Below are 230686 nucleotides of genomic sequence, written 5' to 3' on the forward strand. Positions count from 1 at the left end.
CGTCCAGGTCAAGACAAGCTGCCATTGATTGCCGAAAATGTAGCCGATCCCGATAAAGACGGTAACCCAGAGCGCGGAACCCGTGTAGGCGTACAAGGCAAAGGTACGGTAGGGTACGCGGATGATTCCGGTAAAATAACCGATAAACTGCCTGACGCCCGGAATGAAATAACTGAACAGCAGCAGCTTGTCGCCATATTTGTGATACACCCTGGCTGTCTTTTCCACATGCTCCGGTTTAAGAAAAAGCCATTTCCCGTAGCGCTCGATCAGCGGCTGACCCAGCTTGTACCCAAGCAGGTAAGTAACCGTCAGCCCGACAATGGAGCCGAGGTAGGCGGCACCTAAAGCCGGAAGCAGCTCCAGCACGCCTTTATAGGACAAATACCCGGTGTAGGTAAGCGTCGTATTGCCTGGCGGAATCGGCAAGGCGATGGCATCCAGCGGAAGCCCGAGAAGCAGGACCCAATATCCGTACTGTCCGAACAGCCGCTCGATATATCCCAGCACATCCATAAGAATCTCCTTTATCGTCATTGTACTTGTGCTTTCCATTTTACTTATTAAAGATAAAGAACTGATGAACAGGAAGCTTAAGAAAGTATTAAGCCGTCTGCCCGATTTCTTAACAGTCCGGAAGAACTTGTATTCCCATGATACGCAAATTTTTGCCGGAACAAAACCGTCTCCGGTTGGGGCGGAAACCCGTCTTAAGACCAGGTTTTTCTTGTGGCGCGAATTTATATAAAATTGTCGCAATATTATACTGTATTAACGGTTTTTCATGTGTTAGATTAAGGGCATGATGTCTTAATATTAAATACTGAGGAGCGCTGGATATGATCAGAATCGGTAAAATAAGCTATTGGCATGTGCATGCATGGGATTATACGAAACAGGCTGAGGCTCATCCGGGTGCGGAAATCGTGGCTGTGTGGGACGAAAATGCGGAGCGGGGGCAAGAAGCCGCCGATAAACAGGGCGTGACTTTTTACGCTTCATTGGATGAAATGCTCAGTCGTGACGATATCGACGGGGTCATCGTGGATGCGCCAACGAACATGCACCGCGAAGTCATGATCAAAGCCGCAGAAGCCGGCAAGCATATCTTTACGGAAAAGGTTATTGCCGCCACGCTGAGCGAGGTCAACGACATTATTGCGGCAGTGGAGAAAAATAACGTGAAGCTGACCGTATCCCTACCCAGACTGAACGACGGCTATACGCTGGCGATTCGGGAACTTCTGGACCAGGAGCTGCTGGGCAAAGTTACTTATGTGCGCGTCCGGCTGTCCCATAACGGTGCGACAGCGAATTGGCTGCCTGCTCATTTTTATAAGAAGGAAGAGACGCTCGGCGGGGCCCTGATCGATCTTGGCTGCCACCCGATGTACTTGACGCGACTCTTCTTGAGAGAAGAGCCTGTGGACGTGAGCGCGCAATTCGGATACATAACCGGAAAAGAAGTGGAAGACAATGCGGTTGCGACGTTGTCTACGAAATCGGGTGCGGTAGGCGTGGTAGAAGCCGGATTCGTGAACAACTTTTCGCCGTTTACCGTGGAGGTTCACGGCACCGAAGGAACCATTCTGTTCGGAACGCCGGACAGCAAGCTGCTTCTTCGTACGACCCGCAATGAGGAATACAAGGACGCCTGGGTCGAAATCCCGGTTCCGGCCAACCGCGAAAGCGCGTTTGAGCAGTGGATCAGCCACATCGAACAAGGCACAACGGCCGATGAAAACATCGCGATGGCGATCGAATTGACGAAGCTCATGGAAGCGGCCAGCCTGTCGAACGCGGAGCGCCGCGCCGTGAAACTGAACGAACTGCAAGGCTAACCATTACAGAACTTATCAGACATAAGGATGTTGCTGCAATGATGAATAATTTTCCATACGAAACTATGCAGGGACGCCAGGATGCTTTGGAGCGTCTGGATTTACGCATCTATTGGGGAAATTATGAAATTCGGGTTATACGTTTTCATTTGACTTCTTTTCCTCCGGGGAAAATCGTGTCCTTTCACAAGCATGCCGAGTTTGAATTTCACTTTATACCTCGCGGCAAGGGAACGGTGATCCTGGTGGATGAACCCTATGCTCTTCAGGAGGGCATGTTCTATCTGACGGGGCCGGAGGTGCTGCATTACCAGGAAGCGGATCCCGAGGAATCGATGGATGAGCTGTGCCTGCACGTGGATATCAGGGACCTGTCGCAGGTACCGGATGCCGGCCAGTCGCCGCGTCCAAATGCCGATCCATGGGAGGTTGCCGAGGCGCATGACTGCATCGAGAAGCTGCGGACGCTGCCGCTGAAGCCCGTGATGGATACGTACCGGGCGATGCCGTTTTTCCTGGAGGCCTTCAACGCCTCACAACAAAAATATTTAGGACTCTATACAACGATCAAAAACTGCATCATTCAAATTCTGCTCCGTGCCGTACGCGCTTACGAGCCGGAACCAAGGGAGGCGGAGCTTCCGTCCCGGGACATGAAGGCCTACCGGTACCAGCTGGCTCTGGAGTACATTCATGCCAACTCTTCCGGCGAAGTGGTGCTGGAGGATGTGGCCGACAAGCTGCATATCAGTTCAAGGCAGCTGCAGCGGATCATTAAGGATCAAGGGGGCGGGCGATCCTTTAGTGAAATTTTGGAGGATTTCCGCCTGCAGGAGGTGTGCCGCCAGCTGGTGGAGACGCGCTGGTCCATCGAGAAAATCGCCGTTCAGGGCGGATTTTCCAGCGGAAGCTATCTGCATACCGTTTTTCGGAAGAGATACGGCTACACGCCGTCGGAATACCGGAGAAAGAACGCGAAAGTATAGGAGGATTACGATCTCGTGGGAAAAACTATTCGGATTGGCATTATCGGGAGCGGAGGCATCGCCGGAGCGCATGCCCGGGCTTACAAAGGAATCGAGGATGTTCAGATCGTCGGGGTGGCGGATATTCTGCCAGACAAGGCGCAGCAATTCATTGAGCGTTGGGACCTGCCGGATGCGACCGGCTTTGACGACCACCGCAAGCTGCTCGAGCTGGATCTGGACGGCGTAAGCATCTGTACACCGAACGTGGCGCATCACCGCACAACGGTGGACGCGCTGACGGCCGGCAAAAACGTTATGCTGGAAAAGCCAATGTCGGTTACGCTGGACGAAGCGGTCGAAATGGTGCAGGTGTCCAAGAAAACCGGAAAAATGCTGAACGTCGGTTTCCAGCCGCGCTACGACCCGAACATGGCCATTATTAAAAATATGGTCCAGAACGGACAATTGGGTAAAGTGTATTACGTGGAAACCGGGGGCGGACGCCGCCGCGGCATGCCGGGAGGTACATTTATCCGTCAAGATATCGCCGGCGCAGGCGCAATGGCCGATATCGGCTGCTATTCACTAGATCTGGCGCTCAACACGCTTGGCTATCCGAAGCCGCTGACCGTATCCGCCTATACCTCGAACTATTTCGGCACCAATCCGAAATATCACGCGGAAGCCGGACAATTTGACGTTGAGGATTTCGGTGTGGCCATGGTCCGGTTCGAAGGAGACCTGGTCCTGAACTTCAAGACGTCCTGGGCGATGCATATGGATACGCTCGGTGCGACGATGTTCCTCGGCACGGATGCGGGCATGAAGGTGCTTCCGGCGGGCAGCGGACCTTGGAGCGGGGTATGGGATGGCCATGTTGGCTCCATCTCGCTGTTCCATGACATCCAGGGACATCATACCGAGAGCAATATTCCGCTTATCAAGCATGAAATCAACGTGTTTGAGGAGAAAATCAAGGATTTTGTCCGCGCGCTGCGCGAAGGGACGCCGGCTCCGATTCCGGGAGAGGAAATTTTGCGGAATCAGGCCATTATTGACGGCATTATCCGCTCTTCGCAGACGAAGAAGGAAGTCGAGATCCATATTCCTGATCTCGTGTAACCGCACGATACAAGCCATCGCTTGAACTTCACATCATTACGGCAGTCCGAATCTCCCCTTCAGGGATCTTTGGGCTGCTTTTTATTTTTTCGAATTTCGGTCCGGCGCAGGTGTTATCTTTTTCGGGAAATAGGCAAACCTGATTTTGGGGGACCTAAAACCAGAATACAGGAGGACGAATGCAAGTATGAAGAAAATGGTGATGTCCGTCTGCCTCAGTGCCGGATTCCTGCTCGGAGCCGCTGCAACACCGGCTGCTTATGCCAATTCGGAAGAGCCGCAGCTGAAAGTGAAAATCGTGGATTCCAAAGGCGGGGAAGTGGGGACGGCGCTTCTGACGCAAAAAGGAGCCGCAGTTCAGATCCATATCGAAGCCGCGAATCTGCCGCCTGGTGAGCACGGCATTCATTTCCACGAAAACGGCAAGTGTGATCCGCCAGACTTTAAAACGGCGGGAGCCCATTTCAACCCGACCGGAAAGCAGCACGGCTTCCATAATCCGAAGGGCTATCATGCCGGAGACCTGCTGAACATTCAGGTGAAGCAGGATGGAACGGTGACCGCCGATTTGGAAACCCAGTCTGTTACGCTTAACAAGGGAGCCGCCAATTCGCTCTTGAAGCCGGGCGGAACCGCGATCATCATCCACGAAAAAGCGGACGATTACGTGACCGACCCGTCGGGGAACTCCGGCAACCGGATCGCCTGTGCGCGGATTGAATAGCTGCGGCCTGCCGTCAGCTTTGCTGGCTGCCGATAGCGATCATATACACTCCTGAAGGAACATGCCTTCAGGAGTTTTTTTATGTTCAAGCCGTTTCACAGGTTCACTTCGTATCGCGATTGATATCGCTTGCAAAAAAATCGTTGCCCGGCCTCATACTCCTGTGATATATTAAAACTCCTTCCATTTTTTCCACGTGATGACCATTTCACCGCCAACGATTCTTCAGGAAGAGAAAGGACCCCAATATGAAACAGGAGGAACCTCTGTTGTGAACTGGCTTAAATGGGATTTGAACTTGCAAATCCGGCTGATCGGCGACACACTCTTCAATCTGCTGTTTTGGATGTACTTTCCTTACATCACCCTGTTTTTCAGCGACGCGTTCGGCAAGACCGCGGCCAGTATGCTGATGGCTGTTCCTCCCCTGGTCAGCCTGTTCGGGAGCTTGTTCGGCGGGTATCTGGCGGACCGCTTCGGCCGGAGACCCGCCATGCTGCTCGGAGCCTGCATGCAGTCCTGTATGTTTGCCGTCTTTGCGTTATCCCCATCCCATTGGCTCGATTATGCCGCATATATTGGACTGGGGCTGGGAGGGGCGATTTATTCGCCGGGAAGCTCGGCCATGGTGGCCGACGTGACTCCGGAAAAGGACCGGCGTATGGTATTCGCAACCTTCGTGACAGGCAGAAATATTGGGGCGGTTTTTGGCCCGGCGCTAGGTTCGGTATTCTTTTTCCAGTACCGGCACGAGCTGCTGTGGACCTGCACGTCGGTAACACTTCTGTACTTTTTGACCATATTATTTTTCAGCAGGGAGACGCTTCCTGCGACGGCAAGGATGAATCGCACCCGCAGCAAGCTGACCGCTATCTTGAAGGAGCAGGTGGTAAGTTACGGTGTGATATTTAAGGACAAGGTATTCGCGCTCTATATTGCCGCGGGGATCCTGGTGACGATTGCTTTTATGCAGCTGGATATGTATTTAGCGATGTATGTCAAAGAATACGTACCGGGACAGGCGCTGCTGTCCTTCAGCGGCTGGACGTTCAACCTGAGCAGCGCGCAGGTGTTCGGGCTGATGCTGGGGCTGAACGGGCTGTTGTTCGTGCTGTGCGTTCTCCCCGTCACCAAACTGTTCGAGGGCTGGTCCGAAAGGAACATCCTGATCATGTCGGCCTTGCTGTTTGGCGGGGGGATGTTCTTGATCGGTTTGACGACACATGTGTGGCTGCTGCTGGTGTTTACGTTTGTGTTTACGATCGGCGAGCTGTCGCGGAGTCCCGTCACCGACAGCTTCATCAGTAAATATGCGCCTGAACACGCCAGAGGGCAATACATGGGGGCGGCGAATCTGCAGTTCTCGGTCGGCCGTTTTATCGCTCCGGTCACGATTATGCTGTCTTCGTGGTTTCCGCCGGTTGTCGTGTTTGGCTTCATCTTCCTGGCAACGATCCTCAGCTCGCTTTTGTATGTTCAGGTTTTTAAAATCATTCCGGCAAGCTACTACGAGAAAAAGGCCGAGATATCGGGATGAAAATACGAATAAAGCCGTTCAAGACAGGATGCAATCCGCATCGCTTGAACGGCTTTTTCAGGCTGTTATTCGGCTGCTGCCGGTATTCCCGCCTGCAAGGGTCTGCCGGTCGGTACATGGACAGGCTGGTCGCGAATGACGGACCCATCCTCCAGATGCAGCCAGGTGTCAAAGCTTCGCTCCCCTTGCGTGAGCCGGATGACCCTGGCGCCGGGCATAAATGGCTGATCCAGATAAGCGTTGCGAGTGGTTCGGCCGTAACACAGGCGGATGCCGTGCAGCGTTCCCCAAAAATCGTTGCCGTGATCATGGCCGACAAAGGTGCCGAGAATATCACCCATTTCAACCATGCTCGCAAAAAAACCGGTGTTGATCCAGGGAGCGCAGCAGTGACGGTCAAGCTTGTTCCCATAACAGACCGAGAAATCCCAAATATCGTTATATTCGGGCAGCGGAATATGGAAGAAGGCAAGCGATGGCAGCGGGACTCCGCCGTTACCTGCGGTAAGACGGTAGGAATATTGCGTATACCATTCAATCTGGCTGCGGCGGATCCAGTCATAAAATCCGACGCGCAGATGCTCCAGCGGCGAGTAGCTGCCCGAATCCAAAAAGTAAAGGGCGGCTTCCACGTTGTCCCGGTGTGAATCCCGGATTTCCAGACAATAGTTGCCTGCGCCCTTGACCTGGGGCGGATCGGGGATCGCATAGCAGTACCGGTGTGACAGCTGCAGGGCATGAAGCTGTTCCCGCGTCATATCGGGGGCCTCGGAGTCGTGGTTTCCAAAGACGGCTGCCCAGGGGATGCCCATCTGCTCCGGAACCGACACCGCATCCCGGAACGCCGCAACCGGATTCGGGCTTTTATTGCTGGCGATCACATCGCCGGTATAGACGACCAGATCGGGCTGTTCCGCCTCGATTATCCTTCGCATCATATGCTTCATTTGAAGCTCTTCATCATCAGGCTCGCAAAACTCCGTATCCGTAAATTGGACGATGGTAAACGTGCCGTCCTCGCGAACTCGCAATGTTTTCCTCATCTGCTCCTCCTCCTGCTAGTCGTTTCCCGGCACGGTGCGGATCTGGAACAAACCGGCAGGGACAGCGGCATCCCAGGCTTCCGGAATGTCCAGGCCGAGGGCGGCGGCGGCGACAGCCGCGGTGTCCACGATCGAAATTCCCCCGATGGCTGTTCCCGGCGCAATTCCCGGTCCCACGCAGCCCCAGAACACATTTTTATCCATCGGATGATCGCTGCCGTGGCTGTATTTGTCGTCGCCTCCGCCGCCGTGGTCGGTCAGCAAAATCACCAGGCTGTCTTCAAGAAGGCCCAGCCGCTCAAGGGTGCCGAGCACCTTTCCGAACAGGCCGTCATTTAGTATAATCGCATTCAAATATTCGGGCGAATCTGGACCGTACCCGTATTTGTGTCCGGCCGCATCAGGCTCATCGATCTGCATGAATAGCAGTTTGACGTCCGGATTTTGTTCCAGATAGTCCTGAATGGCCTGAACCAAATCGGCGTCTGGCAGAGATTCCTTATGTATTCCGATGCCATCTTCCACAATCCCGTCATTGATCGGGCGCCAGCTGGTGAAGGAGGCGAGCTTGGCCTCAGGCCATGCCTTCCTGGCAAGCCGGAATACGGAAGGGTAAGGTGATTCGGCTGGATAAGGCTCACTCACAGCGACCTCGTTCGTCAATCCGTGCTTTTCCGGCACAACGCCGTGTAGTACGGAGCCCCAGCATTCCGCACTAATTGTCGGCGACTGGGCCTGGGCGGTATAGGTGAGGGCCCCTTTTGCCAGAAAAGCGTCGATGACCGGTGTAGCCGTGTGCTGAATAAAGTTGCCGGCGCCGTCCATTCCCAGAATGAACACGCGCGAAACGGCTTTTGTATTGCTCATGGGTCAACCTCCCCAAAGATGATTTCGCTTTCATAGGATCGATTACGCCCCTAGCATAAAGATTCCCGTACGGGGTGTCAACCATCGATTGGGAATTAGGCAAACAAGTCATCAGAGTGTTAGCAGGAAGTCATCATCGTGGTAGCCGGCCTTTGCATGCACAATATAGAATCGGAATTGTAAGGGGTTACAGGTCACGAAACGACAAAAAGGAGTGAGATCATGCAAGAGGCGGTGCAGAACGTGGTGCGGCCGGCAAAGGTCCGGCGGTTTTCCACGTTCCGGAGACAACTGAAGAAATACAAATGGCTGCTGCTGATGACACTGCCGGGAGCAGGGAAAGCTCGAGGACGTGGAGCGGGATTTGAAGACCTGCCTTGCCGCCCAGCGTGTTAACCCATCGTTGCCGGAGAAAGAAAGCCATCCTTCGGTCATTCAGCGTGTTCAAAGCTACATTGCCGGGCATCTCCATGAACCGATCACAAGGGAGCAGCTCGCCTGTTGTGTGCATTTGAATCCGGCATATCTGTCCCGTCTGTTCAAGCGGGAAACGGGAGAGTCCATTACGGATTACATCCTTCGTGAGCGGATGGAGGCCGCCAAAGAGATGATCCGGGCGTCGAGCCTTCCGATTTCTGATGTGGCTAAGTCTCTCGGATACTACAATTTTTCACATTTTTCCAAAATGTTCAGAAAGGTGCATCACGCTTCACCGCAGCAGTTCAGACGAAAGCCGGTATGACGGCGCGTATGCCGTGCGGTATTCTGTCGCCTAAGCTTGCTCGCCGGGATGGGCTGCTGCGGGCGGGAACAGCCGGAATGCCGTATCCACAAACAATTTGACGGCAATGGATGCCTGTTTGAAGGAGGGAACGGCAAGATGCAGCTTGCGGTACGCCCTAGGAGTCAACTCCCGGCTCATGACATGTTCAGGCACGCTCTGCAGGGACAGCTCCGACATGATGCAGATGCCCAGTCCTTCGTTGATCATGTTCAGGGCGGTCGGATAGTTGGTCGTAATATGCTTCACGTTCAGATTCGTTCCACCGGCGCGGAACAGTTCCATAACCGGCAGCTCATAGCCGCCCTTGCAGACCAGCATCGGCTCATCCGATAGATCCTGAATCCGGATCTCCTTGGAATGGCGGAAGGGGTGATCGTCACGGAAAACGACGTGAAGCGCTTCGTTCCGCAGCAGCTTTGTGTCCAGATCGTTCAGCGGCGGAATGAGGAAGCCGACATCCACGACCAGCTCATCGAGCCAATGCCGGACTTCTTCTACGGTGCCTTCATACATCTGGATGTTGATGTTCGGATACTTGTCGTTGATGGCGCGGACGATTTTCGGATAATAAAAGGAAGCGGCTGCCGGAAAGGCCCCGACGCGGATGCTGCCGGTCTCCAGCCCTTTCTCGGCGGCAACCTCCTGCGAAATTTTTTCGTACTGGAGTAAAATTTCCCTGCCGGTTACCACAATCCGTTTACCGATGTCGGTCAGGACGACACCGTTACGCGGATGACGGTTCAGGAGGGTAACCCCGAGCTCGGTCTCCAGGCTGGATATGGCGCGGCTGACCGCCGGCTGGGTCATATTCATCATCTGGCCCGCTTTGGTAAAGCTTCCCGTTTCCGCGACGGCCACAAATAGTCTGATCTGCGTCTCATTCATAACGGTTATGGTATACCTCCTATGAGGAATATGCATTTTATTTATAGTTCAACGTATTGTATCATGGGAATTGACCATGATTCAAGGAGTGACCTTCCGTGCGAATGCAGAAGAATACATTGTTTCTATTAATCTTTTTAATATTGGTATGGGGAATCAACTGGCCGTTATCCAAAATAGCACTGGACTATGCGCCTCCCATCTTGTTCGCCGGCCTGCGGGCACTGATCGGCGGTATACTGCTTGTGCTGGTAGCCTTGCCTAAAGCGAAGCAATTGCGGCTGCGCCAGACCTGGCCGATCTATTTGACCTCCGCGATGCTCAGTATCGTTATATACTATGGTGTACAAACTATCGGACTGCAATATACGCCGGCCGGATTGTTCTCGGCGATCGTGTTTCTTCAGCCCGTGCTGCTCGGGCTGTTTTCGTGGTTGTGGCTGGGAGAGGCCATGACGAAGCAGAAGATGCTTGGCTTGATCGTCGGCTTTGCCGGTGTCGCCACCATGAGCACGGGTGGGCTTACAGGGGACGTTTCCGCCATCGGTATTATTCTGGCGCTGTTCACTGCGCTCTCTTGGGCGCTCGGCACGGCCTATGTCAAGAAGATCGGACCCAAGGTCGACTCGACCTGGCTGACGGCGATGCAAATTACGATAGGCGGTGTCATTCTGCTGCTGGCCGGTTCGGGGATGGAGGATTGGTCGAAGATCCAGTGGAACGCGACGTTCATTTGGGATACGCTGTTTATCGCCGTTTTCGTCATCGCGGCAGGATGGTTCGTCTATTTTAAACTGATCGGCGAAGGGGAAGCGAGCAAAATCGGTTCGTTTACGTTTCTGATTCCGATCGTATCGATTTTTTCGAGCGTGCTTTTTCTGAACGAGCATGTAACGATGAAACTTGTAGGCGGCCTTATTCTGGTTCTTGCCAGCATCGTGCTCGTCAACGTCCGGTTTCAGCGGAGATGAGCTTCGGCGCTGCCTACGGTGCCTGAAGGGCCTGCAGAACCAGGAGCCCGTTGAACCGGGAGCTCAGCTAGAAATTAAAGCAAAAGTCCGCGTTTATCGCGGATTTTTTCATTTTTTGCTTGAGATCAGCGATGATAGCAATTGATAAGAAATCCTGGCGTCATATCCATGATAGAATGCAATTAAGTCAAACGGTATCACGATGTGATGGCAGACTAGACTCAGGAATCGCCGCTTGGCGGAGCAAATGTTGAGCCGAATCATGATCAGGTTACCGTGAATATTTCGATAAAAGGTGGTAATTTTAAATGGCGCTGCAATTGGACAAAATTTTCGTGAATCTCCCGGTTAAAAACTTGAAAAACTCGATTGAATTCTTCTCCAGCATCGGATTTGCATTTAATCCGCAATTTACGGATGACAATGCAACCTGCATGGTCATCAGTGATCATATTTATGTCATGCTCCTGGTTGAGCCGTATTATCAAACGTTCACCAATAAAGAAATCGCCGATGCCTCCAAGACGAACGAGGTCATCGTGTGCGTGTCCGCTGACAGCCGCGAGCAGGTGGACGAAATCGTGAACAAAGCGCTGGAGGCGGGCGGCAAGCCGTCCAATGACAAGCAGGATCACGGATTTATGTACGGCTGGAGCTTCCAGGACCTCGACAACCATTTGTGGGAAGTCATGTACATGGATCCAAGTGCTGTGCAGCAGTAAGCGATTCAACAGGTATCATTATAAAAGAAGGTGCAGGCTGCCGAGCCTGTACCTTTTTTAGAGTTCAGAAAGTATAATACTTCCAAGGCTAAGCATCTGATCTCGCCAAAAAGTTTCCGCTACATGCGGTTCGGCTTCATAGAATGTACGCCGATGACGTTTTTTTGTGAGGAAAACGGTATCATCGTTTGGTAAAATGATGTACAGGACAAGTCACTTATGAGAGGAGCAGTATAGTGAATCTTAATGGTAACGACCGCCGTTCAGGCAACCCGATTTTTCCCGGATGGTATGCCGATCCCGAACCCCGAATTTTTGAGGGGCGGTATTGGGTATATCCTACATATTCGGCAGCGTACGATGACCAGACGTTTTTTGATGCGTTCTATTCCGATGACTTGGTCCAATGGACCAAGGTTGAACGGATTCTGGAGATGAAGGACATTTCGTGGGCAAGGCGGGCGATGTGGGCCCCTTCGCCGATCGAGCGAAACGGACGCTATTATTATTATTTTGCGGCGAACGACATCCAGAGCAATGAGGAGCTGGGCGGCATCGGCGTTGCCGTGGCTGACCGTCCCGAAGGACCTTACCGGGACGCGCTGGGGAAGCCGCTGATCGACCAGTTTTACCATGGCGCCCAGCCGATCGACCCCCATGTTTTTATCGATGACGACGGTCAGGCTTATTTGTATTACGGCGGATGGAAGCACTGCAACGTCGTGAAGCTAAATGAGGACATGGTCAGCATCGTACCGTTTTCAGACGGGGAGGTATATAAAGAGATTACGCCAGATAACTTCGTGGAAGGTCCGTGCATGATCAAACGCGAAGGCAAGTATTATTTCATGTGGGCTGAAGGCGGCTGGGGAGGCCCGGATTATTCGGTGGGGTACGCCGTCTCCGATTCGCCGCTGGGGCCGTTTGTGCGGGAGGCCAAAATACTGCAGCAGGATCCCGAGGTTGCTACGGGAGCGGGACATCACGGCGTCATTCAAATTCCGGGGGAAGATGAGTGGTACATCGTTTACCACCGGCGTCCGCTGACGGAAACCGCGGCGAATCACCGCGAAGTCTGCATCGACCGGATGGAGTTTGATTCCGAAGGCCGGATTAGGCCGGTGAAGCTGACTTTTGAAGGGGTACAGCCAAGAACATTGCCGACAAGGGAGAAGAGCGATTCGTAGGGCGGAAGCTTGTTCAATCGACCGTTTTTGCGATATAATAGAACACGTCTTCTACGAGGAACGATAGAATCTGATATTACGGAAAGAGAGCGGATCGTATGGGTCGTAAGTGGAATAACATTAAAGAGAAGAAAGCATCGAAAGACGCAAATACTAGTCGTATATATGCCCGCTTTGGGCGTGAAATTTATGTCGTCGCCAAACAGGGTGAGCCGGATCCGGAATCGAACCGGGCGCTGAAGGTCGTTCTGGAACGCGCCAAGACGTACAATGTGCCGAAGGCCATCATTGACCGCGCGCTGGAGAAGGCGAGAGGCAACTCTGATGAGACCTATGACGAGTTGCGTTACGAAGGCTTCGGACCGAACGGATCCATGGTGATCGTGGATGCCCTGACGAATAACGTCAACCGTACCGCTTCGGAGGTTCGGGCTGCATTCAGCAAGAACGGAGGCAACCTTGGCGTCAGCGGATCGGTCGCCTATATGTTCGATTCCACCGCCGTCATCGGGGTCGAAGACAAGACGGAGGAAGAGGTCTTGGAGCTGCTGATGGAAGCGGACGTCGACGTTCGCGATATTATCCAGGAAGATGATTCTGTAATCGTATATTCGGATCCGGAGCAGTTCCATGCCGTGCAGGAAGCTTTCCAGAACGCCGGTGTAACCGAATTTTCGGTTGCCGAGGTTTCCATGATTGCGCAGAACTATGTGGAACTTCCAGCCGAGTCCCAGCCGGCATTCGAGAAAATGATCGACGCGCTCGAAAACCTGGAGGACGTCCAGAATGTTTACCACAACGTGGAGCTTGAAGATTAATCAGCGGGATGCGAATTGTGGGAAGAAGGCCATTGTCTGAGAAGACGATGGCCTTTTTGGGTATGAAAGGGGAAGACGGGATTGTATGAGTTAGCCAGAACATCGAACGGAAACCACGAAATCATCGTCTACGAAGCACATGAGCTGTTTGGTGAAACGGGCCGCTTCCGCGTACTGCAATTTGGAGACAACGCGGTTCAAGGTGCCATTGACCTCCGGCATCCGGACCGCATCGTGCTGGAGTATCCGCGCGAAATTGTCCGGCTGATCCGTAATCGGACGCCCGAAAAAGGCAGAATCTTTATGATCGGACACGGAATTGGAACGATTGCCGGCCGGTTCCGGGAAGATCAATGCCTTGTGGCCGAGGTCAACGCGGATATCGTGGAGCTGAGCAGAACGTATTTTCAATATGGCTGGAACAATGTCGTGATCGGAGACGGACGGGCCATATTGCAGCAGCAGGCCGAAGGCTCCTTTGATTATGTCATCTTAGACGCGTTTACACGCGAAGGGACGCCGCATCATTTGATGACCGAAGAATTTTTTGTGCTGGCCAGGCAAAGGCTGAAGGCAGGCGGGATTCTGATTATGAACGCCGCAGGGAAACTGCAGCGGGATGCCGTGCTAAGTGCCATTCATACCACGATGGAGCAGGTGTTTGCTTCAGTTCGAGCATTCGCCCTGACAGAAGGGGAACGGGACGCAGAACGGAACGTTTTGTTCCTGGGCTCGGATATGCCGGCCGCAGCGGATGTCAAAGATCCGGAAGGTTTTATACAGGTGCAGCTGGAGCGGGGATACATTCTTAGAGACCGCGTGTGATGCCATTGCCCGTGGTTAACTGTGCAAAAACAATGGAATTTAAAAAACGCCATCCTTCCGAATCCGGAGGGATGGCGTTTTCGTATTGCGGATGATGAAGCAGAATTAGAAATCGAAGTTGTCCGGGTCAGGACCTACACGGCGGTTTTCGTTCAGCCCGTCGATCCGGTCCATATCTTCCTGGGACAGTTCAAAATCAAACAGCGATGCATTTTCGACGATACGGTGTTCTTTCGTCGATTTGGGGATGGTCACAACGCCATGCTGCAGGTCCCAACGGAGGATCACCTGGGCAATGGACTTGCCGTATTTGTCCGCGATTTCTTTCAACAGCGGATGGTTCAGCAGCTCGCCCTGCATCAGCGGAGACCACGCCTCCAGCTGAATGTTGTGCTGCTTCGTGAAGCCGCGAAGCTCTTTCTGGGTCAGCATCGGATGGAATTCCACCTGGTTGACGACCGGTACGATTTCCGCATCCTTCATTAAATCTTCCAGGTGGTGTACTTGGAAGTTGCTGACGCCGATGGATTTGACGCGGCCGTCCTTATACAGCTGCTCCATCGCTCTCCACGCCTCTTTATATTTGCCGGCAACCGGCCAGTGGATCAAGTACAGATCCAGATAGTCGAGACCCAGCTTCTTCAGGCTTGTCTCGTAGGCGGCGATTGTCGATTCGTAACCGAGGTCTGCGTTCCACACTTTTGAAGTAACAAAAAGGTCTTCGCGCTTCAGGCCGTTATCGGCCAGCGCCTCGCGGATTCCCTGACCGACGCTCGTTTCGTTGGCATAAACCGCTGCGGTGTCGATGCTCCGGTAACCATGCTTCACAGCGGCTTTCACTGCTTCGACGAGCTCGCTGCCTTCCTCCACTTTGAAGACGCCCAGGCCCAGCCAAGGCATTTCGATGCCGTTATTCAATCGGGTTTTGCTTTGTACATGTTGCGTCATTATAAAATTGCCTCCTGGATGTTGTTTGTCATGGTATATAAATTCGTTGATGCCTCCGCCATCGAAACCCATTCGTTTATCATTACCGGAACTGTATAGGACTTATCCGTATTAGATACGATAGCTAAAAAAGGTTCAGGTTTACGCATGGATCATTTTGTCGTCAGAAACTGCGGACGCCGTGTCTTTGTGTTCCAGGGCCCGGCTCCACCAGGTGAGCAAAACGGCTGCCGCAACCATCAGCGAGCCGATCCACGCCGTATGAATCAGACCGAGATGATCGGTCACGATTCCGCCTAAATACGCGCCCAGCGCAATGCCGGCGTTAAATGCGGCAATGTTCACGGACGAAGCGACGTCGACAGCCTTCGGAGCAAACCGTTCCGCCAGCATCACGACGTACACCTGAAGTCCCGGCACATTCATGAAGGCCAGGAGCCCCATGCCGAAAATCGTTATCAGCCCGGCGACTTTGAACGGGGCCGTGAATGTGAGGAGAAGCAAAATGACCGCCTGGATCAGGAACATATACAATAAGGCGGATAAAGGCCTGCGGTTGGCCGCTTTGCCTCCGATCACATTACCAATGGCAATGGCGATCCCGTATAGCAGCAATATCAGGGCGACGGTTGATTCTTTAAAGCCGGTAATATCATGCAGCAGCGGCGACAGGTAGGTAAAAACAACAAAGGTTCCTCCATAGCCAAGTGCGGTGATCAGAAAAGCAAGCAGCAGGCGCCCGTTGGCCACGATTTTGACCTGATCGCGGACCGGCGTCCGGACGCCTTTGCGCAGGTTGCCCGGTACGAGGATCAGGTTCGCAATCAAAGCGATGATTCCGACGATCACGATCGCCACAAATGCGGACCTCCAGCCGAGCTGCTGCCCGATGAACGTCCCCAGCGGCACTCCGGTGACGGTGGCTACGGTGAGTCCCGAGAACATGATAGATATGGCGCTGGCTCTGCGGTTTTCCGCGACCAGATCGGCGGCAATCGTCGACCCGATCGACATAAATACGCCGTGGGACAAGGCCGAAATGATGCGGGCCGCCAGCAGCAGGCCGATCCCGGTGGACGCGGCTGCCAGGCTGTTGCCGGCAATGAATACCAGCATGATGCCGATTAGCAGAATTTTGCGGGGCACTCCCGACGTTAAAGAGGTTAGAATCGGTGCTCCAAAGGTGACGCCGAGCGCATATAACGTAACGGTTAACCCGGCGAGGGTTACCGAAATGTGCAGGTCATTGGCGATCAGGGGAAGCAGCCCCACACTGATAAATTCAGTGGTACCGATCGCGAACGCGCTGATGGCTAAAGCTAATAAGGCAAAGGTTGCGCGTTTTTTATCCAAAGACATGGTATCATCTCACTCCTATATGTTGTTCAATCTATTTGGTGCTGCGATCAAGCTAAAGGGTAGTCATTACCGGCCGGTGAATGTTATTATGTACCCATGAAGTAAATTTGAACAGTACGTACTTTTTAGTACGATAGGCACCAAAAAGTGCCCATAGATATTGAGGAGGGTCTTGGATGGAAAAAAAGAAATACAATATTTCGGTTGAAGCAACGCTGGAAGTGATCGGCGGCAAATGGAAGTGCGTGATCCTGTGCCACTTGACGCACGGAAAGAAACGGACAAGCGATCTGCGGCGGCTGATGCCGTCTATCACGCAAAAAATGCTGACCCAGCAGCTCCGTGAGCTGGAGGAGGATGGTATCGTAAACCGTATCATCTATCATCAGGTTCCGCCGAAGGTAGAGTACGAACTGAGCGAATACGGCTGGAGCCTGAAACCGATCCTGGACTCCCTTTGCTCTTGGGGGGAGAATCATATTATTAAAGAGTATGGTGACAAGTTTGCCGTATTGGAGGATAACATTCTGAACAATAAGGACATCGGCCTCGCTACCGAAATGAATCAACCTGCGTTAGAAGAGGAAACTTCGCTGTCCAAAAACTGAAATTTGTCTTTTATTTGAAGGGTAGAATATGGTAATATAAACGGGAACAGTTGTTCCTGGTTTGGCAGGGGTTGGCCCAGGCTCATCGCGCCTCATCCATCCGGGACTCAAGGGAGGTAAGGTATGACCAACAAGTTTCCTGAACTGGATGGAGTCATTACTTATATTCAGAACCGGCTGGATGAACCGCTGGAGCTGAACACGCTGGCGAAGTACGCAGGGTACAGCCCGTACCATTTTGCCCGGATATTCAAAGCGCGGGTGGGGCTTCCGCCGCTCTATTACGTTTCCTCGCTCCGGCTGCATCGGGCCAAAGAGCTGCTGCTGCACACGAATCTCAGCATTCGCGACATCAGCTTGGAAATCGGACAGCAGAGCCTGGGCACTTTTACTTCCAGGTTTACCGAGAAGGTAGGGGTTACGCCTTCCCTTTTCCGGAATTCCAGGGAGATCGCAGACAATCATTTGAGCTCGCTGAAAACGCTCGATGGCTGGGATGATCTGCCGGCACTGATGACGACAATGGGAACCGTGGAGGGGTCCATATCGTTCGAGGTTCCGTTCGAAGGGGTCATTCTTATCGGTTTGTTCTCAAAACCGATTCCGGAAGGGCTGCCTCCCTACGGTACATTGTTATCGTCAGCAAGCAGGCGCTTTCGTTTTACGGGGGTAAAGCCAGGAACCTATTATTTACTGGCGACTTCCGTTCCGTGGGGAATGAGGGCCGTCGATTTTCTGGTGCCGCAGACGACGCTTCGCGCCAAGCATAAGGTCCCGATCGTCGTCGGTCCGGATAAATCTGTTCCGTTTCAAAGGGTAAACATGCGGGTTCCTCATCTTGACGACCCACCCATCCTCATATCGCTGCCGCTTTTGATGAACAATTTTCTTCATATCAACAGTCAATCCAGCAATCGGTAAGAACTCCGGGCGCAATCATGGTGATATAGTAGAGACAGCAGGGCAGGATGGCATCCTTATACATAACGACTTTTAAAATGACGCATCTTCTCGGACGCCTATGCTAATTCGGCTGCGGCTGGTTCCTTGAGAAGAGACAAGCGTATAATATGAATCCGCCGCTTACCGCGTGTCTAAGGATACCTTCTCCTGCTTTAAATGAATCATTTATACAGGAAAGGGAGAATGACGATGGCCAAGCATATGACTTACATTTTTTCAGAGGATGCCAGAGCCCAGGCCGATTTTTACGTTCAGGCGCTCGGAGGAGAAATTGTATCGGTACAGACCCATGGTGAACTGCCTCACGCTACGGAAGAAAACAAGGACAAGGTGATGCACTTGAACCTGGTCGCCGCTGGTGTGAATATTCTGATGTCGGATGCGGTATTCGAATCGGTTCAACCAGGAACGGCGATCAACCTGGTACTGGAGTTTGAACAGGAGTCGGAAGCGTACGCCGCGTTTGAGAAACTGGCCGAAGGTGGAACGGTCCGCGACCCGATCAAACCGGCTTTCTGGGGATCGTTGTTCGGCCAACTGGAAGATAAGTTTGGCGTCCGCTGGATGATTACGACAGGATCTTAGCATAGTTGTCTGAATGCAGAACACTAACTTTTGCAGTTGTATATGTAAGCTGATAGGGACCTCCGGAATAAATCCGGTGGCCCTTTTTTGTGAGGGATTATAATTTGAGCTCAGAAGCCTAAATAACCCGGACCCGGGTAAAGAGGAAAAGGATAAGAATAACCTGAGAGAGGCAGAATGATTATCGAACATCATTTTTTGTATCAATCCATCATGAAAGCGTTGACATGCGGTTAGCCGCAGAGTTACAATAAACCTGCCTGAAAGACCAAACGTCTTTCATTCTGCAGAATAAGACAAGAGGTATACTTATGAAGGATCATAAAAGACTGACGTTAAAAGGAATCGCCCAGCAATTGGGCATCTCGGTTGCCACGCTGGACCGGGTCCTCAACAATCGCGGCAACGTGAAGCCGGAGACGTACCGCAAGGTTATGGAGAAGCTGGAGGAGCTGGAATATACGCCGAACAAATCGGCGAGATTCCTGTCACGGGGGACTGAAATTTCTTTTGCGATCGTGTTTCCCGAGCATCCGGATTATTTCTGGTCACAGATTGAGCGAGGCATTCGCCTTGCGTATGAGGAGCTGCGGGATTACGGCCTGCGGATTGAAATTTTCAAATCGGAGAGCTACGACACGGAGAAGCAGAGACAGATCGTACAGGAGATTGTGGACAGCGGCGCCTACGATGCGCTGGCCTTGTCTCCCAACGACTCCCAGCAGATGGAGGATCCCATAGACCAGGCGATCGATAAAGGAATGGCGGTGTGCACATTCAATAACGACGCGCCGCTCAGCAAGCGTCTGTTTTACGTGGGCTGCGACTATCGGATCGCCGGCAGACTCGCTGCCGACATGCTGTGCAAGCTGATCGGAAGCGGCGGACGGGCCGGACTGATCACATCGGATGCCAGCAGCCTGCCGTCAGCGACTACATTCCAGATGCAGCAGAAAATTACCGGCTTCCGCGAAGTCATTGCCGAGCAGGGGAACATCGACATGGCTCCGCCGCTGAAGCTGAAGCATGAGGAATACGATCATCCGGACCGCTTTGGCGAGTACTTCCGCCAGGTCGACGGCATTTATGTCACAAGCGCCAAGCTGCATGTCATTGCGCGCCATCTGGAAGAAGCGGGCCTTGGCGGCACCGTGGCTCTGATCGGCCATGATATGACGGAGGATATTTACAAGGATCTGGACCGCGGCACGGTTACAGCGACGATCTGCCAGGACCCGGTAAACCAAGGCTATTTGGCGGTCAAGACGCTGTTTAATCATACGGCCAGCGGCGAGAAGGTGAATTTACGGGAGAACATTTCCAAGCTGGAGCTGGTTACGAGGGAGAACGCACGGTACTATATTTAAAGATATAGGATACCGGGCTTCCCACAAGAAAAATGATGTACGTACATCATTTTGTGATATTTATAATCATCAAAGCCAAAATTCTAGATCATTTCGTAAGGAGGACACGCTATATGCGCGGCAAAATGAAAGCGCTCTTTCTCACTTTATCGCTGTTCGCCCTGGCGCTGACCGCCTGTTCAGCAGGATCCGGTACCGATTCGGGAAAAGTCACCCTGACCTGGTGGGATACGATGACGACGGACGGCAGCGTAACCGCGATTAACAACATCATCAGCGAATATGAAAAGGCCCATCCGAACGTGAAAATCAAACGCACTTACGTATCTTCTTCCGATATCAAAAACAAGCTATTGTTAGGCTCGATCGGTAACCAAGGGCCGGATATCGTATGGATTGACAGCGCCGATCATCAAACGTTCGCCGCTGCCGGCATTTTGGCCGACATCTCCTCCGAAGTCAAAGCGTGGGGACAAGGGGATCTATATTATGACGGACCATGGTCCTCCACGGTGTACGACGGCAAAAATTACGGCGTTCCGGTCGGAAGCAACAACCTGGCGCTGTTTTATAACAAAGATATGTTTGATCAAGCGGGGATCAAGCCCCCCGCCAACTGGAATGAGCTGAAGGAAGACGCCAAGCTGCTTACCCAGAAAAATGTATACGGTTTCGCAGTCAGTGCGGTGAAGACGGAAGAAGGGACGTTTCAGTTTTTGCCGTTCCTTCTGCAGGCCGGCTCGGACATTCCCGACTTTGATAGTCAGGGCACGCTCGATGCGGTAAACCTGTATGACTACATGGCCAAAAACAACTACATGTCCAGGGAAGTCATTACCCAGAAACAATCAGACACCGCGACGCAGTTTGCCGCAGGCAAAGTGGCGATGATGGTGAACGGAACGTGGCAGATCCCATTCCTGCAAAAGGAAGGCAAAGTCAATTGGGGCGTCGTACCGCTGCCGGAAGGTAAAACGGGCGCGACCGTTCTCGGAGGAGAAAACTGGGCGATCTCTGCAGCTTCCAAGCACAAAGAAGCCGCCTTTGACGTCATCCGATTCGCCAACGAGCCGGACCGGTTGAAGAAGCTTCTTCAGACGAACGGCCGTCTGCCGAGCCGCAAAGATTTGCTGCGGGACGCGTTCTGGCAGAAGGATCCGCAGATGAAGGTATTTGCGGATGCGATGGAGGTCGCCAAGGCACGTGCCTACGGCCCGGATTACGCGGGAATTTCCGAAGCGATCCAGACGATGCTTCAGCAGGTGCTGACCGGGCAGACTTCACCCGAGCAGGCTGTCCAAACGGCCGCCGACAAAATCAAGCCGCTTGCACCTAATAATTGAGAAGGAGGAGGAACCACATGTCTGATCAGTCCTATTCCGCGGCAGCGCCGAGAACGTCCAAGCGTTTAAGAAATACAGCATGGACCCGGTATCTGTTCGTTCTGCCGGTCATCCTGTTCCTGCTAGTGTTCATCATTTTCCCGATCGTCTATAACCTGATTCTCAGCTTTCAAAACGTGACGGTATACAACTTCAAGGGGCATCACGCTTTTGCGGGCCTGGCGAGTTATGTCAAGACATTCAAAGATCCGGTGTTTTACACCGCGCTCGGAAACTCGGTATTGTTTACCGTTCTCAGCCTTGTGTTTCAGTTTTCGATCGGCTTTGCGCTGGCCCTGTTCTTTAACCGCAGTTTTCCGGGCCGGGGCTTGATGCGCTCGCTCATGCTGCTCGCCTGGATGCTTCCTGTCGTCATCACCGCTTCGGTATTCCAATGGATGCTGAACGGCGACTACGGTGTCGTTAACTACATCCTGCAAAGCCTCGGGATCATTCACGAGCCGCACAGCTGGCTCAGCGAAAACGGCACGGCGCTGCTGTCCACGATCGTCGCCAACATCTGGGTCGGCATACCGTTTAACATGATTATCCTGCTGTCCGGACTTCAAGGGCTGCCGGAGCAGTTGTATGAGGCGGCCAAGCTGGACGGCGCGGGAAAAATGCTGCAGTTCCGCCACATCACGCTGCCGCTCATGCGACCGACCATTCTGATTCTGCTCATGCTGGGGATCATCAACACGTTCAAAGTGTTTGACATGATCTTCATCATGACAGCGGGCGGACCGGTAAACTCGTCGAACGTGCTGCCGATTTACGCCTACCAGCTGTCCTTCACCAAGTTCCAGTTCAGCCAGGGCGCATCGGTATCCATGATCATGTTCGCGATTCTTACCGTGCTGGCCGTGATCTATCTCCGGATGTCCAGTAAGGAGGAGGCTGCATGATGAACCGACGAGCTCAATGGAAGGGCGCCGGCATGACCGTGATCGGTGCCGTCATCACCCTGTTGTTTTTGTTTCCCGTTTATTGGATGGTCAAAACGTCGATAACTCCAATTACGGACCTGTTCTCGTCTCCGCCCCATTTTGGCGTGCTGAATGCGACCTTTACGGCTTACTATAACAACTTCATTCACAACACGGATATGCTCCGGTATATTGGCAACAGCTTTATTATCGCCATCGGGACGATGATCATGTCGCTGCTGTTCGCCACGCCCGCGGCGTATGCACTGGCAAGACTGGACCTGAAAGGCAAATCGCTGATCATGATTCTGCTGCTCGCGATCCAGATGCTGCCCGGTATTATGATGGCGATGCCGCTGTTCATCATGTTCTCGAAGGTTCACCTCGTGAACAGCTACTTCGGACTCATCCTGGCGGACATGATCCATGCCCTGCCGTTTGCGGTGCTTGTCCTTCGGCCGTCGTTCATGGCACTGCCCAAAGGGCTGGAGGAAGCGGCGAAGATCGACGGCTGCAACCAGTTGACGGCGTTCACGCGAATCATCCTTCCGCTCGCCGTGCCCGGCATGATGACGGTCGCAGTGTTCTGCTTCCTTTTCGGCTGGGGGGATTTCATCTTTGGCCTGACCTTGACGACCGAGGACAGCGTACGCCCGCTGACGCTTGGACTGTACCGCTTTATTGGGCAGTACGGCACGGAGTGGAACAATCTGATGGCGGTCGCCACGCTGGCTGCGCTTCCTATAATAATCATTTTCATCGGCCTGCAGCGCTACGTCGTAGGTGGTATTACCGCCGGTTCCATGAAAGACTGACAACTTTTACTAGAAGATATAGATAGGAGAGAGACCCAATATGAAATTTACAGACGGCTATTGGCATGTGCGGCAGGGGCTGCAGGTATTGTATCCGGTAGAGGTAAGGGACATCGAAACCCGGGAAGACGAAATGACGGTGTATGCATCCACCAAAAAAATCGTCCACAAAGGCGATACGCTGAATACGACGCTGCTCACGGTCCGTTACTCTTCCCCGATGGAGGACGTCATCTGCGTGGAATACATCCATCATGACGGCATGGACGACAAAGGCCCGGCCTTCCAGATCTACAAGCAGTCGGACCTAAAAGTCCAGGTCGAGAAACGCGACGGCTCCGTTACACTCACCAGCGGCAAGCTGACCGCCACCGTTCGTCCGGACGAGGGGTGGAACGTTGCATATGCTTATGACGGACACCGCCTCACCGGCACCGGCTACAAAGGCCCGGCTTACATTAAATCCTCCGAATCGGCGGATGTATATATGAGGGAACAGCTGGATCTGGGGGTCGGCGAATACGTGTACGGGCTTGGGGAACGGTTCACGCCTTTTGTGAAAAACGGTCAGGTCGTGGATCTATGGAATGAAGACGGGGGGACCAGCAGCGAGCAGGCCTACAAGAACATCCCGTTCTATGTGTCCAGCGAAGGATACGGCGTGTTTGTGGATCATCCGGAGCGTGTTTCTTATGAGGTCGCATCCGAGAACGTCTCGAAGGTGCAGTTCAGCGTTCCCGGTGAAAAGCTGAAGTATTACATCATCGGCGGAGCCAATTTGAAAGAGGTTCTGCAAAACTATACGACGCTGACCGGTAAGCCAGCATTGCCGCCTGCATGGTCTTTCGGCCTGTGGCTGACGACCTCGTTTACGACCAGCTATGACGAGGACACGGTGAACAGCTTTGTGGACGGCATGCTGGAGCGCGATATTCCGCTGCATGTGTTCCATTTTGACTGCTTCTGGATGAAGGAGTTCCAGTGGTGCGATTTCAAGTGGGATCCCGACGTGTTCCCGGACCCGCAGGGGATGCTGCGGCGGCTGAAAGACAAAGGGCTTCATATCTGCGTCTGGATCAACCCTTACATCGGGCAGAAGTCGTATCTGTTCAAGGAAGGCAAGGAGAACGGCTATCTGGTGAAAAATCCGGACGGCAGCGTCTGGCAGTGGGACCGGTGGCAGTCCGGCATGGGGCTCGTGGACTTTACCAATCCGGAGGCGGTCCGCTGGTACCAGGACAAGCTGAAGGAATTGCTCCACATGGGCGTCGACAGCTTCAAAACCGACTTCGGCGAGCGGATTCCGACGAATGTCGTTTACCATGACGGCTCCGATCCGGTCAAAATGCACAACTACTACACGTTCCTGTACAACCAAACGGTATTCGAAGTGCTGGAGGAGACGCTTGGTAAAAATGAAGCGGCGGTGTTCGCCCGTTCCGCCACGGCGGGCGGACAGCAGTTCCCGGTTCATTGGGGCGGCGACTGCTCCGCCTCATACGCATCGATGGCCGAATCGCTTCGCGGCGGCTTGTCCTTGTCGCTCAGCGGCTTCGGGTTCTGGAGCCACGATATCAGCGGCTTTGAAAATACGGCCACGCCGGACCTATATAAGCGCTGGACCGCTTTCGGGATGCTGTCCACGCACAGCCGGCTGCACGGCAACCAGTCGTACCGGGTGCCTTGGCTCTTCGACGAGGAAGCGGTGGACGTGCTGCGCTATTTTACCAAGCTGAAATGCACGCTGATGCCGTACCTGTTCCGTTCCGCCGTACAGACCGCGGCGACAGGAGTGCCCGTCATGCGGGCCATGGTGCTGGAATTCCCCGAAGATCCGAACTGCCATGTGCTGGACCGCCAGTATATGCTTGGGGATTCGCTTCTCGTCGCGCCGGTCATGAACGAGCATGGCCTGGCACGCTACTACGTACCGGAAGGACGCTGGACCGATTTCGTAACCGGCGAGAGGGTGCAGGGCGGCGGATGGATCAGCCGGCAGGTCGACTACTTTACGGTTCCACTGCTGGCGCGGGCCGGAAGCATCATTCCGGTTGGAAGCAATAACCAGCGTCCGGATTATGATTACGCGGACGGCGTAACCCTTCACGCCTTTGAACTTGCGGACGGGACGGAATCCGTATGTGTCGTAAACGGGACAAACGGCAAGGAGGAACTGAAGGTGACGGTAACCCGGAACGAGGGACGCATCGAAGTCCAAGCGGAAGGAACGAAGCCATGGAAGCTGCTTCTGCGCGGAGTCCGTCAAATCGCCCAGGCAGGCGGCGCCGAAGCCGCCGTTACCGAGCAGGGAGTACTTCTAACCCCACAAGCCGGCGCTACGCAGCTATCGCTTCAACTGTAAACGGGTTTGTCTTAAGCACACGGGATCAAGAACCCTACTGACGTCAAACTCCCGAAATACCGCCGTTGGCCGGGTTTTCGGGAGCTTTTACGTCTATTTTTTCATCTATATAGATTGAAATAAAGTTTTACATTGAACTTCCTTCTATAACGGCACAATGCGACACTTAAATGTTCAATTCTTTAGTTCATTCTATTTACCTTTAACGTTAACGGTTACGTCAACGATTACAACAACCTTTAGAAAAAGAGGGAATCAACAACCTCTGATATCCAAATTGCAACATATGAAAAATTCACAATAGAAAATACAAAAATCCGTCCCTATTTCCAGCCTGCAAGCCCATCAATTCCATACTCCAGTCAACACACACCGGTCACAAGGAAGTTCTGCCCGCTTCGCCGGATCACATCCAAGCGGCCATAGTTGCTTCTGACGAACTTTTCAGGATATAATCTGCTTGGAAAAAACGGATTTCGAAGGAGGACCCCTGGTGTTCAAGCAGTGCAAATATTCCATAAGTAAACGGTATAGGGTGGTACGCATTGAACACTAAGGCATAATCGGCTTTAGTGTTTTCTTTTTGGACTTCTGAATTCCGGTTTTGACGGAAAGATTGCGGATGCTTTGAAATCATTGCTGAGGAAGCAAATTTATCTTGGTGGGTATCACGTTAGTCACTTTTACGAACACGAAAGGAGTTGCATCGATCCATGGCAGCGTATCAAAGAGTGTTGATTAAGCTAAGCGGCGGAGCGGTGGCAGGAACGAGCCAGTTCGGCTTTGATCCTGGCCGGCTGGAGCATATTGCGGACGAAATTTTATCCGTCGTGAGCATGGGAGTGGAGGTTTCCCTGGTCATAGGCGGCGGCAATATATTTCGGGGAAACATGGCGGAAACCTGGGGCATCGAAAGGGCGGAAGCCGATAATATCGGCACGCTGGCCACCGTCGTCAACAGTTTGATGCTTCGCGGTGTTCTCAAAGCGAAGACGGACAAGGAGGTCCGGGTCATGACCTCGCTCCCCATCGCTTCGGTAGCCGAGCCGTACATTCGGTTGCGCGCCATACACCATCTGGAGAAAGGGTATATCGTCATTTTCGCCGGCGGGAACGGCCAGCCGTACGTCACGACGGACTACCCTTCGGTGCAGCGGGCGATCGAAGTGAACTGTGACGCGCTCCTCGTTGCCAAGCAGGGAGTGGACGGCGTGCTGAGCGCCGATCCGAAGACGGATCCGGCCGCAAGAAAATTCAAGTCGCTGCACTATGACGACGTCATCCGGCACGATCTGAAAATCATGGACCAATCGGCCTTTATTCTGGCCCGGGACTACCATCTGCCTATTCATGTATTCAACTTTGACAAGCCGGGTTCGATGAAAGAATTATGCGAAGGGAAACATCAGGGCACGATCATCAGCCGCGATTCTGTACTGGCTTATGAGTAACTTCTATACGCCGGAATACTTAAAAGATTAAAATAATAAATCATTTAAAAAAAGCAATTTATAAGAAACATTTTCAAGGAGTTATATGGTAAAATAGGCTCGCTGATGCCAAATATAGACATATTGCACAAAACAGGAGGGAGAATAAATGAATCCATTAGGTGTCGCAGCTGCATCTGTACCGGCTGATATCAGCCGTATCAAAAAGCTGCCTATATTAGTCTCATTAATTGTGGGGGCGTTCTTTTCCATCTTAAATGAGACGCTGCTCAATATTGCTTTTCCGGAATTGATGGTTGAGCTCAAAGTTTCGGCCTCTACGCTGCAATGGCTGGCTACAGGCTACATGCTGGTCGTCGGCGTTCTGGTCCCCGCATCGGCGCTGCTGGTCCAGTGGTTTACGACAAGACAAATGTTCCTGGGAGCGATGATCATTTTCACGGTGGGAACGTTTGTCTGTGCCTTCGCCCCGGGCTTTGAATTCCTTCTGATCGGCCGTTTGCTTCAGGCCGCAGGAAGCGGATTGATGCTTCCGGTCATGATGAATACGATCCTTGTGCTGTATCCGCCGGAAAAACGCGGAGCTGCCATGGGCAGCATCGGTCTGGTCATTATGTTCGCACCGGCCATCGGACCGACGTTGTCGGGATTGATTCTCGATTCGTTTGAATGGAGATGGCTGTTCTACTTGGTTCTGCCGTTTGCTATCATTTCGATCATCATCGCATTTGTGTATTTGAAAAACGTATCGCAGCCTACCAAACCCAAAGTGGACGTTCTGTCGATCATTCTGTCTACGATCGGATTCGGTGGAATCGTCTATGGCTTCAGCAGTCTGGGTGAAGGTGGAAATGGCTGGTCGCATCCCAAAGTGTACTGGACCATCATTGTTGGCGCGGTTGCCCTGCTGCTGTTCGTTATTCGTCAGCTCCGGCTGAAAGATCCTTTAATGGATATCCGGTCCTTTAGATTCCCGGCCTTTACCCTGACGGCGATCATGCTGATCATTATGATGATGACGCTGTTCTCCTCCATGTCGCTGCTGCCGTTCCTTTTTCAGGGCGCACTCGGCATGACGGTGTTTGCCTCCGGTCTGCTGATGCTTCCGGGAAGCTTGCTCAACGGCTTGATCTCGCCGATTACCGGTAAACTGTTCGATAAGTTCGGTCCACGGGCGCTGATCATTCCGGGAACGATTGCTCTGGTGATCATTATGTGGTTCTTTACGCAGGTATCGGTCGAAACGAGCAAAGTCACGCTGCTCATCCTGCATATCTGCATGATGGTTTCCATCTCCATGATCATGATGCCGGCGCAGACGAACGGCATGAATCAGCTTCCGGCCCGGTATTATCCGCACGGTACGGCGATCTTGAATACGCTCCAGCAGGTGGCGGGTGCGATTGGCGTGGCCTTCTTTATCAGCGTCATGTCCAACGGCCAAGCCGGTTTCCTGAAGGGTTCGTCGGATCCAACCGCGCCAGGGCAAATGGCTCAAGCCATGGTAGCCGGTGTGCATAATGCGTTTGTCATCGGGTTTGGCTTCTCCATCGTAGCGTTGATTCTGGCATTGTTATTCAAACGGACCAAAGGTCCTGCCGAATCATAGGCGGTTGGCGGCCTTGCCGGCCATTCATTCGGCCGGCTTCGATATACATAACCGTGACTGAAGGGACAGCGTTCCTTTTACATGGTGGAGTTTCTCGCTTCACAGAAAAGAATCCGCTCCCGAAGGGGAGCGGATTCTTTGTGTTTCAGCCTGTTGATTTCCTTGGTCAGCCGCTGTTTTTCATAGATATTAGCGGGTTTCTATAATACAATGGATAGAAAATAATAGATTTCAAGAAGGGAAGGAAGTACACAGAAGATGAACTCCAGCATTCCCCAAACGATGCAAGCCGCTGTGATGCACAGCCCGCGCCAAATCCGGATTGAAACGGTGCCGGTGCCGGATATCGCACCTGACGAAGTGTTGATCAAAGTGATGGCCGTCGGCATCTGCGGATCCGACCTCCATTATTATACGCATGGGCGAATCGGCAAGTACGTCGTGGAGAAGCCGATCATCCTTGGCCATGAATGCTCCGGCGATGTCGCCGCCGTAGGCGCAGATGTAACCGGATTCAAAATGGGAGACCGCGTAGCCGTGGAGCCCGGGGTGACTTGCGGCCGCTGTGATGCCTGCAAAGAGGGTCGGTATAATCTCTGTCCCGACGTGCAGTTTCTGGCGACACCACCGGTAGACGGTGCTTTTGTGCAGTACATCAAAATCCGGCAGGATTTCGTGTTCCGGATCCCGGATTCGCTGAGCTATGAGGAGGCGGCGCTGATCGAGCCGTTCTCCGTCGGCATTCATGCCGCGGCGAGAAGCAAGCTTACACCCGGATCGACCATCGCCATCATGGGGATGGGACCGGTGGGACTGATGGCCGTCGTCGCAGCCAAAGCCTATGGCGCAGCCGAAATCATCGTGACGGACTTGGAGCCGCTGCGTCTGGATGCCGCGAAGAAGCTCGGAGCGGATCACGTGATTAACGTCGCAGATCAGGACGCGCTGGAGGAAATTCAGCGGTTGACGGGCGGGAAGGGCGTCGATGTCGCTTGGGAAACCGCGGGCAATCCCAAAGCGCTGCAAACGGCGCTGGGCTCGCTGCGCCGGGGCGGTAAGCTGGCCGTCGTCGGACTGCCGGCGCAGGATGAAATCCCGCTGAATGTTCCTTTTATTGCGGATAACGAGGTCGATATTTACGGAATATTCCGGTATGCCAATACATATCCGAAGGGCATCCGCTTCCTCGAGTCGGGCATTGCCGATGTAATGACGCTGGTCACGGACCGTTATTCGCTCCAGGATACCCAGGAAGCAATGGAGCGGGCCTTAAATCACAAAAGCGAGTGCTTGAAAGTTGTCGTTTACCCAAATGGTGTGCCAGAGGCGGAGTGAGCTTTATGAAGGACAGGGAAGAAGCGCTGCTTGCCCTTCATCGGGTACCATAAAAGCCCAGTGAGATCAGGCAAACGTAAGAGACAGGGAGATGACGAATCCGATGATGATTGATCTGACCAGGTTGATCCATGATGGGCTGCCTGTTTTCCCGGGGGATGAGGAAACTGAACTTGTCCAGACGAGGCATTTGAAAAGCGATTCGTATACCAACCACCAATTGTCCAGCAATATGCACGCCGGCACGCATATCGACGGGCCGATGCATTTAACGGATTCCGACCGGTATCTTTACGAATTCCCATTAGATCGTTTTATTGGAACCGGCTGCATCCTGGATGTCCCGCAAGAACCGTCGGTTGAATATAAGCCCATGTACGAAGAAAAGATTGGCATGGGACAAATCGTAGTTCTGCATACTGGCCATAGCAAGCTGTGGGGACGGCCGGAATATTTTACGGACTATCCCGTCTTGACCCAAGCGTTTGCCGAGCTGCTGGTACGTAAGCAGGCGAAGATGGTCTGTCTGGATACGCCGTCGCCGGATAAGTACCCTTTTGATATTCATAAATATTTATTCGGACATGGGATATTCATTGCCGAAAATCTGACCGACACCGACCGGCTGTTATCTTTGACGGCCTTTGAAATAACGGCACTGCCTTTACGCATCCGGGCGGATTCGTCACCGGCCCGCATTATTGCCCGCAATATAGAGTAAGCGGTTTGTGTTGCATATAACACATTGTAAAATTGAAAAGGGGATGGTCCTGGATGAAGGATGTCGTTCTGAGTACGGACCGGTTGATCCTGAGGCAAATGGGACGAGATGATGCTCATCTGCTGCAGCAAATTTTTGCGGACCCCGTCGCCATGAAGTACTATCCCTCCACCAAAGACGACCAAGAAACGCTGGAATGGATTGAATGGACGCTGCGAAATTATGAGGAATGCGGTGTCGGCTTATGGATCGTGGAGAACCGAATCAACGGTGATTTTCTGGGACAGTGTGGCATCGTTCCACAGATTGTGGAAGGGATTCGCGAAATGGAGATCGGCTATCTGTTTGCAAGGCGCGTATGGGGGAACGGTTATGCGACTGAGGCAGCAAGGGCTTGCAAGCACTACGGATTTGAGCAAATGAAGCTTCGCAAAATCGTTTCGCTTCCCGATGCCAGCAATCAACCATCCGCTCGGGTAGCCGAACGGATCGGAATGACGCTGGAGAAACAAATCGTCAAATGGAATAAAGAGGTGCTTGTATATTCCGTTTACGACGATGACGGAGAGGTGGTCGAAAGATGAATCAACATGTGCCCATTATGGGGATTCCTTTCCCGAAACTGACGATGGAGCAGAGCGTGCAGCTTCTTCAAGACGTGGTGGAGCGAAAGGAGCAGCGGCTCTTTCACGTGGTTACCGGCAACCCGGAGATCGTCATGTCCTGCCAAAAGGACGCGCAGCTGCGCCAAATTGTCGATGAGGCAGGTTTGGTCACTGCTGACGGCATCGGGATCGTCATGGTCTCCCGTGTACGGGGCGGCAGCCTGCCGGAGCGGGTGACGGGCTGCGATCTGCTGTTAAAGCTGCTTGAGGAAGGCGACCGGAAAGGATGGTCGTTTTACTTTCTGGGTGCGGACGAGGAAACGAGCAGAGAGGCGGTCATCAACATCCAAAAACAGTATCCGGGCGTCGCCATACGCGGCAGACATCACGGTTTCTTTACGCCGGAAGATGAGCCGCGAATCGTGCAGGAGATTGCTGCTGCCGCGCCGGATTTTCTCATCGTGGCTTTGGGAGCACCCCGGGCAGAGAAGTGGATACATAGCCATAAGGACAAGCTGCAGGCCAAAATTGCTATCGGTGTCGGCGGCAGCCTGGATATCATCGGCGGTAAAGTGAAGCGGGCGCCCGCAGCCTGGCAGCGTCTCAATCTCGAATGGCTGTACCGGTTGATTTCCCAACCTTCGAGATGGCGCAGACAACTGATTTTACCCCGGTTTGCTGTGAAAGCGGTGTTTTTCAGAGAGAGATCCAGAGGCGTTTAGCCCAAGTGAACGGGTGGTTAAAAGATACCTGGATGAGGTGGAGCGAGATCCGCAGCTTAATTGGGATCTCCATGTAACGATAAGTATGATCGAAAAAGTAACGGAAGGGAGAGGAAGGCATGAGCCAGTCACAGCCACAGAAGCAAGGCCAGCTCCTGATTCAGGAAATCGAGGAGACCTTTGTGCCGTACGGCATGGTCGCGGTATGGCCTCTTGGACAAGCCAGCTTTATCATTAAGGGAGGGGAGACGGTCATTTACATCGATCCGTATGTCAGCCGTAATCCGGCTCGTACCTACCCGGCGCCGATCGGTCCGGAGCATATAACGAATGCCGATTACTGCCTGATTACCCACGAGCATTCGGACCATATGGACCTGGAGGCGATTGCGGCGATGTCCTGGGCCAACCCGCAGACCGTCTATATGGCTCCGGTATTCTGCCGGGAGGACATATTGAAGCAGGGCGTTGCCCCCGAGCGCTTTATGATTGCCGATACGGAGAAGGATATCGGCGAAGAAGTAATTATACGCCCCATCGCGGCTGCACATGAAGAGCTCGAAACCGATGAGCAGGGCTATCATCGTTACGTCGGGTATCTGATCAGACTAAACGGCGTTACAGTCTACCATTCCGGAGATACGGTCATTTACGAAGGGTTGACGGACCGGCTTCAGGGTGAGTCCATCGACCTCGGACTTCTCCCGATTAATGGCCGCGACGCATTCCGGAACAGCCGCGGTATTATCGGCAATATGGACTACCGGGAAGCGGCCGAGCTGGCGAAGACCGTCGGGATTGGGATGACGATCCCGATGCATTATGACATTTTTGCGGGAAATGCCGAGCATCCGGGATATTTCGTGGACTATGTCTATGACCATTTTCCCGAAATGCGCATTCACGTGATCGCCCGGGGCGAAAGGTTTATCCACGTGACGGATGCGGCCCTGAACGCTCTGAAGTCATAGTCTGACGGTTCTCGTTCGGCATCGGTCCGGAAGGCGGACAGGGTCGGATGTATGAATTATAGAAGCCACAAACCGCTTTCTCCGGAAGGCGGTTTGTTTTTTTATTTGACGGATTGTACGATGAAGCGCGACGGCTGGATTCTATACGAAGAGCTTTGTAATCTGGATTATAGAAGCGGAAATTATGGTGGTTTATGATGAATGTAACACTCCGCTATAGGTATTACACGAGGAACGATTATCGCGGAGAGTGGAGCGGTTGTCGTTCGCAACATGGAAGGAGGAGCATAATGTTAGATGATGAGGGGATGGATAACATAACAACATTTTTGCCGCAAATCAAGATTTGAATCGCTTCCGGCACAAATTATCCGTGAAATTGAACCATTAGTAACAAGTTCAAATACATATAAGCTTTCAAAAGGACGCGATTCAGCACTGAAGAAAATGGATACCGAAAAATCGATATTCCCCTTACTCATCAGGAATTGGCCAATATGAACGGCGTCGAATTGTTCGTAGATGGTGGTATGGCTCAAGTATGAACTTGAATCAGAAGGGATGAGTTGTCCTTTAAGCAATTCCTAATAAGCCCATAGTCCTTGTATCAATTCAGGCAGAAGAGTCTATATAAGCTCTCTGCCTGATTTTCATTCTGCGGCGGATTTGATTGCACTGCTTTGCCTAAAGTACGCAAACGGACGACTTTCGGTCACTGGGTACTGGATACCGTTGTACAATCTGTCATTTACCCGGCTGATTATTCCTCTATGCAGAAGCGGACTTCCTTCCCGGTCGGCTCGCCGCCGAAGGGAGATCCGATTTCCTCCCTGAACACGAATTCGAGACCGGAGAGCTTGTCCGGTAAAGCCGGCGATACCACATAGTTAAAAGTTGCATTTCCGGAGCCGCTTACGCCCCGGTCCATCCGGCAATCATAAGGCTCTCCCATATCTAACGCGAAGTTGGACATGTCGGTCATGCTTTCCGGTATAGCTGTATCCCAATCCACATACAGCGTCACGACGCTGGCATTGGCGTATTGCCGAACCGCAGTCAGTGTGAAAAAATAACCATCATGCTCCTGCGATACTACTACCGGAACATGCTTGATAAAACCGGCGGGCTCGACTATCGGTTTAAAATATTCGTCGGATCGGATGGCACCAAAGAAATATTTTAGAAAGTCCTCATAAAGCCCCGTTTCGGCCGACCATTGGTCAATGTACGCGAAAGGCGGGTATCCCGGATTTCCATCCGACATCTCTTTGCGCTGCTGCAGCAGCTGGCAGATTTGTCTGTCGAGAGGGCGCAGGCGTTCATCGGAATGCTCGGTGGGTCGTGTGAAAGGCATCCGTTTCATCATCATTCCTCCTCATATATTCCATTGTACCCTGAAGTACCAAATGTTGGAAACAATCCGCCATGTATCATTCATAAAATAGCAGCCGCTTCGAGTACGCGTTGCGGAATTCCGTCGGAGTCAACCCCACGATTTTTTTGAAGGATTTCATAAAGTGATGCGGGTCGCTGTAACCCAGTTGATTGGAAATCTCGCTTACATTCTGGTTCGTATCGGTCAGCAGGTACTTGGCCAGCTCCATTTTCTGCTGCAAAATATACTGTTTCAGCGAGATCCCCGAGACGGTTGTAAACAGGTGGGACAGGTACTTTTCATTGTAGCCGAAATGCGAGGCGATTTGGGAGACCTTGATGTTCTCGTGGCGGCTCCATTTGATGTAGTCCAGAATATCGTTGTACAGCTGGGTTTGCTTAAAAGATTTGCCGGGGTTGTTCTTCTCAAAGAACAGCTGGTTGTAGAGCTCACAGAGGATGACGGTAGACATGTAGTCATTTAAGGTCTGTTCGTTGTAGCCGCGCACCGAATCCTGCAGCTGCTTCATCATGACGACGATTTTTTCGGGATTGCGCAGGGTGCCGCATTGAGGAATGACGATCCGTCCGTTCTCGTGAACATGGGTATAGCGGGAGAGGTCCAGCTTGGGAAGGTTCTGCGAAGAGGAAAAGTGCAGCCAATAAAAGCTGCAATCCGACGGCTTGGCTCCTTTCTGGCGCGTGAACGGGGGAAGCAGCAGATACTCTCCCTGGGAGACCTCGTAGGTCTCGTCGTCTCCCGAAATGTACAACGTTCCATGCGTCATCACAATGAGCTCATAATCCATCAAGTAACGGCTTAAATGAATCCAATCCGCAGAGGGAGCAACGAACTTGCCGGTAAGCTCCATATGGACCGGATGCTCGACGCGGAGCTGATAGGCATCCATCTAAAGTTTCACCACCATTTCTAACCTTTTTCCACCCAATGAAGGGTCGCTAGAACCTTAAATTAACACATCGCATCAAACGGCACCATTAGCAAGTACAAACCTTTTGACACAAATTCGATCGTTGAACTATTTTGCCCCCTTAGGATTGAGTATAAGCTTGTGTAAACGGATTCATAAAACTCAAGGGGAGGATGAAGGATGAAAAAAATACTCGCATCCGTGCTTGCGCTTGCGCTCGGAACGTCATTGCTGGCGGGCTGCAGCAGCGGCGGCAATGAGCCGGAGGAACCGACCGCGCAAGGGGGCAAAGTAAAGCTGAAAGCGATTATGACAAAGCATCCGCTCACACAAAAGTTCGAAAACATGAAATGGCTTCAGGATGCGGAGGAGAAGGCAGGGGTAGATATTGAATGGCAGGAGGTGTCCGCCGACTGGGATCAGAAGAAGGGAGCCATGCTGGCCAGCGAGGATATCCCGGATTTGATCGTTGGCGTGAACTCCATTACCGATTCGGATTTCGCCCAGTTTCCGGGGTTGTTCCAAGACCTGTCCGGGATGATCGACCAATATGCCCCGAATGTTAAGGCAATGTTCGACGCCAAGCCCGAAACGAAGATTATTGCCACGCAGCAGGACGGTAAAATTTACGGTCTGCCGAAGTATCAGCGGTTCTGGCCCGATACGGCGACCCGGCAGTTTATCAACAAGGACTGGCTGGACCGGCTGGGGCTCCAGATGCCCATGACATGGGATGAGCTGTTCGACGTGCTGAAGGCGTTCAAAGACAAGGATGCCAACGGAAACGGAGATCCGAACGATGAGATCCCGATGGACTTCGCTCCGACGGGAACCGTCGCATTCGGCTACTTTATGCCGACCGTGCTGCTGGGCAGCGAAGGGATTACATTGTCCGACGGCAGCGGCAGCGGATATTTCGTGGAGGACGGCCAAGTCAAAAACTTCTTTATCGACGACCGTTACAAGGAGTTGGTCAAGTTTTTGAACAAATGCTTCAGCGCCGGGCTGATTAATCCTGAAGTATTCACCCAGGATTATACCAAGTACCAATCAGTGGCAAGGGGCAAAGGGAACACGGCTTCCGTCGGCTTTACATGGGGCTGGGAAGTCACCGACCGTTTCGGCAACGCGGTAAGTCCGCAGTATACGGCGATGGCGCCGCTGAAATTTACGGCGGATTCCACCGTTCAGCAGTCGTGGTCCTACGATTACAACACCCTGAATTACGGTGTAAACACCGTTCAAATGTCTGCCGCTTCCAAGCATAAGGAAGCCGCGATGAAGTTTATCAACGAACTGTACAACCCCGAGGTCAGCATGCAGGTGCTCTTCGGTTCGCTCGGCACGAACATCAAGGACAACGGGGACGGATCGTTTGCCGTACTGCCGCCGCAGGATCAGGCCATGGATCCGGGAACCTGGAAATGGACTTCCACCTGGGCCGATAACGGGCCGATGTATATTGCCGACTCGCTGAAGCTGACCCTGGGAACAGACATGCAGTCGGTCGGCAAGCAAACCGAGCCGATGCAGAAGGTGCTGAACTCGATCGATAAGGACAATGATGTTTTCCCGAACCTGTTTATTAAATACAGCGCGGCGGACAACAGTACGATGGCTCTCGCCAATACGGCGTTTGTGCCGATGGCCTTGGCCAAATGGTCGCAGTGGATCACCAAAGGCGGCGTGGATAAGGAGTGGGATGCCTACGTGGAAAATTGCAAAAAGACAGGTCTGTTGAAAAATATCGAAATTATGCAGAAATACTACGACGACTATAAAAGCAAGCTGTAATGCGATCCCCGGCCTGGTGCTGCCTTCCTGCATCCGGGCCGGATAACAAAAGCACGGCAGCACTGCTGTTACAAGGAGGTAATCTGGTATGATTTCGCGATCCGGCCCCAAATACAAGAAGGCCGCTGCTTTGCCGAAAGCACGCAAGCAGACCGTTCTGAATACGTTCAGGCGGGACCATCAGCTGTGGATCATGATTTTCCCCGCGATTGTCGTGATTTTTATATTCAACTACATCCCGATGTACGGCATTCAGCTGGCTTTCAGGGACTATAGCTTCACGAAGGGGCTGACCGGCGGAGAGTGGAGGGGGCTGTTCTACTTCCGGCAGTTCTTTGAAAATTACATGTTTGTTGATCTGATGAAAAATACGGTGGTCATCAGTGTCGCCACGATTGTGCTCAGCTTCCCCGCCCCGATCATTCTGGCCTTACTCATCAATCAGGTCAGGTTGAAGCGGGCCAAGAAGACGCTCCAAACGACCGTGTATTTGCCGCATTTTATCTCGACCGTCGTCATGGTCGGTCTGCTGAGCGTGCTGCTCTCGCCGAATTCGGGAATTATCGGGCACCTCCTGCAGTGGTTTGGCCTCGGGGATGTCAACCTGCTGGGGTCGACCAAGACGTTCGTGCCCGTATACGTCCTGTCGGAAATTTGGCAGCACGGCGGATGGAACAGCATTATCTATTTGGCCGCTTTGTCCACCGTGGATCCGCAGCTGTACGACTCCGCAAAGATGGACGGAGCAAGCCGCTGGCAGACGATCCGGTATGTCGATATCCCCGCCCTGGTGCCGACAATCATTATATTATTCGTACTCAGCATGGGCAGTGTCCTTGGAACGGGCTTCGAGAAAGTATTTCTGATGCAGAATCCGCTGAACCTGCCAGTTTCCGAAGTCATTGCCACCTATGTGTACAAAATCGGTATTATCAGCAGCCAGTTCAGCTATTCGGCCGCCATCGGCTTGTTTAATACCGTCATCAATTTTATCTTCCTATTCATCATGAACATGATCGCCAAGCGGTTCTCGGACATCAGTCTGTGGTAAAAGGCGGCGATTCCGAAAGGAGCATGAAGCATTGATACTTACACATCGTAAGCGCCGGAGTACGGGGGATGTTCTGTTTCAAGTGATGGTCGCCGCCCTGTGCGTGCTGATTTTTCTGATCGTAGCCTATCCGCTGTACTTCGTCGTCATTGCATCCGTCAGCGATCAATCGCTGGTGTCGACCGGCCAGGTGACGCTGTATCCCAAACATATCAGCTTTTTTGGCTATCAGGAAATTTTCAAGGATGCCCGCATTTGGACCGGATACAAAAACACGATCATTTACACGGTGCTGGGTACGGCGGTGAACCTGCTGTTTACGCTGCCGGCCGCCTATGTCTTGTCGCGGAAAGAGTTTCGCGCCCGCCGTTTTATCATGTTTGCCTTCGTGGTCACCTTGTTCTTTAACGGCGGCCTGATCCCAACCTATCTGCTGATGAAGCAGCTGCACCTGACCAATTCGATGTGGGTGTTTATCATCCCGTTTTCCGTCAATGTGTACAATTTAATTATCGCAAGGTCGTTTTTCGAGCATTCCATTCCGAAAGAGCTGCATGAAGCAGCTTCCATGGACGGCTGCAGCCACTTCACTTTTTTTGTGAAAATCGCGCTTCCGCTGTCCAAGGCGGTTGTGTCCGTCATCGCCCTGTATTATTTAGTGGCGCATTGGAACGATTTCTTTACCGGACTCATTTATATTCAGAGCAATTCGCTCCAGCCGCTGCAAATCGTGCTGCGAGACATCCTGCTATCCAACCAGGTGTTTTCATCCGGGGCGGGGTCCGGCGGAGCCGCCGGAGGGTATGCGCAGCAGTATGCGGATCAGGTCAAGTATGCCGTGATCATCGTATCCACGCTGCCAATTCTGATGGTGTATCCATTTATTCAAAAGTACTTTGAAAAAGGCGTCATGATCGGCTCGGTCAAGGGTTAGCGGAGCGGATTCACGCCACCACGAATGAACAAAGCCGCCAGGCAATAGTGCCTGGCGGCTTTCGTAGTTCGAATCATCATAATGATCGGACCTTTAGAATCGTTTCGATAGCACGGATCGACGATTAAGCTCCTTCGGTCAATACCGGCAACGTTATCGTGAAGACGGATCCTTCGGATTCCATGCTTTTGACGGTGAGCGTGCCGTTGTGGTCCTGAATGATCTTATGGCAGATGGATAGGCCGAGGCCGGTTCCTTCTTCCTTGGTCGTATAGAACGGATCGAAGATTTTCGGTAGCAGGTCTTCGGGGATACCTTTTCCCGTATCAGACACGTCAATAGTGACAGCCGAATCCGTTTGCTGCACCTGAATATGGATATGACCCGGCTGTTCCATCGCCTCAATGGCATTGCGCACCAGATTAATCAGCACTTGTACGATTTTATCCCGTTCCATTTCAACCATGACGGAATCGCCGACATTCTCCATGCTGATGCTGTGCCCTCTGGAAGTCACCTGCGACTCGGTTAAATTTCTTGCTCTTTCCACGCAATGCGAGATGGGCTCGGGGCGGATGTTGCCAAGATGCGGTTTGGAAAACTGCAGAAACTCCGCCGTCAGTTCGTTCATGCGGGTGATCTCGTTGGTGATGATGTCGACCCAAGGCCCGATATTGTACGACTGCGATTTGGACAGGTGGATGAAGCCTTTCAGCGTCGTGAGCGGATTCCGGATTTCATGGGCCATGCCCGCGGCAAGCTCGCCGACGATTTTCAGCTTTTCGCTTCGGAACATTTCTTCCTCCCGCTTCAGCCACAGCATCCTCTTTTTCTGAAACAGCCGGTCTTCAGCCAGCATGATAATATCATGCGAGGTTGTGCTTTCCCGGGGAAACCGCGCCGTGCTGTAGGTCACCTCATAGCCGAGCTTGCCTGATTCAAGAATATCCTGGGCTTGTCCAAGACTTCCATCGGTATCCGGGATGACCATCGCGAACCGGTCCCCGGCATAACGGGAGATCGCGAAGGCGCTCGAGAAATAAGTCCGGATGATGAGCGATATTCTCGTCAAAATTTCGTTGCCGCCGCGGATGCTTTCCTTATTAAGGCTTTTGAAGTCCTGAAAGTCCAGCAGGATCAGCACAAATGGCGACTTTTTTGCCTCAACCAGTTCGTTGACGGCACTGACATAACCATCGTAATTCAAAAAACCGGTCAGCGGGTCATGCGATGCAAGAAATTGGTTTCGCCTCAAAAGACGCTTTCTTTCGATTTCGGTCGTGACGAGATAACGCATTCCAAGGACGATTAATACCAGACTAACCAGATCGTAGACCGAAACCAAGAGGTTGTAGCGGTCCCAAGGAAGGTAGCTTAACCGGATGACGGTATACATCATGGAATAAGCAAAAGCCAGCGACAGCGTATACTTCAAGTTTCTCGTATTCCGGGTTTCCATAATAATCAATATAAAATAAATAATTTGCGTCCAATTGAGCTGGGAACTCCAATGGAAGAAGGCGAGGCTTACAGATTGGAGAAGCAAGGAACGGCTGCTGGACTCGGTGGAGAAAATCATAACCGCCGTCAGCATCGCTCCAGAGAGAAATAGCAGAAAGATGCTGTCGGCTTTGCCCAACAGAAGGGAAGATAACATGATAAATGTAGTTAAGGAAGGAATCAAGACGTGTCTTGTCTGTTTTACGATCATGTTTATGCTCCTAGGGAAAAAAGTAAAATTCAGCAAGCCCTTATCTACTGCCATTATATCGGATAGGCCCTGAAAACAATGTCGAATTTCCGTGTCGCCTTGGAAATGATCATGATTTTTTTTCTCCTATGGAGAAAACAGATTTTATGGTATAAATGACCTCATAGCCCGCCGGATGATTTCGGTGTGGAGGGATGCCGGAAAGATCCGGCACGAACGAAAACCAGGGGGAGTGTCATGCGGACGTATTTTGTCATCAGCCAGATCATCTATGTGTTATGTTTTGTTCCGTGGCTGTTGATTTGGGGAATTTCGTTTATGGGGTTTGACAACGGAATCAGCGGAGCGGCCATCGCCATGGTATCCGTGATCGGCGTTTACCCGCTCGTCACCATTGCCTGTGCCATTATGGCCTGGGTGTTCTACAAGAAAAGAAAGAGGGCGGCGGTTATCGTGAATTCCATTCCGCTCTTGTGGGTGCTTGGCATCGGCGTACCGGTGCTCGCAGTAAATCTTTTGTAAACGTTACAAAGAGCATGAACCGTGCAAAACCCGGCATATTCAGGATATGTCCTGATCTGCAGGGCTTTGTGACTTTTTACAGCATTAGCCATTGCTACGGGTCGTCTACCGGGAGAAGGACGCTCGAGCAGAGTTCGGACAAAGCCTCATAAAAATATCCCGCAGACTCCATTTAAAGCTATACTTTTCCGGGGATATCCACTATTGTTGACTGTGTATCCGTATGGATGACCAGTGCAATCGGGGAGTGTGAAACAGTGGAGTCTTATGATTGGGATGAGAAGATGGGGTATTTGCGCCGGAGAATGAATCTTTATTATAATGACGACTACATCGCGTTTTTGGTCAAATCGGTTTGGAAATGGGAAACTCCGGTTCGGATCGTCGATTTCGGCTGCGGATTCGGGCAGTTGGGCTTGACGATGCTTCCGCACTTGCCGGAAGGCTCAACCTATACGGGGATCGATCCGGGAGCAAGGCAAATTGACACAGCCAAGGAGCTGTTCGCACACCTGCCCTGGAAGGCCGAATTCATTCAGGCGGAGCTGGAGGAGGCTGAACTGGGCCGCGCCTTTGATGTCGCCGTATCGCACGCAGTGCTTATGCATAGATCCGATCCTCTGCAGCTGCTGGCTAAGATGGCCGAAAGTGTGAAGGACGGAGGAACGGTCATTTGTTACGAGCCTCACGGCTGTGCGTCCATGTCGAGCTATTATTTTGCGGATGTTTTATCTACGGAAGTCATGCCGCTTGGCCCCCTGCAGAAGCTGCATGAACAGGATGCTCTGCGGACCGGGAAGGACGCCAACATCGGCATGAAGCTGCCGGTTTACTTTTCGCAGTTGGGGCTGCGCCGGATCGAGAGCAGAATCAGCGACAGGGTGAACTATTACGACCCGGCTCAGGATTCCGAGGAGACGAGGGCTTTGTTCAGCAACCTGCAGTTTGAATGCCCGGGGCAGGAGGAAGACTTTATTCAGACGCTGAGTGAGAGGGGGCTAACGCCTGAGGAAGCAAAGCGGCTCTATATCGCCGAGGATCTGTTATCCCAGGTGTATACGCCGTCGATTGCGTTTGCCCATGCGCCGAGCATGAAAATTACATTCGGTACGGTGATCCGATAAACCCGTGCAACAAAAAAGGAGCTGTTCCCAGGGTTCATTAACCTTCCGGGACAGCTCTTTTTGCTTACGACCGTTTGTAACCAGACCTTATTCAACATCATAACAGAACCGAAAGAAACAGTCTATATTTTCGGCAGGGACTTGGGTATAGTTGGTGATGCCGGCAATCCAAATGATAGAAACGGGGAAAGCAGAAATGGAAATGGTATGTCATATTTCCGAGTCGGATTTAACGGATTATGCCAATCGGGTATTCGGATCGGGTTACGCCATCTCACGGATTACGCGGCTGAACGGAGGGGCCCAGAAGGTCGTCTATCAACTCGATTTTCTGAACGGTTTCTCCTGCATGCTGTACGTTTGGGACTTATCCATGAATTACTTTCGGGAAGAAATCGAAGATTCGGATCATGATATGCGGTCCTATGGAGCCGACTTGTTTGACGAGAACAACCGAATATTAACCCAGTTGGGCATTCCCACGCCTGAGTTGTATGACCTTAACCAGGAGCACCGGGAATATGCGTTTGATTATGCGCTTGTCGAACGTATTGATGGCAGCAAAGCAGAAGACTATTTTGCACAGCCGGATACAACGGATAAGCAGCGATTGTTTCGGCGAATCGGGGAGATGGCTGCCAGGATGCACGACTGCGTGAGAGATGTACACGGGCGGCCTGGTCAAAACAAGCCTCCCCGGAAGTCCTGCCAGCAGGAGCTGGGGGACAATGCCGTCAGACAGATCGCGTATGCCGCCTCTTATTTGCCTGAGATAGCGGCCGCTAAAGAAGGGCTTATGTCCGTTCTTCAGGAATTTTCATCGCGGATTCACCCAAGGACATCTTACGGCTTGATTCATGGCGAGCTTGGGCCGGACCACATTTTGGTGAATCCGAATCTGGAGCCGTATCTGATCGATATTGAAGGCGTAACCTATTTTGACATTGAGCATGAGCACAGCTTTCTGGAATTTCGGTTTGGGGAGTATTACCGGTATTTTCGTCAGGACCATCTTGATCCTGACCGGATGGCCTTCTATCGCCTGCACCACCATATATCCTTGATCGGAGGCGGTTTAAAACTGCTTCACCGCGGCTTTCCCGACCGGCCGTTTGCCCAGGGGATCGTGGATCACCATCTAAAGTGCGCTCTGCAATATGTTCATAATAAGTGAAATAGAATAAATTCCAGCCGATACATTCCATTAACTATAGAAGCCTCTCTCAGAGGCTTCTTTTTTGTGCGTAGCGCCGGCAGGCAAATTTTATGGTCCCGGGAGTGCCGCTGAGACTGAATCAAGCCATAAGCAGGGGGATAACCTATCTTTGCAGACATCGTTAAATAAAGGAGGTACAGGTCAGACGTGAAGGATTTTCCGCTCGCACCCCATGAATCGATCGATCTTCATGAAGTGCTGAATTTTAAAACGCTCTGCGTTGCCAAATCGAAGCTGATGCAGGGTGTGGTTTTCGACAAGGAACTGAAGGCACTTATGCAAAAAGACGTTGAACAATCCACGCAGGCTATCAACGAGCTGAAAGCGGTTTACGGAAGAGCTCCGTTTCAGGCTCCGGTTCCGGAAAGCAAGCCTGCCCCTATCCTAAATTGAAGGTGATACTCTGATGAACAACGATGATCTGGATCCGATCAATTCGCTCAACATGCCGGAGATGGCCGATATGACGTTTGCCGTGGACTTTTTGATAAGGGCGAAGGAGGGGGTCCGCAATACCGCGGTTGCCCTGACCGAAACCGTATCGGCAGAAGCGAGGGAACTGCTGAAAAAGCAGCTGAAGCAGGGGATTGCCCTCCATCAGGAAATCACCGAGTTGATGATCCGCAAGAAATGGTTTCACCCGTATGAGCTGCATGAGCAGTACCAGCTGGACCAGCTGTCCGCCAAAAACACGGCTATGATTGCCGGGATGAACCTGTTCCCCGCAGATACTTCGCGCAAAGGGATGTTCGACCGGACGCCCGATGAGCATATGGAGGAAAGCCGGGCATGATGAAGGCCGTGACGTATCAAGGTATCAAAAACGTCGTCGTCAAGGACGTGCCCGATCCGAAAATCCAAAAGCCGGACGACATGATCGTCAAGCTGACCAGCACCGCGATTTGCGGCTCTGACCTCCATCTGATCCACGGCATGATCCCCAATCTGCACGAGGATTACATCATCGGTCATGAACCGATGGGTATTGTGGAGGAAGTGGGGCCCGAAGTCACCAAGCTGAAGAAAGGCGACCGGGTCATTATCCCCTTTACGATTGCCTGTGGTGAATGCTTTTACTGCAAAAATCATCTGGAGAGCCAATGCGACAATTCGAACGATAATGGAGACATGGGCGCGTATTTCGGCTACTCCGGAAACACCGGCGGTTATCCGGGCGGGCAAGCCGAGTATTTGCGGGTTCCGTTCGCCAATTTTACGCACTTCAAAATTCCGGAAAACAGCGAGCGGCCGGATGAAAGCCTGGCATTAATCGCCGATGTGATGCCCACCGCCTATTGGAGCGTAGACAATGCCGGCGTCAAGCAGGGCGATACCGTCGTGGTACTCGGGTGCGGACCGGTTGGACTGCTGGCGCAAAAGTTCTGCTGGCTCAAAGGGGCGAAGCGGGTCATCGCCGTGGACTATGTGGATTATCGGCTGGAACATGCGAAGAGGAACAATAACGCAGAGACCGTCAATTTCGAGCAGCACGACAATGTTGGCGCATACCTGAAGGAAATCACCAAGGGCGGAGCCGACGTGGTGATTGACGCGGTGGGCATGGACGGCAAGATGAGCGACCTTGAGTTTCTGGCGAGTGGCTTGAAGCTGCAAGGCGGCACCATGAGCGCCCTGGTTATAGCTTCCCAGGCGGTTCGCAAGGGCGGGACCATTCAGATTACGGGCGTGTACGGCGGCCGCTACAACGGGTTCCCGCTCGGGGACATCATGCAGCGCAATGTGAACCTCCGCGCCGGACAAGCTCCGGTCATCCACTATATGCCTTATATGTATGAATTGGTGGCGACCGGCAAAGTTGACGTGGCCGACATCATTACGCATGTCATCCCGCTCAGCGAAGCGAAACGCGGCTACGAAATGTTCGATACGAAAACGGATCACTGCATCAAAGTCATTTTAAAGCCGTAGAACGCTTGACAACACAAGGGAGTGAAGTTCTTGATGAATCCAACGTATGCCATGCATGAATTGCTGGAGGTGCATGAGATTGCCGCCTTCAAGACGGTCTGCATGACGAAGTCCAAAACGATGCAGGCGCTGGTTACGGACCCCGAACTCAAGCTCATTCTCCAGCAGGATGCCGCGATGTCATCCGATCAGCTGGCCGAGCTTGCTGCAGTCCTGACCAAAGGAAAGGAGACGCTGCAATGAATCCCGTACTGGAATACATGACCGGCATGAACAAATTGACCGACGACGTGATCGCCATGGACTTTCTGGTTACCGCCAAGAGCGGCGTCCGGAATTTGGCGATGGCGGTTACGGAATGCGTCACCCCGGAAATCAAGGGCATCCTGGAGCAGCATTTGGAACAGGCGATCGATACGCATGAGAAGATCACCAAATACGCGATCGCCAAGGGGCTGTATCATCCTTTCAGTGTGCAGGAACAATTGCGCGTCGATTTGCAGCAGATTCGGACCGCGCAGAGCATTCCTTTTCCCTCGCCGTAACAGCTAGATTCGAAGCTTAACCGCATACGTAATAGACAGGCAGCCGGCTGTGTCATACAGCCGGCTTTGCTATTATGGTTTACCTCTATTGGATGGCTTACATCGACTCATGAATTATCCCTCTTCCGGGCATGTTAGCCATATCGACATTTGGCAGAAAGAGGGCAGGAAAACACCTATGGAATTGTTATTGTTGGTCATCGTTCTTCTTATTCTGATCGGCATATCGAACATTATCAATCACTTTATTCCGGCGGTCCCGGTTCCACTGATCCAGATTGCGCTGGGCGTCGCGGTCACGTTCATTCCCGGCATGCATCATGTGCCGCTGAATCCGGAATTGTTCCTGCTTCTCTTCATCGCACCGCTGCTCTTTAATGATGGAAAAATGACACCGCGCGACGAGCTGTGGCAGCTGCGGTCGTTCATCCTGCTGCTCGCCCTCGGCCTCGTATTTGCCACCGTGCTGATTGCAGGGCCGTTCATTCACTGGCTCATTCCGGCCATCCCGCTGTCTGCGGCTTTTGCGCTGGCAGCCATTCTGTCTCCGACCGATGCGGTGGCCGTCAGCTCGCTGTCCGGCCGGGTGAAGCTCCCGGGGCGCATCATGCGCCTGCTCGAAGGTGAGGCGCTGATGAACGATGCTTCGGGCCTGGTTGCTTTTAATTTTGCCATTGCCGCTACCGTCACCGGCCATTTTTCCCTGCCGCGGGCGATTGGAAGCTTTATCGTGATCGCGGTCGGTGGGATTGTGGTCGGAGCACTGCTCGGCTTCCTGGCCATTTGGCTCCGCATGCTGCTGCGCAGGCTAGGGATGGAGGACGTCACGTTACATATGCTGATTATTATTCTGACACCGTTCCTGATCTATTGGATTGCCGAGGAATTCCACCTTTCCGGTATTTTGGCCGTCGTTGCGGCCGGCGTAACCCATGCAATCGAACGTGACCGGATGAGGGCGGGTTCGGCGCGCCTGCGCATCGTTTCCGACAGCACGTGGTCGGTCATCCTGTTCTCCTTGAACGGTCTCGTGTTTTTGCTGCTTGGACTCGAAATTCCCGGCGTCATCCGGACCGTCTGGAAAGACGAGGCATACAACAACGGCCAGGTGATCACCTATATCCTGCTCATTACAGCGGTATTGATCGCCCTTCGTTTCTTATGGGTATGGGCAGCCAACCGCCAATTCCGGTCCGCCCTGCTGACAGCGCTGTCTGGGGTCCGGGGGGCCCTGACGCTGTCGGCGGCTTTCTCCATTCCATTGACACTGGCCGACAACAGTCCTTTTCCCGAGCGGGACTTGATTCTCTTTATCTGTTCAGGTGTCATTCTGCTGACCCTGATCACTGCCAGCGTTTTGCTGCCCATCCTGACCCGCAGTCCCCAGGTGGATCCCGCGCTTGCAGAGGATGCCGAGAGACAAGCGCGCATTCGTGTGATTGAGGCAGGTCTCCGAACGGTCAAAGAGGAGAAAAACGATGAAAACCGGCAGCAGGCTATCGAGCTGATCGCTGCGTATTCCCGCAGGCTGCAGATGTGCAGATTCCGGGATCGGGCGGAAATGAACCGATTATGGAGAGAGGCAGTTGAAATTCGGCTGGAGGCGCTTGAGGCGGAGAAGGATACCGCGGATCGATGGCTGGAAGAGGAGCGAATATCGCCAAAACTTGCGGATCGGTTCAAGGCCACGATATCGCGGGTCGAGCTGCTGCTGTCCACCCGGCTCAAGGTGAAGAAGCTGATGATCGTCGGATGGTCGGCCATTTCGCGGCTGTTTCAAGGCGGTAAACGCAAAAAAGCCCGCATGACGCCTGAACATCCGAAGTGGAATGCGTATAAGGCGCTGAAGCTGGAAGCGATCCGGGCTGCGATTGAGCGGGTAAAGGGGCTGGAGACAGCAGGCAACCGGGATACCATCGCCATGATTATTGCCGATTACCGGGGGATGGAGCTGCATCTGGCGCAGGATCCTGCACATGAGGAACGGGCGGAAGAGATGGAGGCCGTCCGCCGGGAGCTCGAACTCAAGGCCATTCAGTCGGAGCGTAACGAAATTCAAAGGCTGTTCGAGACGGGTGAAATCAGCCGGGCGCTGGCCAACAATTTAAGGCTGGATGTCAATTATCACGAGGCGCATCTGTTTGAATCGCAAACTGTCCATGAAGAGGAAGGGGAGCATGGTTAGAAAGCTGCTTTGCCTTCCCTGCTGAGAATGGTAAAATAAGCTCATTCCGGTTGGGGAGGGGAAAGGATGGAAGCTTGCGTTAACGGGATCAAGCTCCATTATGTCGATGAAGGAAGCGGCCTCCCGCTGATCGTATTGCATGGACTTGGTCTGGCCGTTCACTCAATGGAATCTGTCATTCACTAGTTTAGTACTGATTTTCGTGTAATCGCCATCAATGCCAGAGGGCACGGACTGTCGGATAAGCCGGCAGAATACAGTCTCTCGGATCATGTCAGGGACGTCATCGCAGTGATGGATCTCCTGAAACTGGACAAGGTATTCCTAGTGGGCGGATCGATGGGAAGCTATGTTGCGCAAGGAGTCGCCATTACCGCTCCGGAGCGGGTGGAGAAGCTGGTACTTGTCACTCCCAAGTCGAACGGCAGAACCTCGTCGATGGCCCGATTATTCAGCGAGCATGCCGAGGAACTCAAAGGCATGGACACCCAGGCAAAGGTGCAGCATGTAAGCCGGTTCATGTTTCACAATCTCTCTTTGGTCGAAAAGTGGATGCGGCATGTTCAATAGGGAGGAACGAGCTTGGCGGAGGAGGAGAACGCGGCCTCCAACCGGGCGCTCGAAGGGTTTGATTTCCGTCCCGATCATGACCGGATTACGGCGGAGACGCTGATCATCACGGGAGATATGACGGTCTGAATCCGCCGGAGTGCGTCAGGGAAATCGCGGATGCCTTCAAGGGAGCCCGATTCGTGGAGTTCCTCCATTCCGGGCATGCGCCTCACGTGGAGGAGCCGGTGCGGTTTGACGAAACAGTAAGAGGCTTCCTGCTTACGACTCCGGAACAAAGCTGAAGATTGCACCGACCAAGCAGCAAGGAGAGCGGGGGAGAAGAGTCATGTTACATAAATTCGGATTTTCACAATATGAGAGCAAGGTTTACGAGGCGTTGGCGTCGGCGGAGCAGCCGATGGACGCCACGATGATCGTGAAGCATTCCGGCGTGCCCAAGGCGAAGATATACGAAGTAATCTCCCGGATGGTGGAGAAGGGAATGGTGCTGGAATCCGTTTCGGAAAAAAAGAAGCTGTATACCGCATTGCCGCTTCCACTCGTGATCGAGAAATTAACGTCAGAGTTTCAGTCGGACATTCAGGAGCTGGAGCAGCATAAGGTCCAGAAGGCGGTCATCGACGACCAAGTCTGGAGCTTGAAGGCAGACTCCTCAATCGGCTCCCAGTTAAAGCAGATGATGGAGAATGCAGAACGCTCGATTCGGTTTTCGGCATGGGAGGACGATTTTCACAAGTATCTGCCTATTCTGCTGGAGAAGCAGCAAGATGGCGTCAAAGTGGAAGGCGTCGTAATTGGCGATACGCCTGATGGCCTGGCCCAGATCGTCCCGATGAAGCCAAGCGAGCAGCATGTCATGCTAGAGCGGTTCAGGCTGCTGATCGTAGACGACCGCGAGGTCGTATTCGCCGGCGTGGAGAATGATTCGTGGCAGGCGATCAAGACCCAGTCGCAGCCGTTTGTGCGCGTGTTTACGGACTATTTCCATCACGATTTGCTCCTGGCGAAAATAACGGGCAAATACAATGATATTTTGCTGAACGACGAGGAGATTATGACGGAATTGCTTCAGTTGAAATATTAAGTACGCTTGCGCCAAACGGGTGGACCCGGATCCACCCGTTTTTTTTTATGCAAAAAATAGGGGTTGATCCTCATATTGAATTAGGTTACCATTTCAGTAGTAACCCATAGGAAAAATGGACAGAGAGATTTTTACAGAGGGGAGTTACATGCTGCATGAATTTTAAAATTTATATTTTAGCGATCGCCTGCTTCGTGACCGGAATGGTGGAGCTGATCGTCGGAGGGATGCTGGATCTCGTATCATCGGATCTTCATATTTCGGTGAGCACGGCCGGTCAGCTGATCACTTTGTATTCTGTGATATTCGCCGTATCGGGTCCCGTACTGCTAGCGGCAGCTTCGAGGGTCGAACGTAAAATGCTGTACCAATGCGCCCTGCTGGTCTTCATCGCCGGCAATGTGCTTTCGGTCGTCAGCCCGAATTTTACGATGATGGTCATCGCGAGAATTTTGTCTGCGGCCAGCGCGGCGCTCATCACCGTGCTGTCGATTACGATGGCATCCCAGATGGCGGAACCGGCGTACAGGGCCCGGGCGATCGGCGTTATCTTTATGGGGGTCAGCGGTTCCCTCGTACTGGGCGTACCGGTTGGCATGATGCTGGGCAACGCTTTTGGGTGGCGCGCTCCGTTTGTCATGATCTCCATTCTGGCCGTTATTTCGTTCATTGCGGTGCAGATATTTATTACCAAGACGCCTCCCAGTGAGACCGTGCCGCTGCGCAGGCAGCTGGCTTCCTTGAAAAACGGCAAAATCATTTTTGGCCAGCTGATAACGATATGGATGCTGACCGGTCATCTGACTTTATATGCTTATCTGACGCCGTTTTTGCAGGAAACGCTGCACCTGAGTCCGTCCATGCTCAGCCTGTTTTATTTTATTTTTGGTATCGCGGCTGTTTTGGGCGGCGGGGCAGGGGGCTGGGTCACCGACCGGTTTGGACCTGAGAAAAGCATTCTGACCATTGTCAGCGTGTTTGCCGTGGCCATGCTTCTAATGCCGGTATCTACGGTTTCGGTGTATGTCTGCCTGATCGTGATGATCATTTGGAGCATGCTCAGCTGGTCGATCTCTCCTTCGATGCAGAGCTATCTGATCAAAGCGGCGCCGGAAACACCGGACATCCAGCAGAGTTTGAACAGCTCGGCATCCCATATCGGTATCGCGCTGGGCTCGGCGATTGGGGGCATGGTGATCGAAGGATCGTCGGTATATTACAATGCCTGGGTTGGCGTCATTTTCGTCCTGCTCGCATTGGGGTCCGCGGTGCTGTCGATTACATGGACAAAGCGCCGTTCTCAGTCCCCTTCGGCAGCGGGCGTTCAGGAAACATCATGATGGAGGTGAATTCCGCTGTGGCGGCACAGCGGAATGTCGATGGAACAACAGTGGAATATGGAGCCCGCCAAATGCATGGCGTTGACCGTTCAGTTGATGCAGGGCCGGAGGGGCCCTGAGACTCGCGGTAACGAAGAAGCAGACGGCTTTTACCAAGAGTTGGGGCGGTTTGCCCAAGACCCCGTCATTCACCAGCTGCTGGAGTGCGGAGAATTTGAATTGGTTGATGTGGGGGATTCCGGTATATTTGCTTTCAAACGAAGCATGGACCATCATCGGCTGCTGATCGTAGCGAATATGAACAAGGAGGAAGCGGTATTCCGGGTTGACGGGATAACAGGTGGACAGAAAGTAGTATCTGTCTATCCCGATACCGTTCCGTCCGAAGCGATGCGGCTGCGGCCATATGAGGCGTTTGCGGTATTGATCAACGATTGAAGAGGAGGGGAAATCCCTCCTTTTTTTTGTGCTCGGATAAAGTATTTTAGTATAAAGGGTGGTTATCTTAATGTTGCCTAGTTGGAGTTGGATTGTTCTAGGTGGCCGCCGCCCATCGCTTTTTTATAAAAGCTGCCCCATTCCGTGATCTGCATGATGACCGGTCTGATTCTCTGACCGAACTCGGTCAGCGAATACTCCACTCTTGGGGGTCAGCGTTTTTTCCGAAAAAAACGTATATTGGGGTGCGGTCCTGATCCTTGTCAGCGATCTTGCGCTGATCGGCTTGTTATATGAATCGGGAGAGCATTTAAGCAAAACGGTGCTGTATCTGCTTATGTTTCCTAGCAGGATCAGGCCAGGGAGTCATTGCTCCCCCGCTGCTGCAGACGATACTTTTTCGGATCCGTCAGCAAGATTCAGGAGCTGCCTCGGGAATCTTGACAACGATGACCCAAATTTCCCAAGCATTGGGGATAGCAGTGCTGGGCGGCGTGTTTTATACGCTGGCTGAACATAACGGGTACGTTACTGCTTTCAGAGACGTGCTGTGGGTCCTTCTTGCCTTAGGCATGGGGACGCTGCTTGGTTTGATGAATTTGATTCGCCTCTATAAATGAGACCTGCGCTGACTTGGAACTTCCAAAGGAGAGAGTGGTAGCTTTCCAAAGAAAAGACAGTGTGGCGTCTATGAGCAGAAGATCGAAAGGGTCGAAACGAATCAGTCGCCCAAATCCGAAAGTGAGGTTGGGGGTTGTCATGAGGACGCTAAACGCAGTCCAGCAGACCCGGGCAAAACCTAAAGATACGGCACCTCTTCTTCTCATATTTCTCGCTCCTGTGGGTTATTTAATACCAAGTATACCCAAAGACGGGTCACTGTCACGAAAAAAACACTTGATAATGAGATTCATTATCACTTATGATACCTAAAGAGATATCTTTCACGTAAAACCGGATGGATCATGGATGTACATATAGGTTTTCGTAAAAAAATAAGACTCTAGCCTAGATAGAATGAACTAAAGTTTTGCATTTCTTTAGTTCATTCTATATAGATGAACCAGTGGAGGGGACATACAATCATGAAATTCAAACTTAAAGGATCACTGTTGCTCGCGGTGCTGATGAGCTTTACCGTATTGGCCAGCGCCTGCGGCGATAAAGCCGGCAATTCTAATACAACGGATTCGGGGGCAGCGGCAGGAGGTAACAGCACCGCGGATACCAAGCAGGAACGCGTGCTGACGGACGCGCTTGGTCATGAAGTGAAAGTGCCTGCGAATCCGCAGCGGATCATCGCTTCCTATTTGGAGGACCACCTGCTGACACTTGGTGTCAAACCGGTGGCCCAGTGGTCGGTCGGCAAGGGATCCGTGCAGTATTATTTGCAGGACCAGCTGAACGGAATTCCTGAAATTTCTTACGACCTGCCTTATGAGGCGGTTTTGAGCTTTACGCCGGATCTGATCATTCTGAGCAGTGCGGACATGGCGACGGACGACAAGTACGAGCAGTACTCGAAGATCGCTCCGACCTACGTCGTAGGCAAAGAAAAGACTAACAACTGGCGCGAAGAATTGAAGGCGGTCGGCGAAGTGCTCGGTAAGAGCAAGGAAGCTGAGGAAGCCGTTCAAGCTTATGATATAAAAGCGGCGGACGCCAAGGAGCAGCTTCAGAAGTCCGTCGGAACGCATACGGCAGCGGCACTTTGGGTGACGGGTAAGGACATCTACGTGTCAAGCGACCATCTGTCCAGCGGTTCGGTGCTTTATGATGATCTGGGACTGGCGAAGCCTAAATTGGTAGAAGAGCTGTCCAAAACCGGCACGGCGAGCTGGAACCAGGTTTCGATGGAAAAATTCGCGCAAATGGACGCCGATTATCTGTTTATCGTGAACAGCCGCGGCGTATCGAAGGATGAGCTGCTGAAGGATCCGGTATGGGCCAGTATCCCAGCCGTCAAGGAAGGCCATGTGTTTGAATTCAACGATCATTCCAGCTGGCTGTACTCGGGTACGATCGCCAATACGCAAATCATCGATGACGTGTTGTCCAACGTTGCCAAATAAATGGGATGAAACTTGCAATGTTTTAATTAGAAACTAACGTTTTAGAAGCCTCGGTTCCGACACCTTCTGTCGGTTCCGGGGCTTTTTTTTCTGTCTTCATCACAGGAAGCCACCTGAAATTTAGAAACCTTAACTAAAATTTGAAGACTATTTTTCATAAGGACCGCCACCTATAATTAGTACCTGAAAGGGCTTACATAGGAGATTTCAGAAACGAGGTGCTTTCCAGAACATGAACGCAAGGGCCGGTATCGAAGCCGAGTGGGAACCTGCCGCCGAGAAGGCGAAAGAGAGGAAGCTCTGGCGGAAAATCGTGGGCCAGCGCTATCTGCAGATGATGGCTCTGCTAGGCGTCGCCTGGATGATTGTTTTCAACTATATCCCGATGTACGGGGTCATCATTGCTTTTAAAGAGTTCGACATTATTCACTCGATCTCTTCGGCTCCGTGGGTCGGATTGGATCATTTCAAGGAATTCCTGGAGGACGACAGTCTCGGATACGTGATCAAAAATACGCTAGGGATGAGCATCCTGAAGCTGGTGATCGGGTTTCCGCTGCCCATCCTGTTCGCACTCCTGCTGAATGAAATCCGTTCCATCGTGTTCAAAAAGTGGATTCAGACGATTTCCTACCTGCCTCACTTTTTGTCCTGGGTCATTCTGGGCGGCATCCTCGCCACCTGGCTGGCGGATGTGGGCATCGTCAACAAGGTGCTGATGGCGCTTCAATTGATCGATCAGCCTATTACATATCTGGCCGAGCCCAAATACTTCTGGTCCATCGTCGTCACTTCCGACATCTGGAAGGAAATCGGCTGGTCGGCGATCATTTACCTGGCGGCGATTTCGAGCGTGTCTCCGGAACTGTACGAAGCGGCTACGATCGACGGGGCGGGCCGGATGCAAAAAATGTGGAACATTACGCTTCCTTCGATCAAAGGCACGATTTCCATATTGTTCATTCTGGCTGTCAGCGGCATCCTGAACTCGAACTTCGACCAAATTCTCGTGCTGCGCAACTCGCTGAACGAAACGTCAAGCAACGTCATAGACGTCTACGTGTACAATGTCGGTCTGGCAGAGAGCCGTTACTCCTACGCGGCGGCGGTCGGACTGATCAAAAACGTGATCGCGCTCGCGCTGCTGCTTGGAGCCAACAGCATCACGAAACGGCTCAACAATACATCCTTATTCTGATGGGACGGCGGTGACTCTTCGTGTATTCATTCAAACGCCAAAGCGCTTCGAGCGCGATCTTTGAAATGTTCAACTCCCTGCTGATGCTGATCGTCTGCTTCGTCACGCTGTACCCGATCTGGTATGTCATCGTGAACGCATTTAATGACGGAGCGGATGCGATGCGGGGCGGCATTTACTGGTGGCCGCGGCAGTTCAGCCTGGACAGCTTCCAGGCCGTATTCCGCAGCGAGGGCATCATGACCGCCATGGGGGTCACGGTGGCCAAGACGCTGATCGGTACCCCGGTGCACGTATTTTTTACCGCGATGGTGGCGTATGCCTTTTCCAGAAAGGAGCTTGTCGGGCGCAAGCTGTACATGTTTATCGGCACGGTAACGATGTTCTTCGGCGGGGGCCTCATCCCGTACTACCTGCTGATTCGCGACCTGCATCTGCTGGACAATTTTCTGGTGTATATCCTACCTGCTGCGTTCAGCTTCTTCGACCTGATCATCTTCCTGTCGTTTTTTCGGGAGATTCCCCCGGGACTAGAAGAAGCGGCGAAGATCGACGGGGCGAACGATTTTAAAATTTTCTATAAAGTCATCATTCCGGTGTCCATGCCGGTGGTGGCGACGATTGCCCTTTTTCACGGGGTGTACCAATGGAACGATTACTTTACCGGGATGATCTTTATCAATGACACGAACCTGCAGCCGATCCAGACGTATTTGTACCGCGTCGTCGCGCAGTCGAGCTCCAACCAGATGCTGGCGTCCATGCCAAGCGGCATGGCGGTGACAGTGACAAGCCAATCGCTGAAGCTGGCTACCATGGTGGTTACCACCGCGCCGATCGTCTTCGTGTACCCGTTCCTGCAAAAGTACTTCGTGAAAGGCTTCATGATCGGATCGATCAAGGAGTAGCCGGGAAATCCGGGTGTATCCATGGTTATCAGTCCCGCCTGCGGGATTGCTAATAGATTAACGAAAGAAAAGGGGTTAGAATCCATGAGCAAAGCGCGCAGACTCATGACTTCCATGGTCGCTCTGACCGTCGTGTTCACGATGGCGCTGTCCCTTGCGGGATGCTCCGGCGGCAAGAGTGAGACCAACGGCGGCAGCACCGCCGCGACAAGCGGAAGCACAGATGCGAAGAACACGTCGTCTACGGGCGGCGGGGAAGCCAAACCGAATCCGGACGAGCCGGGCTGGAAGTCGGACAACGCACCGATCACGTTCGACTGGTACATGAACTTTTCCTGGTTCAATAAAAAATGGGGCGGCGACGCGACTGCCGAATACGTGACAAAGAAGACGGGCGTCAGCATCAACTTTATCGTTCCGGCGGGTAATGAGAACGAGAAGCTGAATACGATGATCGCCTCCGGCAAGCTGCCGGATTTCATCACGCTCGGCTGGAGCGAGGAAGCCGTCAAGAAGATGATCGAGGGCAAGCTCGTGCTTCCGCTGAACGAATTGGCTGACCAATACGATCCGTACTTCTTCAAAGTGGCCGACCCTGCTAAACTGGGTTGGTACACGCAGCCGGACGGCAACATTTACGGTTATCCGAACGCATCGTCCTCCCCGGAAGATTACAAGAAGTACGGCTCGAACTTCACGTCAAACCAAACGTTCGAGGTCCGCAAGGACATGTATGAAGCCATCGGCAGTCCGGATATGAGCACACCGGAAGGTTTTCTGAACGCGCTCAAGTTGGCGAAGGAGAAGTTCCCTGAAGTGAACGGCCAGCCGCTCATTCCGCTCGGGCTGCATGAATTCAGCGAGACCGGCAACTACTCGCTCGAAGGCTACCTCCAGAACTTCCTGGCGATCCCGCAGCAGAAGGACGGCAAGCTGTATGACCGCCGTCTGGATCCCGAATACATTACATGGCTGAAGACGTTCCGCAAAGCCAACGAAATGGGGCTGCTCTCGAAGGACATCTTCATCGACAAGCGTCCGCAAATGGAAGAAAAAATCGCACAGGGCCGCTACTTCGCAATGCTGTACCAGCGCTCCGACTTCGATGCGCAGAACATGTCGCTGTACCAGAAGGACCCGAACTCGGCGTATATGGCGATCAATGGTCCGGCGAACTCCAAGAAGGACGCGCCGACCCTCTCCGGCCCAGGCATCTCCGGTTGGACGCTGACCCTGATCTCCAAGGACGTAAAGGACAAAAAGCGGGCGATCGAGTTCCTGACCTACCTGATCAGCGAAGAAGGCAACAAGGATCTGTTCCTCGGCGAGAAGGGCGTCACCTACGACAACATCGACGGCAAAGACCAGTTCCTGCCGGATGTCGTGAAGCTGCTGAATACGGATCGTACCGCGTTTGACCAGAAATACGGCGCATCCTACACCTACTGGATGCTGATGGATACGAACATGAACCTGCAGTGGGCGCCGCCGGGCGTCGACCCGCAGAAACAGATGGCGGACTGGACGAAGGGCAAATCGATCAGCATGTCCGAATTCGACAATCTGGATCCGCCGAGCACGTCTGAAGAGGGCATCGCCGGCAGCAAAAACGCACGGAATTGGGGCAAGCTGCTGCCGAAACTGCTGCTGGCCAAATCGGATGCCGAATTCGACGAGATGTGGAACAACTACGTCGAAGACCGCAACAAGAATAAACAGGACAAAATTGATGCGTATCGTCAAAAGGCATACGAAGAAAACATAAAAAAACTGGAAGCGCTCAACAAATAAGCGCCTTCTGACACAGGCCTGGAATCCGCGATTTTTTGCTCGCGGATTTTCAGGCTTATTACCATAATGGGCTGGGTGGTGCTTGCGGTAATGATCAAACTTGCCCGGAATCGAATGGCCAAGCTGTCGACCGCCATCGGCCGGATGCCGATTCAATTAAAGCTGATCCTATCGTTTATCTGTATTATTTTGATTCCGATCACCCTGGTTTCCTGGTATTTATTCAACGGGGTATACTTGAATACGATCAAAGACTTGACCAAGAAAAACCAATATATTCTGGAGATCGAAAAGACGAATGTGGCCAACAACATGCAGGTGATGGAACGCACGGCCCAGCTGGCCATCTCCAACAGCGAGATCAATGAGTATCTGCAGAGCCGGGAGGAGCTGGACACCGCCGATTTGATCGATTTTAAGATGAAGACGTTCTCCAGCTTTCAATACTATCTGTTTAACAATCCGAACATTGCCAACATCCGGCTGTATTCGGAAAACCCGAACGTGAGGGAGTTTTGGCCGGTTATTTTCAAAGAATCCCGGATCAAAAACAAACCCTGGTACCAGACGGTCCTTCGGCGCAACGGACTGGTCTGGTGGGAGATCAGCGCGACCAATAAGGATGTGATCAAGAACAGCACGGTGGCCAGCGACCAGGTCGGTGATTTTGTCACGCTGCTGCGCGAGATCAAATATCCGAACGATAAGCATAATGGCATCCTGGAGGTGACGATGGAGCTGAACAACTTTTTCATGAAAACCTTCAGCAGCGTCCAGGATACGAGCTCGCAAATGATCGTGGTCAACCGGGAGGGCAAAGCGTTCACCAATCCGTCCCTGAGCCTGATGCAAACGCTCCCCGTCGGAACGATCATGGCGGAGTTCGCCAAGCATGGCAGGAGGACCGACCGCGAATTCACCTTTACCTATAACGGGACGCCGTATTTATGCATTCCGAGTGATCTGGAGCCGCTGAACAGCTATCTGTTCAACGTCGTTTCGCTAAAAAGCGCTTTGTCGGACGTGAGCAAACGGCGGAATACGATTATCATTGCGACGATTATTCTGATCGCCCTGCTGTCGGCCACGTCCTACATCCTGCATTCCTTGATTTTGAAAAAACTGAACATTTTGCGTGACTCCATGAAAAAAGTACGTAAAGGCGACTTTAATTTCGAAATTGACATTACAAGCATGGATGAGATCGGGGAATTGGCGCATCATTTCCGCCAGATGCTCAAACGGATGAACGAGCTGATCGTCGAGGCCGTAAACCGTCAGGCGGCGACCAAGGAAGCGGAGCTGAAGTCGCTGAAAAACCAGATCGACTCCCATTTTTTGTACAACACCCTCGAAAACTTAAAGATGCTTGCCGAAATTGAGGGCCAATACACGATATCCGATTCGCTCACCTCACTCGGCCGCATGATGCGCTATAACCTGCAGTGGACCAGCAACCATGTGCGCCTGAGGGATGAACTGGAGCATATCCAAAACTACATCGCCATCATGAACATACGCTATGACAACAATCTGGTGCTCAACATCAATGTCCCCCCGGTCCATATGGAACAGGAAGTACTGAAGATGTCGCTCCAGCCTATCGTTGAGAACGCCGTTAAGCATGGGATGGGTTCCCGCGCTGAGGACGGCGAAAAGCTGGAAATCGCTATTCATGCTTATGTATCGGGGGACAGCATCATTATCGAGGTCTGCGACAATGGCGACGGGATTCCCGAGTCTAAGCTGAAGAAGGTCAACCTGATGATCCGCCTGGAAGACGCGGAATATCAGCAGATGCGGAAGGAGCTGAACGACGGGGAAAGCAGCGGTATCGGACTGCGGAACGTCGATCAGCGTATCGTCATGTTTTACGGGAAGTCGCACGGGATCCGGGTGGAAAGCGCCGAAGGAAGTTTCACGCGGGTCACGATGACTCTGCCATATCTAATTCTAGCGGGAGGTGTGCCTGCCCATGTGCAATCTGCTAATCGTTGATGATGAGAAAAATATACGGGATGGCCTGAAAGCGATGATTCGCCGCGAGTTCGGCGATGCCTACGCACTGCACTTTGCCGCGAACGGGCAGCAGGCGCTTCAAGTCATGGACGGCACGGAAATGGACTTGGTCATTACCGACATCCGCATGCCGGTGATGGACGGAATCGAGCTCATTAACCGCTTACAGGACCAGGAGCCGGGGCCGGATCTGGTCATTCTAAGCGGTCATGACGACTTCCAGTATGCCAAAGCGGCGATCCGCTGCAATGTGAAGGAATACTTACTGAAGCCAATCGTACGTGATGAGCTGTTCCGGACACTGCGGCGCCTTGACGCAGAGCGCATACGCAAGGGCGAAATCGCCGATCAGCTGCGCGGAACGAAGGCTCTGAAGGAAAATTATGCGGTGAGCCGGCTGCAGTATCTGTTTTTGCAGGAAGGGATGGACGAACACGGTATTCGGGATGTAGTCCTTCAGGCGGGACTGGATTGGCTGGATGCGGGGGGATACGCCGCGCTAGTTCTCGTTCCGGAACGTTACCGGGATTCGGGCTGGGACGAATTTACGGCTTATGTTGACCTGATGATCGGCTGGCTGCCGGGCGAACGTTATATCCGTTTTTACGACAAAGATGGCAAGCTCGTTGTGTTTACCGACACCGCTGCTCCGTTCAACCGGCTGGGGGAGGCGATCATCCGCCAGTCGGCCAGCGCCATCCGGGCCGGCATCAGCGAACAGATGTCGGGAGCAGGGGAGGTGAAGAGAGCTTACCAGCAGGCAGGCCGGGCGCTGAAATACTTCTTGTTCCAAAACATGCCGGGACTTATTTGGAGCACGGAATTGTCCGGTAAACGGGCTGACTACCGCATCCCGCTGGAAGACATCCGGAAGACGGCCAACCTGCTCGGACTGGACCGGGATGCCGAACTGAGCCGGCTGCTGCAGCATATTTTCGATATCCGGACAATTCTTCAGTATGATATCGGGTATCTGGAAGGGATCGGCAGGGCATTTAACGAGCATGTATTTGACCAGGTGTTTCAGACCTATGGCGAGGAATCCGTGGACATTCTGAAGCTCCACAAGCAGGTGGGAAACCTATATAACTTCAATCATTTTCATGATTATTTCCACGGTTTGGAGAGCCTGATCTTCCTGCTGAGCGATTATGTGAAACGGATGCGGTCGATGCATTTCGACCAGAACGAGATTCAGCGGGCCATCGTTTATATCGAGGAGCATTATCATGAAAACGTGAACATGGCCGTCGTGTCCAACCATGTATCCTTGAATTATTCGTATTTTAGCCATGCTTTCAAGGAGTACACGGGGGAGACGTTCGTCAGCTATTTGCGCAAGCTGCGGATCCGTAAAGCCAAGGAGCTCCTCAATAGCACGGACCTGAAGGTATACGAAATCAGCGAGCAGGCCGGGTTCGAGAACGTGAAACATTTTACCCGGGTCTTCAAGGAAATGGAGGGCGTAGCCCCGCTCGAATACCGCTCGCAGCAGGAGGCGCTGAGGCGGAGATGATACAAAGATAGGCTGGCCAAGGTTTTGCGAAATAAAAAAGAAACCAGGCAGCAGGGAAAGCAGATGGTGTTGGCGAACGTATATTCCTATTGCGATTATCACTAGGAGGAGTGTATGTGAATCTGGATAGAATGCCTGACCAAGCAGCGTTTGAGCCATTGGATGAAGTGGTCCGCAAAGCGCGTACCGATTACGGTGCGTCAGCTTCATCCGTTCTGGTCATACATAACGACAGAATCGTCTATGAGCAGTATCGTGGATTTCATCACCATAAAGAAGGAGCGGTTCCCGTTACGGAATCCTCCTTGTTCAACATTTACTCCACCCGAAAGACGTATATATGCTGTGCAATGGCGATGACGGCTCTGGACAACGGAGTACCGATATCCACCCCGGTTGCAGAAGTGTTGGGCAATTACCCCGGTGAAGATTTGGGGCAGCTGACATTACGCGATTTGGTGACCGTGTCCGGCCCGAAATATTTTCATAATAAGCAATGGGAAAGGGAAGGGATTCAAGGGCAGGTGGTGAGAGCCTTGTCAGGGAAGTCTATTGGGGCTTTTCTGGAAGAGCGCATTTTAGAGCCGCTCACCTGCAAGGAAACCATATGGGCTACAGCGCCAACGGCCGGTCTTGTCTGCGATTATGCAACGAATCCAAGTTATGCTACGGTTCGTCTGGAATCTCATGAAGGGCATGAAAGAAATATGTATACCAGCACAAGGGATTTGGCCAAGTGGGGCTATTTGCATTTGAAACGTGGAAACGTAGGAGGTCATCAGCTGATCCCTGCGGCATTTTATCGGCTTAGCGACGAGTTGAAAACGAAGACTCCGGATCGTCGCATACTCGGTTGGTATCATCGGCCGGAATGGTTCTACGCTACCGGAGCGGCAGGATGCCATGTGGTCGTCTTCCCGGAGCATCAGGCCGTGGGTGTCAGAATGCTCAATAAGTACACGAGCCGTTATGAAGATGACCAGTATCTTTTTGATAACGCCCTCCTGAAGTGTCTGCAGCAAGCCGGGACGGCGGGCGTCCTGTAGCTGAAAGAATTGCCGGCGGAAGCAGGCTAACCTAATAAAACTAGTGTATTAAAGAAAGGGGCTGCCGCCAGGCAGCCTTTTACCGTTTGCTGGCAGCGCATTGAAGGGGCATTCGACCGCTACAAAGTTCTGCATGGCATGCATAAAGCTGGTTTATTTATATCCAACCTTTCTGTGGGTTGGTATAATATGGTGGAGAATAGCGTGTTAACGGAGGTGGTTGCATGAAAGAGAGGGTTCTCGAAGCTTACTCTAAGCTAGCCAAGGACTATGAATTTCATACCGATTCGGACAGCGGCGCCAACGCTTACTATGAGCGTCCGGCCATGCTTGAGCTGCTGCCGTCGGATTTGTCCGGACTTCATGTCCTAGATGCAGGTTGTGCTGCAGGATGGTATACCGAGCAGTTTATTACCCGGGGGGCCGTGGTATCGGCGATCGATCTCAGCCCTGATATGGTGCAGGCGGCCAAACGGAGAGTCGGCGATCAGGCGGACATTCGAGTTCACGATCTAAGCGAACCGCTTCCGTACGATGCGGACAAGTTCGACTTGATCCTCAGTTCGCTAACGCTGCATTACATCGAAGATTGGGATCCTTTGTTCCGTGAGTTTCAGCGGGTATTGAAACCCGGAGGAACCTTTTTGTTTTCAGTGCATCATCCGTTTATGGATTTTACTGTTTTTGAGAGACCGGATTATTTTGCGAGGGAGCTGCTTGTTGACCGATGGACGAAGAAAGAAGCAGGCAGCGTTGAAGTCACGTTCTTCCGGAGGCCCTTGCAGGAAATCGTCAACATGACGTCAAAATGGTTTGTGCTGGATCGGCTTATCGAACCAAGACCGGTTCCCGAGTTTATGGAGCGGCTGCCGGAGTCGGCGGATTTCTACCAGCGGATTCTGCATCGCCCGCATTTTTTAATTATGAAAGCCCACAAGCCGGAGTGAGGGGGAAGGGGCTTTACCGCGGTAGGCAAAACATGACTGGATGGTTTCCCGAGTATGGCTTCATTCCAAAGGCCCTAACCGGCCCAAAACGGAGGGTTTGGCAATGATTGTGATCGACCTTATCTTTTTTCTGATGGAGCTATGTGCACTTGCAGCCTTTTGCCTGTGGGGGTTTAAACTGGATGCCGCCTTGTGGATCCGTATTGTGGCTGGAATAGGTTCGCCGGTCGTGGTCGCAATTTTTTGGGGCATGTATGTCGCGCCGAAAGCCACCTTCCCGGTAACTCTCCCCGTGCGGGCTGTGCTGCAGCTGATCGTATTTGGTTTGGCTGCGGCTGCGCTGTATGGATCAGGTTATCGAACGGCCGCCGTCATTTATGCCGTTGTCGTCATCATCGAGATGATCCTTACTTACGCGTTGAAACGGTAAAAACATGCAGGCGAAGGGACATCCGCATAGACGATCGGCGAGTTATCACCGGTATCACGCTGGCATCTTTTTTGTTTGACAAGACCGACAAACGGAGCTACAGTTAATCATGAACTTATAAAAATCATACGAAAATCCACTAGGGGAGCTGCGGTAGGCAGCTGAGACAAGTGATCGCTTGGACCCTTTGAACCTGATCCGGTTAATACCGGCGGAGGGAAGTGGAGCGGGCCTTTACATACGCAACTTTCCGGATGAGATACATTCAGGATGACACTGCAAGCAGCGGCCGCTCCATTTCGGGGCGGCTTTTTTGTGTTGGCTTCCCCGCGCTCCGGCATGCGATTTTCGTCAAAATTAACGGAGGTGCATTATCATGGCCCGGTTTACTGAAGAATTGAGACACGCGGCAGATCCCATTTATCAAGCGATCTTCGAGCATCCGTTTGTACGGGGAATTGCGGAAGGTTCCTTATCCAAGGAGCAGCTGATTCACTATGTAAAGCAGGATTTTGAATACTTAAACGCCTACATCCGGATCTATGGCATTGCCATATCCCGATGCGATTGCCGGCAGACGACCGCGCTTTTCAACGAACAGATCTCGTTTATTTTGAATAGTGAAACGCATCCCCACCAAAACTTTTGCGATGTCGCCGGTGTTGCATATGAGGACCTGCAAGGGTATCCGCTGGCTCCATCGGCCAATCATTACATCCGGCATATGCTGAACGTCGCCCACGAGGGGGGACTTGAGGATATTGTAGCCGCGCTGTTACCTTGTCCATGGACCTATACGGAAATCGGCCAACGTCTGCTGGCGGAAGTCCAGCCGGAGGAATCCCATCCGTTTTATGAATGGATGCACTTTTACGGGGACCGGGAGAGCGGGGTGACGGTACAGCTGCGGCGGCTGCTCGACGAATGGGCGGAGAGCCTTCCTTCCTCGAGAAAAAGCCGGCTGATGGAGCATTTTCTGACCAGCTGTCAGCTGGAGTACATGTTCTGGGACATGGCGTTTACGCTTGAGGATTGGCCGGTTCCCCTGGCTGCAGCGGAAGGGGTGGGACGATGACCGCCGAAATGTTCCCGTCCGGATTCATCCAGCTTCCTTCACGGATAAAAGAGCAGCGCCCGCTCATTCACAACATGACAAATGTGGTCGTAACCAATTTTACGGCCAACGGCCTGCTTGCCCTTGGCGCCTCCCCAGTAATGGCCTATGCCAAAGAGGAGGTGGCCGAAATGGCTCGGGTCGCCCAAGCCGTTGTCCTGAATCTCGGAACGCTAAGCAGCGAATGGGTGGAAGCGGCGATCATCGCCGGCCGATCGGCGAATGATCACGGCGTTCCAGTATATCTGGACCCCGTCGGAGCGGGGGCGACTACGTTTCGGACGGAGGCAGCGCTGCGCATTTTGCGTGAGGTGCGCGTGTCACTGATCCGGGGAAATGCAGCGGAGGTTGCCCATCTCATTGGTGAATCCGGCGCAATTAAAGGCGTCGACGCAGGTGAGGCTGGAGAGTCCCCTCCCGCCGACTTGGCTGCACGGGCGGCAAACCGTCTGGGGACTCTCGTCGCAATAACCGGGCAAGAAGATGTGATCACCGACGGAACGAGAGGGTACCTGATCCGGGGCGGACATCCGATGCTGACCCAAGTCACCGGGACCGGATGCCTGCTGACATCGGTGATCGCGGCTTTCGGGGCGGTCGAATCCGATCTGTTGTCTGCGGGCGCGGCCGCCTTGGCGTACTATGGTGAAGCGGCCGTCCGGGCCTTTGAACGGGCAGGCATTGAGGGACCGGGAAGCTTCCAAATCGCATTCCTGGACGCGTTGTCCGTGATGGACCGGCATCCGCTGGAGGAACGAACGATTACCGCCCTTCTGGAGACGGCAGGAAGGGGATTTGTCCTATGATCATTCCAAAAGCATTGACGGTTGCCGGCTCTGACAGCGGCGGCGGGGCAGGCATTCAGGCGGATATCAAGACGTTCCAGGAGCTTGGCGTATTCGGCATGACGGCCATTACAGCCATTACGGTTCAAAACACACTCGGGGTACAAGGCGTATATCCGCTCCCCGCGGCTGCGGCAGCCGAACAAATGGAAGCTGTGGGCACCGACCTCGGTGTGGATGCGGTGAAAACCGGTATGCTGTTCAGCGGGGATATTATTGAAGCCGTTGCTGACCGCATTGAAGCATTTGGCTGGAAGAACGTGGTCGTCGACCCGGTTATGGTCGCCAAAGGCGGATCGCGGCTGCTGCAGCAGGACGCCGTGGACGCGCTGAAGAACAAGCTGCTGCCGCTGGCTGCTGTCGTCACACCCAACATTCCGGAGGCGGAAGTGCTCGCGGGGATGGCGATCCGGTCGATGGAGGAACGCTGCGAGGCGGCCTACCGCATCGCGGCTTACGGTCCGGCGATGGTTGTGATCAAGGGCGGACATGACGAATCGTCAGACAAAGCGGTTGATCTTACATTCGACGGAAAATCCTTCTTGACCCTGGAAGGAAGTCGGATTGACACGCTTCATACGCATGGAACGGGATGCACCTTCTCGGCCGCGATCGCCGCTGAGCTGGCTAAAGGGAACCCGGTCAACGAGGCCGTACGGACGGCCCGTGAATTCATCCAGGCGGCCATCGAGAACACGCTAGGTATTGGCGGCGGGAACGGTCCGACGAATCATTGGGCCTACCGCAGCCAAAAGGAAGGGGCGGCAAGATAAAGGCAGCCGATCCCGGTCTGCTCCACAAGCGGTTAGCACCTGTCTATGCAGACAGGTGTTTTTCTTGGCGCTGGCTTCCTTAGATGTTCGTCGATAGATGTTTTTTTGCACCAAGCTTCGGTTAGGCTTTGTCCAATTTTTAGTGTTACAATGGTAGAACGATTCCAATGCTAGAAAGGATGTTAACGAAATTGGACCAACTCCTCATCCGTACTTACAATGGCCTGATTGAAGGATATGTTCAGAACGGCGTCCGGACCTGGAAGGCGATTCCTTACGCCGAGCCCCCCGTCGGCGAGCGGCGTTTCCGGAAACCGCTTCCCGCTCGGCCATGGGCAGGCGTCAGATCCGGGGATATGATGGTTCCGCTTGCTCCGCAGCGCGTCAACCCCACAGGTGGCGCTTTTAGACTGAAACGGGATCAGATCCCGCAATCTGAAGACTGCCTGTTCGTCAATGTGTGGGCCCCCGACGAGCCGGCATCGCAGCCGCTTCCGGTGATGGTATGGATCCATGGCGGCGCCTTCGTGACGGGCGGCGGCGGCCTGCCCATATATGACGGCTCCGAGCTGGCGCGCCGTGGGGGCTTGATTGTAGTCAGCCTGAGCTACCGGCTGGGTCCTCTCGGTTTTGCACATTTGTCCCCATTTTCCCGGGAGACCGAGGACGGTTATGTAAGCAACGCCGGTCTGCTGGACCAAATCGAGGCGCTGCGCTGGGTGAAGCACAACATTGCCGCTTTCGGCGGTGATCCGCAGCAGGTGACTGTATTTGGGGAGTCGGCGGGAAGCATGAGCATCGCGGCGCTGCTCGCAATGCCTGCGGCACAGGGCTTGTTCGCCCGGGCGATTATGCAGAGCGGTGCTTCCCAGGCGATTTCGGACCGCCAGGGCAGGCTGCTGGCGAAGGGGCTGCTGGATCTCCTTGGTATTCCGGATGATCAGCTGGAGCGGCTGCAAGAAGTGCCCGCCGAGGATATCCTTCGAGCGGCAGATGAGTTGAAGCAGGCGGCCGGAGCGAGTGCCGTCATGCTGTTCCAGCCGGTCGTCGATGGGAAGTCGCTGCCCGTGTCGCCATTGGAAGCGGTGGCCGCCGGTTCCGCGGCCGGTATCGAGATCATCATCGGAACGAACCGGGATGAGGGGGCGCTCTTTATACCCGAAGGAATGCCGATGCTGACAAAGGAACAGAACGCCCGGGCATATACGGCCGTGACCGGGACGAAGGAGGCGGCCAACTGGATCGAATCGTATCCGTTGACCGTGGAGGGGCAGCGTCAGGCGATGACCGAGCTGTTCTTCTGGAGGTCGGCCCTTCAGTTCGCAGAAGCCCAGCTTCCGCATGCGGCGGTATGGATGTACCGTTATGATTATGCGATGGTGCCGGGCGATCCGCTGCTGGGAACGGCTTTTCATTCGGCCGAAATTCCGTTTGTGTTTGACAATCTCGACTTGCTTGCGGGCGCAGGTATGCCGGTTAACGAAGAGATGCGGACCGTGGCGAGACGAATGCAGGAGGCCTGGACGTCTTTTGCCAAACATGGACAGCCGTCAACGCCATCTTTGCCGTGGCCGGCTTACGATGCGGAAGAGCGTTCAACGATGGTGTTCGGGGCAGACAGCACGGTTACCCGTGATCCGGACGCGGACAAGCGGCGGATGCTGGCCGGCGGATCTAACGAATAACCACCCTAATCACCCTATGGAAAAAGGTCACACCTGAGAAACCAGGCGTGACCTTTTTCCATAGACTATGACTTTTTTATTCCCCTTCGTTACTAAACGGCTTCGTTACCTAACAGCTAGGTAAATTCCAATTCTCCGCTGGGATGGTATTACTCATCATCATCGATGTTAGCCCGCCGTAACACCCCGCATTCCGCATCAGATTTGGCTTTATTCAAGACGGTTATATTCTAATCATTTCTACTGATATAGAAAGTCTGTTCGCTCCCATTAAATTTGAACAATCCCAGATGATCAGAGTTATTTTGAAAAAGCTGGCTTGAATAAAAGGGTATCCCGGATGCCGAGACGAAGAATATGGGAGTGCCGCCCGGCAGGGCAGTGAAGAAAGGCTGCCGGATTTTGCTGCGGCACAAGTCAAGAAAACAGCTATTGGAGGGCGAATACGGCATGAATCCGCGTTTTGAAAGAACGGCAACATTAATGAACGACCGCTTTGGCTTGTTTATTCATTGGGGATTGTATGCGATTCCGGCCAGAGGCGAATGGGTACGGAGCCAGGAACGCATCACGAATGAACAGTACCAAGCCTATTTTGAGGAGTTTAATCCGACTCTCTATGATCCGCGAGCATGGGCCAAGGCGGCCAAAGCGGCCGGACAGCGCTACGCCGTGCTGACGACCAAGCATCACGACGGCTTCTGCTTGTTTGACAGCGAGCTGACGGATTACAAAGCAACGAATACGCCGGCTGGAAGGGACCTGATCCGCGAGTATGTTGATGCGTTTCGCGAAGAGGGGCTGCAGGTCGGTTTCTATTATTCCTTGATCGATTGGTATCATCCGGATTACCCTGCCTTCGGCGACAGGCAGCACCCGATGCGTGCGGAAGAATCGTATAAAGACCGGGAAGAACATTTCGACCGGTATTTGGAGTATATGCACGGGCAGGTCCGGGAACTGCTGACCAACTACGGAAAAATCGATATGATGTGGTTCGATTTCTCATATGATGAGATGACCGGCGAAAAGTGGCGCGCCACCGAGCTGATCCGGATGATTCGGTCCCTTCAGCCGGACATCGTCATCGACAACCGCCTGGGCGGCAATATTATGGCGGCGGAGCCGGAGGAATACGCGGGCGATTTCTTCTCGCCTGAACAGATTATTCCGCCGCGCGGCATCGTGAATGACCAGGGCGAGCCGGTTCCGTGGGAGGCATGCATCACCTTAAACGATCATTGGGGCTACCATGCGACGGACAAAAACTATAAGTCTCCGAAACAGATTATCCGTGCGCTGGTGGAATGTGTCAGCAAAAACGGCAATTTGCTCCTGAACGTCGGACCGGATGCCAAAGGGGAAATTCCGAAGGAGTCCCTGGCCATTTTGTCCGTTGTCGGTGAATGGCTGCGCCGGAACGGGGACAGCATTTACGGCTGCGGGATTGCGGCACTTCCCAAACCGGAGTGGGGGCGGTATACGCAAAAAGGCAATAAGCTGTACGCCCATATTTTTGACCGCGGCATTGGTCCGATCTACTTCCAGGGACTGAAGGGGAAGATCAAGAAAGCCCGTCTGCTGTCGGACGGCAGCGAGCTACATGTGGAAACGCCTTGGATGGCCGATCAATATTCGGATACGGACAGCGGCGCGTTTATTCACCTGGCCGGCGGTGATCTGCCGGATGAACTGGATACGGTCATCGAACTGGAACTGACGGAAGCATTCTAACAAAACGCAGGAGGGATCGCGCAGATGAAGCCCGGAGTAAGTACATACAGCCTTTTGCAAGCGATTAAGGCGGGAGAGATGACCGTATTGGACGTTATCGACTGGATTGCGGAGCAGGGCGGGGAACATATGGAGATCGTGCCTTACGGATTTACGCTGGAGGATCAGCCGGAGCTGGCCGATGCGGTTCGTGAGCGGGCGGCTGCCAAAGGGATCGAGCTGTCCAATTATTCGATGCCGGCCAACTTCGTGCAGGATACGCCGGAAGCTTTTGAAGCGGAAATCGAGCGCATCAAGCGGCATGTGGATACCGTTCACCGATTGGGCATGAAGCATATGCGTCATGACGTGACAGCATTTACGCTTCCGCCGGAGAAGCGGGGCATCGATTATCTGGAAGCCAACCTGGACCAGATCGTCGAGGGATGCCGGCGGATTGCCGATTATGCGGCGGGGTTCGGCATCACGACCACCGTCGAGAATCATGGCATGAGCGTACAGGCCAGCGACCGCGTTCAGCGCGTGCTGCAGGCTGTTGACCGTCCCAATTTCAAAACGACGCTCGATATCGGCAACTTCCTCTGCGTTGATGAGCAGCCGCTTGTCGGCGTCAAACGGAATCTCCCCTACGCATCGCTTGTGCATGTGAAGGATTTCTATATCCGTCCAGCGGACCAAAACCCGGGAGGCGGTGCCTGGTTCCTCACCTCGCACGGTAACTATTTGCGGGGAGCTATCTTCGGACAGGGCGATATTGACGTCCGCCGGGTGCTCCGCTTGATCAAGGAATCCGGCTACGATGGATACGTTACGCTGGAGTTCGAGGGCATGGAGGAGTGCCGTGAGGGCACGAAGCTCGGCCTTGAAAACTTGAAGCGGATCTGGGATGAAGTCTAAGTACCCGTAAGAAAAGTTTTGAAAGAAGGCTGCCGGGCAGGCCCGGCAGCCTTGCTTATTTGCCCAATTTCTTAAATTTTACTTCAGGAGGTTTATTGCATGATGATGCCTACGCATATCGGGGCCGTCGGAGGATTTGTCGAGAACGGCAGCGGAGACATTCTGCTGGTTAAGACGAGGCACGGCGGATGGGTGTTTCCCGGCGGCCAGGTGGAGAACGGTGAGAATCTGATCGACGCCCTGACCAGAGAAATCAAAGAAGAGAGCGGTATCGACACGGAAGTGTCGCATTTGATCGGAGTCTATTCCAATACGGGCAGTTACCTGTGGCATGACGGAGAAACCCCGGTTCCGACGAAGCTGATGTTGGACTTTGTCTGCGCACCGACAGGTGGGGAACTGTGCACATCCGAAGAGATTTCGGACAGCCGCTGGGTGCCGAGAGATCAGGTCCTTGACCTCGTAACCGCGCCGGCTATCCGGCTCCGATATCAGGCTTACCTGGACTTTACCGGCAAAATCCATTATATGGAGTACGTCACGAGACCGGCGTTTGAGGTCAAACTGAAGAGAACGCTTTAATCTGAATGCAGCGCCCCGGGCTCGGGGCGGACCCATTGTATCCATACCCTGTAGATGATTGCCTTATCGACGTATTGCTCGTCGGCAAACACCTCACGCTTACCGTAACCCGCGGTCTTCGCTTTCATCAGCTCCCATACCAATGCGGCGGCGATCTTCGGATCGGTCGTCCGGTACCCGTCGTATTCCCAGCCGAGTTTGTTATACGGTTCGTCCAAGGCCCATACTTGGGCTTCGTACATCGAATCGAAAATCAATCCTCGAAATACGGCGCAGGCACGCGCTCGTCATCTTTCATTGTAAGTCACCTCCGGTACAAAGGATTAAGCGGAATGGCGGCTTAACGTTCCGTAACTGCTTCTTAATTGTTCAGCGCAAATGCTTTGGAATCAAATGTCGTCGACAGCACGGTAATCGTCTGCGTGAAGCCATACTTGCTGCAGGCCATTCGAAAATCCTCCAGCGATTGCATTGAAGCCGCGACCACCTTCAGGATAAAGTTATATTGACCGCTGATTTGGTGCAGCTCAAGCACATCGGGAGACTGCGCACAGAATTCCGATAGCGCGTTGCATTGGTTCGCCTGCACGAGTATAAATGCGGTGATCGGTTTGCCAATTTTTTCTGGAGACAGAACCGCACGGTAGGACTCAATGACGCCTTTATCCTCCAGCTTGCGGATCCGCTCGGCGACGGCCGGACCGGACATATTGATCATGCGGCCCAGCTCGGAAATGGAAATCCGCGCATCCCTCTGCAGGATATCTAAAATTTGCAAGTCGATGTGGTCCATAAATGTACTCCTTTCCTTGTACGACACATTCAGGCGGATCAAGGTGCAGATCCGGTTGCCGGACAGGACTTTCAATTTTAAAATCCGCTGTGCCCTCAAACTTCAAATTCAAAGTATAAGGGTCGGAATAACTTGGTTTTGGTATGTAACGATACCTCTGAGACTCTTACAATGGAGTTAAGAAATCCAAACACAAGAGTCTTAGGAGGAGTTAACCATGAAAACGATCATATATAGCGAAAAAAATATCGGACGGCTGATGCTGAACAACAGATTGATCGTGTCCCCAATGCAGCAGAACCAGGGAACGCCCGAAGCGTACGCCACCGATTATCACGTGGACCATTACAGCCGGCTTGCCAGCGGAGCCGCGATGGTCATGTTGGAATCGACCGGAGTGTCGCCGAACGGCAGGCTGTTCAGCAACGATATCGGCATTTATACAGATGAGCATGTCGCCCCGTTGAAAAAAGTAGTCGAAGCTGTTCACGCGAAAAACACGCCGGTTTTTATTCAGCTTACGCACGGCGGCAGAAAATCGTGGACATACGGGGATTCGCGTCTGCTTGCACCCAGTCCGATTGCCTACGACGATGAATACGGGATTCCGGAAGAAATGAGCCTCTCGGATATCCGAAGCGAGATCGACAATTTCCGGCAGGCTGCCCGAAGAAGCCTGGAGGCCGGCTTTGACGGCATCGAAGTGCACGCGGCCCACGGCCACCTGGTGCATCAGTTCCTCTCCCCGCTGTCCAACCACCGGACCGATGAATATGGCGGCTCGCCGGAAAATCGAACCCGTTTTCTCCGTGACATTTTGGAGGCCGTTCGCTCGGAGGTGGGACGCGACTATCCGGTGCTGATCCGCGTATCCGCGTCCGATTATGTCGAAGGGGGGCTAACGCCTGTGGATGTGGCGCAAATTGCCGCCTCCCTGGAGCCGCTGCTGGATGCGGTGGATGTGTCTTCAGGCGGCCTGCTCCCGGTGAATCCCGCAGCGACGCCGGACGGTTATCAAGTGCCCTATGCCTCCATTATAAAGCAACACGTGAGCATTCCCATCATTGCCGTGGGTAAAATTTACACCAAAGAACTTGCCGAGTTTATCCTAACGGATCGGCTGGCAGACTTTATCGCCATCGGGCGGCCGCTGCTGGACAATCCGGAGTATATCCGCAGCACCTTTATTACTTCTGAGACGGAACCGGCTCGGGTCTAACTCAGGAAGGCCCCAGCCTGAAACGAGGTGGAGTTGACGGATCGGCCGGTTGAACAAATCGGGATGTAAGCAGCGAACGGTCGTCATTGGTTCTTCCAAAATCGCAGTTATTGGCTCTGATCATAAGCCGTTTTCCTTATTATAATGGAGCCGTACACAAGCGAAAAGGGAGGAAATATTAATGAACAGAACCTTGGGAACATCAGGTATACCCGTAAGTCCGCTGGGACTCGGCTGCTGGGCGATTGGCGGGAACTTTACGCTCGGCGGCCTGCCCGATGGATGGGGCGAGGTGGATGATGCGGAATCGGAGGCCGCCATCCATACGGCGCTGGACATGGGAGTGACCTTTTTTGATACGGCCGATGCTTATGGAACCGGACACAGTGAAGAAGTGCTGGGCCGCGCGGTCAGGGGGCGCCGTGATCAAGTGGTCATCGCCACCAAATTCGGATACTTGCAGGATACGGCGAAGAGAGAAGTGCACCTGAATTACGACGTCTCGCCCTCCTATGTCCGCTTTGCTTGCGAGCGTTCGCTCAGACGGCTGGGAACCGACTACATCGATTTGCTGCAGATTCATCCGGGGGCGCTGAGCCGGGAGGAGATTCTGTCCGTGATCGATTCGCTGGACTGGCTGCGTCGGGAAGGGCTTATCCGTGCATATGGGTGGAGCACTTGGGATGCCGGGGACGCCGAATTCTTCGCGAGCCGGTCGGATGCGTCCGCCATCCAGCATGAGCAGAATGTTTTCCATGACAACCAAGACGTAGTGGCTGTTTGTGAGCGTATGGGTCTTGCCAGCATTAACAACACGCCGCTGGCGATGGGACTTTTGAGCGGCAAATTCCGGCCGGAGACAAGCCTGCCGAATACCGACGTCAGAGGCAGCGGACACGAGTGGGTGAGGTACTTTAAAGACGGCAGCCCCCTTCCCGAGTTCATTGAGAAGCTTGATGCCATCAAGGAAATTTTGACGAGCGGCGAGCGGACGCTGGTACAGGGAGCCCTTGCCTGGTTATGGTCCAGAAGCGATGCCGCCATTCCGATTCCGGGCTTTAAAACGAGACGGCAGGTAGAGGAACTGGCAGGCGCTGTATCCCGCGGCCCATTGTCCGCTAAACAAATGCAAGAAATCGATGCGATGGTGAACAGCTTCTAGCTAAGTTCGTAAGTAAATATAGGTAGAATTGACCCTCATGGTAAGCTCGTGGGGGTTTGCCAATTCGCGGAATTGTAATGCCAGTATGAAGAGAATGTTAAATTTTCGTATGATTTTAATGTTTTTTTAAGATAATTGGCGTATACTGTTCGCTTGAGAACAGATGGGAGTGATACCGTGCGCCAATTATTTGTACCGTCCAGGCGGGTGGGGATAACCCTTTTCTCCTTGCTGCTCGGCGGATTTATTCTAAATTTTTTCATGCAGGCGGCTTCGCTCGGACTGAATATCGTTAGCGTGCTGAACTGGATTTCCCAATATTATTGGCTATATTTATCCGGCAGTCTGTTTTTCTTCTTCGTGCTGCTGGTCTGTGCCATGATCATTCCGAACGTTTATACGGGGGCGCTGATCGCGTTTCTCGTGTGCGTGGTCCTCGGGATCGCCAATTATGAGAAGCTGTCCACAACGGGCGAGCCTCTATTCCCTTGGGATTTGATGCAGATCAAGAACGCCCAGGAAATGACGAAAATTACGAAGGGCATGATTTCGCCGGCAGCCGTCATCGTAGCGGTGCTTCTCGTCGCGGTCTTGATCTACTTGATGCTGAAGCTGCCGAAAGTCAAAGTCCGTCTCCCGCTGCGGATCACGCTCGGCATTATCTCGTTGGTAGCGGTTGGCGGATTTATTCAAATGGTCGGAGGCCAGCACGCGCTGGCCACATCGCTGAAGTATCAGAACATTCCGTGGAACCAGAAGGTCAATTATGCCCAGAACGGGTTCGTATACGCCTTTGCGGGTAACTTGATGCAGAACCTGATCGAGAAGCCGGAGGGTTACAGCAAAGAAGCGATCGAAGCCATCGCGCAAAAATACGGAACATCTACCGATACGTCGCCAAGCAAAGCGGTAGAGCAGCCGAATATTATGTACATGATGGACGAGGCTTTTTTTGATCCGACCCGGATGCCGTCTTTTACGTTCAGCGAGGATCCGCTGAAGTTTATTCACCAGAACGCCCAATCGACGCCGGACGGATTTCTGCTGTCCCCCGAGTTTGGTGGTAACACGGCCAACGTGGAATTCGAGGCGCTGACCGGGTTGTCGATGTATTTTCTGAAAGACGGGTCGATCCCGTACCAGCAGCGGATCGTCAAAATGTCCTCACTGCCCTCGATCGTCAGCATTTTGAAGGAACGGGGATACGAGGCGCTTGCGCTGCATCCGTTCGACGATACATTCTACAACCGCAATCGGGTGTACCCGATCCTCGGCTTTGACCAATTCACGAGCGAAAAGGATCTGCCGAACGCCAAACGGTACACCCCAAACGGATACATTTCCGATATGGCTGCCGTGCAGGAAGCGGTCCGTGAGTTGAAATCGGCGAGCAAGCCGACGTTCCTGCACCTGGTGACGATGCAGAACCATTTTCCGTTTACCAAGGGGCTGAATGGTCCGAACACGATTACAGTTTCCGGCGTCAAACCGGAATACAAAGACGAGCTGGAAACGTACACGCATGACACCAAGCTGACGGACGAAGCGGTGGCTTACCTGAGCCAGCAGCTGAAGACGATTCAACGGCCGACGATCGTCGCGTTCTGGGGCGATCACCTGCCGGCCTTATCCTCCGGCGTGTATGCCCAGGCCGGATTTAACGACAACCCGCGCCTGAAGCATGAGACGAAGCTGATCTATTTGGCCAACTTTGATATCGGCAGCAAGTCTCCGGGCACGATGAGTCCCGCTTTTATCGGACCGACCGTGTTCGAACTGTCCGGCCAGAGCATGCCGGCATATTACAAGCTGCTGGAGAAGGTGAAGTCTGAAATTCCCGGCTTGAACAAAAGCGTGTTCATCGGCAAGGATAACGCCGTGATCTCCGCCTTGAGTCCGGAGCAGCAGTCGCTGCTGAACGATTACAAGCTTGTGGTTTACGATATGCTGGAGGGAGAGCAGTACGGCAAGGATGTGCTGTATTAGGGATTGCCTGCCTGCTGCCCTCACCGATTGAAGAAGGGGATGTCCCAGGGTTAAATACCACGGGCATCCCCTTGCTGTATTTATAGCTGTGCCGAGACGGTCCGATCATAGGTTTTGACCGTAAACGCATAATAGGCGAGATAGATCAGAAGATATGCACCGCCGGAGACTAGGATCGGAACGGCGAACAGGCCGCTGATCAGGTTAATGCCGGCAAGTGCCTTTAGCATCATGATGCTGTGGACCAGTCCGACGATCAGCGGGAGTCCAAACACGAACAGCACCTGCTTGGCGACCGACCGGCGGATATCTTTACGGCTTACACCGATTTTGCGCAAAATGCCATAGCTTCCTTTGCTGGCTTCCGCTTTGGTCAACTGATTAAAATAGATGATGCTCCCGGTGGCCGCCAGAAAGACCAGCCCGAGAAATCCGAGCGTAAAGACGTTGATGCCGGCGTTCTCTACGTTCTGACGGTACTGCTGATAGAATGTGGCCATTCCGGTTCCGTCTCCAGAAAGCTTGATGAGCGCCGTTGCGGTTTCTTTTGTCGTTTCCTGGCCCCTGACTTTAAAAGCTTTATAGGTGCTGGCTTTGAGGCTCTTGTTCAACTGACTGAACAGGCTGTCGCTGATAACGATGCACATATCCGGATAACCCCAAGGAAGGATGCGTTCTTCAGCAATCCCAGTTACCTCTAAGCTTTCCCGTTCATTCCCCGTGGTTACGGATATTCGATTTCCCTGTACTTCATCAGCCGAAAGGGTCGTGTACAATGGGCGAACGAGGACAACATCCCGACCTGCGGGCTGAAGGCGTTCTTTATAGCCCAGTGCCGAAGCGGCCCGATTATACGTTGATGCAGATATCAGCTTTACGGGAACCTTGTTTGGCTCGTAATTTCCGGGCTGATAGGCAAAACGGGTCAGATCGGCATCGGTCGCAATCGCAGGCAGGTCGATTTCAGCGATAACCGGATGCTTGGCGTCCGAGAGAATGAGCTGTCTGGCCTCGGCATCAAGCCCGTTTTCCGAAGCGGCATAGGTGTAGCTGAACGGCATCTCCTGTTCGGCGCTCTGCTTCTGGGTATAAAAAAAGCTGTAGCCGACGCTTACCGCGCACAAGGTCAAGGAACTGAGCAGGGCGATCGTGGTCAGCATGACCGTATTGCTGCGGATGCGGTAGAGCAGGTGGGAAGTGCCGATCATGTTGATGCCACGGTAATACCTTTTTTTATGATGGGACGACAGCTGTAATAGCGCAATGACAAGGGAGCGGAACAACAGATAAGTGCCTGCGCCTAGTCCTATAAAAATGATGGAGAAGTTGACAAGAATACCTTGGGTCGTACTTATAGGCTTAAAGGCAGTCCAGTAACCCAGGGCAATGAGGATGACGGACAGCCCTGCAGCGAGCAGAGAAATCCGGGGCGCATGCTCCCCTTTTCGCTCGGCTTGGAATAGCTCCACAAGCTTGAACTTATAGATCAGCCGGTAACCTTGCATGGAAGTGATCAGGATCAGGACCACAAATACGAATGTAACTTGACCAATGGCCCCGATGTGAATTTCAAAGCCGGCTTGCACCGGGTTATCCAGCAGCTTCAACAAAATCATGGTGAACAGCTTCGATAAAAGTGTGCCGAGAAAGATGCCTATGATCAAGGCAGCCAAGCTCATGATCAGGTTTTCATAGAACAGCATCCGGGCGATCGTTTGCCTTCGCATTCCGAGCAGGGCGTATAAGCCTACTTCCTTCATTCGTTTTCTGGTGAAGAAGGCATTGGAGCCCCAAACGAATACGGCCGTAAACAAAATCAGGATGACGGAAGCCTGGGACAGAACGGCCCGGAGGCTCTCGGATGACTGCAGTCCTTCAGTGATGGCCTTGCTGTACTGAAGCGATACGAAAATATAGTAAATCATAACGCTGAAAATCATAGAAAGCAGGTAGATTAAATAATTTTTGAAGTTCCCCTGAATATTTTTCTTCGCTACGTCAAACAGCGTCAATGGCTCCGCCTCCCAGTACGGCCAGAACGTCCAGCACTTTTTTGAACATGTCCCTCCGCGACTGGCTTCCCTTGACCAATTCGGTGAACAGGCTTCCGTCCTTGATGAAAATCACCCGCTTGCAGTAGCTGGCAGCATAGGCGTCATGGGTAACCATCAAAATCGTGGTTCCTTCCTGTTCGTTCAATTCCTTCAAGCTCTCCAGAAAGTCGGTTGCCGATTTGGAATCGAGCGCTCCCGTAGGCTCGTCGGCAAGCAGCAGCGCCGGTTTCGTCACGATCGCCCGGGAGGCGGCTGTCCGCTGCTTCTGACCGCCAGATATCTGATACGGATACTTGTCCAGAATCGACTGGATCCCGAACCGGACCGCAACCTCGCTTGCCCGCTGCTCCAGCTGCCCTATATTCATTTTAGCGATAGCCAGAGGAAGCACGATATTTTCCTTAACTGTCAGCGTGTCGAGCAGGTTGTAATCCTGAAATACGAAGCCCAGCCGGTCACGGCGAAACGATGAGAGCTGTTCTTCGTTCATGTTCAGGATGTTGTAACCGTCGATCACCACTTCGCCTGAGGTCGGGGAATCGATCGTGGCCAAAATGTTGAGCAGTGTGGTCTTTCCTGAGCCTGAAGGCCCCATAATAGCCACGCTTTCGCCTTCCATGACCGTCAGGTCGATTAGCTGCAGGGCGGATATGACGCTGTCTCCCGAGCCGTATACTTTGGAGATTTGTTTGCCTTCGATGACGACATTCATTGATTGTGTCTCCTCCTTAATAGGGGTCCGTAGTAGGCTTCATTAGCCCATGCGGCCGAACAAAGTGAACAGGACAATCCCGGCGCAGACGATCAACGTCCAAGTTCCTGTTTTCAACCACCCGGGAAAAGGGGGGCTGCGGATTACAGTCCATCCGAACGGAATAAAAGCGACGGCCAGCCCTCCTGCTGCCGCTATAGACCACGGTGTGGTTCCTTTCAACACGCCGAGCGGGAGTGCGGCGGCCAGTGCCAGTGCTGCGGATTGGACCGGGCCGAGCGTACCGGAACGGTAAGAACCGATGGCCAGAACGATCCATCCTAAGATGATAGGCAGATTAAAAGTGCTGTATATGTGGAAGGCACCGTACGCATCTGCGACCGTGTTCACCGCCTGACCTGCGCCGCCGGTTTTCACCAGCTGAAAAGCCAGATGGTCGACTCCGGCATGGAAGGTGCGGGCAAACAGGCCTGAAATGACGAATAATCCGCTCCAAAGCGCGAAGCGCGGTTTCGAAACGCCGATCGACTGGACCAGCAGCAGCACGGCCGGCCAGAGCATGACGATCCCGGCCCCGAACAGGCTGTATGAAGCCGTCATCTGCAGCGGATGCTCGTCATAAGCGGCTAACTGGTCGGGAAAGAAAAAATGATACGGTGAGCGGAGCAGGATGCCCGCCAGAAGCAGTATCGGCGAAACGATCAAGGCGATTCCCCCGGCCCACGGACCCGGAAACCTCTGCATCGCTGCTGCTGAGGTCAGCGCTATTTTACCATGTCCTTGCATAAAATCCTCCTTTTTCTTTGTGTTTACCAAGCCCGGTAGTGTTCATTATAGAAGAGTCAAAATGCATCAAAGCTTACGGTTTAAGAAGCAACCTAACGATTTTGTCACATTGGGCGGAAAAACTGGAGGCAGGGGAGGATGTCGTTTACAATAAGGATATCGATATTAGTGCGTGAGCAAAGGATGAACCGGATGAACATGAAAATTTTGGTCGTGGAGGATGAACCCGTCATCCGGGAGATGATCGGGGATTCGCTTGCGAAATGGGGATTCGAACCTATCCTGGTCAGCGATTTCGAGCAGGTGATGTCTTTGTTCAGCGAACAGGCGCCCGGACTGGTCATTCTGGATATTAACCTTCCAAGGTTCGACGGTTACTATTGGTGCAGCCGGATCAGGGAGGTGTCCAAAGTGCCGATCCTCTTTTTATCCTCGCGAACGACGCCGATGGACATGGTGATGGCGATGAATATGGGAGGGGACGATTTCATCCAGAAGCCCTTTCATATGGACGTGCTGATGGCCAAGATTAACGCCATGCTGCGAAGAGTGTACTCCTACCTTGATGTGCAGACCCATATCATCGAGCACCAAGGCGTACTGCTGAACCTGAACGATGGGGATGTGTCCGTCGGAGAGCAGCGTGCAGAGCTGACCAAAACCGAATTTATCATACTGAACATGCTGATGCGGCACGCAGGAACGATCGTCGGCCGAACGAAGATCATGCGGAGCTTATGGGCGGACGAAAGTTTTATTGACGACAATACGCTTACCGTGAATATCGTCAGAATCCGGAAGAAGCTGGCTGACCTCGGAAAGAAGGATTATATAGTGACCAAGAAGGGGCAAGGGTATCTGATACCATGAAATTTGTGGACTATGTGAAGGTCAAAAGCTGGTTTGTCGTGTTCTATATTCTGCTGATGACCGTTGTGACGCTGTTTATGGTTATGGATTCGGACGGCGCTTCCGGAACAGGAAACTTGGTGTACTTAAATATCATCTGTTTAGCCGGTGCCGTGCTGTACTTGGTGATCGGGTATTTTTACCGCAGGCCTTATTATCAAATGCTTCGGCAAATGAACATCAGCAAAGTGGAGGAAGTGACGGCGCTCCTTCCCGAACCGCAGCATCCGCAGCAAGCCATCGTGAATGAATGGGTCAGGCGGCTTCAACGGATTCACTCCGCCCAGCTTCAGCAGCAGCTTCGCGAGAAGAAGGATCACCAGGATTTTATCATGTCATGGATTCATGAAGTGAAGCTGCCGATTACCGCGTCCAGACTGCTGTTGGAGAACGGTATGACTCATCATGTAGAAGCCGTCATGGACAAGCTGGAAGACGAGATCGACCAAATCGACCATTATGTGGAGCAGGCGCTCTATTATTCACGGATTGACTCGTTCAATCGGGATTACTTGATTACCGAAACCGCGCTGGAGCCACTGATTAAAGCAAGCGTCAAGAAATACGCCAAGCTGTTTATCAACAAGAGAATCCAGTTTCAGATGGTAGGCAAGCCGTTATTCGTTCATACCGACGGCAAATGGCTGGGTTATATGATCGATCAGATCGTGTCCAACGCGCTCAAATATACCGGCGAGAACGGCCGCATCCTGTTCCGTTGTGAGGAGGATGCCGCCGAGAAGCGGCTGGTTATTGAAGACACGGGGATCGGTATCAAGGCGGAGGATCTGCCGCGTGTCTTTGACAGAGGCTTTACCGGCGGTACAGGCAGGACCGAAGCCAAATCCACCGGCATGGGGCTCTATTTGGCCCGTCAGATGGCCCTGAAGCTCAGCCACCGCCTGACGGTTGATTCCGCCGAAGGCGAGTCGACCGCGTTTACGATGCATTTTCATAAATTCAAGCAGGAATAGAGGACTTATACTACAGCTGGTTATTTCGATAGACTTGTCGTACAAACCTTTATATATTGGGGAAACAAGAAGGAAGGGATCATGATGAAAAAAAACGCAGCCACCATGTTCAGCAAAATCCGGAACGCCATTAACGCCATGATTGTATCCGAGCTGGAACAGCGCGGCATCGAGGGCATCGTCTCCTCGCACGGAGATATTTTGTGGGCGCTGTATATCCAGGACATGCAGCCCATAACTGCCCTGAGCGAAAAAATCGACCGGACGCAGCCGACGGTCACCGTGCTCGTGAACAAGCTGGACAAGCTGGGGTACGTCCGCAAAGTGAAGAGCAAGGAAGACAGCCGGATTACGCTGGTTTCGCTGACACCCAAAGGAAGAGAGTTGGAGCCCGTGTTCCGGGAAGTGTCCAACCGTCTCAACGAGACCTTATACGGCGGACTTTCCGAAGGGGAGCAGGTCCAGCTTGAATCCTTGTTGGAGCGAATATTGAAAAGGTTCTAACGCTTCGCCGGCAATTGTATAGACATCTATAAATTTCTTCGGTACACTGTAATATATAGATATCTATGTAATATGCGAGGAGGCATTCTTATGAAATGCGAGCTGAAACATACGACGATTCACTACGAGATTCACGGCACCGGCAAGCCGGTGTTGCTCCTGCATGGGTTTTCCTGTGACCATCACCTCATGACGGGATGTATGGAGCCGGTGTTCACGAATCAATCCGGTTGGAAGAGAATCTATCCGGATTTGCCGGGAATGGGGGACAGCACCGTTACGGACGGTATCCAGAGTACGGATGATATGCTGAAGGCGCTCGATGAATTTGTTGGAGAAATTTTGGGGGATGAGCCATTTCTTTTGGCTGGGGAGTCTTACGGGGGCTATTTGTCCAGAGGACTGCTCAAGAAGCGCCTGCATCAGATCGAGGGTCTGCTCCTGATCTGTCCGACGGCCGGACAGGCGAAGCACGATGCGCCGGCATTTCAGCTCATTGCCCGGGACGAAGGGTTTATGTCGCAGCTGAACCATCCGAACGCCGGTGAATTTAGCGGAATGCATACGGTACAGGACGAGTACAATTGGAGCCGGTATGAACGGGAAATCCTGACCGGACTTAGAAAAGCGGATCGGCCGTTTCTAGAGCGTCTCCGCAAGCACTATGATCTTTCGACCGAATTGGAGAAGCTGAACGCCCCTTATGAGAAGCCCGTACTTATTCTGGCCGGCAGGCAGGATCATATTGTCGGTTACCGGAATCAGTGGGAGTTTGCGAACGAGTATCCGCGCGCAAGCTTTGTCATGCTTGATCGGGCGGGCCATAATCTGCAGATCGAACAAAGCGGACTGTTCCGCGTTTTGGTGGAAGAATGGCTTGATCGGGTAACCGAAGAGCAGGGACGCAAAGCATAAAAGATCGTACCCAAGGTGCGCTGAGTCAATATTTTGATTACACATAGCAAGTTTTTCGAAATGACTAGACTCCATGTAAGGAGTCTTTTTTATTGGAAGGTGTCCTTTTCGGCCGCAGTCCGTTTTTGAAAATAATCGTCAAGGCCTCAGGGTCAGAGGAGCTTTTCAGGCTCTTTTCTTGACGGAAGCAAAAATATTGATTATCCTTATATTTAATAGACATTAAATTTAATATACATATAAAGGGTGGTTTTTCTGCAGCTCGATAAATTGGTCAATTATTATAAGGCGTTAGCCGACCGGAACCGGATCCGGATTCTGGTACTCTTGTCTCAAGAAGAAATCAACGGAATGACCCTCGCGGAGAAGCTGGGTGTCACCCCTGCGACGATCACGCATCATATCGCCAAATTAAAGGAAGTTGGGGTCGTTATGGAGCGCCGGGAGAAGAACGTGTCGTTCTACCGGATTTCGCAGGACATGATCGAGCGAACGGAAGGCCAGCTGCTGAAGCTGATCCGCAATTATGAGCCGCAGGAAGATCAGCCCGGATCGCAGTTGTCCGCCAAGAACGAGAAGCTTCGGGACACCGTGCTCAAAAGCTTCATCATGGATGACGGCCGGCTGAAGAACATCCCGGCACAGCTCAAGAAAAAGCTGATTGTTCTTGAGTTTATGGTGCGAAACCTGGATATGGGACGAAAATATACGGAGAAGGAAATCAACGAGTTCATTAAAACGTTTCATCCCGATTTCGCCACGATCCGCAGGGAGTTCATTATGCATCACTACCTGTATCGTGAAAAAGAAATTTATGAGTTAAATCCGGTGGAAATGTGGGAAAAATGGGAGTATCTCTAGGGAGGCGGTTACATGCTAGCAGCCCCATTGGAAGTTTTGGAGCGCTGCGATACCCCGCGCGGTGAAATTCAGCTCCAGCGGCGGGGCGGCGAATACGAGTTGATCAGCAACGGCACGTTTCTTATGGCCACCTATAACGGCGAGTCTGAAAAAAGGCTTGTCCGTTCCGTCATCGATGCCTGCGCCAAAGACGGCATGACCGTGCTGATCGGAGGCTTGGGCGTCGGCTATTCGTTGGGAGAGGCCGTGCATCATCCGCAAACCGGTCAAGTTACGGTCGTGGAAATCGAAGACCGGGTCATCGCCTGGAACCGGACCTATTTAGCGCCATTTTCCGGAAATGCGATGTCCCACCCAAAGACGAGGGTCATATGCGCCGACCTGCTGAAATGGATATCCGAGACCGGCGAGACGTTCGATGCGTTATGTTTCGACATTGATAACGGGCCGGATTGGACGGTGTTTCAAGACAACGAAAGCTTATATTCGCCGGTTGGATTGAAGGCGCTTACCAAGCTGCTGAATCCCGGAGGCGTCATGTCTTTCTGGAGTGCCTCCGCTTCTCCGGCATTTAAGGCTCTTCTCGGGTCCCGATTTGCCGATGTGGAAGAAATCCGCATTGAGCAGCCGCGGAACGTCGAGCCGGATGTGGTTTACATAGCCAAAACTTAAACTAATCGTCGTGAAAGGCTTAATGGAAAAAGGGTTGAACCTGTGCCTGGGGTATGGTAAATTAAGGGCATTCAAGTCATGAAAGGGTGACCTTAGGCCAATGATCTACTAATCCTATCCACACAAGACAATCGTTTGAAACGATGTTCAGGATAGGATTCGTGCGGGCTTTTTTAAGAACTCATGCCGGTTGGGCATGTGCTTCTTAAATACGGGATCATGGCGCACCCTCTTGACGAGAGGATTCAGCGGATTTCCATGCGCATGCAGCCTCCTGTCCTGAACATCGGGACAGAGGCTTTTTTGTGTGGCTATAAGGCAACCGGATGCGCTATCCAATCTGCTGAACGATCGAAAGGAGTGACTTGCATGCCAGGTCCTAACCCGAACACGAAGTACCCGATACCCGGGGACACAAATATGCAGTTTATCAAAAACGTGATTACCATGCCGAACCTGATTGCGGGGGATTATTCTTACTACTATGCGATCAACGGGGAGTCGTTTGAAGATCAGGTGTTATATCATTACGAATTCTTAAGTACCAAGCTGATCATCGGCAAGTTTTGCTCGATTGCCGGAGAGGCGCGCTTTATGATGGACGGAGGCAACCATCGGATGGACGGCTCCACGTTTCCTTTTAATATTTTCGGAAACGGTTGGGAAGCCCACACGCCAACATTGGATCAGCTGCCGATCAAGGGGGATACCGTCGTCGGAAACGACGTCTGGATCGGCCGGCGGGCGGCCATTCTGCCGGGCGTGAAAATTGGCGATGGAGCGATCATCGCGGCCGAAGCCGTCGTGACAAGGGACGTCGAGCCCTACACTATCGTCGGCGGCAACCCCGCGAAGGAAATCCGCAAGCGCTACGAACCGGAGGTGATTGCCGAGCTTCTGGAGATCCGCTGGTGGGATCACGATATCGAAGAAATCGAGCGGTTCATGGGTGCCATTACCAGCGGGGACATGGATCTGCTCCGGCAGATGGGCAAGCCAAAGCTGCAGGAAGGAGGAAGCCCAGATGAGAATTGAAATGGTGGAATTCCCCTTGCCTTTGCCGGACTCGGGGCCTTACGGTATCACGGCTGGCAGAGAAGGGACTGTGTGGTTCACGGAGCAGAAAAGGAACCGGATCGGAGCCCGGAATGAGCGCGGCAAGTTTACCGCGTTTGACGTGCCGACGCCAAATGCGGGGGTGATGTCGATCCTTTGCGGAGTAAATGGGGATCTTTGGTTTAACGAGTATCATGCCGGTCAAATCGGCCGGATGACACCAGGCGGAGAGTTCACGGAGTATAAGCTCCCGGACCCGGGCTGTGCGCCGTTTGGTCTCGCTGAAGGGCCTGACGGGGCGATCTGGTTCACCGAGATGATGACCGGCCGGATCGGCAGGCTCAGCCCTGCGGGTGAAGTGACCGAGTACAAGCTTCCTCATGAGGGTGCCTTTCCATCCTTCATCACAACGGGCAGTGACGGGAAGCTATGGTTTACGGAAAACCAAGGGAATCGGATCGGCACCATCTCGCTGGACGGTAAGGTGACTCACTACATACTTCCGACGCCGGGTTCCGCACCGGTCGGGATCACCGCGGGTCCTGACGGTGCGCTCTGGTTTGTGGAGATCGCCGGGAATCGGGTCGGCAGAATCACGACGGACGGTCAGATAAGCGAGTATCCGCTATCTACACCTGGCGCGAAGCCTCATGCGATCACTTCCGGCATCGGCCAGGACCTTTGGTTTACGGAATGGGGTGCGAACCGGATCGGCCGCATCACCGTGGAGGGTAAACTGACCGAATACGACATTCCGACGCAGGGGGCGGAACCGCATGGCATCGCTGTCGCCACGGACGGGACGGTGTGGTTTGCCGAGGAAAGCAATCAGCTTGGACGATTAACGATCAAATAGAGAGTGCGAAGCAGAGCCTCAGGATTATCCATGACCTGGGGCTTTTTGGTATGAAAATGACATATCCTTTTTTGTCGGCTTATTCGGAACAACGGACTAAACGAATGCTCCACGAGCACTATTTTTTAACTATTTTTGTCGAAAGCCTTGTAAAGCAATATTAGATATATTAAATATAGATTGTGTACCAGCAATGGAGGAGAACCTCGATTCCGTTCGGCGTTCAGCATGGCGAGGTTTCAAGTAAGGGCCGGGAGTAAGGTGTTTCTTTCAATTGCCAACCAAATCAGCGTAAAGTTGAGGTGTATTGTTCATGCTTCGAAAGTTCACCACGGTTTGTCTCGCTGCGGTCTGTGCGCTGTCCGTCTCCATGGGCGCGTCCGCCGAGCCGGCGGCAAATCCCTCATCCTCATCCAGCGGCATCAAGTGGCCGGAATCGCAAGCGCTTCCAACCTTTGCAAAGGTGAAGCATCTGGACGTTGCAGACGTTTATGACGCACCTGGCGACGTCAAAATCATGCTTGCGACCCTGCAGGGCATCGTCAACCGAAACCAGCCTCGAATTTATTTGCTGGAGAACCAGGAAGAAGGCAAAATGACCTGGCTGAACGATCTCAAGGTCCCTTATACGGTGCATGACGATCCTTGGGAACTGGTAAGCGATTTTAAAAAAGAAGTGAAGGGAATCATCGTCTACGATCCGAAAGTGCCGGACAGCATTAACGTGGCGACAACGCTTGCCGGGTTGAAGGATGCGGTGGTCGCCAGCCCGGAGCTCAGCGCCAAGCTGACGGCGGCTCCTTTCGGCCTGAAAGTGCTCGATGATTTGCAGGGCAAATTCAAGGATAAATTGGATGCCTACACCTGGCAGTACGAAAACTTGTGGAAGCAGACTACACACCGGATGCTGATCGGGCTGAGCCCGGATACGTCGGTGAAGCTGCCTCCGGGACTCCCGCAGTCATTCAAAGTGGTGGCGGAGGAAAAGACGCAGGAGCGGGATGCGAAGAACCGCCAGACCTACGACCTGGATTTGACGTCTTTCCTTGGAACGGATGCGGTATACCTCCGCTTTGAGGATGCGTTCCAGCAGGACGGATGGGGTTCGGCCGTTCACGAAGTGACCGTGAAGGCTGATGGCCAGACGATCGCCCAGTTCGTGCCCGGAACCGAAGACGAGAAACCGTTCCTGTACGACGCCCAAAGCTCGCAGCTTTCCGACGGCAGCGGAGGACACCGGTTCGCGGACAACGGACGGTACTTTGTGTACGAATTTAAAGTGCCTGCTGGTACGAAATCGTTGACCGCTTCGGTGGACATGTGGAACCAATTCAAGGTGTACGCGGGCAACGAAGCGCCGGCTTCATCGGAGCAGAAAGAGCCGTATGGTTACCTCCGCGATTATGCGGTCGCCAACAAGGCGATGGTATTCTGGCTGGGCACCAATACGCCTGAGCAAAAAGCATTGTTTGATAAGATCCTCGCCGATGTTCCGGCGGGAACACCATACCTTGGCTGGTTCAGCAACGATACCGAAGGCGAATTCAACGGAGTCGAGCTGTTGTCGAACCACAGCATCTACGTTCTTGCTGCCGACTGGTTCAGCAATCTGACCGTATTTTCCGGTACGGAGAACAAAGGCCAGGGGCCGCTTCCGTCCGACAAGGTCAAGACACCGAAGCTGGAAAATAAAATTTATGTGACATACACCTTCAGCGAAGGCGACAACTTCCAGTACAACCAGCACCGGATGCGCATTTTGTGGGATGATCCGAACCGCGGCAAAGTGCCAATCAACTGGACGTCCAGTCCGATGCTGTACGACGGGGCGCCGGCTATGCTGAACTACTTCAGAAGCACGGCAACCGCCAACGACCAGCTGATCGCCGGACCGTCCGGCGGCGGGTATTTCTACCCGAACGCCTGGCCGGAGAAGACGCTGCCCGATTTCCTGAAGAAGACTTCCTCCTACTTGAAAAAGACCGGAATGACCGTACCCTACGTATTGAACCGTATTGCGAACCAAAACGTTCCGCTCAGCGACTCCGTCGTCAAAGCTTATGAGGACAACTACCGTCCGAACGGGCTGTTCCTGAGCTGGGAAGATCATTTCGGGGTGGATATCTTGAAAGGAGACCTGCCGGTATCGACGATTCAGGGCATTAGTACCGTACAGGATGGACAAAAGATTCTGGCGGACGCCAAAGCGAAATGGGACGGCAAATCTCCGCTGTTCGTATCCCTCGGGCTTCTGGCCTGGAATATGACGCCGACTGATGTGGCGAAGCTGACGGAATCGCTCGGGCCGGAATACCAGCCGGTGCTGGCCGATCAATACTTTTCCCTCATTCGGGAAGCGAACGATCTGCCGAAAAAGCCGTAAATTCAAGCACAGTGACGAAGCGGTCAACGCGAGAGGCGTTGGCCGCTTTTTAGCGTCTTATCAAAGAAAAAATTTTAATATACCCATTGACAATGGATTCGGGGATCCATTATCCTTATGATGAATAATGAGTGAGTTACTCACTCATTTTAAAATGAAAGCGGGGAATTCATATGAGCAATGCTTTGGTTCAAATCGTGATGCGGAAAAGAAATCAACAGAAAAATGCGCAGCTGCTTCGCATAACCGCACCCGAAGGAATCGCCGAATCCGGCTTTGTGCGTATTGGCGGGATTGAACAATGGGTGACCGTCCGGGGGGAGAACCGGCGCAATCCGGTACTGCTGTTAGTTCACGGGGGGCCGGGATCGGTATACTCCATCTTCAGTCCACTTCTGCGTTCCTGGGAGAAGGATTTTACGATCGTGCAGTGGGATCAGCGGGGAGCAGGGAAGACCTTTCGGCGCAACGGCAAACAAGGCAGCGGATCGCTGACCTTCGACCGGTTGGCGAAGGACGGGATCGAGTTATCCGAATATCTATGCGGCAAGCTCCAGCAGACAAAGCTGATTCTGGTTGGCAGTTCGGCGGGCAGCCTTACCGGCATCATGATGGCCGCGCGTCGTCCGGATTTATACCACGCTTATGTAGGGACGGATCAGAACGCTCCCGATCCCGAACACGTTGGACATCGATTGCTGCTGGAAGCATTCCGGACTACAGGGAACCGGAAGGGGGCCGAACTGCTTGAGCGGATGGGGAACGATCCTTCTTCCTGGAACAGCAGGGATATCGATGCACGTAATCGGCTTATGGTGAAGGCGATTCGCGGTGTCCCCAACATGATCACGGATTTGATCATGCCTTCGATGCTGTCATCTCCGGAACACACGATGAGGGATATGACGGATATGTTTAAAGGCATGAAATTTTCCGCTGAAGCTCTTCATGAAGACATGGTCCGTTTTAATTTTGAGAAGATCGGTTACCGCTTCGAGCTGCCGGTGTTTATTGTTCAAGGAGACTCGGACTTTATTACGCCAACGGCTACGGCCAAAGCGTATTACGACCGCATCGACGCCCCTGACAAAGAGTTCGTGCTCATCCATCAGGCCGGCCATTTGGCGTGCTTCTCCCGGCCGGAACAATTTTTCGGCATGCTGCAGAAGAAGGTACGGCCCTTGGCTGCGGCAGTCGAAATGAAGCAAGCACGGTGATCCGGAAGGAACGACATGGTACAATAGGAATACATTATTTTCGAGAGATTGGAGTTCGAAGTCTATTGTCGCCATTAAATAAGGAACAGCTGGCCCATATTCGGGATGAGAGGAAGAATCAAATCAAGCAGGCCGCGACAAAGCTTTTTGCCCGCAACGGCTTTACAGGAACGAAGACCAGCATGATCGCGGCGGAAGCCGGCGTCAGCGAGGGACTGATCTACCGTTATTTCACGTCCAAGGATGAGCTGTTTACCAGCATCGTCCAGGAACTGATGGAGGAAGGGCGGAGAGAGACGGGGAATGTGCCAAGCCTGCCGGGCACGCCTTATGAGCAGATTAAAGCGCTGACGGAAAATATGCTCAGCGAGAATAAGTTCGCTTTTATGCTTATTCTCCGCGCCGTCCGCAGCCTTGACGCCATTCCCAAGGACGCCGCAGAGATTCTAAAGGAGCATTCGGCGGATGCCATGATCGAGCCGCTCATGCCTTTGTTTGTGCAGGGACAGGAAGCCGGGGAGTTTGCCGAAGGCGATCCTCGCGAGCTGCTGCACTGGTATTTTTACATTGTGAACGCCTTGATCGTCGAGGAAGCGGATGAGAAGCCGTACGGGACTCCGTCAGCGGAAATGCTGATGAGGATGCTAAAAAAGTGATCGTAGGGGAATGGAGCAAAAATCATATTTTCCGGACAACTCCTGCCTGTACACCTCCTATCAATCTAGCATAGGATACCGTATCGGAGGTGGTGAAGGCTATGTTGTACGAAAGTCGCAAACTCGCCCAAGGAACCTCGTATGAAACAACGATGCACATTTTTGAGGGTGATGCTCCTGGAACTGTTTTCATGATCGTGGCAGGCATTCATGGCAGGGAAGTGGGGAGCATTCGCGCCGCTCAGCAGCTGGTTAAACAGCTGAAAAAAGGCGATTGGACGATTGAACGGGGCACGCTGATCGTGGTCCCTATTGCCAATCGGCCTGCCTTCAAAAAACGAATCCGGGGCAAGCCGGATTTGAACCGGACGTTCCCGCGCGGTCCGTCAGGCCGCACCACGCATGAAATGTCGCGTGTCTTGTATAAAATCATGCGAAAGTATAAACCTGCCTGGTACCTGGATCTTCACGAAGCCAACGGCCTGTCGTCCGCGAGCGCAGACGTGCTGGGACAGACGCTGATTACGGATTCGGGAAGCCCGGCTGTACCCGCTGTCCGGAGGGTGATCAATCAGATGAACGGGAGGGTGGTCCGCCGTTCTCACCGTTTTCATATCCGGATGCACAAGCTGAAGGGCTCTTCCCGGACAGCTGCGGCCGATCGGCTTCGGGCCAAAGCGGTAACCGTTGAAACGTGCTGGAGCCTTGACATGAACATACGGATCAGCTACCAAACCCAGGTGGTACGATCGTTTCTTCGGGAAGCGGGCTTAATTTAAGGAATAGATCAATGCAAATATCTTTAGACGACAAACGGCCGGTCAGGATGATTCCTGACCGGCCGTTTTGATTGGTTGTGTTTATGCTAAGACAGGATAAAGTCAGATCATTCCGCATCGACGAAGAAGTTCCGGCTGCCGACTTCAACATCCTGAACATTCGGCTTTCCGTCCTTGCCGGTATGGATAAAAAAGATGTAACGTTCAACTGTACCGCCCGTAAATTTGAGGGTAATCGTATTGCCTGAAATCCTGTACGTTCCCGTTCCGCTAGATCCTGCGACAGTATTAGTTGTTCCGGAACCAGCCTCCTGTGTACCATGGGTGAAGTTGTCGGCTTTGAAGGTACCGTCGGTTTGGAATGTGATTCGTTCCTCCCATGCTGAGGAGGCTGAATTCACTCCAGCCATTCCCGAATAACCCCTATATACGTTACCCAAAACCAACTTGCCGTTGGTGATGGAATACGTACTGCATGATCGCCTCAAGCAATCGATGGTTTCCGGTTCGCCGGTGACCGGCTCGATATTGGTTATGGGTCGAAAAGCAGAAAAAATTTGTATATCTGCACATGGTCCGCCGTGGTTGCAGATGTATGGAAGTTGATTGTACTGTTGTTAAGAATTGCTCCTAATCACGGACTGTCGTTACGTCTGTCGTCCGTTGCGCCGGCCTGCGGATCACCCGCACAATGCTGTCCAGATTGGTGATCAGCGTTCCAGCAATAATCGTAATCATGCCGGCGACCGAAAGCCAGGTGATGCGTTCATGATACAATATTGCCCCCGCGGCCATGGCGATCATGGGCGAAATATACAGCCATGTCGACGGGAAGACGGGATTCGTCTTGGCGACCAGCCAATAATACAGGCTGTGGGCGACCATGGATCCCATGACGATCAGATATAAGAGCGAACCAAGTGCGGCACCGGCGGGCAGCCCTGCGGAATGAACGGGCTCACTCAGCAGGGAAAGGACAAGCAGAAGGAATCCGCCATACATCATCTGTGCGGCATTCAGCGCAATAGACGACGCTTCGGGGAAGCGTTGGATCACCTTTCGCGAATACAGCGTTCCCGCGGCGTAGCTGATTTCCCCGGCAAGGATGACCAGGCCGCCGATGACCCAGGCGCCTCCGGTGGATGAAGTGAGGTTCGAGAACAGCAACAGCAGCACGCCCGCAAAACCGAGCAGGCAGCCGGCAACGGTCCGGGCAGTGCTTTTGGCTTTGAAGACCAGCATTTGGATGAGTAAAATGATCAGCGGACCCGTAGCCGAGAAGACGGCAGCGGACCCGGAAGAAACGTGCTGCTCAGCCCAATAGAGCGGTGCAAAGGTGCCGAATGTCAGCAGAATGCCGGTCAGCAGCATTTCTTTGCGCAGCAGAAGACGGAAGCGGGTCTTATTGCGCCAAACCATCCACAAAAACAACGCCAAGCCGGCCGCGAAAAAGCGCAGTCCCGCCGAGAAAAAGGGCGGAGCAGATGCGTCCACCCCGATTTTGATGGCCAGAAACGTTGTGCCGAAAATAAGACACATCAGCAAGTAGTTGACAAGTATCATTGCTAAATCCTCCTTTGGTTGTCTCCCCATCATACAAGGAGGATCACAGAACAGATGCATGACAACAGAACAGTTGGACGTGGATGTATAGTACAATGAGTCTACAACCAACTTCATGTCCGGAGGGTAGATAAAATTGCAGACGACACAGAAGGATCATCCGCTGCTGTATCGGCAGGTCTACGATCATATTGTCACCAGGATTCAGCGGGGAGAGCTTGCAGCCCATGACAAGCTCCCGTCGATCCGGATGCTGGCCGCAGAGCTGCAGGTCCATCGGCTCACCGTTTTTCGCGCCTACCAGCTGCTGAAAGAAGAGGGGAAGGCTTACGTAAAAGAGAAATCGGGATATTATGTTGCTCCGATGCACGAAATTCCTGGACTGCCACCATATGAAAAAAGCTCCGCAGCTGCCCGGGCCTATCAGAACGAGATGTCCGTCATTCAGCGTGTGCCTTCTATTTATCAATTTTCGCAGGCGCTGATTGATCCCAATCTGCTTCCGAATCTGTATCTGTCGCAGTATGTTAAAGAGGTGTTTGACCGCTATCCGAAGATGATCGGCACTTACTCCGATTTGCAGGGGGATGCCGAACTAAGGGACTTTCTGGGCGATTACATGACGGGACGGCTCAAGTCGGGCGTAACGGCGGACGAGATGATCATCACATCCGGTGCGCAGCAGGTCATTGATCTGCTGGCCCGGCTCTATATTCGTCCGCTGGACGCCGTGATGGTGGAGCGTCCGACTTACAGCGCGGCACTGGATATTTTTCGCGCGCAGGGGGCTCGTTTTCTCCCCGTCGACATTTCGCCTGGCGGCTACGATCTTGAACAGGTCGAAGAGATAATGAAGCGGCACAAGCCCCGCTTTTTCTACATGAATCCGACCTTTCACAACCCGACGGGCTATTCGGTCCCTTCCGGTCAGCGGAAGGAGCTGGTCGCCCTGGCCGAGAAATATCAGTGCCTGCTTGTGGAGGACGACACGTTTCGCGACATTTATTTCGGCGAGCCTCCGTCGTTACCGTTGTTCACCTATGACACGGAGGGATGGGTCGTCTATTTGAGCAGCTTCAGCAAATACGTGGCTCCGGGTCTCCGGATCTGTGCTGCGGTGGGCCGAAGCTCGGTCATTCAGCCGCTGTTAACATTGAAGTCGCTTGCGGATAACGGCTCGCCACTCGTCAATCAGAAGCTGTTTCTGCACTATTTCGGATCAGAGCGGATGCAGAATCACCTGGAAAAGCTGCGGATTGCCCTTCAGATCCGGCGGGATCTGATGATCGAGTCACTCCGGGACACCGGCTGGCAGTGGACGGTGCCTGAAGGAGGTCTCAACCTGTGGGTGAAGCTCCCGGATCATCTTTCTGTGGACATGTTATGGCAGCGCGCTACCGCGGAGGAGGTTTCGTTCGTTCCGGGCACGGTGTTTGACCCGACGCGCGATATGCGGTCATCGATCAGGCTCAGCTACAGCTTTGTCAATGAGGATCAGATTCGGACCGGCATGCGGCTTCTGACGGACTTGGCGGGCAGCATGAACAATAAATAGACATGATCCCACCTTCGGTTACAACCCAAAATCATCATGAACTTTTTGCCATGACGCGTTACAATAATGGGGGAGGCCGAACAACCTGAACCTGCTTGGCAGCGGGCTGCTGAGTAAGAGGGTAGGAGCGGCAGCTGATCCAAATGATTGAAAATAGAGAGGTGGACTTATATTATGGCTTTGATCCAATGCCACTTTTTTTCGGATGTTCTGCAGCTCAGCACCTCCATGACGGTCATTCTTCCGCAGCAGACCCGGCATCAGATCGGGATGCAGAACAACACGTTTGCGGACAAGCACCCGACGCTGTATCTGCTCCACGGATTGTCGGATGACGATTCGATCTGGCTGCGCAGAACGTCAATCGAGCGTTATGTGGCATCGACGGGACTGGCGGTCGTCATGCCCCAGGTGCACCGCAGCTTCTACACGGACATGGCTTATGGGAACAAGTACTGGACGTTCATCAGTGAGGAGCTCCCGAGCATTGCCCGCTCTTTCTTCCCGCTGTCGGCGGAAAGGGAGGATAATTTTGTCGCAGGGCTGTCCATGGGAGGTTACGGGGCGTTTAAATGGGTTCTTAGCAAACCGGAGAGCTTTGCGGCCGCCGCTTCATTGTCGGGTGCGATGAACGGTATGAAAGCCCCGGATGATCCGGACCGCTTCCCGGATTATAAGCTGATTTACGGCGACAAACCGGAAAAGAACCGCGAGGAAGACTTGTTCTGGCTGATGGAGCAGTGCGCGAAGTCGGAAGGGCCGAAACCGAAGCTGTATCAATGCTGCGGCACCGAGGACTTTTTGTACGAGGACAACGTTATGTTCCGTGAAGCGTGCAAGCAGTCGGGGCTGGACTATACATATGAAGAAGGTCCGGGAAGCCACGAATGGGGCTATTGGGACGCCAAAATTCAGGACGTGCTTGCCTGGCTCCCGCTCAAGAACAACGCATAACCAGAGGATATGGATATTTGGTAAAACAGACCGCGGCATACGACATGTGCCAAGGTCTTTTTTTTTATATGTTCCAATCTGGTGAGAGATTTGAAACCTTGTGCAGAATAACCTGTCCACGGAAAGGGTAATGTTATACAGAAGCAGCCCAAGAAATGGATAAGGAGTGAGCGACCGATGGGTAACATGACGGCGACGGGAAGCGCCAATCTGAAATCCGGCACCACAGAGAAAACGCTGGGCCAGTATTTGTTTGATTGCTTGAAGCTTGAGGGAATCACCGAAATTTTCGGCGTTCCCGGGGATTATAATTTTACCCTGCTCGATACGCTGGAACAGTATAACGGCATCGAATTTATCAATGGAAGAAACGAATTGAACTCGGGATACGCGGCAGACGCTTACGCCAGGATCAAAGGCATTTCGGCGCTGATTACGACGTTCGGTGTTGGAGAACTCAGCGCTACCAACGCGATCGCAGGTGCGAACAGCGAGCACATTCCGCTGATTCATATCGTCGGATCCCCTCCGGACAAGGATCAGAAGGAGCACAAGCTGATGCACCACACCTTGATGGACGGCAATTTTGACGTCTTTCGCAAGGTGTATGAGCCGATTACGGCCTATACGGCCGCGGTGACGCCGGAGAATGCCGAGATCGAAATTCCAACGGCTATCCGGATCGCCAAGGAAAAGAAAAAGCCGGTCTATCTGGTGATCGCCGACGACTTGGTCTCAAAGCCGGTCATGGCAAGGGGGGAACCGACACCGCCAAGACCCTCGTCCAACCTGACGACTCTTCAAGCGGCGGCGGATCAGGTGCGTCAGCTGCTTGGTCGAGCCCGCAAGCCGGTATTGCTGGTTGACGTAAATGCGATGCGTTTCGGACTTCAAACGGCGGTGCGCCAGTTGGCAGATGCCATGAATATTCCGGTGGCGTCGATGATGTTCGGTAAAGGGGCGTTCGATGAGTCGCATCCCAACTATATCGGGGTGTATGGTGGTTCGTTCGGAGCGTCTGAAGTACAAATGGCGGTGGAGCAGTCCGATTGCGTCATTGCGGTCGGCATGGTATGGGCGGACAGCAATACGGGCACATATACCGCCAAATTGAATCCGCTCGTAACTGTCGATATTCAGCCCAAGATGGTCAAGGTGGGAGGGGCTGAGTTCCCGAACGTGCTGGCTGCAGATATGCTGCTGGAGCTACAAAAGATCGGTTATAAAGGCAGCGGGGCCGCCGGCAAGGGGGCGTTTCCGTATGATCAAGTTACGGGTGAACCCGAAGCGCCGCTGCTCGCTTCGACGTATTATCCGAGAATTCAGCGCATGCTGAAGGAAGGGGACATCGTCGTTGCCGAGACGGGAACATTCTATAACGGCATGGCTTATGTACGGCTGCCCCGGAACGTTACGTATATTACGCAGGGAGGCTGGCAGTCGATCGGCTATGCTACGCCGTCAGCCTATGGTGCCTGCATTGCCGCACCGGACCGCAGGGTGCTGCTGTTTACGGGGGACGGCTCGCTCCAGCTGACTGCGCAGGAGATCAGCTCGATGCTGTATTATGGCTGCAAGCCGATCATTTTCGTTCTGAACAATGACGGATACACCATCGAAAAATATTTGAACGTGAAGACGGAGAATCAGCGCTACAACCAGATTCCCCGCTGGTCGTACACGAAGCTGGCCGAAGCCTTCGGCGGAGAGGCGTTTACGGCGACGGTGCGGACAAACGAGGAGCTTGAGCAGGCGTTCGCTCAAGCGGACCGGGAGCGGGCCGGAAAGCTCTGCATCATTGAAATGCTCGCCGCCGACCCGATGGATGCGCCGGAATATATGCGGAGGATGCGCAATTACATGGAAGAACAGGCGAAGAAGGGACAGAAATAAAGCTTGGAACAGTGCTGCCGGAAGGTTCTTGATGAACTTTCCGGCAGCATTTTTTTCGTATTTGCCGAATCGGTACGGACTTGAAAACCTCCGGTTTTAATCAGGACCATGGGCATGTTCAGAATTTGTACAGTTGAATCTAGTAATCTATATAGAATGAACTAAAGAAATCAATGCTATCATGCCTTTTTGGGCCGTATAGCAGGTAGTTTAATGTAAACTTTAGTTCAATCTATCTAGTTCTGCACACATAGATAAATGGAGTGGTTATTAGGATGTTCGACCGTTACTTTACTGAAATGCGTAAACTTAGTCATGAGGATGAATTGCGCTACCGTTATTTGATCAGGGGGGTTAAACTATTGCTGGAACAGCGGAAATCGGAGCATTCCAAAGGATTTCAGCGATTGAGAAGATACCGGCAGTCCGATTCGATTCAGCCGGGAACCTGGGATTAACGTTCGAATGTCGAAAAATTGACATCTTTTTGTCATTTGTTGCATAGGGTCTACACGTTATTCTTTTGGTAGGACTTAAGAGTGAGTCGAAGGAGATATCTATGAAAGTAATGAAAGACTTTTCGTCCAGAAAACCGGCCGTGTGGCTGGTGCTCTCGGTCCTGGCGAAGAGCAACGTGGACATGTGCTGGGTGGACTAGGGAAGTATCTACAAGGAATTCCATTTTCGCCGACGATGTCGTTCGTAAACAAACGGAGGCGGTTCGAAGTTCGTAGAATGCAAATCGGCAATCAGCGTGATATCGGCTGGTTGGGACGGCAGGTGGTCATATCCTACAGTCGTTTTTTACATAATAGGAAGGGGGAGCCCCTTTAGGAGAAAAAAGAAAACATCGAAAAGCCATCAACCCAGAGGGATCGTGGCGATCGAAATGGCGGATAACCGGAGTTTGTATGAATCGGGATTTGATCGCTGCGAAAGCTTCGGCAGCCGTTATTAATTCGTTAACCTTGGACAAGTTAGTCGCCATAGGTGGCGCTAGGCCTCGCTTATTCTGACCATGTGAAAAAATAGAAACGGAGAGTAAAATGAGCAAGATCATTGAACATAACAATTCAAAAATTGCCAATACCAATATACCACCTACATCAAAAAAATATACACGATACGTATCAGTAAAAGCTAAATTTTATCTAAGCCATGGGTTAGCTGCTCTATGGGTAATAATATCAATCTTCGTCTCCATCCCGTGGATCCGCGACCTCGGTGTACTTATTACAATGCCAGCTGCCATTTTGATTATTGTGGGTATTTCATATATACCGGGATATATGAACGCCTTTATGGTTTCAAGCCTCTTACTAGATAAACAGCCAAAAGCGAAAAATTCTGATCCATCAGAACATTTATCCATTTTAGTAGCTTGTTACAATGAAGAAGCGGGTATAAAGAACACGCTACGGTACATTGCAAATCAGGACTATAGTGGTGAAATCAACGTTATTGTAATCGATAATAACTCTACCGATCAGACCGCTGAAGTTGCTAAGGCTGCTGGAAAAGAGTTCGGAATAAAACTTACAGTTCTTCACGAAAGTATACCTGGGAAAAATTTTGCTTTAAATAGCGCTCTTGCTCATGTTGAAACGGAATTAATGCTTACATTGGATGCAGATACGCTTCTCCATAAATCAGCACTTAGAAATATAGTGGCACGGTTTTTATCTTCACCTGCCGATGTATGCGCGGTGGCTGGTGCTGTTTTGGTTCGGAACAGCCGAGGGAAATTCTTGGCAAAAATTCAAGAGTGGGACTACTTTTTAGGAATCGCCAGTATCAAAAGATTACAGGGGTTGTTTCAAGGAACACTAGTAGCACAAGGAGCCTTCTCATTATACAGAACAGAGTCGGTTAAGCAAGTTGGAGGATGGCCAGATGCGATCGGGGAAGATATAGTGCTAACCTGGAGATTCCTTTCAAACAATTGGAGGGTTTATTTCGAGCCGATGGCGGTTGCATTCACAGAAGTACCAGAAAATTTCAAACATTTCGTTAGGCAAAGAAGTCGCTGGGCTAGAGGTATGATTGAAGCTTTGAAGCTTGTGAAACCTTGGAGCCAACCTTCTCCGTATACAAGATATTTAACTTTTTGCAATTTTGTGATGCCATATTTAGATGCTGTCTATACATTAGTTTGGTTACCCGGCCTGATCCTAGCTTTTTTCGGATATTATTATATTGTGGGTATTATGACGGTTCTGGTTCTTCCTCTAACCTTTGCAGTTAATTTTATTTTATATTTGTATCAGAAGCGGGTATTTAAAGCATTAGATTTGAAAATTCGGAAAAACTACTTGGGTTTTATTGCTTATGTATTGTTATATCAAATGATTATGAGCCCAGTTTCGATGTGGGGGTATATTCAGGAAATGTTTAAGCTTAGACGTGTTTGGAAGTAATTGAATTGCACTTTTAGGACGAAAACATGATTGACAGTATAAGGATGTTGAGCATCCGTGGTAGCTGGCTGAAGAACGCCGCCGAAATCAAGGAAATAAATTGTGAGGCTCGGGGAACTTGGAAGCGGCACTTTGGATAAGCTGGTGCAAGCTGCCACAACGGCAAAGTAGAAAAAAGGCCGCTGCGCGTTTACCGTCAGCGGCTTAATGGATTTCCGAAGCACCCATGGAGGCATGGGTGCTCATGTATTTTTTCGGAGAGATGCCGCAGGCGGACTTAAAAGCTTTACTGAAAGCGTAAATGCTGCTGTAACCAACCTGCTCGGCAATCGCGGAGAGGGACAACCGGCTGTACATCATCAGCTCCTTGGCCCGCTCCATCCGGTACCGGATCTGGAATTGATGCGGGGACACGTCATACGTCTGTTTGAATATGCGCGAAAAGTGATACAGGCTCAAGCAGGCCGTTTTGGACAAGTCCTCCAGCCGGATCACGGTATCATAATGCTCCATGATGTGGGTCACCGCCCGCTCCATCGCACCCTGATGCAGCGAGAGCCGGTCATGTCCGGCCGCCTTCAGGCCCTTGATGACCAAATACAGAATATCCAGCACGAGCGATTTCTGCAGCAGCGGAAATTCGGCATCCCGGCGCTCGTAAGCGTGAATGAGCCGCATCAGCTCCTGATGAATTTCCGCATGGTTCTGAACCCGGATCAGATGGGGGATTTCCAGCACGGAACCCAGCCAATCCGGCCGGAGCCATAAGAGCTCCTGAGGATTGCATTCCGCTCGCAGCTTGAAGTTGATCGGTACCTCCTCGTAGTCCTCATAAAACAGGGCGTCGAAATGAATATGGGGCATCCAGCAGGCTCCCCTGGAACGGACAAATTCATGCTCAATTCCGGGCTTGAATAGCAGCAGGTCGCCTGGAGACACAGTCAGTAAATCCCCAGCAATCCGGATATCGAGCTCACCTTGTTCAACATACAGCAGTTCGTAATCAAAAATGATCCGCGGCGCCAGTTTCATGCGGTCAACTTTGTGATGCCACGCCCTTCGTACATAGGGGGACAAGGCCTGCAGCAGCTGTTGCCGGTCCATACGCTTTGACAGCTCCCTCCTTTAAGTGGTCCCGTACCCCGGGTGTCCACTCTGACAGCAATTTGGCGGTTCTTATTTCTGACAATAGCAAGAATGGATAACAAATAACAAGTCCCAACATCGATAAAGAGGAGAAACGCTTGTAGAATGACTTGTAACCGCTTTAATGAAAAATGCGATTTGATCAATGACAGGAGAGATGAGCATGGAACCTTTTAACGGACTGAATATGGGTCTAGGTAATCTATTCCGGATGTCCTCCGCACAAACGAGATCGATTAGTGCGGAAAATGTGACGGGAGCTAAAGGAAAGGGCGGCATGGCTACCCAGGGAACCGGAGCGAATGCCGGACGGGATTTGGGTCAGGGATGGAAAATATCGCCTTCGGTGGAGATCAAGCCGGGCGAGGTGTTTACCGCTGCAGAAATCGACGGATCCGGAGCCATTCAGCACATCTGGCTGACCTGCTTTCCGGACAGCTGGCGTCACTTGATACTTCGCTTTTATTGGGATGATGAACAGGAGCCTTCCGTTGAAGTGCCTGTCGGGGATTTCTTCTGCAACGGATGGTGCGAGCGGAGCAATGTCAATTCCCTGCCTGTGGCGGTCAATCCCGCCGGCGGGATGAACAGCTATTGGGTGATGCCGTTTCGGCAGAAGGCCCGGGTTACCGTAGAGAATCGGATGGACAAACCCGTAGTATTGTATTACCAGTTCACTTATACGCTAACCGAAGTGCCGGAGGATGCGGCCTATTTTCACGCCCAATGGCGCCGAAGCAATCCCCTGCCTTACAAGCAGGACCATGTGCTTCTGGATGGCGTGAAAGGGAAGGGGCAGTATGTCGGAACTTACATCGCCTGGCAGGTCAACAACACCGGATGGTGGGGAGAAGGCGAGATCAAGTTCTATATGGACGGAGACCGCGATTTCCCGACGATTTGCGGCACCGGGACCGAAGACTATTTTGGCGGCGCCTGGAACTTTGAGCACCCACAAGGACAGTACGGTGCGTTTTCTACTGCATATTTGGGCTTTCATCAGCAAATCAGACCGGACGGCCTGTATCGGAGCCAGCAGCGATTCGGGATGTACCGCTGGCATGTGATGGACCCGATCCGGTTTGAACAGGATTTAAAGGTAACGATCCAGGCTCTCGGCTGGCGTTCCGGCGGCCGCTATTTGCCGCTTCAGGACGATATCGCCTCCGTTGCTTACTGGTATCAGTCCGAGCCGCACATACCGCATCCGCCGCTGCCGGATAACGACGGGCTGGAGGTTATTTAATCCCCGCCCTTTCCGGCCAAAGCATGCATAATGCCGTTTACAATGGCCGAAAATGATGTTAATATGGTCAAAATCAAAACGGAATGAAAACGCGGTGAAGAGAAGAGTAGATGACACGGGCAGCCTTGCAGAGAGCTCCGGCAGCTGTGAAGGAGCAGGCCGCCCGTCATTGAAGCAAGCCTCCGAGCGGCGCATCGGAAGAGGGAACCTTATCCCTTCGGATGGTGTGACAGGAGCTCCTGTTACAGAGCTAGGGTATAAGCATGAATTCATGCCGTACCCGAAGAGGCGGATGTAGCGATAGATCCGCGAACCGGGGTGGCACCGCGAAATTTAATCTCGTCCCCAAGACGTCAGCGTCTTGGAGGCGGGATTTTTTTGTTTTCTTTTTGATTTATATAAGAGCAGGAGGGTACAGTTTATGGAAGGAAAAGCAAGAAAAGAAGAGGCCGTGGACTTTCTGACGAAAACCGTGATGGAGGATGTGGAGAACGCAACGTATTCAAGGCCGATCGCGACCCGGTTTCCGCCGGAGCCGAACGGCTATTTACACATCGGAAGCGCCTATGCAATTCACGTGAATGCAGCCATTGCCGAAGCATTCCACGGGAAGATGAATCTGCGGTTTGATGATACGAATCCGCTGAAGGAAGACATGAAATACGTGGAGGCGATCCGGGAGGATGTCCGGTGGCTTGGGCTTGACCTGCCGGTGTACTTTGGCTCGGATTATTCGGAAGAGATCTTCGAAGCGGCTTTGAAGCTTATCCGTAAAGGAAAGGCCTATGTCTGCGATTTGTCGGCAGAGGAAATGACGGAATACCGCGGTACGCTCACGGATCCTGGAAGAAACAGTCCTTATCGTGAGCGATCTGTGGAGGACAATCTGTCCCTGTTTCGTCAAATGAAGGAAGGCCGGTTCCCGGACGGCGCCAAGGTGCTGCGGGCCAAAATCGACATGTCTTCGCCCAACATCAATTTGAGGGACCCGGCCTTGTACCGCATCATCCACGCCGAGCATTACCGGACAGGAAGTGAGTGGTGTGTTTATCCGATGTATGATTTTGCCCATCCGATTCAGGATGCCATCGAGGGCATTACGCATTCGTTGTGCTCCGCGGAATTCAGGGATCACCGACCCTTGTACGAATGGGTGCTGCGCGAGCTGGAAGTGCCGGAACCCCCGAAGCAGCGGGAATTCGGACGCCTGAACGTTTCCGGAATGGTCACGAGCAAAAGGTACATCAGAGAGCTGGTCGAAGGCGGATTCGTCGACGGCTGGGATGATCCCCGCCTTCCGACCTTGAAGGGGCTGCGGCGCAGAGGCGTTACACCGGAAGGCCTCCGTAGGTTCATGCGGGAAGTGGGCATGCTGAGAGGGAGCAGCACGGTTGATGCCGCGATGCTCGACCACTTCATCCGCCAGGACTTAAAAGATAAGTCTGTCGCTGTTATGGCCGTGCTTGATCCGCTTAAAGTCGTCATCACGAATTATCCGAAGGATGAGGTGGAAATGCTGCATCTCATCCACAGCGATGCCGATCCGGCGCTTGGCGGCAGGGAGGTCCCTTTTTCCCGAGAATTGTATATCGAGCGGGAGGATTTTATGGAGCATCCGGTACCAGGCTTTCATCGCCTGTTTGCGGGAAGCGAGGTTCGATTGAAGGGGGCGTACTATTTAAAATGCCATCATGCCGTCAAGCATCCGGAGACCGGTGAAGTGATAGAGCTGTACTGCACGTACGATCCCGAGACGAAAAGCGGGACCGGGTTCAGCGGCAGAAAGGTGAAGTCGACGATTCATTGGGTGTCCGCCGCTCACGGCATTCCCGCCGAGATCCGCTTGTACGGCAGTCTGCTGAAAGATGAAGCGGCCGTGGCGGAATCGGACAACGATTGGGCAGAGCTGGTATCACCCGATTCCCAAATCGTTTACAGGCAAGCTATAATGGAGCCATGGATGAAACATGCTTCGCCGGATGCCAAATACCAGTTTATCCGCCAAGGCTACTTCTGCCTGGATCACAAAGATCTGACCGGGCCGGTACCGGTGTTCAACCGGATCGTATCGCTCAAAGATGCGTGGAAGAGGGAAGCATCGCGTTGACCACGGCGGAGGTGGATGAGCGTTTGGATCCCTTAGCGAATGGTTTTACCATTTTAGGATGTCGGCATGCAGGCGTTAGAGAAATACGCTGTATTTTCAGCGGCTCAGGGAGGTCCATTACGATGAAAATCCAACAGCTAACGATAAATACTCGGAATTTTGCGGAAATGAAGCAATTTTACGACGAGAAGCTCGGTCTTCCAGTGGCTGAAGAACAGCCGGACAGGGTCACCATTCAAGCCGGCGGCAGCCAGCTCATTCTTCAGAAGGCGGCAGCACCCGGCGAACAATCGATGTACCATATTGCCTTTACGATTCCGACGAATCAGCTTGGCGCAGCAAAAAAATGGGCCGCTCAGCGTGGAATTAGGCTGTTCCGCGATCAGGACGGGGATCAATTCCATTTCAAGAACTGGAATGCCGACGCCCTGTACTTTTACGATCCGGATGAGAATCTGATCGAATTCATTGCCCACCATTCCTTTGATAACGCCGAAGACGAAGACTTCACAAGCAGCCAGCTGCTGCGGATCAGTGAAATCGGGCTCCCCGTTGATGATGTGGGCGCTGCGGTGGAACGGATTCAAACGACGCTGGGACTGTCCATGTGGAGCGGCGACGGCCGGCAATTTGCGGCGATGGGCGACGCTGAAGGCTTGTTGATCGTGGTGGACCGCGATCGGCCTTGGTTTCCGGACGGGCGAGCGCCGATGGTAAGCGGGGCACGGATTGTCATTCAGGGGCAAGCAACCGAGAAACTTTTGCTGCAGGCAGACCAGTACGACATTCAGTCTCAGCATAAATAAACCGCTGGCGTTCGTTCCACATCAGTACTGAAGTTCCGGGACATCGCGATATAATAAGGAACCATTCGAAATGAAAAAGTCAGAAGGCAGGGAGTTATGGCCAACATTCACGAAATCGCCAGACGAGCCGGTGTTTCGGTGTCAACGGTGTCCCGGGTTCTCAACCAGCATCCATATGTTTCCCATGAGAAAAGAGCTGCCGTCCAGAGAGCCATCGACGAACTGGATTACACGCCAAACCGCAATGCAGTCGATTTGATCCGTGGCCGGACCCGCAACATCGGCGTGATTATCCCGTACAACAACAATCCGGCTTTCGACCGGATGCTAAGCGGCGTATTGAACAGATCGGTAGAGGAAGATTACACCGTGACCGTGCTTCCAACCCGGTATGATCCGGAGAAAGAGCTGGAGTATTTGACCATGCTGAAGAATAAACTGCTCGACGGCATTATCATCACGTCACGTGCCAACGATTGGTCGTCCATTGTCCCTTTTGCGGGATATGGTCGCATCGTAGCTTGCGAGTATACGGAACTCGAGGAAATCGGCTGCGCCTACATTGACCGGTATGCCGCGACGCTGGAGGTGTTCTCCTTCCTAAAAAACAATGGCCACACCGATGTTGCGTTCACGACGGCAAGAGGGGAAGCAAGCGTCAGCACCCACCTGACGATGCAGGCTTACCGGGACGTTTTTGGGGAAATACCGCCAGGCCGATGTATGGACGGCTGCACCACATTGAAGGATGGGATGGATGCAGCCTGTCAGTTTCTCGGCGGAAAAGACCGTCCGACCGCCGTGTATGCCAACGGGGACGAAGTGGCGGCCGGGATTCACCAATATGTTCTCTCTGCCGGACTGCGTATACCGGATGATATCGCCATCGTCGGACAGGAAAATCAGCCGATTGGCCAAGTCCTTCAGCTTACCACGGTAGACCATCAGCTCTTCCGGGTAGGAGAGGAGGCTTTTGGGCTCGTGACCCGTGGATCCAGGGAAAAAGTGCAGATCCCGTACCGGATCATTTACCGCTCTTCTTCCGGATAAACCCAACAAAAAAGACCCGAAGGAGAACATCAACGTTACTCCAACGGGTCTTTATTATGTAATTCCATCCAAAAGACAAAATTCTATGAAACATATTGAAATGTAAGTACGTATATGATATTATAATGTGTACTCCAAAAATTATTACATCATTATGTTTTATCGTATCACAGCCATTAGTGATTGTCAATATTTTTTAGACCTCAGAAAGCCGTATCAAGCGATACAGAGAGATTATTTTCAGGGGGAGGAACGTACAGGATGATGGAAGAACGTGAACGCGATGAAGTGATGAGAAATCAAGCCGAGTCGAATGAACAGGAGCAAGATCAGCCCTACGCTGACGTCGAGCTGCTGCCGACGGGCATGAAGAACGATGATTCTGTGCGTATGTACTTGAAGGGAATTGGCCGTGTCGGCCTGCTGAGCACGGAAGAAGAAATCAAACTGGCCAAGCGCGTTGCCGAAGGGGACGAGGAAGCCAAGAAAATTATGGTTGAGGCGAACCTGCGCCTGGTTGTCAGCATTGCCCGGAGATATGCGGGCCGCGGCATGCAGCTGTTGGATCTGATCCAGGAAGGCAATATGGGGCTCATCAAAGCCGTAGATAAATTCGATTACACGAAAGGCTTTAAATTCAGCACCTATGCCACATGGTGGATCAGACAGGCAATTACACGGGCCATTGCCGATCAGGGAAGAACGATCCGGATCCCGGTCCATATGATCGAAACGATTAACAAGCTGGCCCGTATATCGCGGCAGCTGGTTCAAGAGCTGGGACGCGAGCCTGAAGTTGAGGAAATCGCCGCGGCGATGGAGCTCAGCGTAGAGAAGGTTCGTGAAATTATGAAAATTTCGCAGGATCCGGTTTCGCTTGAAACGCCGATCGGGGACGAGCATGATTCCAAGCTGGGTGACTTTATTGAGGATCATGACGCCCCCGCGCCGGTTGACTCTGCGGCGTTCACCTTCCTGAAGGAGCAGCTGGGCGATGTGCTCGACACGCTCACAGAGCGGGAAGAGAACGTGCTCCGTCTGCGCTTTGGCCTTGAAGACGGCCGAACGCGCACGCTGGAAGAGGTCGGCAAAGTATTCGGCGTCACCCGTGAGCGCATCCGCCAGATTGAGGCGAAAGCGCTGCGGAAGCTGAGACACCCAAGCCGGAGCAAACGATTAAAGGATTATATCGAATAAAAGATCGTGTCTTGATCATTTCATATGTCATCATATCGATTATAAAGCTGTCTGCAGGTCAAAACTGCAGGCAGCTTTTCTCGTTGTCCCTGGCGTGAAGGTCTGAAAACGTTCGGCGCTGGTTACACTGATTTTCATAGAAGGAGGTTGAAAGATTGTGATCATCAGTATATTAATCGTGACCAATGTCTGCTGGCTGCTGCTCTATCTCCGCCAGAAAGGGATGTTGATGCATTATAGATCCAGTGCGATCGATACGCTGACAACCCATGACGAGATGAAAGAGACGCTAAAAATCGGCTTATATCATCGATATAAAAAGGAACAGGGTGAAGACAAGGACGACGGGTCCTTGGAGTTTGAAGCATTTGTCGCTGAAATGATGGAAGCGGTAAGGGGAGGACGGACCTATGTCACCCGTGCATCACGCAATTACGGAATCGATATCGAGGAGCATACCGATCATGGCTTGTACCTGGGGCTGGCCGTCTGTGCCGACGACCGGAATCCGGTGGATTACGGCCCCATTGCCGTGGTCCATTCCCAGATGGTGAAGCGCGGTGCCGTCGGCGGGTATGTGGCGACGACCGGGGAATTCACAGCCGGTGCTTACCAGTATGCCGATGAACTGAACATCGAGCTGTACAATGGGGACCGATTGGTGGAGCTGTGGGTGGGGAGCGAAGAGAGCGAGGAAGAAGAGCTTACGGAGCTCAGCCCGGCGACATAATAATGCTTTGACCCGACTGCAAGGAACAGCCGCATGGTGTTTTTGACAAGACCGCCTAGCCCAGGTGGTCTTTTTGCTGCCTGTGCCGAAATTCGTAAGGAGTACAGCCGCATTCCTGCTTGAACAGCCTGGAAAAGTACGAGTCGTTCGCGTAGCCAACTTTCCCGGCGATCATGTGAACAGGCATTTGCGATGTAGCAAGCCAATGCTTTGCCATCTGAATGCGGGTTTCGATAATGTAGTTGCCTAATGGCACACCCGTTTCCTTTTTAAATAAACGCGCCAAATAATCCGGGTTGAGATAGACGGTTTCGGCGAGGCTGTTACGCGTCAGATCATCCCCGATGTGCTTGCTGATATACAGTTTAATTTCCTCCACGACCGAGTTGGGCTTTTCCGCAAACGTCCGGTACGCCAGTGCGGTATCTACCAGATAGGCGATATACTGCTCCATATCTTCGATCGATTGGAGCGACTGCAGAAATAATTGATCGTTGGTACTCCCGGAATACAGCTTATGGGCCTGGATTTCCCGCTGCTTCAGAAAAGAGTATATCATCTGCATCAGATCAAGCCGGAGCTGCCGCAGTGCGGACACGTTCAGCGCCTGGCGCCCGGTCAGTTCATGCAGATACCGGTTTATCTCCGCGCAAAATGCGGATGCATCCCCATCACTCAGCAGGGTTTCCAGCAGCTCCAGGTTGGGCGGGACATAGGCCGCCTTGTCAACCGGCCGGTGATCGATACGGAAGACTTGATTGCGGCTGTTGATCGTTTCCTCATTGTGATGAATCAGCTGTCTGATCATGGTGTGCACCGCTGCCAAGCTGGCAGTGAGCCCCAAATGACAGCATACATCGCACTTCAGGAACCGGTTGGCTTTGGGGATGAGGGAGGCGCAAGTATCTACGACCTGATCAGTAGAAGGCTCAGCGCTCCATTGTAAAATGACGATCCAGTGGTTCTCCGTAGTTTCCAGCATCGTTTCGATCTTGTACAGGGGACTCCGCAGCAGCTCGTTCAGCACGTTGAGCAGGGCGTAATCAAATAGATCCTTGTCGTCCTTGCCCAGGCTCCCGTCGTGAGGAAATACTTTGATAAGCAGGGGCAAAAACCGGTCAGACAGCTGGTAAGACAAATGCTGCTCATCCATAACGTGCTGAATGGCCTGAGGGTCCGAGGGAAAGCTTTTGCCCGTGATCAGTTTGCGCCAGAACAGCTCCAATAGGCGATTCTGGTTTTTTTTCCACAGCTGTCCCTCGCGCGCAGCCTCCTCGATCGACCGTTCCTCGCTCGCTTTGTTGGCCGCCTTGCGGATAATCAGGGCTAATTTATCAAACTCGATCGGTTTGAGGAAATAATCGAAGCTCTGCAGTTCGATCGCTTTCTGGGCGTAGTTGAAATCCGCGTAATTCGTCAGGAAGATCGCCTGCACCCGGTAGCGCTCCTCCCGGATCCAGGCCAGCAGTTCCAGCCCGCTGCCCTGCGGCATTTCGATATCGCAAATGAGAATGTCCACAGCGTGCCGCTGCAAAATTTCCTTCGCCTGGGACACGTTATAAGCGGTGTAAATTTGCTTGATGGAGAGTGCTTCCCAGTCGATTTTGCTTTCGAGCGCCGTTACGACAAAATAATCGTCATCCACCAGTAATACGTTCATGCGATTCCTCCTTATCAATGGCTTCCCGGCGGCAATACGGGGATGGTGATGGTTACTTCCGCTCCGCCACCCTCGCGGTTGGAGAAGGAGACGTCTGCTTGACCCTTGTAGAGCAGCGCAAGGCGCTGTATCGTGTTCGTAATACCGATCCGGTTGCCGTTCTCCGCGTGCAGCGGGCCACCATGAATGAGCTGTTCCAAAATGTCCGGAGGAAAACCCGGACCCGAATCGGAGATCGTGATCCTGGCTAGATCCCCCTGCATTTCCCGGCTGACCGATAACGTAATGCTCGCCTCGGTGACGCGCGATACGGCATATTTTACGGCATTTTCAATGAAGGTCTGCAGCACGAGCGGCGGAATACGGATTTCTCCGGTTTCTGCATCTTGGGAAATATGATAGGCGAAGGCGTTCCTGTACCGGTGACGCTGGATGTCGAGGTAAATGCGGACATGTTCGATTTCATCCTGCAGCCGCACGAAATTTTGCCCGTTCTGAAAGATGTAGCGGAAGTATTGGGTTGTAGACATGGCCATCCGCTCGATCTCACCATACATTTGCATTTGGGCCATGCTGTACATGCTCGTCAGACAGTTGAGAAAAAAGTGCGGGTTGATCTGCAGTTTCATGTAGTCCAGTTGGATCCGCTGCTTTTCCAGCTCCTGCTCATACATATCGATTTTGAACCTGCGGATTTGTCCGATCAAATCCTTGAACTGCTGGCTGGCCTGCTCCAGTTCGATAATCTTGCTGTTTTTAAAATCCAATGCGGCGCTTTCCTCGTTCCACCGGGCGAGCGTATCCGAGAAGCTTTGGATCGGCCGCAGCACCCGTTTGTTGAAGTAGAGCATGACGATACAAAGAACGATAGCGATCATCAGCGCCAGCAGAATGATCACCAACTGAGCGATCATAATTTTCTCGAACGTACCGTATTTGGCGATCATTTGAACGCTGAAGGAAGCGTCGGAGAACCGGCTGGTCACGGCCGCCCGGGACTGGGCAAGGCCGAAGGGGGAAGGCTTGGCGGCATCCAGCGCCTGCGTCTCGTCCACGCGGATCGGTGTGGAAATATTTTTCCCCTGTTCATCAACGAGTGAGACGGTGCCGTTCTTCCCCATGTCGATGCTCTGCAGCGGGCGGATCAGTTCGTCTGCAGAGATGAGGCAGATCAAATATCGGTCATGATAAGGGACGATATTGAGAATATAATACTGGTTCCGGACAAGGATCGGCGTCCAGTGGGAATAAAACTTGTCGTATACATTTTTGTCCTCGGCGTAGGAAATGATCTGCCGCTTCAGTTCCAAGTAATCGGGATACCCGATGCTTAACGGAGCGCAGTTCAGGAAAAAGTCTTTGTTCTTCAGATAGATGAAAAAATGATACGCCTGGCCGTAGTTTTTCTGCAGCTCGGTAAAGCGCTGATGAAGCTGGGTGTTGGACTTTAGAAATTCGGCCGAACCGGAAGCGTTCTCATCCATCGTCTCGATGATTTGGTCATTGGCCAGCGACCAGCCCATGTAGTGATTGATGTAGGCGAAATCATGGTTGATCCGGTTGATGTACAAGTCCGCTGTATCCCGCAGGCTCCGGCCGGATTGCTGCTTGACGATGGAGATTGATGCGTAGCTGATCATAAAATCAAGGACCAGCGCCGTAAATAAAATGATAATCAGCATGTTGACGTAATGTTTGACCGGATAAGGTTTGCCGGTACGGTGGATGATTAGCCGCATGGAAGTTCTGTTCTGACGCCTCCTCCTATGATGAATGCGCTTTATTCTTCATTATATATAACCCCGGACCGTAACAAAACGCGAAATGCTCCGGATCCGCTCCAAAAGTCCGGAAAGTGACATCCTTACGTCCGGATCGGACGGTTGGCGCGGCTGCGCGGACAGGGATTACTGCACCCTGGGGTCCGGATAACGGCGGCAAGAGGTCCGATAAAGACCTTCAAGTGCATCTATAATGAGTTTGTTCCGAAAGAAAGGAGAGAGGGGGGACCTGCGTTGAAATCAGAGACATCCGGCGTTCGGCGGACCTGGGGAAGAATCGAGAGGAATTGGGGGTTGTATGTACTGCTGCTGCCGGCGGCTGTTCTGCTGCTGCTGTTCTCCTACAAGCCGATGTACGGCGTCCTCATTGCGTTTAAGGATTACAGTCCGGCGCTGGGAATTATGGGAAGTCCCTGGGCAGGGATGAAGTATTTCGAGAAATTTTTTCATTCCTACCAGTTTACCGTCACGATCAAAAATACGCTCATTCTCAGCCTGTACAGCATCGTGACATTCCCGATCCCGATCGTACTGGCCTTGATGGTGAATCAGATGCGGGCGAACCGGTTTAAAAAGTTTTTTCAAACGGTGACGTACATGCCTCATTTTATTTCTACCGTCGTCATGGTCGGCCTGATGCTGATTCTGCTGTCTCCGGGAAGCGGGCTGATCGGCAGCATGTACCGGCTGTTTGGTGCGGACGCACCCAACATCATGGGATCGGCCGGGATGTTCAGCAGCGTGTACGTCTGGTCGGATGTGTGGCAGCATGCAGGGTGGGACAGCATTATTTACATTGCGGCACTGTCAGCCGTAGATCCGAGCCTTTATGAAGCGGCGACCGTGGACGGGGCAAGCCGCTGGCAGAAAATTCGTTACATCGATATTCCGATGCTGATCCCGACGGCTGTCACCCTGTTTATTTTGCGGATGGGCGGGCTGCTGGGCGTCGGATTTGAGAAGGTGTATCTGATGCAGAACAACTTGAACATCTCATCGAGCGAAGTCATTTCCACTTATGTGTACAAAATCGGTCTGCTCAGCAGCCAGTACAGTTTCTCATCAGCTATCAACCTGTTTAATACGCTGATCAACTTCGTGCTGCTGATTCTGGTAAACCAGATTTCCAAAAAGCTCAGCAGCAACAGTTTGTGGTAAGGGAGGGAATAACACCGTGGAAGCCATGCAGGCGGCAAGCACCGCCACCGGAAGGACGGGCGGCCGGTCTTCCGACCGCGTTCTGGAAGTTTTGCTCTACATCGTCGCGGTGCTGCTGCTGATCGTTCTCATCTATCCGCTGTATTTTATCGTCATCGCCTCCTTCAGCGACCCCTCGGCCGTGGGCAACGGTCAGGTATGGCTGTTTCCGCGAGGCTTCACGCTCGACGGATACAAGGAGCTGCTGAAGCATGAGAACATTTGGATCGGATACCGCAATACCATTCTCTACACGGTCGTCGGCACAGCGATCGGTCTGATCGTGAATGTATCGGCCGCTTACGCACTGTCCCGGAAAGACCTGGTCGGTCGGAAAGCGATATCCCTGTTTTTTATTTTCACGATGTTTTTTAGCGGCGGATTGATTCCAACCTTTCTGACCATCCGGGATTTTCACATGTATAATACCTTCCTGGTGATGGTGCTGCCATTTTCGGTCGTCGTTTACGATATCATCGTAGCGCGGACCTTTTTCCAGACCAGCATTCCGGGAGACCTGTGGGAGGCGGCCCAGATCGATGGCTGCGGCAACTTGCGTTATTATGTCCTGGTCGTGCTGCCGCTGTCCAAGGCGGTCATCTCCGTGCTCGCTTTGTGGATCGCCGTCGGCTACTGGAACTCCTATTTTAACGCTTTGATATATTTGAAAAATCCCAATTTGTATCCGCTGCAGTTAATTCTGAGGAACATCCTGATCACGAATCAAATGCAGTCGAGCCTCGGCAGCGGGGAAGCGGCCAATATCGCGCTGCGGCTGGCGAATATGATGCGGTATTCTGTCATTATCGTATCCACCCTCCCGATTATGTGCCTGTACCCGTTCGTGCAAAAGTACTTCAACCAAGGGGTGATGATCGGAGCGGTCAAGGAATAAACGGCAAGGTCATTTAATAAATATTAGGGGGATTTCTGGAATGGGCAAAAAAAGAGCCGGTAAACTGTTGGTTACTTTGGGGCTGGTGTCCACGCTGCTGGTCGGTGTGACGGCGTGCAGCGGCGGCGATTCCGGCGGCAAAACCGCCGAAAGCAGCGACAGCTTCAACCAAACAGGCCTTCCCATCGTGAAGGAGACGATTACGCTGAATGTGCTGACCGTCCGGTGGGGGAACATGGGAGACACATTCACGAAGAACACCTGGCTTCAAAATTTGGAAAAAGACACGAATATCAAGATCAATTGGCAGGTCATGTCTTCCAACGATTGGGGTGAGCAGAAATCGATTATGCTGGCCAGCGGCACGCTGCCGGATATCGTCTTCGGGGACATCGCTTTCTCTGACTCGGATATCGTAAATAATCTCAGCCTTTTCCGCCCGCTGGACGATTACATCGACAAGTATATGCCGAATTTGAAAGCGGCCATGGAGGAATCGCCGGAGCTGAAGAAGCTCAGCACTTTCCCGGACGGAAAAATGTACTCCCTGCCTGCAAGACTGCCGTCCCGTCCGGTGACGCAGAATCAGCCGGTCATCAACAAAGCCTGGCTGGACCGCCTTGGGCTTCAGGTTCCCGAAACGATTGATGAGCTGCATCAAGTGCTGAAGACTTTTAAAGAAAACGACCCGAACGGAAACGGCAAAAAGGACGAAATTCCGTACAGCGGATCCGGCGACATCAGCATGGACCTGCTCAATCCGTTCGGCATTACGGATCTGAACGGTACCGGCATGATGATCAAAGACGGCAAACCGGTGTATTATCCGACGTCTGAGGAATACAAGGAAGCGATCAAGTGGGCGCATCAGCTGTTCGCAGAAGGACTGATCGACCAGGAGCTGTTTACCCAGGACAACACGATGCTGACGGCCAAGCAGCAAAATCCGGACGTATCGCTGGTCGGCTTCACCCACCAGTGGACGCCGGATGCGGTTTTCGGCAAATGGAAGGATGAATATGTCACCATACCGACAATATCCGGGCCAGATGGTAAGCGTTATCAAGTCGGTGATCCGAGTGGACTCAGCTACCGGCGTAACGAGCTGCTGATCACCACGACATGCAAATACCCGGAAGCGGCAGCACGCTGGGCGGACCAGTTTTATACCAATGAAGCCAGCATCCAGAACTTCTGGGGCGCCATTGATACCGTCATCAAGAAAAACGACGACGGCACCTATGCCCTGATGAACCCGCCGGCTGGCACCAGCGCGGACGCGTGGTATTGGGATTCCTCCGTCCGTGATTTTGGACCGAAATACGTGAGCCCAAGCTTTGAGAAAAACATTATTCTTGACCCGAGCAACGGGGACGGCCTCAAGCTGGCCATCGACAAGCTGGGCAAGGATTACGTCACAACCCCATTCCCGAATGTCATGTACACCGCTGAGGAATTCCAGGAGCTGCCGACGCTCACGACCGATATCGATACCTATGTGCGGACGACCCGTGCACAGTGGATAACGAAGGGCGGTATCGACGAGCAGTGGGACGCTTACATTAAAAAGCTGAATGAGATGGGTCTGGAAAGGCTGGTGACCATCCGGTCGGATGCCTATGAGCGTTATAACAGCGTAAAATAGCGCGCCGGACAAATCCAGACCATCGGCATCGGCTTCCAAAGGAGTGCTGAATGATGAAAGTTACGGTCTGGAATGAGTTCCGTCATGAGCAGCGCCATGCCGCTGTCCGCGAAATTTATCCGGAGGGCATCCATGGCACGATCGCCGGATTTCTGGAGAAAGCCGGATTAACGGTTGCCACGGCGACGCTGGATGAGCCTGAGCACGGATTGACCGATGAGGTACTTGCGCAGACGGATGTGCTTGTCTGGTGGGGCCATCTTGCCCACCATGAAGTCGAGGATTCGGTCGTGGACAAAGTCTACCGCCGGGTCATGGACGGGATGGGCCTCATCGTGCTTCACTCCGGCCATGCCTCCAAAATATTCGGCCGGCTGCTCGGAACGCCTACCGGGCAGCTGAAATGGCGCGAGGCTGACGACAAGGAACGGATCTGGGTCATTAACCCAGCTCATCCCATTGCCGCCGGGCTCGGCGAGTACATCGAGCTGCCGAAAGAGGAGATGTACGGGGAGCACTTTAACATCCCGGCGCCCGATGAGCTGGTGTTCGTGTCCTGGTTTGAGGGCGGTGAGGTATTCCGCAGTGGAGCCGTGTTCTACCGGGGCCGTGGCAAAATTTTCTACTTCCGTCCGGGTCATGAAACCTATCCGACTTATCATAACGAGGACATTCAGCGGGTCATCACAAACGCCGTGCAGTGGGCAGTCCCCAGCGGGGCGGCGGCTCCGGTCTACGGCAACCGGGCGCCGCTGGAGCCTATCCGGGTTAAGGGATAAAGCGCCCTGCATTACAACAGCACATATTGGCGGGAATCTTCCTCTTAGCCCGCTCCTCTCCCAGGATCGAATCATAGAATGTGATGTATTCCGATACGAAGGAGGGACTCGCTCATGAGTGAAGTAGCTGGTGCTGGATACGGCGGCGGAATGTGGGGGAACAGCGTAGCTGCCATTCTCGTTCTGTTCATTCTCCTGGTCATTATCACCAAGGCATTTATCTATTAATCTCTCAAAGGGCTTAGCTATCGGCTAGGCCCTTTGCATTTGTACAGCGGCTGAAATTCGCCTCAGACGAGGCAGGTGACTTCATGCAGGGAACACCGGTGTTACATAATTCTTGTTACGTAAACCAATTCGCGAACGCTTTGGTGCTGGATTGTTCAATATCGGGTCTTTGGAGGACATCAGCTTTTTCTTTCCCTGGTCGGTGTAGTCCCCATGTACTTTTTATAGAGCTTCGTAAAATAGTTCGGGTTGTCAAGCCCTACACGGGAAGCGATCTCCGTCACGGAATCGTTGGTTTCGGTCAGGAGGCGCCGGGCCTCCTTTACTCTGCAAATGTTAACGTATTCAACAAAAGTACGGCCCGTCAACCGCTTGAACAGCTTGCAGAAATAGTACGGATTCAGGCTGACCTGCCTGGCCGCCTGCTCGACGGTCATCTTGTCCGAAAAGTTCGATTCGATATGCCGGATCAGCTGTTTAAACCTCTCCCGGTTGGGAAAATAAGCGTTATGCGCCTCTGCTTCAAGCAGGCTCGGCTTATTCTCCCTGGCCATCAGCGTCAAGAAGAGGTGCAGCCTGGACTTCACCGTCAGCTGGTAAGCCGGAGGCTTGGAGCTGAGTTCCCCGATGATCTCCTCCAAGTGGGCCAAATAACCGGGATGCCCTTCTTCAAAACAGCTTATTTTTACAGGGAACCGAAGCCTGCCTTCCAGATAGGGGGCGACGTATTGAATATGTATGGGATCATGCAGCCAATCGTTGAACAGGGACGCATTGACAACAATGCAGTCATAATGGACGTCGCCTTCGGCGAGGGAGTAACCTACGTGAAGGCTCCCGCCGGGAATGATGAGCACATCCCCTTCAGCAGCGGCATACGGTCGGCTGTCGATATGGATGACGGCGCTGCCTCGCTTCATGACGAGAAGCTCGAAATGCTCATGCCAGTGCAGGTACAAAATACAGTGGCCGGCGCGGGCGGCAAGACAGCGGTTCTGAAAAAGCTGAAACGGATAAGCCGTATTTTCCAGCGCGGTATCTTCCCATAAGTCCCTGGGATAGGTCATCACCACACCCCCTCAAAATCAGACTAGTATTCCACAAGATCGGGTAGAGAAAACGGCGGTTCTCCCCGCTATAATGGTGGTGTTATGAATACTATATGTCAATATAGGAGTGATCACAATATTGAATACCAACATCATCCGTATCGGAACGCTTGTAGGCGGCGCCGACGCGGTCCGGGTGATCCCGCAGATCGTCAAGCACGGCTTTGAATCGTTTAATCTGACCTTTTGGCAAACCTCGGGGGACACCGATCTGAAAGAGCTTGCTGCGCGAATGAGGGAGCTGGCGGATGAGCATGATTTTGTCATTTCGGCCATCAGCGTGTTCGGCAATCCTTTGACCGGGGAAGGCAACAATGCGGATACGCTGGCGACATGGGAGCGGCTGATCGATCATGCCCATCTGTTTGGCACTGAAATTGTATCCGGTTTCACGGGCCGTTTGACGGGTCGTCCCATTGACGAATCCATCCCGAAATTTACAGAGGTATTTGGCGAGCTGGCGCGGCGGGCGGCAGGTCAAGGCGTCAAATTGGCTTTTGAAAACTGCGATATGGACGGCACCTGGAGAACCGGGGACTGGAATATCGCCCATGGTCCGGCTGCGTGGGAAATGATGTTCAATGCCGTGCCCGCGGACAATCTTGGACTGGAATGGGAGCCGTGCCACCAAATGGTCAGCCTGATCGATCCGATCCCGCAGCTTCGCAAATGGGCCCCGAAAGTGTTCCATGTGCATGGAAAAGACGCTACGATCGCATGGGATGTCGTCAAGGAGCACGGCGTTCACGGCAATCAGCCGTTCGTCTGGCACCGGACGCCGGGATTCGGCGACAGCAACTGGGCGGACGTCATCACTATTTTGCGGCAGAACGGATATCAGGGAACGATCGACATCGAGGGCTGGCATGACCCGGTTTACAGGGGCGAACTGGAGATGACAGGCCAGGTTCACGCATTGAATTATTTAAAACGGTGCCGGGGCGGGGATTTCATCCCGAATCCGGTGTAGGAGGACAAGCGGATGACTGCGAAGTACAAAGTCGTCGTCGCAGGCTGCGGCGGCATGGCGAATACCTGGGTCGACTACGCGGCCGGCCGGGAAGACACCGAGATCGTCGGACTGGTGGATATTAACAAGAATGCGGCGCTGGCGATGGCTGAGCGCAAGTCGCTGAACTGCCCCGTATTTACAGATGTGAAGGAAGCGATACAAGCTTCGGGAGCGAATCTGGTTTTTGACGTGACCATTCCTTCGAGCCATCATAGCGTGAGCACAACGGCCCTGGAGCTGGGCTGCGACGTATTTGCGGAAAAGCCGCTGGCAGAAACGATGGAGGACTGTCTCGACATTGTCCGGAGTTCGGCGCGGACCGGGCGCACGCATGCCGTGATGCAGAATCGCCGTTACGACCCGCGCATCCGGGCCTTCCGCAAGCTGATTGCCGGGGGGACCATCGGGCGCACGGGGTTTATCGGGGCAGACTTCTTTATCGGCGCACATTTCGGCGGCTTCCGCGATATAATGGCCAGCCCGCTGCTCCTGGACATGGCGATCCATACGTTTGATCAGGCCCGCCTCATCACGGGAGCCCATCCGGTCTCGGTATACTGCCACGAATTTAATCCTCCAGGGTCCTGGTATGAGGGGAATGCCATGGCGATCTGCATCTTTGAGATGTCCGACGGCACAGTTTTCAACTACCGCGGCTCCTGGTGCGCCGAGGGGATGCCGACATCCTGGGAAGCATCCTGGCGCGTCACCGGAGAAAAGGGGACGGCCGTTTGGGACGGACACGGCGAACCTTATGCCGAAGTCGTATCCGAAGGGGATCAGGACGGCAAGTTTATCCGCGAATATACGCGCGTACCCGGCGTGCTTGATTCCATGCGCAACACCTTTCATCACGGCTGCTTGGACGAAATGTTCGCGGCGCTTGAAGCGGGGCGCAAGCCGGAAACGGACTGCAGTGACAACATCTACAGCATGGCCATGGTGCTTGCTGCACTGGAAAGCGCCAAGACGGGCAGCAAGGTGCTGATCCGGGATGTTATGGAGGCGGGTCCTGCGGTGCAGGAGGCGTAACCCGTAGATTCCAACTTATCATAGAGGATGAATTTGTTATCATTCATTCCTTTGCTGTTACATGACATGACGAGGACTGCCGGCTTTTGCCGCAGTCCTTTTTTTTGCTGAGTCAAGTTTTTACTTTACCGGGCTGAAAATTTAATGAGGTTAACGATCCCTTTACATTCCAATGACATGCCGTAAATAAAACCTCTCTACACTGAAGTATGCAGCCATCAGGATGCAGACAACATTTCAGGAGTGAAGGAGAGACTTACCCATTGAAGAGGACAAGTAAGCTGCAGCGCAGCGTGTCCGCTGTTATGCTTGGCAGTATGCTGATCAGCGCGGCGGCACCCGTCAGCTATGCGGACGGCCTGAGCGATCAGACGGCGCCTTTCATGACGGCGGAGCCGGTGAACGATCCCGCCGCCCCCGCAGCAGGTAACAGCACGAACACGGAGACCCCGCAGGAGGGGCAGGAGACGCAAAATACGCTGCAGATCGATCATCAGGCACCTGCTGAAGTTTCGGCCGATCAGGATTTCACAGTGAGTGCCGTCATAACAGGAACAGCCGCAGCCTCTTGGTCAGGTGTCGTGAAGTATGTGGTGGACGGGAACACCGAAGCATCGGTACCGTTGGTACGGGCCGAAGGCAAGCAGGATACATACAATGCAATCATTCCAGCAGAGGCGTTAAAGGGCACTATTCTGAATTATTCGATAACGCTGCTGGACGAACAGTCCAAGGTGCTGCAGACAATCGCTTATAACACGCCTATCAAGGGAAGCGAAACAGGCGCAAGCACCGGGCAGGATGCGGTGCCGAATATTTCCACAGCCGATTTACCGCTTCTGATTACCGAGTTGGTTCCGGATACCGACAACGTAAATGGGGCTGATGCTTACGAATATGTCGAAGTTTATAACAACACGGATCAGGCCATCAATTTCAAGGACTATTCATTCTTCTACAATAATACAAACACTTGGAAGCCGGTCACGGATGGGGATATGATCATTCCTGCACACAGCCCGGCCGTATTCTGGATTATGAACGGCAAGAACGATGCCGAAACCCAGGAAAGCTTTAATGCAAATTTCGAAACGAGCCTGTTGGAGGGACAGAACCTGTTCCGGATCAACGGCGGCGGTGGCATGGCCAATAGTGACGCTAGAACGCTGTCCATTAAGGACAGTACTGGAAATATCATCATGACGGCTTCATACGAAGCCCAGCATGTCAAGACGAATCAGGGCATTCTGTTTCAGCATCCGGCGGCAGGCAGCGTGCAAATGGCGGTGATGGCTGCTTCCGGACAAACCCCGGCGACACCGGGAACGGTTGATCCTGCACAGATCATTCCAGTTGAAGTACCTGAAGGAAGCGAGACGGTTATCACCCATACGCCGCCAACTTCTGTTGACGTGCAGGACCTCGAGATTCAGGCCCATGTCGAGAATCCGGGCAAGAACAGCGACGGTACTCCGGCCCCTGTGCAGCTGCTTTACAAAACGCCTGGCCAAACGAGATATACGGTGATCCCGATGACTGACGCTCAAGGTACGGGCGACTATAAGGCGACCATTCCGGCCGCGGCGCTGGTTGAGTCCCAAATCGATTACCGCATTGCAGCCAACGAGACGGAGAAAGCATACTCCGCCAAGGTGAACCTGCCCGAATTTGACCCGGCTAAGGCACCTCCGCTGCTGGTCACAGAGCTAGTTCCGAATACCACGAACGTGACCGGGACGTCGACCGACGCATATGAAGCGATTGAAGTGTATAACAATACCGACCAGCCGGTTTCTTTTAATAACTATAAGCTGTATTACCGCTACCCGGATAAAGGGACGGCCGGTGATGTCGTATGGCCATCGACGAAGGAAGACTTTGTTATCCCATCCAAGGGAACGGTTGTTTTCTGGATCAAAAACAGCGCCAACCAGTCTTATACGGCGCAACAATTCAACGACTTCTACAAAACGAATCTGGTGGAAAACGATAATCTGTTTATGATTCAAAGCGACGGGATGTCCAATTCCGGACGCCGCGCCATCGTTATTAAGACCAATACCGGCAAGGAGATTTCGGCGGCTTATTATGACGCGGATACCTTGTACGAAAACGGCACGAAAGGCGACGAAACCAAGGAAAACATGGGGCTGCATTATGCATTCCCGCAGAACGGCAGCACGACCATGATCAAGGCAAGCACCGGAACCCAAGCGGCATCCCCGGGATCGGTAGCGGCCTCTCAAGTCCCAAGCGAGCCGGTCCATCAGGAAGAGGACAACAATGCTCCGACGATCGAAGACGTCACCAAGGTACGGGAAATCGATCAATCCAAGAGCCTGGAGCTGATCGCTGATGCCCAGGATGACAAGGAAGTCCGGTCCGTTCAGGTATACGTTCGCTCCGACAAGCAGAGCGACTATACATTGCATAACCTGTCTGAGGATTTCAACGATACGATGTACCACTACAAGCTGTCCTCCGCCGAGTTGATCGGCCGAAAATACATCGAATATTATTTCGTCGCGTCAGACGGCGTAAACGAAACGAAATCCGACGTTGTCAAAGTAGACGTTACGGGCGGACCCGATTCTTCTCCGCTGCGGCTGAACGTGAAGGATCAACAGGTCATAAAAGGGACAAGCACCATTAAAGGTACGGCCGAATCCCTCGGATCAGGCAGCCTGCAGCTGAGCATTGACGGCAAACCGATTGCGGATGACAGCACGTTCACCCAGCTGGAGCATGACGCTTACTTTGTTTTCGATGCGGTCAATGTCGATTATTACTTCAAAAATGCAGTGACGATGGGACCGGCAGAGCTCGGAGACCAATCGATCCTGTATACGTTCCTGGATCCGATCACAACATATACGACGCTCTCATTCCCGATCAGCGCCGACCGCCTCCAGGCGGGTAACGACAACGTTATCTATGTTCGCGCCGGTTCCAAAACGGGGCCGTTCGACGACCGCCCGGAAGAGAACAAGGACGATTTCGAGATCAAGAACGTAAGACTTGTGCTCGCGGACGGAACTGAAATCTGGGACCCGGCCTATGCCGTTAAGGATCAAGTGATCAAAATGGGGGATTCCGCCGGGAAAAACGAGTCCGTAGGGTTCAAGTTTAACCTGACTGCCCACCAGCTGAAGTCCAAGGCTTACGCCTGGAACACGCTCGAAGCGAAAGACGGCCCACACGAAATCAAAGTGACGGACGGAACGGATGAATTTAAGTCAAGCGTCATTGTGGACAACACGCCACCGGAGATCAAACCGTCTATCGAAGACGGCAAGGAATATCGCGGGGAGTTTACGCTGGATGCCGAAATTAAGGATGCCTTCGCCGGGGTGGACAAGGTCGATGTGAAGCTGGACGATCAGAGTGTCAAGCTTCCGTATCAAACTTCGTCCGGATCGCTGACGGGCGGCATGCATACGCTGACCATTCATGCGGTGGACACCGCGGGCAATGAAAGCACGAAGACTGTGAAATTCACAGTTCCGGACGAGAATCCGCTGGCTCCGGAGCTGGTCAGCCCGCAGCAAGGGCAGACGAACGTGGGAAGCAGCGCCAATCTGACGGTGAAGGTGCAGGACCCCAGTCAGGACATGATGAACGTACTTTTTTACAAAGGGTATAAATACGACGGTAACCGGACGGAGGACTTTACCGGTTACTTGAATGCTTCGGTGACCGAGCCTCCGAAGGAAATGGCTTCTGCCGGCGAAACGCAGATGAATCCGGGAGACTACGCCAAAATCAGTGCGGAAGACGGCAAATATTTAATGAATGAGTCGGTGGACAAGTTCCCTTATCAACGATTCCAAGTGAAGCTTGACCCATCCGTGAAAGCGGCGGATCGCGTGGACATCCACTGGAAAGGAAAATCGCTTGAAGGCCGCAAGGTCAGCCTGTATGCCTGGAGTCCTGCGCAGAGCCAATGGATCCAGCTCGACCATGTGATCGCGGGAACCGAAGACTTTGAGCTGAACGCGACCGTCCAGGCGGGAGATTATGCATCCGGCCAAGCGATCGACGTCATGGTGCAGGACGAAATCGCCGCGGCGGCAGATGGTGCGGCCGCAGGCACCAAGCCTTCGCCAGAGCAGGAAGATCCTTATGACTTCTCGTTTGTCTGGATGTCCGACACGCAATATTATTCGCAAAGCTATCCGAAGATTTATCAGGATATCGTCAACTGGATCGTTGCCCAAAAGGAAAAGATGAATATTCAATACGTCATTCACACGGGCGACGTCGTCGACAAATCCTATGAAGAGTATCAGTGGGTCGAAGCCGACAAGGACATGAAGGTGCTGGAGAATGCCGGCATTCCTTACGGCGTCCTGGCTGGTAACCACGACGTGGGTCATCAGGACAACGATTATACGAAGTTCAAGGAGTATTTCGGGGAGGACCGGTTTAAAAACAACTCGACGTTTGCCGGCTCTTATGACAACAACCGCGGTCATTACGATCTGGTGTCCTCGAACGGAAATGACTTTATCATCGTCTACATGGGTTGGGGCCTCGGGGACGACGAAATTGAATGGATGAACGAAGTGGTTTCCAAGTATCCGGAGCGCAAAGCGATCCTGTGCCTGCATGAGTACATGCTCGTATCGAATAACCGAGCGCCGATTGCGGACCAAATTTTCGAAAAAGTCGTGAAGCCGAACAAGAATGTCATCGCTGCACTGTCCGGGCATTATCACGACGCGGAGCTGAAGGTGGATGAGCTCGACGACAACGGCGACGGCGTGCCTGACCGCAGCGTGTATCAAATGCTTGCCGATTACCAGGGAGCGCCAGAAGGCGGGCTGGGTTACATTCGTCTTATGCAGTTCGATATGAAAAACAACAAGCTTCATATCAAAACGTATTCGCCATATTTGAACGATTATAACTATTATGATCCGCAGGAAAATCCGAACAAGGACGAGTTTGACCTGGATCTGGATCTTCAGCCGAAAAAGAAACAGGTTGCAACGGATTACATCAGCGTCAAAGTATATACCGATAGCGAAATCGGCAGCAGCCGCGATGTGGCCAGCGGGTCTCAGGCATCTGTCGTATGGAACGGATTGCCTGCGAACAGCTACCAGCAGTGGTACGTGAAGGCGGAAGACGCGCACAGCGGCAGTACGCTCTCCGATATTTGGGACTTTTACACCGGGAAAAACAATTCCGGCAACCCCGGAGGCGGTAACGGAGGAAATAACGGTGGAAACAACGGAGGCGGCAGCGGAGGCAACGGTGGCGGAAATGGCGGCGGAACAACCCCATCACAACCGGGCAATGGAAACGCCACTTCCTCTGAAACGCCTTCTGCTCCGGGAACGGGCGGCAATAAGGGAACCGTGGTGCTGAAGCCGGGCACGAACGGAAGCTATCAGGCCGATGCGAAAGTATTGGACCAAGCGATGACCGAAAGCACGAATGGCAAAATTGTCATCACGCTCGACGGAGCGAATGGTCAAGGGCAACAGGCGGCTTCCTTGTCCCTGCCTGCAGCCAGCGTGGCCAAAGCCAAACAAAACGGTCTGTCTCTGATCGTTACCGGGCCGGACATGACGGTTACGGTGCCAGCGGCATCATGGCCGGGCTCACTGACCGATGCGCAGCAATTGGTTCTGCGTATGGATGCGACAATGAACAGTACAGCCACCCAGGCTGTTAGAGATGCCATCGGCACAAATTCCGAATATAGTCTCGCCGGACCGGTGTACACACTGAGTTTGGTTAAGGTCAATGGTCAGGCCGAATCCGAGATCCAGAATCTGGGTGGACCCGTTACGGTCGAGGGTAAACTCACCACGGAGCAGCAGCAAAACCTGGATACCGACTACGCTGGGGTTTATGAACTGGGCAGCGGCCAGCCTAAATACCTTGGCGTGCACTTCAGCGGCAGCTCGTTCAGCTTAACCGCAGATCATCTTGCTCCGTTCGCTGTGCTGGAGTATCATAAACAATTTGCGGATGTGAACGGCTCCTGGGCGGACGAATACATCGGCAAGCTGGCGGCCAAACATCTGGTCAACGGACTCGACGATAACCAGTACGGGCCTAAGCTGAACGTCAGCCGTGCGGATTTCCTCACGCTGGCTATGCGCATCATGGGAACAGCCTCGCAAGCTACGGGAAGTTCGGCCTTCACGGATGTTCCGGCGGACAGCTATTACGCCGGCGCGGTGGCTGAGGCCGCAAAACTCGGGCTCATCCAAGGAAGCGGCGGCACGTTCAGACCGCTGGATCCGATCAGCCGTGAGGAAGCCGCATCCATTATGGCTAAGCTGGCGAAAGCGATGAACTGGAGCGGCGAATCGGCTGCATCGAGCAGCTTCGTCGATATGCAGGACGTATCCGGATGGGCTAAGCAGGCTGTTACGGAAGCCGGTCAGCTCGGACTGATGAACGGTAAAGGCAGCGACATGTTCGATCCGCAGGGTCAAGTCACCCGCGCAGAAACAGCGAAGATGATGTACACGCTCATCGCGCAAAAATAGTATCTTCGAATGAGACGGAAGGCGGCGGTTAAGCCTTCCTGTCTGCCGCAAGCCGGCGCCAGAACTTTTGGCGCCGGCTTGCGTGCGTTTCGATTCGGGCCTTGAAAATGGCGAACGTGCGTTCTATAATCAACACATAAACGAAAAATCCTGATGGACCCCCTAAGTCGCGAGACAGAGGTGCGTGAGACGGTTACGTTAGTGATTAAGCAACACAAGCCATTTATTTTCACTAGAAATAGTTGTTAAATGCTTGTAATTCAGTTTCGATTTCCATAAAGTTTCGGAGCTGCCATGATATAATAATTTTGATTTGCAAATCTGGTTAGGCTGGTTCGCATTTTGTTTAGAAATCACCGGTTAGGGATGGATGTACGTGAAAAATAACGAAAGAGGACCCATTGAATTTACGGAAATCGACCTGGGCGGAGATGCCGGCGAAGGAATGCGCATTCCCGCCCGGGACCCCGCTGCCTCCACTCCGTCAAAATCCATAACGTTCAGTATGGAGAGCCGGGAGCAGGCCTTCGCCGAGGAAGCGCTTGGGAGAGCGGATGAAGTTGGCGATCCGGCCCCATTTGTTCCTTTTATGAGCTATTGGGCGACTTACCAGCAGATGACCGAGGCTCAGCGGAATTGGTATTTTTACTGGAGGAGCGAAGTGCGGCAGGGTCGTTATCATCCTACGGATCTGTCCTATGTCTTCATATACGTTTATGAGCTGATTCATCAAGTCGGCTGGTCCGATCCCAGGGAAGGATACAGGCTGCTGGATGAGATTTGGACGGCTTACCGGGACAAGTTCCCCAGGCTGGATCATTATTTAAAGGAATGGACCGCCGATTTTGTGCTTATTCACGAGCTTGATATTCCGTTGATTCACATTACGCAAAGGGCGGGCAGCTTGCTGTCCCATGAGCTGATGGATTTGGAGCTCGTGCGTTTGTTCCAAGAAAAACCGCTGCAGATTCCGATGGAATTGCTGCTAATCTTAAGCGACTACGATGTCCAAGACAGCAGGTTTTATCTGGAAGCGGGCCAGGAGGATCTGGATGATCATGTTCCACGAATTGTATCGCTGGCTGCCGGGTATTTGCGCGAAAAGGAAAACGATCAATGGAAGGAATTATTTGCGCCGGACATACCGCCAAAAACGACCGAACGGTATTTGTTCCACAGAGCAGTGTACGATGCCCGTTTGTATGGTCGTTTACTTCCGGTCACCACCACTCCGATCCGAAATCATGCTCCACTGCGGAACTGGGTGACGCAACTCATCCGGTACACGGAAAATAAGCTGCGGGAACACCGCGGATTCAAGGGGCGTCTAAGAGGTGTAGAAATCGCCCCCTCAATCGAGCGTCTTGTGGAGCTTTATTTGAAGCGGGAGCTGAACGGCCGGAAGGAGGAGAGACCGGCCATTGTGATCGATTCGGACAAGCTTGCTTCTCTGCAAAAGGACACCGAATATGTCCGCAGCATGCTCACTGTTGAAGAACCGGGCACGCCAGGGGAGAATGACGAGGATGCAGCTGGCTCAGCAAATCAGTCGAGCGACGTCTATTCGGATCCGTCTGGTCACGGGACGGCCACCGTCCCGATCGCTCGTCTTCACTCAGATGAGGCGAGGGAACCTGCAGGCGATACGGAGACGGCTCCCCGATTTGAGTCAGGATCTGACCAAGTTACGGATGCAGCTGCAGGCACCAATCAAGAACAGGTAGACTTACCTGAAACGGATCACAAGCCGGAACTCGCAGCAGCAGAACAACAGGCAGGGTTGGACTCGGTGTCATTGGATTCCGCCGTAGCCACAAATGTCATTTCGGCAGCTTGGGACACCTCCGGTCTGGATGAGGAATGGACCCGCTTTGCTGAGATGCTGGCACCATACCAGCTGGAGGCGCTGCGGGCATTGGCAGGATCTTCTCCGGATGCAGACTTGATCCAGGTGGCTGACCGTTACGGGACGATGCCCGGTTTGATCATTGATGAAATCAATGACTTGGCCATGGAGACGATCGGCGACCTGGTGGTTGACGGGGACCGAATCGCTGAGGAATATATGGATTGCTTGGAGAACTTGAAAGGATGAACCGAATGAATGAAGTGAAAATACCCAAAAGGCTGACCACCGCGCTCGTGAATTCACTGACGGCGGGGGTCGTGCCCCGCGTAGGGCTGGAGCATGTCGCCGTGGGACGCCGGGCCGAAGTGGACGCCATTTTAAGGGATATGGACAATATCGCCGAAGGGGGAGCAGGCTTTAAATTTATTACCGGCCGTTACGGGAGCGGAAAAAGCTTCCTGCTCCAGACCTTCCGTAACTATGCAATGGACCGCGACTTTGTCGTGGCGGATGCCGATTTGTCTCCGGAACGGCGGCTGGTTGGCACGAAAGGCCAGGGATTGGCCACGTACCGCGAGCTGATGACCCATTTGTCTACCCGCACACGGCCTGACGGGGGAGCCTTGGAAGCCATTCTGCAGAAGTGGATCGCCGGCTTGCAGCAGTCCGCGATGCAGGAGAAGGGACTCCGTCCGAATGACGCCGGACTCAATGAAGAGGTGGAGCAGCGGATTTTCACGGTGACTTCGCAGATGCAGAGCCTGGTACACGGGTTTGATTTTGCCAAGGTACTGTCGGTCTACTGGAACGGTTATAAGCTGGGCGACGACGACCGCAAACAGGCGGCTCTGCGCTGGCTTCGCGGTGAAATCCCGACGAAGACGGAAGCGCGGCGGGAGCTCGAGGTCGGCGTGATCATCGATGACGACAATTGGTACGATTACATGAAGCTGTGGGCGGAGTTTACGGCAAAGATCGGATATAAAGGGCTGCTGCTGTTTATCGACGAAGCGGTCAATTTGTACAAAATTACGAACAGCGTTTCCCGGCAGAGCAACTATGAGAAGCTGCTGACGATGTTTAATGATACGATGCAGGGGAAAGCCGAACACCTCGGCATCTTTATCGGGGGAACGCCGCAGTTCGTGGAGGATGAGCGCAGGGGACTCTTCAGCTACGAAGCGCTGCGCTCCCGCCTGATCGAAGGCCGGTATGCGGGAAGCGGCTTCGCGAATTACTCGGGACCAATCATTAAGCTGGAGATGCTGTCGAGCGAAGAAATTTTTATCCTGCTGGAAAAGCTGACGCGAATTCATGCCATGCATTATGGATATGAGCCTGCAGTAGGCAGCGGAGAAATCATTACGTTTATGGAAAATGCAGCCGGGCGGCTCGGGGCGGATCAGCTGCTGACCCCGCGCGAAGTGATCCGCGATTATATGGATCTGCTTCACACCCTGCATCAGAATCCGGGAATTACCTTTGAGCAGCTGGTCGGGGAGCGCAGCGTGAAGCCGGCGGATGCCGATCCTGACGAAGTTAGCGACTTTTTGGCGGAGTTCGAGCTATGAGCGGTAACCCGTTTTATAAGCTGGCTCCCTTCATTCAGGAGTATATTTACAAAAAAAGGTGGGAGACGCTTCGGCCGGCTCAGGTCGAAGCGCTCAACATCTGCTTCGACACGCGGAATCATCTGCTGATCGCGGCGGGGACGGCTTCCGGAAAGACGGAAGCCGCCTTCTTTCCGGCCATGTCCGAACTGCACGAGCGGCCGGCGAAGTCCGTCGGAATATTGTACATTGGGCCGCTCAAAGCGCTCATTAACGACCAGTTTGAACGGATGAAGGACCTGCTGATTGAATCGCGGATTCCGGTATGGCACTGGCACGGCGACGTATCCCAGGCGGAAAAAACAAAGCTGATGCGAAATCCTTCGGGCATTCTGCAAATTACCCCCGAGTCGCTGGAAGGGCTGCTGATGAACCGGCCGAATGCGATCCCGGCCCTATTTCAAGATCTCCGATATATCATTATTGATGAGGTGCATGCGTTTATGGGCGCAGATCGGGGCATTCAGGTGCTGAGCCAGATCACCAGGTTGGAGCGGATGGCAGGCTGCCATCCTAGACGGGTCGGCTTGTCCGCCACTTTGAGCGACTACGATTCCGCGACCGCCTGGCTCGGTGCGGGAAGCCCCGAGCCTGTATCCGTGGTCACCTCGCCGGGCGGCCGCAAGCTGCGGCTTCGGGTCGACCATTTCTCGTTTCCCGATGCGCGGGATGAGGAGCAGGCAGAGCAGCTGCAAAACGCTCGTAAAGCATACTACGAGTATATTTACGAGACGACGCATCTGAAGAAGGCGCTGATTTTTACGAACAGCCGGTCCGATGCCGAGCTGACGACGCTGGAAATGCGCAGGGTCGCGGCCAGACGCAACCAGCCGGACGTATTTTATGTGCATCACGGCAGCATCTCGGCCATGCTGCGGGAGGAAGCCGAAAGCGCCCTGAAGATCGGGCCGGGACCGGCCGTGGCGGCGGCAACGCTGACGCTGGAGCTGGGTATCGACCTGGGGGAACTGGAGCGGGTGGTGCAGCTTGGCGCGCCGTACAGCGCATCGAGCTTCGTTCAGCGGCTTGGCCGGTCCGGACGCAGGGGCGATTCCGCTTCCGAAATGCTGTTTGTCGTGCAGGAGGAAGAAGACGAGGAAGCGCCGTTACCTGCGAGAATGCCCTGGACCCTGCTCCGGGCGATCGCGGTGATTGAACTCTACGTGCGCTATAAATGGGTGGAGCCTCATGACATCCGGCGGATGCCTGTCGGGACGCTCTACCATCAGACGATGAGCATGCTGAAGAGCATAGGGGAATCCGAACCCGCCGAACTGGCGCGTGCGGTCCTTACGCTTCCTTCGTTCAAACATGTGACGCCCGACGAGTTCAAAGTTTTTCTCAGCTACCTGATCCAGACCGACCACATCCAGTGGACCGAGGAACAGACCCTCATCATCGGGCTGACGGGCGAGAAGATCGTGAACAATTACCGTTTTTATGCGGTATTTAAAGATGACGAGGACCATGTCGTGTACAACGGATCCGAGGAAATCGGCTCCATTACGACGGTTCCGCCGCCCGGTTATTGCTTCTCCCTGGCCGGGAAGCTGTGGAAAGTGGTCGAGGTGGACACCAAGCACAAGGCGGTCTATGTCAAGGCGGCCAAAGGCAAGGTGGACACGCTGTGGCTTGGTTCGGGCGGCGACATCCACACGAAAGTGATGCGGAAAATGAGAGAAGTGCTTGCCGATTCTGCGATTTATCCGTACTTGTCGCCACAGGCGGTGAATCGTTTGGAACGAGCCCGGCGACTGGCGAGAGAAAGCGGACTCCTCCGCGACATCGTCATTCCGGCCGGCGGCGATTCGCTTTTTGTGCTGCCGTGGGTCGGCAGCAAGCAGTTCCGCACGCTGGAACGGATGCTGAAGCACCACTTGGCAGGTCGGCTCTCTCTGAGATCCATCGTCCCTATGGAGCCTTACTACATGGTCGCGGCCGGCAACAGCGACGCCGGCACGCTGATCCGAGAGATCGCGGTGGAATGCGCCCGGTGCGGCGAAGAACAGCTCCTCGCTCCGGAAGAAGCCCCGTACCTTGGCAAGTACGATGAATTTGTGGCTCCGGATCTGGTTCGCCGTGCGTTTGTCGTCGACGGGCTGGACCTCAAGGGACTGAAAGAAGGAATATTGGGGGATCCGGCCGAGTTTTCATCCTAATGGATACGAACGGGGGACTTGGAGTGTCAGCAAACCAGGATAATCATTCTTTTCAACGTCTGCAGGCCGCTCAACAAATCCCGATTGGGGTCATCGGGCCCAAACGTTTGGTTGAACAGATCCTGCGCGTGATCGAGACGTTTCCTTCTTTTGAGGCGGTTCCCCGGGGATTTGAAGATGCGGCGGAGGCGGCAAAGCTGGCAGAAACGTTAACCGGTGAGACGGAAGTGCTGCTCCTGACCGACCCGTTGTCTCACAGGAAGGTCAAGGAAAACCCACGGGTAACCGTTCCAGCCCATTACGTACCGTTAACCGATGCGGGCCTCTATAAGGCGCTGTTTGCGGCGCATCAGCGCGGCCTGCTTAACCGGGGAATCTCTGTGGATACGCTCACCGAAACGATGGTGCGCAGAGCCTGCAGGGATTTAGGGATGACCGATGAGCGGTGGAACGTGTATGACGGTCCGGTATATGCGTCTCCGGATAAGCTGATCGCTTTCCATCAAGCCGAATTTGCGTCGGGCAGATGCTCCATCGTTTTTACAGGACAGCAGGCAGTGGCACGGCACTTGGAGGAAATGGGTATCCCTTCGGAGTGGCTGCTTCCTTCCGATCAAGATATCGTCGTCGCGCTCGAGCGGGCGCTTCTGTCGACGGAGACCCGGCGGAGCAAGGAGTCTCAAATCGTCGTCGGGATGATTAACGTCGACCATTTCGAACGCGTAGCCATGCAGCGGAGCAATGAACATGAGGTCCAGAAGCTGAAGCTGGACATCCACCGCATGGTACTCGACTATGTAGAATCGCTGGACGGATTTCTCGCCCACCAGGGCGGGGACGAATACCTTTTCTTTACGACACGGGGCATCTTCGAACGCGAAAGCGGCGGATACAAGACGATTCCGCTGGCCAAGGATGTGAATACGACGCACGGCATTTCGCTGAGCATCGGGATCGGCTTCGGCCGTTCGGCCAGCCTGGCCGGCACTCATGCCCGAACTGCGATGCGGAAGGCGAAGGAAGCAGGTGGGAATGCCTGTTTTATCGTCAGGGAAGACGAGACGCTGATCGGACCGCTCGAGATGGCCGATCCGGTACGGGAGGTGCTGTCTTTCACCGATGCGGAGCTGATGAAGCATGCGGAGGATGCCGGCATGACCAGCGCATATTTGAGCCGGCTGCTGCACAACCGGGCTAAAACCGGTCAAACCGATTATAAAGTCCATGAGCTGGCGTCACTGCTCGGCATTACGGTGCGAAGCGCGCATCGCCTGCTGCTGCAGTGGATCGACCACAGCTTGGTGGAGATTGCCGGTATGGAGAAGGTGCCGCGCGGGCGGCCGCGGCAAATATTCAGGTTTACATGTTTAGACAAGGCTTCGTACGAAGCAGGAGACGTGCCTGATTGAATTTCTGGGTATTCGGATTTTGTGGTGGAACGAGCGAAAACCAACAACCAGTATTTCAAGAAAATGGTTATGAGAACAATCAGCTTCCTAAACGGGGAAGAAGATTGAATGCCTAACGAACACGAGAACTGAAAATGATGTTTACCTGCGGGGAATCTTTTAAAGAAGATTCTCCTTTTTGTTGGGGGTGCCTATGCAGCGTATTTGACGATATGAACGATCTTGTTAGCTTGTTAATTGCGTTTTATATAGCTGTACAACTTGCGTTGCTACAGCTTCAATATCACTATCTAATTCTTCTAATACATAGGATTCCAAAACTCCCATTGTTGCCGTTCCTAAAAACTTCAAAAAAATATGCTTATCAACAATCGGAAGCGAATCCTCATTAAGCTTTTTGTCTATCTCCGCCATAGTAAAAGACAATAGCTTTTTGCGAAATGTTGAGGCACCTTCACTTTTAAACAATGCTGCAAAAAATGATTTATGCTGCTCAAAATAAGAAAACCATAATATCGAACCTTCGATAAGCCCTTTGTCTTGTTTTTGATCACATATTTCTCGCAATTGTGCTATATGGTCGTCCACAATCTTGTCTAACAGATCATATTTATCAATATAATGCAGGTAGAATGTTTTTCGGCCAATGTCAGCTTTTTCCGTAAGTTTTTTAACCGTAATCTCATCAAACCCTTCCTGAAGTAACATTTGCAAAAAAGTCGATTGAATAGCTTGCCGAGACTTTAAAATTCTTCGATCTGTTTTAACCATGCAGCAGTCCTCCTTGATTATTGTACACAATGAAAACAACTTGTGTATTAACACGCATATTGCGCTATGTGGTCATTGAATCAGCGGATCCCTTATTTTAAAGTAAATATACACGAGGCGATTAATATGCACAAGTGTATATTAAATATGAATAAAGGTGGTTTTAACTGTGACAGTCACCAAAAGGAACGTGAAATTTCATGCACATGGGCTACAAATAGCCGCGATTTTAAATGTACCTGAGCTTGCTGAAGAAAAGAAACAAAATCCAGCTATAGTTTGCGTTCATCCGGGCAGCAGCTGTAAAGATCAAACGGCGGGCATTTATGCGGAGAAACTTGCTGAGCTAGGGTACGTAACGATTGTATTCGATGCATCCTATCAAGGAGAAAGCGATGGCGAGCCTCGTTATGCTGAATACCCGGCTTCACGTGCTGAGGATATCCGGTCTGCGGTTGATTACTTAACAACTCTGGATTATGTTGATGAAGATCGTATTGGCGTATTAGGTATTTGTGCAGGAGGCGGGTATGCTGTAAATGCTTCGATGACAGAACGCCGCATCAAAGCTGTAGGTGCAGTTTCCGTTGCGAATATAGGTCGAGGATATCGTGAAAACGATCCAATCAAAATGTTAGAGCAGGTTGCCCTGCAACGTACGGCTGAAGCACGTGGAGCCGAGCCACTAGTTATTCAATGGATTCCTAACAGTCATGCTGAAAGAGAAGAAGCGGGAATGACTGAACTGGATCTTGTACAAGCGGTTGATTACTATAGAACACCAAGAGGTCAGAGCCCTAACTCTCCAAACAAATTGAAATTCACCAGTGTAGATTCAATCATTGCCTTTGATGCTTTCCATTTGGCAGAAACTTTACTGACTCAACCTTTGCAAATCATTGTCGGTGGTGTACAAGGAGCGTTTGGATCATATAAGGATGGCCACGAGCTTTATAACCGGGCAGCTTCAGAGAAAAAAGATTTGTTCGTTATTGAAGGGGCAAGCCACTATGACCTGTACGACAGACCCGAGCCAGTGAATAAAGCCGTTGAAAAATTAGGAGCCTTCTATAAAGAAAATCTTTAACAAACAGCTATATATTCAGAACCTTAGCGGTACAGGAAATAAACCTGTACCGCTTTTTTTTACCAAAATCCCGCCAATTTAAGGACGATTAAAAGATTTGTCTTTATATAGCTCGAGTCTTTATGATGAAGTGGAAAACGATTGAATGGGAGGAAGATCAAGGATGAAAACTGTATCCGAATTGGAAGCACGGCTGGCCCAGCCGTCCGAAGCACTCATTGCCGACCTGATGTCTGTCGACGGGGATATTCTCGTGCTGGGCGTTGGTGGCAAAATGGGTCCGAGTCTGGCCAGACTGGCCGCGAATGCGATACGAATAGGGGGTATGAACAAGAAGGTCATCGGAGTATCGCGTTTCTCGAATGAAGAGACCCGCAAGGAGCTGGAGGATGCCGGGGTGACCACGATTTCGTGCGATTTGCTGAATGATCAGGAACTCCAACAGCTGCCCGACGTGCCGAACGTCATTTTTATGGCCGGACATAAATTCGGAACGACGGGAAGGGAGTATTTTACATGGGCGATGAACAGCTACTTGCCCGGCAAAGTCGCTGAGAAATACCGTGATTCCAGGATCGTCGTCTTTTCTTCCGGCAACGTGTACCCCTTTACCCCGGTCGCAAGCGGCGGAGCCAGCGAGCATACGCTGCCGGAACCGGTCGGTGAGTATGCACAATCCTGCCTCGGCAGGGAGCGGATCTTCGAGTATTTTTCGCATCAGAACGGTACGCCGATGGCGATCTTCCGGCTGAACTATGCGATCGACATGCGGTACGGCGTGCTGCTAGAGCTGGCGAAGTCCGTCAACGAAGGAAGGCCGGTCGATGTGACGATGGGCTATGCCAATGTCATTTGGCAGGGGGACGCGAACGAAATGGCGCTGCGCTGCCTGACCCAATGCACGAACCCGCCGCAGATCATCAACGTGACGGGACCGGAGACGATGTCGATCCGCTGGGCGGCGGAAGAGCTGGCGCGCCGTTTAGGCAAAGAAGTGGCATTTACCGGGACCGAAGCCGATACGGCGCTTCTCAGCAACGCATCGAAGTCCCATCAGATGTTCGGCTATCCGCGGGTATCCCTCCTGCAAATGATCGACTGGATCGCGGACTGGGTGCGGCAGGGCGGGACGACATGGAGCAAACCTACGCATTTTCAAGAAAGAAAGGGGAAGTTCTGATATGAAAAAGCCGAATCAATCGCTAACCGCAGAACAGATGGCAGCACTGCATGAAGGGCTGGTTATCCCAGCCCACCCGCTCGCACTGGATGAAAACCGGAAGCTGGATGAGCGGCATCAGCGGGCATTAACCCGCTATTATATGGCGTCAGGTGCTGGGGGAATCGCCGTGGGCGTTCATTCTACCCAGTTTGAAATCCGGGATGCCGGCGTGGATCTGTACGAGCCTGTCCTGCGGCTGGCGGCCGAGGAAGTCCAAAGCGCACAGCTGCAGCGCCCCTTCATTTTGGTGGCTGGAATATGCGGTCCGACTGGCCAGGCGCTATGGGAGGCGGAAACCGCGCGAAAGCTCGGCTATGATGCAGGTCTGCTCAGCATGGGAGGATTAGCGAATTGGAGCGAGGAAGAGCTGCTGCAGCGCACAAGGGAAGTGGCTCAAATGATACCCGTCATCGGTTTCTATCTCCAACCTTCCGTGGGCGGACGAATCTTCAGCTTCGACTTCTGGCGGGAATTCGCCGAAATTCCCAACGTCGTCGCCATCAAGATGGCGCCGTTCAACCGGTATCAAACCCTCGATGTGGCCCGGGCTGTCTGTTATTCCAGCCGCCGCGACGAAATCGCCCTGTACACGGGCAACGACGACAACATCATTATGGATCTTCTCACGACTTACCGGTTCCGGGTGGACGGTGAGCTCGTGGAGAAGAATGTTGTCGGAGGATTGCTCGGCCACTGGGCGGTTTGGACGCGAAGAGCGGTAGAGCTGTTGGAGGAGATCAAGCGGATGCGCAGCGGAGGCACCATTCCCGAAGAATGGCTGAGCCGGAACGTGGAAGTGACCGACGCCAACGCCGCGTTTTTCGATCCCGCCCACCAGTTCGCCGGGTGCATTCCGGGCATTCACGAAGTGCTGAGGAGGCAGGGGTTGATGCGAGGGATCTGGTGCCTGAATCCGGAAGAGACGCTTTCTCCTGGTCAGAATGAAGAAATCGACCGGATATATCGAGATTATCCCCATTTAAATGACGACGATTTTGTCCGCGAGCATCTGAACCTGTGGCTGGAAACGAAATCCAATCACGCGTAGAAAATGATAAAAACCTGACATCCCGAAAGTGGAGAATTTGATATATTTCTACCGGTTTAGCATTTTCCACACCGCTTAAAAGCTTGATATAGCAACGTTTTCAGCCATTTCGGCGTCCGTCAGCCGGCAAATTCCAAGCTTGAGGAAATCACGCTGTTTACCGCAAGTGGAAGCGTTTTTATGATGGGATTACCGGTGAATCACGAACACCGAAAATCGTCACACCCCAAAGATGAGCCCCAAAACTTGAAGGAGGAAAGAGTATGGCAAAGAAGTTGATCAGTATGGTTGCGGCAGTCACGATGCTCATCTTCGTACTCAGCGCTTGCAGCGGTGGAAGCAAAACTTCCAATGAAGGAGCTGCACCGGCAGCGGAACCTGCAACAACAGGAGGTGCCACAACCGGAAGCAGCACCGAGCAGTATGGCGATACGGGCGGATTAAAGCTGCCGCTGGTTGATAAGCCGACAACCATCAAATTTATGCTGTCGAGCAACTCGGCCAAAATCGGCGACGACAAGCTGATCGTCAAGGAGCTGGAGAAGCGGACGGGAATCAAGGTCGAGTTCCAAACCTATTCCCCGCAAACGTATCAGGACAAATTAAAGGTTGTGGTGGCTTCCGGCAAACTTCCGGACATTTTCATCGGACTAAAGCCGGCGGAGCTGAAAAAAATCGGCCAGCAAAAAGGCGTGGTTGCGATCAATGAATATGCCGACATGCTGCCGAACTTCTCCAAATTGTATTTGCAGGAAAACAACTGGGTCGTTAAATCGTTTGGCGACGAGAACGGCAACATTTACACATGGCCGATTTATGACCTCAACCGGGAAGTGAATCACGGCTTCCTGTACCGGAAAGATATTTTTGACAAGAACGGCATCAAGGAATGGACGAATACAGAAGAATTCTACCAGGCGCTGAAGAAGCTCAAGGAAATTTACCCGGATTCGTATCCGTACGCCTCCAAAGGTCTGGCCAACATCTTCAGAGATTGGTCCTTCGGCTGGGGGATCGGCAATGGCGACAACTACCCGGCGTATTATGACGAAAAGGACGGAACGTGGAAGTATGCGACGGTTCAGCCGGAGCACAAAGATATGCTTGATTTTATGAAAAAGCTGTACAACGAAGGGCTGATGGATCCCGAGTTCCTGACGGATACGCAGGATTCCTGGACGACGAAGATGACGACGGACAAATCGTTTGTCACCTGGGATTGGATCGGAAGACTCGACTTGTTCTACAACCAGGTGAAGGATAAGAATCCGGACTACGACTTAAGATACGCGAACCCGATCGGACCTACGGGACATGTCAAAACTTTGCCGAAAGTATCCGATTTCAGTGTTGCGGTCGCCAACAACAAGAACAAAGAAGCAGCCCTGAAATTGCTGGATTACCTGACCAGCCCTTCGGGTGGTGAGCTGATGACCGTCGGTGTGGAAGGCGTCAACTTCGAATGGGGACAGGACGGCCGTCCGGTGTATCCGGAGCTCAAGGATCTCCCGCTCGTGGACATCGGCGTGCTGGAAGACCGCTACGGCATGTGGCTGGAAGGGGCTTACCTCAGACCGGATAAGCGCAGCGTGTACTATAAGTTCTCCGAAAAAGAGCAGGAAGCCCAGGACAAAATTATGAAAGAGGACAAGAGGGAACCGATGGATCCGATCCTGAACTTCACCGATGACGAGATTTCCACGCTGGCGGAACTGCAAACATCGCTCCAGAAAGCGTCCGAGGAATTCAACGCCAAATACGTTCTGGATAAATCTTATGGCGACACGCAGTTCGAAAATTTCAAGAAGCAAATCGCCAAGCAGGGCCTGGACGACTTGATCAAGATTTATAACGATGCCCAAAAACGTTACGACGCGGCGAAATAAATCAATGAGGATTTGAAGACCTATGAAGAAACCGAACAAGGGACGTTTGACCGAAACGCTGAAGCATATCCGGCGGGACCGTGAACTGCTGCTGCTATTTATCCCGTGTATTCTCTTTTATATCATTTTCCGCTACGGTCCCCTGTACGGCTTGATTATCGCCTTTAAGGACTACAGCGTATTCTCCGGCGTGATGGGCAGCGATTGGGTCGGCCTGAAGCATTTTATCAAATTTTTCAGCAATCAGGACTTTTGGATGCTGTTCCGCAATACGCTGCTGCTTGGGTTTTACACGCTGATCTTCGGCTTTCCATTTCCGATTCTGCTGGCGATTCTGCTGAACGAGGTCCGGACCAAATGGTTCAAGAAATCAGTACAGACGCTCAGTTACCTGCCGGCGTTTTTGTCGGTCGTCATTATCAGCAGCATGATCATCGACTTCCTGTCGCCGACAAACGGATTGCTCAACCAGCTGCTGGCTGCGCTCGGCTTTGAGAAAAAGTACTTTCTCGTCGATCCCGGCTGGTTCCGTCCGATTTATGTGATCTCCGAAATCTGGGGCACGATCGGCTACGAGTCGATCATCTACCTCGCTGCGATTGCGGGAATCAATCCGACGCTGTATGAAGCGGCCCGTGTTGACGGCGCATCCCGGTTTCACATGATCCGGCACATTACGATTCCCGGGCTCATGCCGACAATGCTCATTATGTTCATTCTGAAAACAGGCTCGATGATCCGAATCGGTTACGAAAAGGTGCTGCTTTTGTACAATCCGATGACCTACAACGTGGCCGACGTATTCTCGACTTACGTGTACCGGAAAGGACTGCTCGAATCCAATTACAGCTATGCCGCCGCGGTCGGCATGTTTGAAGCGCTGGTGGCCATGACGATGCTCCTGGGCGCCAACGCGATCAGCCGGAAGATCGGAGGGAAAGGGCTATGGTAGGAGAACGCAAAATATCGATCTTCGGCATCATCAACGCCCTGATCCTCGCCTGCATCGCGATAGCTACGCTCTATCCGGTACTCTACATCACGGTCATTTCGTTCAGCGACACGGCTTCGGTCATTCAGGGCAAGGTGTTCCTGCTTCCAAAAGGCTTTAATCTCGATGCCTACAAAGAAGTGCTGAGCAACAACACGATCCCGAGAGCCTATCTGAATTCCATTTACTATACGGCACTGGGTACCTTCATCAACCTGCTGTTTACGGCGGTGGCTGCGTATCCGCTGTCCCAGCCCAACTTCTTCGGGCGGAGGGTGTTCATGCTGGCGATCATCGTCACGATGTTCCTGAATCCCGGCATTATTCCGACGTACATCGTCGTTCAGAAGCTGGGACTCACGGATACGGTCTGGTCGCTGGTGCTGCCGAACGCGATCTGGACGATGGAGCTGATCATTCTGAAGAGCTTCTATGAAAATATGTCGTCGCAGATCCGGGAGGCGGCGCTTATCGATGGCGCATCGGAGACGCGGATTCTGCTTCGCATCGTCATCCCGCTCTCCAAGCCGGCGCTGGCATCCATCGGCCTGTTCTTTTTCATGGGCCACTGGAACAGCTTTTTCCTTCCGCTCATCTATTTGAACGACAAGGAGATGTATCCGCTTCAGGTGGTCCTGCGCGACATGCTCATTTTCAACAGCGAAAATGATGCCGGACTTGTGGACCGTGCGGCCCTCGCGCCGCAGGCGGTCAAGAACGCCACGATCGTGCTGTCGATGATTCCGGTGCTGCTGATCTATCCTTTTGCCCAAAAGTATTTTGCCAAAGGGGTCATGTTAGGCTCCGAGAAGGGTTAAGCGGACGGATGTGGAATAGTTGTGATCATGAGAGGTGACGCCAATGAATCGGCTGCTTGCAAACCGGGGACTACTGCAAATCTTCTGCTCTCTGCTGTTAGTCATCATGATCATGTCTGCATCAAGCTATGTCGTTTACAAAAAATCCATTTCCGGTATCTATGACAAAGTCACGCAAAACAATCGGCTCGTCGTGAAAAATATCATCCAGGCATTCGACAGCAGCTTTACAACGGTCAACAATCTGATTTTTACGATCCACGGACTGCCCTTTGATCCGGTCAAATCCGGAGACGGCGGCCGCATGGATATGGCGCAGGTCTATAATCTGCAGGATAATCTGGCATCGCTGATTTCTTCCGTCGATTATATCGAAGATGTGATCGTTTTTTACGACAACCAGGACCTGGCCATTACGGCAAATGGAACGAGCGACATGAAGCTGCTCTTCCAGAACAAGTACAGGCACGATACGTACAATGCCTCGTATTGGCGCAGTTTTTCCAAATCCAAACGTCCGTTTACGATTTTTCCCTCTGCCGATTATTTGGCGCAAACGGAAGGGTCCAAACCGCAAAGCCGGCAGCTCATCGCCGTCATGGACGGCAACAAATACAAGCTGTCGGATAAAAACGTGATCATTCTGATCAATGCGGAAAAGCTGCTGCAGCATGTGAACATGTCCTCCATGATTCCGGGATCGTCGATGATCGTGCTGGACGGCGACCGGAAAATCGTGCTCAGCACGGAAAAAAACTGGGATCTGGTGGAAGTGCTGAACGACGTTTATTTTAACCAGTCTCAGGAAGACTCGCTGACCCGCGGTGACTTCGAGTATCATGTGTACCAGTCGGATTACAACGACTTCATTTACATTGATAAGATGCCTTATCAGTTCCAGAATATCGATACCGTGGCCAGCGGCAGCCGGATCATTATGGTTATCGCCATTGTCAGCGCGGTGCTGCTGTCGGGGCTGCTCAGCGTCTATCTGTACCTGCCGGTCAAAGGCATTCTTCAGCTGTTCGGAGAGGGCCGTGTCAAAGGCAACGACTTTCGGAAAATCTACAGCGGCATCGTCAAAGTCCAGCGCGAGAATGAAACGCTCCGGCAGCGGATGGAGAGAGCCGAGGCTGATATGTGCAGGAACGCGTTTCTCCAAGTGCTGGAAAGCCGGCGCTCCAGCGACATCCCACGGGATGTACTCAAATATGAGCCGTTTTTCTTTCGGGACCGCAGCTTCGTGATGGCATCCCTTGATTTGAGACTCTCCCAGAAGGGAGATCGTTCCCATCCGCCAATGGAGTCACGGCAAATAACCGAGCTGCTTCGCAAGGATCTTGGCAGCATGGCGGGTACGGGCTATACGGCGGTGTTTCACCAGCGGGAGATGCAGTTTCTTATCCTGCTGGGCATACCGCAGAGCGGCGACCGGCAGACGGTGATGTCCGGCTGGGCTGCCTATGTTCAGGAAGCGAACCACGACCTGCTGTCGGGGTATGTGCTCCGCTCCTATGTCAGCAAGGAGTATGAGGCTCTTGTTCCGAACCTCCTGTCTGCTTACCAGGACATCTTGAACGGGATGCTGTACCGGAACGTACAAAATGCGGTGCAGGCCGTCATCGATACGGCGGCGGTACAGTATGTGGGCGACGTCTATTTTCCACTGGAGAAAATGGATCATTTGGCCCGCTGCCTGACGGCCGGCCTGACGGAGGAGAGCGTGCAGATCGTGACGGACATCATTCACGAAAATGCACGCCGGAACATTCACCATTACCATCTGGCCCATGTGGCCAAAAGCATGTTCCTCTATTTAATCAAGCCAGCCAAAGCTGCGGCTGAAGATGACCAGGAGCTGATGCGGCTCGAGTCCCGGTTCATCCGGCGGGTAGAGCAGGCATATGATCACCGCGAAATGACGGAGGCGCTCCTGGAAGTGGTGAAACGGGTTGCCGGCAGCCGCGGCGGCGAGCCGAAGAGCAAGCTGAATCCGGCTTTCATCTCCCAGTACATCGAACTTCATTATATGAATAATCTGTACCTCGACCATATGGCGGAGGTGCTGGATACAAGCCCGAAATACTTTTCGAATTATTTCAAAAAAACGTTCGGCATCAACTATGTCGAATACCTGAACAAGGTGCGGCTGGCGCACGCCCGCGAATTTTTGAAAAACACCGATTACAACATATCGGAAATCGGGGAAAAAACGGGATACATGAACGCGTCAACCTTTACCACCACGTTCAAAAAATACTACGGCATCTCCCCCAGCGAATACCGGAAAATGGCGGGGGAGGGGTAGAAGGAGCGAAGTATCGTCATGAAAGCCGTTGCCGCATTACGAGGAAGCATTGTAGTCACGGATACGGAAGACCAGCCTTTGGAGAGGGGACATGTCCGGATCCGGACCGAATATTCGGCCATCAGCCCCGGTACGGAGCTGTCCTTTCTAAAAAAGGGAGGGGATCAGCCGTCCCTGCTCGGGTACAGCGCGGCCGGCATTGTTGAGAAAATCGGCGAAGGCGTGACCGGGCTGCTGCCCGGCCAAAGGGTCGCCTGCTACGGTGCCCCTTACGTCCGGCATGCGGAACGTCTTACGGTTCCGTCCAATTTAGTGGCCGCGGTGCCGGATCACGTCCTGCCGGAGGAAGCCGCCTTTGCGGGTCTCGGAGCGATTGCGATCCATGCCCTGAGGACAGCGGATCTGCGGTTCGGGGAGTCGGCGGTGGTCGTGGGCCTTGGCATTTTGGGCCAAATCATTACCCAAATCGCCTCGGCGGCGGCAGTTCGCGTCGCGGCTCTGGATTTGAACGAGCAGCGAGTACAGATGCTCCAGGAACAAGGAATCCGTCATGCGTATACCCGGCATGAACAGCTTGAGGAGCGGCTGCAGATGCTTACGGACGGCCACGGGGCGGACAGCGTCATTTTGTGCGCGGGGGGACCAGGGGAGGAGCTGATCAACCGGTCGCTCACCTGGATTCGCGACCGCGGCAATATCGTGGTTGTCGGCGACTTGACCACCACGTTTTCCCGTGGGCAGATGTTCGGCAAGGAGGCGCAGGTGCTTATCTCCAGGGCCGGCGGACCCGGCAGATATGACAGCGGGTACGAGAAGGATAACCGGGATTATCCGATCGGTTATGTGCGGTGGACCGAGGGCAGAAACGTTGCGGAATACGTCCGCCTCCTCGCGGAAGGCCGGATATCGGTATTGCCGCTCATATCGCACCGCTACCCGCTAGGCGAAGCGGAAGCGGCTTACGCCAACTATTTGAATCCTACGGATTGTCTGGGAACGATTCTCGAATACAAATCCTAAAGGAGGATGTGTGAATGCGGAAGTCATGGTTTGCACTACTGGCATGTTTTGTACTGTTAACAGGCTGGACTGGATTGGGAGGAAGTGGCACAGCAAAGGCGGAAGACAGCGGTCTGTCGCAGAAAGTGTACGGCAGCCCGGAAGAGCTGCTGCCGCCGCTGAACTACACCGTTTCGATTTTTAACGGGACCGTAGGCTATGAAGAGGGACGGCCGGTCATGTATACCGTGTCGAAAGGGAAACCGGGCCATCTGAATGTCATCGATCTGGAGGATTACAAGCTGCTGCGCAGCATTCCTATCCCGCCATCGGAGAGCTCATGGGCGCATACGGTTGCACCCGACGGCACACTATACGTCGCGGCGGACGGCAGCGGGGCCAGATTGTGGAAATACTCCCCGGTAACCCATACCGTGGAACAGGCAGCCTCCTTTGCCGGCGAATCGTGGCCGATCTGCATCACAACGGATGAGGCGGGCCGGGTATACGTCGGTACTTATCCTGGTGGCAAGGTGATTCAATTCGATCCAGCCACCGGCCAAACGAAGGATTATGGCCGTGTGATCGGTAACATCACCCAGGAATATGTCCGCTCCATTGCGTATCAGGGCGGTAACATTTATGCGGGGACGGCGCATCATCAGATCGTCCGCGTTAACCTGGAGACAGGCGAAAAGACGGACATTGCCGCGTCACTTAATGTTCCGGAAGGTGACGATACAGTATATGATCTGGACACCATCGACAACCGCTATTTGTTCGCTCGTTATACGGATGGCAGCGGGGTACCGGGTCCGGCGTACATTTATGATACGCAAACCGGATCCTGGCTGGATACGGTGCTGGACAACGTGACCGGACTGCATGAGACCGATTCCCTGGACGGCAAAATTTATTTTATGTCCGACAAGAAGTTGAAGACATTCGATCTTGCGACTCATGAAGTCAGTGAGACGGGAATGGAATATAACAGCGGATTTCGGGGAGCCGACTGGGTGGAATTTCCGAACAACCCTGATCTCCCGGGTAAAAACCTGGTCACCGTCCGCTATGACGGCGGAGTGGCGATCTTGAACATCGAGACCAAGCAGGTGCACCTGATGCCATCCGTCGTCCCGGGATTGCCGGGCGTAGTGAACCGGATCCAGTCCGCTCCGGACGGGAATCTGTTCGTCACCGGGGTACAAACGAGCCGGGGGTCGATTATCGATCCGAATACCCTGACTTCCTCGGCATTCTCCATTGGTCAGGCGGACAGCGTGTATCCGCTCGGCGATAAAATGTATATGGGCGTCTATCCTGAAGGAGCGTTGTTCGAATACGACATGACCCAGCCGCCGGGAACCGAGAATCCGAAGAAGACGTTTGTCCTGGAGAATGGGCAGGAACGCCTGGTGAATATGACATCGGGAGGCGGCAAGCTCTATGTCGCGACCATCCCCGGTTACGGTACGCTTGGGGGATCGGTTACGGTATATGATCCCGCTACGGGAGAAAGGCGCGTTCACCGCAATGTCGTGCAGGATCAAAGCGTGCTGAGCCTTGCCTATAAAGATGGCAAATTGTTCGGATCGACGACGATCCGCGGCGGTTTGGGCTCGGAGCCTTCGGCGGATGAAGCGAAAATATTCGTATGGGATACCCAGACCGAGCAGAAGATTACGGAATTCCCGCTGCGGATCGCCGGACTGGATAAACCGGTCTTTATTGGGGATTTGAGCGTAGGTCCAGACGGACTGATATGGGGCGCGGCGTATGAATACGTATTTGCGCTGGATCCCAATACGTATCAGGTCGTCAAGAGCAAAAAGGTGCAGTCCGGCGTCAGCTACACGCAGTGGGCACATCACATGATCCGCTGGTCGGAAGACGGCCTTATGTACGTCTTGTTCAACAACAAATTGACGGTCATCGATCCGCAAACGCTGGAATCGCGCACGATCACCAATGCCGCCCGGTTTGAGCTGGGCAAGGACGGCAACATCTACTTTACGGACAATGCCACGAATACGATCATGTACCGGATTGAGGTCGACGGAGAGATTGTCGAGCAGCCACCTGGCATTCCGCTTCCGGTTAAAAATCAAGGATTTGAGGATGCCGTGAGCGGCACTGCAATCCCAGGTTGGACGTCCTTGTTTGCCACCGGTTCCGATTTGAGCTACGCGGTCAGCACGGACCGAAGCTCCTCCGGCAGTGCCAGCCTGAAGCTGATAGATCATACCCGTACGGGATCCGTCGCCTTGCAGAGCGATAAGATCACCGTAGAACCTGGCAAGAAATACACGTCCAAAGTTCAGGTGTATATCGAGTCGGGACAGCCGGGAACGATGCTGCGCTTCTTTGACAGCAGCAATCAAACGCTGGCTACGCAGGAGATCCATCTGGACGAGAGCCGGCTGGCCCAGTGGCAGACGGTGACGCTTAACGGCACGGCTCCCGACAATGCGGCCTACGCCCGCTTGATCGCAGTGGTCAGCCGCTACAATATGGCGTCTGCTTATTATGACGACTTCTCCCTTTCGGTAGAAGGGACGCCGGAACCGGCGGATCAGGCAGCGCCGGTGTCTGCGGCAGAGGTATCGCCCGCCGCAGGTGAGAGCGGCTGGCTGAACCGTGACGCATCCGTGCAAATCCAGGCGGAGGACGAGGGCAGCGGCGTGGCCGCCATAACCTATGCCGCCAGCGGTGCGGGTTCGCTTGAACCGGTTCGAGTGGAAGGTGCATCCGCATCCTTCAACGTGACTGCCGAAGGAGCCACCACGGTGACCTATTCGGCCGAGGACCAGGCCGGCAACAAGGAGGCCGCCCGGGAGCTTACCGTAAAAATCGATAAAACGGCGCCGGAAATCGTGTTTACCGGGGAAGCGGCCTACACGGTCGATCAGAACGTATCCATTCAGTGCGCGGCGTCCGACAGTCTATCGGGTCTCATATCGGAACCCTGCAGCGGGACAGACCGACCCGCTTATGAACTGGAGCCTGGCGCCAACGTGATTACGGCTTCGGCCAAAGATGCCGCAGGCAATGAAAGCACAAAGGAGTTTTCATTCAAGGTTACGGCAACGTACGACAGTCTGGGCACGCTTGTGCGTTCGTTCCTGCCTGCGGATGCCGACTTTGCCGAGTCGCTGAACGCGAAGCTGCTGGCGGCGAAGGCTTCGGCCGGACGTGATCAGGCTCAAGCGGCGCAGGGACAGCTGTCCGCGTTCGAGCAGGAGGTCACCGCCCAAAGCGGCAAGAAGCTGACGGAGGAACAGGCAGCGGTGCTGCTGAAATGGGTGAAAACGCTGAGATAGAAGGATATCGAAATGAATAGTCGTGTTAAGCGACGTCAAATGAGGAGCCTGCGAGCAAGCGCAGGCTCCGTTTCCTTTTTCTGAACGTATCTGAACCTTTAGAACGGCAAGGTTGCCAGTGTTTGCAAAAATCGGCAACTTTCTCTAACGAAAAAGCGTTTAACATGTAGTTCGATCCGGTTCGAAAACCGGACAAAGATGATACATATATTTGATGCAAGATGCAGGGAGATGAATCGTTATGGATAAAAAGCACCGGTTGGGCACCGTGTCACGGTCTGCCGTGATGCTGACGATTTTGGGAGCTATGGTGATACCCAGCCCGCATGTGGCGGCAGAGGATTTAGCCGCTCCGGCTAAGGTGCTGAGCATTCAGAGTCCATCCGCAGCTGGGCAAACGGCGCAGGTACCCGCCCAGAAGGCGGCAATCAAATGGAAATTCAGCCCTTCGTTTTATGATCAGGCAACCGGTTATTCCTACTACTACGCCACTGCCGACCAAATGATCAGTCGCACCATCTATGTTGATCCAGAGGGGGAGTGGCATGCGTTTGCAGAAGGAATAACGATACATCGGGACTACAATTTGAGAACACCAGTCGTGGACAGGACGAAATACGGCGATCCTATGGAAGGGCTCTATTCGACCGTATATGACCCATCCAAGAAGACTGCGACGAGAGGGGTGCATTTTGCAGGGGGTCCGGACGTCCAGCACGGTTTTCGTTACGTAAAAAACTATTATAAGCGGAAGGACGCGCAGGGAAAGGAGTATACGGCCTCCGATTTCAGCCTGCTCCTTCGAACCCCTTCCGGCGTGATCCGCGAAATCGAGCGCGTACCTAACCGTTTGCATTTTAAGGCAATGCCGGACGGAAACGCGCTGGCAATTCAGTACAGCATTCCCCATAAACCATACGAAATTTCGATCATCAACACGGAGACGGGGAAGAAGAAGCACCTGGCATATGCCCAGCTTGATTACTACGACGCAAAAGGGGGGAGGCTTCTCATCACCCTTAATAAAACGGTAAGCCCAAACGCAGTGTATACATTAGCTGACGGTAAACAGCGCCCGGCCACTGAACAGGATTGGAAAGAGTTTAAGAGCATCAGCTTGGCCGAAGGTAATCGCATTATGATGCCCGAATCTACTACTGCGCCCCCAGCCGTTTTGCAGCCTCAGGATTTGCCGGTGACATCGATCCAACACCAAGATCAAATCCTGGTCCGAGCTGCGATTGGCGGTCGTGCAGTGAATTTATCCTTTGCTTTTGTCCAAAACGGCCGGACTTTGTTCCCCGTTCGCGAAATAGCGGAGCAGACAGGCCTGGAGGTCAAGCAAACGAAGATGTCTGGAAAAGCGGGGGGCACCTCTTTTACCATGAAAGGACCTGGGGGGAGCGTAAGTTTAACGCCAACTGATAATATGATGATCGGCGGACAGCTCTTTGTTGGCTCTGACGTCTTGAAGCGGATTGGCCTGCCAGTACAGGGGGTGAATTGGAATCCCTAATAAGATGAGAGCGGATTTGGAGATTGGCTCATCTTCGAATAATGAGATTGATCATAGATCCATCTGATGGTGAAAGGAGAGAATCAGGGGTGAACAAGAAGCACAAGTGGAAGGCTTCGTTGATGTTTGCAGCGCTGCTGACAGCATCGGGTACGGCGGTGGTGCCAAGCCCCAGCGTACAGGCTGAGGAGGCACCTGCGGCTGCAGTTCAAGCGGACCGTGCGCAGAGCACAGGACTCCCCGAATCCCAGGCAGCCCAGATACCCGAACTCCAATGGGATTTCAGGGCTGAATTTTATGATAAGGGCACGGGACGTGCCTATTACGATGCGTCCGCATATGACGGTGAGCAATATTATAACCGCACAGTATTCCGCGATTCTAATGGAAAGTGGAATGCACTGGAAGAAGGAATCTCCGTAACCTGGGACTATAATTTGGGGAGGCCCGTTTTGATTGGAGAAGGTCTCGGTGATTATTTGAACGGGCTGTTTTCGACTGTATTTGACCCAGCCAAAGAGACGGGAACGAAAGGCGTATTTTTCACGGGCAGTAAGAATAACCGGATCGGATTGCATTATATCAAAAATTATGAGATAGGTCAGGATGCACAGCAGAATTGGTACTCCACATCTTTTTTTAGTGTGTTTATGCGCACCGGAGATGGCATGATTAAGGAAGTTGATGGTGCACCATTACGTCCAGGATTTATCCCGATGCCAGATGGGCGTGTGCTTGTCGTTCAGTATAGCCCCACAGCTAAGATGAAAGAAATTTTGATCTTGAATCCGGCAACGGGGATGAAGAAGCATCTTGTCTACGCAAGCCTCGACTATTATGATGCCGAAGGCGGACGCCTACTGGTCAGATATAACCAGCCGAATCGTCCGAGCGCTGTCATAACGCTGTCCAATGGAAAAGCACGCCCGGCAGCCGAACCGGATTTCAAGGAGTTTTCCAACCTAGCGGAACAGAGCTACCAGGCACCTATGCCAGACGCATCGACAAAGCCCCCTGCCGATCTACAGCCTCAAAACTTGCCGGTGACACCAATCCAAATTCGTGATCAGATCACAGCAAGAGCCACCATTGGCGGCAAGGTGGTTTATCTCAGTTTTGCCTTTATTCAAAACGGACGCGCGATGATTCCGGTACGGGAACTGATGGAGCAAGCAGGCCTGGAAGTCATACAGCAGAAGGTGGCTGGAAAGGTAAACAGCAGTTCTTTTACCCTAAAAGGTCCGGGAGGAACCGAGACCGTAACGGCAGGAGACAGCACGATGATCGGTGACCGGCTCTATGTCAGGTCTGATGTTTTGAAGCGAATCGGTCTTCCGGTTCAGGGGATGAATTGGAATCCGTAAGCCTGACCGCGGCATCAGCATAAAATAACGGCATGCTTTCCCATGATTTACATGGGAAGCATGCCGTTTTCATTATAATGCTTATGGTTTCATTACAGTGCAGTTGGTTTGGCTTCGCTGCCGTGCCGCTCCTGCCGGGAAAACCGGCTTGCGTACACAAGCAGCAGTGCGGTGATCACAATTAACGCAATGATCATCCCGATCACCCCGTTCCAGCCGAAGCCGGACAGGAAGAATCCGCCGGACCAGCCCACCAGACTGGACCCCGTGTAGTAGAAGAGCAGGTAAAGGGATGAAGCGTAAGCTTTATAGCGCACCGGTGCCGCTTTGCCCACCCAGCCGCTGGCAACGGTGTGTCCTGCGAAGAAGCCGCATGCGAAGAGGATCATGCCCGCGATCATAAGGACCAGGTTGCCCGCCAGCATGAGCAGTGCACCGACCAACAGCATGCCCAGGCCGCTGGCAATCAAGCCGGCACGTGAATACCGGTCAGCCAGCTTACCGAACCAGACGGAGGACCAGGAGCCCATCAGCTGAAAGACGAACAGGCAGCCGATCCATGTTTGGCTCAGCTCATAAGGCGGCTGGGACAACGGGAAGTCAATATAGTTAAACAGCGTCACGTACGCGCCAAGCAGCAGAAAACCGATCAGGTACAGGCACAGCAGCCGGGTGCTTGCAAATCCGTTCCGGAAGCCGTCGGCCCAGTGGTGCAGCGAAATGCTGACCGGTTTGAAGTGGTTTGATTTGGGCAGGTAGAGCCAAAACAGCAGACTGCATAGAAGGCTGACCAAGCCCAGGACAAACATCGCGATATGCCAATTGAAAAAATCGGTGATCAGACTGATGATGACCCTTCCGGCAAAACCGCCAACCGCGGTGCCTGCTACATAGAACCCCATGACCTGCCCGATGCTGCGCGGTTCGATCTCCTCGTTGAGATAAGTCATGGCGATGGCCGGAAAGCCCGCAAGGCTGATGCCTTCGAGCAGCCTGGCCGCCAGCAGCAGATGAAAGTTTGTGCTGAACGAAGATGCCATGGCCAGCAAGGAAGTAACGAACAGCGACACGCTCATGACGCCTCTGCGCCCCCAGGCATTGGACAGCAGGGAAACAAACAGCATGGTGACCGCTAATGTAATCGTTGAGAAAGAAATAATGAAGCTCGCACTGGAAGGGGATACGTGGAATTCCTTCGCAAACGTGCCAATCAAAGGCTGCGGGCTGTACAGGATCGCAAAGGTGACCAGACTGCCCAGCAGCATGCTGACCAGTACCCGGAAATAGGCTCGGGTACCGATTTGAATGTACTGCACGATAAACGCCTCTCTTTGTTAAGTTCTATAAACTACTCTTTCGGTGACGCCCCTAAGTATACGCCTGATTTGCTTATGTTGTATAATGAATTAAAATTATCAAATTAGTACCTGTAGGTTATAAGGAGTTGGAGAGAGGGCGGACAATCATGGAATGGCAGCAGCTGGAGTATTTCCGCGTCGTGGCCAAGCTGGAGCATTTCATTAAGTCGGCGGAGCAGCTGGCGATTTCCCAGCCGGCACTAAGCCGGTCGATGACGAAGCTGGAAAAAGAGCTGGGGGTACAGCTGTTTGACCGGCATGGCCGTTCCGTACAGCTGAATGAAACGGGAAAGCTGTTTTTGGCTAGAGTAGAGCGGGCTATGCAGGAAATTGAGGATGGGATCGAGGAGATCCGGCAGTTCCACGATCCGTATGCCGGCAAGGTTTCGATTGCCTTTTTGATGTCGTTTGGCGTTCATAGGCTGCCGGACGTTATCGCGAGTTTCAACCGCAAATACCCGGACGTTGAGTTCGCGCTGTATCAAAACCCGACGACGGTCATTCTGCCGCAATTGATGCGGAGCGAGGTGGACCTATGCATCATCGGTCCGTTCGGGGAAGAGCCAGGCGTCGTATGGCACAAGCTCGTTGAGGAAGAAATGTACGTCTACGTGCCTGCGGATCACCGGCTTGCGGAACGCGAGTCCATCCGCCTTGAGGAGGTCGCCGGTGAACCGTTTATATCCTTTAAGCCGGGTTATGGCGTACGAACGCTGATGGAACGGTTTTGCGGCGAAGCCGGTTTTGAGCCGAAGATCCGGTTTGAGGGCGACGATATCATGACTGCCGCGGGACTTGTTTCCGCAGGGCTTGGAGTCACGATCATCCCGGCTTTTTCGGGCATTGAGCACGGAAAGGTCAAGCGGCTGCGCGTGACGGAGCCTTACTGCCGGCGGGAAATTGGACTGGCCTGGGTCGAGGATCGGAAGCTTCCTCCCTCCGCAGACCTGTTTCGCTCATTTATTATCGAGTATTTTCGTGGCCGGGGCGAGTCATAAAATAACCATCAAATGCTCCAGCAGAAGGTTCCCGCCCGTGGCCGATTTTGTCATCGATTTTATCTCGAATGGCGATCAAACGGAGCTGATCATCCGCGAGTCCAACTGGAGCCCGGGTCCAATGGACGACAACGCGGTCACGGGCATGAACCAGTCTCTCGATAAACTTGCCGCAAGTCTGGCTTAACATTGTTTTTCATACATTCCGTAAACGGTATATAAGAGAAAAAAACGCTCCAGATCCGTCTGTCTCTGGAGCGTTTTTTGTGCTGCAATGCCTCTCGCGGCATGTTGACTGGATTTACATCAGCTTTCGCGAATCCATACCGCCATTTCGCCAGGCTCCCGGTTGCCCCATAGCGTGTAAGGGACTGCCCGAAGGCGCTGCTGTTCCAGCTGCGGCCGCGCCGTGCTGTAAAGATCGTTCGGCGCCTCTGCCGACGTTCCGGCGCGAAGGCCATCCGTCTCGATCACGGCGACGCCACCGCGCCATCCGTCCATGACGACCTGCAGCTCGGCATCTGCGGGCAGACTTAGAGAAGCGAGCGGGGCTCCGTTGTCGGTTTCCTCCAGGCAGTAGACGAGCGGGCCGCGCTGCAGCGCAACCTTTCCGCTGCTGGCACGCAGGTTCGGGTGGGCGTAAATCCGCCGCGGCTGCATATCGAACTCAAGCTCAACCGCGTCACCGGCCTGCCAATCCCGGCGAATATAGGCGTAACCGTCACGCAGCTCATACTGGGCAGGCTGGCCATTGACGCGGATCGCGCTTGCGGCAGACCAGCCGGGAAGACGAAGCGCAATCGTGAACTCACCCGTGCCTTCCGCTTCCTGCACTTTCAAGCGAACTTGGCCTTCCCAAGGTAAACGGCTCTCCAGGTCCAGCTGAACGCTGCGGCCGGCCGCCTGGTGGCTGATCTGGCTGCCGATGTACAGATGCACGTAGAGTGCCTCGTCACTCGCCGAATAAATGTATTGACCGAGTGAAGACAGGAGGCGCGAGACGTTTGGCGGGCAGCAGGCGCAGCCGTACCATTTTTGCCGGACCGGCTTGATGTGGCGCTTGCCGGGGTTGCCTTCACTGGCCGCAGGCCACACTTCCATCGGGTTCACGTAAAAATAATGCTTTCCGTCGCCGGCGATTCCTGCAGTTACGGTGTTATACAGCGCACGCTCCATCACGTCGCCGTATTCGCCCTTCACTTCATTCTGAAGCAGCCGCTGGGCAAAAAAGATCAGGCCGATCGATGCGCAGGTCTCGCTGTAGTTTGTGTCGTTCGGCAGGTCGTAGTCAAACGTGAAAGCCTCGCCGTGATGCGTGGATCCGATACTGCCCGTGACATACATTTGCTTCTGCACGATGTTGTTCCACAAGCGGCGGCATGCTTCCAGCAAGGCGTTGTCTCCCTTAAGCAGAGCCAAGTCGGCCATAGCCGTATACATATAGACGGCTCTTACCGCATGGCCTGTCGCCACCTCGTGTTCCCGCACCGGCTTATGCGCCTGGTGGTAGGCAAGATTTACAGGCCCCTTCTGGACGACACCGGGTGCCCAGTGCGAAATCCGGCCACGCCGTTCAAATTCCTCCTGGAAGAAATTCGGCTCCTGCCCGCGCTCATCGATCAAAAAGCCGGCAAGATTCAGGTATCTGGCTTCGCCTGTAGCATGGTACAGCTTGATCAGGGCAAGCTCAATTTCCTGGTGACCGTCGTAACCCCGGATTTGGCCTTCTTCCGGTCCAAAACGGTCATCGATATGGTCGGCAATCTTGCGCGCAATGTCAAGAAGCTTGGTTTTGCCCGTGCCGTAAAAATAGGCGACCGCTGCTTCGATCAGGTGGCCGGCCGTGTACATTTCGTGGCAGTCCATCAGATTGGTCCAGCGCTGGTCGAGCTTGTCAATCGTAAAGTATGTGTTCAGGTAACCGTCTTCCAGCTGTGCGGCTCCGATCAGATCGATCGCTTCATCAGCGACTTTTTCCAAATCGGAATCAGGGGTTTGGGCCAGCGAATACCCGACCGCTTCCAGCCATTTATACAGGTCGGTGTCCTGAAACACGAATCCGGCAAAGCTTCCTTCTTCGAGTCCTGCGGCAATCCGGAAGTTGCGGATCGCATGGCTGGGTTCGGCATCGGGAACACGGTCATTCAGGGCTTCCCACTGGTAGGGAATCACGGTATGCTTGATAAGATCCACATGATTGGACCAATAGGAGTCGGTGATGCGGACGGATTTCAAATCAAGCGGCTGTGGATGGGTTGGCGCATTTTTGGTAGACAAATTTTCGTTCACTCCTAACATCATCATCTGCAGCTTTATCATATCGAATCAAAGCAAGGATTGTCGGTAGTGGAACGTGCATAAAAAGTGTCATTAGCCCACTAAATTGATTTTCATAGACGAGCAGGAGGATTGTCATGCTGCCTATTCATCTACAACAACCTTACAAGCTCCAGATGGGTGGACAATTTGTCAGCGATGAAGATTGGTCCCATATGGAACGGACCATTTCCGATTATGAGCTGATTATCGGTGTAGCGGGGGTGGTCTTTCTGGAAGCCGGCGGCCAGCTGTACGAAGTGAAGGCAGGGGATATGCTGCTGCTGCGGCCGGGAGAGAAGCATCGCGGATACAGGCTGTCTTCCCCCGGCGTTTCATTTTACTGGTTTCATTTTTTGCTCCCTCCGGAGACGGGCGGAGAGCCGGATGGGGCCATACCTCATTATGCACACTGCCCGGAACCGAGCCGCGTTCACATTTTAGCCAGGCAGCTCCTGCACGCGGCGAGCGGGGGATACCGGCTGAAGCAGGCGGGAGACTATTTTCTGACATCGCTGCTGATTGAATTGGCAGAGCAGCTGCATGATGCGGGCGCGTCCGAAGCGATGGACCCCCGCCTGTCGGAACTGCTGGAATGGACCCGGCTGCATGCCCTCGAGAGACATATGTCGGTCGACCGGGTGGCGATGCACATGGGGTACAACCGCAATTATTTATCGCGGATGTTCAAGCAGAGATTCGGCACGGGCCTCAGGGATTATATTCACCGGATTCGGCTGGAGGCGGCCAGAGAACTGCTCGTGTCGAGTAAGCTGCATATTAAGGAAATTGCGGACAGGGTTGGCATTGAAGACGACAAGCAGTTTATTAAATGGTTCAAACGGCTGTCCGGCGTTACTCCGACAGAGTACCGTCAGGCGTTTTCGGCAACGCGTCTGAACAAGACCTAAGGAGGTATGGATTCATACCGGCCGTCCGGATGGAAGGGATACAGGGGTTCGAGGAGAATTTGATTCTTCCGGACTCTGTTTTTTTGGGTAACACAAACTATATGGCCCTTTTGGCCGTGCCTGCATCCATATCATCCGTGCAATTAGAGCTGCATGTAATGCTTTAGTACCTCCCAAAAATACAACCTGGGTAAGTCGAGACTCCCATTTGAATCGTGTTATCATTTTTTTAGATCGCTTTTGGCCGTCTGCCGCATCAAAAAATAAGGCGGTCTTCCGATGATTCTGCACACGATTGCACGATACTTGAGGAAAGGATTTGAACTCGATGATACAGGAAAAATACGCCAACATGCTGAACATGGCCGAGGTCTCGACCCCGGACCGAATGTTATATCCCTTTGATATCCTCCGCCAGCTAAGAACAGAAACGCCGGTGCGCTACGACAGCAGCCGAAACTGCTGGGATGTCTTCCGTTATGAGGATGTGCAGCGCATTCTGAAGGATCCGAAAACATTTTCCTCCGAGCGTGGAGCAGGCGCAGGCGGTTCCATTCTGTTTATGGATCCGCCCAAGCATAAGCAAATGCGCGACCTGGTCAGTAAAGCGTTTACCCCCAAGGCGATTCAAGAGCTGACCCCCCGCATCCAGTCCATCGCCGAGCAGCTGCTCGATTCGGTAACGGATGGAGCCATGGACGTTTCCAGTGAATTCGCCACTCCGCTGCCGGTTATCGTCATTGCCGAACTGCTGGGTGCTCCGAAGGAAGACCGGAACAAGTTCAAGCACTGGTCCGATATTCTGGTGGAAAGTGCCGACGACCTCACCGACGAAGCATTCCAGCGGATTACCGACAAGCGGATAAAAGCGATGGGAGAGCTGTCCGAGTATTTTAAGGGGATTATGGCGCAGCGGGCTGCAGAGCCGCAGGAAGATCTCGTTACTGCGCTGCTGAACGCTGAAATCGAAGGAGAGAAGCTGTCGGAAAAGGATATCATCAGCTTCTGCGTACTGCTGCTGGCTGCCGGAAACGAAACGACGACAAATCTGATCACGAATGGCGTGCGCGTGCTGACCGAAAGACCGGAGCTGCAGGAGCAGCTGTATCAAGCGCCGGATCTCATACCTTCCTTTATTGAAGAAGTGCTCCGTTACTACCCGCCGATTATCGCGATCGGACGCAAAGCCGCGGAGACGGTACAAATCGGGGAGCATACGATTAAGCAGGGAGCTCAGATCATTTCCTGGGTGGGGTCCGCCAACCGCGACGAGTCCCGGTTCGACGATCCGGACGGCTTCCGTCTGGACCGCAAACCGAATCCGCATATGACGTTCGGCTTCGGCATCCACTTTTGTCTCGGGGCTCCACTGGCCAGGCTGGAAGGGAAAATTGCGTTTCAGGCGCTCCTCGACAGGTTCAAGGATCTAAGCAGAGACGCAGGCGCTGAACTCCAGCCGATCCAAAGCTCCTTTGTTTTTGGTGTCAAAAACTATCCGATCACGATGAGCCGCAGATAGAGTCAGGTATCTTTAAGGGTGCTCCCGCTTTGTTCCAGAGAGCATAACCCGCATAGGAAATGAAGGATTCCCATTTTTCGGGGGCTGTCCATATTTCTTGGAGGCTCCCGGATATGCTAGAATAGAAAATAGCAGCTTGTACATAAGCATGATGATCTAAGGCATCCCTTTACTGCGATGGTTCCAGGAACAGCATTTGCAGGGAAGAACGGATGCCTTTTTGCGTAAGCCCGCCGGGATGATCATTTCGTTTTACCGAAGTATAAGGAGTTGAACGCCCGTGGAAAGGCAAGTCGAAGAATTGTGGCACCAGGTCCTGTCCATGATTCAAAAGAAGATCAGCAAGCCCAGCTATGATACGTGGCTGAAATCAACGAAGGCCGTCAGTCTGCAGGATAACGTCCTGACGATCAGCACTCCCAATACATTTACGCAGGAATGGCTGGAGAATCGGTATACCACGCTCATTTTGACAGCGGTTCGCGAATACATGGATGCTCAGCCGGAGCTTCATATCATTACCCAGGATGAGCTGGAGACCGAGAGAAAAACCGCTTCATCCGAACCGGCTGCCCTCGTTGAGGATAATTTCCTGAACGATCATGCTTTTGCCGCCATGCTGAATCCCAAATACATCTTCGATACGTTTGTCGTCGGTCTCGGCAACCGTTTTGCCCATGCAGCTGCACTGGCTGTAGCGGAGGCGCCGGGCAAAGCGTATAACCCGCTGTTTTTGTATGGCGGCGTCGGCCTGGGTAAAACCCACTTGATGCAGGCGATCGGCCACTATGTGCTGGAGCACAATCCGCAGGCCAAGGTGCTCTATTTATCCTCCGAAAAATTCACCAATCAGTTTATCAATGCCATCATGAACAACCGCGGTGAAGCTTTCCGGAGCAAATACCGCAACATCGACGTGCTTCTGATCGACGACATCCAGTTCATCGCCGGCAAGGAGCAGACACAGGAAGAGTTTTTTCATACCTTCAACGCCCTGAAAGAAATGGGGAAAGCGATCATCATTTCCAGCGACCGTCCGCCCAAGGAAATCCCCACCCTGGAGGAACGGCTGCGTTCCCGCTTTGAATGGGGACTCATCACGGATATTCAGCCCCCGGATCTGGAAACCCGGATTGCTATTTTGCGCAAGAAGGCGAAGGCGGAGCATCTCGACATTCCGAACGAAGCGATGGTTTATATCGCCAGCCATATCCATACGAATGTCCGTGAACTCGAGGGGGCTCTGATCCGTGTCATCGCTTATTCCTCGCTCGTTAATCAGGATATCACTGTACATTTGACAGCCGAAGCACTGAAAAATATGATCTCGCAGTCGCGTCCCCAATTGATCTCGATCCAGGACATCCAGGAGCGGGTGGGAGATTATTATGGTCTGCGCATCGAAGATTTAAAAGCACGGAAACGGACAAGGGCCGTGGCTTTTCCCCGGCAAATCGCCATGTATTTGTCCAGGGAGCTGACCGATTATTCGCTGCCCAAAATCGGGGAAGCCTTTGGCGGCAGGGACCATACGACCGTTATCCACGCCCATGAAAAAATCGCCTCGGTCATCCGTGAGGATCAGGAGATCCATCAAATCGTAAGCCGGCTGTCCGAAAACATTAAAAACCGCATTCAACCGCGGGTCTAGCCTGTTATTTTTTATACCCGTATAACCGAAACCTGTCTGCCTCAGTCCCTCCTTGGTAAGATAACGGCATAAATCTTCTACCAGGGAGGTTCATCCTATGAAATCAATCGTCATTGAAAGAGCAGGCGGAACAGAAGTGCTTGAGGTAAAGGAAATGCCGGATCTTGCGCCAAGATACGGGGAAATGATCGTGGATGTGGCGTATGCCGGCGTCGGGCTTGTGGATATTTTGATCCGTAAAGGCGAATTTACGGAGTTATTTCCATTCCCGGTGATTCCCGGGCTTGAGGTGTCCGGATTCGTCCGCTCGATCGGGGATGGGGTTGAGGGATTCCGGGTCGGCCAGCCGGTCGCTTCCATGAAGCTGCTCGAGCTTGGCGGATACGCCACCCAGGCCAGAGTCACGCCGCAGCTTACAGTACCTCTCGACGTGATCGGAGGCGATCTGAACATGGCTGAGGCGGCGGCTTCGATCGTCAACTTGACGACCGCCTACTTCGCGGTCATGCAGGTGAACCGGATGAGGCAGGGGGACGCGGTGCTGGTTCATGCCGCCGCAGGCGGACTCGGCAGCTTTCTGGGGCAAATCGCCAAGCGGTTTGGTGCCGGGAAGGTGATGGGGACGGTGGGGTCGCCGGATAAAATCAAGCTGGCCGCATCGCTCGGATACGACGAACTGCTGCTGCGATCCGATTTTGTGGACGAAGTGAAGCGGATCGCGGGCCCACAGGGAATCGACGCCGTATTTGACCCGGTTGGCGGCGAAGCCCGGGCCCGCAGCCTGGAGCTCCTGAGACCGCTGGGACAAATTATCGCATTGGGCAATGCCAGCGGCGGCGAGCTGATGCATCACAGCAACGAGATTTGGCTGGGCAACCAGAGCATCGCCGGCTTTAACCTCGGGGCGTATGCGATGTATGATCCGGTCGGCGTAGGGCAGGCGGCAAGGGAGGCGCTGCAGCTCCTCGCCAGCAGAGAGGTCCGCTCGGAGGTGTACGGCATTTATCCGATGGAGAACGCCTCCGAGGCGCATCGTCTGCTTGAGAGCGGCCAAACGGCGGGCAAACTGGTGCTGCAGATGGGCTAAGCGCTGCGGGTCCATGCTCGCGCGTTCTATGTCACAGGCTTTGTCAGAACCCCAATCAAACCACAGCCTATGACAACAGCCTCTTGCCAGCCTGAAAGTCTACATCTACAGCCTCTTGCCCGCCTGAGCGCGGAGCGGAGGCTTTCTTTTGCCGCGGGTTGGATGGTATCATCTGAATAGTAGAGTTCATGGAACGTTGTACGACTTGGAGGTGCTGCTTCAATGATGCAAACCCGAAATCTGCTCGGGGAATTTTTGAAATCGCGCAGGGAAAAGCTTCAGCCGGCGGACGTCGGGATCAGCGGGGGATACGGCAGGAGAAGAACACCCGGACTTCGCCGTGAAGAAGTGGCGGAAATCGCCAATGTCAGCACCACCTGGTACACCTGGCTGGAGCAGGGGAGAGACGTGGCGGCGTCCAGGGAAGTCATGGAGAACATCGCGAGGGCGCTGCTGCTGTCTCCCGATGAGAAGCTGCATGTCATGCGGCTGGCGGGATTCGGCGATCTCCCGGACTGGTCCGCGCCTGCGGTTCCGACGTTGGAGCCGGGACTGCAGAAAATCATTGATCAGCTGCGTTATCCCGCCATCTTGGTCAACCGCCGGACCGAAATTATGGCTTGGAACCGCCAGGCTCCCCACCTGTTGTATGACTTTCTGGATGATCCGGTCATGGGCCGCAACATGGTCTGGTCCATCTTCATGAATCCGTATTTACGGGAACGCGTCATGAACTGGGAAGAGTTTGCCGGATACAGTGCCGCCATTCTCCGGGCCTACCATGGCCAGTCGAAGGGGGACCCGTGGTACGAGGCCTTTGCCCGGATGTTGTCCGAAGAAAGCCCGGAATTTGCGGCGCTCTGGGATTCACATGATGTACGGGAGAAGCAGGTGCAGCCATTTGTGCTGAACCATCCTGACCTTGGTGTATTATCCTTTGAAATTAACACGTTTGCCCATATTAATGGCAATGAAGACCTTCACTGCTGCGTCTATTCTCCGCTGGACGGAACCGGAACCGAGGAAAAGCTGGATTTGAATGCGCAAAAAACGCCGTAGCCGGATATCCGGCTGCGGCGTTTTTGTAGAGATCAGAAAGTATAAGCTTCCGAGGTTCAACATCCTGATCTCGCAAGAAAAACTTCCTCTAAACGCGGTCTGTCTCCTTGGAATGTACGTCGATAAACGTTTTGCTAATAGAGTCCGTTTAGTATGACAAGTTGAGCCCCTGTAAGGAAGGTTACATGGTGTGAACCCGCGCGGCCACCCCGATGTTCAAATGCTCCTGATCCAGCTGATGGCAGCGGGCCGTTACGGCAAAAGCGCCGATGGAAAAAGCCAGTGCAGCCCACGGTAAATAAGCCAGACCGATGCTGTCGACGACCAGGCTGCCGAGAAGGGAGCCGCAGGCGATGCCAAGGTTGGAGGCCACCGGCATCAGGGTCGAAGCGAAGTCTTTGGATCCGCCGGCCGATGCGTCGGCGAGATCGATCAGATACAGCTGAACAGCGGCGCTCAGGGCGTAGGAGAACAAGGCGATGAGCATCAGGCACGAAACAGCAGCCCAGGTAAAGCCCAAGGTTATTGCAAGGGCCAGCATCATCAGGCTCTGAACGATAAAAACGATTTTGAGCTTGGACCTCGAATCCCCTTCGGCTACCTTGGCCCCAATCCAATTGCTCAGGATGGTCAGACCGCCGTAACCGAGCAGCACGGCGCTTGTCCACTGCTTCGGAATGCCGAGCACGTTCTCTAGAATTGGCGTGATATAGGTATAGACGATAAAGACCGAGCCCACGCCGAGCACCGGAATCAGGAAAGCCAGCCGGATGCGGCGGTTCGCGAACAAGGCGAACTGCTGTTTCATGGAGCTGACGCTGACGGTATCGCTTTTCGGCAGAACCGAAGCAATGAAGAACAGCGGGATGATGCCCACTACGGAGGTGACGATGAATGCCGCCCGCCACCCGAGCAGCTGGCCGATATAGGTGCCAACCGGCACGCCCAGGACGTTGGCGATCGAGAAGCCGCCAATGATCCATGCGACGGCGCCTGCACGGCGGGAAGCCTGGATGTGCTCGCTGGCCGCGGCAATGGACAGTGACAAGGTCAAGCCGCACAAAATGGCTGTGGCGACCCGGATCACAAACATCAGGGCAAAGTTGCCGGCGAAGATCGTCAGGGCGTTCAGCACCAGCAGGGCCGCATAGCCCGACAGAATGGTCACGTGCCGGGGGATGCGTCCCAAGAGGCTGACGGCAAACGGCGTACCGACAGCATAAGCGATGGCGAAGCTGGATACGAGGATACCGGCGGCCGCCAGGGATACGCCCAAGCTGACGCTGATATCCTTCAGCAGGCCGACGATAACGTATTCGGTCGTTCCCATCACGAACGCGGCAAAGGTGAAGGCAAAGATCAGAATGGTTTCTTTTTTAGTTGTCATGGTTCTCTCTTCTCCTGGTTGTCTGTTCTTTTCTTTGATCTTACAGGATGAAAGGCTTTTCAAGTCAATAAAAAAATTGTCGAACGATGCGGTAGGGTGGAGGAGCCTCACTTAAAAGCATGCTATAATGAAAGGAAAAAGCAGGTGGACGGAATTGATGAATCATGCACCCAGACCTTGGCGCGCCGACAAGCTGTCGCGTCTAGGTTCCTCTATATTTGCGGAGGTGGCCGCATGGAAGAGAGAAGCCGAAATGGCCGGTCGTGATCTGATCGACTTGAGCATCGGCAGCCCGGATCTTGGTCCCACGGAGACGGTGCGTCGTGCATTAAGCGAAGCTGTGCTTGACGAAAGAAACTATACGTATCCCGGGTCGGCAGGGAGCGATGCGTTCCGGGAGAAATGTGCCGCATGGATGGAGCACCGCTTCAATGTGCGCCTGGATCCGAAGGCGGAAGTGCTGTCCCTGATGGGCTCGCAGGACGGGCTGGCGCATCTGGCCCAGGCGATCTGCAATCCCGGCGACCTCGCGATCGTCCCGAATCCGGGATACCCGATCTATGCCGGTTCGCTAGCCATTGCAGGCGTGAAGCCCTATGAAATGCCGCTCCGGGAGGAACACGATTTCCTTCCCGATTTGGAGAGCATCCCGGACGAAATTTGGGAGCAGGCCGTATTTATCCTATTGAACTTCCCAGGGAATCCGATTGCTGCAGCGGCGGACCGTCCGTACTTTGAACGGCTTGTCGCCTTGGCTCGAAAATGGAATGTGCTGATCGTTCATGACCTGGCCTATTCGGAAATGGGCTTTGACGGTTACCGGCCGCCAAGCATTCTGGAAACTCCGGGTGCAATTGAAACGGCAGTCGAGTTCCATTCGTTCTCCAAGAGCTTTAATATGGCGGGCTGCCGGATCGGATTTCTGGCCGGGAACCGCGATGTACTCTCTTCGCTGCTGGAGCTGAAGAATAACATCGATTATGGCGTCTTTGCACCGGTTCAGACGGCGGCGATCGCCGCGCTGGAGCAGGCGATGGATCCCTCACGGTCCGCCGCCGGGGTAGCCGGTTTGTACGAACGGCGCCGGGATGCGCTGATCGAGGCGCTCGCGCAGGAGGGCTGGGGCGTACCCAAGCCGAAAGCGACGATGTTTGCATGGGCGAAGCTGCCGCCTGCCTTCCTGGAAGGCGCAGAGACTTGGGGTTCCCGGCAGTTCGCACGGGAACTGCTGCTGGGCACAGGGGTGGCCGTGATCCCCGGGGATGGTTTCGGTTCGGAAGGGGAAGGTTATGTGCGGATCGCCCTTGTTCAGGATGAGGCGCGTCTGCGTGAAGCGGCTGCCCGGATCGGACAATTTATAAGGATGCATGGAAACGCAGCAAGCATGGGACATACCGGGCCATGACAGAAAAACCCTGCTCTTGTGAGCAGGTTTTTTTTGTTTGTGATTAAAAAAAGGTTTTAATTCCTACTTGACAGGTGAGAATAATTGGTTTAATCTTACGTCAAGGAAATCGATTAACATTCATTTAATGAATGGTCATTATTTTAACATTAAACTAAACATCAGCCGATTGGTCCACCAAAGGCTCCTGTAATCCATACCGCTTCTTGCGGTGATGGCATTCGGGAGCCTTTTTGTATATCGACTGGCACGTTGATATGGATGGCCGCTACTCCATGGGGAGAGCGAAAGTGGTGGTTGATGAACGGTGAAAGGAGAGATATGGAAGAGAAGCAATGGCTTCTGATGGAGGAAGCCGATTGGCATTTTCGCAGGCTGGTTCGCAGATTCGTCAAGGAACGTGACAAAGTAACCATTGAAGGCGTGTCCCTTCCCGGGATGCTCGTACTGAACGCGATTCTGCATGAAGGTGAGCAGAAGCTAGGGGATCTGGCCGAACGGCTGGATTTCACCACAGGCGCGGTCACCGCCGTTTGCGACAAGCTGGAATCGCTCGGCTTCGCGCAGCGAAAGCGCTTGGAGACCGACCGCAGGTCCGTTGTCCTGGACATTACGGATAAGGGCAGGGACATGCTTGAACGCAACCGGGACGCAGGTACATACATGATTGAACGCACCTTTGAAGGTTTTACGGCCAAGGAACTAGAGGAACAAATCGTGAATTTCAAAAGACTCTACGAGCATTTGGAAGGCTTTGCCGAGGCTGTGCTGCAGCAGGCGCATCCGCCGGAGGACGCGGAGGAGCCGCTTCCCGGTCACCGGAAGGCAGCGCAGAGAACGAACCGATTTATTTCATATTAAAATTCATTGGAGGCACGGAAGGGAGACAGATCATATGGGACATCCAACCATTTATCCGACAGGAACGACCGTATATCAACCAGGGAAGGCATGGAGCGGTTACACCATCTACCAGGCAGCTGACACCGGGGCACTGCTGATCGACATGAATGGCAGAGAGGTGCATTTGTGGAAGGGATTGCGCGGTTTTCCGAACAAAATATTCCCAGGAGGCTATGTCCTGGGCAGTACAGCCGAGCGGGATCCAAAGTATGGTTTTCAGGACGAAGCCAATCTGGTTCAGGTCGATTGGGACGGCAACATCGTCTGGACATTCGACCGGTACGAATGGATCGAGGATCCGGGCCATCCGGCGCAGTGGATGGCACGCCAGCATCATGATTACCAACGGGAAGGCAATCCGGTTGGATATTATGTGCCTGGAGCCGATCCGAAAGTCGGTTCGGGCAATACGATCATCCTTGCGCACAAAAACGTAAACCGCCCGGAAATTTCAGACGTCGAGCTGCTGGACGACACGATCATCGAAGTGGACTGGGAAGGCAATGTCGTCTGGGAATGGGCCGTCAGCGATCACTTTGAAGAGCTCGGATTTGACGAAGCCGCGAAGGAGGCGCTGTACCGGGACCCGAATACGCGGGCGTTCGGTACCCATTCCGGGGACTGGATGCATATCAACTCCGTCTCGGTGCTGGGTCCAAATAAGCACTATGATGCAGGCGACGAGCGCTTCCATCCGGACAATTTGATATGGGATGCACGGGAATCCAACATTATCGCGATCATCGATAAAAGGACCGGAGACATCGTATGGAAGCTTGGGCCGGACTATTCCGGCGAAGATACCAAACATATCGGCTGGATCATCGGACAGCACCATGCCCATTTGATTCCGAAGGGACTGCCGGGAGAGGGCAATATTCTGGTATTCGATAACGGCGGCTGGGGCGGCTATGGCAGCCCGAACCCTGAATCGCCGGATGGCGTCAAGGTGGCGCGCCGCGACCATTCCCGGATTCTGGAGATTCATCCGATCACGCTGGAAATCGAATGGCAGTACACGCCGACCGAAGCCGGATTTCAGGCTCCATTGGACTCCTATCGCTTTTACAGCCCTTATATCAGCTCGGCCCAGCGGCTGCCTAACGGCAATACGCTGATTACCGAAGGAGCGGACGGAAGGATTTTCGAAGTCACACGGGAGCATGAACTGGTGTGGGAATATATTTCTCCCTATAAAAACACAAGAAACGCGAATATGGTTTACCGCGCTTACCGCGTACCTTATGAGTGGATTCCGCAGCTGGAGAAGCCGGTGGAGACGGAAATCGCTCCGCTTGACGTTGCCGATTACCGGCTGCCAGGTGCGGCACCGCGAGGCGTTGTAACCGCAGTTGAGGTTGAGGGGACTGTGTCCTATGGCGATGGAGCCTTCTGCGTAGCGACTACGGACGAAGTCGTCAGGAAGGAACGGGATCAAGATGAGTAGGCTTGTGTTTCGACGCATCAGCGTAATTACCGCAGCGGTTCTGCTGGTTTCCGTGCTGCTCACCGCATGCGGAACCGCCTCGGGAAAAGACAGCGGGCACCGGCTTCAGGTAAAAATCGCCGATATTTCCACCAACCCGATTTTCCGGGTCGCCGCAAAAAAAGGATTTTTCGAAAAACACGGCATCGATGCGGAGCTGGTGAACTTTGCCACGCCAGCCGAAGGGGTCAACGCCCTGTTCATCAAGCAGGTGGATATTGCCTTTGGGGCAGACTTTCCGCTGCTGAACGCCGTCAGCAAAGGCGACTATGCGATCTTCGCTTCCTCCGGAACGGCAACGGATCTGAGCGCAAGCGAATGGAAGATGTTTGCCCGCAAAGAGATTGCCGGCCCCGCCGACCTGAAGGGCAAGAAGCTGAGCTACTCGCGTGGAACGTTCATTCCTTATTTGTGGGACGTTTATCTGCAGCAGAATGGCGTTGCCTTAAAGGACGTTACGCTGGTCGGTCAGGGAGGGTTTGACGAAACGTATGTGGCGCTGAAAAAGGGCGAGATCGACGCGGCCTGGGTATACGGCTCGGTACTGAATGACAAGTTCGCCGCGCTTCCCGAAGCGCATGAGCTGTCGGATATGTCCCAGACGCCTGTCCGGCTCGGCACAGGTCTGATCACCGGCACCAAGCTGATTCAGGACCATCCGGACGAATTGGTCGAACTGCTGAAGGCGCTTGACGAAACATCCGACTACGTCCAGGCGCATCCGGATGAAACAGCTGACATTATGTACGATGAAGTGAAGCAGCCGAAGGAGGCCACGCTCAAGGATCTGCCGAAAAATCCGTGGAAGATCGGCTTCACCCAGCAGGCTTACGACGGGCTGGCAGGCCAGAAAAAATATATGGTGGATACCGGCATCATTGAAAAGGATTTTAACCTGAACGACAAGCTGAATCTGGACCTGGTGCGCAAAGCGTTCCCGGACCGCGTGGTTGAGCTGAAATAAGGAGGCGGGATTATGGGGGCAGTATCCAGATCAAACGAAATTTATATTGAGCGCTTGAATAAGAGCTATAGTCAGCAGCAGACGGCCGGAGACCTACATTATATTATCCAGGATGTCGATCTGGTCGTGAAGGGAGGAGAATTTTTCGTTCTCCTCGGCCCGAGCGGCTGCGGCAAATCAACGCTGCTCAGCCTGATCGCCGGGTTCGTGTCCAAGACCTCAGGATATTTACGGGTGGGCGAGAAGGAGGTGGATCGGCCTGGTCAGGATCGGGCCGTCGTCTTCCAGCAGGCCGATTCCTCGCTCTTTCCCTGGCTGACTGTCAGAGAGAACGTGGAGTTCGGCTTGCGGATGAAGCGCATTCCTGCCGCCCGGCGCAAGGAAATCTCCGATCGATTTATCGGTATGGTAGGGCTCAAGGGGCATGAGAATAAATTCCCCCGCGAGCTGTCCGGCGGGATGAAGCAGCGCGTGCAGCTGGCGCGGGTGCTGTCCAACGATCCCGGCATTTTGCTTATGGATGAGCCGTTCGGCGCGCTGGATGCGATGACCAGACGAACGATGCAGCGGGAATTGGTAAAGATCTGGCAGGAAACCGACAAGACGGTGATCTTTGTCACCCACGACATACAGGAGGCGCTGCTTCTCGGGGGAAGGATCGGCATTATGTCCGCCGGCCCCTCGTCACGGATCACCGATATTTATGAGGTACCGCTCCCCTATCCGAGAGACATAGCCGCGCCGGAATTCCATGACCTATATAACCGCATTCAGGCCCATTTTGACGAATAGAAACCGATCGGAGGGATCAACATGAGCAAGAAATTAAGGAAAGGACCGCTCCAAGTGCTGTTCTGGATCGCGTTGATCGTCATCTGGCAGCTGGTCTCGCTCATATACGGGCCGGAGATTCTGCCCGGGCCGATCTACACGGCGAAAGGCGGATACGAACTGCTGATGGACGGCACACTTCTGCAGTACATTGGCATCAGCGCCTACCGTGTCCTTCTCGGTTGGACACTTGGAAGCCTGGTTGCCGTGCCCATTGGCATTATCATCGGAAAGGTCGGATTCATTCGTACCTTCGCCGAGCCGTTCTTGAACTTTATCCGGTTTATTCCGCCGATCGCATTCATTACGCTGTTCCTGGTCTGGTTTGGCATTGGCGAAACGTCAAAAGTCATGCTGATCATGTATGCAACCTTTTTTATCGTCATTCTGAACACCTTCACCGGCGTCCTCTCCGTTGAGGAGGATAAGATTCGTTCGGCCCGCAGCATGGGGGCCTCCGAGTGGCAGATCGTCGTTCATGTCATTATTCCGGCAACGGTTCCATACATCTTTACCGGCATCCGGCTGGCCATGGGCACGTCCTTTATGGCTATCATCGGAGCCGAGATGATCGCCTCCAATGAGGGAGTCGGGTATCTAATCTGGAACTCACGACTGTTTTTCCGGACGGACTGGATTTTCGTGGGCCTGATTTGCTTAGGGCTTATGGGCTTTTTGACGGACCGGGCGGTTGGACTGCTTGGACGCAGGCTGCTCGCGAGATACGGTGTGGTGAGCACGACGTCTTTGAAGCGGTAAGAAGCGGACGGGGTAGTCATAGGACAAAGATTTCATCTCATTATAATAAGAGGCGAACCGCAGTAACGGTCCGTCTCTTTGATTTATCACGGCTTCGGCAAGAAGAGGCGAATTGCATTTCGCGTTGTTATCCCATATAATTATTAGATAGTGATCAATCACTTACTAATCGACGTAATGAAAAGGAGATATGCGCTATGGCAAGAGATGCGTCCACTTCGGTGAACCGAAGAACGGATATTATATCGGCCGCCATCGAGGTGTTTGCCGAAACCGGCTATTACCGGGCCACCACGGCACAGGTTGCACAGCGGGCCCACATTTCGCAGCCTTACGTCTTTCGTTTTTTCTCAACGAAGGAAGCACTGCTGCTCGCGGCTTTGGAAGTCTCCTGGTCCCGGATGATCGACTCGTTTCAGCAAGTTGTGAAGTCGGCTTCGCCGGAGCGGCTTGAAGCGGAACTGATTACGGAATACGAGAAGATTATGGAGAACCACCGGAACGAGATTCTGCTGCAGATGCAGTCCCAAACGATCCAGGAAGAAGCGATCCAGGAAGCGACGAGAAACGGATTCCGGGAGGTTCGTCAAATCATACTGCAGGCATTTCGCGAGGCGAGGATTCCACAAGCCGAAGAAAGAACGATGCTCTTTTTGGCCAGAGGGATGTTGTGTAACGTAGCGGATGCGATCAGTCTACCGGAATTAAAGGAGGGGCAAGGAGATGGGAGAGGTCTCCTTAGCTTAATGGATTTTTTTATGAATAGTTATTGACCAATCACTAACTGAATGTTATGATGAATACAAGTTAGTGATTAATCAATCACAAATCAAAAACAGAGAGGACGATATCAAATGACGATGAACAAAGCGATTGTGGTTGGAGCCACGGGCGGAACGGGCGCAGCGATTACGGAGGAACTGGTCAAGAGGGGAATTCCTACGATAGCGTTCGGAAGATCGCGCCAGAAGCTGGAGCAGGTCGCCGGCAGATTGGGGAATCCGGGGCATTTGAAGCTAGCCGTGGGAGATGCCATGCGGCCCGAGGATATCATCGCGCAAGCTGGGGACGCGGACGTCATGTTTCATTGTGCGAACGTACCGTACCATGAGATGGCAAGCAAACTGATTCCCCTCGGTGAATCCGTGATGGAGGCGGCCGAAAGGCTGGCAATCAAAGTGGTTGCGATTGACGGTATCTATCCTTATGGAAGAAGGCAGTCCGACCCGGTCACCGAAGAGCATCCGAAACAACCGCATACGAAAAAAGGGAAGGTTCGCTTGAACTTCGAACGGATGCTGTTCGACAAGCGCTGGAAAAAGGCCAAGGTCATGATCGTTCGTCTGCCGGACTATTATGGTCCGACTGCGAATGAAGCGTCCTATCTCGGTTCAACCCTGGAAGCCATCGCTGCCGGCAAAATGGCCTTTTTTATCGGCAACATGAGCATCCCTCGCGAGTTTGTCTATTTGCCGGACGCCGCCGCCATGATTGCCAATGTGGCAGATCATGACGAAGCTTACGGTCAAAACTGGAATATTCCTGGCGGAGGCCTGATTTCGGGACGGGAGATCGTGCGGATTGCGAGAGCGGTCAGTGGAAGCAGCAAACCGGTCATTCCGCTGAAGAAAATCGGGTTATCCCTGCTCGGATTGGGCGTGCCCGTAATGAAAGAGGTCGTTGAGATGTTATATCTGACCGAAGAACCGCTGACGCTGAGCAGAGCCAAGTATGAAAAGTGGATTGGGCCGATTATTGCAACACCGTTCAAGGAAGGCATCACTGTGACGGTCAAAGCACTGCAGCAGGCAAACACAGCAGCATTGGTCCAGGCATCACAGACGGCTGACTCTAGAATAGTTTAAGCGTTTGTGATTGATTAATCACTAATCAAACGGGCAGTGACCATGTTAGCAAGGGATAGTTCATGTTTACGATTCCTCCAGAATTGCTTATAATGGATCGCAAAGTTATGCGTATCAGAAAATTACCGTCTACCGTACGAACGGAGACCTGTTGGCCCATTCAGCCGATAGGTCTTCTTGCGTTTTTTGAGACGGGAAAGGGAGGGCCATATGGAGCGGAAAAAATTTTCCGAATACGATCGAGGGGAGTATGACGTGTGGATTCAACGCGCTTCCCACGGAAAGCACAACCTGTTCGAAGAACATCTTCATGATTTCGTTGAGCTTATTTATGTTGTCCAGGGACAAGGCATGCATCGGATCAACGGAACGAATTATGCGCTGAACACTGGGGATGTGTTCTTGATCATGCCAGGGGAAAGCCATCATTTTCCCGATGCCGCAACTAGTCATCTTGAGATCGTGAACTGCTTGTTTCGGCAGGATACGATTCCTGCATATTTGCCGAAAGACATGAACATTCAGGCGGAACTGCCCTTTATTTGGCCATTTTGCGGGGGCGGCGAACGCCCACCGAGGAAACTGTCTTTGACTTCGGCGGAATCGACGGAGGTGCTTGGCCAGTTGGAAGCAATGCTTCAGGAGTTAAAGACAGGCGCCCCAGGCGCCAACGTAATCGCTGTCCAATTGCTCGTGCATTTGCTCATCCGGCTGTCGCGAATCTTGCTGCGGCAATCTCCCGATCTCTCCCGCACCAAACCCGTGTCGATCCAACACGAGATCTTGGTTCGAAAGGTGATTGCGTATCTCGAGCAGCACTTCCACCGGAAGCTGTCCATTGAGGAACTCGCCCAGGCTTTCACGATTAGCGGCAGGCATTTGTGCCGTGTATTTCGCGAGCAAACGAACCGCACTATTCATGAAATGCTTCTGCAAATCAGGGTCGAGCGAGCGAAGCAGATGCTGGCGGAAACGAACCGTAGTGTGGACTCGATCGCATCGTTCGCAGGCTTTAGCGACTCTTCGCATTTTAACCGTACATTTGTCAGACTAGCGGGCTGCACGCCGAGCAGATACCGAAAGGAATGCTTCTGGAAACCGATTTATTGAAGAAGCAAGCACGATCTCTGCAGGACAGCCAGTAACGTTCCTTGGCTCAAAGAGTCAATTATCTGTCCCGATTATACAATTACCAAGTCCCATTTTACGCTAAGATGATTTCATAAATCCTACTAAACAAGGGTGAATTCTTAGTTTTAAAAAAAGGGAGATGGATAACGTATGAGAGTAACGCCTCGCCTGTTCTTTCAAATTTTCATTTGCACGGTCCTAGTGTCATTGTCTGCTTGCGGGAGGTCTGCGGGCTCTTCGCGTGAAGAATCCGGTGGGCAAAATTCAAAAGGCCCTTCCGAGCGTGCCGAAATCAGTATTATGACCATAACGCCCAGCACACCTCCGGCATCCGATGATAATGTCATCAAACGGGAAATCGAAAAGCTGACGGATTCAAAACTGGACATTCAATGGATTTCCAACAATGTATATGATGATAAATTAAACATTACACTCGTCTCAGGCGAGCTGCCTGATTTGACTTATATCAGCGACCCATTCGGGCCGTCTTTCCGGAATTTGGTCAAGCAGGGGGCCATTTGGGACATAACACCGTATTTGAAGGATTACCCGAATTTGCAGAATGGAGTTCCTGAAGTCGCTTGGGAGCTTACCAAAATGGAGGATGGGAAAAACTACGGCATTCCCCGGGGACGCGATGCGAATGACGTATCCTTCCTGATTCTCCGCAAGGACTGGCTGGATAAGCTGGGCCTTCAGCCTCCGAAAACGACGAAGGAGCTGTACGTGGCATTGAAGGCATTTACAGGAAAGGATCCCGACGGCAACGGAAAGGCCGATACGTTCGGATTGTCCGCCGGGATCGATACGCTGACAGGCACGTTCCGTGAAATCTTTACCGGCGTGACCGGCTCCTGGAAGGAAGAAGGCGATGGATTAACCTATGCCCCCTTTTTGCCGGAAGCCCGCGAGTCGCTGGCTTATTTAGCCAAGTTATATTCGGAAAAGCTGCTGCCCGAAGACTTGCTGACCTTGAAAACGACGCAGGTGCGAGACTACTACATCGGCAATCGGGCCGGCGGTGTCATCGACAAGACGGGAACCGGGCCCAAGGTATATTCTCCCGGTTTGAAAAAGCTCGTACCGTCATACAAGGAAGCGGACTTTTATCCGCTGACTGCGCTCAACGGATTTGTCCCGAAAGGGACCGGCTTTAACGGCATTCTGGCCATTCCAAAAACGGTGCCGGAAGACAAACTCAAGCAAATTTTGAAACTGGTTGACACTTGGCTGATTCCGGATGTATCCGCAGTTCAGCGGTTCGGCATCGAGGGCGTTCATTACCGAGTAGAGAATGGGGTCAAAATCGTCGATCCGGATAAACTCCTGAAGGACAACGCTTCCGATTTCAATCAGATCGTCAATTCGATCGATCCTGCGCTGAATCCCCCGCCAGCCAATCCGGAGCTGAAGGAGCTGGAGGAGCTGAGAAGCCAGGTGGATGCTCAGCGGAGCAAGGAGAACGTGCCGGATATCGGGGTAGGCCTGTACTCTCCTGCGGCGGAAAAGCTGCTGCCAGACCTCGAGAAGCGGATCAGCGACCTGACCGCCAAAATCGTCATCGGCCAAGAACCGCTTTCCGCATGGGATGACTTGGTTGCCAAAACGAAAAGCGATCCGCAATTCATCCAATCGACGGAAGAAATGTCAGACGCTTATCGGAAGCGCGGCGGGCATTGATGGGAGGTGGAGTCGTGGATCAAGCAGAAACAATGACTGACAACCATCCTGCATATCGGAGCAAAGGCGAGTCCATGTCCAAACGAACGTATATCCATAGGCTGGTTCGCGATATCGGACGGAACCCGTATCTGTATCTGCTGGCCATGCCCGGTATTCTCTTCTTCATCGTGTTTAAATACATACCGATGTGGGGAACGCTCATGGCGTTTCAGGATTACTCTCCGTTTGCCGGAATGGAGGGGAGCCACTGGGTGGGGCTGGAGCATTTTCGCACATTTTTCGCGACGCCGGATTTTGGCATGCTGCTTCGCAACACGTTGGCGATTAATGTACTGAACCTTGTCTTTTTCTTCCCGTTGCCGATTGCCCTTGCCCTGTTGTTGAATGAGGTGCGCAGCGGAGCGTATAAGCGCTTGGTGCAGTCGGTGTTGTACCTGCCGCACTTTCTGTCCTGGGTGATTCTTGCCGGTTTGACGTTCACGCTGTTCGCCAAAGGGGAGGGTCTCGTCAATCACTTGTTGGAGGCGGCGGGGTATGACCGGATCGATATCCTGACCAATCCCCACAGCTTTTGGATCGTCATTACGCTGCAGTCGATGTGGAAGGACGCGGGATGGGGGACGATCGTTTTTCTGGCCGCAATGGCAGGCGTGGATCCGCAGCTATACGAAGCAGCGAAGATGGATGGCGCGGGGAGATTCAGGCAAATGTGGCATGTCACGCTGCCAGCATTACGGAGCGTCATCGTCGTGCTGCTGATTTTGCGGCTGGGCGATTTGATGGACGTGGGTTTCGAGCAGGTGTTCCTCATGTACAACGGAGCGGTCTCCAATGTTGCGGAAGTGTTCGACACCTACGTCTACCGCATAGGCATTCAGCGCGGAGAGTTCAGCTACAGCACGGCGATCGGACTCTTTAAGTCGGTGGTCGGACTCGTGCTCGTGCTGCTGTCCAACAAGCTGGCCAATAAATGGGGGAACGGCGGGATTTTTTAGGCCTTTCTGCAGATTGGAGATGAAAGTATGAGAATCGGATGGAGAGACCAGGCATTTCAAAGCCTGAATGGAGTCGGACTTGGATTGCTGGGGATGGCGACATGCTTTCCTATTTATTACGTGCTGGTCGTATCGCTTGCGGATCCGGCTGAGTTTGCGCAGAAACGCTGGCTGCTGTGGCCCGAGCACTGGAGTTTCGAGGCTTACCGCTACCTTCTCTCGACCGATGCGTTCCTGCGGTCGGTGGGAAACAGCGCTTTTCTTGCGACCGTCGGTACGGCATTGTCGCTGATCGTGACGGCCATGCTCGCCTACCCGCTGTCCCGGCGGAGAATGCGCGGGCGGCGCAAGGTACTTTTGTTCGTGCTGGTTACGATATTGTTCAGTCCGGGACTGATCCCGGCATATATGCTCGTGCGGCAGCTCGGGCTGATCGACAGCATTTGGGCACTCATTATCCCGTCGCTGTCTAACGGGTGGAGCGTGCTGCTGATGAAGTCCTTTTTCGAGAGTATTCCTGCCGATCTGGATGAATCTGCGGCGATGGACGGCGCCAACGAGGTGCGGATATGGTTTTCCGTCATTCTGCCGCTGTCGTTGCCCGCTTTGGCTGCTTTTGGCCTTTTTTATGCGGTAGGGTACTGGAACCAATTTTTTTCTGCACTGATTTACTTGAACGATTCCACAAAATGGCCGATTCAGGTTCTGCTGCAAAATATGCTGCTCAGCGCCAACAATGCGGCTCTCGACGCCTATGATGTGTCCGCTGCGCCTCCGCCTTCAGAAATGCTGAAAATGGCAGCGGTTATCGTGGCCACCGTGCCGATTGTGCTCGTGTATCCGTTTTTGCAAAAGCATTTTGCCAAGGGGGCCATGGTCGGCTCCATCAAAGGATGACCGGCAGAGGGAGGCCATGCACATGAAGGAAGGAGTTAGGGTTCAATGGCTTTGACGAAACCGAATATTATATTTCTGATGACCGACCAGCAGCGCTGGGACTGCATCGGGAGATTCAATCAGCATATCAAAACACCGACGCTGGACCGTCTTGCGGACGAAGGGATCGTATTCAGCCAGGCTGTTTGCCAAGCGCCAATGTGCGTTCCCAGCCGCAGTTCGATGATGTTCGGGTTGTATCCTTCGCAAATCGGGGTAAGAACCAACCGGGACGGCCTTGACGACGAGGATGGTTTTCCCATCCTGCCTTTGCCGGAGCTGCTTCGCAGGCAGGGCTACCAGACGGCCGGTTTCGGCAAAACACACTGGAATCACGGCCGGCGGTCCCATCCGTCGGCGCGGGGATTTGAGGTGCGGGCTATAGGGCTCGGCCGGGACAGCGGGCATTACGAAGAGAATGCGCTGATGATGGATGAGGATGATCCGGAAGGACTGAGCGCATATTATGAGGAAACCCGCGATTACGGAAGCGGGGAAGAAAATGCGCTCGGATATATCGGCCGCACCAGCGAAGTGCCGATGCACCGGCATCGTGACGGGTGGGTGGCTGAGCAATGCAAGAAGTTTATCGAGCACGGGCTGGACGGATCGCGTCCGCTGTTTCTGTATTTATCGTTTCTAAAGCCACATGCGGGCTTTAATGTTCCGAAGGAGTTCGAAGACTGGTATCGGCTCGAGGACATTCCGGACATTGAGCAGCCGCCATGGGAAATAGAACAGGGAACGCATGTGGAAGAAGAGGCTTTGATCCGCGGAGACGGCGGCAGCCGGTATTGGGACAGAAGGCAGATGTGGGAACGGATGAGCGTGATGGAGCGCAGGCGGACAACGCTGCGTTACTGGGCCAACTGTTCTTGGCTGGACCATTATTTCGGAGAGGTGCTGGACGGTCTGCGTTCTAAGGGGTTACTGGATAACGCTCTGATCGTTTTCGTATCGGATCACGGTGAAATGCTGGGAGAGCGCCAGTTCCGCTTCAGTAAATATTGTTTGTTTGAGAGCAGCGTACGGGTTCCGTTGATATTGTCCGGCAGCTGGATTCCCGCTGAAATGCGTGGAATAACGGATGATCGTCCGGCCGAGCTGATCGACCTGGTTCCGACCCTTGCGAATGCATCGGGAGCTGAACTTAATCCCGTTCTTCCCGGTCTCGATTTGTTAGCAGGCAAGCGGCGCACAGGAACGTTTTCCGAGTTCCACCGGACGACGGAAGACGGCCGATTCGCCGCTCCGGCCGTCATGTGGCGCAAACGGGATTGGAAGCTGATTTTATCTTTGCCGGGGCCATTGGACGATGCAGACTCCAGGCTGAAAGAGATTAAGGGGGAGCTGTACCATCTGAAAGAAGATCCTGGCGAGTGGTTCAATTTGTACACGGATGAACGCTTCATGACGATTCGGGAAGAAATGACCTCCGAATTGCTTATGCACCTGGCAATTACGTGGACAAGAGGGCCATCGTTTGGACGCGCGGAATTTGGAAATGCTGAATTTTATAGGCCGTCTCCTGGAACCGGAATATCATGACCCGGAATCAAAGTCCGCAGATGAAGACAAACCGCACGTTAGTAATGCTAACTGACGTGCGGTTTATTTGTGTCGTAGGGTCTTCATGCAGTACCTGTCTGCTGTTCAGATTCGTTGGCTTGCGGGAATCCATCGATTTGAGGACATATGTCCTACCCTATACCGGCTTGATTGCCTTTTAATAATGACAGAACAAAACAGAAGGAGAGGACCTATGAAGGGCATTATATTTGCACTGCTGGGCGGCGCCTGCATTACGCTGCAGGGTGTCGCCAACTCCCGGATCAGCGGGGATATCGGGACGTGGCAGGCCGCGGCGGTAACCCAACTGACCGGTTGTATTCTCGCTTTGCTCATCCTGCTGTTTGTGCGTGACGGCAGCCGGGAGGGCTTCAAGAGCGTCAAGCCGCTGTACCGGATCGGCGGGGCCTTGGGGGCGGTCATCATTTTCAGCGAGGTGACGTCGATTCAGACGATCGGAGTGACTTTTACCATTTCCGCCCTCTTGATCGCCCAGCTCTGCCTGACGTTTATTGTCGATCTGAATGGCTGGTTCGGCATGGAGAAACGGAAAATCAGCACCGCACAGTTTATCGGGATCGGAATAATGATTGCGGGCGTCGTGATTCTTAAATTTTGACATCCGTGCCGCACGCCATTATGATGGGCCTAAGTTAGAGGGGGACGTTTGAAGATGAGAGAGATGAAGGATAACGGGCTGCTGGCGGATTATTTGCGTCAATATGAGCTGGAGACGATATTTTATGAACCGCTTCGGCCGTATTTATCGCTGTATCGCTTTGACCAAGGAGAATTCATTTGCTCTCAGGGAGCGCCTGCGGAATATTTATACGTGCTCGTCAGCGGGAAAATCAAAATCTACACAACCTCACCCGAAGGGAAAACGCTGATCCTTAACTTTATGAAACCGCTGGAAATTATCGGAGACATTGAATACCTCAAGGATACGGATACGGTCAATACCGTTGAGGCGGTCACGACCGTGCATATGATCGGCATCCACCACCGCTGGCTGCGGAAATTCGGGAAGGATTACGCTCCTATGCTCCAGTTCCTACTGGATATGATCACCAATAAATTTTATATCAAATCCAATTTTCTAAGCCTTAATCTGATGTATCCGGTTGAAGTCCGGCTGGCCAGCTACTTACTGTCGATCTCCTTCGACGATGCGGACACTTCCGGTGAGGAACAGCGGACAGCGGTCAACCTGGTGGATGCGGCCAACTTAATCGGGACCAGCTATCGCCACGTTAACCGGGTGATCCAGAAGTTCTGCAAAGACGGACTCGTGGAACGGGATAAAGGTTACATCCGCGTAATAGACAGGAAAGGGCTCAGCGATCTGGCTGGACAAAATATTTATGAAATCGTAACGAAAGGAGGAGGAAACCAATGATGCTCGGTCTTGTGTTATCGCTGATCGCCGGCTCCCTGGTGAGCCTGCAGAACATTTTTAACAGCAAAATGAATCAGCGGATCGGCTCCTGGGCGACAACAACCTGGGTGCTGTTCCTCGGATTTGTCGCATCGTTCGGCATCGGCTTGGCGATCGAAGGCAAAGGCATGCTGACACTCCAGCATATGCAGCCCTGGTACTGGTTCAGCGGCATGATCGGGGTGGGGGTCGTGTTCTGTCTGATGCAGAGCATGAAGCTGCTTGCGCCCACTTTTGCCATCGCCGTAGTCATGACGTCCCAGCTCGGGTTTGCACTGATTTGGGACTCGCTTGGCTGGATGGGACTGGAGAAAGTTCCGTTGACACCAAATAAAGTGATCGGCGTGCTCGTTATTGTGGCCGGAATCGTAGTTTTCAAAATCGGTGAAGGGCGGCTTCCAGCGGGAAAATCTGCCGCGGTTCAAAAAAAGACTGCCGCACTAGAGCAAGGAAATGGATAAGGAGTGAAGTTGAATATGACGACCACGATTGATAAGGTTGCCTGGATTCAGATTCAGGACGGACGGATTCTCTCCGCACGTTCCAAAGGAAAGGATACGTATTATTTGCCTGGGGGAAAGCGGGAACCCGGTGAAACCGATGAGCAGACGCTGATCCGTGAAATCAGGGAAGAGCTTACGGTTGAGATCGACCCTGGAACCCTTACATTCGTAGGAACGTTTGAAGATCAGGCACACGGCAAAGCGGACAATGTGACGGTTCAAATGAGCTGTTATACCGGGGAATATTCAGGTGAGCTGCGCCCATCGGCGGAAATCGAGGAGTTTGCCTGGCTGACTTATGCGGATCGCATCCGCGTCTCGCCGGTATGCCAGCGGATTTTTGAACATCTGCACGAGCGTCAATGGATTTGATCGGGAATGCCGCGAAAAGTAACGGATATTCGCAGGGAGAAATTATTCCTGCCGGGTATCCGTTTTGTTGTGCTGCTGAAAGTTGCAGCAAATTTTTCAATGTAAAACTAATGGTTTACATTTAGTCCGATTTCATATAATCTAATACGGACAATAATTATCCGCTTTAGTCGGCAAAATCAATTTGATCTGCTCAAATGGGAATGATGAAGACTACAATTTTGGAGGTGATGACTATGCATATGAAGACCGGCGTGGAGCAGTGCGTATACGCGATTTTTCTGCTGAGTATGCTTCCGGACAAGGCGGTCCTTCCCGGCGAGGCGATCAGCCAGCAGCTCGGCACCTCCCCGACCTACTTCCAAAAGCTGTTGCGAAAGCTGGTCAGCGCTGATCTGATCACCTCCGTGCCCGGGGTAAAAGGCGGGTTTAAATTGAAGAAAAAAACAGAAGATATCCGTATCTACGATATTTTCATCGCCATCGAGGGGCAGCAATCCCTTTATTCCTCAAGCGGCATTTTTCGGGATATGCTGGAACTTCGGGACGATCCCGATCCGTGCTGCCTACTGGCCAATTTAATGGAAGAAGCGGAATCCGCCTGGAAGACCGTGCTTCAGCGGGAAACGGTAGCATCCATTTACGACGATGCGCATCGGGAGCGTTACAGACAGAAGATTGAATCGCTAAAGGAATGGGTTCACGAAAAAATGGTCGTTTAACATACAAACAAGAAAAGAGGGAAAAGCATGATTTCGATTTTAAGCCGAATCAATGAGCTTGCCAAAAAGGAAAAAGTAGAAGGGCTCACCAACGCGGAACGCGTGGAACAGCAGTCGCTCCGCGAGGATTATCTCCGAGAAATCCGCGGGCAGGTGCTCGGCACATTCTCCCGTTTGACGGTGGTAGACCCGCTGGGCAACGACGTCACGCCCGAGAAGGTCCGCAAGGTGAAGGCTGAGCAGGAGGAGACGGAAGAGGACGCCCCCGGCGTCGTAAACCGGATTCGCCGCTATTTGGATTAACGTCCGGCATCAGAAGCCGCAGACGTTCGCACTTTTATTGATCTATTTCATTCATCAAGCTGACAACTTACGATGAAACGGTCCTACCGGCATTCATATAAATTTGCAGGAAAGAAGCTGATACCTATGAGCAACCACGATACGAAAACGCTGGATCAGATCAAGTTTTCCGTTCTTGATTTGGCACCCATCGTCAGGGGTGGAACGGCGGCCGAATCGTTTAAAAATACATTGAACCTGGCGCAGCACGCCGAACGTTGGGGCTACAACCGGTATTGGCTGGCTGAGCACCACAACATGCCGGGCATCGCCAGTTCGGCGACGTCCGTCGTCATCGGATATGTAGCCGGAGGGACCCAGTCGATCCGCGTCGGTTCCGGAGGCATCATGCTGCCTAACCATGCGCCGCTGGTCATCGCGGAACAGTTCGGTACGCTGGAAGCGATGTATCCGGGACGGATTGACCTTGGACTCGGGCGCGCACCGGGGTCCGATCAACTCACGGCGGAGGCGCTGCGCCGCGACCCTAGTAACGGTCATTATTTTCCGCAGCATGTTCAGGAATTGATGGCCTATTTCGACGAGAAGTCCAAATATAACCGCGTCCGGGCCATTCCGGGGGAAGGTCAGCATGTTCCGATCTGGCTGCTCGGCTCCAGTGATTTCAGCGCTGCTTTGGCGGCCAAGATGGGACTTCCGTTCTCCTTCGCCAGCCATTTCTCGCCGGATCATACGCTGCAGGCGCTGGCCATTTACCGGAGACAGTTTCAACCGTCTGCGGTTCTGGACAAACCTTACGCCATGGTCGGGGTGAATGTGTATGCGGCCGATACAACGGAAGAGGCGGAGTTTATCGCCACATCGCATCAGCAGCAGTTTCTGAGCCTGATCCGGAATACGCCGGGGCAATTGGCCCCGCCCGTCAAATCGCTGGAAGGCAACTGGAACGAGTTCGAGAAGGCGCATGTGATGAAACAGATCCGTTCATCGGTCATCGGCAATCCGGAAGAAGTCAAGCGTCAGCTGCAGGCCTTCCTGGATGAGACCCAGGCGGACGAAATGATCGTCAACTCGATGGTCTACGACCCGGCGGCCCGCCTGCGTTCGTACGAAATCGTAGCCGAAGTCACCGGCATGAAAAAATGACAGACGTGAGCGGTATCGCACTCGGTATTGAGGAAATGAAAGAGAGGCTGGCCTATACCAAGGCCGGTCTTTTTTGTCCTTCAGCTCGTTGATCTGCATGCGTTGCCTGCCTGAACGGTGGAGTGCAACGCGCCGTATTTGGAAAAAGGGAAACGACAACCTTATCCGGATGGTGTATAATTTTGGAAATGTTAGGCCTACTCCATTCGAAGAAAGGATGAATGCCATGCGATTTCCTTTTGAACATCCTGTCCGCGAACTCACCTACAAAGAGGTAAAAGACCGGAAGCTGCGGTTCTATGTATCCGAACCGGACCGGGCGGGGGCAAACCGGCCAGTTATTTTGTTTTTTCAAGGAGGAAGCTTTCAGCCGAATCCGAAATTTTCGCCGGCCCAATTTCAGCACCAAGCCCATGAATTCGCATCTCAAGGCATCGTTCGATCTGCGTGGACTACAGGACAGGCCGTGATGCTGGATTTACCCCGCTGCAGGCGATTATGGATGTTAAATCGGCCGTGCGCTGGGTGCGTCAGCATGCGGAGGAGCTCGGTGCCGATCCGGAGAAGCTGGCTATATGCGGAGCATCGGCGGGGGGATATATTTCCGTATCCTCCATTATGTTCGACCACTTGAACGACGATGGGGACGATGTGACCGTGAGTGCTGTTCCCGATAAGCTTGTCATCTTTGCGGCCGGGATGGACGGGGTGGACATTATGTCCCGCCGATACCCCGAACTGCTGTCTGTTGCCGAGGAGATCTCGCCCATCCATCATGTGCGGCGCTGCCTGCCGCAGACGCTCTGGATGTGCGGAACCGGGGACGATTTGTATGAGCAAAACCGCGGCTTTGTTCAAGAAATGCAGGATGCCGGTAACCCGATTACGTTTAAAACTTATGATGGCATGGAGCATGGCTTTTTTAATTACGGCCGGCATAACAATACGTATTTTCATACAACCAATCAGGAAATCGAGGGCTTTCTCCGCCCGTGGTTGGAGCAAGCTCACTGAATAAAAAGCTAGAATAAAAATTGAAGATTGATCCTCTGTCCAGGAACAAAAATGGTCTGACGCTGGATTTAGTCATGCTGACAGCCGGTCAGTGAATGTCTGAATTTGCAGCCAGTCTTTACTTTTCGACCAGGATATATTACGATAACGTGGATAATGTTTATCCTCTTTAATATGGGATGAATGGATAGCGTTCAGGATGGAGGTATAACCTGGAAGGGAAGGTAACAACATGAAATTAAGTGTACTGGATCAAGCACCCGTTACGATAGGAAATACAGCGGAAGGAGCGCTTCACAAGGCGGAAGAATTGGCCGTTCTGGCCGACGAACTGGGATACACCCGTATGTGGATGGCCGAGCACCATGGGGCCCGCACGTTTGCGAGTTCTGCGCCCGAAGTGACGGCGGCCCGTCTTGCGGCCAAAACGCAGCGCATTCGGATCGGCACCGGCGGTGTAATGATGATGCATTATTCTCCTTTGAAGCTGGCCGAAGTGTTCAAGACGCTGAGCGCATTCACGCCTGGCCGGATCGACTTCGGCGTCGGCCGGGCACCTGGCGGCGATACAAGCTCCATGTATGCCTTGGCGGAAGGGCGGCAGCTGATGCTGCACAATATGTACGAGAAGCTGAAGACAACGCTGCAGCTGATGAACGAAGAAGTTCCGGAAGATACCCTGTACGCCAAAAATACCGCATCCCCGGCTCACGTCACCCTGCCTGAGGCATGGCTGCTCGGCTCTAGCGGCGACAGTGCGCTTAAAGCCGGAGAGATGGGTGTGGGGTATTCGTTTGCGCAATTTTTTAACGGGGCGATGAGCCGCGAAATTCTGGATATGTATAAAGAAAGCTTCAAGCCTTCGGCATTTATGGTGAGACCGCAGATCAGCGTGACCTATTTGGTAACCACCGCGGAGACGAAGGAAGAGGCCGAATATGAGGCACTGCCGCAGGATCTGTTTCGTCTCATGATGGCTAAGGGGCGGCAGATCACGCAGCTGCTCACTCCGGAAGAAGCACACAATTACCCGCTGACCGAAATGGACCGCATGCTGATTCAGGACAATCGGAGGCTGCATTTGGTTGGTCCGGTCAAGGAAATTGCCGCCCGTTTGAAGGAAGAGCAGGAGCAATATGGTTTTGATGAAGCCATGATCTGCAGTATCCCGCATTCCCAGGAGATGCGGCTGCAGGTGTACCGGCTGCTGGCTCGCGAGCTTTTACAATAGTATATATGACGTAATAATAGCGTACTAACCTCTTGCGATTATGGAGAGGGGTACGCTTTTTTTGATTGTTTGTAGGACTTGAAAACGATATTCATCTCATCTATAGCCGTATTAAAAATATGTGATGTCATAAATGTTGATAAATGGCTTAATGTGACGTAATATATAAAACACAATAAACTGAGATGAAAGGGGATTGGGTTTACACTCAGCAGCATACCGCAGTGCTAGATTACCGGGCATGGAATAGGAGGAGAGGTAAAGAAATGGAACGTCATATTGCTATGGATATGGTAAGAGTGACAGAGGCGGGGGCGCTTGCCGCCGGACGCTGGACAGGAAGAGGAGACAAAAACAGCGCGGATCAGGCAGCGACGACAGCGATCAGGAAGCAATTCCATTCGATGCCCATTGATGGAACGGTCGTGATAGGAGAGGGGGAAATGGACGAAGCCCCCATGCTCTATATCGGCGAACAAGTGGGGGACCGCCGCGGTCCGAAGGTCGACATCGCGGTGGATCCGCTTGAGGGGACCGAAACGGTAGCCAGCGGTTTGAACAACGCCATATCGGTCATCGCCGCCGCCCCGGCAGGCCAGCTTCTGCATGCGCCGGATATGTATATGGCCAAGCTGGCGGCAGGTCCAAAGCTGGCCGGCCAGCTGTCCCTCGATGATCCGATCGAAACGACGCTTACCAAAGCATCGTCCATACTGAACAAGCCGGTATCGGATGTAACGGTATCGATTCTGGACCGGGAACGCCACCAGGAGATCATTGCCAAGCTTCGGACGATGGGGGCGCGGATCAAGCTGCTCAGCCACGGTGACGTCATGGGAGCGATTGAGGCGGCGATGGAGAGTGAAGTGGATCTGTATGTCGGCTCAGGCGGTGCGCCCGAGGGCGTATTGGCTGCCGCCGCCCTCCGCTGCCTTGGCGGGGAGATGCAGGGAAGACTGCTTCCCGCCGGCCCGCCGGATCTCGAACGCTGTCGCCGGATGGGGATTCGGGATGCGCACAAGCTGCTGACGATGAACGATCTCGTAGGTACGAAAGAAGTGCTTTTCGTTGCCACCGGCGTCACTTCCGGGTCTTTCTTGAACGGTGTGCGGTACCTGCAGGAAGATAAGGCCGAAACCTATTCAGTCGTCATGCATTCGGCCAACAAGACGATCAGCTACCTGCGGACGATCCATGAGCTTCCGGTTCAGGAGGCATTGGTTCAAGGGGCGGCAATGTAATGCTGGGTGCCTTGTAATGAGCATCAGAATCGAACAAATAAGGGCAGGCGGGAAGCCTGTCCTTGTTTGTTTTATTTTTTCTCGGCAGACAGAATGAGGAACATCGGCCGGCGCGTCTCGTCCTTCATGCCGGGGTGGTGCATCAATTCCGGATCAGGAAGGGGCTCGCGGACCGCCGTGACGGCAAATCCGGTGCGAATTAAATCGTTGATGTAAGTGGAAAGAGTGCGGTGATATTTAATGACATGGTCCGTTAAAAACGCCGTGTTGCGAATGCCTTCATCCTGATAGTGATCCACCGGCCAGTACAGCGGGCTGCCCTGGTCGTCCCGTATCCATTCCTGCTCGGGCCGGGACGTGAAAATAGGATGCTCCACCGAAAAGACGAAGGTGCCGCCCTGCTTTAAGCAGCCATGTACTTTTCGGCAAACGGCATCAAACGACTTCACGTAATGGAAAGCGAGCGAGCTCAGGACCACGTCGAAATGGTCAGCGGGAAAGTCGATATCTTCGATCGGTGCCTGGAGATAGGTAATTGCCGGATCATCCGTTTGTTCCCGTGCAGATTCCAGCATTTTAGCCGAAATGTCTACTCCAATCACAGCAGCTGCATGCTGTTCCCGGGCATACCGGCAGTGCCAGCCGAAACCGCAGCCGAGGTCGAGGACCGACTTACCCTGCAAATCCGGAAGCAATGCCTTAAATTCATGCCACTCCCCTGCAGCCCCAAGACCGCCGATAGACCGGGGCATCTCTTTATATGCCGCAAAAAAAGCGGAATCGTCATATTTGTTTTGCTTCAAAACCGATGCACTCCTTTGCTGGGCTATGAAACCTTTGATCTTGCTTCATTCTGATCCAACTATAAATTGGACAGGGCTACCAGGTCAAGTTGATGGCGGGGTAAAGGACATGTTATAACCCTGCATTGACTGGGTATATTGAGAAGATACAAGTCTTACAAAAGGTGGAAAAAATATGAGGTCTCATGCAACCGAGTCTCCCAATCTTTCAGCCCGGATCACGTATTCCAGTCGCAACCTCTGGTCAGGAATTCTGGCCGGCATCGGATTTATCGCCTTTTTGGATGAGGCCGTGTTTCATCAGCTGCTGCATTGGCATCATTTTTATGACAAATCCACGTCGGCCGTGGGGCTTGTGTCGGACGGCCTGTTTCATGCGCTCAATTGGTTCGCGACGATCGCCGGCATGTTTATGGTATCGGATCTCCGGCGCAGAAACGCCATGTGGCCGAAACGCTGGTGGGGCGGCATGCTCCTCGGCGTCGGCGGATTTCAACTGTATGACGGGACGATCCAGCATAAGTGGATGCAGATTCATCAGATCCGGTATGTTGACAACGTCATCGTTTATGATGTCGTTTGGAATGTCAGCGCCGCCGTCATTCTGATCATCGGCATCATGCTGATTGTTCAAACCAGCAGATTAGCGAATCGGGAAACGGAGAGGGGCGGTTGAATGAACATGACAGGACATCGTGGAGATCATGCAGGTCATTCGGCCGGTGGTCCCCATGATACGCTCCTCATCATCTTATTTCTCGTGCTTATCGGCCTCTACACCATGGCAGTGAAAGCTTCGAATCGCCGGTTTCGCAGATGGCCTGCCATGCGCACGATCTGCTGGTTCCTCGGCGTCCTTGCTGCGGCAGCGGCGTTAACTGGACCACTGGCGGCAAGAGCACATGAGGATTTTGTCTATCATATGCTGGGACATCTGCTGCTTGGCATGCTGTCCCCTCTATTGATCGCATGCTCTGCACCTATGACTTTATTGCTGCGCAGCTTAACGATTTCGTCGGCGCGCCGGCTGTCAGCCTGGCTGAAAAGCCGGCCGATGCGTCTGCTCAGCCACCCGGTTACGGCTTCTGTACTGAACGTAGGGGGACTGTGGATGCTGTATTATTCCGGCTTGTATTCGGCGATGCAGTACCAGCTGGTTCTTCACGTTTTGGTGCATGCGCATATGTTTGCCGCAGGGTATTTATACGCCGCAGCGCTGCTCTGCATGGATCCCAGTCCTCACCGGGCAGGATACGGATTTCGGGCAGGCATCCTCGTGTTATCTCTTGCCGGGCATGGAATCCTGGCCAAGGTTCTATATGCATTCCCGCCGGGAGGTATCCCCTTGGCTCAGGCTGAATCGGGAGCCCAGCTGATGTATTACGGGGGAGATGCCGTCGATTTGATCCTGATCTTTCTGTTCTGTCTGCAGTGGTACAAGTCGGCACGGCCTGACAACAAGCACAAGACCGCTTCGTCCCCGGCCATATCGTGAAATTGACCTTTTTTAAAAGATGAAACTGACCATTTATACAAGGTCAGTTTTGTTTTATGTTGGTAGATATACGAAAACAGGAAGGGTTGGATGTGGCGATGACAGAAGTGGTCAATCTAAAGCACAAAGTCGGACAAGGTATTGCTCCGCAGCAATTTATGGAATATATGCAGGTAAGGGAAATGGTTAACAGCGGTATTCCGGATACCATTGAAAAGTTTTATGAAAAATATCATGGATTCCGTACGCTCGATCCGGCCAGACAGGAGTTGTTTACATCATTTGGCGAGCGATTAGGCATTCGATGCCTGATCTTGTGCACGGACTGGTGTCCGGATGTCATTTGGAATGTTCCCGTGTTGTTCCGGATCATGGAGCAGTCCGGCATCCCGGTTGAAGCGCTGATCATGGAAGAACATCTGGAAACGATGGATTTGTTTCTGACTGACGGCGGAAGAGCGCAGCCAATGGCGATTTTTGTTGACCGGAGAGGCAACGTGCTCGGCCGGTGGGGTGCGCGCCCCGCTTACATTCAGCAAGTGATGGACGACTTTAAAGCCAGCCGGCCGGACTGGCAGTCCCCTTTGTATCAAGAACAGCTAAACCAAGTTTACCGGGACATCGGAGCTCTCTACCTTGAAGGTGATCGTTATCAGGATGTTATTTTGCAAGAGCTGGACGTGCTGTTTCGCCGATTTGTTAAAAACACCGTCGAGCCGAAAAAAGATTAGGCGCCGAACCAAGCCTTTTTTAAACGAAGGATACCTTCTTCCATAACCGAAAGTGGAAGGCCGGCGAAACCCAAATAAACGACAGGAAGGGGAGCAGCAGGCGGGTTAGCCCACATACTGCGGAAATCATACACCTTGACCTGAAGCTTTTCAGCCAATTGGATCAGCTCTTGAGCTGTACCATGCCGGGGGATGCTCAGCTGAAGGTGAAGCCCCGCATGCAGACCGGTAATATGGACATGCTTACCCAAGTGAATGCTTATCAAGTCTATCAAATGATGATGCTTCTTGCGGTACAAGTTGCGTGTCTTGCGCAGATGCTTGTACCAGTGCCCCTCCCGCACAAACCTTTCCAGCGCCCACTGTTCCAGACGCGAAGGTGCATGCAGCTGGTCAGGGTGGAGCTTGGATAATTTGTGCAAGAGTGAGGGAGGCACGACCATATAATTGATGCGGAGCGCAGGCGACAATGTCTTCGAGAAGGTGCCGATATAGATAACCCTGCCCTCATTATCGAGTCCTTGGAGGGAGGGGATCGGCTTCCCCTGATATCGGAATTCTCCGTCATAGTCATCCTCTATAATATAAGCGCCTGCCGTTTTTGCCCATGCCAGCAGACGTACCCGCTGCGAATACGGCATGATGCTTCCGGTAGGGAACTGATGCGAAGGCGTGACATATACGGCATGAAAAGGAACCTTTGACAGCTCACCCACAAGCAGCCCTTGGCCTTTAACCGGGATCGGGACCGTCTCCCAGCCGTACCCGTTTAATAGATTCCTTACGAGATCGAAACCAGGCTCTTCAAATGCCACGCGCCGTACCCCGTCCAGAAGTTTGACCAGTATGCCGATGCTGTACGACATGCCGCTGCCAATGATGACCTGCTCCGGTGAACAGAGGACCCCTCTGGAATGAGCCAGATACTCCGAGACGGCAGCCCGCAATCCCGGTTCACCGCGGGAATCGCCATATTGACCCAGCTGTGCGGCCATCGGCTGCGCGGCTTCTTTCAGCATTTTGTTCCATGTCTGCAATGGAAAAGAGTCTCCATCCATATGGGTGGGGTTAAAATCGATCCAGTCCATGCCTTCTTCGGGTAAACGATCGTGAAATCCTGCCACGGTATGGTTAAGCGGTATGCGCCAAGCAGGAGACGATGCCACGACATTTTGTATAAATTCAGGGTCGTCCACCACGTAAAAGCCTGACTTCGGTTTGTTGATGACATAGCCTTCGGCTACCAGCATGTGATATGCCGTTTCGATTGGCGTCTTGCTAATAAGAAGCTGCTGCTGAAGCGCCCGCACGGACGGCAGCCGGGTCCCAGCCGCTACTTTCCCTAAGCGGATTTGTTCATGGATCAAATGGTAGATTTGAAGATATAACGGGGAGCCGGAATGCTCGGGTAGCAGAAGGTCAAACATGAAATACCGCCTTTGCTATTATTCGCTGAGTCTTGTCCCCATCGTATCACAAGACGGTCCCGATCTGCAGCGATTATGCCGCGCAAGCCGACGATTTCTTGACCGTTATTTTGTCTGCATAGTCAATGTGTTTAGAAAAGGCTCCAGCTTGTTAACGACGTAGTGGCTGCCGCCACGTGCATGTACGTTTTCGATCAGTGCGGATATTAGGAAAGAAGACTGCTCCGCGTCGAAGGCGACCACGAATCCATTCTCCTCGCCTTGTTCGCCTTTTTTCGCTTTCAGCTCGGCTGTTCCTGTCTTGGCCGCCAGCTTCAGCTTGGCTGAAGACAGCGCATGAGCGGTGCCGCCGCTTCGGCTGACGACTTGCGTCAGTGCATCTTTGACCGTTCCGGCAACCTGTGGAGTGATGATTTGGATCGTTTGTGGAGATTTCTGATCTTCCTGCCGAGGAAAGAGGATAGGGGGGACAAGTTGGCCTTGCTGGGCGAAAGGAGTGAACGCCGCCGCCACATGGATCGGGGACATCAGCATTTCTCCTTGCCCATAGGACGTATCCGCGAGCAGAACCTCTGAGGCCAGGTCCCGGTGGGAGACATTGGCATACTGGCTAGGCTTCAGGTTGATGATACCCAGTCCCCAGTTCTCGCCGAATCCGAATTTGGATATGCCTTCGATAAATTTGTTGCTCCCCATTTCCAGCGCCTCTTGTGCAAAATAAATGTTGTCCGAATATACGAGGGCGTCCACCATATTCACGGAGCTGACGTCCTTCACCCGCGTGACATAGTACCCGCCCCAGCCCGCATCTTTTTTCCAATGCAGACCGTCAATGCGGCGGGTTTTATCCGCTGTGGTTATGCCTTCAGTCAGGCCGGCAGCGGCCGTCACCGCTTTAAACACCGAACCAGGCGCATACCGGGCTGCGAACCGGTTAAAAAAAGGAAGCTCCGGATCTTTGGAATAAGTATCCCATTCCTGCTGTGACAGGCCGGTGACCATTTGGTTCGGGTCATACGAAGGGGTGCTGACCAGGGCCAGCAGATCTCCATGCTTCGGGTTCATCATCACCGCCGCGCCGGTATCGCCGGACAGCGTTCGGTACAGGTCCTGCTGAAGAGCGGAAGCGACCGTAAGGCGGATGTTCTCGCCGTTCACCGCCGGCTTCTCGGCAACGAGGCTTTTACGGTTCCCCTTCGCGTCGGTAATTTCGATCAATCCCCCTTTCCGTCCCCGCAGCTGCTTTTCCAGCGATTGTTCCAATCCGGCTTTGCCAATCCAGTCCCCGGCTGCATAATAGCCGTCCTTATCGTTCTGCAAATCTTCCTGCGTCACCTGACGGACATAACCTGTGAGGTGGGCGGCGGCTTGGCCAAGCGGATAGTACCTCACTTCCTTCGGTCTGACCGAGACTCCCGGCAGCTTCTGGGACAGCTCGGCATCGGGAACATGGGCCATCGGGACAAAATAATCCGGTTTGACCCATTTCTGTGCCAGCTTTTTCTGGATATATTCCACCGGAATGTTGAAGTAGGCGGCGATGCTTGCGATCGTCAGATCCGGTTGGTCACCGAGCTCGGAAGGGGTAATCCCCCATTCGTATGCGGTGCCAAGGGTGGCCAGCGGGTTCCCGTCCCGGTCCGTGATTTCACCGCGCTGAGGCGTCAATACCCGTACCCTGACTTTGTCGCCGGGGGACATCTCTGGTAGAATCAGAGAAGGATGCCACTCGATGGCCCAGACCTTATCATGGTCTTGCTCAACTTGAACCAGCTTCATGTGGTAATCCTCATCAACATCACCGATCTGGGTATGCCAGGTAGCGGTATAGTCCATAGAATAATGATGATCCTCTTCGGACTGGAAGGCAGGCCCCTGCGTTACTTTAACGCCGGTAACGCCCATTCCGCTGAAGATCGATTGGTATTTCTCGACGAACTGCTCGCGGTTCATTCCCGATTGCTCAAGGGATTCAGGTGTCATGAGGTCGTAGAGCCTGTCAAATTTCATTTCTTTCAGACTGTTGAAGTAAGACTGCAGCGTCTGTTCGGGACCGGGTTCATCCCGCCCCTGAAAAAACACGTAAATCGCCATGCCGCTGGCAACCAGGAATGCTAACAACACATATGTAAAAAATTGTTTTCGCTTCAATCGCTTCATTGCTATAAACCTCGCTTTTGAAATATAATTCACAAGTAAACATGGAACCGGGTATAGGCTAACTATAAAATCAGCCGGGTAGGCAAACAATGGAACAAATCTGACGAATTTATCATTGACGGGAGAAAGAGACAAAGGAAAGTGAGAGGTTGATATGCCGGACAAAATCAAAATCATGATTGATACCGCCGGCCAGAAAGGCCATGGATCGTTTATTTATTTGGAAGAGGGAAGAAGCGTGACGGTTGGAAGACATACCGGCTCGGAACAGGGGATGCTTGCGATCTACAACCTGCTGGTTTCCAAGCAGCACTGCCGGATCGCGTGGACGGAAGAGGGGCTGCATGTCGAGGATTTGGGCAGCAAAAACGGGACGGAACTGAACGGCCAGCGACTGAATCCCCATGAACCTGCCGCGGTATCTCCGGGGGACCGCCTTACTCTGGTAAACGGACTGGTTGCTTTGGAACTGGAGACGGTCATGGATCTGGAGGAAACGAGGGAGTATGTCTTTTCGGGTTGGCCTGAAGACGATGTGCGATTGAATGACGATATGCAGAGCGTTCAGATCAATGAGGAAACGATTCCGCTATCTAAGAAGGAGTATCAGCTGTTTAAGCTGATGCACAGCCGGCTGGACCATTTTGTGACGCGGGACGAAATTATGAGATTTGTATGGCCCGAGCGCTGTATCGACGATACCGAACTGGTCGGCATTGACGAAGTCAATTCGCTGATTTATCGGACGAACAAGAAGCTGCAAGGATATTTCGTCATCAAGTCGGTGTACAAAAAAGGCGTTTATATGAAACGGGAGCATCAAGATGCGGATTCTGCGGTTAGCAGATGATACGTGAGGTAAATAGAGAAGCGGCAAGAAGAACCCGCCCGATTTTTCGGGGGGGTTCTTCTGCGTTTCCAGCTAATTTAAGGGGGCGTTCCTGCCAATTATGATCGCTGCAAACCCTTCTGCTTGTTCAGCAGGATCACATTGTAAGTGACGTAATAAGCGAACATGATCAGCATCAAGCCCGCGGACCAACTGCTGCCCATCACGGCCAGCCGGTCGGACATCTGTCCTCCTTGCTGAAAATAACCCGACTGGATCATATCGATAATTCTGTAGATCAGACGGCCAAAGAACAGCAGGGTTACGATACCGGCGATCCAGGCGCTGGAGCGGTAAAGCACCTTGCCGTTGCGATGCTCAAACGCGGTTACAGTAGAGCTGTACCATGCCAGGGCGGTACCAAGCACAATCCCGGCGACATCGGAAACAAGACTGACAGGATGCATTGCTCCCTCAGCAAAAAAGATCAGTCCGACCAAACTTAGGATAATGGTCATCGTCCGGACCCGGCGAAGTCTCAGCTCCTGCCAGCCGAATGTCCGGCGGAGACGTAAATATATGCGGTACAGCACGAAAAAACCTAATACGATCCAAATGAGCATTTGAACACTCATCTTCGATTGCCTCCTTCATCATTTAACCTGTCCTCATCATATCCCGGTTTCGCCCGATGATTCGACTACCCGGGGATGGATCTTCACGATCGCTCGCCTATATCTGCAGATAGAAATTTGCTGCCACCCGGCTTAAATGTTGGATTTTGTCCGCGGGCCGAGCTACAATGTAGAAATTACGCAGGCTCTAAAGGAGGAAGACGGTGAAAAGCAACTTTTATGGCAGAATCCTGTCCATTGCGGCTGTCCTTCTCTTTCTGCTTGAACGGCAGCAGCTGTTTAGCGATCCGCCGGAGAAAATAACGCTGCATCTGATGGTTTGGATAACCTTTACGAGTATTGTTCTGATCAGGAGATCATCGTGGACGGTAACACGGGCGGTTTTTGCCGCTTCTCTGATCTCCGCGGAGTGTCTGATCGGGATCTTATGGTTTCATGAAATCAAGCTGCTGTATTTCCTGGTGATTCTGCTGTTCGCCTGGGCAATGCGGTTGACGGCTTCCAAAGCTTATGTCCCCTTGATTATAGCAATGGTCGTATCAGCCGGATTGTATATCCGTTTTGGTGAAAAGGATGTGTTTGACCTTCTCTCCTTTGTACTGCTTGGACTTGTCCTCTACTTCTTTATTCGCAGTCGTATGGAAAGAAGACGCATCCACGAATTGAATGAGCGCCACTTGAAGGAGCTTCAGGAAGCTTATGAACAACTTCAGGATGCCTCTGCAACGGCAATGCAGTACGCTGTGCTGGAGGAGAGGGCCCGAATTGCTCGCGACATCCATGATGCGGTGGGCCACAGTCTGACGTCGCTTATCGTGCAGATGCAGGCGCTGCGTTATATGATCAAGCAGGATCCGGTGCATGCAGGGGAGACACTGGAAGAGATGCTGTCCGTGGCCCGCCAAGGGCTGCAAAATATCCGCGAGTCCGTCCACGCTTTGGCAGGGGATCGTTCTTTTTCCGGCATGACGGCCTTGAAATCATTGCTTATTCGGATGGAGGCAACAGCATCCATTAGTTATAATTTTCAAGCGGATATCAATGATGAAGATCTGCCTGCGGATACGTATGAAACGTTGTTCCGCGTGCTTCAGGAATCCGTCACGAACGTCATTCGTCATTCGAATGCGACGCGGGTGGAAGTGAACCTTTCAGGGGGACACCATAAAATCACTATGCTCATTCGAGACAACGGCACGCTGAATGGGGGACACGGCATCCACGAAGGCTTCGGTCTGAAGGTCATGAGGGAGCGGCTGGAAGAGAAAGGCGGTCGTCTGCAGTACCGCATTCCGGAGAGCGGCGGATTTGAAATCGCTGCGGCTCTGCCGGCTGAAGACCGGCCACGGCTTGAGGCCGAAAGGAGGGATAAGGATGACGTTGAGCGATAACATTAAGGTTTTGCTGGCCGATGACCAGACGATGATCCGCCAGGGATTCGGTTACTTGATCGGGCTGCAGCCCGATATGACGCTGGTTGGCGAGGCGTCGGACGGGGGTGAAGCCGTTGAAATGGCCACTCGGCTTGGTCCGGACGTCATTTTAATGGATGTTCAGATGCCCGTCATGTCGGGAATTGAAGCAACTAGAGAAATTATGAGACGGCTGCCAGAGACGAAGATCGTCATCCTGACGACGTTTGATGACCAAGAGTATATCTACCAGGGAATTCGTGCAGGGGCGGTCGGCTACTTGCTCAAGGATGCGGAAGTGGAAGACATGCTGGGGGCCGTCCGGTCTGCGCACCGGGGAGAAGCGGTGTACAAAACGGCGTTGGCCGCGAGCGCCATGCTGCGTATTGCATCCCCCGAGCAGCACTCGCAGCCCGAAGAAGCGGGCATGAATCTGGCGGAGCCTCTCACTGAACGGGAGCGTGAGATATTACAGGAGATGGCATTTGGCCTACGGAATGATGAGATCGCCCGAAAATTGGTCATTACCGAGGGAACGGTCAAATCACATGTTCACCGGATCCTGCAAAAATTCGGCTGCCAAGACCGGACGCAGGTCGTGGTCATTGCGCTTCGCAGCGGTATGGTAAAATAAGCAGCCAGCCTTCCCCTAGCGGGGGAAAGGCTGGCTGTTGTGATGTTCAAAGAAGCTGCGGTACGCTTGGGTCGGATCCTCAAACCAATGGGCTATCCGGTCCGCCGTATCCTGATCTCCTGCGGCTTGCATCAGAAGCTCGGCGATATGTCCCGGCAGCGGCTGGGTCATGGCGTTGGTCCATTCGGTAACGGCCTTGATATAAGGCTCCGTCCGGTTCCAATATTCGCTGCCGAGAGACTCGTCCCAAACGGCATCTGCATGGGCCAGCAGCGTTTCGTACAGCCGTTCGGCAGCGTATGAGGCTGTGTTGCAGCCCTGCCCGGTGATGGGATCGGCCAGGAAGACACTGTCTCCGCATCCAAGAATGAGCGTGCCGCCATGCATGACATACGGGCGGCGAACCGCAGGTGTAACGGCGGTGAGCAGATATGCGTTGTCGTCAATCAGCGCGAAACGGGCTGGATCGATCCGGCCGGCGATTTCCGGAAATTGTTCCTTCACCATGCGGAGCATTCGCTCGGCAAAAGCATCCGGTCCCTTTACGCCGACAAAAGCATCCAGCGTCCCGCCAGGAACTGCTTCCATAAACAAAATGGTGGCTCTTCCGTTCTCCGTGACGGCTGGAATCTCGAACATTTCACCGATGCCGGGCATCACCGTAATGGAAATGCCTTCGGGCTCGACCGGACGTATACCGGAAAAATAACCGACGATACATTTCCGCTGCGGCGTCCGGAAGGGCGTCAGTCTCTCCTCCACCGGAAAAGAGGCGACCGGTCCCGATTTGCCGGATGCGTCGATGATCAGGTCGAACGAGGTCGCGAGTGCATCCAGATCATCAGCCGTAACGCGTCTATGCCGGAACCGGACGCCATCCTTGGCCAGATCCTCCATGGCGTCCGCAAACCGGATGCGCTGGTCGGTGGAAGTGGCTATGCCCGTCAACTGCCCGGTAAACAGCTTTTGTCCGCCGAGCTGAAAGTGAATGGTCCGAATCTGCGGCGCTTCGCTGTTCGAGGGCATCTGCGCGCGCCGCTCCCGCGCAAGTGTTGGTTGAAAATGAACCTGGGTTGAGCGGACTCGGCCGCTGCGGACTTCACCAGGCTCTTCATGATGAAGCACCGTGACATCGAAATCGTCCTTCAGCGCATAAGCCAGCTGCAGCCCGGCCGTTCCGGTTCCGATAATGCCGATTGTTCTCATGAGTGATCTCCTCCTTGATCTTGGGGACTATTTAACAGCATACCTTCGAGCCGGGATGGACCAACAGGGAACAATTGACTAATTTTAGTTCAGGCGAAGCGGGATTTCTTTCACCCCGCGCACGATCATGCCGGGTCTCCATTCCAAATTCCCGATGTCTCCTTCAAGCGCAAAGTCGGGAAAGCGCCGCAGCAGCGTATTGACCGCAATCTCTCCCTCCAAGCGGGCGAGCGGGGCGCCAAGGCACAGGTGTATACCTTTACCGAACGCCAAATGCGGGCTTTTGCCGCGGGTAATGTCAAACAGGTCCGGGTCCTCAAACTGAGCCGGGTCCCGGTTGGCCGCATCGAGCGCGACGATCACAAGGTCGCCCCGCTGGAATGGCTGGCCCCTGAATTCCAGATCCTCGGACGCCCAGCGTGAGGTGCTGAATTCCACAGGGCCGTTGTACCGAAGCATTTCCTCGACGGCTCCCTGGATGAGTTCCGGACGATCCTGAAGGAGCCGGCGCTGCTCCGGATATTCCAGCAGGGCCAGCACGCCATTGCCGATCAAATTGACTGTCGTCTCATGGCCGGCGATGATCATTAGCGTTACCACCCCGTACAGTTCTTCCTCCGTCAACCGGTCCCCTTGATGTTCCGCGATCACCAGCTCGCTGATCATGTCGTCACCCGGCTGCTGGCGGACCTTCCTGAACCATTCTTTCAAATAAGCGATAAATTCGTTCATATGGCGGGTGACATCCTCGCCCATCTTCTGGTTTGAAGCTTCGATAATGGAATTCGACCATACCCTGAACTTGTCCTGATCCTCCGTGGGCACGCCCAGGATTTCGCTGATGACGATGATCGGGAGCGGAAAGGCGTAGTCGTCAATGAGGTTCAGGCGATCCTTGCCGGAGACCGCATCCAGAAGCCTGTCCGCAATCTCCTGGATATGAGCCCGCATGCTTTCGATCCGCTGCGGCGTGAAGCCCTTTTGCACCAGACCGCGAAGACGTTTGTGATCCGGCGGGTCGGAGAACAGCATGTTTTTGGAGAAAACGCTTGGATGCTCCTGTCCGGTGAATTTGGTCATGTCCTTGATGAACCTCGGATCTTTCAGCACGGCTTCCGCATCCTCGTAGGTGCTGATGAGCCAGCCGGTTTGCCCGTTCGGCAGCATAACCTTCACAACGGGATCGCTTTTCCGCAATTTTGCGTACACGGGATAAGGATCGCGGGTAAAGTCGGTCGTAAACAGTGCATTTTTCGGAGTTTCACTTGTATGCATAGACACTGGACTCCTCTCAAAGAAAGATAGATTGCCCTCTCATTATAAAAGAATGTGGGAACGATATCCAAAAAGCGGGTTCGAGCCACTTTATGAAACCATGCAGCCTTTCTACAATTATTCAAATAACAACAAACAAATGATCGTTTTTCGATGGTGTTCACCGATATTGTTCATTGCATTGGAGAAATCGTCATCCTCCTGAGATAAAAAGATGATTGTTTTGGCGTTTCTGCTCATATGCGCCGGAATGCTGCTTCGATAATCTGAAGCTGCAAGATTCACCACACATAAATGGAGGTTATAGGCATGAAAAAAATCGCAGCTGCGGGTCTGATCATCGCGATGCTGGGCAGTGTGCTGGCGGGCTGTTCATCCGGCGGCAAGAGCGGCGAGGATGCGGCAAAGGGGGCAAGTCCGGGAGGAGCGGCCGAGTCGGCGACCTACCCGTTGAAAACCGATGAGAAGCTGTCCTATTGGGGGGACATCACCGGCAATCTGGTCGGCGTCAAGGCTTCGCATGACGAAATTCCTTTCTTCCAGAAATGGCAGGAGAAAACCGGTGTGCCGCTAGAGTTCACTGCGCCGCCGGCCGGCCAATCGAAGGAAGCCTTCAACGTTATGCTGGCTTCGGGGGATTTGCCGGATATGATCGAATATAACTTTATCGGCGATTTCCCCGGCGGACCGGAAAAGGCGATCAAAGACGGCTACATTCTGAAGCTGAACGATCTGATCGACAAGTACGCCCCCAACCTGAAAAAGTACCTGCAGGAACATCCCGACATCGACAAGATGGTCAAGACGGACAGCGGCAGCTACTACGCATTCCCGTTCATCCGGGGCGACGAATACTTGCGTGTATTCCAGGGACCGGTGATCCGGAAGGACTGGCTGGATGAGCTTGGTCTGCCAGTGCCGGAGACAATCGACGAGTGGACGACGACGCTGAGAGCCTTCAAAGAGAAGAAGGGGGCGGCCGCACCGTTCTCGGTCGTGAGCAAGCCGCGCTTCTTCAACGAGTCCGGCAACGGCGCGTTTATCGGCGCCTTCGGCGTAAACCGCGGGTTCTACCAGGAAGACGGAAAGGTCAAATTCGGTCCCGCCGAGCCCGGCTTTAAAGGGTATTTGCAGCTGTTTCATGACTGGTATAAGGAAGGCTTGATCGATAAAAACATCGCGACGGCCGACACGAAAGCGGTCGACAGCAACATTGCTTCCGGCGCTACTGGAGCAACGGTAGGGAACGCAGGGGGAGGCATCGGCAAGTGGCAGCCGCTCGTTGCGGCAAACGACCCGAAAGCCGTTCTCGTTGCCGCGCCTTATCCCGTGCTGAACAAAGGAGACAAGCCCAAATTCGGACAGTTGAACCAGGCTTACGCCTCCGAAGGTACGGTAGGGGTTACGACAGGCGCAAAAGACCCAGCACTCGCGGTACGCATGCTCGATTACGGGTACAGTGAGGAGGGACATATGTTCTTCAACTTTGGTGAAGAGGGCGTCAGCTACACCATGGAGAACGGGTATCCGAAGTTTACAGATCTCTTGATGAAGAATCCGGACAAGCTCGCTCCCGCCCAGGCCATTTCCCTGTATGCACGCAGCAGCTACAACGGGCCATTCGTGCAGGATAAGCGTTACGCGGAGCAGTTCTTTGCGCTCCAGACGCAGCGGGATGCCGTGGAGATTTGGAGAAACACCGATGCGGCGAAATATAACCTGCCGTCTATTACGCCGACGCCGGAAGAAAGCTCCGAATATGCTACCATCATGAACGATATCAATACACTCGTGGACGAAATGACAATCAAGATCATTCTCGGCACCGAGCCGGTCGACCAATACGAAAGTTATGTCGCCAAGATGAAATCGCTGGGATTGGACCGGGCGATCGAAATCCAAACGGCGGCGCTGCAGCGTTATAACAGCCGGTAACCACAAGGGAGGGGAGAGACTGCTCTCCCCCTAATAAAATCGAGGTGAACATTCAGGCATGGCAAATCGGCAATCGTTTTTAAGCCGGCTCGTTCGTGATTTTGTTCTCAATAAATATTTATACATCATGATGCTCCCGGTGATCGCCTATTATTTGGTCTTCCATTACGCACCAATGTACGGGGCGCTGATCGCATTTAAAGATTATTCCCCCATGAAGGGGATTATGGGCAGCGACTGGGTCGGCTTGAAGCATTATCAGGACTTTTTCGGCAGCTATTATTTTTGGAGAATTCTGAAAAATACGATCTTGATCAGCCTTTATACGTTGGTATTTGAGTTCCCGGCGCCGATCATACTGGCACTCTTGATCAACGAAGTACGCAAGAAGAAGTTCAAACGCGTCGTTCAGACGATCACCTACATGCCGTATTTTATTTCGCTTGTCGTCATTTGCGGTATCATTACCGATTTTACGAACGCGGATGGGGTGATCAACCACCTGTTCATGTTCCTGGGCTATGACGGCCAGGCCATGCTGCAGAAGCCCGATCTGTTCCGCCCCATCTACGTGCTGTCCGAAATCTGGCAGCGGATCGGCTGGGAATCGATCATTTATATCGCCGCACTCATGAGCATCGATCTGGAGCAGTATGAAGCGGCGCGGATCGACGGGGCGAGCCGGCTGAAGCAGATGCTGTACATTACGCTGCCCGGGCTGCTGCCGACCATCACGATCATGTTCATTCTCCGGATGGGAAACCTGCTCAACGTCGGATTTGAAAAGATCATCCTTCTGTATAACCCGGTCACGTACGAAACGGCGGACGTCATCTCGTCCTTCGTATACCGCAAAGGTCTGCTGGAGTTCGGCTGGAGCTACAGCTCCGCCGTCGGTTTGTTCAACTCGGTCATCAATCTCGTCCTCCTGATTACGGCCAACGCCATCAGCCGGAGGGTGAGCCAAAACAGCCTATGGTGAGGTGGTAAGCTTGAAAACAGAAATCGGTTGGGGTGACCGCATTTTCAATGTCATCAACTATGCCCTGATGATTTTCCTGGTCGTCGTGACCTTATACCCGCTGCTGTACGTATTGTTCGCTTCTTTCAGCGATTCGGCACGGCTGCTCGGGCACAAAGGCTTTTTGTGGAGGCCGCTCGGCTTCAGTCTGGAGGCTTATAAGAGCGTGCTGAACAATCCGGGTATCGGCATCGGCTTTCGCAACACGGCGTTCATTCTCGTATTCGGGGTAGCGGTGAACCTCCTGCTCACTTCCATGGGGGCTTACGTCCTGTCGCGCAAAAACGTGATGTGGAACAAGGTATTCATGTTCATTATCGTGTTCACCATGTTCTTCAGCGGAGGCCTGATCCCGCTGTATCTCGTCGTCAAAGGCGTAGGGCTGCTGGATACGTTGTGGTCCACGATCGTTCCGTTCGCCGTCAGCACGTTTAACCTGATCATCATGCGGACGGCCTTCATGGGCATTCCGGACAGCCTGGAGGAATCGGCGAAAATCGACGGTGCGAACCATTTCACCATTTTGTTCCGGATCATCATCCCCTTGTCCATGCCGGTCATCGCCGTCATGATCCTCTACTATGCGGTGGACAAGTGGAACGGATGGTTCTACGCTTCGGTGTTTATCAAGGACAGAGACTTGTTTCCCCTGCAGCTCGTGCTGCGCGAAATTCTGATCTCCAATTCGACCGACAGCATGTCATCTGGCGCTTCTGCCGGGGACCGGTTCCAAATCGGGGAAACGATCAAATACGCAACCATTATGGTGGCGACCGTACCCATTCTGTGCGTGTATCCGTTCCTACAGCGGTTTTTCGTGAAGGGAGTCATGGTCGGCTCACTGAAGGGATAGAGCAGATAAGGGCAAAACTTGATGTTAGTCAGTAATAAGGAGGTCTACGCATGAAGGACTTTGAAACGGTAAAGCAGGAGATGTGGCAGCAGATCGTCCGCAAGACGGGACGCATGCTGGAACAAATCGGCGGCAAATCGCCGCATGTCGCTGGGCAAGACGGCAAATACGACGATTTGCGGATCGATTGGTGGACGTCGGGATTTTGGCCGGGCCTGCTGTGGCTGATGTACGACATGACCGGCGAGGCTCCATACCGGGACGCCGCCTGGAGTTGGGATGAGAGGCTGTCGGAGCTGTGGCTCGCTCCGAACCATTACGATCACGACGTCGGTTTTCAGTTTTTGCCGACCGCGGTCATCAAGCATAAGCTGACCGGAGACCCGGACGCGGCAAGGCGCGGGCTCCTTGCCGCCGGATTCCTCGCCGGGCGCTTCAATCCTGCCGGGCAGTACATTCGCGCCTGGAACGGCGACAAGACCGGATGGTCCATCATCGATACGATGATGAATCTGTCGCTGCTGTTCTGGGCATCGGCGGAAAGCGGTGATCCGCGGTATGGGCATGTGGCCGGGCAGCATGCGGATATGGTCGTCCGCCATTTCGTCCGCCCGGATGGGTCCGTGCATCATATCATCCGGTTTGATGCCGACACCGGCGAAGCCGTCGAAGCGATCGGCGGGCAAGGTTATGCGCCGGATTCGGCCTGGAGCCGGGGAGCGGCCTGGGCATTATATGGTCTGACGAATACGTACCGTTATACGGGCCGTTCGGATTACCTAGAGGCAGCCCAGCGGGTAGCGAATTTCTTCATAGCGCACTTGCCCGAGGACGGCGTGCCGTACTGGGATTTCCGCGCAGAAGCAGTGGAAGCGGAGGGCGGCATTGTTCGCGACAGCTCCGCTGGCGCCATCGCCGCATCCGGACTGCTGGAGCTTGCGGACGTGCTTGGCGATATCCGGGGAAGGGGATATCTTGAGGCCGCGCAGCGGATTTTGCGCTCCCTGTACACGAAGTACGGCACGTGGAATGATCCGGACCATGAGGCTATCCTGCTGCATGGAACCGGCCATAAGCCGGCTTCGAAAAACGTGGACGTGTCTCTCATTTACGGCGACTACTTTTTCGTTGAAGCGGTCGCCAAGCTGAACGGCTGGAAAAATCGAATCTTTTAATATTGTAAGATTAGCGAGATGATGAAGGAGGCAGTCCGCCTGACCGATCATCCGCAGAGCCTGGGCAGACCGTGAGGTCTCCCGAGGCTTTTTCGTGTTTCATCTGCATAAAACCTGTTGATTTTGCACTTTTATCAACCGGATTGCACTTTTTATCTATACGCATCCCGGACGATATTCGATATAATGGGTGTCTAATCAATCGTGACAAACTATTGAAGTATGGGTGATGGTCTTTGCTGAACATTCAAAAACTGTGGCGGAAACGGGAGAGCATCATCGTCACTTGGCTCGTATCTTACAGCGCGGTGCTGTTTGTTCCGATTGTCATCAGCCTGGTGATCTATGCCCAGGCCAGCCACGCGCTGAAGAGCGAGATCCACCGGGCCAACGATTCGCTCCTGAAACAGATGAGGTACACGATCGACAATCAGATCGATTTGATGAAGCGGTTGAATATGGAAATGACATGGAGCCCGAATTTACAGCATCTGATGTATTCCAGCATGCCGCCCCAGGAAGTGCCTTACACGGCGTACCAGCTGGTAAATGAGTTCAGGCTGTTTAAAACGTCATATGCTTCCATCGACGAGTTCTATGTCGTTTCCAGCCGGGACGGCTCGGTGTACAGGTCCGGCAATATCCGCGACTTGAAATCCGCTTTCTATACGATTCACCAAACCGGTTCGCTTACATTCGAGGAATGGAAGAGCGCCGTGCTGAATGGGGTGAGTAATTCCTTTATCGTGCTTCCTCATGCCAATGCGGCTGATGAACAAACGGCAATCGCTTACATTACTCAGCTTCCGAAAGATATGAACGGGCGGAGCGCGGGCAGTGTGGTGGTCATGTCCGATACCCGCCGGTTCCAGGAAGCGGTGGAGGGCATTTCGGGCTTCAGTGGAGGGACGCTGCTCATTTTGAACCATAACAACGAGATTCTGATGTCTAACCATCCGGATTCGAAGAAGCTGGCGCCGTTTTTAAATGGTAAGCGCATTCATACGGATTCCGCACAGGCGGGAACATCGGAATTGTTCTCGATCAACTCCTCTGTGTCGGACCTGAAGTATGCCCTGATCATTCCGAGCGGAATCTATTGGAAAAAGGCGGAATACGTTCGAAATTTTACGTATGTCAGCATTCTCGTAAGCCTGATCGGCGCCAGCGTTCTGACCTGGTTTTTTATGCGCCGAAACTATTCGCCGGTACAGCAGCTGGTCGAGTCCCTGATGGATAAAAACACCGACCGGAGTTATGCCGATGCGAACGAATTTCGGTTCATCCAGAAAGTCGTCGCCCGCACCCGGACTGAACATGACGAGATTTCCATGCAGCTGCGTAAGCATCAGCAGGTACTGCGGTCCAATATGATCAACCGGCTGCTGAAGGGCAAACCGGATACGCTCGTTCCCTATGAGGAGGCGTTTCGCTCCTTTCAGATGAAGCAGGTATCCACCGAATTTGCCGTGATCCTGTTCGTGATCGAGAACGAAGAGAAGCTGTACGAATTTCTGCCGGGCATCGACATTAATGAACGGAGCAAGCTGATCCATCTGATCATATCCAATGTAGTGGAAGAGCTGGTGGAAAGACAGGGAAATGCCGGGTATGTGGTCGAAACGGATGACATGATGGCCTGCCTTGTCAATTTGAAAGCGGATACTTCCGGATGGGAGGAAGATCTTCATGACATCGCCGCTGAGGCCCAGCGCTTTCTGGAGCGGTATGACATGGAACTGACCATCTCACTGAGCGGACGTCATGCTTCCTGGATCGGCATCTCCGAGGCATACCGGGAGGCGGTCGACGCGATGGAATACAAAATGGTCCTGGGCAAAAAAGGGATCATCGCATATGAAGACATCCGTGCCGAAGGTACATCAGACATCGGTTACGGCTATTATTATCCGCTTCAGATCGAGCAGCAGCTGATTAACGTGATCAAGGCGGGGGACCTGGATGAAGCCGCCTCCTGTATAAACGAGATCATCGAGAAAAATCTGGACAAGCCTGTCATGCCGCTCACGCTGGCCCGATGCCTGATGTTCAATCTTGTGGGGACGATGATCAAGGCGATCAACGAGCTGGGCGAAGGGAGCGGAGGCATTACGCTTGCCGACAATCCGCGCTGGATCGACGATATTATGGCATGCGGCACGCTTCGGGAAATGCAGGAGAAGCTGCAGGCCCTCCTTCAGGAAGTGTGCGCTTATGCATCGGCCAAACGCTCATCCCATGTGTCCAGGGAGCGGGAGGATTCCCTGCGGAACCTTACCGAGGAAGTCCACCAATATATCCAAGCGAATTACATGGACATGAACTTGAACGTCAACGCGATCGGCGAGCATTTTCAACTGAAGGGAAGTTATCTGTCCAAGCTGTACAAGACCCAGACGGGCGAAGGCATTTTGGACAGCATCCATAAGTACCGGATCGAGCAGGCAAAACAGCTGATGCGGACCAAACCGGAGTCGGTCAGCGAGATATCGAGGCAGATCGGGTATAACGACCCCGCGACCTTCATCCGGGTGTTCAAAAAATACGAAGGCATTACGCCGGGCAAATACAGAGAGATTATTTGATGTTTAAATCTGGGAGGTTCCTATGAAGCGGAAAGGAAACGGGAGAACGGCGGTTTGGGGATGGCTGGCTTGCATGTTCCTGCTGATACCGGTATTGCCGGCTTGTGATCGTGAACAGTCGTCACAGCAGGCAAGTACATTGCAGACCGCATCAACGCCGGTGAAGGGCGGCACAATTTCGTCCGCATCGGATGCCAAGCTGACCTATTGGGCTGAACTGAACGGCAACGCGGCAGGGATTAAGTCCACCTTTAACCAGGTGCCGTTCTTTCAGGAATGGCAGCGGAGAACCGGCGTCCAGCTGACGTTCATCCAACCTCCGGCCAACCAGGCGAAGGAAGCGATCAGCGTGCTGCTGGCATCCGGCGACCTGCCGGATATGATGGAGTACGAATGGATCAATTATCCGGGGGGACCGGAGAAGGCGATCAACGACGGCTATATTTTACGCCTGAACGAAGCCATCGACCAGTACGCCCCGAACTTGAAGCGGTACCTTAAAGATCATCCCGATATCGACATGCAAATCCGTACCGCCGGAGGCAGCTACTATGCGTTCCCATTTATCCAGGGAGACGACAAGCTGCGGACTTACCAGGGACCGATTATCCGCAAGGACTGGCTGGATGAGCTGGGACTTGATGTGCCTGTCACGATCGGCGATTGGCATACGGTGCTCAAGGCCTTCAAGGAGAAGAAGGGCGCGGCAGCCCCGCTCACCTTCCTTGGCGTACCGAACCCTCTGTTTGGAATCGAGGGCGGGGGGTTTATCGGCGCATTCGGGATCAAGAAAGGCTTTTACCAAGAGGACGGTAAAATCAAGTTCGGCCCGGTTGAGCCGGGATATAAAGATTTTCTGTCGCTGTTCCGGCAATGGTACGCGGAAGGGTTGATCGACCCGAACTTTGCTGCCGTCGACTCCGAAACGCAGGACACGAGTATGATTCTGAGCCGTAGCGGCGCAGGGATATGGAATGCGGGCGCCGGCATCGGCACGTGGCTGCCTGTAATGAAAGCGAAAGATCCGGCGGTGGAGCTCGTTCCCGCACCCTATCCGGTGCTGCACCGCGGGGAACGCCCCGAATTCGGACAGCTCGCCCCGGCCGTCGGATCCAGCGGGGTTGCCATTTCGGCGAAGAGCAAGCACGTCGAAGAGGCGGTCAAAATGCTGGACTACGGGTACGGACCGGAAGGACATCTGCTCTTCAATTTCGGCATCGAAGGGGTCAGCTATGTGATGAAGGACGGGTATCCGGCGTATACGGACGTTATTTTGCACAACCCGGATAAGCTGGCGCCGTCACAGGCGCTGGCGATGTACACCAGGGCGAGTTATTTCGGACCTTTCGTTCAGGACATCCGATACATGGAGCAGTATTATTCCCTGCCGGAACAGAAGGAGGCGGTTCGGGTGTGGTCCGACACGGATGCGGCACTTCATACGCTGCCTGCGCTTCCGACCACAGAGAAGGAGAGCACCGAACTGGCGGTGATCATGCAGGAAGTCAACAAGGCCGTTACCGAAATGTCACTGAAAATCATTACGGGCATGGAGCCGGTATCCGCCTTTGATGAATACGTAAAAAAAATCCGGCTGCTGGATATCCAGCGTGCCATCGATATTGAGCAGCAGGCGCTGGACCGATTTCGCGCGTCCGTGTCCACTTCAGGCGGACACAGCGCTACGTTTAATGTGAAGAAATAGCGCATGTCCGTTCACCTCCTTATCAGTCCAGCGGTTCGCTGGGCTTCATTGCGTTGACGGATAGGCTTAACCGGGAGTTTTTCCTTTTATATCTGAATCATCTAATTTGTACCGGTACAGCTAAGATAAATAGTCATTGTCCCCACAGCTCGCTCCCTGTACCTTATAGGTAATGGATTGATTACCCGCACATCCATCAGCGTGTGCCTAATCACGATTGCACATTCCGAAATGAGGAAAGAAGAATGTTTAACCTGCAAAAGTATCTGAACAGACTTGGCATGACCTATCAAAATATCAGGCCCGATCTGAAGCTGATGCGTGAGCTCCAGTACCGGCACGTCATGCGTATTCCGTTTGAAAACCTCGATATCATGGATGGGGTCCCATTGTCGATGAACCCGGACACGCTCTTCGACAAGATCATTGAAGGCTGCCGCGGAGGCGTATGCTACGAATTAAACGGACTGTTTAACAGCCTTCTCAAGGCGCTGGGCTTCAGTGTTTCAATGGCGGCCTGTACAGTTAAGCAGGAGGATGGATGGTTTATCGACGGAACCCATGCCGTTAATGTCGTTCATCTTACGGGCGGCGATTACCTCGTAGATGTTGGATTTGGCGGCCGAAGTCCCCGTGTACCGGTTCCGCTGAACGGCGACTGGACCGGGGATGGGGAGGGGAAATGGCGCATACGTCCGTATACACAACGGCAAAACCGTTTTGTCTTGGAGATGGAAACCCCAGGTGAGCGGGAGACGCTGTACCAGTTGGACATGAAGCCGCGATTGCTGGAAGATTTCAAAGCGGTGTTTGATATGACGCAGTACGGGCACGAATCGGAATTCAATAAGGTCCGGGTGGCGATGATTCAGACGGAGCAGGGTCGTGTTACGCTGAGCGGAAACTCTTTAACCCGGGTAATCGGTGAGACGAAATCAAAAGAGGATGTCGAGCCGGAACGCATTGAACATGTGCTGCGCGAACTCTTCCATATTGAACGGAAGGAATGACACTCATTGCAAGCCGGTTTCTTAAGCCGTCCGTATTGCAGCCAAGAAGATCGACTTCGGAAACGAGGAGTGCTGCCGAGTCCTCGATGAATTGGTGTAAGGCTTCGGGCGAATACTAGTTTGGTCAAGGTATTCCGCTTGTAGAGGAGTCTTCGATCATGAACAGCAACGATCACGAAAAAAATAAATGGACGCTGCCCTTTAGAAAAAAATCCGGACTCCGGCTTCATAAAGAAGATATTACGGTTGTGGACACCGGCAACGCCAAGAAGGCCGTCGTCGCCACCGCATTGGGAAATGCCATGGAGTGGTTCGATTTCGGAATCTATTCTTATTTGGCCGTCATTATGGGCAAAGTGTTTTTTCCGGAGATGTCGGGTTCCATCCAGCTGATTTATACCTTTGCCACATTTTCCATCGCTTTTCTAGTACGGCCGTTCGGCGGGTTGTTTTTTGGGAGGCTGGGGGACCGGCTAGGCCGGAAAAAAGTGCTCACCATCACGTTGGTCATGATGGCGGTGTCTACACTGTGCATTGGCCTTATTCCGAGCTATGCATCAATTGGCATTACCGCTTCGGTGCTGCTGCTTCTGGCTCGCCTGGTCCAGGGCTTTTCCACAGGGGGCGAATATTCGGGCGCTATGACCTTCATTGCCGAATCCACACCCGACAAGCGCCGCGGGTTTATGGCGAGCGGCCTGGAAGTGGGCACTCTGGTGGGGTACATTGCCGGATCCGGATTGGTGACGCTGCTAAGCTACCTGCTCGGGCCCGACCGGATGCTGGCTTGGGGCTGGAGGATTCCCTTTTTTATAGCGGCACCGATCGGATTGATCGGCCTGTATTTGCGGAATCATCTCGAGGAAACTCCCGCTTTCGAGGCCATGGAGAAAGCAGAGGAGGAAGGGAGGCAGAAGGTGCCTTTTCGGGAATTGCTGAAGGTTCAGTGGAGAGTCGTCCTGCTCTGCATCGCCATGGTGTGCTCCTTCAATGTCGTTGACTATATGGTTTTGTCATACATGCCATCGCATCTTACCGCGGTACTCGGTTACGGGGAGACGGAAGGGCTGCTGCTCATTCTCATCGTCATGTTCATCATGATCCCCATCGTACTGTTCATGGGTTACTTCAGTGACCGGATCGGGAACAAACGCATCATTCAAGGCGGTCTGCTGGGGCTGATCGTGCTTTCGCTTCCTGCGTTTTGGTGGATCGGCAGCGGCAGGGGAGGGATGGTCTTCCTCGGTCTGCTGTGCCTCGCCGTGCTGCTGACCTGTTTTGAAGGCACCATGCCGTCCGTGCTCCCGGCCTTGTTTTTTACCAAGGTCCGATATGGAGCCCTGGCGATTACTTATAATATTTCAGCCTCCCTGTTCGGCGGAACCACTCCACTCGTCATGGCCTGGCTGATCAATCTGACCGGGGAACCGCTGGTTCCGGCATATTATTTGATTGCGGTGTCGCTGATCGGCTTCGTTATCGTGACCATGTGGTTTACGGAGACCTCGGGCCGGTCGCTGCGGGGATCCGCGCCGGCGGTGGAAAAGCCCCACGAAGTCCATGAGGTGCTCAAGGAGCCGGAAGAAGCGCTGTGGTGGCATGAGGAGCAGGCGGCCATTCACGATCAGCTGTCGGATTCGGAGCCGTCGCGTTAGGGAATAAGTCAGAAATGGCATATCAAATGAAATGTTTAAAAGGCGCTGGAACAAGGGTTCCGGGGCCTTTCTTGCTACTTTTTCCAATTATTTTTGGTGAAAGCCTTTTCAACGATGTTTAAATGTGTTATCTTTGAGGTAATCTAATTGTGTCTAAATTGTGAAAGCAGTTTGTCGAAATTGTGAATCATCGCTGATCCATTGCGTATGATATAGCATCCAATGTTTTTAAGGAGGAATTCATCATGACCTTTATACTGCTGAGTGTGTTTACCGCTGCGTTGATCGGTGTGCTGTTTTTCGGGAAGAAGCACGAAGTGTTGATTGCCAACGTCATGAATACATTGCTGCTTACAGGGCTTGCAATTGCGTCCGGAATGCATTTAAGCTCTGGCGGCTTGTTCTATTTGATTCTGATTTTCTACTACGTGGTGCCGATGTATGCTGTTATTACGCTGTTTGGTGTCATGAAGAAGAACAACAAGAAGAAGCAGAAGGACGTATTTATCAGTTCCTTTGAGCCGTCCCTCCCCGATTTGCGTGGAGAACGCGCCTAATATCCAATAATAATTAACCGCTGGGACAACGAGGTTCCAGCGGTTGTTTTATTTTGTGTACTCTTGGCAGGTTCTAGGTCCAATGAAAAGGACGCTCCAAAGCGGCTGGAATTTTGGTAGCTGCGTTCCCTTTGGCGGCATTGATCTGGAACTGGGTCAGAAAAAGACTTCCGCTCAAGTCCGCACCGCGGATGTCCGCGTCCCGGAAGTCGGCGCCGATCAGATCCGTGATCCGGAGGTCTGCGTCCCGAAGGTCCGCCGCGATCAAATATGCGCCTCTAAAGCTCTGGAATTTAAGATCTGCACCTTTCAGCTTGGCACCGATCAGATCCGCTCCGCGGCCTTTCAGGTTCTTACGAGGTGAAGGCCCCTTGTAACGCCGGCGTGCCTCCTCCCGAACAAGCTCGCTTGTCTTGAGAAGCAGAATATTTACATCAGCCCGGTGAGCGGGTATATCCAGCTTCAATATTTCCTCTGGCGGAAGTTCGGTGAGACGCTGCGTTTCGTTCAGCTGCGATCTAAGCTCCTCGTGGATCAGGTGGGCGTCTTCCTGGCTGAGGGCTTCGCTTAAATAAGCCAGAAGCTCGTGCAGCTGACGCATGGCGGGAAACACCTCGAACATTTGCCTCGCCGTCTCCGGTGCTTGGCGCCAGTCTCTGCCGTTATAAGTGAATTGGGAAACTTTTTGTCCGGCGCCAAAACAGTCATAGACGGTGCATCCGCGAAATCCCTTTAGGCGCAGGCTGTCATGAATGCCGCACCGGAAATCGGATTGAAGATGGCGGCAGGGCTGTCCCGCTTGCTTGTCCATGGCAAAGTCGGATGAGGCGGCGAAAGGCAGGGAAACGCAGCACAGGCCGAAGCATTTCTCACAGTCTGCTCTCAGGGCAGCTCGTCCGTAGTCTCCTAAGTCCTCAGAAAGATGGGGGTTTGGTACACTCAATGTTGATATCTCCTTCATGTAAAATCAGTCCGGTTTTCTTTTTACCTATAGTTATTTTACAATAAATTGAAGCATTTATCGATGACGTGATGCTTATCAGCCTGCAGCTTTCGCCAGATTTACTGATACATGGAATGGAGCGGTCTTATAATCGTGAACTATTTTATCCAACGGGAGTGAAGGAGAAATGAAGATTAGCGGAAAAACGATACTCATTACCGGCGGTGCATCCGGAATCGGGCTGGCCCTGGCAGAGCGGTTCGTTCAGGCCGGTAACACCGTGATCATTTGCGGGCGCCGGGCAGACAAGCTTCAGGAGCTGAAGGAACGTTATCCGGATATTCATACGGTGGCATGTGATCTGTCTGTGGAATCCCAGCGTCTTGAATTGTTCCGTAAAGTGACGTCCGAATTTCCGGGTTTGAACGTTCTTATTAATAACGCGGGCATCCAGCAGCGGGTTCATTTGCTCGAAGCGGTGAAAGAGTGGGAGTATTACCGCCAGGAAATCTCCATTAACGTGGATGCGCCGATTCATTTAACCCTGTTGTTTATGCCTCACTTGCTAGAACAACCGGATCCGGTCATCGTCAATGTCACCTCTGGGCTGTCCATTACGCCGGGAGCATGGGTTCCGATTTACAGTTCTACCAAGGCCGCGCTTCATTCCTTTACCGTCAGTCTCCGGATTCAGCTGGCTCAAACGAACGTCAAGGTGATTGAAGTGCTGCCGCCTGCGGTGAACACCGATCTTGGCGGGGCGGGACTTCACACCTTCGGCGCGCCTCTTGACGAATTTGCCGACTCGGTATTCGGGGACCTGCAAACCGGTAAAGAGGAGATAGGTTATGCTGGTACGGAGGAGAGGCTGCATCTGTCGGCGATACAGGCAAGAGAAACCGCAGCCCGGATGTACGATGGCTTTCGTTCAGGTGCATAACAACCAGCACAGGATGCAGAACAGGAAGAGGACCTGCTGACAGGATCAGCAGGTCCTCTTTGGGTTACATGTTCTCTTTTAAAAATTTGTCGTAGTCATTTAATGCCCGGTCTAATTTCTGACTGGCCTTGATCAGCTCCGGATCGGTGAGACATCTGCATACGGACAGTTTATTCAATTCCAACCGAAGCTCTTCAATTTTACGAATAATGTTATCCATGGTTGAACAGCTCCTTAGAAATTTTGCATCTTCTTTGCGCTCGCAGCATGCCGCAACGACAGATGCGCCAACACATTTTTCGATCCAGCACATGATTTTTGAAAAAGAATGATACTACATTTTTCGCTAAATTCCCTCAAATCCCTTCCGTGTAGCTGACATATTATCGAAATGTTACCCGATGATGAAATTTTTTTAGGTTCGTAACACCCTTCCGGCCAGGGCTGTGCTATATATGGGCAATATTTACATGGAATAAAGAACGGGTGTTCGTATATAATAAAAACATACGTTCGGTTAGGAGGGTCTGTCATGTCAGAAAAATATGTAGGGCAAACCGTGGAAATCGTTTATTTGGACCAGGCCGGCAACATTACGCAGCGTAAAATCGAAGTGAAAGAAATTCGAGGGAACACCGTCAGGGCGGTATGTCTGATGACAGGAGCCCCAAGAACCTTCCGGCGGGACCGGATTCTGGCATGGCAGGTCGCGAGGACTGCCTAGAACTGGTGAGGACAGTTTCCGCAACGCATATTCTTACCGAGCTGCCGTCATAAATGAATTGATTCCTCGGCGGCAGCAGAACCAAAATAAAAAAACCTAACCCGGTGAGGGTTAGGTTTTCTTTACATCTATCAAACGTTATCCTGCAGAGTCTTATCATTGAGATCCGAATGCAGAGGGGCTGCTTGCATCATCACGGTCATTTCACCGAACTGACCTCCAAGCACTTCTTGGACTTGTTGTGCGAACATGGGATCCGGGCGCTCAACCTTTACCTCGAACTGAAGCTCTTTTTGATGACGAAACATGAATTCCCTTCTGTAGTAAGTGATGGTTTGTGTGCATTGGACTTTGTGATTGCAAGATGTAATTAACCCTGCTGATAAACATAAAACAAGCGGGAACATCAATGATGGAAATATGATAGTGGACAAGTTCTCCGGCTTTCTGTCTCACCCCTGGCATATCTCCCCGCTCTCGGCATACCATTAGGCAAAAGCAAAGAGAGAGGGAGTATGCGGAATGAACGTAAATGAATCGCAAAGTCCGGTACAGCTTGTCAACACGTATCTGCCGGAGGGGGCCGAGCTGGTGACGATGAGTACTCCAGCCGGACAACCTGCCGTGATTGCCGAGGATGTCACAGGGGACCGGATCCCGGAGATATCCGCCGTCTATCGGTTGGATGATGTGCTGTACTTGCTCGTGCTCAAGTTTAGCGGAGGGGTGTGGAGAACGATGGCCAGGATCCAAGGCCCCGGCTATGGAGTTACGCTGTTGACTGCCGCACCCGTAACCAAGCCTGAGCGGAACAACCTGCTCGTAGGCTGGCAGATCGGTTCCATCTGGTCAAAGCTGTCCGTATATGAATGGACGGAACATGGGTTGACGGATGTGGCACCAACGGAAATGAGCTACAGCTATATTGACGTGTCGGATTGGCCGGGCCCTGGAGGTCCTGACGGCAGAGCCGAGCTGGCGCTCTGGATACATGATACGGGCGAAGCCTACCGGACGGAGGTGCTGCGCTGGCGGGACGGGAGTTTTCACCCGGCAGAAGACGTTTATCCGGCTTATTATCCTGAAGTGGCCCGCTATTACGAACGGATGACCGAATCCTATCCGGATTATCCGTTCTATTGGTACTATCTGGCCGAGGCCCAGTATCGGGCCGGTATCCCGCAGGCCGCACTGCATTCGGTGCGAAGAGCATTGGGATTTGCCCAGCCGTATCCTTCCCGGGAAGCCCTTTTGACGCTGGAGAGGAAAATCATGCAGCTGCCGCGCGTGGCAGAGCTGCTGCGGTTTTCGGCCCGAACTGCCGAAGGGATCCGATGGGGGTATATCAACACGAGCGGTAAGATGGTGATTCCGGCCAGATACGAAGATGCGAAGGAATTTCAGAAGAACGGCCTTGCCATCGTCCGGGAACGAGGAAAATACGGATTGATCGATCAAGCCGGGGTGTGGATCGTCGCCCCGGTGTACGATTCGATTTCTCCGTTCTCGGAACACCGCGCTGTCGTCACGGACGGCGGCGACTGCAAGCTGATCGATGAACAAGGTAAGGTTGTGACGAAAAGCGGGTATTCGTATATCGCCGATATGCGGGAGGGCAGATCCGTATTTTGTGGAGCGGAGCGTCCTGAAGAATCGGTACATACCGGCCGTTACGGCTATCTGGATTCGCAGGGATACGAGATTATTCCGGCAAGATATGAGGAAGCCGGCGATTTTGGCGGCGGCAAAGCCTGGGTCAAAATGAAGGATGGAGAATACGCGCTTATCGGGCTGGACGGGCGAAGTCTGTACGAATATGAATTTGAGTATGCCGGTCCTCCAGGCGACGGATTGCTCGTTTGTCAGCAGCAGGCTGGCGGAAAATACGGCTATGTCGATCTGCGCGGCCAAGTCCGGATACAGCCCGTATTTACTTCGGCGTCACCCTTCCGCCGCCAGCGGGCGATCGTAAATACGGCGGAGAGCGACACGAAGAGATACGGCGTCATCGATGATTCGGGTCAATTCGTCGTTCCACCCGAATATCACGATATTCTTGATCTCGGTGAGGAAAGGCTGGCACTCGCACGGGCCGTAAATCCGGAGCAGCCGTCCATCGGCTTGACATATGCGATTGCGGATTGGGAGGGCAGGCTGCTGACAGATTTTGGGTATACCCGGGTATCGGAATATCAAAATGGCTTGGCATCGGTCACGGATGCGAAGGCCACCTATTTGATTGACTCTAGCGGTTCAGCCGCGCCAGGATATCCGATGGTGGAAGGCAGAGGCAGCCTGACTCTGAAGGGAGACGGCCTAATCGAAGTCCAGGTGGCCCGGCGGATGTCTTATTTAACCCGCGACGGAAGAACCATATGGCGGGACGAGGATCCCACGAACTGATTTCTGGTCGCCAAGCCCTATAACCGTAAGTCCGACGAACCGCTGCCGTGATGGTATGCGGTTTTTTGGGTTGGAAGGATCAGGATTGAAGGGAATATTTACATGGGATGGGGTTCCAATTCGTTGGAAATAGAATGTTAACTTGCGGAAACTCATATATATGTCATGGAAACCGTGATTCGGATGACCTGACAGAAAGCAGGCTTTCGAGCCAATCATATAGTGACCGGCAAAAAAATGTGGGATTAAATAACAAAAAAGGGTTTGCAAAGGTCCGGAGCGGTGTTATAATCCGATCAAGGAAAGCGGTTACCCTAAGAAGGATTCAATGAAATGATATCGTGAGAACAAGGTGGAATGTCCATGAGTAAACAACTGAATATCGGCGTGATCGGAGCTGGGAGGATCGGCAGGCTGCACACCGAAAATCTGCTCAAGCATCCTCAGGTTAAAGTGAAAGCGATTGCAGACCTGCAGATCGATTATGCCAGGGCATGGGCCGAAGGGCTGGGGATCCCTATGCTGACGCAGGATGCGGAACAAATCATAGTCGATCCAGGTATCGATGCCGTCTTTATTTGCACATCGACCAATACCCATATTGACATGATCGAACGCTCCGCCAAGGCAGGCAAGCACATTTTCTGCGAAAAGCCGATCTCCTTCGATGTCCAGGGAACCCGTCTTGCGCTGCAAGCCGCAGCCGACGGCGGCGTCAAATTTCAGCTTGGCTTCAACCGCAGATTCGACCCGAATTTCCGCAGAGTCAAGGAAATCGTCGCTTCCGGCCAGATTGGAGATCCCCATCTGATCAAAATCACTTCGCGCGACCCCAGCCCCCCTCCTCATGACTATATCAAGGTATCAGGCGGGCTGTTTATGGACATGGCGATTCACGATTTTGACATGGCCCGGTTTTTGAGCGGCAGCGAGGTGGATGAGGTGTATGTCCAAGGGGCGGTTCTGGTGGATCCGGTCATTGGAGAGCTCGGCGATGTGGATACAGCGGTCATCACGCTCCGATTCCGGAACGGTGCGATCGGCGTCATCGACAATTCGAGGCAGGCTGCCTACGGATACGATCAGCGCGTGGAAGTTTTCGGCTCGCGGGGCCAGGTCAACGTGCAGAACGATTTTCCGAACTCGGCGGAAATCAGCACGGCTGGCGGCGTGTACCGGGATAAGCCAAAGCATTTTTTCCTGGAGCGTTATGAAACCGCGTACCGGCTTGAAATCGAGAGCTTCGTCAAAGCGATCATGAACAATGAGGACGTCCCCGTCAGCGGGGAGGACGGGTATCAGGCGGAGCTGCTGGCGGATGCGGCCAGGAAGTCGTGGCTGGAGAAGAGACCCGTCAGCTTGTCCGAGTATTCGATGTCTACAACATAAGGTTTTTGTTTGTCTTTAGGGTAAGCGATTAACCTGATGAAATATCCTGTGAAAGGATGGTTATGAATGGGCGTACTTCGATTAACGATGGCTCAAGCTTTGCTTCGCTTCCTAGACCAGCAGTACGTGCAGCTGGACGGAAAGGAACACAAATTCGTTAAGGGTGTCATGGGTATTTTCGGTCATGGCAACGTACTGGGCATTGGCGAAGCATTGGAGCGGGAACCAGGCAGCCTCAAGTTCATCCAGGGAAAAAATGAGCAGGGCATGACGCATGCCGCCGTTGCGTATGCGAAGCAGAAGAACCGGCTTGAAATCTTCGCCTGTACCTCGTCCATTGGCCCGGGTGCGCTGAATATGGTCACAGCCGCCGCAACGGCGACGGTCAACCGGATTCCCGTGCTGCTTCTTCCAGGCGATATTTTCGCCTGCCGGCAGCCGGACCCGGTTCTGCAGCAGCTGGAGCACCCGATGGATTATACCGTGTCTGTCAACGATGCCTTCAAACCGGTCAGCCGGTACTGGGACCGGATTACGCGCCCCGAGCAGCTGATGAGCTCGATGATCCAGGCGATGCGCGTACTGACCGATCCGGCCGAAACCGGCGCGGTTACCATCTGTCTGCCGCAGGACGTGCAGACGGAGGCGTACGATTATCCGGAGGAATTTTTCCGCAAAAGGGTGCATTACCTTGACCGCAAGCCGGCAAACGGGGCAGCGATCGAGCGTGCGGCGGAACTGGTCTCGCGCAAGCACAGGCCGATCCTGATTGCCGGCGGCGGCGTCCATTATTCCTTGGCTTATGAAGAGCTGTTGCAGTTCGCGGAAGCGTTCGGTATTCCCGTGGCCGAGACCCAGGCGGGAAAGAGCGCAATCCCGTGGGATCACCCGCTGAATATGGGTGCGATCGGTGCGACCGGATCCCTTGCCGCCAACCGGCTTGCGAGAGAAGCGGATGCCGTCATTTGCGTGGGCACCCGGCTCGGGGATTTTCCGACCGCGTCCAAAACTGCTTTTACGCGTCCCGAGACCGAATTTATTCATATCAATGTGAGCGGGTTTGACGCGTCGAAGCTGAATGCCTGCCAGGTGGTGGCGGACGCGGGAGCGGCTTTGAAGGAATTAACTTCCGCACTTCAGGTAAGGAACTACAAGGCAGCTTATGACGAACCGGCGCTTGCCGAACTGAAAGCGGAATGGACCCAAGAGGTCGACCGGCTGTACAGTTTGGAGTCAGAAGAAGGATTGGCGCAAACCCGCGTGCTCGGTGAGCTGAACCGGTTCATGGCAAATGAAGTGATCGTTGCGGCGTCCGGGAGTCTTCCGGGCGATTTACACCGGCTGTGGAGGTCGGAAGCCCCCAAGTCCTATCACATGGAATACGGTTTTTCCTGTATGGGGTACGAAATTGCCGGAGCCTTCGGCGCGAAGCTCGCCGAGCCGGACAAGGAAGTGTACGCGCTCGTCGGCGACGGAAGCTACCTTATGCTTCATTCGGAGCTTTTAACCAGTATTCAGGAAGACGTCAAGGTAAATGTCATTCTGCTGGACAATCACGGGTACCAGTGCATACACAGCCTGCAGCGGGAAAACGGAAGCGACGGCTTCGGCAACGAATTTCGTCTGCGCAGCACTGAAACGGAACGCCTGACAGGAGAATACGTACCGGTCGACTATGCGGCTCATGCACGGAGCATGGGGGTCAAGGCATATTCCGCCTCCAGTATTGCCGAACTGCGGGAAGCTCTCCGGCAGGCCAGGGAGGAGAAGGGCTCAACCCTGATCGAAATCAAGGTGCTGCCGGGCACTCAGTCGGGCGGGTACGAATCCTGGTGGAGGGTGGATGTTCCGGAAGTGTCGACCAGCGATAAGGTGCGGGCCGCGAGGGAAACGATGAACGAACATTTGCAGCAGGCGCTGAAAATATAAGTCCAAAGGGAGGATACGACGAAGATGACGGAGATCCGATCGATTAAATTGGGCATATCACCGATCAATTGGGTGAATGAAGATGTGCTTGAACTCGGTGACCACTACACGTTCGAAGATTTGATGCGGGATTTCACGCAGCTGGGATTCACCGGAACGGAAAACAGCCGGAAATTCCCGAAGGACGCTGCCGTTCTCAAGAAGGCATTGGCTGAGCACGGACTCCAGATGGCTTCGCAGTGGAAGGGCGTCTTGTTCTCCGAGCCGCGCCGCAGGGCGTCCGAGCTGGAATCGTATCGGCAGCATGTTGAATTTCTAAAGAAGATGGGCAGCCGTCATGTCGTCACCTGCGAGCTTGGGGGTTCGATCATCGGCGACCCGAGAAGGCCAAAAGGCGTGCAGGACGTGCATCCCCTGACGGACGAGGAATGGAACCACATGGTCGAGGGGCTGCACCAAGCTGGCGAAATGTGCAGACGAAACGGAATGAAGCTCGTCTATCACTACCATATCGGAACTGTGGTGGAACGGCCGGACGAAATTCAGAGGCTGATGGAGACGACGGATCCCGAACTTGTTTATTTGCTGCTGGATACAGGGCATGCCTATTACGGCGGATCCGACCCGTTGGAGCTGTATGAACGCTATGCGGATCGCGTTGCCTACGTTCATTTGAAGGATGTTCGGAACGATGTGCTGGATCGGGTGAAAAGGGAGGGAATCCCTTTTCAAAAAGCGGTGATCCAGGGCGTGTTTACTGTTCCGGGCGACGGATGCATCGACTTTGCGCCGATTTTCCGCAGCTTCGGGCGGCATGGTTACGACGATTGGATGATTCTGGAGGCAGAGCAGGACCCCGGCCAAGCGAATCCTTACGAATATGCCAGCAAGTCTAAGCAATATCTCGCTCAAATCGTTCAAGAATTGAAAGCCTGAAAGGAGGAAGGAACATGTCCAAGCTTATCGTTCCCGGCGGACAGCCGGACGAGAACGGCAAATTGCTCAGTATCACGCCCGAATCGGCGGGGTGGGAGTACGTAGGTTTTGAAGCATACCGGCTGGAACCCGGGCAAACGATCGATCAGGAGACGGGAGACCGCGAAGTCTGCCTGGTGCTGCTCAGCGGGCTGGCGAATGTGGACGCAGGCGGACAAAGCTATGAGCGGATCGGCCGCCGGATGAGTGTGTTCGAGCCACTCGCCCCTTATGCGGTATACGTTCCGGCCCACGATCGTTTCCGGCTGGAAGCCGTTACATTAACGGAGGTGGCCGTGTGCAGCGCTCCCGGCGAAGGACGGCTCGACGCAAGGCTCATTTCGCCGGAAATGATCGGGGTGGAACAGCGGGGCTCCGGTTATACGGAGCGGACCGTCCGCAATATTTTGCCGGAGCAGGAGGAAGCGGAAAGTCTGCTCGTCGTGGAAGTCTTTACGCCGGCCGGGCACTGGTCCAGTTATCCTCCGCATAAACATGACCAACTTCATCTCCCACACGAATCCCTGCTGGAAGAAACTTATTATCACAAGGTGTCCCCAGGTCAGGGATTTGCCCTGCAGCGCGTATATACCGACGACTTGTCGCTGAATGAAACGCTGGCCGTGAAGAGCGGGGACGCCGTCCTTGTTCCCCGCGGCTACCATCCGGTATCGGCGCCTCCCGGGTACGACGTGTATTACCTTAACGTCATGGCCGGACCGGTGCGTACCTGGAAGTTCCATAACGACCCTCAGCATGAATGGCTGATGACCCCTGGACAGGAGGTGCCCAAACGTTGACCACCATTACATTTCCAGACCATCGTCCCCTGGACTTTATCGGATTAGGACGCCTATGTATCGATCTGAATGCCAATGAGATCCATCGCCCGATGGAGGACACGGTCACCTTTACCAAATATGTCGGCGGTTCCCCGGCCAACATTACGATCGCCATGGCGAAGCTGGGGCTGCGTACCGGCTTCATCGGAAGGGTGTCCGACGACGCCCACGGCCGTTTCATCACCCGGTACCTGCAGGAATGCGGCATCGACACCGAACACGTCATCGTCGACCGGTCGGGCAGTGTGACGGGACTCACGTTTACGGAAATCAAGTCGCCGACGGATTGCAGCATCCTGATGTACCGGGATAACGTAGCGGATCTCAAGCTTGAGCCAGGTGACGTTAGCGAGGAATATATCCAAAGCGCCAGAGCGCTGCTCATTTCCGGTACGGCCCTCGCGAAGAGCCCGTCCAGAGAAGCGGCCTTCAAAGCGATGGAACTGGCCATAAAACACGGAGTCGTCATTGTCTTTGATATCGATTACCGTCCGTATACCTGGACCTCGGCCGATGAGATCGGCACGTATTACCGTCTGGCCGCGGAGAAATCGGATATCATCATCGGCGGACGCGAAGAGTTCGACCTGATCGAAGCGCTGGACGGCCCGCTCAAGCAGGACGATGAAGCCACTGCGAAGCAGTGGTTCAAGCACCGGGCCAAGCTGGTAGTCGTCAAACGGGGCGGCGATGGGTCGACGGCATTCTCGGCGGATGGCGAGAAGCACGAAGGTGCCGTTTTTCCGGCGCAGGTGGTGAAAACCTTCGGCGCGGGCGACTCCTTTGCAGGTGCCTTTATTTACGGCCTGATGCAGGGATGGAGTCTGGACCGGTGCCAGCAGTTCGGCAGTGCCTCTGCTTCGATCGTGGTCTCCAGCCACAGCTGCTCCGACGCAATGCCGACGGCCTCACAAATCCAGGAGCGGATCGACCGCTTTGTGCAGCAAGGAATCTGACAAAACCATGGAGGTATCTACATGACGGATCAAGTGCAAGATCAAGTGCAGCAGCTTCACAACTATGTCGGGGGCCGATGGATTCCTTCCGGCGGAGGCAGTTCGGAACCGGTATATAATCCGGCCACCGGGGAAGAGATCGCCCGCGTCCCTTTATCCACCCTCGACGATCTGAACCAGGCCGTATCCGCGGCGGCGGAGGCATTTCCGTCATGGAGCGGCACCCCGGTGCCGCGCCGGGCGCGGATCATGTTCAAATTCCAGCAGCTCCTGACGGAGCACTGGGATGAGCTCGCCCGGATGATTACGCAGGAGAACGGCAAGAGCTACCAGGAAGCGTACGGCGAGGTGCTGCGCGGAATCGAATGCGTGGAGTTTGCCGCCGGCGCCCCGACGCTGTTGATGGGCAGCAACCTGCCGGATATTGCCTCCGGGCTGGAGTCGGCTATGTACCGTTATCCGATCGGCGTCGTCGGGGGCATCACGCCGTTTAACTTTCCGATGATGGTGCCCTGCTGGATGTTCCCGCTGGCGATCGTATGCGGCAACACCTTCGTGCTGAAGCCGTCCGAACGGACGCCGCTGCTCGCGAACCGGCTGGCGGAGCTGCTCCAGGAAGCCGGCCTGCCGGACGGCGTGTTCAACATCGTTCACGGTGCGCATGACGTCGTTAACGGCCTGCTTGAGCACGAAGACGTCAAGGCGATTTCGTTTGTCGGCTCCCAGCCTGTGGCCGAGTACGTGTATAAGACCGCTGCGGCCTATGGTAAACGGGTACAAGCGCTGGGAGGCGCGAAAAACCATTCCATCGTCATGCCGGATGCCGATCTTAAGCTGGCGGTGAAAGAGATCACGAGCGCGGCTTTCGGCTCCGCAGGAGAACGCTGCATGGCCTGCTCGGTCGTCGTGGCCGTCGGCGATATCGCCGACGAGCTGGTGAGCAGGCTGGCCGAAGCCGCCAAGAACATCCCTGTAGGGGACGGCATGGAACCGGATGCTTTCCTGGGCCCCGTAATCCGGGACTCTCATAAGAGCCGGACCATCGGATACATTGAGAAGGGGATACAGGAGGGGGCACAGCTTGTACTGGACGGCAGGGATCATTCCTCGGCGAATGCTGATGGATATTTTCTTGGACCAACGATCTTTGACCATGCCGCTCCAGGCATGAGCATCTGGACGGACGAAATTTTTGCGCCCGTACTTCAGGTTGTTCGGGTAAACAGCCTCCAGGAAGCCGTTGCGATTGCCAACAAGTCCGAGTTTGCCAATGGGGCTTGTATCTATACGGACAGTGCCAAAGCGATTCGGGAGTTCAGGGAGTCGATCGACGCCGGCATGCTCGGGGTCAATGTAGGTGTACCGGCACCTATGGCATTTTTCCCGTTCTCAGGCTACAAAAAGTCCTTTTACGGAGATCTTCACGCCAACGGGAAAGACGGGGTGGAGTTCTACACCCGTAAGAAAATGGTCGTGGCCCGTTATTGATCATGGAGCAAATTGCCACAGACTGGAACTTTCCCTATACTTAGAGTACAGAGCAGCGTTAAGGAAGGGGGAACGAGGGTGGCGACGATATACGATATCGCCCGAGAAGCCGGCGTGTCCATTGCCACGGTATCCAAGGTCATCAACCAGACCGGCCGGATCAGCGACAAGACAAGAAAGCATGTGCAGGACGTGATGAAGCGGATTGACTACCAGCCGAGCGTCGTCGCATCCGCCTTGACTAAGAAAAGGACGTATTCGCTCGGGCTCCTGATCCCGGATATCGCGAACCCGTTTTTTGCCGAACTGGCCCGCAGCATCGAAGATCATGCCCACGAGCTTGGATACAGTCTGGTCATCTGCAGTACGGACAACGATTTGACCCGGGAAGAAAGGTACATCAACGTACTCCGGCAAAAGAGCGCCGACGGGATCATCATCGCCACCGGTGCCCGAAACGACGCCATGATGAAGCAGCTGATGAAATACAAGCTGCCGGTTGCCGTCATAGCACGGGAAATGCCGCTGCTTGCCGTGGATACGGTGCTCGTGGACGATTACTTAGGCGGCTATCTGGCTGCATCCCACTTGACTGGGCTCGGACATCGGAACATTGCCGTGATTGCGGAGGACTTGGCTGTGATGAGCTCGAAGGAACGGGTTCGCGGCTACCGGAAAGCCCTTGAAGAAGCGGGAATCCCCTTTGACGACAATTTGGTGGCGGTCAGTCCGTTTCATGTGGAGGGGGGCAAGTTGACGGCCAAGGAACTGCTCAGCGGGTCCAATCCGCCAAGCGCCATCTTCGGATGCAACGATCTGCTGGCGATCGGCGTCGTGCAGGCTGCCCGGGAGCTTGGCCTGCGCGTACCTGAGGACGTTTCGGTCGTGGGCTTTGACAACACAGTGCTGGCGACGATTATCGATCCGCCGCTCACTTCGGTGGCCCAGCCCGTTCAGCAAATGGGAAAAGAAATCGTCCAGCTGATTACGGGCGAGATCGACGGAAGCAAGCCCTCCAAGCAGCGGCTGGTTCTGCTGCCGGAGCTCGTCGTAAGAGGAACAACCAGCGCCGTATAACGGCGCTTTTTTTGTTGATTCGGCCTGACGGAAACACATATGCAGGAGTTCATCACTGCCGATTCCTCTATCGAACGTCCCGATCAGCTAAATGCCTTTGAAGCTGTCCATCTCTTGGGTTAGCCTTTATAATAGTAGGAGATTTGTTTGTCATTTCGAAGAAAAAGGAGTGTTAACGTGAAAGACGGCGCAATCATTCATTCGGTCATTTTTTCGCTGAAGCATGAGAACGGTTCGTCCGCTGAACAGCGATTTCTGGAGGACGGCAGGGCTGCGCTCAGCTCGATTCCTACAGTAAAGGAATTTCAAGTATTCCGGGAAATCAGCCCCAAGAATACATATGACTTCGGGTTCTCCATGAGATTTGACAGCCGTGCGGATTATGAAGCCTATAACGCCCATCCGCAGCACGTGGCATTTGTGAGGGACCGTTGGGATCATGAAGTGATCCAGTTCCTTGAAATCGACTATGCCGGATATGAGCATCGCAGTTAGATTTTCGAAAGGACGAGGATGGTGCAGGCTTTGAATATTCAATTTCGAACAGGCCGGAGAGATGAACTGGGAGAGATCATGGAATTGATCTCCAGATGTGTTCAGGTCATGCAGGAAGGCGGCAGCGACCAATGGGACGACGAGTATCCAAACCGGGATGTCATCGGGGAAGATCTCAGCCGGGGGACGCTGTTCGCAGCGGAAGGCGACGGACGGATCCTGGGCATCATGGTGCTGGATCAACATCAAGACGAGCAGTATGACAAGATTCCTTGGACGGAGACCGAAGGGCCGCATCTGATGATGCACCGGATCGCGGTTGACCCGATGGCCCAGGGGCAAGGGATCGCGCGTAAGCTGGTTGCTTTTGCGGAACATTTTGCCCAAGAGAATGGTTACAAGAGCATCCGGCTCGATACATACGCCAAGAACACGCCGGCGCTCAAGCTGTACCGGGGACTCGGTTACGATCAGCGGGGCGAAGTGAACTATCCGGGACGGGAAGCGGGCTTTCCGGCTTTTGAGAAAGTGTTTATCGAGTCCTCGGCAAGGTGATCCGATACCTCATAATGAAACAAAAATCCCCTTTTCTCCGCTAGGTGGAGACGAAGGGGATTTTTGTTATGTTTAAGTGGCGATCAAGCTTTAAATTCCGCTGGGCGCTCAGGGCTGGCTTCCGCCAACGCTTGGCGAAGGCTGTCGGCATCATGCTCGCGGTAGCTTGGCGTACCCGGCTGCTGGCGCCAGGACTCATCCAGTCTGCCCGCGTCGATAGCATCAAAGCCAAGTTCTTCGATCAGGTCAAGCACCACCTGTTTAGAGGCTGGATCGTCTCCCGCCACCGGCAGGGCCAAACGTCCAGGGCTGCCCTTCGGCAGGCCGCGTTCCAGCAGATTTTGGGCGGATATGCCGTTAAAAGCTTTATTCACGGGGCGCTTCAGATGCTGTTCCACCCAGCGGCTTTCCGGCAGGCCTGCTTCAATTTCCGCAATGAGACCGTCGCGCTGGCGGGGGTAATAGTTCCCCGTATCGATAATCACGGCATTCGGCGCGGTATGGTCGAGGATTCCGGCAGGAAGGTCAGGAATGTTTTTCTGAGGAATTGTCACAATGACCACTTCTGCACCCCGCGCCACTTCCGTGACTTCCTTGGGCGAAGCCCCGGTTTCTTCGGCAAGTGCAGCCAAGGTCTGTGGGCCTCTTGAATTGGCGATGGACACCTCATGTCCAAGTTTAGTCAGGCGGCGGGCGAGATTCCCGCCGATATTTCCGGCACCGATAATCGCGATCTTCATTTATTCCGACTTCCTTTCCCGAATTAGTTGTATATCACAAATAAACTGTAACAAAAAGAGTTATTGATGTAAAGCGGTTAAAAAACTTTTATATCCCAAATGAATTATCCTTCAGAGGGTAAAGCTTTTGCATAGTATCCAGGAAACCTTGTAGAAGAGGAGAAATGTGATCCTTTTTCCATACAAAAGACATACGGTATGCGGATTGGCTAACTCCAAGTACAGGCTTATATGCGAGATCGCTGCGTACTGAGCGTATATGGGATAACGGGGAATGCCGTGGCTCCCAGCCTGATTACGGATACCGGTTTTGGCCACCGTGAGGATAAACTGCAGCAGCTGATCTCGAATATTCCCACTGGGTGTACGTGATCGCCGGACGAGGTAGCCGCCGCGGTCTTGTACTTGATTTCGCCGGATGCATCTTATGTCACTGGAGAAATTCTTAATGTCAACGGCGGATGGCTTTTTGGGAGCTGACGTCTTGCATGCCGGATATGGCCAACACTTACACACGCTAGCGCCTTAAACCAGGGCGCTTTTTTTTGAGGAAAATCATTACTTTCTGAATTAGGCCCACTTAATGGGAAAAGCTACCCATAATCACGTTCCAGAAAGGAAAACTTCATTGGGGAGAATGACAGATTAAACGAATACAATCACAACCGGCCGGAAAATGAACACAGCCCGTATGTTTCCCCTGCATGACATCCCCTCCAGGCGCCTGTAAAAACCTGATACAGCAAGGGTTCAGGCTGGATTCATAAAGTTTTGTCATCAGGGCTCCTGACAATATAGCGTTTTCATTTTATTGAGTGTCAGGTTGATGTCGGCTAGGATGGATATAGGACGAACGACGTATTGCAAAATACCGTTCGACAAAAGTTTACAAGGAGGTTATCCTCATGGCCCAATCCACTTCTTCCTCCGCATCCGGTGCTGCACGGGTCGGAGTTCAAAAATTCGGGCGCTTCCTGAGCGGCATGGTCATGCCGAACATCGGAGCGTTCATCGCGTGGGGCTTGATAACGGCACTGTTTATCCCGACCGGCTGGATACCGAACGAGTATCTCGCCAAGCTGGTCGACCCGATGATCAAGTACCTGCTCCCGCTGTTGATCGGATACACCGGCGGTACGATGGTACACAAGCAGCGCGGCGGCGTGATCGGCGCCCTGGTTACGATGGGCGTCATAATCGGAACCGATATCCCGATGTTCCTTGGCGCGATGGCGGTCGGACCAGGAGCTGCCTGGGTGCTTAAACAGTTTGACAGAGCCGTCGAAGGCAAAATCAAATCCGGCTTCGAAATGCTGGTCAACAACTTCTCACTCGGCATTATCGGCGGTGTGCTCGTTCTGATCGCGTATTCGATCGTGGGGCGCATCATCGAAGCCGTTACCAACGTGCTTTCCTCCGGCGTCGAGTTTCTGGTTCATCACCATCTGATTCCGCTCGTCAACATTTTGATCGAACCGGCGAAGGTCCTGTTCCTGAACAACGCCATCAATCACGGGGTTTTGAGCCCGATCGCGATTGAACAAGCGCAGAGCGCAGGCAAATCCATCCTGTTCATGCTTGAATCGAACCCGGGTCCCGGACTCGGCATTCTGCTCGCTTACATGATCGTAGGCCGCGGATCCGCACGCCAATCTGCACCGGGTGCGGCGATTATTCACTTCTTTGGCGGGATTCATGAAATTTACTTCCCGTACATTCTGATGAATCCACGCCTCATTCTGGCTGCAATGGCCGGCGGCGTGACAGGCACATTCACGTTCTCGCTGTTGAACGCGGGGCTCGTTGGCCCGCCATCTCCGGGCAGCATCATCGCTTATTTGGCCATGGCGCCGCGGGGAGAAATTCTTCCCGTACTGAGCGGGGTCATCACCGCTGCGATTGTTTCCTTCGTCGTGGCTGCGCTTCTGCTGAAAACCAGCAAGAAGACGGATGAAGACCAAGACGATCTTGAAGAAGCCACGAAACGCATGAAAGATATGAAAACTGCAGGAACTCCGGCTGCTGCTGCGGCCGCTGCGGCAGAAGGCGCGAAAGAAGCAACCGCTCCATCTGCGGCAAGCACCGCCGAAGGACAGAAGAGCAAAGACGAGGTTCACAAAATCGTCTTCGCCTGCGATGCCGGCATGGGTTCCAGCGCCATGGGCGCTTCCATCCTTCGTAAGAAGATGAAAGCCGCCGGATCGCCGATCGAGGTGACGAACACGGCGATCAGCGACATTCCGTCCGACGCGGATATCGTCGTCACGCATAAAACGCTGACGGACCGTGCACGTGGAGTTGCACCGCAGGCAGAGCATATTTCCATCGACAATTTCCTGAAAAGTCCGGAATATGACGAGCTTGTCGAACGCTTGAAATAACTATAAAAACGCTTGAGGCGAATGGATGCGGGCATATGGGCCGGCATCCAAGCGCCTTTTGCGGTCGTTTTGGAGGCTAAGGGGCATGGAATTGTCACACCGTGTAAGACAGATCTTGGATTTGCTGCTGCGCAGCCCTTCGGAGAGTACGGTTGCCGAAATCGCCAGCGGCATTCGGGTCAGCCCGCGGACGGTGCACAGGGAGCTGGACGCGGTCGAGAGCTATCTGCATCGGCACGGGATTACGCTTTACCGGAAAGCCGGTTCCGGCCTCAGTGTAGAAGGGGAGCCTTCTCAGATTGAAAAGGTCCGCTCAGAGCTGCTCATGCCCGCCGAAATCGAATATTCGGCGGATGAGCGGCAGGTGTACCTCCTTGCCAGACTGCTCGGTTCACGGGAACCGGTGAAGCTGTTTACGCTTGCTCACGAGATGAAGGTCACGGTCCCGACTGTAGGGGCGGACCTGGACGATTTGACCGACTGGATAAGTAAACAAGGCTTGCTGCTAATCCGCCGGCGCGGCTACGGGGTGGAAATTACCGGTTCGGAGCCCATGATCCGCGAGGCGGTTCGTACGTTCATCCGCTTCCGGCTGGATGACCTGTCGCTTATCGGATATTCAGACCATAATCCGCATCATCCTGTGGATGCCCGAATCGCCTCCATGGCAGGGGCAGAACGCATTTCGGCGATCGAAGAGAACTTATGGAAGTGGGAGGAGCGGCATCAGGAAGAATCCTTCAGTGAGGAAGCTTATACCGATCTGCTGATCCGGCTATCTATCGCGGCAGCCCGCATTCGCACGGGCATCATTGTCACTGAAGCCGAGGCCGACCGTCTCGTCAATTTGCGGCGGTTCGACCGGCCGTCCGCTATTCCGGCTCAAGACCATACCCTAAAGTCTGCTGAACTTTTATGCGATGAGCTGGGTCAAGTTCTGAACATGGAATATCCGCTGTCTGAAGTGAGGTATACCGCAGAACTCCTCGAAAGAGCTTCGGCGCACTCGACCGGAATGCTTCCGGCGGACGATTTGGAGCTAGCCGGGACTGTCCGGTCGCTCATCCGCAAAATGAGGGAATTGGATGCGAACGACTACACGGCCGACCGCTCCCTTCGGGACGGTTTGTTCATGCATCTGAAAGCGGCAATGGAACGAATCACAGCCGGGCAGCGGATCCGGAATCCCCTGATGGATACGATCCGCAAGGACTATGCCGAGCTGTTCGGCCGGGTGCGGCAGGCAGCGGATGCCGTCTTTCCTTCCGTTCGCATCCCGGACGAGGAAATCGCTTTTCTGGTGATGCATTTCGGAGCCGCACGGGAGCGGATCGGCCAGATCCCCCAGCATATGCGAGCGGTGATCGTATGTACGAGCGGGATCGGCTCTTCCAAAATGCTGGCGGTCCGCCTGCGCAAAGAATTTCCGCAGCTGCAAATCGTTGAACAGGCTTCATGGTATGAAGCTGCCAGGATACCGAGAACGGACTACGATTTGATCATCAGTACCGTCGATTTGCCCCTGCCGGAGGAACAATATTTGAAGCTGAGTCCGCTGCTTACCTTATCCGAAGCGGAGAAGCTGCGGGATTATATCCGGCGCCGCGGCGTGAAGCCGCTGCCGGATCCTTTAGCAGCGGTTGCCCAGCCGCTGCCCGGATTGCTGGAGGATTTGGCACCGGAGTTGAGAGAGTGGCCTGCCGGCCGCGGAGAAGCGGCTGACACAGCGGATATCGAAAGCCTGCGTTCATTACACAGAACCCTCCAGCAAAGCATTGAGCTCTTGGAAGCTTTTCGCGTGCTGCCGCTGCGGATCGAAGCGCAGCCGAGCCTTGATCCATGGCTGCGTGCAGCCTGCACTGCGCCGGCGCTCCGGGATGTGATCCTGGACCCGGAAGCGGTCGCGGCTCTGCTGCTGCAGCGGGAACAGCACGGAACCCAGCTGATTCCCGGCACGGAGCTGGCGCTGTTTCATACGCGCAGCGATGCGGTGAAACGGCCTGCATTGATGCTCTTTGAGCTGGATCAGCGGTTCAGACTGGGTGACTCGGGTGACGTTGAGCTGTCGCGCTTTTTGCTGATGCTGGCCCCGCGGCAGCTTGAGCGGGAAACCCTGGAGGTGCTGAGCGAAATCAGCGCAACACTGCTGGATGCCGATATGATTGAAGCCCTTGCGGAGGGGGATGAAGGGCGCATCAGGGAACTATTGTCCGCCCACCTCCGTGCATACTTAAAAAACAAATTGGAGAGAGAGTGATCATCATGA

General features: G+C 53.3%; 202 protein-coding genes, 2 pseudogenes, 1 riboswitch and 1 other annotated feature (2 of these 206 only partly in view). Of the genes and pseudogenes, 169 read left to right on the forward strand and 35 right to left on the reverse strand.

Annotation, left to right across the window (positions count from 1 at the left end; genetic code table 11):
* On the reverse strand, window positions 1–516 hold the 5' portion of the coding sequence (locus FHS19_RS05000; protein ID WP_183579444.1) for a DedA family protein. 102 nt of this gene lie to the left of the window's left edge; 516 of the gene's 618 nt are visible here — the first part of the coding sequence; its start codon is at window positions 514–516; its stop codon lies off the left edge, out of view.
* A gap of 323 nt (window positions 517–839) precedes the next feature.
* Between FHS19_RS05000 and FHS19_RS05005 the strand changes: the two genes are divergently transcribed.
* The 5 genes from FHS19_RS05005 to FHS19_RS05025 all read left to right on the forward strand — a co-directional run bounded on the left by FHS19_RS05005 (window position 840) and on the right by FHS19_RS05025 (window position 6192).
* Window positions 840–1841 (forward strand): Gfo/Idh/MocA family protein, encoded by a 1002-nt coding sequence (locus tag FHS19_RS05005; RefSeq protein WP_183579447.1) that lies wholly within the window; start codon window positions 840–842, stop codon window positions 1839–1841.
* A gap of 38 nt (window positions 1842–1879) precedes the next feature.
* The gene (locus FHS19_RS05010; protein ID WP_183579450.1) at window positions 1880–2827 is read left to right on the forward strand and encodes a helix-turn-helix domain-containing protein; all 948 of its coding nucleotides are present in this window, start codon (window positions 1880–1882) and stop codon (window positions 2825–2827) included.
* Between the two features lie 15 nt (window positions 2828–2842).
* Entirely contained in the window at window positions 2843–3931 is a 1089-nt protein-coding gene (locus FHS19_RS05015; RefSeq protein ID WP_183579453.1) for a Gfo/Idh/MocA family protein, read from the forward strand.
* A 187-nt stretch (window positions 3932–4118) separates the two neighbouring features.
* Entirely contained in the window at window positions 4119–4655 is a 537-nt protein-coding gene (locus FHS19_RS05020) for a superoxide dismutase family protein (protein ID WP_183579456.1), read from the forward strand.
* A 271-nt stretch (window positions 4656–4926) separates the two neighbouring features.
* Window positions 4927–6192: an MDR family MFS transporter gene (locus tag FHS19_RS05025; protein WP_183579459.1), complete on the forward strand. Its 1266-nt coding sequence runs from the start codon at window positions 4927–4929 to the stop codon at window positions 6190–6192.
* Window positions 6193–6257: 65 nt separating this feature from the next.
* Here the strand turns inward: FHS19_RS05025 and FHS19_RS05030 are convergent, their stop codons facing one another.
* Together FHS19_RS05030 and FHS19_RS05035 are read right to left on the reverse strand one after the other, a co-directional pair.
* The gene (locus FHS19_RS05030; protein ID WP_183579462.1) at window positions 6258–7235 is read right to left on the reverse strand and encodes a metallophosphoesterase family protein; all 978 of its coding nucleotides are present in this window, start codon (window positions 7233–7235) and stop codon (window positions 6258–6260) included.
* A 15-nt stretch (window positions 7236–7250) separates the two neighbouring features.
* Window positions 7251–8102 carry an alkaline phosphatase family protein gene (locus FHS19_RS05035; protein WP_183579465.1) on the reverse strand — a complete coding sequence of 284 codons (852 nt, stop codon included), beginning with the start codon at window positions 8100–8102 and terminating at the stop codon, window positions 7251–7253.
* Between the two features lie 222 nt (window positions 8103–8324).
* Between FHS19_RS05035 and FHS19_RS05040 the strand changes: the two genes are divergently transcribed.
* Both FHS19_RS05040 and FHS19_RS34765 read left to right on the forward strand, forming a co-directional pair.
* Window positions 8325–8498 (forward strand): hypothetical protein, encoded by a 174-nt coding sequence (locus FHS19_RS05040; protein WP_183579468.1) that lies wholly within the window; start codon window positions 8325–8327, stop codon window positions 8496–8498.
* On the forward strand, window positions 8455–8844 hold the full coding sequence (locus FHS19_RS34765; protein ID WP_183579471.1) for a helix-turn-helix domain-containing protein: 390 nt from the start codon (window positions 8455–8457) through the stop codon (window positions 8842–8844). Before FHS19_RS05040 ends, FHS19_RS34765 begins: the two co-directional genes overlap by 44 nt.
* A 30-nt stretch (window positions 8845–8874) precedes the next feature.
* On the opposite strand, the gene FHS19_RS05050 is transcribed toward FHS19_RS34765, so the two are convergent.
* Window positions 8875–9771 (reverse strand): LysR family transcriptional regulator, encoded by an 897-nt coding sequence (locus FHS19_RS05050; protein ID WP_183579474.1) that lies wholly within the window; start codon window positions 9769–9771, stop codon window positions 8875–8877.
* Between the two features lie 104 nt (window positions 9772–9875).
* On the opposite strand from FHS19_RS05050, the gene FHS19_RS05055 reads away from it, so the two are divergent.
* The 5 genes from FHS19_RS05055 (at window position 9876) to FHS19_RS05075 (ending at window position 14294) form a co-directional block, all read left to right on the forward strand.
* On the forward strand, window positions 9876–10742 hold the full coding sequence (locus FHS19_RS05055; protein ID WP_183581447.1) for a DMT family transporter: 867 nt from the start codon (window positions 9876–9878) through the stop codon (window positions 10740–10742).
* A 308-nt stretch (window positions 10743–11050) separates the two neighbouring features.
* Complete coding sequence (locus tag FHS19_RS05060) at window positions 11051–11464, forward strand: VOC family protein (protein ID WP_183579477.1); 414 nt, start codon at window positions 11051–11053, stop codon at window positions 11462–11464.
* Window positions 11465–11700: 236 nt separating this feature from the next.
* On the forward strand, window positions 11701–12651 hold the full coding sequence (locus FHS19_RS05065) for a glycoside hydrolase family 43 protein (RefSeq protein ID WP_183579480.1): 951 nt from the start codon (window positions 11701–11703) through the stop codon (window positions 12649–12651).
* 98 nt (window positions 12652–12749) lie between these two features.
* Window positions 12750–13469, forward strand: coding sequence for a YebC/PmpR family DNA-binding transcriptional regulator (locus FHS19_RS05070; protein WP_183579483.1), 720 nt, complete (start codon window positions 12750–12752; stop codon window positions 13467–13469).
* Window positions 13470–13550: 81 nt separating this feature from the next.
* Window positions 13551–14294 carry a spermidine synthase gene (locus FHS19_RS05075; RefSeq protein WP_183579486.1) on the forward strand — a complete coding sequence of 248 codons (744 nt, stop codon included), beginning with the start codon at window positions 13551–13553 and terminating at the stop codon, window positions 14292–14294.
* A 105-nt stretch (window positions 14295–14399) separates the two neighbouring features.
* On the opposite strand, the gene FHS19_RS05080 is transcribed toward FHS19_RS05075, so the two are convergent.
* Together FHS19_RS05080 and FHS19_RS05085 are read right to left on the reverse strand one after the other, a co-directional pair.
* A complete protein-coding gene (locus tag FHS19_RS05080; protein WP_183579490.1) occupies window positions 14400–15242 on the reverse strand; it encodes an aldo/keto reductase in 843 nt (280 codons plus the stop codon).
* Window positions 15243–15383: 141 nt separating this feature from the next.
* Window positions 15384–16601: an MFS transporter gene (locus FHS19_RS05085; protein ID WP_183579492.1), complete on the reverse strand. Its 1218-nt coding sequence runs from the start codon at window positions 16599–16601 to the stop codon at window positions 15384–15386.
* Between the two features lie 176 nt (window positions 16602–16777).
* On the opposite strand from FHS19_RS05085, the gene FHS19_RS05090 reads away from it, so the two are divergent.
* The 15 genes from FHS19_RS05090 to FHS19_RS05160 all read left to right on the forward strand — a co-directional run bounded on the left by FHS19_RS05090 (window position 16778) and on the right by FHS19_RS05160 (window position 33023).
* Entirely contained in the window at window positions 16778–17209 is a 432-nt protein-coding gene (locus FHS19_RS05090; RefSeq protein ID WP_183579497.1) for a winged helix-turn-helix transcriptional regulator, read from the forward strand.
* Window positions 17210–17332: 123 nt separating this feature from the next.
* Window positions 17333–18130, forward strand: coding sequence for a helix-turn-helix transcriptional regulator (locus FHS19_RS05095; protein ID WP_183579500.1), 798 nt, complete (start codon window positions 17333–17335; stop codon window positions 18128–18130).
* A gap of 231 nt (window positions 18131–18361) precedes the next feature.
* Window positions 18362–18757: a VOC family protein gene (locus FHS19_RS05100; RefSeq protein WP_183579504.1), complete on the forward strand. Its 396-nt coding sequence runs from the start codon at window positions 18362–18364 to the stop codon at window positions 18755–18757.
* Window positions 18758–19068: 311 nt separating this feature from the next.
* Window positions 19069–20124 carry a LacI family DNA-binding transcriptional regulator gene (locus FHS19_RS05105; RefSeq protein ID WP_183579506.1) on the forward strand — a complete coding sequence of 352 codons (1056 nt, stop codon included), beginning with the start codon at window positions 19069–19071 and terminating at the stop codon, window positions 20122–20124.
* A 113-nt stretch (window positions 20125–20237) separates the two neighbouring features.
* Window positions 20238–21467: a sugar ABC transporter substrate-binding protein gene (locus tag FHS19_RS05110; protein ID WP_183579509.1), complete on the forward strand. Its 1230-nt coding sequence runs from the start codon at window positions 20238–20240 to the stop codon at window positions 21465–21467.
* 17 nt (window positions 21468–21484) lie between these two features.
* Complete coding sequence (locus FHS19_RS05115; RefSeq protein ID WP_183579511.1) at window positions 21485–22411, forward strand: carbohydrate ABC transporter permease; 927 nt, start codon at window positions 21485–21487, stop codon at window positions 22409–22411.
* Window positions 22408–23247, forward strand: a complete 840-nt coding sequence (locus FHS19_RS05120; RefSeq protein ID WP_246426420.1) for a carbohydrate ABC transporter permease — start codon at window positions 22408–22410, stop codon at window positions 23245–23247. Before FHS19_RS05115 ends, FHS19_RS05120 begins: the two co-directional genes overlap by 4 nt.
* A 40-nt stretch (window positions 23248–23287) precedes the next feature.
* Complete coding sequence (yicI, locus tag FHS19_RS05125) at window positions 23288–25609, forward strand: alpha-xylosidase (RefSeq protein WP_183579513.1); 2322 nt, start codon at window positions 23288–23290, stop codon at window positions 25607–25609.
* Between the two features lie 713 nt (window positions 25610–26322).
* On the forward strand, window positions 26323–27060 hold the full coding sequence (pyrH, locus tag FHS19_RS05130) for a UMP kinase (RefSeq protein ID WP_183579515.1): 738 nt from the start codon (window positions 26323–26325) through the stop codon (window positions 27058–27060).
* Between the two features lie 148 nt (window positions 27061–27208).
* The gene (locus FHS19_RS05135) at window positions 27209–28669 is read left to right on the forward strand and encodes an MDR family MFS transporter (protein WP_183579518.1); all 1461 of its coding nucleotides are present in this window, start codon (window positions 27209–27211) and stop codon (window positions 28667–28669) included.
* A 258-nt stretch (window positions 28670–28927) separates the two neighbouring features.
* The gene (gutB, locus tag FHS19_RS05140; RefSeq protein ID WP_183579521.1) at window positions 28928–30004 is read left to right on the forward strand and encodes a sorbitol/xylitol/iditol dehydrogenase GutB; all 1077 of its coding nucleotides are present in this window, start codon (window positions 28928–28930) and stop codon (window positions 30002–30004) included.
* A 91-nt stretch (window positions 30005–30095) separates the two neighbouring features.
* The gene (locus FHS19_RS05145; protein ID WP_246426421.1) at window positions 30096–30725 is read left to right on the forward strand and encodes a cyclase family protein; all 630 of its coding nucleotides are present in this window, start codon (window positions 30096–30098) and stop codon (window positions 30723–30725) included.
* Window positions 30726–30778: 53 nt separating this feature from the next.
* Complete coding sequence (locus FHS19_RS05150; RefSeq protein WP_183579525.1) at window positions 30779–31309, forward strand: GNAT family N-acetyltransferase; 531 nt, start codon at window positions 30779–30781, stop codon at window positions 31307–31309.
* The gene (locus FHS19_RS05155) at window positions 31306–32052 is read left to right on the forward strand and encodes a WecB/TagA/CpsF family glycosyltransferase (protein ID WP_183579527.1); all 747 of its coding nucleotides are present in this window, start codon (window positions 31306–31308) and stop codon (window positions 32050–32052) included. Before FHS19_RS05150 ends, FHS19_RS05155 begins: the two co-directional genes overlap by 4 nt.
* A 119-nt stretch (window positions 32053–32171) precedes the next feature.
* Complete coding sequence (locus tag FHS19_RS05160; RefSeq protein WP_183579530.1) at window positions 32172–33023, forward strand: MBL fold metallo-hydrolase; 852 nt, start codon at window positions 32172–32174, stop codon at window positions 33021–33023.
* Window positions 33024–33783: 760 nt separating this feature from the next.
* On the opposite strand, the gene FHS19_RS05165 is transcribed toward FHS19_RS05160, so the two are convergent.
* Both FHS19_RS05165 and FHS19_RS05170 read right to left on the reverse strand, forming a co-directional pair.
* A complete protein-coding gene (locus FHS19_RS05165) occupies window positions 33784–34392 on the reverse strand; it encodes a hypothetical protein (protein WP_246426422.1) in 609 nt (202 codons plus the stop codon).
* 61 nt (window positions 34393–34453) lie between these two features.
* The gene (locus FHS19_RS05170; RefSeq protein ID WP_183579533.1) at window positions 34454–35308 is read right to left on the reverse strand and encodes an AraC family transcriptional regulator; all 855 of its coding nucleotides are present in this window, start codon (window positions 35306–35308) and stop codon (window positions 34454–34456) included.
* A 201-nt stretch (window positions 35309–35509) separates the two neighbouring features.
* Between FHS19_RS05170 and FHS19_RS05175 the strand changes: the two genes are divergently transcribed.
* The 3 genes from FHS19_RS05175 (at window position 35510) to FHS19_RS05185 (ending at window position 39108) form a co-directional block, all read left to right on the forward strand.
* Window positions 35510–37123: an extracellular solute-binding protein gene (locus tag FHS19_RS05175; RefSeq protein ID WP_183579536.1), complete on the forward strand. Its 1614-nt coding sequence runs from the start codon at window positions 35510–35512 to the stop codon at window positions 37121–37123.
* A gap of 193 nt (window positions 37124–37316) precedes the next feature.
* Window positions 37317–38174: an ABC transporter permease gene (locus tag FHS19_RS05180; protein WP_376771836.1), complete on the forward strand. Its 858-nt coding sequence runs from the start codon at window positions 37317–37319 to the stop codon at window positions 38172–38174.
* An 85-nt stretch (window positions 38175–38259) separates the two neighbouring features.
* On the forward strand, window positions 38260–39108 hold the full coding sequence (locus FHS19_RS05185) for a carbohydrate ABC transporter permease (protein ID WP_183581451.1): 849 nt from the start codon (window positions 38260–38262) through the stop codon (window positions 39106–39108).
* Window positions 39109–39232: 124 nt separating this feature from the next.
* Here the strand turns inward: FHS19_RS05185 and FHS19_RS05190 are convergent, their stop codons facing one another.
* Window positions 39233–40819 (reverse strand): ATP-binding protein, encoded by a 1587-nt coding sequence (locus tag FHS19_RS05190; RefSeq protein WP_183579553.1) that lies wholly within the window; start codon window positions 40817–40819, stop codon window positions 39233–39235.
* A 237-nt stretch (window positions 40820–41056) separates the two neighbouring features.
* Between FHS19_RS05190 and FHS19_RS05195 the strand changes: the two genes are divergently transcribed.
* The 13 genes from FHS19_RS05195 (at window position 41057) to FHS19_RS05255 (ending at window position 51775) form a co-directional block, all read left to right on the forward strand.
* Window positions 41057–41341, forward strand: a complete 285-nt coding sequence (locus tag FHS19_RS05195) for a hypothetical protein (protein WP_183579556.1) — start codon at window positions 41057–41059, stop codon at window positions 41339–41341.
* A 257-nt stretch (window positions 41342–41598) separates the two neighbouring features.
* Window positions 41599–42465, forward strand: a complete 867-nt coding sequence (locus FHS19_RS05200; RefSeq protein ID WP_183579559.1) for a class I SAM-dependent methyltransferase — start codon at window positions 41599–41601, stop codon at window positions 42463–42465.
* Between the two features lie 196 nt (window positions 42466–42661).
* Complete coding sequence (locus FHS19_RS05205) at window positions 42662–43639, forward strand: phosphotransferase family protein (protein ID WP_183579562.1); 978 nt, start codon at window positions 42662–42664, stop codon at window positions 43637–43639.
* 189 nt (window positions 43640–43828) lie between these two features.
* Window positions 43829–44074 carry a spore gernimation protein GerQ gene (locus tag FHS19_RS05210; RefSeq protein ID WP_183579566.1) on the forward strand — a complete coding sequence of 82 codons (246 nt, stop codon included), beginning with the start codon at window positions 43829–43831 and terminating at the stop codon, window positions 44072–44074.
* A 13-nt stretch (window positions 44075–44087) separates the two neighbouring features.
* Complete coding sequence (locus FHS19_RS05215) at window positions 44088–44474, forward strand: spore coat protein (protein ID WP_183579569.1); 387 nt, start codon at window positions 44088–44090, stop codon at window positions 44472–44474.
* Window positions 44474–45610 (forward strand): zinc-dependent alcohol dehydrogenase, encoded by a 1137-nt coding sequence (locus tag FHS19_RS05220; protein WP_183581452.1) that lies wholly within the window; start codon window positions 44474–44476, stop codon window positions 45608–45610. Before FHS19_RS05215 ends, FHS19_RS05220 begins: the two co-directional genes overlap by 1 nt.
* 33 nt (window positions 45611–45643) lie before the next feature.
* Window positions 45644–45853, forward strand: coding sequence for a hypothetical protein (locus FHS19_RS05225; RefSeq protein WP_183579572.1), 210 nt, complete (start codon window positions 45644–45646; stop codon window positions 45851–45853).
* Window positions 45850–46155: a spore coat protein gene (locus tag FHS19_RS05230; RefSeq protein ID WP_183579575.1), complete on the forward strand. Its 306-nt coding sequence runs from the start codon at window positions 45850–45852 to the stop codon at window positions 46153–46155. Before FHS19_RS05225 ends, FHS19_RS05230 begins: the two co-directional genes overlap by 4 nt.
* Window positions 46156–46333: 178 nt before the next feature.
* Window positions 46334–48340: a Na+/H+ antiporter gene (locus FHS19_RS05235; RefSeq protein WP_183579578.1), complete on the forward strand. Its 2007-nt coding sequence runs from the start codon at window positions 46334–46336 to the stop codon at window positions 48338–48340.
* Window positions 48341–48574: 234 nt separating this feature from the next.
* A complete protein-coding gene (locus FHS19_RS05240) occupies window positions 48575–48910 on the forward strand; it encodes an alpha/beta fold hydrolase (protein WP_221223873.1) in 336 nt (111 codons plus the stop codon).
* A gap of 328 nt (window positions 48911–49238) precedes the next feature.
* A complete protein-coding gene (locus tag FHS19_RS05245) occupies window positions 49239–49997 on the forward strand; it encodes a TrmB family transcriptional regulator (protein ID WP_183579582.1) in 759 nt (252 codons plus the stop codon).
* A 155-nt stretch (window positions 49998–50152) separates the two neighbouring features.
* Window positions 50153–51337: an MFS transporter gene (locus tag FHS19_RS05250; protein WP_183579585.1), complete on the forward strand. Its 1185-nt coding sequence runs from the start codon at window positions 50153–50155 to the stop codon at window positions 51335–51337.
* A 33-nt stretch (window positions 51338–51370) separates the two neighbouring features.
* The gene (locus FHS19_RS05255; RefSeq protein ID WP_183579589.1) at window positions 51371–51775 is read left to right on the forward strand and encodes a hypothetical protein; all 405 of its coding nucleotides are present in this window, start codon (window positions 51371–51373) and stop codon (window positions 51773–51775) included.
* A gap of 77 nt (window positions 51776–51852) precedes the next feature.
* Here the strand turns inward: FHS19_RS05255 and FHS19_RS05260 are convergent, their stop codons facing one another.
* On the reverse strand, window positions 51853–51978 hold the full coding sequence (locus FHS19_RS05260; RefSeq protein WP_183579592.1) for a winged helix-turn-helix transcriptional regulator: 126 nt from the start codon (window positions 51976–51978) through the stop codon (window positions 51853–51855).
* A gap of 237 nt (window positions 51979–52215) precedes the next feature.
* On the opposite strand from FHS19_RS05260, the gene FHS19_RS05265 reads away from it, so the two are divergent.
* The 17 genes from FHS19_RS05265 to FHS19_RS05345 all read left to right on the forward strand — a co-directional run bounded on the left by FHS19_RS05265 (window position 52216) and on the right by FHS19_RS05345 (window position 71332).
* Window positions 52216–52395: a hypothetical protein gene (locus tag FHS19_RS05265; protein WP_183579595.1), complete on the forward strand. Its 180-nt coding sequence runs from the start codon at window positions 52216–52218 to the stop codon at window positions 52393–52395.
* A 465-nt stretch (window positions 52396–52860) separates the two neighbouring features.
* A complete protein-coding gene (locus FHS19_RS05270; protein WP_183579598.1) occupies window positions 52861–53847 on the forward strand; it encodes an iron-hydroxamate ABC transporter substrate-binding protein in 987 nt (328 codons plus the stop codon).
* A 232-nt stretch (window positions 53848–54079) separates the two neighbouring features.
* The gene (locus FHS19_RS05275) at window positions 54080–55045 is read left to right on the forward strand and encodes an ABC transporter permease (protein ID WP_183579601.1); all 966 of its coding nucleotides are present in this window, start codon (window positions 54080–54082) and stop codon (window positions 55043–55045) included.
* 65 nt (window positions 55046–55110) lie between these two features.
* Window positions 55111–55953 carry a carbohydrate ABC transporter permease gene (locus FHS19_RS05280; protein WP_221223875.1) on the forward strand — a complete coding sequence of 281 codons (843 nt, stop codon included), beginning with the start codon at window positions 55111–55113 and terminating at the stop codon, window positions 55951–55953.
* An 84-nt stretch (window positions 55954–56037) separates the two neighbouring features.
* Entirely contained in the window at window positions 56038–57744 is a 1707-nt protein-coding gene (locus FHS19_RS05285) for a type 2 periplasmic-binding domain-containing protein (RefSeq protein ID WP_183579607.1), read from the forward strand.
* A gap of 90 nt (window positions 57745–57834) precedes the next feature.
* Complete coding sequence (locus FHS19_RS05290; RefSeq protein ID WP_183579610.1) at window positions 57835–59742, forward strand: cache domain-containing sensor histidine kinase; 1908 nt, start codon at window positions 57835–57837, stop codon at window positions 59740–59742.
* Window positions 59720–61279, forward strand: a complete 1560-nt coding sequence (locus tag FHS19_RS05295) for a response regulator transcription factor (protein WP_183579613.1) — start codon at window positions 59720–59722, stop codon at window positions 61277–61279. The genes FHS19_RS05290 and FHS19_RS05295 overlap by 23 nt, the downstream gene beginning before the upstream one ends.
* 116 nt (window positions 61280–61395) lie before the next feature.
* Entirely contained in the window at window positions 61396–62325 is a 930-nt protein-coding gene (locus tag FHS19_RS05300; RefSeq protein ID WP_183579616.1) for a serine hydrolase domain-containing protein, read from the forward strand.
* A gap of 224 nt (window positions 62326–62549) precedes the next feature.
* Window positions 62550–63272, forward strand: a complete 723-nt coding sequence (locus FHS19_RS05305; RefSeq protein ID WP_183579619.1) for a class I SAM-dependent methyltransferase — start codon at window positions 62550–62552, stop codon at window positions 63270–63272.
* Window positions 63273–63375: 103 nt separating this feature from the next.
* Window positions 63376–63702 (forward strand): YrdB family protein, encoded by a 327-nt coding sequence (locus FHS19_RS05310; protein WP_183579622.1) that lies wholly within the window; start codon window positions 63376–63378, stop codon window positions 63700–63702.
* 131 nt (window positions 63703–63833) lie between these two features.
* A riboswitch (TPP riboswitch) is annotated at window positions 63834–63939 on the forward strand.
* A 139-nt stretch (window positions 63940–64078) separates the two neighbouring features.
* Window positions 64079–64777 carry a thiaminase II gene (tenA, locus tag FHS19_RS05315; RefSeq protein ID WP_183579625.1) on the forward strand — a complete coding sequence of 233 codons (699 nt, stop codon included), beginning with the start codon at window positions 64079–64081 and terminating at the stop codon, window positions 64775–64777.
* Window positions 64774–65622 carry a hydroxyethylthiazole kinase gene (gene thiM / locus FHS19_RS05320; RefSeq protein WP_281382379.1) on the forward strand — a complete coding sequence of 283 codons (849 nt, stop codon included), beginning with the start codon at window positions 64774–64776 and terminating at the stop codon, window positions 65620–65622. Before tenA ends, thiM begins: the two co-directional genes overlap by 4 nt.
* Complete coding sequence (gene thiD, locus FHS19_RS05325) at window positions 65619–66434, forward strand: bifunctional hydroxymethylpyrimidine kinase/phosphomethylpyrimidine kinase (RefSeq protein ID WP_183579628.1); 816 nt, start codon at window positions 65619–65621, stop codon at window positions 66432–66434. The genes thiM and thiD overlap by 4 nt, the downstream gene beginning before the upstream one ends.
* Window positions 66435–66625: 191 nt before the next feature.
* Window positions 66626–68119 carry a carboxylesterase/lipase family protein gene (locus tag FHS19_RS05330; RefSeq protein WP_183579631.1) on the forward strand — a complete coding sequence of 498 codons (1494 nt, stop codon included), beginning with the start codon at window positions 66626–66628 and terminating at the stop codon, window positions 68117–68119.
* A gap of 450 nt (window positions 68120–68569) precedes the next feature.
* Window positions 68570–69853, forward strand: coding sequence for an alpha-L-fucosidase (locus tag FHS19_RS05335; RefSeq protein ID WP_183579634.1), 1284 nt, complete (start codon window positions 68570–68572; stop codon window positions 69851–69853).
* A 24-nt stretch (window positions 69854–69877) separates the two neighbouring features.
* The gene (locus tag FHS19_RS05340; protein ID WP_183579637.1) at window positions 69878–70750 is read left to right on the forward strand and encodes a sugar phosphate isomerase/epimerase family protein; all 873 of its coding nucleotides are present in this window, start codon (window positions 69878–69880) and stop codon (window positions 70748–70750) included.
* Between the two features lie 99 nt (window positions 70751–70849).
* Entirely contained in the window at window positions 70850–71332 is a 483-nt protein-coding gene (locus FHS19_RS05345; protein WP_183579640.1) for an NUDIX hydrolase, read from the forward strand.
* Here FHS19_RS05345 and FHS19_RS05350 read toward each other — a convergent pair.
* On the reverse strand, window positions 71329–71574 hold the full coding sequence (locus FHS19_RS05350) for a hypothetical protein (protein ID WP_183579643.1): 246 nt from the start codon (window positions 71572–71574) through the stop codon (window positions 71329–71331). The two genes, FHS19_RS05345 and FHS19_RS05350, sit on opposite strands and share 4 nt — an antisense overlap.
* Before the next feature lie 119 nt (window positions 71575–71693).
* Window positions 71694–72125 carry an Lrp/AsnC family transcriptional regulator gene (locus tag FHS19_RS05355; RefSeq protein ID WP_183579646.1) on the reverse strand — a complete coding sequence of 144 codons (432 nt, stop codon included), beginning with the start codon at window positions 72123–72125 and terminating at the stop codon, window positions 71694–71696.
* 217 nt (window positions 72126–72342) lie between these two features.
* On the opposite strand from FHS19_RS05355, the gene FHS19_RS05360 reads away from it, so the two are divergent.
* From FHS19_RS05360 to FHS19_RS35455, 3 genes are all read left to right on the forward strand, one after another.
* Complete coding sequence (locus FHS19_RS05360) at window positions 72343–73344, forward strand: oxidoreductase (RefSeq protein ID WP_183579649.1); 1002 nt, start codon at window positions 72343–72345, stop codon at window positions 73342–73344.
* A 181-nt stretch (window positions 73345–73525) separates the two neighbouring features.
* The gene (locus FHS19_RS05365) at window positions 73526–74506 is read left to right on the forward strand and encodes an aldo/keto reductase (protein WP_183579652.1); all 981 of its coding nucleotides are present in this window, start codon (window positions 73526–73528) and stop codon (window positions 74504–74506) included.
* 177 nt (window positions 74507–74683) lie between these two features.
* Window positions 74684–76492, forward strand: a complete 1809-nt coding sequence (locus tag FHS19_RS35455) for an LTA synthase family protein (protein ID WP_183579655.1) — start codon at window positions 74684–74686, stop codon at window positions 76490–76492.
* A gap of 80 nt (window positions 76493–76572) precedes the next feature.
* Here the strand turns inward: FHS19_RS35455 and FHS19_RS05375 are convergent, their stop codons facing one another.
* Genes FHS19_RS05375 through FHS19_RS05385 form a run of 3 tightly spaced genes read right to left on the reverse strand, consistent with a single transcriptional unit; the run spans window position 76573 to window position 80044 of the window.
* Complete coding sequence (locus FHS19_RS05375; protein ID WP_183579659.1) at window positions 76573–78504, reverse strand: ABC transporter permease; 1932 nt, start codon at window positions 78502–78504, stop codon at window positions 76573–76575.
* A complete protein-coding gene (locus tag FHS19_RS05380; RefSeq protein ID WP_183579662.1) occupies window positions 78491–79258 on the reverse strand; it encodes an ABC transporter ATP-binding protein in 768 nt (255 codons plus the stop codon). Before FHS19_RS05380 ends, FHS19_RS05375 begins: the two co-directional genes overlap by 14 nt.
* Window positions 79259–79300: 42 nt before the next feature.
* Complete coding sequence (locus FHS19_RS05385; protein ID WP_183579665.1) at window positions 79301–80044, reverse strand: hypothetical protein; 744 nt, start codon at window positions 80042–80044, stop codon at window positions 79301–79303.
* Between the two features lie 198 nt (window positions 80045–80242).
* On the opposite strand from FHS19_RS05385, the gene FHS19_RS05390 reads away from it, so the two are divergent.
* The 12 genes from FHS19_RS05390 to FHS19_RS05445 all read left to right on the forward strand — a co-directional run bounded on the left by FHS19_RS05390 (window position 80243) and on the right by FHS19_RS05445 (window position 91826).
* Entirely contained in the window at window positions 80243–80914 is a 672-nt protein-coding gene (locus FHS19_RS05390) for a response regulator transcription factor (protein ID WP_183581455.1), read from the forward strand.
* Complete coding sequence (locus FHS19_RS05395; RefSeq protein WP_183579668.1) at window positions 80911–81927, forward strand: sensor histidine kinase; 1017 nt, start codon at window positions 80911–80913, stop codon at window positions 81925–81927. Before FHS19_RS05390 ends, FHS19_RS05395 begins: the two co-directional genes overlap by 4 nt.
* A gap of 81 nt (window positions 81928–82008) precedes the next feature.
* Window positions 82009–82431 (forward strand): MarR family winged helix-turn-helix transcriptional regulator, encoded by a 423-nt coding sequence (locus tag FHS19_RS05400; protein ID WP_183579671.1) that lies wholly within the window; start codon window positions 82009–82011, stop codon window positions 82429–82431.
* Between the two features lie 90 nt (window positions 82432–82521).
* On the forward strand, window positions 82522–83346 hold the full coding sequence (locus tag FHS19_RS05405; protein WP_183579674.1) for an alpha/beta fold hydrolase: 825 nt from the start codon (window positions 82522–82524) through the stop codon (window positions 83344–83346).
* Between the two features lie 255 nt (window positions 83347–83601).
* Complete coding sequence (locus FHS19_RS05410; protein ID WP_183581456.1) at window positions 83602–84207, forward strand: DUF2087 domain-containing protein; 606 nt, start codon at window positions 83602–83604, stop codon at window positions 84205–84207.
* A gap of 12 nt (window positions 84208–84219) precedes the next feature.
* Window positions 84220–84879, forward strand: coding sequence for a spermidine synthase (locus FHS19_RS05415; protein WP_183579677.1), 660 nt, complete (start codon window positions 84220–84222; stop codon window positions 84877–84879).
* Between the two features lie 369 nt (window positions 84880–85248).
* Window positions 85249–85914, forward strand: coding sequence for a Vat family streptogramin A O-acetyltransferase (locus FHS19_RS05420; RefSeq protein ID WP_183579680.1), 666 nt, complete (start codon window positions 85249–85251; stop codon window positions 85912–85914).
* Window positions 85904–86791: a Vgb family protein gene (locus FHS19_RS05425; protein ID WP_183579683.1), complete on the forward strand. Its 888-nt coding sequence runs from the start codon at window positions 85904–85906 to the stop codon at window positions 86789–86791. The genes FHS19_RS05420 and FHS19_RS05425 overlap by 11 nt, the downstream gene beginning before the upstream one ends.
* Window positions 86792–87104: 313 nt before the next feature.
* On the forward strand, window positions 87105–89174 hold the full coding sequence (locus tag FHS19_RS05430; RefSeq protein ID WP_183579685.1) for a GxGYxYP domain-containing protein: 2070 nt from the start codon (window positions 87105–87107) through the stop codon (window positions 89172–89174).
* A gap of 173 nt (window positions 89175–89347) precedes the next feature.
* Window positions 89348–90391 (forward strand): alpha/beta fold hydrolase, encoded by a 1044-nt coding sequence (locus FHS19_RS05435; RefSeq protein WP_221223831.1) that lies wholly within the window; start codon window positions 89348–89350, stop codon window positions 90389–90391.
* Window positions 90392–90456: 65 nt separating this feature from the next.
* The gene (locus FHS19_RS05440; protein WP_183579688.1) at window positions 90457–91047 is read left to right on the forward strand and encodes a TetR/AcrR family transcriptional regulator; all 591 of its coding nucleotides are present in this window, start codon (window positions 90457–90459) and stop codon (window positions 91045–91047) included.
* A 101-nt stretch (window positions 91048–91148) separates the two neighbouring features.
* Window positions 91149–91826 carry a M14 family metallopeptidase gene (locus FHS19_RS05445; RefSeq protein ID WP_183579691.1) on the forward strand — a complete coding sequence of 226 codons (678 nt, stop codon included), beginning with the start codon at window positions 91149–91151 and terminating at the stop codon, window positions 91824–91826.
* 107 nt (window positions 91827–91933) lie between these two features.
* Here FHS19_RS05445 and FHS19_RS05450 read toward each other — a convergent pair whose 3' ends face one another.
* Both FHS19_RS05450 and FHS19_RS05455 read right to left on the reverse strand, forming a co-directional pair.
* Window positions 91934–92236, reverse strand: coding sequence for a lipocalin family protein (locus FHS19_RS05450; protein WP_183579694.1), 303 nt, complete (start codon window positions 92234–92236; stop codon window positions 91934–91936).
* A 220-nt stretch (window positions 92237–92456) separates the two neighbouring features.
* Window positions 92457–93389 (reverse strand): DMT family transporter, encoded by a 933-nt coding sequence (locus FHS19_RS05455; protein ID WP_183579697.1) that lies wholly within the window; start codon window positions 93387–93389, stop codon window positions 92457–92459.
* A gap of 136 nt (window positions 93390–93525) precedes the next feature.
* Here FHS19_RS05455 and FHS19_RS05460 point away from each other — a divergent pair, with 136 nt between their 5' ends.
* The 4 genes from FHS19_RS05460 to FHS19_RS05480 all read left to right on the forward strand — a co-directional run bounded on the left by FHS19_RS05460 (window position 93526) and on the right by FHS19_RS05480 (window position 100208).
* On the forward strand, window positions 93526–94944 hold the full coding sequence (locus FHS19_RS05460) for an aminotransferase-like domain-containing protein (protein ID WP_246426423.1): 1419 nt from the start codon (window positions 93526–93528) through the stop codon (window positions 94942–94944).
* A 174-nt stretch (window positions 94945–95118) separates the two neighbouring features.
* Window positions 95119–95898 (forward strand): alpha/beta hydrolase, encoded by a 780-nt coding sequence (locus tag FHS19_RS05465; RefSeq protein WP_183579700.1) that lies wholly within the window; start codon window positions 95119–95121, stop codon window positions 95896–95898.
* Window positions 95899–96075: 177 nt separating this feature from the next.
* Window positions 96076–97791: an alpha-keto acid decarboxylase family protein gene (locus FHS19_RS05470; RefSeq protein ID WP_183579703.1), complete on the forward strand. Its 1716-nt coding sequence runs from the start codon at window positions 96076–96078 to the stop codon at window positions 97789–97791.
* Window positions 97792–98837: 1046 nt separating this feature from the next.
* Window positions 98838–100208, forward strand: coding sequence for a glycosyltransferase family 2 protein (locus tag FHS19_RS05480; protein ID WP_183579709.1), 1371 nt, complete (start codon window positions 98838–98840; stop codon window positions 100206–100208).
* A gap of 204 nt (window positions 100209–100412) precedes the next feature.
* Here FHS19_RS05480 and FHS19_RS05485 read toward each other — a convergent pair whose 3' ends face one another.
* A complete protein-coding gene (locus FHS19_RS05485; protein ID WP_183579712.1) occupies window positions 100413–101312 on the reverse strand; it encodes a helix-turn-helix transcriptional regulator in 900 nt (299 codons plus the stop codon).
* A gap of 205 nt (window positions 101313–101517) precedes the next feature.
* On the opposite strand from FHS19_RS05485, the gene FHS19_RS05490 reads away from it, so the two are divergent.
* The 6 genes from FHS19_RS05490 to FHS19_RS05515 all read left to right on the forward strand — a co-directional run bounded on the left by FHS19_RS05490 (window position 101518) and on the right by FHS19_RS05515 (window position 108490).
* Window positions 101518–102600 (forward strand): glycoside hydrolase family 172 protein, encoded by a 1083-nt coding sequence (locus tag FHS19_RS05490; RefSeq protein WP_183579715.1) that lies wholly within the window; start codon window positions 101518–101520, stop codon window positions 102598–102600.
* A gap of 85 nt (window positions 102601–102685) precedes the next feature.
* Window positions 102686–102950, forward strand: a binding site (T-box leader).
* Between the two features lie 71 nt (window positions 102951–103021).
* The gene (locus tag FHS19_RS05495) at window positions 103022–104707 is read left to right on the forward strand and encodes a glutamine--tRNA ligase/YqeY domain fusion protein (RefSeq protein WP_183579718.1); all 1686 of its coding nucleotides are present in this window, start codon (window positions 103022–103024) and stop codon (window positions 104705–104707) included.
* A gap of 122 nt (window positions 104708–104829) precedes the next feature.
* Window positions 104830–105513, forward strand: coding sequence for a VOC family protein (locus tag FHS19_RS05500; RefSeq protein ID WP_183579722.1), 684 nt, complete (start codon window positions 104830–104832; stop codon window positions 105511–105513).
* Between the two features lie 96 nt (window positions 105514–105609).
* Window positions 105610–106563 (forward strand): LacI family DNA-binding transcriptional regulator, encoded by a 954-nt coding sequence (locus tag FHS19_RS05505; RefSeq protein WP_183579725.1) that lies wholly within the window; start codon window positions 105610–105612, stop codon window positions 106561–106563.
* Window positions 106564–106854: 291 nt separating this feature from the next.
* Entirely contained in the window at window positions 106855–107760 is a 906-nt protein-coding gene (rpoD, locus tag FHS19_RS05510) for an RNA polymerase sigma factor RpoD (protein WP_376771837.1), read from the forward strand.
* Window positions 107761–107917: 157 nt separating this feature from the next.
* Window positions 107918–108490: a restriction endonuclease gene (locus FHS19_RS05515; RefSeq protein ID WP_312887148.1), complete on the forward strand. Its 573-nt coding sequence runs from the start codon at window positions 107918–107920 to the stop codon at window positions 108488–108490.
* 55 nt (window positions 108491–108545) lie between these two features.
* Here the strand turns inward: FHS19_RS05515 and FHS19_RS05520 are convergent, their stop codons facing one another.
* Together FHS19_RS05520 and FHS19_RS05525 are read right to left on the reverse strand one after the other, a co-directional pair.
* A complete protein-coding gene (locus tag FHS19_RS05520; RefSeq protein ID WP_183579731.1) occupies window positions 108546–110150 on the reverse strand; it encodes a response regulator in 1605 nt (534 codons plus the stop codon).
* A gap of 14 nt (window positions 110151–110164) precedes the next feature.
* Window positions 110165–111889 (reverse strand): sensor histidine kinase, encoded by a 1725-nt coding sequence (locus tag FHS19_RS05525; protein ID WP_183579734.1) that lies wholly within the window; start codon window positions 111887–111889, stop codon window positions 110165–110167.
* 276 nt (window positions 111890–112165) lie between these two features.
* Between FHS19_RS05525 and FHS19_RS05530 the strand changes: the two genes are divergently transcribed.
* The 5 genes from FHS19_RS05530 (at window position 112166) to FHS19_RS05550 (ending at window position 116675) form a co-directional block, all read left to right on the forward strand.
* Window positions 112166–113089 (forward strand): ABC transporter permease, encoded by a 924-nt coding sequence (locus FHS19_RS05530; protein ID WP_183579737.1) that lies wholly within the window; start codon window positions 112166–112168, stop codon window positions 113087–113089.
* Window positions 113090–113114: 25 nt separating this feature from the next.
* On the forward strand, window positions 113115–114023 hold the full coding sequence (locus tag FHS19_RS05535) for a carbohydrate ABC transporter permease (RefSeq protein WP_183581460.1): 909 nt from the start codon (window positions 113115–113117) through the stop codon (window positions 114021–114023).
* A gap of 40 nt (window positions 114024–114063) precedes the next feature.
* Entirely contained in the window at window positions 114064–115668 is a 1605-nt protein-coding gene (locus FHS19_RS05540) for an extracellular solute-binding protein (protein ID WP_183579740.1), read from the forward strand.
* A gap of 50 nt (window positions 115669–115718) precedes the next feature.
* The gene (locus FHS19_RS05545; protein ID WP_183579743.1) at window positions 115719–116447 is read left to right on the forward strand and encodes a ThuA domain-containing protein; all 729 of its coding nucleotides are present in this window, start codon (window positions 115719–115721) and stop codon (window positions 116445–116447) included.
* A 114-nt stretch (window positions 116448–116561) separates the two neighbouring features.
* On the forward strand, window positions 116562–116675 hold the full coding sequence (locus FHS19_RS05550; RefSeq protein ID WP_084203718.1) for a sporulation protein YjcZ: 114 nt from the start codon (window positions 116562–116564) through the stop codon (window positions 116673–116675).
* Window positions 116676–116854: 179 nt separating this feature from the next.
* Here FHS19_RS05550 and FHS19_RS05555 read toward each other — a convergent pair whose 3' ends face one another.
* Window positions 116855–117742 (reverse strand): helix-turn-helix domain-containing protein, encoded by an 888-nt coding sequence (locus FHS19_RS05555; RefSeq protein WP_183579746.1) that lies wholly within the window; start codon window positions 117740–117742, stop codon window positions 116855–116857.
* Window positions 117743–117863: 121 nt separating this feature from the next.
* Here FHS19_RS05555 and FHS19_RS05560 point away from each other — a divergent pair, with 121 nt between their 5' ends.
* The 7 genes from FHS19_RS05560 (at window position 117864) to FHS19_RS05590 (ending at window position 133364) form a co-directional block, all read left to right on the forward strand.
* Window positions 117864–118754: a sugar phosphate isomerase/epimerase family protein gene (locus tag FHS19_RS05560; RefSeq protein ID WP_183579749.1), complete on the forward strand. Its 891-nt coding sequence runs from the start codon at window positions 117864–117866 to the stop codon at window positions 118752–118754.
* Between the two features lie 12 nt (window positions 118755–118766).
* Window positions 118767–119828: a Gfo/Idh/MocA family protein gene (locus FHS19_RS05565; protein ID WP_183579753.1), complete on the forward strand. Its 1062-nt coding sequence runs from the start codon at window positions 118767–118769 to the stop codon at window positions 119826–119828.
* A 263-nt stretch (window positions 119829–120091) separates the two neighbouring features.
* Window positions 120092–126337: an S-layer homology domain-containing protein gene (locus FHS19_RS05570; protein ID WP_183579756.1), complete on the forward strand. Its 6246-nt coding sequence runs from the start codon at window positions 120092–120094 to the stop codon at window positions 126335–126337.
* 376 nt (window positions 126338–126713) lie between these two features.
* Window positions 126714–128432: a TerB N-terminal domain-containing protein gene (locus FHS19_RS05575; protein WP_183579758.1), complete on the forward strand. Its 1719-nt coding sequence runs from the start codon at window positions 126714–126716 to the stop codon at window positions 128430–128432.
* Between the two features lie 5 nt (window positions 128433–128437).
* Entirely contained in the window at window positions 128438–129757 is a 1320-nt protein-coding gene (locus FHS19_RS05580; RefSeq protein ID WP_183581461.1) for an ATP-binding protein, read from the forward strand.
* Window positions 129754–131955: a DEAD/DEAH box helicase gene (locus FHS19_RS05585; protein WP_183579761.1), complete on the forward strand. Its 2202-nt coding sequence runs from the start codon at window positions 129754–129756 to the stop codon at window positions 131953–131955. Before FHS19_RS05580 ends, FHS19_RS05585 begins: the two co-directional genes overlap by 4 nt.
* A gap of 23 nt (window positions 131956–131978) precedes the next feature.
* Window positions 131979–133364 (forward strand): hypothetical protein, encoded by a 1386-nt coding sequence (locus FHS19_RS05590; protein ID WP_312887149.1) that lies wholly within the window; start codon window positions 131979–131981, stop codon window positions 133362–133364.
* A 225-nt stretch (window positions 133365–133589) separates the two neighbouring features.
* Here the strand turns inward: FHS19_RS05590 and FHS19_RS05595 are convergent, their stop codons facing one another.
* A complete protein-coding gene (locus tag FHS19_RS05595; RefSeq protein ID WP_183579763.1) occupies window positions 133590–134135 on the reverse strand; it encodes a TetR/AcrR family transcriptional regulator in 546 nt (181 codons plus the stop codon).
* A gap of 169 nt (window positions 134136–134304) precedes the next feature.
* Here FHS19_RS05595 and FHS19_RS05600 point away from each other — a divergent pair, with 169 nt between their 5' ends.
* The 11 genes from FHS19_RS05600 (at window position 134305) to FHS19_RS05650 (ending at window position 150694) form a co-directional block, all read left to right on the forward strand.
* Complete coding sequence (locus FHS19_RS05600) at window positions 134305–135222, forward strand: alpha/beta hydrolase (protein WP_183579766.1); 918 nt, start codon at window positions 134305–134307, stop codon at window positions 135220–135222.
* Window positions 135223–135385: 163 nt separating this feature from the next.
* Window positions 135386–136402, forward strand: a complete 1017-nt coding sequence (locus tag FHS19_RS05605; protein WP_183579770.1) for an NAD-dependent epimerase/dehydratase family protein — start codon at window positions 135386–135388, stop codon at window positions 136400–136402.
* A gap of 1 nt (window position 136403) precedes the next feature.
* Window positions 136404–137492 (forward strand): dihydrodipicolinate synthase family protein, encoded by a 1089-nt coding sequence (locus tag FHS19_RS05610; protein WP_183579773.1) that lies wholly within the window; start codon window positions 136404–136406, stop codon window positions 137490–137492.
* A 263-nt stretch (window positions 137493–137755) separates the two neighbouring features.
* Window positions 137756–139378, forward strand: a complete 1623-nt coding sequence (locus FHS19_RS05615) for an extracellular solute-binding protein (protein ID WP_183579776.1) — start codon at window positions 137756–137758, stop codon at window positions 139376–139378.
* A 22-nt stretch (window positions 139379–139400) separates the two neighbouring features.
* A complete protein-coding gene (locus FHS19_RS05620; protein WP_183579779.1) occupies window positions 139401–140330 on the forward strand; it encodes an ABC transporter permease in 930 nt (309 codons plus the stop codon).
* Window positions 140324–141187: a carbohydrate ABC transporter permease gene (locus FHS19_RS05625; protein WP_183579782.1), complete on the forward strand. Its 864-nt coding sequence runs from the start codon at window positions 140324–140326 to the stop codon at window positions 141185–141187. Before FHS19_RS05620 ends, FHS19_RS05625 begins: the two co-directional genes overlap by 7 nt.
* A 43-nt stretch (window positions 141188–141230) precedes the next feature.
* Window positions 141231–143495 (forward strand): helix-turn-helix transcriptional regulator, encoded by a 2265-nt coding sequence (locus FHS19_RS05630; RefSeq protein WP_183579785.1) that lies wholly within the window; start codon window positions 141231–141233, stop codon window positions 143493–143495.
* An 18-nt stretch (window positions 143496–143513) separates the two neighbouring features.
* Window positions 143514–144515, forward strand: a complete 1002-nt coding sequence (locus FHS19_RS05635) for a zinc-dependent alcohol dehydrogenase (protein ID WP_183579788.1) — start codon at window positions 143514–143516, stop codon at window positions 144513–144515.
* A gap of 14 nt (window positions 144516–144529) precedes the next feature.
* Complete coding sequence (locus FHS19_RS05640) at window positions 144530–147814, forward strand: OmpL47-type beta-barrel domain-containing protein (protein ID WP_183579791.1); 3285 nt, start codon at window positions 144530–144532, stop codon at window positions 147812–147814.
* Between the two features lie 241 nt (window positions 147815–148055).
* Window positions 148056–149330: a hypothetical protein gene (locus FHS19_RS05645; RefSeq protein ID WP_183579794.1), complete on the forward strand. Its 1275-nt coding sequence runs from the start codon at window positions 148056–148058 to the stop codon at window positions 149328–149330.
* A gap of 89 nt (window positions 149331–149419) precedes the next feature.
* Window positions 149420–150694 carry a hypothetical protein gene (locus FHS19_RS05650; protein WP_183579797.1) on the forward strand — a complete coding sequence of 425 codons (1275 nt, stop codon included), beginning with the start codon at window positions 149420–149422 and terminating at the stop codon, window positions 150692–150694.
* A gap of 92 nt (window positions 150695–150786) precedes the next feature.
* On the opposite strand, the gene FHS19_RS05655 is transcribed toward FHS19_RS05650, so the two are convergent.
* Window positions 150787–152010, reverse strand: coding sequence for an MFS transporter (locus FHS19_RS05655; RefSeq protein WP_183579800.1), 1224 nt, complete (start codon window positions 152008–152010; stop codon window positions 150787–150789).
* Window positions 152011–152159: 149 nt separating this feature from the next.
* On the opposite strand from FHS19_RS05655, the gene FHS19_RS05660 reads away from it, so the two are divergent.
* Both FHS19_RS05660 and FHS19_RS34775 read left to right on the forward strand, forming a co-directional pair.
* Complete coding sequence (locus FHS19_RS05660; protein WP_183579803.1) at window positions 152160–153050, forward strand: LysR family transcriptional regulator; 891 nt, start codon at window positions 152160–152162, stop codon at window positions 153048–153050.
* A gap of 37 nt (window positions 153051–153087) precedes the next feature.
* A complete protein-coding gene (locus FHS19_RS34775) occupies window positions 153088–153237 on the forward strand; it encodes an SRPBCC domain-containing protein (RefSeq protein WP_183579806.1) in 150 nt (49 codons plus the stop codon).
* A 119-nt stretch (window positions 153238–153356) separates the two neighbouring features.
* On the opposite strand, the gene FHS19_RS05670 is transcribed toward FHS19_RS34775, so the two are convergent.
* Window positions 153357–155327, reverse strand: a complete 1971-nt coding sequence (locus FHS19_RS05670; protein WP_246426425.1) for a glycoside hydrolase family 127 protein — start codon at window positions 155325–155327, stop codon at window positions 153357–153359.
* Window positions 155328–155464: 137 nt separating this feature from the next.
* Here FHS19_RS05670 and FHS19_RS05675 point away from each other — a divergent pair, with 137 nt between their 5' ends.
* The 5 genes from FHS19_RS05675 (at window position 155465) to FHS19_RS05695 (ending at window position 161593) form a co-directional block, all read left to right on the forward strand.
* Entirely contained in the window at window positions 155465–156277 is an 813-nt protein-coding gene (locus FHS19_RS05675) for a helix-turn-helix domain-containing protein (RefSeq protein ID WP_183579809.1), read from the forward strand.
* Window positions 156278–156605: 328 nt separating this feature from the next.
* On the forward strand, window positions 156606–157796 hold the full coding sequence (locus tag FHS19_RS05680; RefSeq protein ID WP_183579812.1) for a cytochrome P450: 1191 nt from the start codon (window positions 156606–156608) through the stop codon (window positions 157794–157796).
* A gap of 280 nt (window positions 157797–158076) precedes the next feature.
* Window positions 158077–159447 carry a chromosomal replication initiator protein DnaA gene (gene dnaA / locus FHS19_RS05685; RefSeq protein ID WP_183579815.1) on the forward strand — a complete coding sequence of 457 codons (1371 nt, stop codon included), beginning with the start codon at window positions 158077–158079 and terminating at the stop codon, window positions 159445–159447.
* A 97-nt stretch (window positions 159448–159544) separates the two neighbouring features.
* On the forward strand, window positions 159545–160534 hold the full coding sequence (locus FHS19_RS05690) for a quinone oxidoreductase family protein (protein WP_183579818.1): 990 nt from the start codon (window positions 159545–159547) through the stop codon (window positions 160532–160534).
* 222 nt (window positions 160535–160756) lie between these two features.
* On the forward strand, window positions 160757–161593 hold the full coding sequence (locus tag FHS19_RS05695) for a helix-turn-helix transcriptional regulator (RefSeq protein ID WP_183579822.1): 837 nt from the start codon (window positions 160757–160759) through the stop codon (window positions 161591–161593).
* A 181-nt stretch (window positions 161594–161774) separates the two neighbouring features.
* Here FHS19_RS05695 and FHS19_RS05700 read toward each other — a convergent pair whose 3' ends face one another.
* Window positions 161775–162980 carry an MFS transporter gene (locus FHS19_RS05700; protein ID WP_183579824.1) on the reverse strand — a complete coding sequence of 402 codons (1206 nt, stop codon included), beginning with the start codon at window positions 162978–162980 and terminating at the stop codon, window positions 161775–161777.
* 157 nt (window positions 162981–163137) lie between these two features.
* Here FHS19_RS05700 and FHS19_RS05705 point away from each other — a divergent pair, with 157 nt between their 5' ends.
* From FHS19_RS05705 to glpX, 23 genes are all read left to right on the forward strand, one after another.
* Entirely contained in the window at window positions 163138–164385 is a 1248-nt protein-coding gene (locus FHS19_RS05705; RefSeq protein WP_183579826.1) for an aminotransferase class I/II-fold pyridoxal phosphate-dependent enzyme, read from the forward strand.
* 321 nt (window positions 164386–164706) lie between these two features.
* Window positions 164707–165246 carry a MarR family winged helix-turn-helix transcriptional regulator gene (locus FHS19_RS05710; RefSeq protein WP_183579828.1) on the forward strand — a complete coding sequence of 180 codons (540 nt, stop codon included), beginning with the start codon at window positions 164707–164709 and terminating at the stop codon, window positions 165244–165246.
* 34 nt (window positions 165247–165280) lie between these two features.
* A complete protein-coding gene (locus FHS19_RS05715; RefSeq protein WP_183579830.1) occupies window positions 165281–166735 on the forward strand; it encodes an aryl-sulfate sulfotransferase in 1455 nt (484 codons plus the stop codon).
* Window positions 166728–167738, forward strand: coding sequence for an ABC transporter substrate-binding protein (locus tag FHS19_RS05720; protein WP_183579832.1), 1011 nt, complete (start codon window positions 166728–166730; stop codon window positions 167736–167738). The genes FHS19_RS05715 and FHS19_RS05720 overlap by 8 nt, the downstream gene beginning before the upstream one ends.
* Before the next feature lie 12 nt (window positions 167739–167750).
* Window positions 167751–168530 (forward strand): ABC transporter ATP-binding protein, encoded by a 780-nt coding sequence (locus FHS19_RS05725; RefSeq protein ID WP_183579834.1) that lies wholly within the window; start codon window positions 167751–167753, stop codon window positions 168528–168530.
* 21 nt (window positions 168531–168551) lie between these two features.
* Window positions 168552–169328, forward strand: a complete 777-nt coding sequence (locus tag FHS19_RS05730) for an ABC transporter permease (RefSeq protein ID WP_183579837.1) — start codon at window positions 168552–168554, stop codon at window positions 169326–169328.
* Window positions 169329–169525: 197 nt separating this feature from the next.
* Window positions 169526–170101, forward strand: a complete 576-nt coding sequence (locus FHS19_RS05735; RefSeq protein ID WP_183579840.1) for a TetR/AcrR family transcriptional regulator — start codon at window positions 169526–169528, stop codon at window positions 170099–170101.
* Window positions 170102–170188: 87 nt separating this feature from the next.
* Window positions 170189–171193 carry an SDR family NAD(P)-dependent oxidoreductase gene (locus tag FHS19_RS05740; protein ID WP_183581464.1) on the forward strand — a complete coding sequence of 335 codons (1005 nt, stop codon included), beginning with the start codon at window positions 170189–170191 and terminating at the stop codon, window positions 171191–171193.
* Window positions 171194–171403: 210 nt separating this feature from the next.
* Window positions 171404–172303, forward strand: a complete 900-nt coding sequence (locus FHS19_RS05745) for an AraC family transcriptional regulator (RefSeq protein ID WP_183579843.1) — start codon at window positions 171404–171406, stop codon at window positions 172301–172303.
* 171 nt (window positions 172304–172474) lie between these two features.
* Window positions 172475–174007 (forward strand): extracellular solute-binding protein, encoded by a 1533-nt coding sequence (locus FHS19_RS05750; protein WP_183579846.1) that lies wholly within the window; start codon window positions 172475–172477, stop codon window positions 174005–174007.
* A gap of 74 nt (window positions 174008–174081) precedes the next feature.
* Entirely contained in the window at window positions 174082–175005 is a 924-nt protein-coding gene (locus FHS19_RS05755; protein ID WP_246426506.1) for an ABC transporter permease, read from the forward strand.
* 27 nt (window positions 175006–175032) lie between these two features.
* On the forward strand, window positions 175033–175902 hold the full coding sequence (locus FHS19_RS05760; protein ID WP_183579850.1) for a carbohydrate ABC transporter permease: 870 nt from the start codon (window positions 175033–175035) through the stop codon (window positions 175900–175902).
* Between the two features lie 45 nt (window positions 175903–175947).
* Window positions 175948–177489, forward strand: coding sequence for a sulfatase family protein (locus FHS19_RS05765; RefSeq protein ID WP_183579853.1), 1542 nt, complete (start codon window positions 175948–175950; stop codon window positions 177487–177489).
* A gap of 214 nt (window positions 177490–177703) precedes the next feature.
* On the forward strand, window positions 177704–178129 hold the full coding sequence (locus FHS19_RS05770) for a DMT family transporter (RefSeq protein WP_183579857.1): 426 nt from the start codon (window positions 177704–177706) through the stop codon (window positions 178127–178129).
* A gap of 54 nt (window positions 178130–178183) precedes the next feature.
* Window positions 178184–178909, forward strand: coding sequence for a Crp/Fnr family transcriptional regulator (locus FHS19_RS05775; RefSeq protein WP_183579859.1), 726 nt, complete (start codon window positions 178184–178186; stop codon window positions 178907–178909).
* Complete coding sequence (locus FHS19_RS05780; protein ID WP_183579862.1) at window positions 178906–179409, forward strand: DMT family transporter; 504 nt, start codon at window positions 178906–178908, stop codon at window positions 179407–179409. The genes FHS19_RS05775 and FHS19_RS05780 overlap by 4 nt, the downstream gene beginning before the upstream one ends.
* Window positions 179410–179424: 15 nt before the next feature.
* Window positions 179425–179823, forward strand: a complete 399-nt coding sequence (locus FHS19_RS05785) for an NUDIX hydrolase (RefSeq protein ID WP_183579865.1) — start codon at window positions 179425–179427, stop codon at window positions 179821–179823.
* Window positions 179824–180059: 236 nt separating this feature from the next.
* A complete protein-coding gene (locus tag FHS19_RS05790; RefSeq protein ID WP_183579868.1) occupies window positions 180060–180545 on the forward strand; it encodes an RrF2 family transcriptional regulator in 486 nt (161 codons plus the stop codon).
* 27 nt (window positions 180546–180572) lie between these two features.
* Entirely contained in the window at window positions 180573–180848 is a 276-nt protein-coding gene (locus FHS19_RS05795) for a DUF896 domain-containing protein (protein WP_183579871.1), read from the forward strand.
* A 126-nt stretch (window positions 180849–180974) separates the two neighbouring features.
* Entirely contained in the window at window positions 180975–181994 is a 1020-nt protein-coding gene (locus FHS19_RS05800; RefSeq protein WP_183579873.1) for an LLM class flavin-dependent oxidoreductase, read from the forward strand.
* A gap of 447 nt (window positions 181995–182441) precedes the next feature.
* On the forward strand, window positions 182442–183008 hold the full coding sequence (locus FHS19_RS05805) for an alpha/beta hydrolase (RefSeq protein ID WP_312887151.1): 567 nt from the start codon (window positions 182442–182444) through the stop codon (window positions 183006–183008).
* A gap of 232 nt (window positions 183009–183240) precedes the next feature.
* Entirely contained in the window at window positions 183241–184239 is a 999-nt protein-coding gene (locus FHS19_RS05810) for an LLM class flavin-dependent oxidoreductase (protein ID WP_183579876.1), read from the forward strand.
* A gap of 266 nt (window positions 184240–184505) precedes the next feature.
* A complete protein-coding gene (gene glpX / locus FHS19_RS05815; protein ID WP_183579879.1) occupies window positions 184506–185480 on the forward strand; it encodes a class II fructose-bisphosphatase in 975 nt (324 codons plus the stop codon).
* A gap of 71 nt (window positions 185481–185551) precedes the next feature.
* On the opposite strand, the gene FHS19_RS05820 is transcribed toward glpX, so the two are convergent.
* Window positions 185552–186283 carry a class I SAM-dependent methyltransferase gene (locus FHS19_RS05820; RefSeq protein WP_183579881.1) on the reverse strand — a complete coding sequence of 244 codons (732 nt, stop codon included), beginning with the start codon at window positions 186281–186283 and terminating at the stop codon, window positions 185552–185554.
* Between the two features lie 175 nt (window positions 186284–186458).
* Here FHS19_RS05820 and FHS19_RS05825 point away from each other — a divergent pair, with 175 nt between their 5' ends.
* The 3 genes from FHS19_RS05825 (at window position 186459) to FHS19_RS05835 (ending at window position 188509) form a co-directional block, all read left to right on the forward strand.
* The gene (locus FHS19_RS05825; protein WP_183579884.1) at window positions 186459–186959 is read left to right on the forward strand and encodes a DUF2243 domain-containing protein; all 501 of its coding nucleotides are present in this window, start codon (window positions 186459–186461) and stop codon (window positions 186957–186959) included.
* Window positions 186960–187778, forward strand: coding sequence for a cytochrome c oxidase assembly protein (locus FHS19_RS05830; protein WP_312887152.1), 819 nt, complete (start codon window positions 186960–186962; stop codon window positions 187776–187778).
* Window positions 187779–187876: 98 nt separating this feature from the next.
* Window positions 187877–188509 carry a thioredoxin family protein gene (locus FHS19_RS05835; RefSeq protein WP_183581467.1) on the forward strand — a complete coding sequence of 211 codons (633 nt, stop codon included), beginning with the start codon at window positions 187877–187879 and terminating at the stop codon, window positions 188507–188509.
* On the opposite strand, the gene pdxR is transcribed toward FHS19_RS05835, so the two are convergent.
* Both pdxR and pbp4 read right to left on the reverse strand, forming a co-directional pair.
* Window positions 188506–189936: a MocR-like pyridoxine biosynthesis transcription factor PdxR gene (gene pdxR, locus FHS19_RS05840; RefSeq protein WP_183579887.1), complete on the reverse strand. Its 1431-nt coding sequence runs from the start codon at window positions 189934–189936 to the stop codon at window positions 188506–188508. The genes FHS19_RS05835 and pdxR overlap by 4 nt on opposite strands.
* A gap of 105 nt (window positions 189937–190041) precedes the next feature.
* A complete protein-coding gene (gene pbp4 / locus FHS19_RS05845; RefSeq protein WP_183579890.1) occupies window positions 190042–192096 on the reverse strand; it encodes a penicillin-binding protein PBP4(5) in 2055 nt (684 codons plus the stop codon).
* A 154-nt stretch (window positions 192097–192250) separates the two neighbouring features.
* Between pbp4 and FHS19_RS05850 the strand changes: the two genes are divergently transcribed.
* Window positions 192251–192946 carry an FHA domain-containing protein gene (locus tag FHS19_RS05850; protein WP_183579893.1) on the forward strand — a complete coding sequence of 232 codons (696 nt, stop codon included), beginning with the start codon at window positions 192251–192253 and terminating at the stop codon, window positions 192944–192946.
* A 98-nt stretch (window positions 192947–193044) separates the two neighbouring features.
* On the opposite strand, the gene FHS19_RS05855 is transcribed toward FHS19_RS05850, so the two are convergent.
* A complete protein-coding gene (locus tag FHS19_RS05855; RefSeq protein ID WP_183579896.1) occupies window positions 193045–193560 on the reverse strand; it encodes a CcdC protein domain-containing protein in 516 nt (171 codons plus the stop codon).
* A 203-nt stretch (window positions 193561–193763) separates the two neighbouring features.
* On the opposite strand from FHS19_RS05855, the gene FHS19_RS35460 reads away from it, so the two are divergent.
* Both FHS19_RS35460 and FHS19_RS05865 read left to right on the forward strand, forming a co-directional pair.
* A complete protein-coding gene (locus tag FHS19_RS35460) occupies window positions 193764–194951 on the forward strand; it encodes a sensor histidine kinase (RefSeq protein ID WP_183579899.1) in 1188 nt (395 codons plus the stop codon).
* Window positions 194935–195606 carry a response regulator gene (locus tag FHS19_RS05865; RefSeq protein ID WP_183579901.1) on the forward strand — a complete coding sequence of 224 codons (672 nt, stop codon included), beginning with the start codon at window positions 194935–194937 and terminating at the stop codon, window positions 195604–195606. The genes FHS19_RS35460 and FHS19_RS05865 overlap by 17 nt, the downstream gene beginning before the upstream one ends.
* A 15-nt stretch (window positions 195607–195621) precedes the next feature.
* Here FHS19_RS05865 and FHS19_RS05870 read toward each other — a convergent pair whose 3' ends face one another.
* Both FHS19_RS05870 and FHS19_RS05875 read right to left on the reverse strand, forming a co-directional pair.
* Complete coding sequence (locus tag FHS19_RS05870) at window positions 195622–196812, reverse strand: styrene monooxygenase/indole monooxygenase family protein (protein ID WP_183579904.1); 1191 nt, start codon at window positions 196810–196812, stop codon at window positions 195622–195624.
* 84 nt (window positions 196813–196896) lie between these two features.
* Window positions 196897–198087 carry a cytochrome P450 family protein gene (locus FHS19_RS05875; RefSeq protein WP_183579907.1) on the reverse strand — a complete coding sequence of 397 codons (1191 nt, stop codon included), beginning with the start codon at window positions 198085–198087 and terminating at the stop codon, window positions 196897–196899.
* Window positions 198088–198396: 309 nt separating this feature from the next.
* Between FHS19_RS05875 and FHS19_RS05880 the strand changes: the two genes are divergently transcribed.
* From FHS19_RS05880 to FHS19_RS05920, 9 genes are all read left to right on the forward strand, one after another.
* The gene (locus tag FHS19_RS05880) at window positions 198397–200022 is read left to right on the forward strand and encodes a type 2 periplasmic-binding domain-containing protein (RefSeq protein WP_183579910.1); all 1626 of its coding nucleotides are present in this window, start codon (window positions 198397–198399) and stop codon (window positions 200020–200022) included.
* A gap of 58 nt (window positions 200023–200080) precedes the next feature.
* Entirely contained in the window at window positions 200081–201004 is a 924-nt protein-coding gene (locus FHS19_RS05885) for an ABC transporter permease (RefSeq protein ID WP_183579913.1), read from the forward strand.
* A 67-nt stretch (window positions 201005–201071) separates the two neighbouring features.
* Complete coding sequence (locus tag FHS19_RS05890; RefSeq protein WP_183581468.1) at window positions 201072–201896, forward strand: carbohydrate ABC transporter permease; 825 nt, start codon at window positions 201072–201074, stop codon at window positions 201894–201896.
* 50 nt (window positions 201897–201946) lie between these two features.
* Entirely contained in the window at window positions 201947–203071 is a 1125-nt protein-coding gene (locus tag FHS19_RS05895) for a glycoside hydrolase family 88 protein (RefSeq protein WP_183579917.1), read from the forward strand.
* Window positions 203072–203307: 236 nt separating this feature from the next.
* Entirely contained in the window at window positions 203308–205656 is a 2349-nt protein-coding gene (locus tag FHS19_RS05900) for a helix-turn-helix domain-containing protein (RefSeq protein ID WP_183579920.1), read from the forward strand.
* A 22-nt stretch (window positions 205657–205678) separates the two neighbouring features.
* Window positions 205679–207361 carry an extracellular solute-binding protein gene (locus tag FHS19_RS05905; protein ID WP_246426428.1) on the forward strand — a complete coding sequence of 561 codons (1683 nt, stop codon included), beginning with the start codon at window positions 205679–205681 and terminating at the stop codon, window positions 207359–207361.
* A gap of 245 nt (window positions 207362–207606) precedes the next feature.
* Entirely contained in the window at window positions 207607–208371 is a 765-nt protein-coding gene (locus FHS19_RS05910; protein ID WP_183579923.1) for an arylamine N-acetyltransferase family protein, read from the forward strand.
* 158 nt (window positions 208372–208529) lie between these two features.
* The gene (gene proP, locus FHS19_RS05915; RefSeq protein WP_183579926.1) at window positions 208530–210026 is read left to right on the forward strand and encodes a glycine betaine/L-proline transporter ProP; all 1497 of its coding nucleotides are present in this window, start codon (window positions 208530–208532) and stop codon (window positions 210024–210026) included.
* A gap of 245 nt (window positions 210027–210271) precedes the next feature.
* Window positions 210272–210583: a hypothetical protein gene (locus tag FHS19_RS05920; RefSeq protein ID WP_183579929.1), complete on the forward strand. Its 312-nt coding sequence runs from the start codon at window positions 210272–210274 to the stop codon at window positions 210581–210583.
* A 73-nt stretch (window positions 210584–210656) separates the two neighbouring features.
* Here FHS19_RS05920 and FHS19_RS05925 read toward each other — a convergent pair whose 3' ends face one another.
* Complete coding sequence (locus FHS19_RS05925; protein ID WP_246426429.1) at window positions 210657–211526, reverse strand: pentapeptide repeat-containing protein; 870 nt, start codon at window positions 211524–211526, stop codon at window positions 210657–210659.
* A gap of 187 nt (window positions 211527–211713) precedes the next feature.
* Here FHS19_RS05925 and FHS19_RS05930 point away from each other — a divergent pair, with 187 nt between their 5' ends.
* Window positions 211714–212466, forward strand: a complete 753-nt coding sequence (locus FHS19_RS05930; protein WP_183579936.1) for an SDR family oxidoreductase — start codon at window positions 211714–211716, stop codon at window positions 212464–212466.
* Window positions 212467–212530: 64 nt separating this feature from the next.
* Here the strand turns inward: FHS19_RS05930 and FHS19_RS05935 are convergent, their stop codons facing one another.
* Window positions 212531–212686, reverse strand: coding sequence for an aspartyl-phosphate phosphatase Spo0E family protein (locus FHS19_RS05935; protein ID WP_183579939.1), 156 nt, complete (start codon window positions 212684–212686; stop codon window positions 212531–212533).
* A 312-nt stretch (window positions 212687–212998) separates the two neighbouring features.
* Here FHS19_RS05935 and FHS19_RS05940 point away from each other — a divergent pair, with 312 nt between their 5' ends.
* Window positions 212999–213190, forward strand: a complete 192-nt coding sequence (locus tag FHS19_RS05940; protein WP_183579941.1) for a hypothetical protein — start codon at window positions 212999–213001, stop codon at window positions 213188–213190.
* A gap of 185 nt (window positions 213191–213375) precedes the next feature.
* On the opposite strand, the pseudogene FHS19_RS05945 reads toward FHS19_RS05940, so the two are convergent.
* Window positions 213376–213498, reverse strand: a pseudogene (locus FHS19_RS05945) (manganese catalase family protein); the annotation flags it as partial.
* Between the two features lie 214 nt (window positions 213499–213712).
* Between FHS19_RS05945 and FHS19_RS05950 the strand changes: the two are divergent.
* From FHS19_RS05950 to FHS19_RS05995, 10 genes are all read left to right on the forward strand, one after another.
* Window positions 213713–215593: a WG repeat-containing protein gene (locus tag FHS19_RS05950; RefSeq protein ID WP_183579945.1), complete on the forward strand. Its 1881-nt coding sequence runs from the start codon at window positions 213713–213715 to the stop codon at window positions 215591–215593.
* A 363-nt stretch (window positions 215594–215956) separates the two neighbouring features.
* Window positions 215957–216982 carry an inositol 2-dehydrogenase gene (gene iolG / locus FHS19_RS05955; protein WP_183579948.1) on the forward strand — a complete coding sequence of 342 codons (1026 nt, stop codon included), beginning with the start codon at window positions 215957–215959 and terminating at the stop codon, window positions 216980–216982.
* A 66-nt stretch (window positions 216983–217048) separates the two neighbouring features.
* Complete coding sequence (gene iolD, locus FHS19_RS05960; protein ID WP_183579953.1) at window positions 217049–218911, forward strand: 3D-(3,5/4)-trihydroxycyclohexane-1,2-dione acylhydrolase (decyclizing); 1863 nt, start codon at window positions 217049–217051, stop codon at window positions 218909–218911.
* Window positions 218912–218935: 24 nt separating this feature from the next.
* On the forward strand, window positions 218936–219847 hold the full coding sequence (gene iolE / locus FHS19_RS05965) for a myo-inosose-2 dehydratase (protein ID WP_183579956.1): 912 nt from the start codon (window positions 218936–218938) through the stop codon (window positions 219845–219847).
* A gap of 14 nt (window positions 219848–219861) precedes the next feature.
* Window positions 219862–220686: a 5-deoxy-glucuronate isomerase gene (gene iolB / locus FHS19_RS05970; RefSeq protein WP_183579960.1), complete on the forward strand. Its 825-nt coding sequence runs from the start codon at window positions 219862–219864 to the stop codon at window positions 220684–220686.
* Window positions 220683–221684 carry a 5-dehydro-2-deoxygluconokinase gene (iolC, locus tag FHS19_RS05975; protein ID WP_246426430.1) on the forward strand — a complete coding sequence of 334 codons (1002 nt, stop codon included), beginning with the start codon at window positions 220683–220685 and terminating at the stop codon, window positions 221682–221684. Before iolB ends, iolC begins: the two co-directional genes overlap by 4 nt.
* A gap of 21 nt (window positions 221685–221705) precedes the next feature.
* Window positions 221706–223172, forward strand: coding sequence for a CoA-acylating methylmalonate-semialdehyde dehydrogenase (locus tag FHS19_RS05980; RefSeq protein ID WP_183579966.1), 1467 nt, complete (start codon window positions 221706–221708; stop codon window positions 223170–223172).
* Window positions 223173–223250: 78 nt separating this feature from the next.
* Complete coding sequence (locus tag FHS19_RS05985; protein ID WP_183579968.1) at window positions 223251–224249, forward strand: LacI family DNA-binding transcriptional regulator; 999 nt, start codon at window positions 223251–223253, stop codon at window positions 224247–224249.
* A 177-nt stretch (window positions 224250–224426) separates the two neighbouring features.
* Window positions 224427–224744, forward strand: a complete 318-nt coding sequence (locus FHS19_RS05990; protein WP_183579972.1) for a Dabb family protein — start codon at window positions 224427–224429, stop codon at window positions 224742–224744.
* A 30-nt stretch (window positions 224745–224774) separates the two neighbouring features.
* Window positions 224775–225299: a GNAT family N-acetyltransferase gene (locus FHS19_RS05995; protein WP_183579976.1), complete on the forward strand. Its 525-nt coding sequence runs from the start codon at window positions 224775–224777 to the stop codon at window positions 225297–225299.
* Between the two features lie 83 nt (window positions 225300–225382).
* Here the strand turns inward: FHS19_RS05995 and FHS19_RS06000 are convergent, their stop codons facing one another.
* Entirely contained in the window at window positions 225383–226039 is a 657-nt protein-coding gene (locus tag FHS19_RS06000) for an NADPH-dependent F420 reductase (RefSeq protein ID WP_183579979.1), read from the reverse strand.
* A gap of 387 nt (window positions 226040–226426) precedes the next feature.
* Between FHS19_RS06000 and FHS19_RS06005 the strand changes: the two are divergent.
* The 4 genes and pseudogenes from FHS19_RS06005 to FHS19_RS06020 form a co-directional block, all read left to right on the forward strand.
* Window positions 226427–226519, forward strand: a pseudogene (locus FHS19_RS06005) (elongation factor P 5-aminopentanone reductase); the annotation flags it as partial.
* 425 nt (window positions 226520–226944) lie between these two features.
* Complete coding sequence (locus FHS19_RS06010) at window positions 226945–228420, forward strand: PTS mannitol transporter subunit IIBC (RefSeq protein ID WP_183579982.1); 1476 nt, start codon at window positions 226945–226947, stop codon at window positions 228418–228420.
* An 85-nt stretch (window positions 228421–228505) separates the two neighbouring features.
* A complete protein-coding gene (locus tag FHS19_RS06015; protein ID WP_183579985.1) occupies window positions 228506–230677 on the forward strand; it encodes a BglG family transcription antiterminator in 2172 nt (723 codons plus the stop codon).
* Window positions 230678–230682: 5 nt separating this feature from the next.
* Window positions 230683–230686 carry the 5' end (the start) of a PTS mannitol transporter subunit IIA gene (locus FHS19_RS06020; protein WP_183579989.1) on the forward strand. 434 nt of this gene lie beyond the right edge of the window, so 4 of the gene's 438 nt are visible here — the first part of the coding sequence; its start codon is at window positions 230683–230685; its stop codon lies off the right edge, out of view.

It is taken from the genome of Paenibacillus rhizosphaerae, assembly GCF_014192015.1.
Classification (GTDB): domain Bacteria; phylum Bacillota; class Bacilli; order Paenibacillales; family Paenibacillaceae; genus Paenibacillus_AQ; species Paenibacillus_AQ rhizosphaerae.

Coding starts and splice junctions, on each gene's coding strand:
- FHS19_RS05430 (WP_183579685.1), top strand. CDS start 87,105: ATGCTTCGAAAGTTCACCACGGTTTGTCTCGCTGCGGTCTGTGCGCTG.
- FHS19_RS05660 (WP_183579803.1), top strand. CDS start 152,160: ATGGAATGGCAGCAGCTGGAGTATTTCCGCGTCGTGGCCAAGCTGGAG.
- iolB (WP_183579960.1), top strand. CDS start 219,862: ATGTCCAAGCTTATCGTTCCCGGCGGACAGCCGGACGAGAACGGCAAA.
- FHS19_RS05500 (WP_183579722.1), top strand. CDS start 104,830: ATGAAAATCCAACAGCTAACGATAAATACTCGGAATTTTGCGGAAATG.
- FHS19_RS05230 (WP_183579575.1), top strand. CDS start 45,850: ATGAATCCCGTACTGGAATACATGACCGGCATGAACAAATTGACCGAC.
- FHS19_RS05895 (WP_183579917.1), top strand. CDS start 201,947: ATGAAGGACTTTGAAACGGTAAAGCAGGAGATGTGGCAGCAGATCGTC.
- FHS19_RS05150 (WP_183579525.1), top strand. CDS start 30,779: ATGAAGGATGTCGTTCTGAGTACGGACCGGTTGATCCTGAGGCAAATG.
- iolD (WP_183579953.1), top strand. CDS start 217,049: ATGGGCGTACTTCGATTAACGATGGCTCAAGCTTTGCTTCGCTTCCTA.
- FHS19_RS05335 (WP_183579634.1), top strand. CDS start 68,570: ATGAATCCGCGTTTTGAAAGAACGGCAACATTAATGAACGACCGCTTT.
- FHS19_RS05880 (WP_183579910.1), top strand. CDS start 198,397: ATGAAAAAAATCGCAGCTGCGGGTCTGATCATCGCGATGCTGGGCAGT.
- FHS19_RS06010 (WP_183579982.1), top strand. CDS start 226,945: ATGGCCCAATCCACTTCTTCCTCCGCATCCGGTGCTGCACGGGTCGGA.
- FHS19_RS05910 (WP_183579923.1), top strand. CDS start 207,607: ATGTTTAACCTGCAAAAGTATCTGAACAGACTTGGCATGACCTATCAA.
- FHS19_RS05775 (WP_183579859.1), top strand. CDS start 178,184: ATGAGAGAGATGAAGGATAACGGGCTGCTGGCGGATTATTTGCGTCAA.
- FHS19_RS05455 (WP_183579697.1), bottom strand. CDS start 93,389: ATGATACTTGTCAACTACTTGCTGATGTGTCTTATTTTCGGCACAACG.
- FHS19_RS05360 (WP_183579649.1), top strand. CDS start 72,343: ATGAAAACGATCATATATAGCGAAAAAAATATCGGACGGCTGATGCTG.
- FHS19_RS05220 (WP_183581452.1), top strand. CDS start 44,474: ATGAAGGCCGTGACGTATCAAGGTATCAAAAACGTCGTCGTCAAGGAC.
- FHS19_RS05365 (WP_183579652.1), top strand. CDS start 73,526: ATGAACAGAACCTTGGGAACATCAGGTATACCCGTAAGTCCGCTGGGA.
- FHS19_RS05795 (WP_183579871.1), top strand. CDS start 180,573: ATGATTTCGATTTTAAGCCGAATCAATGAGCTTGCCAAAAAGGAAAAA.
- FHS19_RS05005 (WP_183579447.1), top strand. CDS start 840: ATGATCAGAATCGGTAAAATAAGCTATTGGCATGTGCATGCATGGGAT.
- FHS19_RS05690 (WP_183579818.1), top strand. CDS start 159,545: ATGAAATCAATCGTCATTGAAAGAGCAGGCGGAACAGAAGTGCTTGAG.
- FHS19_RS05555 (WP_183579746.1), bottom strand. CDS start 117,742: ATGACCTATCCCAGGGACTTATGGGAAGATACCGCGCTGGAAAATACG.
- FHS19_RS05485 (WP_183579712.1), bottom strand. CDS start 101,312: ATGGACCGGCAACAGCTGCTGCAGGCCTTGTCCCCCTATGTACGAAGG.
- FHS19_RS05935 (WP_183579939.1), bottom strand. CDS start 212,686: ATGGATAACATTATTCGTAAAATTGAAGAGCTTCGGTTGGAATTGAAT.
- FHS19_RS05710 (WP_183579828.1), top strand. CDS start 164,707: ATGGAAGAGAAGCAATGGCTTCTGATGGAGGAAGCCGATTGGCATTTT.
- FHS19_RS05720 (WP_183579832.1), top strand. CDS start 166,728: ATGAGTAGGCTTGTGTTTCGACGCATCAGCGTAATTACCGCAGCGGTT.
- FHS19_RS05745 (WP_183579843.1), top strand. CDS start 171,404: ATGGAGCGGAAAAAATTTTCCGAATACGATCGAGGGGAGTATGACGTG.
- FHS19_RS05405 (WP_183579674.1), top strand. CDS start 82,522: ATGAAATGCGAGCTGAAACATACGACGATTCACTACGAGATTCACGGC.
- FHS19_RS05070 (WP_183579483.1), top strand. CDS start 12,750: ATGGGTCGTAAGTGGAATAACATTAAAGAGAAGAAAGCATCGAAAGAC.
- FHS19_RS05340 (WP_183579637.1), top strand. CDS start 69,878: ATGAAGCCCGGAGTAAGTACATACAGCCTTTTGCAAGCGATTAAGGCG.
- rpoD (WP_376771837.1), top strand. CDS start 106,855: ATGAGAAATCAAGCCGAGTCGAATGAACAGGAGCAAGATCAGCCCTAC.
- FHS19_RS05190 (WP_183579553.1), bottom strand. CDS start 40,819: ATGATCGTAAAACAGACAAGACACGTCTTGATTCCTTCCTTAACTACA.
- FHS19_RS05595 (WP_183579763.1), bottom strand. CDS start 134,135: ATGGTTAAAACAGATCGAAGAATTTTAAAGTCTCGGCAAGCTATTCAA.
- FHS19_RS05950 (WP_183579945.1), top strand. CDS start 213,713: ATGAACGTAAATGAATCGCAAAGTCCGGTACAGCTTGTCAACACGTAT.
- pdxR (WP_183579887.1), bottom strand. CDS start 189,936: ATGTTTGACCTTCTGCTACCCGAGCATTCCGGCTCCCCGTTATATCTT.
- glpX (WP_183579879.1), top strand. CDS start 184,506: ATGGAACGTCATATTGCTATGGATATGGTAAGAGTGACAGAGGCGGGG.
- FHS19_RS05085 (WP_183579492.1), bottom strand. CDS start 16,601: ATGTCTTTGGATAAAAAACGCGCAACCTTTGCCTTATTAGCTTTAGCC.
- FHS19_RS05295 (WP_183579613.1), top strand. CDS start 59,720: ATGTGCAATCTGCTAATCGTTGATGATGAGAAAAATATACGGGATGGC.
- FHS19_RS05615 (WP_183579776.1), top strand. CDS start 137,756: ATGGCAAAGAAGTTGATCAGTATGGTTGCGGCAGTCACGATGCTCATC.
- FHS19_RS05250 (WP_183579585.1), top strand. CDS start 50,153: ATGAATTTTAAAATTTATATTTTAGCGATCGCCTGCTTCGTGACCGGA.
- FHS19_RS05700 (WP_183579824.1), bottom strand. CDS start 162,980: ATGACAACTAAAAAAGAAACCATTCTGATCTTTGCCTTCACCTTTGCC.
- FHS19_RS05930 (WP_183579936.1), top strand. CDS start 211,714: ATGAAGATTAGCGGAAAAACGATACTCATTACCGGCGGTGCATCCGGA.
- FHS19_RS05625 (WP_183579782.1), top strand. CDS start 140,324: ATGGTAGGAGAACGCAAAATATCGATCTTCGGCATCATCAACGCCCTG.
- FHS19_RS05675 (WP_183579809.1), top strand. CDS start 155,465: ATGCTGCCTATTCATCTACAACAACCTTACAAGCTCCAGATGGGTGGA.
- FHS19_RS05770 (WP_183579857.1), top strand. CDS start 177,704: ATGAAGGGCATTATATTTGCACTGCTGGGCGGCGCCTGCATTACGCTG.
- FHS19_RS05235 (WP_183579578.1), top strand. CDS start 46,334: ATGGAATTGTTATTGTTGGTCATCGTTCTTCTTATTCTGATCGGCATA.
- proP (WP_183579926.1), top strand. CDS start 208,530: ATGAACAGCAACGATCACGAAAAAAATAAATGGACGCTGCCCTTTAGA.
- FHS19_RS05165 (WP_246426422.1), bottom strand. CDS start 34,392: ATGATGATGAAACGGATGCCTTTCACACGACCCACCGAGCATTCCGAT.
- FHS19_RS05270 (WP_183579598.1), top strand. CDS start 52,861: ATGAAATTCAAACTTAAAGGATCACTGTTGCTCGCGGTGCTGATGAGC.
- FHS19_RS05245 (WP_183579582.1), top strand. CDS start 49,239: ATGTTACATAAATTCGGATTTTCACAATATGAGAGCAAGGTTTACGAG.
- FHS19_RS05835 (WP_183581467.1), top strand. CDS start 187,877: ATGACAGAAGTGGTCAATCTAAAGCACAAAGTCGGACAAGGTATTGCT.
- FHS19_RS05050 (WP_183579474.1), bottom strand. CDS start 9,771: ATGAATGAGACGCAGATCAGACTATTTGTGGCCGTCGCGGAAACGGGA.
- FHS19_RS05350 (WP_183579643.1), bottom strand. CDS start 71,574: ATGTACGAAGCCCAAGTATGGGCCTTGGACGAACCGTATAACAAACTC.
- FHS19_RS05040 (WP_183579468.1), top strand. CDS start 8,325: ATGCAAGAGGCGGTGCAGAACGTGGTGCGGCCGGCAAAGGTCCGGCGG.
- iolG (WP_183579948.1), top strand. CDS start 215,957: ATGAGTAAACAACTGAATATCGGCGTGATCGGAGCTGGGAGGATCGGC.
- FHS19_RS05390 (WP_183581455.1), top strand. CDS start 80,243: ATGAAAATTTTGGTCGTGGAGGATGAACCCGTCATCCGGGAGATGATC.
- FHS19_RS05580 (WP_183581461.1), top strand. CDS start 128,438: ATGAATGAAGTGAAAATACCCAAAAGGCTGACCACCGCGCTCGTGAAT.
- FHS19_RS05800 (WP_183579873.1), top strand. CDS start 180,975: ATGAGCAACCACGATACGAAAACGCTGGATCAGATCAAGTTTTCCGTT.
- FHS19_RS05825 (WP_183579884.1), top strand. CDS start 186,459: ATGAGGTCTCATGCAACCGAGTCTCCCAATCTTTCAGCCCGGATCACG.
- thiM (WP_281382379.1), top strand. CDS start 64,774: ATGACCGCCGAAATGTTCCCGTCCGGATTCATCCAGCTTCCTTCACGG.
- FHS19_RS05605 (WP_183579770.1), top strand. CDS start 135,386: ATGAAAACTGTATCCGAATTGGAAGCACGGCTGGCCCAGCCGTCCGAA.
- FHS19_RS05920 (WP_183579929.1), top strand. CDS start 210,272: ATGACCTTTATACTGCTGAGTGTGTTTACCGCTGCGTTGATCGGTGTG.
- FHS19_RS05890 (WP_183581468.1), top strand. CDS start 201,072: ATGATTTTCCTGGTCGTCGTGACCTTATACCCGCTGCTGTACGTATTG.
- FHS19_RS05010 (WP_183579450.1), top strand. CDS start 1,880: ATGATGAATAATTTTCCATACGAAACTATGCAGGGACGCCAGGATGCT.
- FHS19_RS05020 (WP_183579456.1), top strand. CDS start 4,119: ATGAAGAAAATGGTGATGTCCGTCTGCCTCAGTGCCGGATTCCTGCTC.
- FHS19_RS05400 (WP_183579671.1), top strand. CDS start 82,009: ATGATGAAAAAAAACGCAGCCACCATGTTCAGCAAAATCCGGAACGCC.
- FHS19_RS05195 (WP_183579556.1), top strand. CDS start 41,057: ATGCGGACGTATTTTGTCATCAGCCAGATCATCTATGTGTTATGTTTT.
- FHS19_RS05540 (WP_183579740.1), top strand. CDS start 114,064: ATGGGCAAAAAAAGAGCCGGTAAACTGTTGGTTACTTTGGGGCTGGTG.
- FHS19_RS05445 (WP_183579691.1), top strand. CDS start 91,149: ATGTTGTACGAAAGTCGCAAACTCGCCCAAGGAACCTCGTATGAAACA.
- FHS19_RS05110 (WP_183579509.1), top strand. CDS start 20,238: ATGCGCGGCAAAATGAAAGCGCTCTTTCTCACTTTATCGCTGTTCGCC.
- FHS19_RS05725 (WP_183579834.1), top strand. CDS start 167,751: ATGGGGGCAGTATCCAGATCAAACGAAATTTATATTGAGCGCTTGAAT.
- FHS19_RS05255 (WP_183579589.1), top strand. CDS start 51,371: ATGTCGATGGAACAACAGTGGAATATGGAGCCCGCCAAATGCATGGCG.
- FHS19_RS05875 (WP_183579907.1), bottom strand. CDS start 198,087: ATGCATACAAGTGAAACTCCGAAAAATGCACTGTTTACGACCGACTTT.
- FHS19_RS05385 (WP_183579665.1), bottom strand. CDS start 80,044: ATGCAAGGACATGGTAAAATAGCGCTGACCTCAGCAGCAGCGATGCAG.
- FHS19_RS05780 (WP_183579862.1), top strand. CDS start 178,906: ATGATGCTCGGTCTTGTGTTATCGCTGATCGCCGGCTCCCTGGTGAGC.
- FHS19_RS05490 (WP_183579715.1), top strand. CDS start 101,518: ATGGAACCTTTTAACGGACTGAATATGGGTCTAGGTAATCTATTCCGG.
- FHS19_RS05115 (WP_183579511.1), top strand. CDS start 21,485: ATGTCTGATCAGTCCTATTCCGCGGCAGCGCCGAGAACGTCCAAGCGT.
- FHS19_RS05055 (WP_183581447.1), top strand. CDS start 9,876: ATGCAGAAGAATACATTGTTTCTATTAATCTTTTTAATATTGGTATGG.
- FHS19_RS05715 (WP_183579830.1), top strand. CDS start 165,281: ATGGGACATCCAACCATTTATCCGACAGGAACGACCGTATATCAACCA.
- FHS19_RS05735 (WP_183579840.1), top strand. CDS start 169,526: ATGGCAAGAGATGCGTCCACTTCGGTGAACCGAAGAACGGATATTATA.
- FHS19_RS05160 (WP_183579530.1), top strand. CDS start 32,172: ATGAGCCAGTCACAGCCACAGAAGCAAGGCCAGCTCCTGATTCAGGAA.
- FHS19_RS05755 (WP_246426506.1), top strand. CDS start 174,082: ATGTCCAAACGAACGTATATCCATAGGCTGGTTCGCGATATCGGACGG.
- FHS19_RS05100 (WP_183579504.1), top strand. CDS start 18,362: ATGGCCAAGCATATGACTTACATTTTTTCAGAGGATGCCAGAGCCCAG.
- FHS19_RS05215 (WP_183579569.1), top strand. CDS start 44,088: ATGAACAACGATGATCTGGATCCGATCAATTCGCTCAACATGCCGGAG.
- FHS19_RS05185 (WP_183581451.1), top strand. CDS start 38,260: ATGGTCGCCGCCCTGTGCGTGCTGATTTTTCTGATCGTAGCCTATCCG.
- FHS19_RS05280 (WP_221223875.1), top strand. CDS start 55,111: ATGTTCAACTCCCTGCTGATGCTGATCGTCTGCTTCGTCACGCTGTAC.
- FHS19_RS06000 (WP_183579979.1), bottom strand. CDS start 226,039: ATGAAGATCGCGATTATCGGTGCCGGAAATATCGGCGGGAATCTCGCC.
- FHS19_RS05790 (WP_183579868.1), top strand. CDS start 180,060: ATGCATATGAAGACCGGCGTGGAGCAGTGCGTATACGCGATTTTTCTG.
- FHS19_RS05630 (WP_183579785.1), top strand. CDS start 141,231: ATGAATCGGCTGCTTGCAAACCGGGGACTACTGCAAATCTTCTGCTCT.
- FHS19_RS05450 (WP_183579694.1), bottom strand. CDS start 92,236: ATGGCTGGAGTGAATTCAGCCTCCTCAGCATGGGAGGAACGAATCACA.
- FHS19_RS05035 (WP_183579465.1), bottom strand. CDS start 8,102: ATGAGCAATACAAAAGCCGTTTCGCGCGTGTTCATTCTGGGAATGGAC.
- FHS19_RS05870 (WP_183579904.1), bottom strand. CDS start 196,812: ATGAGAACAATCGGCATTATCGGAACCGGAACGGCCGGGCTGCAGCTG.
- FHS19_RS05090 (WP_183579497.1), top strand. CDS start 16,778: ATGGAAAAAAAGAAATACAATATTTCGGTTGAAGCAACGCTGGAAGTG.
- FHS19_RS05905 (WP_246426428.1), top strand. CDS start 205,679: ATGAAGCGGAAAGGAAACGGGAGAACGGCGGTTTGGGGATGGCTGGCT.
- FHS19_RS05980 (WP_183579966.1), top strand. CDS start 221,706: ATGACGGATCAAGTGCAAGATCAAGTGCAGCAGCTTCACAACTATGTC.
- gutB (WP_183579521.1), top strand. CDS start 28,928: ATGAACTCCAGCATTCCCCAAACGATGCAAGCCGCTGTGATGCACAGC.
- FHS19_RS05810 (WP_183579876.1), top strand. CDS start 183,241: ATGAAATTAAGTGTACTGGATCAAGCACCCGTTACGATAGGAAATACA.
- FHS19_RS05095 (WP_183579500.1), top strand. CDS start 17,333: ATGACCAACAAGTTTCCTGAACTGGATGGAGTCATTACTTATATTCAG.
- FHS19_RS05765 (WP_183579853.1), top strand. CDS start 175,948: ATGGCTTTGACGAAACCGAATATTATATTTCTGATGACCGACCAGCAG.
- FHS19_RS05275 (WP_183579601.1), top strand. CDS start 54,080: ATGAACGCAAGGGCCGGTATCGAAGCCGAGTGGGAACCTGCCGCCGAG.
- FHS19_RS05750 (WP_183579846.1), top strand. CDS start 172,475: ATGAGAGTAACGCCTCGCCTGTTCTTTCAAATTTTCATTTGCACGGTC.
- FHS19_RS05355 (WP_183579646.1), bottom strand. CDS start 72,125: ATGGACCACATCGACTTGCAAATTTTAGATATCCTGCAGAGGGATGCG.
- FHS19_RS05415 (WP_183579677.1), top strand. CDS start 84,220: ATGCTAGCAGCCCCATTGGAAGTTTTGGAGCGCTGCGATACCCCGCGC.
- FHS19_RS05225 (WP_183579572.1), top strand. CDS start 45,644: ATGAATCCAACGTATGCCATGCATGAATTGCTGGAGGTGCATGAGATT.
- FHS19_RS05505 (WP_183579725.1), top strand. CDS start 105,610: ATGGCCAACATTCACGAAATCGCCAGACGAGCCGGTGTTTCGGTGTCA.
- FHS19_RS05830 (WP_312887152.1), top strand. CDS start 186,960: ATGAACATGACAGGACATCGTGGAGATCATGCAGGTCATTCGGCCGGT.
- FHS19_RS05550 (WP_084203718.1), top strand. CDS start 116,562: ATGAGTGAAGTAGCTGGTGCTGGATACGGCGGCGGAATGTGGGGGAAC.
- FHS19_RS05565 (WP_183579753.1), top strand. CDS start 118,767: ATGACTGCGAAGTACAAAGTCGTCGTCGCAGGCTGCGGCGGCATGGCG.
- FHS19_RS05060 (WP_183579477.1), top strand. CDS start 11,051: ATGGCGCTGCAATTGGACAAAATTTTCGTGAATCTCCCGGTTAAAAAC.
- thiD (WP_183579628.1), top strand. CDS start 65,619: ATGATCATTCCAAAAGCATTGACGGTTGCCGGCTCTGACAGCGGCGGC.
- FHS19_RS05290 (WP_183579610.1), top strand. CDS start 57,835: ATGATCAAACTTGCCCGGAATCGAATGGCCAAGCTGTCGACCGCCATC.
- FHS19_RS05525 (WP_183579734.1), bottom strand. CDS start 111,889: ATGCGGCTAATCATCCACCGTACCGGCAAACCTTATCCGGTCAAACAT.
- FHS19_RS05535 (WP_183581460.1), top strand. CDS start 113,115: ATGCAGGCGGCAAGCACCGCCACCGGAAGGACGGGCGGCCGGTCTTCC.
- FHS19_RS05585 (WP_183579761.1), top strand. CDS start 129,754: ATGAGCGGTAACCCGTTTTATAAGCTGGCTCCCTTCATTCAGGAGTAT.
- FHS19_RS05705 (WP_183579826.1), top strand. CDS start 163,138: ATGAATCATGCACCCAGACCTTGGCGCGCCGACAAGCTGTCGCGTCTA.
- FHS19_RS05135 (WP_183579518.1), top strand. CDS start 27,209: ATGAATCCATTAGGTGTCGCAGCTGCATCTGTACCGGCTGATATCAGC.
- FHS19_RS05120 (WP_246426420.1), top strand. CDS start 22,408: ATGATGAACCGACGAGCTCAATGGAAGGGCGCCGGCATGACCGTGATC.
- FHS19_RS05465 (WP_183579700.1), top strand. CDS start 95,119: ATGGCTTTGATCCAATGCCACTTTTTTTCGGATGTTCTGCAGCTCAGC.
- FHS19_RS05285 (WP_183579607.1), top strand. CDS start 56,038: ATGAGCAAAGCGCGCAGACTCATGACTTCCATGGTCGCTCTGACCGTC.
- FHS19_RS05030 (WP_183579462.1), bottom strand. CDS start 7,235: ATGAGGAAAACATTGCGAGTTCGCGAGGACGGCACGTTTACCATCGTC.
- FHS19_RS05785 (WP_183579865.1), top strand. CDS start 179,425: ATGACGACCACGATTGATAAGGTTGCCTGGATTCAGATTCAGGACGGA.
- FHS19_RS05395 (WP_183579668.1), top strand. CDS start 80,911: ATGAAATTTGTGGACTATGTGAAGGTCAAAAGCTGGTTTGTCGTGTTC.
- FHS19_RS05855 (WP_183579896.1), bottom strand. CDS start 193,560: ATGAGTGTTCAAATGCTCATTTGGATCGTATTAGGTTTTTTCGTGCTG.
- FHS19_RS05435 (WP_221223831.1), top strand. CDS start 89,348: ATGAGCAATGCTTTGGTTCAAATCGTGATGCGGAAAAGAAATCAACAG.
- FHS19_RS05645 (WP_183579794.1), top strand. CDS start 148,056: ATGGATAAAAAGCACCGGTTGGGCACCGTGTCACGGTCTGCCGTGATG.
- FHS19_RS05740 (WP_183581464.1), top strand. CDS start 170,189: ATGAACAAAGCGATTGTGGTTGGAGCCACGGGCGGAACGGGCGCAGCG.
- FHS19_RS05760 (WP_183579850.1), top strand. CDS start 175,033: ATGAGAATCGGATGGAGAGACCAGGCATTTCAAAGCCTGAATGGAGTC.
- FHS19_RS05610 (WP_183579773.1), top strand. CDS start 136,404: ATGAAAAAGCCGAATCAATCGCTAACCGCAGAACAGATGGCAGCACTG.
- FHS19_RS05695 (WP_183579822.1), top strand. CDS start 160,757: ATGATGCAAACCCGAAATCTGCTCGGGGAATTTTTGAAATCGCGCAGG.
- FHS19_RS05865 (WP_183579901.1), top strand. CDS start 194,935: ATGACGTTGAGCGATAACATTAAGGTTTTGCTGGCCGATGACCAGACG.
- FHS19_RS06015 (WP_183579985.1), top strand. CDS start 228,506: ATGGAATTGTCACACCGTGTAAGACAGATCTTGGATTTGCTGCTGCGC.
- FHS19_RS05180 (WP_376771836.1), top strand. CDS start 37,317: ATGATTTTCCCCGCGATTGTCGTGATTTTTATATTCAACTACATCCCG.
- FHS19_RS05470 (WP_183579703.1), top strand. CDS start 96,076: ATGGGTAACATGACGGCGACGGGAAGCGCCAATCTGAAATCCGGCACC.
- FHS19_RS05080 (WP_183579490.1), bottom strand. CDS start 15,242: ATGACGCAACATGTACAAAGCAAAACCCGATTGAATAACGGCATCGAA.
- FHS19_RS05345 (WP_183579640.1), top strand. CDS start 70,850: ATGATGATGCCTACGCATATCGGGGCCGTCGGAGGATTTGTCGAGAAC.
- FHS19_RS05380 (WP_183579662.1), bottom strand. CDS start 79,258: ATGAATGTCGTCATCGAAGGCAAACAAATCTCCAAAGTATACGGCTCG.
- FHS19_RS05310 (WP_183579622.1), top strand. CDS start 63,376: ATGATTGTGATCGACCTTATCTTTTTTCTGATGGAGCTATGTGCACTT.
- FHS19_RS05495 (WP_183579718.1), top strand. CDS start 103,022: ATGGAAGGAAAAGCAAGAAAAGAAGAGGCCGTGGACTTTCTGACGAAA.
- FHS19_RS05175 (WP_183579536.1), top strand. CDS start 35,510: ATGAAAAAAATACTCGCATCCGTGCTTGCGCTTGCGCTCGGAACGTCA.
- FHS19_RS05640 (WP_183579791.1), top strand. CDS start 144,530: ATGCGGAAGTCATGGTTTGCACTACTGGCATGTTTTGTACTGTTAACA.
- FHS19_RS05520 (WP_183579731.1), bottom strand. CDS start 110,150: ATGAACGTATTACTGGTGGATGACGATTATTTTGTCGTAACGGCGCTC.
- yicI (WP_183579513.1), top strand. CDS start 23,288: ATGAAATTTACAGACGGCTATTGGCATGTGCGGCAGGGGCTGCAGGTA.
- pyrH (WP_183579515.1), top strand. CDS start 26,323: ATGGCAGCGTATCAAAGAGTGTTGATTAAGCTAAGCGGCGGAGCGGTG.
- FHS19_RS05850 (WP_183579893.1), top strand. CDS start 192,251: ATGCCGGACAAAATCAAAATCATGATTGATACCGCCGGCCAGAAAGGC.
- FHS19_RS05545 (WP_183579743.1), top strand. CDS start 115,719: ATGATGAAAGTTACGGTCTGGAATGAGTTCCGTCATGAGCAGCGCCAT.
- FHS19_RS05170 (WP_183579533.1), bottom strand. CDS start 35,308: ATGGATGCCTATCAGCTCCGCGTCGAGCATCCGGTCCATATGGAGCTT.
- FHS19_RS05145 (WP_246426421.1), top strand. CDS start 30,096: ATGACGAATCCGATGATGATTGATCTGACCAGGTTGATCCATGATGGG.
- FHS19_RS05480 (WP_183579709.1), top strand. CDS start 98,838: ATGAGCAAGATCATTGAACATAACAATTCAAAAATTGCCAATACCAAT.
- FHS19_RS05885 (WP_183579913.1), top strand. CDS start 200,081: ATGGCAAATCGGCAATCGTTTTTAAGCCGGCTCGTTCGTGATTTTGTT.
- FHS19_RS05620 (WP_183579779.1), top strand. CDS start 139,401: ATGAAGAAACCGAACAAGGGACGTTTGACCGAAACGCTGAAGCATATC.
- FHS19_RS05680 (WP_183579812.1), top strand. CDS start 156,606: ATGATACAGGAAAAATACGCCAACATGCTGAACATGGCCGAGGTCTCG.
- tenA (WP_183579625.1), top strand. CDS start 64,079: ATGGCCCGGTTTACTGAAGAATTGAGACACGCGGCAGATCCCATTTAT.
- FHS19_RS05105 (WP_183579506.1), top strand. CDS start 19,069: ATGAAGGATCATAAAAGACTGACGTTAAAAGGAATCGCCCAGCAATTG.
- FHS19_RS05205 (WP_183579562.1), top strand. CDS start 42,662: ATGGAAATGGTATGTCATATTTCCGAGTCGGATTTAACGGATTATGCC.
- FHS19_RS05420 (WP_183579680.1), top strand. CDS start 85,249: ATGCCAGGTCCTAACCCGAACACGAAGTACCCGATACCCGGGGACACA.
- iolE (WP_183579956.1), top strand. CDS start 218,936: ATGACGGAGATCCGATCGATTAAATTGGGCATATCACCGATCAATTGG.
- FHS19_RS05940 (WP_183579941.1), top strand. CDS start 212,999: ATGTCAGAAAAATATGTAGGGCAAACCGTGGAAATCGTTTATTTGGAC.
- FHS19_RS05730 (WP_183579837.1), top strand. CDS start 168,552: ATGAGCAAGAAATTAAGGAAAGGACCGCTCCAAGTGCTGTTCTGGATC.
- pbp4 (WP_183579890.1), bottom strand. CDS start 192,096: ATGAAGCGATTGAAGCGAAAACAATTTTTTACATATGTGTTGTTAGCA.
- FHS19_RS05425 (WP_183579683.1), top strand. CDS start 85,904: ATGAGAATTGAAATGGTGGAATTCCCCTTGCCTTTGCCGGACTCGGGG.
- FHS19_RS05155 (WP_183579527.1), top strand. CDS start 31,306: ATGAATCAACATGTGCCCATTATGGGGATTCCTTTCCCGAAACTGACG.
- FHS19_RS05305 (WP_183579619.1), top strand. CDS start 62,550: ATGAAAGAGAGGGTTCTCGAAGCTTACTCTAAGCTAGCCAAGGACTAT.
- FHS19_RS05635 (WP_183579788.1), top strand. CDS start 143,514: ATGAAAGCCGTTGCCGCATTACGAGGAAGCATTGTAGTCACGGATACG.